The organism is Herbiconiux daphne, from assembly GCF_024979295.1.
GTDB lineage: Bacteria > Actinomycetota > Actinomycetes > Actinomycetales > Microbacteriaceae > Herbiconiux > Herbiconiux daphnes.
In genome coordinates this window covers 1-230686 of sequence record NZ_JANLCJ010000004.1, presented here as the reverse complement: position 1 = coordinate 230686, position 230686 = coordinate 1, and the positions used below count along the sequence as shown (strand labels likewise).

Here is a 230686-nt window from a genome sequence, read left to right as displayed (position 1 = left end):
GCCGCCCACAGGCGCATCCGGTTCTCTCCGCCGTGGGGGGCGACCGGCACGCGAGCCTGATCAGCCGCCGTGCGGGCTACACCGGATTCTCGTTCGGGCACGATCACGGCGACCTCACCGAAGCCGTGCACCGCTGCGTCGGCGTCGGCAAGTGCCGCTCCGACAGCAGTGCGGCCGGTGGATTCATGTGTCCCTCGTATCAGGCGACCAAAGACGAGAAGGATGTCACCCGAGGGCGCTCACGGGTGCTGCAGGAGGCGGTCAACGGCACCCTCGTCGGCGGTCTGCGGGCTCCCGAGGTGCTCGAGTCGCTCGACCTCTGCCTCTCGTGCAAGGCCTGTTCCAGTGACTGCCCAGCGGGCGTCGACATGGCGCAGTACAAGTCGGAGGTGCTCTACCGCACCTACCGCGGCCGTCTGCGCCCGATCGACCACTACGCGCTCGGCTGGCTGCCGCGCTGGGCCCGCCTGGTGGGCGTGGCGCCGAAGCTCGTGAACGCCGCTCTCGCGGTGCGCCCGATCGCCAAACTCACTCTCTGGGCGGGAGGCATGGACACCCGGCGCACGATGCCGAAGTTCGCCGAGACCCCGTTCCGGGTGTGGTGGCGACGGAGTGAGCGGCGTGCCCGTGCCTCGGCTGGATCGCCGGCGAGCGGATCGCGGCAGGCCGGCTCACGGGCCGTCGTGCGCGAGCGGCCGCGCGTCGTGCTCTGGACCGATTCGTTCAGCGACTCCATCTCGCCCACGGTGCCGCAGGCGGCGTTGGAGGTGCTGGATGCCGCGGGCTACGACGTGGTGGTGCCCCGCGAGCAGGCGTGCTGCGGCCTGACCTGGATCAGCACCGGTCAGCTCGACGGAGCCCGGCGCCGGTTGGAGCACCTGCTCACGGTGCTCGGCCCGTATGCGGTCAACGGCATCCCGATCGTCGGGCTGGAGCCCTCCTGCACGGCAGTGCTCCGCAGTGATCTGGTCGACCTCTTCCCCGACGACCCGCGGGCGCTCGCCGTCTCGCGGGCGACGCGCACGCTCGCCGAGCTGCTCACCTCGGTCGACACGGCGCCCGGCCTCGGCGACGGCTGGCGGATGCCCGACCTCTCCGATGTGACCGCGGTGGTGCAACCGCACTGCCACCAGCACGCGGTCATGGGTTTCGGGGCCGACGAACGGCTGTTGCGCGATGCCGGGGCGACCATCGAGACGCTGGCCGGATGCTGCGGGCTGGCCGGCAACTTCGGCATGCAGAAGGGCCACTACGAGGTGTCGGTGGCGGTGGCCGAGAACGCGCTGCTGCCGGCTCTGCGCGCGGCTGCTCCCGGCACGGTGTACCTCGCCGACGGCTTCTCCTGCCGCACGCAGGCCGACCAGCTGGCCGGAGTCAAGGGCGTGGCGCTCGCCGAGCTGCTGGCAGAGAGACTGCCGCGGCGTCAGTGATGCTGCGAGGGGTCCACCGACATGTGCTCGAGGTGCTCGCTCATGGCGGCCGCCGCCTGGTCGGGGTCGCCGGCGGCGATCGCGTCGAAGATCTTCTGATGCGACTCGCTCACGTCGCGGGCGCGGGCCTCTGAGGTGTTCGGCTCGAACTTGAGCGACTGCACCGAGCGAAGGGCGCGCACCGAGGCGCGCAGCGCGCGGTTGTGCGATGCCTCGGCCACCAGCAGATGGAAGTCGAGCGACCTCTCGGTGAACGAGTGCGGATCGTCGACGCGATCGCCCGCAGCGGCCAGTGCGGCGCGCAGGCGTTCGAGGTCGTCGGGATCGGCACGCTGCGCCGCGAGCCGGGCCGTCAACGGCTCCACGGTCTGCATGGCCTCCACGACCTCCTGCCAGGTGATGCCGAGCAGATGCAATTGCACCGAGAGGGCATCGGCGAAGCGATCGGGGTCGGCCTCGGCGATCCGCAGGCCGCCACCGGACCCCACCTTGACCTCCACCACGCCCTGCACCTCCAGGGTGCGGATGGCGTCGCGGATGGTGATGCGGCTGACCCCGAAGCGGGTCGCCAGATCGGCCTCGGTGCCCACCCAGTCGCCCGAACTCATGCCGTCGAAGAAGGCTTCTTTGATCTGGTTGACCACGTCTTCGGATGCGCGGGCATTCCGAACCTGCTTCCACCGTGCATTGATCGCTGGTTCCGTCATGTCGGCACCTCTCGCGTGACGCTCGTAAAGATACAACTTTCGCACATTCGGCACTCCACCCGCTCGAATCTCTTATTGTATTACCAACAGCTAGACAACGACAGGATCGATCAATGACGAATTCTCTCCAGGGTCAGACAGCACTCATCACCGGCGCGGGTCGCGGAATCGGGCGGAGCATCGCGCTGGAGCTCGCGCGGGCCGGCGCCTCCGTGGGCCTCTTCGCCCGACGCCAGGACGACCTGGAGACGGTCGCCGGCGAGGTCGAGGCCGCGGGAGGGCGGGCACTCGTGCTCACCGGTGACGTCACGAGCAAGGCCGACGTCGACTCGGCGGTCGCTGCGCTCACCGACGCCTTCGGCCCCATCGACTTCCTGGTCAACAATGCCGGCCGCAGCCAGCCCTACGGCCCCGTCGGCACGGTCGACCCCGAAGCCTGGTGGGACACCCAGGCCATCCACGTGCTCGGTCCGATGCTGTTCATGTCGGCGGTGCTCCCGTCGATGCTCGAGCGCGGCCATGGGCGCATTCTCAACGTGGCGTCGATGGCGGGCGTCATGATCGGCACCGGATCGTCGGCCTATACGGTCTCGAAGGCCACCGTCATCCGGCTCTCCGAGCACGTTCACGCCGAACACCACGACGCGGGTGTCTCCGTGTTCGTGGTGCACCCCGGATCCATCGTGACCGACATGGTGCGCACCTCGCAGAAGGATCCCGCCGCACCCCAGCGCTTCGGCGGCCTCAAGCCCGAGCGCGCCGAGGCCGACCTCGAGCGGGTGGGCCGGCAGGCGGTGGCCCTCGCCTCCGGCGAATACGACGCACTCGCGGGGAGTCTGCTCGACCTCGAGAAACCGCTCGACGAGTCGCTCGCCGCAGCCACCGCGTGAGCGGGTGACTGCGGCCGGGCGGCTCTGGTCGCGTGCCGCGCTCAGGAGGTCGTGATCTCCCAGAGCTGACTGACCCTGGCCTCCGTGATGCGCCAACCCGCATCCGTGCGCGCGAAGGTGTAGCCCGCACGCGCGCCGCGGGAGGTGTGCGGCGCCTCGCCGAGTCGGTAGCCGTGCACGAGCAGATTGAGCTCGACGTTCGCGGTGTCGCCGTCGACGTCGAGGAGAGGGTCCGTGAAGAAATGCTGATGGCGGTCGTCGGGTTTGGGCCCGATGCGCTTCAGAGCCTCCTCGAGTCCGTAGACGTTCCCGCGCGCACTGCGGAGGATGACATCGGGCGAGTAGAGGTCGGTGGCGACGCCGCCGTGCCCGTCCATCCATGCGGTGTTGCGAGCGAGCAGCTCGCGGATGATCTCGCGATCGGCCAGTTCCTGGGCAGTCGTCATCGGTGCTCCTGTTCTGAATGAGGTGACCCGTCGCCGCTCCGTCGTCGTCGACAGGGCAATTGAAAAAGCGAAAGGTACATTCATCATATATTTGCTACTGTTGTGATCAGAAGGTGCCATCGAAGCGGATGTCATCGTGAGGAGAGGTCGTACTCGATGGAGATGTCCGGCGGAGAAGCACTGGCGAGACAGTTGGTTCTCGAAGGGGTCACCGACCTTTTCGGTGTTCCTGGAGTGCAGCTCGACTTCGCGGTCGACGGCCTGGCCCAGGTGCGTGACCAGCTCGTCTTCCGGCACACCCGGCACGAGCAGGCGGCGGCCTACATGGCCGACGGCTATGCGCGGTCGACCGGCAAGATCGGCGTGTGCATGGTGGTGCCGGGCCCGGGCATGCTGAACGCCATGGCGGCGCTGTCGACCGCCTACGCGTGCTCCTCGCCCGTGCTGGCGATCGTCGGCCAGATCCCCTCGGCCCTCATCGGCGGCGGTCACGGCATCCTGCACGAGGTCAACGACCAGACCCGAACGCTCGGAACCGTCACGAAGTGGACCGGGATCGCGCTGACCCCCCAGGAGGTGCCCGGCCTCGTGCACGAGGCGTTCCGCCAGCTGCGCACGGGCTCACCGGCTCCGGTGGGCATCGAGATACCGCCGGACGTGCTCAAGGCGCGAGCCGAGATCACCCTCGTCGACGAGCCGATCGAGCCGGCGCCGGTGGTCCCCGACGAGCGGGCCGTCCGCAACGCGGCCACGCTGCTCGCCGCCGCCGAGCGCCCCGTCATCTACGTGGGCGGCGGTGTGCTCGCCGCAGAAGCCTCCGGCGAGTTGCGCGAACTGGCGGAGCTGATCCAGGCGCCGGTTGTGATGAGCCTGCACGGCCGCGGCGCACTCGACAACAGGCATCCGCTGGCGCTCTCGAGCCTCGCGGGCCGCGACGTGCTGCGCGCGGCCGACGTGGTGCTCGTGGTGGGCAGCCGTTTCATCGACGGCCACGCGCATCCGCTGGTCACCGCCGCCGGAGCGAAGGTCATCCTGCTCAACTCCCGCGAGCACGACCTCGGTGAGCCCCGCCGCAGCGACGTCGACGTGCTGAGCGACGCCCGGCTGGGCCTGGCCGCGCTGAGCGAGGTGCTGACCGCGGTCGAGCGGCCCGAACAGGGCGCCGTGCTCGACGCGGTGCGCACCCGGGCCGAGGAGCTGGTGGCGCTGGTCGAGCCCCAGGCGTCGTGGGTGCGCGCGCTCCGCGAGGCCATCCCCGACGACGGCGTGCTGGTCAACGAGCTCACCCAGATCGGCTTCCTGGCCGAGGTCGGCTACCCCGTCTACGGGCCGCACACCTACATCACCCCCGGCTACCAGGGCACCCTGGGCTACGGCTTCGCCACCGCGCTCGGCGCGAAGGCGGGCAACCCCGAGCGCGTGGTCGTGTCGATCAACGGCGACGGCGGCTTCGGCTGGAACCTGCAGGAGCTCGCCACCGCCAAGCTGCACGGAATCGGCCTGATCACCGTGGTCTTCGCCGACGGCACCTTCGGCAACGTGCAGCGCATGCAGAAAGACCAGTTCGACGGCCGCATCTACGCCACCGACCTGGCCAACCCCGACTTCGTGAAGCTCGCCGAGGCCTTCGGCGTGGCCGGGGTGCGCGTGAGCACTCCGGATGCGCTGGTCACCGCCATCCGCGAGGGTGCGGCCAGCGGTGAGCCGCTTCTGATCGAAGTGCCCACCGGCAAGGGGCTCCCCAGCCCCTGGCATCTGATCCACGAGCCGAAAGCGTAAGGAAGGACCCCCATGATCGACAGGACGAAGATCTACATCGGCGGCGAATGGGTCGCCTCCACCTCCGAGGCCGTCACCGAGGTGTTCAACCCGGCCTCGGGCGAGCTCGTCGGGCGCACACCCTCGGGCGGTGCCGACGACGTCGACCGTGCCGTGGCCGCGGCCCGCGCCGCGTTCGAAGGCTGGGCCGCGACGCCCGCCGCCGAGCGCATCGCGCTGCTCGACAAGGTGCGCGACGGATTGCGCGCCCGCAACGAGGAGATCGCCGATCTGATCAGCGACGAGATGGGCTCGCCCCGCAGCTTCGCCCGCCTCTCCCAGGTGGGCCTGGGCGTCAAGAACTTCGACTTCGCCGCCCGCGCCATGGAGGAGATCGCGGCCGAGGGCGAGGAGGAGATCGGCCCCACACTGGTCATCCGTGAGCCGATCGGAGTGGTGGCCGCCATCACGCCGTGGAACTTCCCGCTTCACCAGATCTCGGCCAAGGTCGCCCCGGCGCTCGCCGCCGGCTGCACCGTGGTGCTGAAGGCCAGCGAGGTGGCGCCGCTGAGTGCCTTCGTGCTGGCCGATCTGATCGAGGAGGCCGGTTTCCCGGCCGGTGTGTTCAACCTGGTCAGTGGACCGGGCCGCACGCTCGGCGAGCACCTGGTGCAGCATCCGGATGTCGACATGGTGAGCTTCACCGGCTCCACCGGCGCCGGCCGCCGCATCGCCCAGCTCGCCGCGCCCACGCTGAAGAAGGTCGCGCTCGAGCTCGGCGGCAAGAGCGCCAACATCGTGCTCGACGACGCCGACCTCGCCGCCGTCATCCCCACCGCCGTCAAGCAGTGCTATGCCAACAGCGGCCAGGCCTGCGCGTCGCTCAGCCGGCTGCTCGTGCCCCGGGCGATGCTGCCCGAAGCGGAGCGCCTCGCCACGGAGGCTGCCGGGTCGTGGACCGTGGGCTCGCCCGCCGACCTCTCGACCAAGCTCGGCCCGCTGGCGTCGGAGTCGCAGCAGCAAAGCGTGCTGACCTACATCAAGAGCGGCATCGACGAGGGGGCCCGCTTGCTGATCGGTGGCACCACACCACCGATCGAGACCGGTGCCTACGTGCCGGCCACGGTGTTCTCCGACGTCACGCCCGAGATGACGATCGCCCGCGAGGAGATCTTCGGCCCGGTGCTGGCGATCATGCCCTACGACGACGAAGACGACGCCATCCGCATCGCCAACGCGGCCGAGTACGGCCTCTCGGGCGGGGTGTGGTCGGCCGACCGCGACCGCGCGGTGGCCATCGCCCGGCGGATGCGCACGGGTCAGGTGGTGATCAACGGCGAGCCGCTCAACCTCCGCGCCCCGTTCGGTGGCTACCGGCAGTCGGGTCTCGGCCGGGAGTACGGCCGCTATGGGCTCGAGGAGTTCTTCGAGATCAAGTCGCTGCAGGGCGCCCAGAGCTGAACACCCCTTGTCGAAAGAGAGAGCAGATCGATGAAGATTGACGTCCACGGTCACATGTCGGCACCCGACGCGTTCTACGCGTGGAAGGCCGGGCTGCTGGCCCACCGCGGCTCGCACGGCATGCGCCCGCCCGCCATCAGTGACGACCAGCTGCGCGACTCCTACTTCTCGCCGCACCCGAGCTTCGGCAACATCTCGCACATCGAGCACCTCACCGGCGCCGGCATCGACCTGCAGCTGCTCTCGCCCCGGCCCTACCAAGCCATGCACAGCGAGAAACCCACCAAGATCGTGGAGGCGTTCACCGCCGAGAGCAACAACCTCATCAAGCGCGCGGTCGATCTCTTCCCCGGTCAGTTCAAGGGCATCGCCGGCCTGCCGCAGAGCCCCGACCTCACGCCCGAGCAGTGGCTGCCCGAGCTCCGCCGCGCGGTGAACGAGCTCGGCTTCGTGGGCGTGATGCTCAACACCGATCCCTACGAGGGCACCGAGATCCCGTTGGCCCTGGGCGACCCCTACTGGTACCCGGTGTTCGAGGCCGCCATCGAACTCGACATCCCGATCCTGCTGCACTCGGCCGGCTGCAAGGCACCGACCCGGGAGCCCTACAGCCTGCACTTCATCCAGGAGGAGACGGTCTCGGTCTGGAGCCTGCTCGACTCGAACGTGCTCGAGAAGTACCCCGAGCTGAACATCATCGTGTCGCACGGCGGTGGCGCCATCCCCTACCAGGTGGGACGCTTCCTGCCGTCGATCGCGCGCAGCGGGGTGTCGTACATCGACAAGCTGCGCAAGCTCTGGTTCGACTCCTGCCTCTACACGCAGGATTCGCTCGAGTTGCTGTTCAAGGTCGTCGGCACCGACCGGGTGCTGTTCGGTTCGGAGAAGCCCGGCACCGGATCGCAGATCGACCCGGCCACCGGCCGCTGGTTCGACGACATCCACCTCCTGATCGACGACATCGACTGGCTCACCGACGAGCAGCGCGACCAGCTCTTCGAGAGCAACGCCCGCTCGATCTTCCGCCTCTAGCCCGCAAGAAAGGACGAACACCATGGCACGCATCACGCTCGGCATCGGCTCCTCCCACGCACCCCAGCTCGCGACCCCTCCCACCGAATGGGGGCAGCGCGCGGTGGCCGACCGCAAGAACAAGCAGCTCATCTACAAGGGCATCCAATACGACTTCGACGAACTGCTCGCCCTCCGCGGTGCGGTGTTCGACCAGGAGCTCACCGCGGAGGTGTGGGCCGAGCGCTACGCCCGGGCCCGCGCCGCCATCGCGAAGCTCGGCGAGACCATCCGCGAGTCCGGGGTCGACGTGCTGGTGATCGTGAGCAGCGACCACAAGGAGACCTTCGACGACGAGGTGCTGTCGCCCTTCGTCGTGTACTGGGGCGAGACCGTGGAGCACGTGCCCTTCACCCAGGAAGCACTCGACCACTTTCCCCCGGGGCTGGCGATCGCCGAGGTGTCGAACGTGCCCGAGGTGGCCACGACACGCCAGACGGATGCGGAACTCGCTCTGCACCTGATCCACGGCATCCAGGAGGAGGGCTTCGATCCTTCCGCCTCGCAGCGTCTGCCCAAGGGCAAGTACGACGACTACGGCATCCCTCACGGCTGGGGCTACATCCTGCAGCAGATCCAGGGCGGCGAGGACGTTCTGCCCTTCGTGCCGATCTTCGTGAACACGTTCTGGCACCCGAACCCGCCTACCGCGCGCCGCAGCTACGACTTCGGGGTCGCGCTCGGAAAGGCCATCGAGAGCTACCCGAAAGACATCAAGGTCGGTGTGGTCGCCTCGGGCGGCCTGTCGCACTTCGTGGTCGACGAGGAGCTCGACCACGAGTTCCTCGAGGCCCTCAAGAACAAGGACGAGAGCGTGCTCGCCGGCTACGACGCCGACGTGCTGCGCTCGGGCACCTCGGAGCTCCGCAACTGGATCGTGACCGCGGGCGCTCTCGCGGCCACCGACCTCGAAGCGACCGTCGTCGACTACGTGCCGGCTTACCGCTCCGAGGCGGGAACCGGGGCCGGTCTCGGCTTCGTCTCCTGGAGCGCCCCCTCAGGCGCCGCCTCGGCCTCGGCCGAGTAGGGGCGACCGACGTGACCGAGAGCTCTTCCGCCCGGGCGGCCCTGCTACCGCCGCTGGCTGATGACGAGTGGCCCGACGAGGTGCCGGTTCTCATCGTCGGCGGCGGGCCGGTCGGCCTCTCGAGCGCCGTGCTGCTGGCGCAGCGCGGCATCGAGGTTCTGCTGATCGAGCGCCGCAACTTCGAGACCCGTTTTCCGCGGGCGCACCTGCTGAACGTGCGCACCATGGAGATCTTCGAGGAGATGGGGGTGGCCGACGACATCTACGCGCAGGCCCCCGACGACGAGGGTTGGCGCAAGGTGGTCTGGTACACCACCGTCGACGGCCCGACCCCGGAGCACGGCCTCAAGCTCGGTGAGGTGCCGGCGTGGGGTGGGGGGGCGGATGCCGCACGCTATGCCCAAGCGAGCCCGCAGTCATTCGCGAACCTGCCGCAGATCCGCCTCGACCCGCTGATCTGGGCGCACGCCGACGCGGTGGCTCCCGGGCGCATCCGCGCCCACCAGGAGCTGGTGGGGTTGGAGCAGCTGCCGGAGGGCGGCATCGTCGCCAGCATCCACGACCGGCAGGCCGACGTCACGCGCACCATCCGCGCCCGATACGTCGTCGCCGCCGACGGCGGGCGGGTGAGCGCCGACCTTCTCGGCGTCGATCGCGAGGGACCGAAGGCCATCCGCGACATCATCAGCTGCTATGTGAGCACCGATCTCTCGATGTGGCACGAGCCGGCCGCCCTGCTGGCGCACTTCATCCAGCCTTGGGCGGGTGGCCACAGTGCGGGCACGTTGCAGGCGCTCGGCCCGGTGCAGTACGGCCGCAAGTCGCGCGAGTGGCTGGTGGCCAAGGCCCGCCGCGCCGGTGAGGAGCAGACGGAGGATCCCGACATCCTGATCAGCCGAACCCGCGACCTGCTCGGAGTGCCCGACGACCACCCGATCACCCTGCACGCCGTGAGCCACTGGCAGTACGAGGGCGTCGTGGCCGACCGGTTCCGGGTGGGCTCGGCCTTCCTGGCCGGCGACGCGGCGCACCGGCATCCGCCCACCGGGGGCCTCGGTCTGAACGGCGGCGTGCAGGATGCGCACAACCTCGCCTGGAAACTGGCCGCGGTGCTGAAGGGGAACGCCCCCGAGTCGCTGCTGGACAGCTATGAACGGGAGCGCAGGCCGATTGCGGCGTACTACACGGCGCACTCGCTCGAGAACGCGGGGCGCCACGCTCCGGTCGGCGCCGCCCTGGGCCTCAGCACCGACAAGACCGAGCAGCAGAACTGGGCGGAGATCGAGGTCTTCACGAGCGACACCCCCGAGGGCGCCGCCCGTCGCGCGGCCGTCACCGAGGCGGTCGCCGAGAACGCGAACGACTACAGCCAGCTCAACGTCGAGGCGGGCTTCCAGTATGCCGCCGGGGCCTTCGTCCCCGAGGGCAGCACGGTGCCGACCGAAGACCCGTCGCCCATCGACTACCGGCCGAGCACCCTGCCCGGCAGGCACCTGCCGCACGTCTGGCTCACGCACAGCGAGAGCGGCACGGCCGAGACGCCGGTGTCGACACTCGACCTGGTGTCGACCACCAGCTTCACGTTGTTCACGGATGCCGCCGGGGCCGAGGGATGGCGAGCCGCCGCCGCGGCCCAGGCCTGGCCGGTGCGGCTGATCGTGGTCTCCGACGACGATCGGGAATGGGCCGAGGTGCGCGACGTCGGTGCCGGTGGCGCCATCCTGGTGCGGCCCGACCGCAAGGTGGCCTGGCGCTCGGCGACGCGGCCGGCCGATCCCGCGGAGGCGCTGACCGGCGCTCTCCAGGCGATTCTCGGCGGTGGCTTCGCGCTCGACGACGACCCGGCCGAACCGTTCCTGGAGCGCATCCGGAACGCCGCAGGACTGCTCGTGCGCAGACCGCGCACGGGAGAACGAGGTGAGGAAGACGTGTCAGAAGACGTAGAACAGACAGACGAGGCGATCCGGCGGCTGGGCAGGCTCGACGCCTGCGCGGTCTCGGATGCTCTCGACACGCTCGAGCTGCCCGGGGCGACCACGGGCATCCGTGCGCTCTGGGCGGCGCCCGAGCGGGTGGTGGGCCGAGCGCGCACCGTGACCGCGGGGCGGCGCCAGAGCGACGGACCGGCCGACCACATCGCGGCCTCGGCCATCGACGCGGCCGGGGTGGGAGACGTGCTGGTGATCGCCAACGGTGGTCGCCTCGACGTGTCATGCTTCGGCGGGCTGTTGACGCTCGCCGCCTCGACCCGAGGGCTCGCCGGTGTGGTCATCGACGGGGCCTGCCGTGACATCGCGGAGAGCGAGGAGCTGGAGTTCCCGGTGTTCGGTCGTGCGGTGGTGCCCGTGAGCGCCCGCGGTCGTGTCGTGCAGATCGCGATGGGCGAGCCGGTGTTCTTCGCCGACGTCACCGTGACGCAGGGTGACTACGTGATCGCCGACAGCAACGGCGTGGTGTTCGTGCCGGCCTCGCGCATCGACGACGTGCTGGAGCTCGCGGAGCGCATCGTTGAGCGGGAGGCCGGCATGGCCGAGGCCGTGCGCGCCGGGCAACCCGTGGCCGAGGTCATGCACGACAGCCGGTTCCCGACGGTGCAGGCGGTGGCGCGATGAGCGAGCAGCACGGCCTGGCGAAGCACTCCACGGCCACCATCTCCGACGCACTCGACAAGCTCGGCCGCCCCGGCTCGTTGCACGGTCTCGCCCCGCTGTTCGACGGAGCGCGGCTCTGCGGTCGCGCCTTCACGGTGCGCTACGTGCCGGCCGGCTCGCCACCGGGCACCGTCGGCGACTATCTCGACGACGTCGAGCCCGGTCAGGTGGTCGTGCTCGACAACGCCGGGCGCACGGATGCCACCGTGTGGGGCGACATCCTCACCGCCATGGCGCACGACCGCAAGGTGGCCGGCACCGTGATCGACGGGGTGTGCCGCGACGTCGAGCGCGCGCTGGGCGAGGGCTACCCGATCTTCAGCCGCGGGCGTTTCATGCGCACCGGCAAAGACCGCGTGGAGGTCGACGAGGTGGGTGGCTCCGTCTCCATCGGCGGCGTCAAAGTGCGCGCCGGCGATCTGGTCGTGGGCGACGCCGACGGCGCCGTCGTGGTCGCACGCGAGATCGAGGACGAGGTGCTGGCCATCTGCGACGGCATCGCCGCCCGCGAGGCTGCGATCCTGGCCGACGTGCTCTCGGGCGTCGGCATCGCCGAGGCGCGCAGGCGCCACGGCTATCATCTGCTCCAACGTCATGAGGAGGACGTGTCGTGACCGACAGCTATGACCTGAACGAACTGCGCGAGGAACTGCTGACCCTCGGCGCGGCCACCCTCTACGAGGCCTCGGGATGGGACACCTTCCTTCCGCCCCAGATCAGACCGGCGTGGCCCGGTGCGCGCATCGTGGGCCGCGCTCTTCCGGTGAAGGCCGCGGCCGGCGACAACCTGCCACTGCACCTCGCCGTGGAGCGGGCACAGCCCGGCGACGTGCTGGTGGTCGACGCCGGCGGAGCGCCGCACGGGTACTGGGGCGAGGTGCTCGCCGTGGCGGCGCAGAGTCGTGGTGTGCTTGGGCTCGTGATCCACGGTGGCGTGCGCGACGTCGATCGTCTGGAAGAACTCGGCTTCGCCGCCTTCAGCAGCCTGATCGCGCTGCAGGGCACCCTGAAGGACGACGCCGGAACGGTGGGGGACGCCATCCGCATCGGCACGGCCAGCATCGAGGAAGGCGACATCGTGATCGCCGACCGCGACGGCGTGGCCGTGATCCCCGCCGGCATCTTCGCCGACACCCTCGAGTACGCCCGTGCGCGAGCGCTCCGCGAGGAGCAGTACATGAACCGCCTTCGCGACGGTGAGCTGACGATGGACCTGTTGGGTCTGCGCCTGCCCGCTGAGCCGTGAGCACCTGAGGAGACACTGTGGACTACCCCGAACTCGCTCTGCTGATCGGCGGGGAGTGGCGCGACACCGCCGGCCGTGACACGCTGCCCGTGATCGACCCCGCCACGGGTGGCGAGATCGCCCGCCTGCCCGTGGCATCGATCGCCGACCTCGACGACGCGCTGGAGAGCGCGGCGAAGGCCTTCCCGCTGTGGCGCGACACCCCGGCCTTCGATCGCTACAACATCCTCCGCCGCGCCGCGGAGCTGTTGCGTTTGCGCGCCGACGCCATCGGCCGGGCGACGACCATCGAGCAGGGCAAGCCGCTGGCCGAGTCCACCGCCGAGGCGCACGCCGCCGCCGACATCTTCGACTGGTTCGCCGAGGAGGGCCGCCGCACCTACGGCCGCATCATCCCCACCCGTGTGGCCGGGGTGCGCGACATGGTGCTGCGCCAGCCGATCGGCCCGGTGGCGGCGTTCACGCCGTGGAACTTCCCGATCACCATTCCGGCGCGCAAGATCGCCGCCGCCATCGCGGCGGGCTGCACCGTCATCCTGAAGCCGGCCGAGGAGACCCCGGCCACCGGGCTCGCTCTGGCCCACGCGCTGGTCGACGCCGGGTTGCCGGCGGGCGTGCTCAACGTGGTGTTCGGCGTGCCGGCCACCATCTCGGAGTACCTCATCCGCTCGCCCGAGATCCGCAAGGTCACGTTCACCGGCTCCACCGCGGTCGGACGCCAGATCGCCCACCTCGCGGCCGAGGGCATCAAGAAGGCGACGCTCGAGCTCGGCGGCCATGCTCCGGTGCTGGTGTTCGATGACGCTGACGTCGAGAAGGTCGCACGCCTGGCGGTGCGGTCGAAATTCCGCAACGCGGGCCAGATCTGCATCGCCCCGACCCGCTTCTTCGTGCAAGAGGCCTCGCACGACCGCTTCGTGGCGGCCTTCGCCGACGCCATCGGCACCCTCCGCGTGGGCAACGGTCTCGACACCGGAACGACCGTCGGGCCGCTCGCCCACGAGCGCCGCGGGCCCGCGGTCGGCGCGCTGATCGACGACGCCGTCTCGCGTGGTGCCCGGGCCGTCGTGGGCGGATCGCCCGTCGACGGGCCCGGCTACTTCTGGCAGCCGACCCTGCTCACCGAGCTCGACCCGGCATCGCGCATCATGAACGAAGAGCCCTTCGGCCCTGTGGCGCTCGCCGTGCCGTTCACCGACACCGACGACGCGCTCCGCCGCGCCAACGAACTCAGCTACGGCCTCGCGTCGTACGCCTTCACCGAGTCGGTGCACACCGCCTACGAGGTGTCCGAGCGCATGGAGGCGGGCATGCTCGCCATCAACCACTTCCGTCTCACCGGTCCCGAAACCCCGTTCGGTGGGGTGAAGGAGAGCGGCTACGGCTCCGAGGGCGGCTCCGAGGGCATCGACGGGTTCCTGCACACCCGGTTCGTGAGTCAGGCATGAGCGACGAGTTCGACGCCGACGTCATCATCGTGGGTGGCGGTCCGGTGGGCCTGACCGCGGCGATGGACCTGGATGCACGGGGTGCGAGCTCCATCATCATCGAATCGCGCGCCTACCTGGCCCCGCCGAACGTGAAGTGCAACCACGTGGCCTCGCGCACGATGGAACGGTTCCGCCAGCTCGGTCTGGCCCGCGCCGTGCGCGACGCGGGACTCCCCGCGGAGTACCCGCAGGACATCACCTTCCGAACGACCCTCACCGGCCAGGAGTTCGGGCGCATCCCCATCCCCTCCCGGGCCGACCGCGACCGGTCGCCGGTGGGGCCCGACGCCGACTGGGCCACGCCCGAGCCGCCGCACCGCATCAACCAGACCTTCCTCGAGCCCATCATGATGGAGCACACGGCGGGGCTACCCTCGGTGACCCTGCTGAACGAGACGCGCTACCTCGGTTTCGAGCAGGACGACGAGGGCGTGACGGTGCGCATCGTCGACCCGGACGGGGCCGAGCGCGTGCTCCGCGGCCGCTTCCTGATCGGCGCCGACGGGGGCCGCTCGGCGGTGCGCAAGGCCATCGGAGCCGCCTTCCACGGCGACCCGGTGCTGCAGCGGGTGCAATCCACGTGCATCCGGGCGGCCGGCCTCTACGACATCCTGCCCGGCAAGCCCGCCTGGTGCTACTACACCTTCAACCCGCGCCGCAACGGTCACGTCTTCGCAATCGACGGCATCCAGACATTCCTGGTGCACAACTACCTGGCCGAGTCGGAGAGCGTCGAGTCGGTCGATCGCGACGAGGCGGTACGCCTGATTCTCGGCGTCGACGAGTCGTTCGAGTACGAGGTGGTGTCGACCGAGGACTGGATCGCCCGTCGCCTGGTGTCGGACACGTTCCGCGACCGCAGAGTCTTCATCGCCGGCGATGCCGCTCATCTCTGGGTGCCGTATGCCGGTTTCGGCATGAACGCCGGAATCGCCGACGTGCTCAACCTCACCTGGACCCTGGGCGCCTACCTCGCCGGCTGGGCCGACGAGGGCATCCTCGACGGCTACGAGGCCGAGCGCCTGCCGATCACCGACCAGGTGTCGCGCTTCGCGATGTCGCACCAGCGCAAGATCGCCCAGGCCGACGTGCCCGCCGAGATCGAAGACGACACCGAAGCCGGCCGCGTGGCGCGAGAACGCCTCGGCGAGGCGGCCTATGCCCTCAATGTGCAGCAGTTCGCGGCCGAGGGCCTCAACTACGGCTACTCCTACGACCATTCGCCGCTGATCGAATACGACGGCGAGCCGGCCCCGGCGTACTCGATGGGCGGCTACACCCCGTCGACGGTTCCCGGATGCCGCGCCCCGCACTTCTGGCTGCCCGGCGGCCGCTCGCTCTACGACGCACTCGCCCGCGGGTACACCCTGCTCGTGTTCGACGATCGAGACGGGGTCGCCGGTCTGATCGAGGCGGCCGAGACAGCCGGTCTGCCGCTCTCGGTGCTCGAGATCGCTCCTGGCATCGCCCCCGCCGAGTACCGCCACCGCTACCTCGTGGTGCGCGACGACCAGCACGTGGTGTGGCGCGGCGACGAGTCGCCCGCCGACAGCACGGCCCTGGTCGATCGCCTCCGCGGCGCCCGCCCGCTCGTCGCGGCCGGCTCCATCCAGGAACAAGGGAGAAACGACCATGTCACGCTCTGACGACACCGCTCAGCCCGAACCGGCTGCCGCGCCTTCCGATGCGACCACGGAGACGGAGGAGGAGGTCGAGGCCGATCCCGCCTTCGTCGCAGGGACCGGGGCCGGTGCCGGCGCGTACGCCGGGCATCCGGAACCCGAGGACGACGAGCAGTAGGCGCACGCAGCGGCCCGAGCGGTCATTCCGCCCGGGCCGCTGTTCGTCTGTGTGCTAAACGCCGACCGGCGCCGTCGATGCCGCGACGGGAGCGCCGGCGGCAGCGAGAGGCACGATCGTATCGGCGCTGATCTCGAGGTCCACCTCGCGCCCGGGGGCCAAGTCGTCGGGCCCGAAGAGGGCGAACTCGCCCTCGTCGACCTGAGCCCGGATGGCCACACCGCCCACGTCGACGAGCACCCGTTGCGAGCTGCCGAGATAGCTCGTGCGGCGCACCCGGCCGCGCAGAACTCCCGGTGAGGTGGAATCGCCGATGCGCACCCGCACGTGGCCGGAGCGGAAGGCGATCGCGATCTCGTCGCCCGGGCCCCATCGACCGCTGTCGTCGTGCAGCCGCAGCAACGACGGTGTTCCGGTCAGCGACACGACCAGCTCGCCCGGAAGCACCGACTCCACGCGAGCCGGAAGCACGTTCTGGAATCCCATGAAGTCGGCCACGAAGGCACTCGCCGGGCGTGTGTAGAGCTGAGTGGGCGTGCCGAGCTGCTCGATGAGTCCCGCGTTCATCACCACCACTCGGTCGGCGAGAGCGATCGCCTCCTCCTGGTCGTGTGTGACATAGACGGAGGTCGTGCCGAACTCGTCATGGAGCTCCCGGATCTGGGCGCGCATCGAGAGCCTGAGCTTCGCATCCAGGTTGGACAGCGGCTCGTCGAACAGCATCACCGCCGGTCGGTTCACCATCGCCCGCGCCAGAGCCACTCGCTGCTGCTGCCCGCCCGAGAGGGCCACGGCCATCTGCGACGTGCGGTCGCCGAGGTGCACCCGCTGCAGCAAGTCCTGCACCTGGCCCGCGGCGGTCTTCTTGTCGACCTTCGCCAGTTTCAGCGGGTAGCCCACGTTGGCCCCCACGGTCATGTGCGGCCACAGCGCATAGCTCTGGAAGACCATGCCGATCTTGCGCTTCTCGGGGGGAACGAACAGCGACTTCTCGGCCGAGAACACCGGCTTCTCGCCGATGCTGATCTCGCCGCGGGTGGGCACCTCGAGCCCCGCGAGACAGCGCAGGGTGGTGGTCTTGCCGCACCCGCTCGGACCCAACAGGGCCACGAACTCGCCGGGTGCGATGTCGAGGTCGATGTCCTGCACCGCGACCGCCGACCCGTATTCCTTGCGCAGTCCCGCGATCCTCACCCCGCTCATCCGAAGGCCTGCCCGACCTTGTCGAGGTTGTCGTTGGAGATGTCGGTGACCGCTTCGAGGGGGAAGGGCTTGAACAGGTCGAGCTCTTCCTCCGCGGGGTAGCCCTCCGGGCCGGGTGCTCCGGGCATCAGGGGGTAGTAGCCGATGTCGGCGCACGCCTGCTGGCCCTCGGGGGTGAACAGCCACGTCATCAGCAGCTTCGCCGCATCCGGGTTCGGTGCTCCCTTGACCAGTCCGAGGTAGTGGGGCGAGATGTGCACGCCTCCCTCCGTCGGGAAGACGAATCCGACCGGAGCGCCGTTCGCCTTGTCGCGCAGGTAGTAGCTCAGCGGATAGAAGGGTTCGACCGCGGCCTGGCCGGTGGCGACATCGGTGCCGGCGAGCGCGGTGTTGGACTCCATCCGGAAGTCCTGGGCGCCGAGCTGGTCGAGGTAGTCGTCACCGAGCCGCCCGTCCCAGTTGAGGTGTGCGAGCGTCGAGAAGCCGCCGCCGAAGTGGGTGACGGTGTCGCTGGCGAACTGTCCCTTCAGCGACGGGTCGAGCAGGTCCTCCCAGCCGGCCGGCGCCTCCTCGGCGCTCAGTGCGTCGGTGTTGTAGAGGTAGCCGAAGGCCGTGGCGGATGCCGCGTGCACCGTGTCGGTCGAGTCCTTGTAGTCCTCACCCAGACCCTCCGCGGTCACGGGGTCGAATTTCTCGAAATAGCCCGCGGGGATCTGGTCGACCACGGAGGTGTCGCCGGACTGCACGAGGTCACCGACGTGGTTGCCGCTCGCGACCTCGCCCTGCAACTTGGCGGCGTAGTCAGGGCCCACCATGAAGACGCCGTTCACCGTGATGCCCGGGAAACGCTCGGCGAACTTCTCGTAGACCGGCACTTTGTCGATCTCGCCGGGCCCGTAGACCGTCACCGTGGTCTGGCCGGCGGCGATCGCGGCGTCATAGAGCTTCGTCAGCTCGGCGACCGCGTCGGTGCCGCCGAGCGCTTCGTCATCGGCTGACGTCAACTCGCCGCCGATGGAGCTCGCGCCACCGGCATCCGGGCCGCTGGCGGCGCAGCCGGACGCGAGCAGGACGATGGCCGGTATGGCGGCCAGCCAGAGGGACTTCTTGCGCTTGTGCATGTGTGCTCTCCTTCGAGGACGGTTCTAACGGTTGGTGCGGGTGCGGCCGAAACGGCGGCTGAGGATGCGGCCGATGACGGCCACGACGGCGAGCCCGAACAACAGGCCGACGAGCATGATCACGAACAACGCGGCTGCCTGGGAGGTCTGCCCCTGGCCGTAGAGCTGGTAGACCAGCAGCGGCACGGTGGGTGAGGTCGACGACGACAGCAGGATCGGAATGGCGAGGTTGCCCGACATCACGATGGCCACCACGAACCAGCCCGACAGGAAGCTCGGCATGATCAGCGGCAGCACGATGCCGAGCACCATCCGTCCGGGCTTCGCGCCGCTCACCCGCGAGGCCTCTTCGAGCTCGCGGTTGATCTGGATGACGGCCGGCTGGATGGCGCGGGTCGCGATCGGGGTCACGGCCACCACCAGGGCGAGCGCCACCAGGAAGACCGAGCCGTAGAGCTGGCGGAAGCCCGGCAGACTGACGTAGGTCCACGCGAGGCCCAAGCTCAGCACGACCCCGGGAACCGCGTAGGGCAGCCAGGTGAGCATGTCGAGCAGACGGCGCAGGCGGGTCTCGTTGTGGGTGATGGCGTACACCAGGGTGAGGGCGAGGACCATCGCCACCAGGCCGCCCACCAGTCCCACGAAGAACGTCGACTGCAGAGCGGTCACGGTCGTATGGTTCGTCAGCAGCTTCTGGTAGTTGGCCAGGGAGTAGACCGTGCCGGCGCCGAAGTACGGCTGCAGGCTGCCCAGCACGAGTTGGAACAACGGCGCGACGATGGCGACCAGCAGGTAGATGCCGATGAACACCGCGCCGACCCAGCGCCACGGCCCGATGTTCCACGGCTCGGTGCGGTAGCTCTTGCCGCCCACCGTGGTGAACCGGCGTCGGCCGAGAATGCGCCACTGCAGCAGCACCAGCGCGATCACCACCACGACCAGCAGCAGCGAGATCGCGCTCGCGCCGCCGTAGTCGGCGGGGGACCGGCTCGCGATCAGGCTGTAGATCTGCGTCGAGAACACGTCGATGCCCGCCGGGGTGCCGAGGAACAGTGGCACGTCGAATGCTTCGAGGCCGATCACGAACGTGAGGATGGTGACCCCGGTGATGGCCGGCGCGAGCATCACGAGGTCGATGCCAAGGATGGTGCGCAGCCGCCCGGCGCCCGCGACCTGCGCGGCCTCCTCCAAGCTGCGGTCCAGCGCACGGAAGGGGCCGATGATCAGCAGATAGGCGAAGGCCGCGTTCTTCAACGACACCACCAGGATGAGCCCGGCCCAGGAATTCACGTCGAAGAGGGCATCGCCCGACCCCGAGAGCTGCTTCCAGACGGTGTTGATCAGACCGATCGTCGGGTTGCCGAGCATCCCCCAGCTGATGGCGTAGAACAGGGGCGGCAGGGCGACCACGAGCACCATGGCCGGAGTGACGAGGCGCCGGAGCGGAGTGGTGGTGCGGGTCACCAGGAACGCCAGCACGAGAGCCACGACCACACCGATCGCGGTGCTCGAGCCGGCCAGGATGACGGAGTTGCCCAGAGTCGTGTACGAGGCGGGGTCGGTGTAGGTGCGCACGAAAGCCTCGAACGACCATTGCGCCGGGGCGCCGGGGGCCGCGTTGCGGAACGCGCCAACGACGAGCATGACGATCGGCAGCGCGAACAGGAACAGCGAGATGACGATCAGCGGCAGCAAACCCCGCGCCGTGGTGAAGGGGCCGGTGCTCGGCATTCTGGCTGTGCGCGGTTTCGCGGTGGTGGCCACGTCGCCTCCCGTCTCGATGTCCGACACCGCTGTCGGATGTCCTCCAGTCGATCACGTAAAACCGTCATATGGAATGAACAACATAAGATTCCGCCATTAGGAATCGCAATGTCCGAAATAAGGATTCGGAGATACCCTCCCCAGCGCAGGCGAGTGCAGAGTGGGGCCCACGGGCGACGGAGCCCGAGGATGAAGGGCAAGTGATGATTGAGGTCGTAAGCGTCGCCGAAGCGGTCGGTCGCACTCTCGCCGCGATGGGCGCGGCACACATCTTCGGCGTGGTGGGCAGTGGCAACTTCCACGTCACGAACGCCATGATCCGGGAGGGCGTGCCGTTCACGGCCACGCGTCATGAAACGGGCGCGGCGTGCATGGCCGATGCCCACAGCCGGGCCAGCGGCCGCGTCGTCATCACCACGGTGCACCAGGGCTGCGGGTTGACCAACGCCATGACCGGCATCACCGAGGCCGCGAAATCGCACAGCCGCGTGCTCGTCGTGACGGGTGACACCGCAGACGGCGACACCAACTCGAACTTCTTCATCGATCAGGACCAGGCCGTCGCCGCCCTCGGCGCCGTGCCGACGCGCATCCATTCCGCCGCGTCGGCCGTCGCAGATGCGGCGCGCGCGTTCTCGGTGTGCGCCGGCCAGCGCAAGACGGTCGTGCTCTCGCTGCCGATCGATCTGCAGCTGGAGACGATCGAGTGGGATCCCTCGCTCGTCCCGGTGCACCACGATCCGGCCCCGACGGCGCCCGCGGCCGAAGCCGTGCTCGGACTCCTCGACGAGATCGCCGCCGCCGAGCGGCCGGTCTTCGTCGGCGGCCGCGGTGCGGCCCGGGCTGCCGGGCAGATCCGTCGGCTCGCCGATCGGGCGGGCGCACTGTTGATCACCTCGGCCGTCGGACGCGGGGTGTTCGAGGACGACCCCTGGGCGCTGGACATCATGGGCGGCTTCTCCACCGATGGCGCGGCGGAGCTGGTCGAGGGCGCCGACCTGGTGGTTGCGTTCGGCGCGAGCCTGAACCGGTGGACCACGCGCAGCGGCTCGCTGCTGCGCGGCGCCACGGTGGTGCAGATCGACGATCGTCTCGACGCTCTGGGCGTGCATCATCCGGTCGCCCTGGGAATCGTGGGTGACTGCGGACTCGTCGCCGCAGCGGCCGCCGACGAGCTGGAACGGCGCGGCACGTCGTTCGAGGGCTACCGCACTCCGGTGGTCGCCGAGCGGGTGGCGGCCTCGCGCTATTGGAGCGAACAGCCCTACTTCACCCGGGCCGAAGCCGACCGCGTCGATCCGCACGAGTTGAGCAACGTGCTCGACGAGATCTTGCCGATGAACCGGATCGTCGTCTCCGACGGCGGCAACTTCAACTGCTACCCGGCCGCCCACCTGCGGGTTCCCGACAACATCGGCTACTGCCTGCCGCTGGCGTTCCAGTCGATCGGCCTGAGCATCGCCAGCGCCATCGGCGCGGCGGTCGCCGTGCCCGGCCGGCTGCCGATCGTGGGAATCGGCGACGGCGCGTTCACGATGGCGCCGACGGAGCTCGACACGGCTGTGCGCCTCGGTCTGGGCCTTCTGGTCGTCATCTACGACGACAATGCCTACGGCGCCGAGGTGCACATGTTCGAGGGCGACACCGACGAGCTCGCCGCGGTGCAATTCCCCGACACCGATCTGGCGGCGATGGCGCGGGGATTCGGCTGCGAGGCCATCACGGTTCGACGTCTGGGCGACCTCGCGGGGCTCCACGAGTGGCTGAACGGCCCGCGTGACCGGCCCCTGGTGCTCGACGCCAAGGTGGCGCGGTTCCCGTCGTGGATGATGGCGCATTCCCTCGAGCGCAAGCTGGCGGCATCCGGAGCGCACTGATCGGAGCTGTCCCCACCGAGGCTTTCCCGAGAGGATGAGCAGGTGGATCTCAACCTGCTCAAAGTCTTCATCGCCGTCTACGAGCTCGGCAGCCTGACCGCGACAGCCGAACGGCTGTTCATGAGTCAGCCGGCCGTGAGCCAGGCTCTGGGCAGGATGCGCCGCGAGCTCGACGACCCGCTGTTCCAGCGCGAGGGTGGCACCATGGTGCCCAGCATGCTCGCCGACTCGCTCTACCCCGACTTCCGCGACTCGCTCTCGCGCATCGAGCAGAGGCTCGACGAGGTGAAGCACTTCAGCCCGGCCGTGGCCGAGCGCCGGTTCCGCATCGCGCTGTCCGAGCTGGGTGAGTTCGGCTACCTCCCGACGATCGTCGCCGCCGTGCGAAAGGCGGCGCCCGGCGTGGGCATCGACGTCTCGCCCCTCGACATCGGCCTGCTGCCGCAGTGGCTGAGCCGGGGGAGCATCGATCTCGCGATCACCTCCTCGCCGGTGCCGGCGGAGTTCGAAGGCACCACGATCAAGTCGGAGACCTATGTCGCGCTGCTGAGCGAGGAGCACCCCCTGAGCGCCGGCGAACTCACTCTCGAGGCCTACGAGAACGCCGACCATGTCTTCGTGAACGGGGACTCCGGCCGGCTCACGGTCGAGCACGCCCTGCGCCAGGCCGGAATCGCGATCCGACCCGCCGTCACCGTCAACCGGTTCTCAGCCGTCCCGCGCCTGGTGCGGACGAGTGGGTTGGTCGCCACCGTGCCGTCGGGGCCCGCGTTCGAGTGGGAGCGCAGCCTCGGGGTGATGACCCGGCCGCTGCCGTTCCGGCTGGCTCCGCTCGAGGTGAGGGTCTACCGGCGACCCCCTGGCCATCAGACCGCGGCATTGCGGTGGTTCCATGATCTCGTGCTCGGTGCCATCACCCGCTGAGGGCGCCCGCCGGACTGGTCACGCGGCGGGATAGGTCGCGACCAGGCGGCCGACCACCTCGCCGCGCTCCAAGCGCTCGAGGCCGTCGCGGATGTCGTCGAATCCGGTGGTCGTGATGAGCGGCTCCAGCGCGCCCGACGCCATGAGGTCGTAGACGGCGGCGGTGTCGGCCATGGTGCCGCCGAGGCATCCCTTGAGCGTGATCTCCTTCATCACGAGACTCTGGATGCTGATGGTTGCGTTCAGACGGCCGAGCCCCACCTGCACGACCCGCCCGCCGTGGCGCACCGTCTCGATCGCAGCGGCGGTCGTGGTTCCGAAGCCGGCGAAGTCCACGACGAGGTCGAGATCGACTCCGGCGAGTTCGGAGATGTCGTCCACCACCCGCGTCACGCCCAGGTCGGCGGCCAGCGGCCAGACCGAGCGCTTGATCTCTGCTGCGTAGACCGTGCACCCGTTCAGCACGGCGATGCGCGCCCCGATCTGGCCGACTCCGCCGAGCCCGATCACGCCCACGCGCTGACCGGCCGCGATCTCACCGTCGACGACCATGGCGTGTTGAGCCGTCATGCCGGCGTCGTTGCCGGCAGCGGCCTGCTCGAAGCTCACGGAGTCGGGAATGCCCAACAGCACCTCGACGCCGACCCGCACCTTCGGCGCGTACCCGCCGTCGCGGGTGATCCCGGTCACGTCGTCGCCGACCTGGCACACGCCCACTCGGTCTCCGACGCGCCATTCCGAGACGCCCTGGCCGACCGCGGCGATGACTCCGGCGATCTCGTGTCCGATGGTCAGCGGTGGCCGCACGAAGGGCGGCAGGAAGTTCTCGATCGTGAGGATGCCGACGTCGGAATGGCACAGTCCCGCCGCCCGGATGTCGACCACGACCTCGCCCTCGCCCGCAACGGGTTCCGCCACCTCGTTGAGGGTGAGCGGCTGATGGGTGCCGATGAACTGCCACGCCTTGATGGGATCACGTCCTTCGCCGGGAGCCGCCCGAGTGCGACCCGCGGTGCCGACCGTACGCGGGCGGGCGGCCGACGCACAAGGCGGGCAGGGGCCTCGGGAGCCAGAAGTCCACTCAGCGGTCGCCGGCGGTCGAAAGCGTGGCTCGACCGTGCCGCCGCCGCCCGGCCGCTGCAATACTGGGGCCCGATCGAGGGAGAGGGTTCCGATGCGCACGTCGTGGTTCTCCGGCCCGGGCCTGGTCTCCGTGGTCGAGGTGGATGATCCCGTCATCCTCGACGCCCGGGACGCCGTGGTCGACATCGACTACGCCGCGATCTGCGGCTCCGACCTGTGGGCCTATCGGGGGCTCGTTCCGAAGGCTCCGGGCAGCACCGGGCACGAGTTCATCGGCCGGGTGCGGGAGGTCGGCCACGCGGTCACCGGGTTCGCGCCCGGAGACAGCGTCATCGCGCCGTTCGTCTACTCGGAGGGCTCGTGCGCCGAATGCCGCCGCGGACTCCAGCCGTTCTGCGCCGAGGCCGGGCTGTGGGGTAAGGACGGCCCCGGGGCCCAGGCCGAGCGCATCCGCGTTCCCTTCGCCGACGCGACCCTCGTGGGTCTGCCGTGGGCGGCCGACGAGATCGACGTCACGCTGGCGCGAAAGCTCCTTCCGCTCGCCGACGTCTACGCCACCGGCACGCACGGGGCGGCGCTCGCCGAGGTGGGCGTGGGCGACACGGTCGCGGTGATCGGCGACGGGGCGGTCGGGATCGCCGCTGCGAGTGCCGCCCGTGCGCGCGGGGCGGGCAGGGTGGTGCTGCTGGGCGAGCAGGACTCGCGGCTCCAGATCGCTTCGGGCTTCGGTGTCGAGACCCTGAAGGTGCAGCGCGACGAACCGGCGGCAGAGCGGTTCCTCGACCTCAACGGGGGAGTGCGAGCCGACTGCGTGATCGAGTGCGTCGGTCTGCAGGCCTCTTTCGACACGGCGATCGACCTGGTGCGCCCGGGCGGCCGGCTGGGATTCGTCGGAGTGCCGCACGGGGTCGCAGCGCTGCCGCCGATGACGGTCTTCAACCGCGGGATGCACCTGGCCGGCGGAACCGCCCCGGCACGCCACTACCTGCCGCGCCTGGTGTCAGACGTGCGGGAGGGGCGGCTCGACCCCTCGCCGCTGATCGACACGGTGCATCCGCTGGACGCCGTGGCCCAGGGATTCGACGACATGCATTCGGGCCGGGCATTGAAGGTGTTGCTGACGATCCGGCCGCAGCCCGTCCGCCGAGTGGACGTTCTCTCGTCGAACCACGGAGGTGGATGATGACGGCACTCGCCCGCGAACTCGACCAGGGCGTCATCGACGTCGGCGGCGCTTCCGTGCGCTGGTTCGCCGCCGGAGCCACCAGCGGGCCGCTGCCGCCGGTCGTGCTCATCCACGGCACCGGTGGGTCGACCGAGGGGCACTTCTCGTTCGTGTTCCCGATGCTCGCGCGCACCCAGCGAGTGATCTCCGTCGATCTCGCGCCGCCCCCGGGGAACGCCGAGCTGACCGTCGACGACCTCGAGCGTCAGGTCGCCGCGGTGGTCGATCGCGAGGCGCCCACCGGGCCCGTCTCCGTGCTGGGCTACTCCCTCGGGGCCGTCGTCGCCGCCTCCTACGCGGCCCACCACGCCGACCGGGTGCAGAACCTGGTGCTGGTGGCCGGGTGGATCACGACGGACACCCAGCAACTGTTGCGACAGGATGTGCAGCAACAGCTCCGCGGCGGCGACCCGGTGGCATTCAAGAAGCTCTCGCTGCTGCTGGCCTTCGGGGTGCCCTTCCTGGCCAAGCGCTCGTTCGACGAGCTCGCCACGGTCGCACCACCGCCGTCGGGCACCCCGGAATTCCTCGCCCGTCTCGCCTCGCTCAATCGCCGGATCGACATCGCCGACGAGGTCGCCGCCATCAGGGCGGTCACCCTGGTGATCGGCTGCACGCACGACCTGATGGTGCCGCGGCACCACAGTCTCGCCCTGTTCGGGGCGATCGAGGATGCGCGCTACCTCGAGCTCAGTTCGGGGCACGCGCTCGTGTTCGAGCGGCCGGCCGAGCTGCACCTGGCGGTGCGCACCTTCTTGTCGCAGCCGTCCCGTCACCCCGCGGGCACCGTGATCCCGGCGGAGCAGCCATGACCGAGCAGGTGGAGGTGGTGGTCATCGGCGCGGGTTTCGCAGGGATCGGCCTCGGCATCCGACTGAAGCGCCGGGGGTTCGACTCGTTCGTGGTGCTCGAGCGCGCGCACGACGTGGGCGGAACCTGGCGCGACAACACCTATCCGGGTGTGGCCTGCGACGTGCCCGCCCATCTGTACTCGTACTCGTTCCGGCTCAATCCGAACTGGTCCGCCGTTCAGGCGCCCGGGGCGGAGATCTGGCAATACCTCCGCGACGGTGTGCGCGAGGAGGGCGTGACGGAGCACGTGCGACTGAACACCGAGGTCACGGCTGCCCGCTGGGACGAGAGCAGTGCGCGGTGGCAGGTGGAGACCTCGAACGGCTCCTGGTCGGCGAAGTTCGTCGTGACCGCGTGCGGGCACCTCTCCGACACGCGTCTGCCCGACATCGAGGGCCTCGATGCCTTCGCCGGCGAGCTCTTCCATACCGCCAGGTGGAACCACGGGGTGCCGCTCGAGGGCAAGCGGGTCGGGCTGGTGGGCACCGGGGCCTCTGCCGTGCAGGTGCTGCCGGAACTTCAGCGCGTGGCCGCCGAGGTCGTCGTCTTCCAGCGGAGCGCCCCGTACTTCTTCGTGCCGTCCGGCAGACGGCCCGAGTTCAGTGCTGCGCAGAAGAGGTTGTTCGCGCGCTATCCCGCCGCCATGCGCGAGCTCCGCTCGGAGGTCTTCTGGTACAGCGAGGGCAACTTCCCGGCACGGGTGCGGGTGCCCGCCCTGCTGGAGCGCGCGCGGAACGCGTCGCTGCGCTACCTGGAGTCGGCGGTCACCGATCCGGAGCTTCGCGCGAAACTCACCCCCGACTACGAGATCGGGTGCAAGCGCATCCTCGGCCCCGGCCGCTACTACGCCTCGATGGTGCAGGACAACGTGACGCTCGAGGCCTCGGCTCTCAGCCGCATCGAAGGCTCGACGGCGCACAGTGCCGGCGGGGCCGCGTTCGACCTCGACGTTCTGGTGTTCGCCACAGGCTTCGACGCCACGGAGCCCCGCTTCGCCACCCTCATCCGTGGCCGCGACGGAAGCACCCTCGCCGAGTCGTGGAGCGACGGGATGAAGTCGACGGCGTCGATCAGCACGCCGGGATTTCCCAACCTCTTCATCACCAACGGTGCGAACACCTCGCTCGGCCACAACTCGTCGGTCTACATCATCGAGTCGCAGATCGACTACATCCTGAGCGCGCTCGACTACGTCGATGCCACCGGGGTCGCCTTCGTCGAGGCGACGCCCGAGGGTGAACACGCCTACGTCGACGACCTCGCCCGGCGAAGCGAGGGCAGCGTGTGGCTGTCGGGAGGGTGCCACAACTGGTATGTCGATCCCCGCACGCAGACACTCACCGTGACCTGGCCCGATTTCGCCTACCAGTTCCGCGAAGAGAACTCCCGGTTCGATCCGGCCTCCTACCACCTGGCGACGCGGGAATAGGATCGTCGCGTGCCGCGCAGCAGCCCCGTGACCACCGGCGACGCCGAGACGGTGCAGGTCATCCGCCGCGCCTCGGCCATCCTCGCCGCCATCGCGCGCGAGGGCGTGGACGGCATGCGCTTGGTGGACATCGCCCGCGTCACCGGCATCGCCCGCCCCAGCGTGCACCGGATGCTGCAGGACCTGCTGGCGATCGACTACGTCGAACGCCATTCCGACAAGCTGCACGCCATCGGGCCGGCACTGTTCACCCTCGGTCTCGCGGCGCCCAATCCCATCCAGGACCCCATCCTCCTGCGCTCCCTCGCGGTGGAGCTCGCCGCCGCGACCGGTGACACCGTCTATGTGTCGATCCGGCACGTCGACGGGGTGCACTATCTCATGCGCGAGGAGGGGCAGTACCCCATCCGTGCTCACTACATCGCGGTCGGCGACGTGCGGGCCTACACCAACACCTACAGCGGGATCGTGCTGCTCGCCCACCTCGCAGAGGCCGAGCGCGAGCGCGCCCTCGCGCAGCTGCACCTCAACGCCGCTGCCGACTCGACCGCGGCGGCGGATCCGGATGGGCTCCGCGAGGTGCTGCGAGAGAAGGTGGCCGAGGTGCAGCGCGACGGCTGGTTCTTCGGCGCGAACGTGGTGCGGCCGGGTGTGGCCGGACTGGCCGCACCGATCCTCTCCGGAACCTCGGCCCCCTACATGGCGCTCTCGATCTCGGCCGTCGAGAGCCGGCTGCCCGCGGAACGCCTGCCCGAACTGCGAGCGAGACTGCTGGAGACGGCCGCCCGGATGAGCGGCGCCATCCTCTGAGTCAGGGCGCTTCGGTGATCGACAGCCCCGCCAGGCCGCCCTCCTCGCGCCAGGAGTTCAGCACCTCGACGTAGGCCATCGGGCCGCCGCCGTAGGCGCCGTTCTGGATGGCGATGCGCGACGGGGCGCCTTCGTTGTTGTAGTAGCCCGGGGTGCACTCCTGTTGGAAGGCCTGGTTCTGGGCTGCGGCGCTGTTCTTGGTGACCAGTTCGACGATCTCGGTCACCCACGCCTGCTCCGCCTCGGCCGTCACCTCGATGGTGCGCGTGGCGCCGCCCGAGCCGGCCTCGAACACGTAGCCGAGGTAGGCGGCCTGCTCCGAGATCATGTGCGCGAAGTTCGCCGTGCGGCCGGCCTGCTCGAGCCCGCCGACATAGAAGTAATTCGGGAAACCGTTGACATGGATGCCGTGCAACGAGCGGAAACCGTCGGCCCAGTGCTCGTCGAGCGTCACCCCGCCGCGGCCGCGCACCGCGAAGCCGTTCTTCGCCGCGAAGCCTGTTCCCACCTCGAAGCCGGTCGAGAAGATGATGCAGTCGACCTCGTAATGCTCGCCGTTCACCCAGAGGCCCGTTTCGTCGATTCGTTCGACGCCCTGGCCGTCGGTGTCCACCAGATGGACGTTGGCGCGATTGAACGTGGCAAGGTACTGGTCGTGGAAGCACGGGCGCTTGCAGAAGAAGTTGTACCAGGGCTTCAGGGACTCGGCGGTGGCCGGGTCGTCGACGATCGAGTCGACCCGGGCCCGCACGTCCTCCATCTTGAGGAAGTTCGACATCTGGAACGGCGACACGATGCCCTGAGCGGCGATGTCGGTGGCGTCGAAGAACGATTCCGTCCACGCGTCGTGCACGAGGTCCTCTTCTACCCGGCCTCCGTGGAACACCGTCGTGAAGTTCGCCATCCGCTCGCGCTGCCACCCCTTCGGCTGATTGCGGAACCAGTCGGCATCCGTGGGACGGTCGGCCCGCACGTGCACCGAGGAGGGCGTGCGCTGCACCACGAACAGCTCCTTCGCGCCGGCCCCGAGGTGCGGCACGCACTGGATGGCGGTGGCCCCGGTGCCGATGATCGCCACCCGTTTGTCGGCGAGGCCGGTGAGACCGCCCTCGTTGTCGCCACCCGTGTAGCCGTAATCCCAGCGGCTGGTGTGGAACATGTGACCCTCGTAGCTCTCGATGCCCGGGATGCGGGGGAGCTTCGGATGCGCCAGCGGCCCGGTCGACGTCACCAGGTAGCGCGCGGTGATGACGTCGTCGCGGCTGGTGCGGATGGTCCGCTTCTCGGTCTCGTCGTTCCAGCGCGCATCCGTGATCTTCGTCTGGAACAGGGCATCGCGGTAGAGATCGAACGTGCGGGCGATCTTCTTGGTGTGCTCCCAGATCTCGGGGGCCCGGGCGTACTTGTTCTTCGGCATGCCGCCCACCTCCTCGAGCATCGGCAGGTAGATGTAGCTCTCGATGTCGCAGGCCGCTCCGGGATAACGGTTCCAGTACCAGGTGCCGCCGATGTCGCCACCGCGCTCGATGATCCTGATCTTCTCGACGCCCGCACGCCGGAGCTCTGCGGCGCTCAGGAGCCCCCCGAATCCGCCTCCGACCACCACGACGTCGACCTCGTCCTGCAGGGGCTCCCGCTCGAACCCGGGCTCGACGTAGGGGTCGTCGGCGAGTTCCGCGAAGGGGCCGGTCAGCTGGCGGTACTGCGCGATCCCGTCGTCGCGGATGCGCTTCGCGCGTTCCTGGGCGTACTTCCGCTTGAGTTCCAGAGGGTCGAAGTCTGCGACCTCGACCGCCCTCACGTTCGAATCGGTCATTGATTCAGGCTCTCGTTCAGGATGGGCTGCGGCTCGAACCTACCGGCCCGGGCGGCGGCGTTCCACCGGGCGCCGGGATGGCGTTCGGCCAGCGGACTTTCGCCCTCCACCCACCATTCGCGGCTAATGTCATACTATTCACAACCGGAGGGGAGCAGGCCCGTGCACACCCACGACATCGTCGTCTACGGCGCAACAGGCTTCACGGGACGCCTGGTGTGCGAATACCTGGTGGAACGTTCGGCCGAGCTGGGCGGGCTCCGCTGGGCGATGGCAGGCCGCTCGATCGAGAAACTGGAGAACCTGCGTCACGAGATCGGCGCGGACGGTGCTGCGCTCCTGGTGGCCGACACCGCCGACCCGGCGTCGATCGATGCGATGGCGGCATCCGCTCGGCTCGTGCTGACGACCGTGGGCCCCTATCAGCTCTACGGCAGCCCGGTGGTGGCGGCCTGCGCAGCCGCGGGAACCGACTACGTCGATCTCTGTGGCGAACCGCATTGGATGCGCGCGATGATCGACGAGCACTCGGCGGCTGCGCGGCAGAGCGGAGCGCGCATCCTGTTCAGCTGCGGTTTCGACTCGATCCCCTCGGAGCTGGGCGTCTGGACGGTGCAGCGGGCGGCGATCGAGCGTTTCGGTGAACCACTCCCGCGCGTGCGGGGCCGTCTGACCACTTTCGTGGGCGGTCCCGGCGGGGGCTCGATGGCCTCCGGACGGGCGACGGCCGAGGCGGCCGCCGACGATCCGGCGATCGCGGCGCTTCTCGCCGATCCGTTCGCTCTGACCCCCGGCTTCGTGGGGCCGCCGCAGCCGTCTGGCTCGGAGGCCGGGTCTGAACCCGATGTGGGTGCGGTGCGCCCGTTCTTCTTGGCGCCGACCGATGTGCAGAACGTGCACCGGTCCAACCTGCTGCTCGGGCATCGCTACGGCGCCGATCTCGTCTACGACGAGATGCTGGTGGGTGAGAGCGCCTTCACGCCCCCACCCGGGGCGCCGCTCGCGCCCGGCGAGGGACCCTCGACGGCGGCGATGAACGACGGCAGTTTCGAGACCGTGTTCATCGGGTCGCACCCTGACGGGCGTGAACTGCGCGCTGTGGTCGCGTCGTCGAAGGACCCGGGCTTCCTGACGACCTCACGAATGGTCGTGGAGACCGCCCTGGGTCTCTTGGAGCGGCAGGACGTGGCCCCGGGCGTTTGGACGCCGGGCGCTGCGCTCGAGGGTGACCTGGTGAATCGTCTGGCGGAACGGGCGTTCATGACCTTCGCGGTGCTGGACTGACGAACCGCGAGGGGGCGGTGGCGCCCGAGTTCTCGTCGCCGCAGCGCAGGCGCGCGCTGATCGTGTGCCTGGCGGTGACCGCGCTGACCGTGCTCGACGTCACCAAGGCCAATGTCGCCCTGCCGTCGATCGAAGCGGCACTCGGCGCGAGCTCCACCGAGCTGCAGCTGATCATCTCGGGGTACGTGCTCGCCTTCGGCCTCGCGCTCGTTCCCGCCGGCCGGCTGGGTGATCAGCGCTCGCGGCGCTTGCTGTTCATCGTCGGACTGTCGATCTTCACCGCCATGAGCCTGCTCTGCGCGCTCGCGCCGACCTCGGAGGCCCTGCTGGTCGCACGGTTCGCACAAGGCGTCGGAGCCGGCATCCAGTCACCCCAGGTGCTCGGGCTGTTGCAGACGATCTTCCGCGGGCCTGAGCGTGCGAAGGCGTTCGGCGCGTTCGGGGTCACGGTGGGAATCGCCATGGCGATCGGTCCGACGCTCGGCGGGCTGGCCATCGTCATCGGCGGCCCTCAGGACGGTTGGCGCGGCATCTTCTTCATGAACGTGCCGCTGGGGCTCACCATCCTCGCGCTCGCCGTCTGGGCACTGCCCCGGCTGCCACGCGGCGCGCCCGCCGCCCTGGACATGGATCCCGTCGGCCTGTCCCTGCTGGGCGTGGCCGTGCTCGGGCTGATGTGGCCGTTCCTGTTCACCACCGGCTCGCCCGACGACGATCCCGCGCGGTGGTGGGTGCTCCTCGTCTCCGGCGCGGCCGTGCTCGCGCTCGCACGGTGGGAGCGGCGCTATGCCGCGGCGGGGCGGCGCCCGATCCTGCCGCCCGGACTGCTGCGCACCCCGTCGTATCGCAACGGCATCGCGCTCGGCACCGCCTACTTCGCGGCCAATCCGTGCCTGCTTCTCCTGACCTCGCTCTACCTGCAGCAGGGCACCGGACTGGCGCCCGTGTTCGCGGGCATGGTGAGCATCAGCTTCGCACTGATGAATGCCGTCGCCGCCTGGCTCGGGTCACGGGTCGTGAACCGGATCGGGCGGCCACTCGTGGTCGTCGGGCTGACGATCGTGCTGCTCGGCGCGACCTTGCTGGTGCTCGGCGTCTTCCTGACCCCCGCCCCTGTCACCCCGTGGGTGCTGGTGGGCGCCATGGCCGTGACCGGGGCCGGGGGAGGACTCGTGATGTCGCCGAACCAGACGCTGACCCTTGCGGCGGTGCCGACCGAGCAAGCCGGACTGGCCGGCTCGGTGGGTCAGCTGGGGCAGCGTATCGGGGGGTCGATCGGCACGGCCGTCGCGCTCGCATTCTTCTACTCGACCGTGTACCGCGAGTCGGGCGCCGTCGTCACTGCCGACCGGGCCGTCTACCAGCACTCGTACCTGATCGGCATGCTGGCGGCGGCAGCCTTCGTGGCCGTGGCGCTCGCGATCGGCATCGCCGACGTTCGGACGCGACGACGACGGCTGTGAGGCTATCGCTCCGCGGGGCGCTCCTGCACGACCCACGCGTTCCCATCGGGGTCGGAGAAGAACAGGAACGAGTTCCACTCGCCGCCGCGCCCCTCGCGCCGCTCTCCGCCTTCGAAATGCTGGACGGTGCTCACGTCGACAGCCTGATCGACCAACTGTTTCCGGGCGACATCGATGTCGTCGACAGTGAGTTGAAGCCCGTCGACCCGAGTGGCTCCTTGCCGGAGTTGTATGCTGCTCGCCGACCCCGGCGGGGTGAGCTGAACGATACGAACCTCTTGGCTCAGGTCGATGTCGAGGTCGACGTGAAAGCCGACTTGTTCCTCATACAACTTCTTCGCCGCATCCAGATCGGTGACGCTGACCGGCACGACCTCCAGGTTCCATCTCATGGAGCGATCGTATCCTCAGCCCTTGCCGTAGCCCTTTGGGCCGATGCAGCTCAGGCGGTGCGGATGCGCACCTCGCGCTCCATGCGCGCCTCGTGTCGCTGACGGCCCTTGATGGCCTCGACCTCGCGGCTCTTCGGCGGTGCGTTCGTCACGAGCCCGTCGAGCAGGCGTCGGGTCGCGACCGCGATCTCGTCGATCGCCTGCTCGAACGCGGGGGTGTTGGCCCGGGAGGGGTGGGTGGAGCCGCTGACTTTGCGCACGAACTGCAGCGCGGCCTCGCGCACCTCGTCGTCGGTGGTGGGCGGTTCGAAATTGTGGAGCACACGGATGTTCCTGCACATGCGAGCGAGGATACCCCCTTCGCGCGGCCGCTACGAGGTGCGTGACGGGCTCGCGAGGGCCGCGAGGAAGGCGCCCTGCAGGGTCTCGCTGATCTCGTCGGGCTCGCCCAGGTATCCGCCGACCATCGCGCCGTCGCGCAGCATCATGAGCTGGCGAGCCGTCTTCTCGGGGTCGGCGACGCCCGCCTCTTCGGCGATGCCGGCGAAGAGGTCGCGGGTCCAGCGCCGGTGCGTGTCGACGACGAGGCGCACCGGGTCGTCGGCATCCGGCGTCTCGGCCGCCGCGTTGATGAACGCGCAGCCGCGGAATCCCGGCATGCAGCTGGCGATGCCGATGAAGCCGGCGATGTTCTCGAGCGCCTGCGCAGCCTCGACATCGGCGCGAGCCGACTCGAAGGCCGCTCTCTCCATCGCGGCCTGCCGCTCCAGATAGGCGACGACCAGATCGGTCTTGGTGCGGAAGTGCCGGTAGAACGTGACCTTCGTGATGCCGGCCGCTTCGATGATGCGGTCGGCGCTGGTGCCCCGGATGCCGTTGGAGTAGATGAGCTCGCTCGCCGCGTCGAGGATGCGGTTGCGCGCGACGCCCTCGTGCCCGCGGCCGGTCGGCTCGACGGGCCGGGCCGCCGCCTGGGTCTCGCTCACTGCTCTCTCCTCTCCGCATCGCGACGACTTGCGTCGCAAGAACTCTCACTCTAGAGTCTCCATTGTAGACGTACTAGTTCGTCTACTAACGCAGAGATGAGATTTCCATGACCACCCTCGATTCCCCGCCGGCCCCTCTCCTCGCGAGAACCCTCCGGCCGCTCTACTTCTCCCGCTTCGGCTTCGCGATCGTCTGGGCCCTTCTCGTGGCCCTCGTCGCGCCGCACTCCGCCCCGCTCCTGACTGTGCTGCTGATCGTGTACCCCCTCGTCGACGCAGGCTCCGTGGTCGTCGAGCTCCGTGCCGCGGGCACCTCCGGCCGCTCCCGCATCAGCGAGGTCGTGAACATCGTGGTGAGCATCCTGGCGGCCATCGCCCTCGGCGTGGCATCCGTGGTCTCGCCCGGTGCGGTGCTCGCCGTCTGGGGTGTCTGGGCCGTTCTCGCCGGCGCCTCGCAGCTGGCCACGGGCCTCAGCCGGCGCCGCCTAGGCGGGCAGTGGCCCCTCATGTTCAGCGGCGGGCTCTCGGTGCTCGTCGGTTTCGCCTTCCTCGCGCAAGGTCTCGGGGGAGCCGACAGCGTGACGTCGATCGCCGGCTACGCCACGCTGGGCGGCGTTCTGTTCCTCGTCTCGGCCATCCGGATGTCGCGGGCGGTGCGCGCATCATGACCGACCAGATCCCCGCCACCCACGACTACGACCTCATCGTCATCGGTGCCGGCCCCGTGGGCGAGAACGTAGCCGACTACGCGGTGAAACGCGGCATCCGGGTCGCGATCGTCGAGGCGGAGCTCGTCGGCGGCGAATGCTCGTACTGGGCCTGCATGCCTTCCAAGGCACTGCTGCGGAGCGGGCAGGCCCTCCGCGCGCTCGAGCGCGTGACCGGCGGGCCGTCGACGGCGGGCTCGCTGTCTGCGCAGGCGGTGCTCCAGCGCCGGAACGCGTTCGCGAGCGACTGGAAAGACGACGGCCAGGTCGCCTGGCTCGACTCGGCGGGCATCGATCTGCTGCGCGGGCACGCCCGGCTCACCGGCGTCGGCTCGATCGAGATCGACGGTCGCCGCTACACCGCGCGCGCCATCGCCGTGGCCACCGGTTCGATTCCGGTGCTGCCCGATGTTCCCGGGCTCGCAGACGCCGAGCCGTGGAACACCCGCGACGCCACCAGTGCGGCGAGCGTTCCGCCACGCCTGCTCGTCGTGGGCGGCGGTGTCGCGGGCACCGAGCTCGCCACGGCGTGGGCGTCGCTCGGATCCGAGGTCACCCTCGTGGCACGAGGAGCGCTGCTCGAGAAGGAGGAGCCGTTCGCCGGTGAACTCGTGGCGGCCTCGCTGCGGCAGATCGGCGTCGACGTGCGTCTGGGAGTGAACCTCACCCGCGTCGACCGCGACGGGGCCGGCGTGGTGTCGGCCGTTCTCAGCGATGGCACGGTGGTCACCTCGGACGAGATCCTCGTCACCACCGGGCGCCAGCCCAACACCCTCGACCTGGGCGTCGAGACCGTCGGGCTGACGCCTGGCGAGTGGCTGCCGGTCGACGACACCCTGCTCGTATCGGGCACCGACTGGCTCTACGCGGTCGGAGACGTCAACGGGCGCGCGCTGCTCACGCATCAGGGCAAGTACCAGGCGCGGGCGGCCGGCGAGGTCATCGCCGCCCGACTCACCGGCGCCGTCGTGCACGATGAGCCCTGGGGTGAGCACGTGGCCACCGCCGATGCCGCCGCGGTGCCCCACGTGATCTTCACCGACCCCGAGGTGGCCCGGGTGGGCCTCACCGAGGCGACCGCCCGCGCCGGCGGTTTCGACGTTCGCGTCGTCGAATACGACCTCGGCTGGGTCGCCGGCGCCAAGCTCCACGCCGACGGCTACTCGGGTCGGGCCGCGTTCGTCATCGACGAGAGCCGCAAGGTCATCGTCGGGGCGACCTTCGTGGGTCAGGATGTCGCGGAGCTGCTGCACTCGGCCACCATCGCGATCGTCGGCGAGGTCACCCTCGACCGGCTGTGGCATGCGGTGCCGTCGTATCCGACGATCAGCGAGGTCTGGCTGCGGCTGCTCGAGACCTACGGGCGGCCTGGGCTGTAGGGGCATCCGTCACCCGCTGCACGACCGCACGACCGCACGACGCGGGAATTCACGAATACCAAATCACGAACATCAACAGACCGAGGAAGGCATCGTTCACGGGGCTGTTCTCAGACATCGAGCAGGCGCACCCGTGCGGAATCGTTCACACCGGCGTACGTTCGGTCGCGCCGCCGGCGTCGCCCGCATCCGCTCGATGAACGACCGGCGAAACGGAGGTGCGACGTGTCAGAGAAGACGGATGCGGCGGGTGGCTCGCCGAAGGTGAAGAGCGTGCGGAGCCTGGTGCCCGCCCGCATGGACAGGCTGCCGTGGACGAGATTCCACTGGATGGTCGTGTTCGGGCTCGGGGTCTCGTGGATTCTCGACGGACTCGAGATCCAGATCATCGCCTCGAACGGCTTCCAGGAGTCGCTCGGCATGGACTCCCAGCAGGTGGGCCTCGCCGGCACCATCTACCTCGTCGGCCAGGTGGTCGGCGCCCTGGTCTTCGGCCGCCTGAGCGACAAGTTCGGCCGCAAGAAGCTGTTCATCATCACGCTCGCCATCTACCTCGTCGGGTCGGCGGCGGCCGGATTCTCGCCCAACATGGAGTTCCTCTTCGCGATGCGGTTCATCGCGGGTCTCGGCATCGGCGGCGAGTACGCGGCCATCAACTCCGCGATCGACGAGCTCATCCCGAGCCACTACCGCGGTCGCGTCGACATCGCCATCAACGGCACCTACTGGGGCGGCGCCGCCCTCGGATCGGTGGCGAACCTGTTCTTCCTCAACCCCGACAACTTCGCCGAGAACATCGGATGGCGCCTGGCCTTCTTCATCGGCCCGGTGCTCGGTCTCGTGATGATCTACATGCGCCGGCACATCCCCGAGAGCCCGCGCTGGCTGATGACCCACGGCAAGGAGGACGTCGCCGAGAAGACGGTCGACGACATCGAGGCCCGGGTCGAGAAGGAATCCGGCAAGAAGCTCGACCCGGTGCCCGACGACCAGGCCATCGAGGTGCAGCCGCTCGACCGGCTCCCGTTCAAGAAGATCGCCAGCGTGCTCATCCGCGACTACCCGAACCGCACGGTGGTCGGGCTCACGATGATGATCACGCAGTCGTTCCTCTACAACGCCATCTTCTTCACCTACGCGCTCGCCCTGCAGAACTTCTACGGCGTCGAGAACGACGCGGTGCAGTACTTCTTCTTCCCGTTCGCCATCGGCAACCTGCTCGGCCCGCTCGTGCTCGGGCACCTGTTCGACACCATCGGGCGGCGCAAGATGATCCTCGCCACCTACGGACTCGCGGGCATCATCCTCACCATCTCGGGCTTCCTGTTCCAGGCCGACGTGCTGAACGCCACCACCCAGACCGTGTTCTGGTGCGTCTCGTTCTTCTTCGCCAGCGCGGGGGCGTCGTCGGCCTACCTCACGGTGAGCGAGCTCTTCCCCCTCGAGATGCGGTCGCAGGTCATCTCGTACTTCTTCTCGATCGGTCAGATCGTCGGCTCCGTGGCCCCGCTGCTGTTCGCGACGCTCATCGGCGAGGGCGAAGACCGGGGGCCGATCACCATCGGCTACATCGGCGCCGGCCTACTGATGGTGGCGGGCGGCATCGTGGCGTTCATCTTCGGGGTCAACGCCGAACGCAAGCCTCTCGAGGCCATCACCAACCCGCTCTCGGCGGTGAGCAGCGGCAAGCTGAAGGTGGAGGGCGAGCGCACCACGCGCGAGCGCGCCGAGCGCACCTAGATGGTGCGCGCCGGCGAACGCGTGCCTTTCGTCCGGGTAGCGTAGACCCATGGAGCCCCTGAGCATCGACGAGTCGATGCGGCCGACCGTCTCGCTGGGCGGCCTGCTCACCGAGGTGGGTTCCACGGTGCTCGACGTCGCCTACGGGCGTGTCGATCCGGATGCCGCGGTCAGCGCCGTGGTGCTGCTCGACCCGTTCGACCCGCCGACGTCACTCGAGGGCGCGATCGTGCTGGGGGCCGGTATTTCCGGGCCCGCCGCGATCATCGACCTGCTCGAAGTGCTGTCGGAGGGCTCGGCGGTCGCCCTCGTGCTGCGCGAACCCGTGGGCTTCGACGCCGACGTGGCCGACGCCGTGGCCGAGACCGGCATCGCCGTCTTCGGCCTGAGCCGCGGAGTCGGCTGGGTGCAGGTGGCCACGGCCTTCGCCAACATCCTCGCCGTGCACGCTCCCGCAGGCGCCGACGAGGCAGGAGCCTCGGGCCGGATCGACACCGAATACCTCTTCGAGATCGCGAACGCGGTGTCGCAACTGCTCGACGCCCCGATCACGATCGAAGACCTCAACTCGCACATCGTGGCCTACTCCGACGACCAGGGCCGCGCCGACGACGCGCGCAAGCGCTCGGTTCTCGCGAAGCAGGTTCCTGAGAACTACGTCGAGTCGTTCCGCAGCAACGGTCTGTTCAAGTCGGTCTACGCGGCCGACGAGGTGGTGCACCTCGACAGCATCGGCGACGGCGTGCACCCGCGCGCGATCGTGCGCGTCGCGGCGGGCAACGAAGTGCTCGGCTCGCTCTGGGCGGTCGTCGACGAACCCCTCACCGGCGCCCAGGAGCGCTCGTTCGTCGAGGCGGCCCGACTGGTCGCCCTGCAGCTGATGCACGGCCGTGCGGAGTTCGACGCCGAGAGGCGAGCACGTCGAGCGGTGCTCACCGGTTTGCTGGCGGGCGGGGCATCCGCTCGCTCCGTGGCTCGCCAGCACCAGCTCGACTCCGGCTCGTTCTGCGTGCTCGCGGTGGAGCTCGTGCCGGGTGAGAGCGACGATCGCGACCATCAGGCCGAGTCGGTCGCCCGGCAATCGCGCATCGCGCACGCGCTCGCCCTGCACCTCTCGGCGGTGCATCCGGGGTCGGTCGCCGGCACCGTCGGGGGAACCGTCTACGGCGTGCTGCACCTGCGCGCCGAGCCCGAGAGCCGCAGCGCCTACACCCAGCAGGTGGCGCAGCGGTTCGTCGACCGCATGGCCAAGGATGCGGTGGTGGTGACCCTCGGTTCGGTGGTTCGGGATGTCGCCGACATCGAGACCTCCCGCCGGGAAGCCGATCGAACCATGCAGCTCGTGCGCTCGTCGGCCAGGTGGGCGGGGCCTCGGGCCGTCAGGTCGGAGGACGTGCAGATGGACGTGCTGCTGCTCGAGGTGCACGAACGCATCTCTGCGCGCAAAGACCAGCTGGTCGGCCCCGTTCCCGAACTGATCGCGTTCGACGACGAGAACGACACCGATTTCGCGAAGACCCTCGACGCGTTCCTCTCGGCGTTCGGCGACATCGCCAAGACCGCCGCCGTGCTGCATCTGCATCCCAACACCTGCCGCTACCGGCTGCGCCGCATCGCGGAGATGACGGGCCTCGACGTCAACGATCCGGACGCCCGGTTCAACGCCATGCTGCAGCTCCGACTGCTCGCCATGTGACGATCGCGCCGCCGAATCGGGGGCGCGAAACAGCGACGAAACATTCCCGGGCCCGTGGGGCGCGCCACGTGTGCGAACTCCCAAGTGCGGCTGGGCAACGTTGGCTTCCTCGCCATGGTTGCCGGATGCACCGATCTCTACCGTGGGGTGAGTCGGCCTTCGCCGGCGTTCCCGACCACCCGATCGTGAGGATCTCATGGCCGCCCCCGCCCTCTCCGTCGCCGCCATCGGCAAGAGCTACGGTCGAAACCGGGTGCTCGACGAGGTGAGCTTCGAGGTGATGCCGGGCGAGACGGCGGCACTGCTCGGCGAGAACGGAGCCGGCAAGTCGACCCTCGCCAAGATCATCGCGGGGTCGATCGGTCAAGACGAGGGCGAGCTGACCGTCGCCGGCGAGCGGGTGCGGTTCGCCAACCCGCGTGAGGCGCTCGACCACGGCGTGGCCTTCATCCCACAAGAGCTGGTCTATGTGCCCCGGCTCACGGTGGCCGAGAACATCTGCCTCGGCCGGGCGCGGAGCCGCCTCGGCTTCACGAGCCCCGGCGGCATCCTGCGTCAGGCCCGTGCCGATGCCGATGCGCTGGGATTCGACCTGCCCCTGCGCGAGACGATGGACTCCATTCCGCTCGTGCAGCAGCAGCTGGTCGAGATTCTCAAGGCGTTTGCGCGCCAGTCGCGGGTGGTGCTGCTCGACGAGCCGACGGCCGCGCTCGAGAGCGAAGACAGCGACCACCTCCTGGGCCTCACGGCTCAGCTGGCCGCTCGCGGCGTGGCCGTGGTCTACATCAGCCACCGCATCGACGAGGTGTTCCGCTCCTGCGACACCGTGCACGTGCTGCGCGGCGGCTCGCTCGTGCAGTCGCAGGCCATCGCCGAGACCACCCCGCGCGAGGTGATCTCGTCGATGCTCGGCCGGCCCGCCGATGAGGTGGTCGTGCCCAAGCGGCAGACCGGCCCCACCCCGAACGCCCTGGTGGTGAACGGGTGGAACCGTGCCGAGGCGCCGGTGCTCGACGACGTCAGCTTCACGGTCGAGAAGGGCGAGATCGTGGGCCTCTACGGCGTGCGCGGGGCCGGGCCGGAGACGATCGCCGAGACGCTGGGCGGGCTGCACCCGGGAACCACGGGTGGCACCGAGGTGCTCGGCAGCCCGATCGGCGATCTCGGATCGCCCATCCAGGCGCAGCGGGCCGGCATCGCCTACGTGCCGGCCGACCGCAAGTCGCAGGGTCTCGTGCTGCTCAACTCCATCACCCACGCCCTCTCGTTGCCGACGCTCTCACGGCTCACCCGGTTCGGCTGGATCCGGGCCGCACTCGAACGCCGCACGGCGAGCGATCTGGCCCAGCGCACCCGGGTGCGCAGCCAGTCGCTCGCGCAGCCGGTCGGCGAGCTCTCGGGCGGCAACCAGCAGAAGGTGCTCGTCGGCTCGCGGCTCGCCGCCGACGCGGGAGTGCTCGTGCTGCACGAGCCCACCCGTGGCGTGGATGTCGGCGCGCGGCTCGAGATCCATCGCCTGCTCCGCGAGCTGGCCGACCAGGGGGCGGCGGAACTGCTCGTCACCTCCGACATCGAGGAGGCCGTCATCCTGAGCGACCGCCTGCTCATCATGCGGCAGGGCCGCATCGTGCACGAGATCAGCAAGCCCGGTCTCGGCTCCCAATCCGAAGCGCTACAACACGCAGGAGGAACGCAATGACGTCGACCATCAGCCCGACGGGTGGCACCGAGACGAAGGCCGCGCCGCCCTCCGTGCCGTCGCGCATCCGCGGTGCACTCGGCGCCAGCGGGTCGCAGTTCATCATCCTCGTCGTCTTCCTCGTGGCCATCTGGCTGGTGTTCGCGAGCCTCGACGGCCGGTTCGGCACCGGCAACAACATGCTCACGATCATCTCGGTGTCGAGCGTGATCGGCCTGGTGTCGCTGGGCCAGGCGCTCACCGTCATCTCGGGCGGCTTCGACCTCTCGGTCAGCGGCGTCGTGCCCCTCGGCGGCATCCTCTACGCCATCCTCACCAACGACGGCTGGCCGCTGCTGCCCGCACTGCTGGCCGTGATCGTCGTCGGCTCGGTCGCGGGGCTCGTGAACGGCATCATCATCACGCGCTTCCGCATCAACCCGATGATCGCGACCCTCGGCATGCTCTCCATCACGAGCGGGTTGGCGCTCACGCTCTCGAACGGCCTGCAGATCCCGTTCGACGACATCGACGCCGGCGTGCTGGCCGCCCGCACCTTCCTCAACGTGAACAACCACGTCTGGCTGCTGCTCGTGCTCTCGGTGGTGCTGTTCGTCGTGCTGCGCTACACCTCCTACGGCCGGCGCATCTATGCCGTCGGCGGCAACCGCGAGGCCGCGCGCCTGGCGGGGGTGCGGGTGAACGCCATCACCGCCTCGGTCTACGTGCTGTGCTCCGCCTTCGCCGCGCTCGCCGGCGTGGTGCTCGCGAGCCAGCTGCTGACCGGATCGGGCACGGCCGGGATCGACTCCAACCTGCAGTCGATCACGGCCGTCATCCTCGGCGGCGCGGCGCTCACCGGCGGTGTGGGCGGCGTGCCCGGCACGCTCATCGGCGTGCTCATCCTCGGCGTGCTCTCGAACGGCATGGCCATCCTGCACGTGCCCTCGTTCTACCAGACCATCGCCACGGGAGTCGTGCTCCTGCTGGCGGTCGGGTTGAGTCAGCTCCGCGTGCTGCGCCGCCGCAAGAAGTGACGGCGACGTGACCCGCTCCCGACCCACCCGCTCCACCGCCCTGCACCACCGAGAGAGGAAAAGTCCCATGAAGAAGAAGATCCTGATCGCCGGCGCCGCGCTGGCGACCGCCACCGTGGTCCTGACCGGGTGCTCGTCGGGCTCGGCGGGGTCGACCGCCTCCGGTGACGGCGCCTTCACGCTGTCGTTCGCCAACTACGCCGAGAGCGTTCCGCTGTTCAACGTCATCCACACCACGCTCGACGACATCAACACCGACGAGTCGGGCCTCGACATCAACTGGTACGACAACGACGGCGACGCCGCCACCATGCTGCAGAACGTGCAGCTGATGATCGACGAGCAGCCCGACGCCATCGCGCTCTACCCCGTCTCGGCGGCCACCGACGGCGTGTCGCAGCTGCTCGAGCAGGGCGGCATCCCGTGCGTGTCGATCAACATCGACACCCCGGCCTGCTCATTCCTCAACATCGACAACAAGCAGCTCGGCATCGAGACCGGCACCATCATCGGCAACCTCGCCAAGGAGAAGGGGTGGGATGCCAGCAACACCACCATCCTGCTCGGGCAGAACGCGGCCGCGGGCGAGCAGGTCAACGACTGCGTGCGCTACTTCTACAGCACCATCGCCGACATCCTGGGCCTCGAGGTGGTCGACGTCTCCGACATCACCCCCACCACGACCACCATCGGCGCGAACGCCATCCAGTTCGACGGCCAGTCGACCCTGCAGCCCAGCTTCGACGCCATCCAGGGGCTCATCCCGAGCATCCCGGCGGGCAACAACGTCATCCTCTACACCGTCAACAACGACTCCACGAGCGGTGCCCTCCGCGCCCTCGAAGACGCCGGCCTCGGCGGTGACGACACGCTGATGATCGGCGGGCTCGGTGGCGACACCACCGGCATCACCGCTCTCGCCAACGACCCGCGCTGGGTGGCCGAAGGCGACATCTTCGTCTCGTACTGGGGCGAGTACGCGGCCGCGATGGCCGAGGCGCTCGCCGCGGGTGTCACCCCTCCGGCCGACGTCACGCCGCTGCCGCAGAAGGTGCTCGACAAGAACGACTACCTCGACTACCACCCCGACGGCACCACGGCGGTCACCATGCTGCCGGCGCTCGTGCCCGACAACGAGTTCCTCGCGGACACCTCGTTCCTGAAGTTCGTCGGCAACGTGGACGGCGTCGAGTGACCTCCGCCGACCAGGCCGCCTCGATCCAGTCCCGGATCGAGGCGGCCGCCTCCCGTTTCAGCGGCGAGTTCAGCCTCCAGGCCGAGAACCTCGACACCGGAGAGACCGTCTCCTACAACCCATTGGTCGTGCTGCCGACGGCCAGCGTGATCAAGGAGCCCATCCTCGTCGCCCTGCTGCGCGCGGTGGAGGCCGGTGACGTCGACTTCGGCGCCCGCCTCACCATGCACGCCGACGACCGCGTCGGCGGCTCCGGGGTGCTCAAGCTGTTCGCCGGCGGCCTCGAGCCCACGGTCGAGGATGTCGCGACCATGATGATCGCGGTCAGCGACAACACGGCGACCAACATGATCGTCGACCTGCTGGGCGGCGTGGCCGTGGTGAACGCGGCGATGGACGACCTCGGGCTGCCCGGCATCCGTCTGCTCAACCGCATCGACTTCGACATCATCGAGCCGGATGCCGGCAACCTCGCGGTGTCGTCGACGGCCGACATGTGCCGGCTCAACACGCTCATCGCGGCGGGAGAAGCCTTCTCGCCCTGGGTCTCCGAGACCGCGGAGCGCATCATGGGCACCCAGCAATACCTCGACCAGACGCTGCGCTACGTGCTGGTCTCGCCCTACGCCGCTGAGCTCGGCCTGACCCCGGAGGTCTCGTCGGCCTCGAAGTCGGGCTTCATCTCCGGCGTGCGGGTCGACAGCGGAATCGTGCGGTTCGCGGCCGGTGGCGGGTTCGCCTTCGCGCTCGCCAATCGGGGTTCGCGCGACCTCACGTTCCTGCCCGAGGCCGAGGGCGCTGTTCTGAACGGCGTGGTCGGCCGGGCGCTCACCGAATACTGGTGGCCCGGCGAAGCCGGCACCGCGCCGGTCGTCGGCAGCGGACTCCTCGCCGGGTGGGAGTGAGCCGCCCACCCGGCGGCATCGCCGTCAGGCGGTGATCCACTCCACCTCGGTTGTCACCTCGTCGAGGAGCTCCGGGATCGGTGTCACACCGATCCCGGAGCCCGTGGGCACCCGGATGTAGCCGTCTTCGAGCACGATCGGCTCGGTGATGTCGGTCGCGTAGAAGCGGTTCGACGCCGAGATGTCGCCGGGCAGGGTGAACCCCGGCAGGGCGGCCAGGGCGGCGTTCGCCGCACGGCCGAGCCCGGTCTCGAGCATTCCGCCGCACCAGACCGGCAGGCCGTTGGCGCGGCAGATGTCGTGGATGCGGCGTGCTTCGAGGTAGCCGCCGACCCGCCCCGGCTTGATGTTGATGACGGATGCCGCCCGCAGTGCGATGGCATCGGCGGTGGCCTCGGCCGAGACGATCGACTCGTCGAGGCAGATCGGGGTGGTGACCAGTCGCGCCAGTTCGGCGTGCTGCCGGATGTCTTCTTCACCGAGGGGCTGCTCCATGAGCAGCAGCCGGAATTCGTCGAGCCGCCTCAGGTGGGCGGCATCGCCTAGCGTGTAGGCGGTGTTCGCGTCGACCTGCAGCCCGAATCCGTCGCCGAACGCCTCGCGCAGCACGCGCACCGGCTCGATGTCCCAGCCCGGCTTGATCTTGATCTTGATGCGCTGGTAGCCGGCCTCGAGGTATCCCCCGACGGCGCTCACGAGGTCGTCGAGAGTGTCCATGATGCCCACCGAGACGCCCGAGGGCACCCGGTCGACCGTGGCGCCGAGATAGCGGGCGAGCGACTGGTCGGCCGCTCGCAGTTCGGCGTCGAGCACGGCCATCTCGAGGGCGGACTTGGCCATGCGGTGTCCGACGATGCCGTGCAGGAGCGGCGCCACCTGCAGCGCGCTGACGTCGCCGGCAGCGAGCAGGCGCGGCAGCAGGTAGCTGCGGAGGATCTGGTGGGCGCCGGCCGTGTACTCGGGGGAGTAGACGGGGTCGGCGAGCGCCACGCACTCGCCCCAGCCCTCGGCGTCGGCGCCGACGGCGCGCAGGATCACGGCCTCGCGGTGGTGCTGCGTGCCGAACGACGTGGTGAACGGCGACACCAGCGGCAGCACGACCCGCCTGAGCTCGAATGCGGTGAATTTCATCGGACTGCCTCCATCACGTAGCCTGCCTTCCGGTCGAATGCGGTGATGCGCCAGGTCGTGGCGCCGATCGTCGCCCGCAGGGCGTCGTTGACCACGGCGCGCCACTCTGCGGCCCGCTCGGGGTCGCGCACGCGGAGCTCGTCGTAGTCGTCGGGGATGCGCAGCACCGCGCGCCCCTGACGCTCATGGGCCGAGTCGAGCCCCGGGGCGAGAGTCGGCCGGCCGTCGACGACGCGCACGACCTCGAACCCGGGGGAGGTCGAGCGGGCACGCGGATGCGGTTCCGCCGCCGTGCGGGCGACGTTCGGCTGCATGAGCGGCCAGGTCACCACGAACCGGTCCGACATCTGGCCGCTGTTGCGCTGGTCGGCCATCACGCCGTAGAAGTCGGGCAGGTAGTCGGTCACCACGGCCCCGAGGCGCACCAGGTTGAAGTGGGCGTTGCGCGCGATCAGGGGGTCGAAGGTCCAGCTCATGTCGACGACATCGCGTTCGAGGCTCCAGGCGCGCTGATGCAGTTTCATCGCCCGGCCGATGCCCCGGCCCGTGTGGGCCGACGTGACTCCGGCGATGTGTGAGTGGATGTGCCGTTCGGCGGGTGGCGCGAAGAATGCCACGCAGGCGCCGACGGCCGACGTTCCGTCAGCGGTCCAGGCGATCGAGATGTAGTTGCCGGCATACGCCAGCGCGCGCACGAGGTTGGCCTCGACCTGCGACGCGCCGTTCGGCTGGGGCCAGATCTCGGCCAGCACCCGCGCCACGACGTGCGAGTCGGCCGCGGTCTCGACGGTGCGGATCATCACCCCGGAGGCGTCCGCCGCCGCCGCGGCGGAGCGCCAGGCGTCGTCGACGACCGTCCGCGTGTCGTGCTGCTGCACGCTCGACGCTCCGCTCGACCCTCCGCTCCAGCCCCCGTTCATCGCGCCGCTCCCGTCGCGAGGCGCCCGTCGAGCACGGCCTGTGCCAAACGGCGCAGCAGCAGCATCCGTGGTTCGAGTTCGCTCGCCAGAACGTGCTCGTCACGCGCGTGGGCGCCGCCGCCGACCGCGCCGAGGCCGTCGAGCACCGCCGCGCCCGTTCCCGCCGCGATGTTGCCGTCGGAGGCGCCGCCGACCGCGGCACTCGACACGGGTGCGAGACCCGACTCCGCTGCCACGGCGGTCGCGAGTGCGAAGAGTGCGGCGCTCGACGACGCCTCCAAGGGCGGGGAGGCGAATCGGCGCGTGACCGTCAGGCCGGTGCCGGGCAGCACCGCGTGCAGGGCCGACACCGCGGAATCGACCGCGTCGAACGCGGCGGTCGTGCGGGCGCGCACGTCGACGTGCAGTCGCGCGAGCGCGGGCACCGTGTTGGCCGAGTCGCCGGAGGTCAGCAGGGTGGGCGTGACCGTGGCATCCGGATGCCACGCGCCGAGCTGCTGCAGAGCGAGCACCTGGTGGGCCAGCTCGACCGTGGCATTGATGCCCTTCTCGGGTTCGAGGCCCGCGTGCGCGGCGCGCCCCCGGGCTTCGACGACGTAGTGGGCGACACCGCTGCGCTCGGTCTTCAGCGCCCCGCCCGGGGCGGCGGCCTCGGTCACGAGCACCACCCCGGTCGCCCGGGCGAGAGTCTCGATGGTGGGGCGCGACGTGGCCGAGCCGGTCTCCTCGTCGCCCGTGACGACGATGACGATGCCATCGCGCTCGGCGAGTCCGGCGACGGCGTGCAGCATCAGCACGACCCCGGCCTTCATGTCGAACGCGCCGGGCCCGCGCACGACCTCGCCGTCGAACGACCACAGGTCGGGCCATGATCCGAGCGGCCAGACGGTGTCGTGGTGGCCCAGCAGCAGAAGCCGCTCGCGGTCGCCGAACCGCCATTCGAGCAGGGGCACGCCGTCGACGGTGCGGCGCGTGGGCGCCACGCCGAGCAGTCGGGTTCCGAGCGCGGCGACGGCGTCGGCGCTGCGGTCGAGCGCGGCGCGGTCACTGCTCGGCGACTCGATCTCGACGAGGGTTCTCAGGTCGGTCAGCAGCGGCTCGGAGCCGTGCAGGTCAAGGTCGTCCACCGGGCGTCAGCGCACGTGACTGCGGATGGCGCGGCCGGGGCGGCTCTCGGGAACGACCGCGCCGTTCCGCACGACGTAGACACCCCCGACGAGCACGTGGCGGAAGCCCGTCGAGGCGCTCACCGTCTCGAAGGTCGCCAGATCGGAGATGGTGTCGGGGTCGAAGATGGTGAGATCGGCGTCGGCTCCGACCTGCACCCGCCCCTTCTTGCGCATGGCCGGCGCGGCCTCTTCGATGATCGTCGCGGGAATGAGGGTGACCCGGCGGATGGCTTCGTTGAGCGAGAAGACACCGAGGTCGCGCACGAGCCACCCGAACGTGCGGGCGAAGCATCCTGCGCTTCTCGGATGCGTCGACGCGCCTGCGGGCACCGGCCACTCGTCGTGGAGGTGGTGCGCTCCGTGGATCAGCGGCATCGCGTCCGACGCGATCGCCCCGCCCTCGAGGGTCAGCCCCCGCAGCAGCATCGCGAGCTGGGCCGGATCGTCGGCGTCGAGGTAGTCGATGATGCAGAGCCCGCCGGGATCGGTGGCGCGCAGTTGCACGAGCCGATCGACGTCGGCGATGCGCTCGCCGGTGGGGAGGTACTGGATCGACTCGGTGGTGATGCCCATGCGATGGAGCTTGTCGGGCTCGAAGAAGGCGGCGCCGACGCCGGTCGACGAGCGCGCGTAGGGGTAGCCCTCGGTGGTGATGCGGTTGCCTCGCCGCTGGGCGGATTCCACGGCCGCGGAGACGTCGTCGATGCGCTGCAGCGACGTGCTGTTGATGTGGCAGATGTGCATCGCAGCACCGGTGCCGGCGGCGGCGGCGATGATCTCCAGGGTGCCGTCGAGCGACGACCCCGGCTCGACGTTCGACATCTGCCGCGAGTGCGTGAACGCGGGCACCCCGAGTCGCTCGGCGAGCACCGCCGTGCGGTAGTACTCGTCGCGCCCCGACTCCGGCGAGTAGCCGAGCAGCACGCCGATGCCGATGCCGCCCTCGTGCACGCCCTGCTCGACCCGGTCGAGGATCGCGGCCACCTCGTAGTCGCTCGCCAGCGAGTTCCAGCGGGGCCTGGTCTGGTTGTCTTCGAAGATGTGCACCGAGCTCGGCAGCGGGTCGGCGTAACTCTCGTCGGGCAGCTCGACGCCGTCGAGCACGGCCATGCGCGCCAGGGCCCACGAACTCGAGAAGCCGAAGTTGATCGGTCGTCCCTCTGACTCCGCGCGGGCGTAGACCAGGTCGATCGGCAGGCTGCCGGCCTCGAGGTCGAGCGAGGTGGTCACGCCGTCCTGAGCCTGGAGCAGCAGACCGGTGGGCGACTGGGCGTGGCTGTGCAGATCGATGAACCCGGGCGAGACCACGAGGCCCGTCACATCGACCACGTCGTCAGCGGGCGGTCGCTCGCGGCCGATGTAGGTGATCGCCCCGTCTCGCACACCGACGTTCCGGATGCCGTCGAGCCCGGTCTCGGGATCGATGACCCGCCCCCCGACGAACAGCGTCTGGCACGGTTCATCCGGGAATCTCTCGATTGTGTCCAACACTGTGCTCCTTCGAGATCCGACGGTTCGTGACGATGGATTACACCGTACGGAACAGCACCGCACCCGGTCTTGTCGGGCGCGACACATTGTGCCCGGCGCGGCTGTCCGCTTCGCCAAGCGTCGTGGCTGCGCCTTCATGCGCCCGGGTCAGCGCCGGAAGGCGGCCACGATGCCCACCGCGACGAGGGCGACCCCGGCGGCGATGACGCCGACGAAGGCCCACAGGTAACGATCGGCGTCGAGCCCGGGGCCGAACTGGCTGAGGGCCACGAAGCCGCAGAGGGCGAGCAGCAGGATGCCCCAGATGATGGTGCCGAACTGGGCCGGGTGCGGCCTGGCCGGGGCGGGGGGCCCGGGCACGGCGGCTGTGGGTGCGGGGGTGGCGGTGGGTGCGGGGCCCGCGGGCACGGCGGTGGGCGTGGTCTCTGGGGTGGTGTCGTCGGTCATGGTGTCGTCACCTCTCGTTCTCGTCGTTCTCGGGCACGATGCTGACGGTTCCGGCCAGCAGCCAGATGCGGATCACCGGCAGCCGGTCGAGCTGCGCCGGGGTGAGGTCGTCGACGGCCGAGTCGGCCGATGATCCCGCCACCGGCCCGGAGGCCGTGAAGAGGCGGTCGTCGTCGACGAAGACCCCGCTGCGCTCGGTGCCCAGCGTCGAGGTGACCGTGCCGGCGAACACGTGCGACTCGACCCGGAACGGCAGGCCCGACGGCACGCGCACCTCGGTCTGGCCGGCGCCCAGCCAGACGTCGACCGTGCCGCCCGGCGATCGCGCGGTGAGGTCGTCGGCGTCGACGACGGTCTTGCCGGCGATCAGCAGGTAGCTGTCGGGCCCGTCGGCCACCGCCTGACTCACCTGAACGGTCTGGGTGCCGAACGGCTGCACCTCGGTTCCCGCGGGCAGCACCCCGGTGAAGAGCACCACGAGCGCGAGCAGGAACGCGAACGGCCCCAGCCCGCCACTCGTGCGGCCCCGGATGCCGGCGATCACGATCCCGGCCGCGATCACGCCGAGGGCGGCGATCGAGATCACGAGCACGAGCTTGCCGTCGGGCACGACCGCGCCGTAGCCGATGCCCACCACGGCGGCCGCCATCAGGGCGATGCCGAGCACGACCGACGAGAACGCCGCCCCCGCACCACGGGGCTGAGGGTGGGCGGCCTTCCAGGCCTCCGCGCGGGCCCGCGCTTGCTCCCGGGCCTGCTCGTGGCGCTCGCGGTGCCAGTCGGTCTGGGTCCAGGGCGGTGCAGCAAACGGTGCGGCGGGCGGTGCAGCATACGGTGCGGTGGGTGGTGCGGATGCCTCGGGGCCGGCGTCCGGGCGGACCCCGAGGCCGGCGTCGGGGCCGAGCCACGTGTCGTCGGCACCGGGGGTGGGTGCCAGGGGGTCGGCGGTGGGCGCCAGGGGGTCGGTCGCCGGGTGCGCGCCGGTGGCGGCATCCGGAGCCGTGGCGGCTTGGAACGATGAGGGCTCGGCGGTCGCGGCGGCCGGTGGCGTGCCCGGGTGCTGGGCGGCCCGCCGGGCGATCACGACCGTGAGCCAGATCGCCCCGGCGATGAGGGCGAGCACCCAGAGGGTGCGCAGGGTGCCCTCGAGCCAGTCGGGCATGCCCCACAGCTGCGGCACCGCGTCGAACCAGATGCCCCGCGTGAACGGCAGGAAGGTGAGCACGGCGGCGATGCCGATGAAGATCATGGGGTAGGTGAAGCGCCCGTTCACCGCGCTCTCGGCGTGGATGTGGCCGCGGGCGTCGGGCAGCAGTGCCCAGCCCACGGCGTAGGCGAGAAAGACGGGGCCGCCGAGCACGGCGACGACGATCGCGATGCCGCGCACGAGCAGGGGGTCGAGGCCGGTGCGGGCGGCGACGCCGGCGCAGACGCCGGCGATCCAGGCGCCGTCGGGGCGTGTGACGCCGAGGCTGCGGATCCAGCCGAAGAACGAGGCACCGACCGGGCGTGGGGCGGGGGGAGCGGGAGGCGTTGTGGACATGGTTCGATTCTGGCGAGCACCACCGGTGCGCCGATATCGGGGATGACCCTGATTCGACCCTGAGATCGGCCCCGCAGACTGCGGTCGGGGTGCGCGACCTGCTTGGATGCTGGAATGGAGACCACCGCCACGATCGTGCGCCCTCGCCTGCGCGTGGTGGGCGGCGTGTGCGCGGGCGTGGCCGGCCATCTCGGCGCCCCGGTCGCGGTGGTGCGCACGATCGCGGTGCTGCTCGCGCTCTGCGGCGGCGCCGGGGTGCTGCTCTACGCCTGGCTCTGGGCGACGACGCCGGTGACGGATGCGCCGGTGGACCCCCGCATGCGCGCGAGCCTCACGACGCCCGCCGCGGGCGCCGCCGCGGCATCCGGTTCTGCTGTCGACTCCTCACGCACCGAGCATCTGCGCCGCGCGCCCGTCACCGAGATCTTGCTCGGCCTCGCCCTCATCGGCGCCGGTGGAGCCCTCGTGGTGAACAGTCTCGGGGTGGAGGTGCCGCTCGCGGTCGTCATCCCCGCCATCGTCGTGCTCGCGGGCGTGGCCCTCGCCTGGCGCCAGTTCGCCGACCTGCGTGCCGGCACCGCGGCCTCGGCCCCCACTCTCGTGGTGCGCTCGCTCGGGGCTCTGGTGCTCGTGGCCACCGGCATCCTGCTGTTCTTCGTCACGGGCGAGACGCCGAACGTCTGGACCGTGGTGGTGGCCGCGGTGTCGGTGCTGCTCGGTGTGGGGCTCGTGGCACTGCCCTGGGTGGTGCGCCTCACGCGCGACCTGGGCGAGGAGCGAGCGGCCCGTGAGCGCGCGAACGAGCGCGCCGAGATCGCCGCCCACCTGCACGACTCGGTGCTGCAGACCCTGGCGCTCATTCAGCAGAAGGCCGGCCCGCGTAGTGAGGCGGCCCGGCTCGCCCGCGCCCAGGAGCGCGAGTTGCGCGACTGGCTGTTCGACACGGCCCCGGCCGACGATCGCGATCTCGCGAGCGAACTGCGCCGGCTCGCCGACGTGATCGAGCACGATCACCCGGTGCGCTTCGAGCTCGTCACGGTGGGTGCCTCGGTTCCCGCTCCCGAGAGCCTGCTGGCCGCCGGGCGCGAGGCGATGCTGAACGCGGCCCGGCACGCGGGTGGCGACGTCTCGATCTTCGTGGAGGTGGGGCCGGAGCGCATCGATCTGATCGTCACCGACCGCGGGCCCGGCATGAGCCTCGACGCCATCCCGGCCGATCGACTGGGCGTTCGCGAATCGATCATCGGGCGACTGGCGCGCGCGGGCGGCAGCGCCGTCATCGGCCCGGGTCGCGGCGGCTCGGGCACCGAGGTGCGGCTCAGCCTGCCGGTAGCCGTCGTGACCGCCGCCGAACGAGGAACGGATCACCCATGACCCAACTGCGCATCGCCATCGTCGACGACCACTCGATCTTCCGCTCGGGACTGCGAGCCGAGCTCGACGCCGCGCTCGAGGTGGTGGGCGAGGCCGCGACGGTCGACGAGGCCATCGTGCTCGTCGAGGCCACGCGGCCGCGGGTCGTGCTGCTCGACGTGCACCTTCCGGGTGGCCACGGCGGTGGGGGCGCCGAGGTCATCCAGCGCTCGGCGGGCGCGTCGCCCGAGACGCGCTTTCTCGCCCTGAGCGTGTCGGATGCCGCCGACGACGTGGTTCGGGTCATCCGCGCCGGTGCCCGCGGCTACATCACCAAGAGCTCGTCGGGCGCCGAGGTGTCGGAGGCGGCCCGGCGCGTGGCCGAGGGCGACGCCGTGTTCTCGCCCCGGCTCGCGGGGTTCGTGCTCGACGCCTTCGGCGCGGCGGCCGGCGAGACGGCGGCCACGCACGACGAGCTCGACCGGCTCTCGCAGCGCGAGCAGGAGGTGATGCGGCTGATCGCCCGCGGCTACTCCTACCGCGAGGTGGCGGGCGAGTTGTTCATCTCGGTGAAGACGGTCGAGACCCATGTGTCGTCGGTGCTGCGCAAGCTGCAGCTGTCGAACCGGCACGAGCTCACCGCCTGGGCGCTCGAGCGCAAGCTGCTCTGAGGCGCGAGAGCGCAAGCTGCTCTGAGGCGCTCGAGCGCACGCCGCTCCGAGGCGCGCCACACGCTCAAGCCGCCAGGCTGCGCTCCGGCACCCGGATCGTCAGCCCGTGGTGCCGCACCGACAGGCTCGCGGCGCTCACCAGCCCCTGCGGATCGCCGTCGAGCTGCAGCTCTTGCGGCTCGCTCAACCGCAGCTCGAAGTGCTTCGCCTGCGCCCACTGGATGGCGCGGGGCTTCGGCGTCACGCGGGCGACCAGCCGGCCGAACCGGGTGCGGTGCAGCACGCGGTTGAAGGTGAGGCGGTAGCCGATGTTGGTCCAACCCGGGCCGCGCCCTGGCCGGAAGACCACCGCGTCGAGCAGCCCGTCGTCGACCACCGCGGCCGGCAGCAGCAACAGTCCGGCCGGCAGGCTGCCCGAGTTGCCCACGATGACCGTGTGCGCCCGGGTCGCCACCTCGGGCCGGTCATCGAGGCGGTAGACCATGTCGAACTGCCGGTTGCCGAGCACGCTGCGAGCGATCGGGTCGGAGTAGGCCACCCAGCCGATGCGCTTCTTCAGCCGCTCGTTGGTGTGGGCCGCCATGTGGGCGTCGACCCCGATGCCCGCCATCACGAGGAACGCGTGGCGCGACTCGGTTCCGTCGGGCCGCTGCAGCACGGCGAGGCCCACGTCGATCGGGCGGTCGGCGCCACGGAAGGCCGTGGCGACCGACTCGGCGAGCCCGTTCAACGGAAGCCGCAGCTCGCGGGCGAAGAGGTTGCCGGTGCCGGTCGGCAGCAGTCCGAGCGGGATGCCCGTGCCGGCCAGGGCCTCTGCGGCGGCCCGGAGGGTGCCGTCGCCTCCCGCCACCAGGATGAGGTCGGGCCCGGATGCCGCGGCCTCGACCGCGGCCGACAGCCCGTCGTCGTCGGCGCTCGTCTCGAACCACTCCGACGGGCCCCAGCCCGACCGCGCCTCTTCGAGACCCACCACCGATCGCAGCGCGGCGACATCGACCTTCGCCGGGTTGAACACCACGGCTGCTCGACCGCGGGGCGAGACCGCGCCAGGCTCTTCGCTCACGCGAGAATGATAGCCGACCCCGCCCATGCCCCTATTCGACGAGCTTTCCCGCCACCGAGACCTCCTCGATCAGCGCTGCGATCTCGGCCGGAATCGGCGGGATCGCCTCGCGCACCACACCGGTGGTGGGCGACCACACCAGGTTGACCTGCAGCTCGGGGTCGATCTCGGGGTAGTCGCTGCGGTTGTGCGCCCCCCGGGTCTCCCGGCGCTCCAACGCCGCCTCGAGCGTGGCCCGCGCCGCGAGCGCCGCAGACTTGAGGTCGAAGGCGTGAGCGAGGTCGTGGTAGCCGGCGACATCCGGATGCACGCCGATGTCGGCCATGCGGGCCTCGATGGCGTCGAGCTCGGCGAGACCCCGGGTCAGCCCGTCTTCGTCGCGCACGACGCCCGCGAACTCGGTCATCGTGTCGCGGATGGCGCGCTGGAGGGCGCGCACGTTCTCGTCACCGGATGCCGCCAGCAGGGCGTCGATCTCGGCGCGGGCCTCGGCCACCGCCGCTGCCGACCGCACCTGAGCGGGCAGCGCGGCCGAGTAGGCCGCTGCCGCCTGCCCGACGATGCGGCCGAAGACGAGCAACTCGATCAGCGAGTTGCCACCCAGCCGGTTGGCGCCGTGCAGACCGCTCGACGCCTCGCCGATGGCGTAGAGGCCGTCGACCTCGGTGCTGTGGTCGTCGGAGCGCACCCACACGCCGCCCATCGAGTAGTGCGCGGTGGGCGCGATCTCGATCGGCTGCTTGGTGATGTCGAGCATCTGCAACTCGAGCATGGTCTGGTAGACGCGCGGCAGCCGGGTCATGATCGTCTCGCGGGGCAGGTGCGAGACATCCAGCCACACACCGCCGTTAGGGGTGCCGCGCCCCTCTTTGATCTCGGTGTAGCAGGCCAGCGCCACCCGGTCGCGGGTGGAGAGCTCGAGCCGCTCGGGGTCGTAGTTCTGCATGAAGCGCTCGCCGAGGCCGTTGCGCAGGATGCCGCCCTCGCCGCGGGCCGCCTCGCTGATGAGGGTGCCGGCCGCGTTCTCGGGCTCGATGATGCCCGACGGGTGGAACTGCACCAGCTCGGGGTCGCGCAGCCGCGCCCCCGCCTCGACGGCCAGGCGGAACGAGTCGCCGGTGTTCTCGTCGCGGCGGCTCGAGGTGCGGCGCCAGATGCGGTTGTGGCCGCCGGCGGCGAGGATGACCGCGTCGGCGTGGATGAGGTAGCGGGTGCCGTCGTCGAGGTCGAAGCCGTAGGCGCCGAACACCACGTTGTCGTTCACGAGCAGCCGCGTGATGTAGACGGTGTCGAGGATGGGGATGTCGAGCTGGGCGGCGCGGTTGATCAGCGTGCGCTGGATCTCGAGGCCGGTGTAGTCGCCAGCGAACGCCGTGCGGCGGTATTTGTGCGCCCCGAAGAAGCGCTGTGAGATGCGGCCGTCGTCTTCGCGGGCGAACGGCATGCCGTAGCGCTCCAGGTCGTCGATGCCCTGGGCCGCGCCGGAGGTCACGATCTCGACGGTGTGGGGGTTGGCGAGGAAGTAGCTCTCTTTGATCGTGTCGGCGGCGTGCTGCTGCCAGCTGTCGTCGGCATCCATCGTGCCCAGCGCGGCGTTGATGCCACCGGCCGCGAGAGAGGTGTGGGCGTCGCTCTTCGGACGCTTTCCGACGGCGGTCACCGCGACGCCCGCTTCGGCGAGTTCGATGGCGGCACGGAGCCCGGACCCGCCGGTGCCGATGACGAGGACGGAGGTGCTGATCTGACGTTCTGGTGCGCTCATGCCTGCCACGCTAGGCGGATCTCGCGCATTACTCCAATGCATATAACTGGTCATGACGATGCGAATAGACTATGGACGTGAATCTCGAGCAACTGCGCAGCTTCGTCGCGGTGGCCCAGGTCGGCAACTTCACCCGCGCCGCCGAAAACCTGCATCTGGCGCAGCCGTCGCTGAGCCGGCAGATCGCATCGCTCGAGCACGACCTCGGGGCCGAGCTCGTGCAGCGCGGGCGTGCCGGCAGCACCCTCACCACGGCGGGCGAGTCGCTGCTGCCCCTCGCGCGCCGCATGCTCGCCGACGCCGACTCGGTGCGCCGCGAGCTGGCCGAGCTCGCCGGCCTGCAACGCGGCCGGGTGCGGCTCGGGGCCACGCCGACGCTCTGCATCAGCTTGGTCGCCGAGGTGCTCAGCGCCTTTCACGCGGCGCACCCCGGCATCGAGCTGCACCTCTCGGAGCACGGCTCGCGACGCCTGCTCGACGAGCTGGCCGCCGGAGAGCTCGACCTGGCCCTCATCACGACCTCGGACGCCGCACCGGCCGACCGGTTCTCGGTGGCCCCCCTGCTCGTCGAAGAGCTCGTGCTGATCTCGTCGGCCGCGGCACCGCCGGTCACGAGGCGCCGCACCATCGGTCTCGCCGAGATCGCCGCGCTGCCGCAGATCGAGTTCAGCCCGACCTACGACCTGCGCAGCACCACGGATGCCGCCTTCCGCGCCGCGGCACTGACACCCGACGTCGTGCTCGAGGGCGCCGAGATGGATGCGGTGCTGCGCTTCGTCGAACGCGGCCTCGGGGTGGCGATCGTGCCGGCCATGGTGCTGATCGACCGCCCGGGGCTGCGCTCGGTGCGGCTCGAGGCCCCGGCTCTGGCCCGCACGATCAGCCTCGCCCGGCCCACGGATGTCGCCACGACGAGCGCGGTGCGGGTGATGCAGCGCACGATCGCCGCCACCGCCACGGCGTTCGCCGCGCGAGCGGGTGCCACCATGCGGCTCGCCGAGGACGGTTCGGCCGTCAGTCGGGGATGACCTGCAGCACCGTCTTGCCGGGCCGGTGAAGCGACGGGCCGTCTTCGAACGCCTCCCGCCCACGGGCGAGCGGAAAGACCTGCGCGACGGTCACGTGCAGGTCTCCGGCGTCGGCGAGCCGGGCGATCTCGTCGAGTTCGGCGGAGTTCGCGGCCACGATGAAGAAGATGCCCGCGACATCCCGCCCCTCGAGCAGATCGGGGTCGACCGGCTGGCTCAGGGTGACGAACCGGCCCCCGGGTCGCACCATGTCGAGGGCCTCGGCGGTGGCGGGGCCGCCGACCGCGTCGATCACGACGTCGGCCTGCACGCGAACCGTCGCCCCGGTCACGGCGCGGTAGTCGAGCACGACGTCGGCCCCGAGCCCGCTCACGACGTCGAGCGCCGAGGCGCCGGCCGTCGCCGTCACCCGGGCACCGAGGTGGTGGGCGAGCTGCACGGCGAACGCTCCCACTCCGCCGGCGCCGCCCAGCACGACGACGTGCTCACCCGGCCGCACGGCGGCGTGGTCGACCAGCGCCTGCCACACCGTGAGTGCTGCGAGCGGCAGCGTCGCGCTCTCGATGTGGGTGAGCGAGGTGGGCCGTCGCGCCAGGTCGTCGACGGGGACCGACACGTAGTCGGCGGCCGCTCCGTCGTGGTTGAAGTCGATGCGGCCGTAGACCTCGTTGCCGACCGCGAAGGCGTCGACCCCGTCGCCGAGGCCGGCGACGACGCCCGAGACCTCGTGGGCGGGAATGATCGGCGTGCGGTCGTCGCCGTTCGCCGAGAGCCAGGTCTCGTCCCAATCCAGCTCGGCGAACGTGATCGCGGCGGCGTGCACACGCACGAGCACCTCGCCGGGGGCGGCGTGCGGGCGTGGTGCAGCCTCGTAGGCCAGGGTCTCGGGGCCGCCGCGCCGGTGCGCACGCAGCGCCATCATCGTCTCGGCCATGTCACCTCCGGAAGTAGTCGTTCGCCCGCCCGGTGTAGAGCAGGATCAGGCCGATCACCGCGAGCGCGGCACTGATGATGGGCGTCACCACGCTGGCCGGGTTCGCGACGATCGCGTAGGCCGCATTGGCCAGCGAGAGCACGAGCACGATGGTCGTCAGCACCCGGGCGACGCCACTGCCGCGGAGCAGCCCCACGCCCACGGCGATGGTCACCACGCCCAGCACGATCGACACGATCCCCGCGACGGCGAAGCCGCCCGACAAGGAGCCCTGGGCCGGTGACACCGCGAGCGACACCACGCCGCCGATGAGGGTGAACAGGCCCTGGATCCAGACGATGACGGCCACCAGGGTGACGCCGGCCGGTCGAGTTGCCACGAGATCTCCGATGGTCGCGGGGTGATGGTTGCTCCATCACCCTAGATCGCGGCGCGTTGCGCAGCCAAGGGGCAGTCGAAGGGGTCGCGCTCGCCGAGCCCGACCCGGTTGATGTAACCCACCACGATGCCGTACGACTCGATCAGCCCGGTCTGCCGGTAGGGAACCCCGCGCGCCTCGCAGTAGGCCGCCACGATCGGCGCGGCGCGGCGCAGGTGCGGCCGCGGCATCGACGGGAAGAGGTGGTGCTCGATCTGGTAGTTGAGCCCGCCCATCGCGACGTCGAGCACCCGATTGCCCCGGATGTTGCGGCTCATCATGACCTGGCGGCGCAGGAAGTCGAGTTTCAGCGATCGCGGCACCAGCGGCATCCCTTTGTGGTTCGGTGCGAACGATGCCCCCATGTAGAAGCCGAACAGGCCCAGTTGCACGCCGAGGAAGGCCGCGGCCACGCCGGGCGACAGCACGACGAAGGCCAGGGCGGTGAAGCCGCCGATGCGGATGACGAGGAAGGCGATCTCGATGCCCCGTCGCTTGAGGGGCTCGCGGCCGAGCACGCGATGCACGCCCGAGGCGTGCAGGGAGAGCCCCTCGAGCAGCAGCACCGGAAAGAAGAAGGCTCCCTGGTGCGCGATCAGCCACGACGTGACGGGCCCGCGTCGGCGCTCGATCTGCTCGGCGGTGAACGAGATCGCGGGCACCTCGATGTCGGGGTCGGCGCCGAGTTTGTTGGGGTTGGCGTGATGGCGGGTGTGCTTGTGCTGCCACCATCCGTAGCTCAGGCCGACGAAGAGGTTGCCGAGCACGAGCGTCGTCCAGTCGTTCCAGCGGCCGGATCGGAAGATCTGCCGGTGCGCCGCGTCGTGGCCGAGGAAGGCGGTCTGGGTGAACAGCACCGCGAACAGCGCGGCCGTCGCGAGCTGCCACCAGGTGTCGCCGATCGCCACGAACAGCCAGATGGCGGCGGCGAACGCGACCGGCACGAGCAGCAGCTTCGTCCAGTAGTAGCCGTAGCGGCGGCGCATCAGCCCCGACGCGTTGATGCGCTTCGCGAGTTCGGTGAACTCGCTGTTGCGGCGGTCGGCGCGCGCAGCCGTAGACGATGGATTGACGGTGGTCACGATGGCCCCTGCCGTGTGCAACACCGGTCACGATGGCCGGTGGCGTCGCTGCCGGGTCCGGGGAGCGCCTTGACACGAAGCTACGTCTCGGCGTGCGGCCCGGCAAGCCCCCACCGCTGTGGGTTCGCCGAGAGGTCAGCGGCGACCGGCGGCCTCGACCACCTCGCGGGCCACGACCGACAGCAGCTGGCCGCTCGCGCGCGCCCGGGAGCGCAACCGGCGGAACGCCTCATCCATGTCGACCTGGTCGCTGTAGGCGATGATGCCCTTGGCCTGCTCGATCACGATGCGGCTGTTGAGCGCGTGCTGCAACTGCTCGCGCGCGGTGTCGGCCTCGCGCAGCGCGCGTTCGTGCAGGATGCCGATGGTGGCGATGTCGGCGAGCGCCTTGGCCGCCGCCGCGTCTTCGGGATGGATGGGGCCCACCCGGTCGCTGAACAGGTTGAGCGAGCCGATGGTCTGGTCGCGCAGCTTCATCGGGATGGCGTGCATCGCCTGGTAGTCGAGGCTGGTCGCCAGCGTGGCGAACTTCGGCCAGCGCGCGTAGGTGTCGGCGATGTTGTCGACCGACACGATCTGACCGGTCTCGTAGGCGTCGACGCACGGGCCCTCCCCGGCGTCGAGCTGCAGCAGGCCGATCAGGCGACTGCGTTCGCTGGTCGATGCGATCACCTCGAGGGGCCCGTCGGCGGTGGGCACCAGGATGCCGGCATCCGCCGCTTCGAGAATGAGCGAGCATCGTCGCACGAGCGTGTGCAGCAGGTCGACCACGTCGTAGTCGGCCACGAGGGTGTCGGCGAGGCCGACGAAGGTCTCGACGAGTTCTTTCTCTCGAACCCGAGCCATCATGATGCCAACTTACCCCGGCCCGTTTTGCAGCGCGACGCCCGACTGCAATAAGGTCGCTGCGGGGGCGACGACACTGGTCGCTGTGAACGTGGGGAACATCATGGAATCGTCGAATTCTGCTGCGCCGTCGACGGTGCGGGCGTCTTTCTGGCTCTGGATCGCATCGGTCGTGCTGGCCGTCATCTCGGGCATCGTCGTGCTCGCGACGGGCACCGAACCGCGCGCGGATGTCGGCGACGACGCCCAGGTCGCGGCGGCCGTCGCGCCCGTGGTGCTGAGCGTCGGGCTGCTGATCGGCGCCGGTCTGCGGGTGCTGTTCGCGGTGTTCATGTACCGGGGCCGCAACTGGGCGCGCATCGTGCTGCTCATCGTGGCGATCCTCACCACGCTCGGCGGCATCAGCACGATCCTCGTCGGCAACGTGCTCGACATCCTGACGCTGGTGGCGACCGTCGTCGCCGCGGTGCTGATGTTCGTGCCGGCGTCGAACCCCTACTTCCGCCGCCGCTAAGGCGTCAGGCCGCGAGCCGGCGTTCGGCCTCGAGCCGCAGCGCCCGCAGCCGCCGGTAGGAGGCGGCGAGCGTCGACACCAGCACGGCGGCGATGACGATCGAGATGCTCGAGCCGAGCAGCACGGCCAGTGTGCCCTCGTCGGCGACCTCGGGGTCGGCCGCGAACGCGAGCTCGTTCATGAGCAGCGAGACCGTGAAGCCGACGCCTCCGAGCGCGCCGGCGGCGAGCAGTCCGTGCAGCGAGAGCTGCGGTCGTCGTTCGCGCGGGCCCACGAACCCCGAGAGCCATCCGCCGAGGGTGATGCCGATGATCTTGCCCACCGGCAGGGCGATCAGGATGCCCCAGAACGCGGGTGCGAGCTCGGCGGGCGCCACCTGCGGAACGGCCACGAGCGCGGCCGAGAACGCGAACAGCGGCAGGATGACGCCGTTGGTGACGGGTTCGAGATGATGGCGCAGGTGCATGGCCGGTTTTCGCACCATCACGAGCCCGAGCGCCACTCCGGCGATGGTGGCGTGCACTCCCGAGAGCACGACCAGCGACCAGGTGACCAGCGCGACGACGACCATGGCCGCGGCGGCGAGCATCCGCAACCGCGTGCTCAGCAACCGGCTCAGCAACCCGAAGGCCGCGACACCGGCCGCAGCGAGCGCGATGAACAGCAGGTTGGGGTCGGCGGTGAAGAAGACGGCGATGATGAGGATCGCGACGATGTCGTCGAGGATGGCGAGCGCGAGGATGAAGATGCGCAGACGCGACGGAATGCCCGTGCCGAACACGGCGAGCACCCCGAGGGCGAACGCGATGTCGGTGGCGGTGGGGATGGGCCAGCCGCCGGCGTAATCCGATCCGGCGGTCACACCGAGGTAGATGAGCGCCGGCACGGCCACGCCCACGAGCGCGGCGATGGCCGGGCGCACGGCCTTCGACACCGAGTCGAGCTGCCCCACCGCGAACTCGTTCTTCAGCTCGACCGCCACCACGAAGAAGAACACGGCGAGCAGGCCGTCGCTGATCCAGTGCCCCACCGAGAGGTCGAGCGGGGTGCCGGGCACGGCGAGATGGGCGTCTTGCAGCTGCATCAGGGCGGGGCCCAGCGGTGAGTTCGCGGCGAGCAGCCCGAGCGCGGCCGCCGCGAGCAGCAGGAAGGCGGCGACGCGTTCGGATCGGATGAAGGCCATGCCGGGGTCGCCGGTCTCAGGCCTGGGCGCGCGAGAGCTCGTAGAGCTCGATCAGCCGGGCCGGCGGGGTGGCGGCGATCGAGTCGGCGATGACGTCGGGGGCGAGAGCGTCGAACCGCGAGAAGCGGATGCAGCTCTTGCCCATGTCGAGCTTCCTGCCGGTGGCAGCCCAGGCCGTGCGGAACCTCTCGACCTCGGCGTCATCGCTCGAGAGGCAGGTCAGATAGAGCGAGGTGTAGTTCTTCTGCGCCGCCACGGCGGCGACGGCAAGTGGATGCCCGTTGTAGGTGGACGGGTAGCGGCCGAGGGGCACGACCCAGCTCGGCATGCCGAACTCGATGGCGTGCTCGTAGCCGTCGGGCACGGCGCCGTCGACGAGGGCGATCACCTGGGCCACCAGCTCAGCGCGCTCGGGAGGGAGGGCTCGCAGGTACTCCGCGAAGTCGGCTCCGGTGGGCTCGGGCATGAGACCAGGGTAGCCGCGGCATCCGTCACCGCGCACGGGTGGCTCAGTCGGTGACGCGCAGTCGCATCGTGAGGGCATGGATGCGGCGGGCGATGAGGGCGAACGCGTTCTCGAACGCCTCGGGCGTTCCGAGCGGTGCCGGATCAGGGATCGACCAGTGCAGGTCGTCTTGGCCCACCATCTGCTCGTGCGCGCTGTCGCAGACGGTGATGACGAGGTCGCGCTCCTCGACCACCTGGCTGACGTGCTGGGGGCGCCGGTCGCTGTCGATGGTGAGGCCGTGGCGAGCTGCGGTGTCGATCGCCCCGGGGTTGACCGCCTCGCCCGGGCTCACTCCGGCCGAGAGGGCCGGGATGTCGCTGGCGTCGCGCCAGATGGCCTCGGCCAGTTGCGACCGGGCGGAGTTCGCGGTGCAGACGAAGATCACGCGGCCCGGCACGGCGACACCGCCCGGAGTGAGGGTGTCGAAGATCTCGGGGTGCAGGCCGATGTAGGTGCGGCGCTTGTCGAACTCCGATCGGGTGCGCGAGACGATGTCGGCCCGCTCGAGCACTCTCAGGTGATGCGCGACGAGGTTCGAGCGGAGCTTCAGCAGGAGTTCGATCTCAGACGACGACAGATCGCCGAGGGTGAGGAGGTCGACGATGCGCAGTCGGGTGGGATCTGCGAGCGCGGCGAAGATGGCCACTCGGCGTTTCAGATCGGTCATGGCGCACACCCATCAACTTTGACTCAATCGCAATTGACTCAATCATGGTAGGCATGTTGCAGAGCAGCACCCCCGTCGCGACGATCAGACAGCCGATTGTCAGGCACGGGCGCTCGTGTGAGGCGAATCGCTCGCCCCACGATTGGAGAAGAGCACATGGGTATCGGCACAGGGATCGGCTTGTTCGTGATCGGGGCGATCTTGGCCTTCGCGGTGAACATCGACCTCGGCGGCGTGGTGAATCTCGCCCTCATCGGCTACATCCTCATGGGGGCCGGCGTCGTCGTCTTCCTCATCAGCCTCGTCTTCCTGCTGCGCCGGCGTCAGTCGGTCGCCACGACGCGCACGGCCGTCGACCCGGCCAGTGGCGAGCAGGTGACCCGCAGCACGCGCGACACCAACGACCCGCTGGTCTGATCGATGTCGGTTCTGCTGCCGGAGAGCTCGCCGAACACCGGCGAGCTCCTCGACGGCCGCTATCGCCTCGACTCCCGGGTGGGCGTCGGGGGGATGGGCGTGGTCTACCGCGCGCACGACGAGACGCTCGGGCGCACGGTGGCGGTGAAGGTCTTCAACGACTCCGCCGCCGGTGCCGCGCGCACGGCGTCGGAGACGCGGCTGCTCGCCGCACTCAACCACTCGTCGCTCGTCACGCTGTTCGACGCCCGCGTCTCGGGGGAGCCGCCCGACTATCTCGTGATGGAGTACGTCGAGGGCCCCACGCTCCGCGACCGCATCGCGGAAGGCGCGATCGACCGCCACGACGTCGAGGTCATGACGCGTGACCTGGCCGAGGCCCTGCATGTCGTGCACCAGGCCGGCATCGTGCACCGCGACGTGAAGCCGTCGAACGTGCTGCTGCGCCGGTCGCACGTGCCCGGAGAGGGATTCCGGGCGAAGCTGGCCGACTTCGGCATCGCCCACCTGATCGACTCGACCCGCATCACGAGCGTGGGAACGGTGGTCGGCACGGCCGCCTACCTGAGCCCCGAACAGGTGCGGGGTGAAGAACCCGCGCCCGCCGCCGACGTCTACGCCCTCGGGCTCGTGGTCATCGAGGCGCTCACCGGCACGCGGGCGTTCGCGCAGACCGGCGCCCACGAGGCCGCGCTGGCGCGGCTCACGAGCGACCCCGTGATTCCGGGGGCGCTCGGTTACCCCTGGAAGTCGCTGCTCACGGCCATGACCACGCGCGACCCGGCCGAGCGGCCCACCGCGCTCGAGGTCGTGCTCGCGATCGATCGCCTGCGGCTCACCGGTGCCGCGGAGCGAGCGGCAGAACCGGGAGACGCCGCCGACGCGACCGACGCGACCGTGCAGTCGGCCGCTCCCGGTGGGGGCACCGTGCGGCTGGGTGACCCCACCGACGTGACCGAGCGGATGGTCGCCGGTGACGGAGTGGCCGGGCGGCTGGCCGACCCTGATGTCGTGACCGAGCGGTTGACCGGTGGCGCTGGCGCGGGGCGGGTGGCCGATCCGGAGGTCACGCGCGTTCTGCCGAGTGCCCCGGCCCCGACGCAGACCCCGACGGCACCGTCCGCCTACGTGGCCGCGACCTCGGCGCTCGCCGAAGACACCGCGCCCATCCGGCGTCGTGCGCCCTGGCGCATCATCATCGCCGTGATCGCCCTGCTCGTCGTGGCGGCCATCGTCGGCGCGCTGCTCTGGGCACTCAGTGCCTCGAGCCCCGCCCAGGCGCCGACGCTGCCGGCCCTGGTCGACCCGCTCGGTGCCGACATGCAGCGCCTGCTCGATTCGGTGACGCCGTGAGCCCGGCTCGGCTGAGGGCCGCCTCGGCGGCCGCGGTCATCGTGGTGGCCCTGACGGTAGGACTCGCCGGGTGTGCCGGTGCGTCATCCGGAATCTCGGCGGGAACGGGCGAACTCATGCAGTCGACCGTCGTGACGGCCGCGAACCAGGCGGCCGCCGGCGACAGTGCCGCGGCCCTCGCCACCATCGACAACCTCGAGACCCAGCTCGAGCAGGCGTCGTCGAAGGGCGACGTGTCACCGAGCCGCGCGGCCACGATCCAGCAGGCCATCGACGCCGTGCGCGCCGACCTGCTGACGCCCGCGCCTGCCGCGACGCCCGAGCCGGAGCCTGAGCCGAGCGACGAGCCGGTGCCGGCGCCCGAGCCGGTGCCGTCGGATGCCGTCACCGACCCGGCCGTGCCCTCGCCGACCGACGACACGGTCACCGACGACCCGGCCACCGACGACGACGGTTCGGGCGACAGCGGCAACGGCGACAGCGGCAGCGGAAACAGCAACGGCAATAGCGGCAGCAACGGCGGCGGCAACGGCAACGGGAACAACGGGAACGGGAACGGCAACGGCGGTTCCGGCACCGACGAATAACGTCCACCCACAAGGTGGCGACAGCGGCCGACGGCCGTCCTTCACAATCAAAAGGAGAACACAGTGAACATCCTGCTCATCGTCATCGCGGTCATCGCGGTCATCCTGCTGTTCACAGGCGGCTTCGTCTCGTCTCTGAACTTCTTGCTCTGGGTGGGTCTCATCCTGCTCGTGCTGGCGGTCATCGTCTTCATCGTGCGGGCGATCACCGGCAACCGCCGGGTCTAGCGAGCAATCGATCGAGAGGGAACACCACCGATGACCGAAGCCCACCACACCGAGGTGATCGAAGCGCCGATCGCGGCCGTCTACCAGCAATGGCTCGACGTCGAATCGTTCTCGCGTTTCATCCCCGCGGTCAAGGCGGTCACGACGTCAGCCGACGTCTACAGCCATTGGACCCTCTCGATCGGCTCGCCCGGCGCGATCGGCGCGCTCACGCGCGAGTTCGACGCCGAGATCACCGAGCAACTCCCCGAGGAGCGCGTCAGCTGGCGCACGCTGTCGGGCGACCTCTCCCTCACGGGTTCGGCGACCTTCGCCGAACCCGCTGAGGGCACGACCGAGGTGACATTGAGCGTGACCTGGGCGCCGAAGTCGGCGGCGGAGCACGCGGCGGCGACCCTCGGGGTCGACGACCGCATCGTCACGTCGTCGTTGCGCGAGTTCAAGCACTACGTCGAGACGCACGACGGGCCATCCGGTCACTCCTATGTCACCCTGCGATCGGTGGATCCGACGGATTCATAATGTATTGATTGGTCTAGCTGTGGTTGCTTGCCCGTATTGGATGGTTTAGCCTGGTCTGATACGAACGGCAAGCGGTTTCCAACCGCTCACGATGAAGTGAGGACACAGCAGATGGCCATCGCCACCGTCGACCCCAGCACCGGAGAACTCCTGCGCGAGTTCGCGCCCCACACGCCCGCCGAGGTGGAGGAGCGCATCGCGGCGGCCGACGCCGCCTACCGGCAACTCGCGTCGACCACGTTCGCCGAGCGAGCCGAGTGGATGCGCGCGGCGGCCGGCATTCTCGAGGCCGAGGTCGACCAGGTGGCCGAGCTCATCACCACCGAGATGGGCAAGACGCTCGCCACGGCGCGTTACGAGACGCTGAAGTCGGCCACCGGCATGCGTTTCTTCGCCGACAACGCCGAGCGCTACCTGGCCCCGGAGCAGCCGGTCGAGTCGTCGGCCGTCAACGCCTCCGCCCTCTCGGTGCGGTTCGACCCGATCGGGGTGGTGCTGGCCGTGATGCCGTGGAACTACCCGCTCTGGCAGACCATCCGGTTCGCCGCGCCCGCCCTGATGGCGGGCAACACCGGGTTGCTCAAGCACGCATCGAACGTGCCGCAGAGCGCGCTCTACCTCGGCGACCTGTTCGAGCGCGGCGGCTTTCCGCACGGATCGTTCCAGACGCTGCTGATCGAGGGCGGGGCCGTGGCACCGTTGCTCGACGACCGGCGCATCCGGGCCGCCACCCTCACCGGGTCGGTCGCGGCCGGAGCCTCCGTCGCCGAGGCGGCGGGCCGCAACGTCAAGAAGACCGTGCTCGAGCTCGGCGGCACCGACGTGTTCATCGTGCTGCCCACCGCCGACATCGCGCGCGCGGCCGAGCTGGGGGTCACGGCGCGGGTGCAGAACTCGGGTCAGTCGTGCATCGCGTCGAAGCGCTACTACGTGCACGCCGACGTCTACGACGAGTTCGAGGCCGCGTTCGTGGCCGGCATGGCCGCCACGGTCGCGGGTGACCCGCGTGACGCGGCGACCACCTTCGGCCCGCTCGCGACCGAGCGCGGCCGGCGCGACGTGCAGGAGCTCGTCGACGACGCCGTCGGCAAAGGCGCGACCGTGCTCGCCGGGGGCGAGGTTCCGGATGCCGCGGGCTGGTTCTATCCGGCCACGGTGCTGGCCGGTGTCACGCCCGACATGCGCATCTATCGCGAGGAGTGCTTCGGGCCGGTCGCGTGCCTCTACCGCGTGGCCGATCTCGACGAGGCGATCGAGCGCTCGAACGACTCCGACTTCGGCCTGTCGTCGAGCGTCTGGACCAACGACCCCGACGAGATCGTCCGTCTGGGTCGCGAGATCGACGCGGGCGGGGTGTTCGTGAACGGGCTGACGGCCTCGTTCCCCGGGGTGCCGTTCGGTGGGGTCAAGGACTCGGGCTACGGGCGCGAGCTGTCGGCGTTCGGCATCCGCGAGTTCACCAACGCGAAGACGGTCTGGCAGGCCTGATCGGGGCGGCCGCCCGCCCGCGCGTGTTGGGCGCACGGGTCGAAGGCGGCGCGGTGGGGGTCGTTGCGGCGCCCGCCGGTGTGAACTCAGTGCAGCGCGAGCATGAGGGCGAGCTGGACGGCGCTCGCCACGAGGGCGAGCGCGTGCGCACCACCGGAGCCGACCCGGGACGGGGCGGTTCCCGCGCGGCCGCTGCGAGCCCCGATCGGGGAGCGGGTGGCGGGTGTCGGTGACCCGCCGACCCGGTCATCGTGGCCGGTTGCCGCTGCCGGGGAGGCGCGGCGGGCGAGGGTGAGCGCGATGCGCACGACCAGCCAGGCGGTGACCACCGCCAGCGGGCTGGTCGCCAGGTCGGTCAGCGAGGCCGCCGACGTCGGTGGGGTGACCAGGTGATGCACGCCGGTGAGCAGCGGGAGCGACGCGGATGTCCCATCGCCCACGGTGCCGTTTGCTGCGCCGTCTCCCGTGCCGCCGCTCGGCAGCGCGCCGACCGCGCGCCCGGCCATCGGCAGCGTGAGCAACGCCATCGCCCACAGGTCGACGATCGTGGCGCGCGCCCACCAGGCAGTGCGGGCGGCAGGAGCGAGCACGAAGGCTGTCGCCAGGCACACTCCGGTCACGACGAGAGCCACGCCTGCGATGGAGCTCGGCCCGGTCACGACGAGCGCCACCATGCCGAAGGCCATGACCGTGTGCGCCCCCACCGCACCGAGCCGAGCGGCCCATGCGGCACGCCGGCCCGCAGCGCGCGGACCGCCCCGGCGGTCGCCGGCAGACACGACCGTCGCGTGCGCGTGCGCCAGCGGTGGGGTGGCGGTTGTCGGTGTCGACGAGGCCTCCGCGGCGGGCAGAGGGCCGGTTCGCGCAACAGCCACCGGGGTGAGGGGCGGCGCGGCGGCGACGGGGGTCATCGGGGGAGGGGGGCTCCGGCGCCGACGAGGCGGGCGGCGAGCTCGACGGCTCCCACGACGGGGTCGCGGTCGAGCAGGCGCACTCGCAGGCTCTCGTGGCGCGCGGTGACGAGTGCCGACATCCGGTCGAACAGAACCGGTTGCGATGCCACGACCGAGCCCGCCGCCACCACGTCGGGGCCGACGGCTCCGTGGGCGAGCAACTGGTCGACCAAGCGGGCGAGATGCTGCGCGGCAGCTTCGACGACGATTCCGGCCTCGATCGAACCGTTGCGGGCGGCGTCGAACACGGCAGGGGCGTGCGGGCCCCAGTTCTCGGTGGTCGGGTCGTCGTTCACGGCGCGGGCCAGGCGCTCGGCGTCGGCCACGCCGAAGCTCTCGAGCAGAACGCCGAGCAGCGGGTCGTCGAACCCGTCGTCGTGCCGGCCGAGGGCGCGCTTCACCGCCTCGCGCACGATTCCCGCTGCCCCGGCGTCGTCGCCGATCACGGAGCCCCAGCCGCCGGCGGTGAGGAAGTCGCCCTCGTCGGTCCAGCCCACCCCGATCGCGCCCGTGCCGGCGATCAGGCCGATCACCCGGTCGAGGCCGGCCGCCGGAGCGATCAGAGCGGCGTCGTTCACGGCGATCGTGGGCACACCGAGCCGCGTGGTGAGGGCGGCGCCGTAGGCCAGCATCAGTGCGGTGTTGTCGAGGCCCTGCGCCCCGATGCCCAGGGCCGACACCGGCGACGAGAGCGATTCGTCGAGCGCGCCGAACGTGCCGGCGATCCAGCGGATGCCGGCATCGATCGGCTCGGCGTCCCAGTCGAGCGACGGCACCGTGAACTCCCGTGCCACCGAGCGATCGGCGTTCTCGATGCGCACCGCGGCCTTCGTGCCGCCGATGTCGAACCCCACCAGCAGGCTCATGCGCGCTCGCCCGGGGTGCTCGTCTCCACCTTGGTGTCGGCGTTGTGAAACACGAACTCCTCCACGTCGATGCCGCGCACGAACGCCATGTCGTTGGCGAACGCCTGCATCACGAGCGCCTCGAGGATGGCCCGTTGCGCCGCGTGCCGCCGCGGCAGCGACACCGTGGTGAGCGAGTCGGTCTGCGGAACGTCCTGCGACGTGATGAGCACCACCCGGTGACCGGCCTCGCTCAGCGTCTGGGCGAGATCGATCTCGCGTTCGTCGCCGAGCACGATGTGCATGCCGTCGCCGGCCGACTCCATCGAGCCGTGCAGGTATTGGCGCGTGCTCATCGCTGTGGAGTGTACTCGGGCCACCTCGCGGAAGAGCAGCGCTCCCGCCTCGGCCGAACCCACCGCCGGGCCCGCGCCGACGAAGTCGGCGGAGGGGGCCGCGGCGAACCGCTCGGCGATGCCGATCGACCGGCGATCGAGCTGCTGCTCCAGCGCGCGGAAGTCGTCGGCCAACAGGGCCCAGTCGGCGTCGAGACTGCCGCCGTCCCACAGGTCGGCGATCATGCCGAGCGCCACGATCGTGGCCGTGTAGCCGATGGTCGACGCGTAGCTGTCGGGGATGTTGCCGAGCACGAGCGACCGCTCCACGATCGACGAGATCGGCGACGGCGCGTTGTTGACCACCGCGAGCCGCAGCGCCGGGTCGATCGACTCGAGCACGGCCAGGGTCTCGGAGCTCTTGCCGCTCTGCGAGATGCCGATGATCGGGTGCGCACTCACCGGGTAGGGCAGAGGATGGTCACCCGCCCCCAGCCGCCAGGAATGGATGCCGCGCTTGCGCAACGCCCACACCGGAGCCGCCGCCGCGGCCAGACTCGCCCCGATGCCCACGAAGATCGGGCCCGGCCCCGCGAGCGCGCCCGACGCCTGAAGGGCGAGCGCCCGGTCGGCGATGCGCGCGAGCGCCTCTTCGAGCTGGTCGGCCTGCTGGCGGCGTGCTTCGACGAGGGGAACGTAGCCCTTCACGCGAGGCCTCCGATCTGGTGGTTCTGGTGGTTCTCACGCGGGTGCTCGTGGTGCTCGTGGTGCTCGTGCGGGTGCTCAGAATCGTCGTGGTGCCCGTGCCCGGTCGCGCAGTGGTCGCCCACCGCCTCCGGGATGTCGAGCGTGGGATTGCGCCCGAAGAAGTTGTGCGGCTTGAACCGGAAGCCCGCCGAATCGACGGGCATGATGGGCCAGTCCTCGAGCCGGGGAAAGTGCGTGAGCCCGAAGGTGTGCCAGAGCACGATGTCGGCGTCATCCACCGAGCGGTCGCGCGCCGTCCACTCCGGCAGCCCCGATCCGCCCGGGTGCATGTTGACGAAGTCGCCCGCCGGGTAGTTCTCGTCGGGGTCGTAGGCCGTGACCCACAGGTGCTTCGTGGCGTAGGTCGCGCGCTTGTGAATGTCGGAGTCGGCGTCGGCGAGCAGGGCCGGCTGCCCCTCGGGCGCGAGCACCCAGCCCACCGGGTTGCCGAGCCGGTTCGTGACCGACGGGTTCACCACGTGCCACACCCGGCCCCGCGCGTTGTCGGCCACCCGCTGCGCCTGCTGCTCGGTGGCGAGCCGCGTGACCTTCTGGGTGAAGCCCGTGCCTGTGGGGTTCAGCGGCCCGCGGGGCACGAGCTCGGCCTCGAGCTCGTCGACCGCGTTGCCGAGCCCGTCGATCATGGTGTCGAGCCGGGCGCTGAACAGGTGCTGGTGATAGGGCGCACCGAGCCCGGGGGCGAGCTCCGAGGCATACCGGTAACCGGTTCCCGGATAGGCCGAGGTGAACACGACACCGGTCGCCTTCACCTCGAGCTCGATCGTGCCGTCGAGCGAGAAATACCAGTAGAACCCGTAGTCGTAGTTGCCCACGGTCACGAAGAACGACACCACGAGCCGGCGGTTGCGACGGGAGTCCGACGAGCCGTTCCAGTTGTCGGAGTGCTTCCAGAGGATGCCGGCATCCTCCTCGTGGATGCAGATCGCCTGCGGCACCACCCGGGCGTGCCCGTCGTTGCCGGCCATCACCGCGTCGAGGTAGGTGATGTCGCCCACGCAGTCGCAGCCGAGCTCGAGCGAGTTCGCGAACCCGCCGAGCAGGTATTCGCCGCAGTCGAAGAAGTTCTGGAACCACCGCTGCGGCGACGGGTCGCCGTAGGGCACCATCATCTCGGCGATCGACGCCCGGTAGAGCACCGGCCGCACCTCGCCCGACGCGGGGTCGCGGATGCCGATGTTGTGCAGCACGAGCCCCTCGCGCTGGTCGAACCCCACCTGCAGCCGCCAGCCGAGCCAGTCGAGCACGCCGTCGTCGTCGATGGTGAAGCTCGGGCCCTCGGGCTGCGAGATCTCGATCGGCTTCAGGCCCGGGCGCGGCGGCTCGTTCACCCACGAGGCGAGGTGGAAGTTGCCGTCCTCCTGCGGCACCGGCAGCTCGACGTAGTCGATCACGTCGACCACCTCGCGGCCCGCGACGTCGACGATCACCGTGACGCCGTCGACCGGATGCGCCCAGCCCAGGTCGTCGGGCGTCTTCTGCACGAAGGTGAAGCAGCGCTGCAGTCGCCTTCCGGCCTCGTCGACCGAGAGCACTCCGGCCGACAGCGGGTTGACCCGCAGGGTGCTGAGGTCGGTCAGCCCGCGCTTCGCCATGGCGGCGAGCCACCGCTCGTCGCGATGCACGAGCTCCTCGACCAGCGAGAACTCGAGCAGCACCACCGGCGCCTGCCCGTCGGTGACCGGGTCGAGGTCGTGCACCGAGGCGACGGCCCCGGTGGCCGGCACCACGATGACGTCTTGCGACAGGGCGGTCGCCATGTCGACGAGCATGACCCGGATGCGCCGGCTCGCGGCATCCGGAGCCCCGCCCGCGAGCAGCGGCCGCTTGTCGGGCTCGGCGAGCCCGAGGTAGGCCACGTGCGTGTCGGCGCCGAGCAGCCCCGCCTGAGCGAGGGCGTCGCGCACCCGCTCGATCTCGTCGGCGGTGATGGTGCGCAGCACCGGCGCGAGCCGCTCGGTGAGGTCGGGAGCGACGGATGCCGCGGGGGAGGTGTCGCGAAGAGATGTCATGCGGGGTACTCGACCTTCTGCCACTGGCGGGTGCGCATCGAGCGGTAGCACGCGTCGATGATGGTGTTGACGACGAGGCCGTCATGGAACGTCTCCGAGGGGGCGGTTCCCGCTTCGAAGTGCTCGACGAAGTGCCGGAACTGCTGCGAGAAGCCGTAGGCCCGGGTCTCTTCGGGCACGGGGTAGACCCAGCCGGTGTCGGCATCCGCCTTCTCGACCAGGTAGCCGATGGGTTTCTCGATGAAGCCCCACACCGGGGTCTGCGAGGTGTCGGTGATGATGCGGCCGCCCGAGCCCACGAATTCGTGGCGCAGCGCCATGCCGCCCCTCTCGACCCACGACGACTCGATCGTGGCGAGCTGACCGCCTTCGAACCGCAACCAGGCGGTGGCGGTGTCTTCGCCGGTGGTCTTGTCGCCGTGAACCAGGGTGGCGCCCCAGGCCATCACCTCGACCACCCGGTTGTCTTTGCCGAAGAAGTGGCGCGCCGACTCGACCGTGTGGCAGCCCATGTCGAGCAGCGCGCCGCCGCCGGCGGTCTCGGCGTTCCAGAAGTGAGGGGCGTGCGGGCCCGAATGGCCTTCGCGGGCGCGCATGGTGAGCAGGTCGCCGATGCCGCCGGCAGCCACCATCTCGCGGGCCTTCACGATGTTGGGTGAGAACACCGAGCTCTCGGCGTAGCCGTTCCAGATGCCCGCGTCGAGCGCGATCGCCACGATCTCGGCGGCTTCTTCGGCCGTTCGACCGAGCGGTTTGGTGCACACCACGCCCTTGCCGTGCCGCGCTGCGGCGCGAACCGCCTCGACGTGCACCTCGTTGGGCAGGGCGACGACGACGAGTTCGACGGCCGGGTCGGCGCACAGCGCGTCGATCGAGTCGTAGGTGTGCGGGATCGCCCAGCGCTCGGCGAGCCGGGCGGCCGACTTCGGCGTGCGAGAGTAGTTCGCCACGAGTTCGGCCGACCGCACGTCGACGAGCGCGTCGGCGTAGCACTCGGCGATGAAGCCCGAGCCCAGGATTCCGATTCCAGTCATGGAGATGACCATACCTCTAGAAACATCGCTGAGACAATTGAGCGAAACATGTTTGTTACATAGATACCTCTTGTGACCTCATGTACTCGATGTATATGCTGTCGAAAACCCGCAGTCACAACCCCTAGAAGAAGGAGGCGCCGTGCGATCGAAACTCGCGCCCATCGCGATCACAGCAGCAAGCCTTGTCATGCTCGGTCTGGCCGGATGCTCCACCGGCGGCTCTGCGTCGTCGACCGACGGGGGTGACGACGTCACCCTCACCTTCGCCACCTGGCGAACCGAAGACACCGCGATGTGGGAAGACGAGATCATCCCCGCGTTCGAGGAGTCGCACCCCGGCATCACGGTCGACTACGCGCCGGTCGGCACCGACGACTACAACGCGGCCATGCAGTCGCAGATCGAGGGCGGCACCGGAGCCGACCTCATCATGTGCCGCCCGTTCGACGTCAACCGCGCCTGGATCGAAGACGGCTACTTCGAGCCGCTCGAAGGCACCGACGCGGTGTCGAAGTTCGACGACACCGCGCTCGCCGCGTGGACCGACGTCGACGGCAACCCCTACTGCGTGCCCATCGCATCCGTTCTCGCCGGCTTCTACTACAACACCGCGATCTTCGACGAGCTCGGCCTCGAAGTGCCGACCACCCAGGCGGAACTGCTCGACGTGCTCGACGCCATCAAGAAGGACGGCACGTATGCGCCGCTCGCCCTCGGCTCGGCCGACGGCTGGCAGCTGGCCTACAACGTGCTCTACAGCCTCGGCCCGAACTACTGGAAGGGTGAAGACGGCAGGCTCGCCCTGATCGACGGCACCCAGAAGCTCACCGACCCCGACTTCGTCGCCGGGTTCCAGGCGTTCGAAGACCTGAAGCCCTACCTGCCCGACGGCTACGAATCGCTCACCTACGAAGACATGATGCAGTTGTTCACCCTCGGCAAGGCCGCGATCATTCCCGACGGTTCGTGGGACATCAGCGCCGCGACCGCCACCGGGCTCGACGTCGACGTGTTCGGCGCCCCGGTCGCGAACGCCGGCGACCAGCGCTACCAGCAGGAGATGCCCGACCAGGGCGTCGGCATGAACGCCAAGAGCGAGCACAAGGAGGCCGCGCAGGAGTTCCTCGACTGGCTGGCGACGCCCGACTTCCAGAGCCTCTACGTCAACAAGCTGCCAGGATTCTTCTCGATGGGAACCGAGCCGGTGACCTACGACGACCCGCTGGCCCAGAAGTTCGCCGACCTCAAGACCGACGCGGACCTCACCCCGCGGCTCGCTCTCGACCGGCTGAGCGCGGGCACCCCGCCGCTCGACGACGAGATCTGGGTCGCCCTGCAGAACATGTACAACTCCGACCTGAGTGCCGAAGACGCGACCGCCGAACTGCAGGCCGGTCTCGACTCCTGGTACAAGCCGGGTCAGTAGCCGATGAAGAGCACGGGCCGCGCCTATCGCAACCTGATCCTGTTCAGTGCACCCGCCTTCGTGGTGTACGCCGGGTTCCTCGTGATCCCGCTGATCGCCTCGGTCGTGCTCAGCTTCTTCCGGTCCGGCGAAGGCGTCTCGACCTTCGCCGGACTGGACAACTACGTCTACCTCTTCACCAACGGTTCCACGAGCGAGCGGTTCTGGAACGCGCTCATCAACAACTTCGAGTTCTTCGGGGTGCACCTGCTGGTCGAGCTGCCGATCGGCCTGCTGATGGCGGCGCTGCTGACCTCGTCGACGCTGCGGCGCTCGCGCGGGGTCTACCGCACGCTGCTGTTCATTCCGGCCACGCTCTCGGTGGTCATCGTCGGCTTCGTCTGGCGGCTCATCATCAACCCGCTCTGGGGCATCGTGCAGTTCCCGCTGCTCGGCGACGAGAACACGGCGCTGCCGACCATCGCCCTGATGTCGGTGTGGGAGTACGTCGGCATTCCGATGATCTTCCTCTACACCGCCCTCATCGCCATTCCCGACGACATCCTCGAGGCCGCGAAGCTCGACGGGTCGAACGCCTGGTCGACGTTCTGGCGGGTGAAGTTCCCCCTGATCGCGCCGCAATTCGGCCTGATCGCCATCCTCACCTACATCTGGACCTTCAACGGGTTCGACATCATCTACGCCCTCAACGGGTCGGCGCCCGGCCCCGACTACAGCACCGACATCCTCGGCACGCTGTTCTACCGCACCTTCTTCGGGTCGAGCGGCCAGGTGGCCAACCCCGACCTCGGCGCCACCGTGGCCTCGGTCGTGTTCTTCCTCATCCTCATCGTCACGGCCCTCTACTTCTTCGTCGTGCAGCGACGGCTGAAGAACTACGAACTCTAGGACCCGCTCATGACCTCTGCCACCACCTCCCGCAAGGCCCGATCCGACGGCCTCGGCCTCACGAAGCCGGCGCGAGCGGATGCCGGCACCCTCGTGGTGCACGTGCTGCTGATCGTGTTCGTGGTGCTCGCGATCGCCCCCATCCTCGTCGTGGTGATGAACTCGTTCAAGACCACGCCGGGCATCTTCAACGGACCGTTCGCCCTGCCGACCGCCGAGACGTTCAACCTCGACGGCTGGGCGAACGTGTTCAAGCGCGGCAACTTCGCGCTGAACTACGGCAACAGCATCATCGTGACCGTGGTGTCGACTGGTCTCACCCTCGTGCTCAGCACGTTCGCGGCGTTCGCCATCACCGAATACAAGGTGAAGCTCGCGCCCGTGCTCGCCGGGTTCTTCATCATCGGCATCATGCTGCCGATCCGGCTCGGCACGGTGCCGATCCTGCAGACCATGGTGGCCTGGCACCTCGTCGACACGCTCACGGCGCTCATCCTGGTCTACACGGCGATGAGCCTGCCGCTCGCGATCGCGCTGATGGCCACGTACTTCCGGCGGGTGCCCACCGAGCTCAAGGAGGCCGCCAAGATCGACGGGGCGGGCGAGTTGCGCACGCTCTCGATCGTGCTGCCGCTGGTGCGCCCGGGGCTCGCGGCCGTGGCATCCGTCACCATGCTGCCGATCTGGAACGACCTGTGGTTTCCGCTCATCCTGGCGCCGAGCAAAGAGAACCAGACCGTCACGCTCGGGGTGCAGCAGTTCGTCGGCCAGTTCCAGAGCGACTACCCGGCGCTGCTCGCCGCCCTGACGCTCGGGGCGCTGCCACTGATCATCTTGTTCACGGTCTTCTCGCGCAACTTCATCCAGGGCCTGAGCCAGGGGTACGGCAAGTAGGCCGCGCCGCGGCTCAGCGGCGCGACTTGGAGCGGGTGAACACCGTGCGCAGGCGGTAGCGGTCGCCGCTGTACTCGATGGTCGAGATGAGCACCGGGCGGTCGCGGGTGTCGACCGAGAGCTGCTTCATGACGAGGATGGGGCGGCCGACCTCGATGTCGAGGTGGCCCGCGATTGCGGCGTCGGCGTCGCGCGCCTCGATGGTGGCTTCGGAACGGGCGATGTCGATGTCGTTCTCGCCCAGGGTGGCGAACAGCGAGGCGGTGCTGAAGTCGATGTCGGCGCCGCCCGCGATGAGCGCGGCCGGCAGGCGGGTGTTGTCGATGGCGATGGGCACGCCGCCGAGACGTCGCACGCGCCCGAGTCGCAGCAGGGGGGTGCCCGGCGCGACGGCGAGCTCCTCGGCCTCGTCGAGGGTGGCGGGCGAGACGCGGTGGTCGATCACGATCGAGTCGGACTCGAGGCCCATGCGTGCCGCGGTCTCGCTGAACGACTCGAGCGAGTTGGGCCAGTCGCCGGCGGCGGGCTCGGCCGTGCCGGGCTTCGAGACATACCAGCCGCGACCGTGCGAGGCGCTCAGCACCCCTTCGTCGACGAGCGAGACGAGGGCTTTGCGCAGGGTGACGCGGCTGACGTTGAGGGTCTGGCAGAGCTCGCGCTCGGGCGGCAGCCGCATGCCCTCGCTGTAGGTGCCGGTGGCGATGTGCTCGCGCACGAAGTCGGCGGTCTGAGCCCAGAGCGGCTCGGCCTTCGAACTGTCGATCATGTCGTTCCTCGAATCGTCAGCCCTACGCTATACCACCGCCCATACCACACCACACATTGACGGCCTCAGCCGCGCAGCGACGCCGATTGGGGCAGGTTGCGGCCGGCGCCGAGAGCGTCGACCAGCTGGTCGAGCGCGGCGGTCGACGAGATCGTGGGGGCCCAGCCGAGCTCGGCCCGTGCGCGCGCGGTCGACATCACGGGGATGGCGGTCGCGAGGTCGATCCAGCCGGGGTCGGTGGCCTGCAACCGCAGTCGCCAGGTGAGGTCGACGATCGCCCGCAGCACTCCCCGCCGGAAGGGCACGGTTCGGGGCACCCCGAGGGCGGCGGCGATCTCGGCCGGGCCGAGCACGGGGTCGGCAGCGATGTTGAAGGCTCCTCGGGCCCGCCGCTCGATGGCCCGCCAGAAGGCGTCGGCCACGTCGTCGGCGTGCACCGCCTGCGCGATCAGGGAGGTAGGCAGTGGCAGCACGGGCAGGTGGCGCATCAGCCCCAGCAGGCGCACCGGCACGAGACGGCCGGCGAACAGGTGGGCGATCTCGGTGGCGGCATCGGGTTGAAAGACGAGGCCGGGCCGGATGCGGGTGACCGCGACATCCGGGTTCGCCTGCTCGAAGGCGTCCATCGCCCGCTCGTTCATGGCCTTGTGGCGGCCGTAGTGCGAACTCTGCACGCCCCCGGTTGGCCAGTCCTCGCCGACCGCACGGTGCTTGGGGCCGAAGCTGTAGGCGCCGACCGACGAGGCCACGAGCACCTGGGGCACGCCCGCGAGACCCGCGGCCTCGAGCACGACCCGGGTGCCCCGCACGTTGGTGCGCGCCATCGCGGGCTCGTCGTGATTGGGCTGCAGTGCCCAACCGAGGTGAACGACGGCGTCGGCCCCGGCGAACACGCGCGCGAGTGACTCGGCGCTCGCCGTGGAGATGTCGGCCTCGTGCCACTCGGCGAGCGAGTAGGGCTCCTCGGGTCGTGGCGCCCGGCGCGAGATGCCGACGAGCTCGACCCCGGGCTCGTGAGCGGCGCGGCGCAGCAGGGCTGTTCCGAGGTTGCCAGAGGCACCCACGATGACGATTTTCATGAGACCTCCGTGCTGATGCGGCTCGGGGCCGGTGATCCGAGTATGCCGCGAACCGCCGTCGGCCGCCGCGGAGGAAGCTGGTCGAATGACCTTCACGGCGTCGCAGCGGCCTCGTCGAGCACGATCGACAACGTGGCGGGGTGCCGCAGCACCTGGAAGTGGCCCCCGAAGGGCAGCCGGATGTTGCGCGCACCGGGGAGCACGCTGCTCTCGGGGATGATGGGGTCGAAATCGCCGAACACCGAGGTGATGCGATCATTCACGCGGTCTTCGGCGGCCAGCAACGAGGTGACCGGATCGTTGGCGCGAAACGCTCGCAGCGTCTTGTTCGGTGCCCAGTTCGCGTAACGGCTGCCCGAGAACGGGCTCGCGATCGCGACCATGCGCTGCAGACGCCGCTGCGGGTCGAGCCGCAGCATCGCATACTTGCCGATCAGGCCTCCCTTGCTGTGGGCGGCGATGAAGACGTCCGTCAGGTCGTGCTGTGCGACGAATCGCATGATGAGCTCGGCGGCGTCGATCACCGGTCGCCGGTTGTGGCGCAGATCGGTGACGACGAAGACGGGATGCCCGTTGGAGTGCAGCGCGTCGATCACGGGGCGCATGAAGTGCCAGGTCTCGTAGACGCCGGGAATGGCGAGGCACGGCCGTGCGGTGCCGGAACGGTAGATTCGCGGATCGACACCGGAACTCATTCCGCCGAGCTGCAGGCCAGCGGCAGTGAGGTAGTCCTCGGCCCACCAGCGCGCGCGGGCGCGCCACGGAGAGCTCATCGCGCCCTCTTCGCCGCGCCGTCTGCCCGCGGCCCGGCCGCGTGGAACTCCGCGATCGCGGTGGCCACGGCCCGCGTGGCGGTGTGCTGCAGCACGTGGCCCGCCCCGGCGATCTCGATCACCCTGCCGTCGCGTGCGGATGCGGCGAGGTCGTGGCACCAACCGCGTCGGGCGATCGGATCGTTCTCGCCCCGCAGCACCAGCACGGGGCAGGCGACCTCGCTGATACCCGCTTCGATGCGGTAGTCGAGCATCGCGCGCAGCTCGGTGAAGAAGTAACGCGGGCCGGTGCGCAGGAAATCGCCTGTCACCAGCGCGGCTGATGAGGGTGACTCCACCACGAGGTCGCGCACGAGGTCGAGACTCTGCTGCCGGGCCGTGCGGCGGGCGGGGTCGACCACCGGTGCGGCCAGCACCAGGCGCTCGACCAACGACGGTCGCACCCGGGCGAGTTCGACCGCGAACTGCGACCCCATCGAGTGGCCGATGATCGTGGCCCGGCAGATCTGCTGCCGGTCGAGCGCCCGGGCGATGGCTGCCGCGTAGTCGGGCACCGACATCCGTGGCGCCGCTCGGCGTCGCCCGGCGAAGCCTGGAAGGTCGAGCGACACGACGTGGTGCGTGCGTGCGAGCATCGCGCGCAGACGGGCGCTGTAACGATGGGACATCCCGATACCGGGAACGATGACGAGGGCCCCGGAGTGCTGCGGGCGCGTGCTCACAGGAGTTCCACCGCGCGAGCGCGGTCGCCCTTCATCGTCATGAGGCGCATCCCTTCGTTCGTTCCAGCATGGGCCGCCCGGGACCATTCGGCTCGCGATTGACCGGGCGGGTGCCGTGACGGACATGGCTCATGGACGAGACTGGGGGGATGAACCCGACCGAGTCCTTCCGGGCCGCCCGCGACACCCTGCTGCAGCACCGCACCGATGCGAGGGCGGCGGCGGAATCGTTCCGCTGGCCGGATGTCGGGCCCGCCTTCAACTGGGCCGTCGACTGGTTCGACGCCATCGCCGTGGGCAACGAGCGGCTCGCGCTGTGGATCGTCGAAGAAGACGGCCGCGAGCAGAAGATCACCTACGACCGGATGCGCGTGCGCTCCGACGAGGTCGCGGCCTGGCTCTCGGGGCTCGGCGTCGAACAGGGTGATCACGTGATGCTCATGCTCGGCAACCGGGTGGAGCTGTGGGAGTCGATGCTCGCCATCATGAAGCTCGGCGCCGTCATCCTGCCCACCACGACGCTGCTGTCGAAGGGCGACCTCGAAGACCGCATCGAGCGCGGGCAGGTGCGGCACGTCATCGCCGACCGGGCCGACGTGGGCAAGTTCGAGGGCATCGCGGGAGACTTCGGGCGGATCGTGGTGGGCGGCACCGCCCCGGGCTGGCACAGCTACGACGACTCGCTCGAAGGTCTCGGTGTGGCGCCGAGCGTCACGGTGAAGACGAGCGACCCGTGCCTGATCTACTTCACCTCGGGCACCACCTCGAAGCCCAAGATGGTGGTGCACACCCAGGCCTCCTACCCGGTCGGCCACCTCTCGACGCTGTACTGGCTGGGGGTCGAACCGGGTGACATCCATCTCGCCATCAGCTCGCCCGGGTGGGGCAAGCACGCCTGGAGCTGCTTCTTCGCGCCCTGGAACGCCGAGGCGACGGTGTTCGTCTACAACTACGGCCGCTTCGACCCGATCGCTCTGCACGCGCGGCTCGACGAGGCGCGGGTGGCCACGTTCTGCGCGCCGCCGACGGTGTGGCGCATGCTCATCCAGTCCGATCTCGGCGCGCGACCCCGCGGACTGCGCGAGATCCTCTCCGCCGGCGAGCCGCTCAACCCCGGCGTGATCGCGGCCGTGGAGCAGGCCTGGGGCCTCACGATCCGTGACGGCTACGGGCAGACCGAGACGACCGCGCTCATCGCGAACCCGCCCGGCGCCGCCGTCTCCCCGGGAGCCATGGGCCGGCCGTTGCCGGGCGTGGCCATCACGATCGTCGACCCGCTCACCGGCGCGCCCGCCTCGACCGGCGAGATCTGCCTCGATCTGACGGTGGAGCCGGCCAACCTCATGGCGGGCTACTGGGGCGACGAGGAGCGCACCGCCTCGGCCCGGGCCGACGACCTCTTCCACACCGGCGACGTCGCCGAGCTGAGCGACGACGGCACCATCACCTTCGTCGGCCGCACCGACGACATCTTCAAGTCGTCGGACTTCAAGATCTCGCCGTTCGAGGTCGAGAGCGTGCTGCTGCAGCATCCGGCGGTGGCCGAATCCGCCGTGGTGCCGGCACCCGACCCCACGCGGCACAGCATCGTGAAGGCCTACGTCGCCCTCGCCGAGGGCTGGCCGGCGGATGCCGCGACCGCCCACGCCATCCTGGCCCACTCGCACCAGCACCTCTCGTCGTTCGAGCGGGTGCGGCGCATCGAGTTCTTCGAACTGCCGAAGACCATCTCGGGCAAGATCCGCCGGGTCGAACTGCGTGAGCGCGAGAACGCGGCCTTCGAGAGCGGCGAGCCCATCGAAACGGAGTGGCGCGGCTGACCCTGGACTAGGTTAATCCGCGTTCGCGGAAATAACATTGCCTGCATGTCGCAGATTCGGATAAAAGAGGCCGCGAGCTTTCTCGGCGTCAGCGACGACACCGTGCGGCGCTGGATCGACAACGGTCTGCTCGCGAGCACGAAAGACCAGGCGGGCCGAGGTGTCGTCGACGGACTCGCCCTCGCTCAGCTGGCGCGCCAGAATGCCGTGCTTCCGGCCGACCCGTCGGAGATCGGCCGCTCGGCGCGCAACCGGCTGGTCGGTGTCGTGACCGAGATCATCATGGACACGGTCATGGCGCAGGTGGAGCTGCAGTGCGGGCCCCATCGCATCGTCTCGCTGATGAGCAGCGAGGCCGTTCGCGAGCTGGGCCTCGAGCCCGGCTCGGTCGCGATCGCCGTGGTCAAGGCCACGACGGTCATCATCGAAACCCCCGGCGGAAAGGCCCACGAATGACCACACGCACCTCCGCGATCGCCGCGACGCTGCTGACCGCGGCGGTCGCGTTCACCCTGGCAGCCTGCTCGAGTTCGGGCAGCGGCACCGAGACCCCCGCCGCCGAGACGCCCTCGGCCACCGCCACCGCACCCGCGCTCGAGGGATCGATCACGGTCTTCGCGGCCGCATCGCTCAAGGGCACCTTCACCGAGCTTGCCGACGAGTTCGAGGCCGCGAACCCCGGCACCACCATCGAGCTGAACTTCGCCGGCTCCTCCGACCTCGTGACCCAGATCACCGAGGGCGCCCCGGCCGACGTGTTCGCCTCCGCCGACGAGAAGAACATGGCCAAGCTGACGGATGCCGGCCTGATCGACGCGGCCGCGCCCGTCGACTTCGCCACCAACGTGCTCGAGATCGCCGTGCCGCCGACCAATCCGGCGGGCATCGCGAGCTTCGCCGACCTCGCGAAGCCCGAGGTGAAGACCGTCATCTGCGCGGCCCAGGTGCCCTGCGGCGCCGCCACCGTCACGGTCGAGCAGGCGACCGGGGTCACCCTGACGCCCGTGAGCGAGGAGTCATCCGTCACCGACGTGCTCGGCAAGGTGACCTCGGGCGAAGCGGATGCCGGCCTGGTCTACGTCACCGACGTCATCGCCGCGGGCGACGCCGTGGAGGGCATCGAGTTCCCCGAGTCGGGGGAAGCGGTCAACACCTACCCCATCGCGCCGATCACGGCCTCGAAGAGCGCAAAGCTCGCCCAGGCGTTCGTCGACTTCGTGACCGGCTCGGTGGGCCAGGGCGTTCTCGCCGACGCCGGGTTCGGCAAGCGGTAGTTCGGGCGCGCATGCCCTCCCGCAGAAGACCCGCCTACGCCGGCGTGCCCGGCTGGGTGGTGGTCGTCGCCGTCGTCGGAGCCGCCTTCGTGGTGCTGCCGCTGGTGGCGATGGTGACGCGGGTGAACTGGGCCGAGTTCGTTCCGCTCATCACCTCGGAGTCGTCGGTCGACGCGCTGTGGCTGAGCCTGCGCACCTCGCTCACGGCGACTGCGCTCTGCGTGCTGCTCGGGGTGCCGATGGCGGTGGTGCTCGCCCGCACCGACTTCTGGGGCCAGAAGATCCTGCGATCGCTCGTGCTGCTGCCGCTCGTGCTGCCGCCGGTCGTGGGTGGCATCGCTCTGCTCTACACCTTCGGCCGCCGCGGACTGCTCGGGCAGTCGTTCGAGGCGCTCGGGGTGACGATCGCCTTCTCGACCACGGCCGTCGTGCTCGCGCAGACCTTCGTGGCGCTGCCGTTTCTCGTGCTGAGTCTCGAGGGGGCACTGCGCACCGTGGGCACCCGCTACGAAGCGGTCGGCGCGACCCTCGGCGCCCGGCCCACGACGGTGCTGCGGCGCATCACCTTGCCGCTCGTGCTGCCCGCCCTCGTCTCAGGGGCCGTGCTGTCGTTCGCGCGGGCGCTCGGCGAGTTCGGCGCCACCCTCACCTTCGCGGGCAGCCTGCAGGGAGTGACCCGCACCCTGCCGCTCGAGATCTACTTGCAGCGTGAGACCGACCCGGATGCCGCCGTGGCGCTCTCTCTCGTGCTCGTCGTCGTGGCGGTGATCGTGGTGGCCGTCGCCCATCAAGCCGGTGAGTCCAACGGCTTCCGCCGCCGGGCGAGCTCGTGACGCTGGAATTCGCCGCCGTGCTGCGGTCTCGCGGCTTCGCGGTGCAGCTCACGGTGGCCGCCGGCGAGACGGTGGCCGTGCTGGGGCCGAACGGAGCAGGCAAGTCGACGCTGCTCGGCGTGATCGCCGGGCTCATCCGGCCCGACTCCGGGCGCGCGCGCCTGAACGAGCGCGTGCTGTTCGATCTCGGCGAGCGGGGCGGAGGCCGCTGGTCGCGCCCGCATCAGCGGGGTGTCTCGTTGCTGGCGCAGGACGCGCTGCTCTTTCCGCACCTCAGCGCGCTCGACAACGTGGCGTTCGGGCCGCGCAGCGCCGGGGTGCCGAGGGCGGAGTCCGATTCCCGGGCGCGCGCGTGGCTCGAGCGCGTCGATGCGGTCGACCTGGCGGGCCGCAAACCCGCACAGCTCTCGGGCGGGCAGGCGCAGCGCATCGCGGTGGCGCGGGCCCTGGCATCCGAGCCCGACCTGCTGCTGCTCGACGAGCCGATGGCCGCGCTCGACGTGTCGGTGGCACCGGCGCTGCGACGGATGCTGCGCGACGTGCTGCGCGACCGCTCGGCCATCATCGTGACCCACGACGTGCTCGACGCCTTCACCCTCGCCGATCGGGTCGTGGTGCTCGAGGGTGGCCGCATCGTCGACGCCGGGCCGACCCGCCACGTTCTCGAGCGGCCATCGACCACCTTCGCCGCCGGGCTGGCGGGGCTGAACCGGCTGGCCGGCACCGCCGACACCGAGTCCGTGGTGACCGACGCGGGCGATCGCCTGCGGGTGCGGTTCACCGAGCCGGTGGCGCCGGGAGTGCGGGTGGCGGTGGCCGTGCGACCCGCACTCGTCGCGATCGCTGTCGAGGCGCCTGCCTCTGACGACCCGGCGACCAATGTCGTCGCGGGGCACGTGATCGACCTCGAGACGCGCGGTGACCTGGTGCGGGTGCGTTCGGGCACCCTCGCGGCCGACGTGACCCCCGGGCGCGTGGCCGACCTCGACGTGGCGCTGGGCACCGAGGTGTGGTTCAGCTTCCGGGCGGAAGACGCCCTCGCCTACCCGCAATAGGATCGGCATCTGGGCCGGATCATCCGTCGCTCACGAAGGAGCAGTCATGCGCATCAGTGCACGCAATCGCCTCAAGGGCACCATCGTCGAGGTCACGAAGGGCGCCACCACGGCGCATGTGCGCATCGACGTGGGTGGGTCGGTCGTGACGGCCGCGATCACCAACGAGGCCGTCGACGAGCTCGGCCTCGCGGTGGGCGGCGAGGCGTGGGCCGTGGTGAAGGCGTCGGACGTGATGGTCGCGGTCGACGACTGAGCCGGCCGGCTGCGCCGGGTCGGGTCGCGCCGGGGGAGCTCGTCCGGGGCGGCTCGCGCCGGATCAGGTCACGCTAACGGATGGTGCCGTAGCACGACGACGTCTTCGGGCCCCCAGTCGTCGACGACGCGGCTCGGGAAGGATGCGCCGCCGCCGTCGCCGCTGACGGAGGCCGACACCAGATGGGCGAGGGCCGGTCGTAGCCCGCGATAGGCGGCCTCTGCCACCGCCGCCTCGGGCGAGGTGGCGTCGAGACCGAGGGCGCAGAGCCGGTCGACGATCGCGCCCGCGGCGAGCAGGTCTTCGACCGTGACGCGGAACGAGCCATCCGGTCGCGTGTCGCCCGCGGCGATGATCGCCACCATGACCCGGCGGGCCAGGTGCTGCTGCAGCATCAGCACCCACTGGGCGACCGCGGCGGCCGAGTCGATCGACCCTCGCACGATCGCTGCGCCGAGCGGTAGTTCGTCGGCGGGCGACGGGAGCGACGAGGAGGGCGCGAGGGCGGCATCCGGGGCGGTCTGAAGCTCGACCGCGTCGACCCAGACGAAGACGTCGACGTCGCCGGTGGCATCGACGGCGCGGGCGCCCGCCGGCATCCAGTCGAAGCGGATCTGGTAGCGGCCCTGTTCGCTCATGCCTGCCTTTCGTGCCGGATCCATTCTCGCCGAGCGTGCGCTCGCGCGGGTTCAGAACGCGCGCACCCGCCAGGTGAGCGCGGTGCTCTCGCCGGGTGCGAGCACCCGCAAGTCGGTGCCGGAGTTGAACGCGTCGGGCGGGCAGGTCATGGGCTCGATCGCGAGAGCGTGACGCCGCGTGCCCGGCGGGGGCAGGTCGGCGGAATAGAGCTGAACCCAGGGGGCATCCCAGCTCACCTCGACGCCGTGGCCGTTGGTGCCCGTGAGGCGCGCCGTCGCGAAGCCGTCGGTGTCCCGGTGCAGTGCGGTGAAGGCGTGGTTGAACTCCGTCGGCCCGATCTCGTGCTCGTGCCGGAAGTCGAACCGGCCGGCATCGTGATCGCCGACCCGCGCGCGGGCGAGGGGAAGCAGCCGGTCGTCGCTCACGAGCAGCAGTTCGTCGGCCGGCAGCGTCAGGCGCCAGCCGTCGACGACGGGCGACGCGGGGGAGGTGGCGTCCCCTGCGCTGGCGGCCCGCGTGGCGGCACCGGCGAGAAAGTAGGGGTGGGCGCCCAGCCCGATCGGCGCGACTCCGGCGCCGACGTTCGTGGCCGTGATCGTCTGTCGCACACCGTCGTCGAGGGCGCTCACCTCGACGTCGATGCGCACCGTCCAGGGGTAGCCCGACCGGGCCTCGATCCGGGCGCTCAGCGCCACCCCGCTTGCCGTGGCGCCCACGAGAGCGAACTCGAGCTCGTGCACCAGCCCATGCACGGCGGTGCCGGTGGCGGGTTCGTCGACCGCGAGCTGGTGCACGGCGCCGCCGAACTCGAAGCGCCCGTCGGCCAGCCGGTTGGGCCATGGTGCCAGCACGGCGCCCTCCATCGCGGAGGCCTGCCGGCGCGACGCCACAGGAACGATCAGGTCGCGACCGCGGAACCGCGCCGACAGCAGCGTCGCCCCCACCGCTCCGACGCGGGCGTCGTAGTCGCCTGTGCCGACCGCGAAACTCACGGCGTCGACGGCGACACCTCAGACGCCACGGCCTCCGCGCAGAGCGCGCGTCCTTCCGCCGCCCGGCCGCGCAGCCGGGCGGCGAGTTCGGCACGCGCGTCGGCCGTGTCGATGTCGAAGAGCAGCAACTCGGGCAACGAGGTGGCGAAGTAGTCCACGGCCGGCTTCTCGTGGTCGAGCTCTCGCGCCCGGTTCTCGAGGGCCAGCCAGACATGCTCCGCCTCGGCGAACTCCCGCAGGCGGGCGTGCGCGACCCCCACCCAGAAATCCGACTCCTCGGCGGGCCGCGGGGCCACCGCGAGAGGGCCGGCACCCGATCGCGCACGTCGCCAGGCCTCCGTCGCCCCGACGGCGTCGCCCGAACGATCGAGCGCATCGCCGACGAGCAGAAGGCGTTCGGCCGTGCTCGACGCCGGATGCCGCCCCTCGCCGAGGTTCGCCGGCACCTCGATGCCCTGCTGCAGCCTCGCGGCGACCTCGGCAGGGCTCGACTCGAGCTGCGCGCGCGCCACGGCGACCGACGCGTCGTCGAAGACCGCGATCACCCGGCCCTCGCCACCCTCGAACGGCTGAAAGCGGCGGGTGGCGAGAATCGCGAGGACCTCATCGGCCCGGCCTTGCGTCACGAGCAGCTCGAGGTAGTTCACCGTGAGGTCGTCGCGGCTCAGCACGAGTGGCACCAGATCGTCGAGCGCCCGCAACCGTTGAGCCGCGCCGACGCCCCGCAACCGGGCCAGGATGTCGCGCTCGACGATCAGGCGCGCGTCGCCGGGGCTCAGCCGCAACGCCTCGGCGAAGAAGGTGTCGGCGAGGTCGGCGTCGCCGCCGGTGTTCACCGTGGCGATCGCCGCGTTGCGCCAGGCCACCGGATCGGCGCTGCCGTTCTCGAGCGCGACCTTCAGCGTGGTGAGGGCGTCGCTGGTGCGGCCCGCGTCGAGCAGCCAGCAGCCGAGCAGCGCCGCCGCCACGGGGTCGGTCGGGTCGGCGTCGAGCGCCGCCACAAGAGCGTCGTGTTCGTCGAGGCCGTAGGGGAACGCCAGCCGCGAGTCGGCCTCGCGGGCGAGCTGCCGTTCGCGAGCGGCGCCGCCCGGGTCGCCCGACCGCTGCCGCCACTGGGCGCGCAGGTAGTGGGCGATGGGCACAGGGTTGCCGAACGCCGGATGCGCCGCCGTGCCGTCGGTGCGCGGGGCGACCACGCGGTCGGTGAGGGCGAGGGCGTCGGTCACCCGACCCCGCCGGGCGAGCTCGACCGCGACGGTGAGAGCGGTCTTGGGGTCGGCGAACCGGGCGAACCCGCCGTTCCGCAGCGCGGCGAGCGACAGCGCGACCGCGTCCAGCGGATCGGCGGCGAGCCGGGCCTCGAGGCGCTGCCGCGCGCCGCTCTCGTCGCCGAGGGCTTCGAAGGCGAGAACGGCGAGCACCGGGGCATCCGGGTTCGACGCGTCACGGTTGCCGGCCTCGACGGCGTGCTCGAGCGCGTCGGTCGCGCGACCCTGCCTCAGGGCGATGCGCGACAGGGCGAGATGGGCGGGCAGTGCCCACGCGGTGTCCCAGGCGGCCTTGCCGAAGTGGTCGGCTGCCCGGGCGAGGTCGCCCTTTCGTTCGAGAACGAGGCCGAGCCGGTAGCCGGCCTCGCCGCTCGCCGGGTTGAGATTGCGGCGCGTCAGCCGGGCGAGCGCCCGCTCGAAGCGCTCGCGGGCCAGGTCGTAGCGGCCGTGACGGTAGTCGATGGCCCCGACGGCGATCAGCGCTCGGGAATCGTCGGGGTCACGGCGAAGCACCTCGTCGAAGTAGGGCAGCGGCGAGCGGGTGGGGTGCCGGTATTGCTGCAGGTGCACGCCCGTGAGGTAGAGCTCGTCGATGCTCAGGATGTCGGCCGGCTGCGGCGGCTCGGTGGCCAGCCACGGCTCCTCGCCCGCGGTGCCGGTCTCGTCAGCGGGGCCGGTCTCGTCAGCGCTGCTTGTCTCGCCCGTGGTGGCGGTGTCGTCAGCGGGGCCGGTCTCGCCCGCCGTGCTGTGGCTGATGAGCTCCGCGCCGCGGTGCAGCACCCGCAGCGTGAGGCGCCCGGATGCGCGAGCATCGTCATCCCGGTTCGCCGCCACCGTGACGCGGAACGGGCGGCCCGGCTCGAGGTCGGCGGTCCAGCGGCCGATCTCGTCGCCGGCACGCCCCTCCAGCACGACGACCGCTCCGGGCAGCCGCACGGCGCTGGCCACGCCGATCCGCACGGCGCCAGCAGCGTCGGCGTCGGCAGCGGCCGACGCGTCGGCAGCGGCATCCGTATCCGCATCGAGTCGCACGGCGAGCTGGCGGGTCGCCTGATGGGCCGCACCGATGTCCTGGATCGGATACCAATATTGACTGAACGACCGCGTCTCGGCCGCCGCGAGGTAGCTGAAGTCGGGCTGGTTGTCGGTGAAGACGCCCGCCATGAGCTCCACATAGGGGCCGTCGGTGTCGGTGAGCTGGGCGTCCCAGGCGTGCCCGACCGGGCCGTCGCCCCAGGTCCACTGCTTCTTGCCGGGCGAGATGGCGTGGTCGGCCCAGTGCACGAATCCCGCGCCGGCCGCGTGGTCGTAGCCGCCGAAGAAGCTGTCGCGGGTGTCGGTGATCATGTATGACGTCGGCACCGGGATGTTGCGGTAGAAGTCGAGCCGGTCGGCATCCGGATGCGCCGGGTCGGCCAGGGCCGGGTAGTCGACCCCGTAGTAGGGCCGGTCGGCCCGGGGGAACGAGGTGATGGCGCGGCGCGCGTGGTCGGCCACGTAGTGCACGTCGAGGGGGAAGAACGACTGGTAGTGCTCGTGCGAGCGGGCGGCGACGTTGGCCCACCACAGGAAGGTCTGCGGCTCGTCGGTGCGGTTGTGCAACCGGGCAGCCACCTCGATCACCGAGCTGTCGCCGCGCAGCCGCACCCCGTGGTCGCCGCGCATGCGCTGCAGCGGATCGAGGTCGCTGTGCCAGACGGTCACGAGGCCGTCGCCCTCGCGCTCGATGCTGGTCTCGACCGGCAGGAAGGTGGCGGGGCGGTGGTGCTGGGGCCAGTTGAACTCGACGCCGCCCGAGATCCACGGCCCGGCCAACCCCACCAGCGCGGGCTTGATCACGTTGTTGCGGTAGAAGAAGTCGTAGCCGCGCGTCTTGTCGAACCCGATGTGGATGCGGCCCCCGATCTCGGGCAGCAGCAGAAGGCGCACCCACTGGTTCTCGAGGTGGATCGCCTGCCACCGGCGCGCGACCTTGTGGGGTGAGATGCGGTCGACGAACGGAATCGGGTAGACCTTGCCGCTCGAGCCCTGGTAGACCCGTCGGTCGAGGAACAACGGGTAGCGGTCGGGCTCACCCGGCTCGTAGCTGTCGATCTCAACCGGCTCGCTCCAGCAGGCGACCCCGCCTTCGTCGAGGATGGCCTGCTGGTCGGGGGGTGCATCGGGCAGGTCGATGCGACTGGGGGCGTCGTCGGCGTTCGTCACAGCCTCGAGAGTAGGCAGGATGCTTAGGTCGGCACCATAGCGTGTCGCCCGATCGGCCTGGATGAATCGCTGATCGATAGGATGGCGACGTGCTGATTCGCGAAGGCTTTCCGGGGCAGCGGCTGCGCGTGCTGCCGCGGCCACGCGTGACCGAGGCGCTCGCCGCGCCGATCACCGATCTCCTGCTGGTGACCGATGCCGGCCACTTTCCGCACGCGGCCGCCCACGGTGCCGACCGGCCGCGGGGTGCCAGTGAGGTGGTCGTCATCCTCTGCGTCGGCGGCGGGGGCCGGGTGCGTGTGCGGCAGGGGGAGTGGACGGTCGGGCCCGGCGACGCGGTGGTGCTGCCGAGTGCGGAGCCACACGCCTACTGGGCTGACCCGCGCGACCCCTGGACGATCTGGTGGATGCATGTGGCCGGCGCCGACACCGACGGTTTCGTCGACGCCATCGCCCGGCCACGCGGCGAATTCGCGCCCGTGCTGAGAGTGCACGACCCCTACGCCGCCCGGGGCGCCCTGGAGCACGCGCTCGCGTCGCTCGAACGTGACGAGACGGTGTCGAGTCTCGTCGCGGCATCCGGTGCTGCCTGGGGCCTGCTCGCGCAGCTCGCCGCCGACCGGGGCCGGGGCGGCGGCGCCGCGGGCGACCCTGTGCTGGCGGCGCAGGACTTTCTGCGCGAGCACCTCGCGGCCTCGACCAGCGTCGCCGAGCTCGCGGCGATCGCCGGTCTCAGCGTCTCGCACTTCTCGGCCCGATTCCGTGCGGCGTCGGGCATGGGGGTGGTGGAGTACCACAAGCGACTGCGCAGCGCTCGCGCTCGCGAGCTGCTGATCACGACGGATGCCGCGGTCGCCGACATCGCCCGGGCCGTCGGCTACGATGACCCCTTCTACTTCTCGCGCCAGTTCCGGGCGATCAACGGCACCAGCCCCACCGACTACCGGGCGACCTTCCGCGAGGCGCCCGTCAGACGGTGACCGTGACGAGGCGCGTGCGCTCGATTCGGGCGGCCACCAGGTCGAGCCGGCGCTCGTCGGCCAGGGGCCGCACCCTCGCGTCGAGGTGCACCTCGCTCTGCGGATTCCACGGCAGGAGCAGCAGTTCCAGCTCGCCGAGCACCCCGGTGACGTCGATCTCCCAGGGGCGTCCGCTCCAGAACTGGTCGGAGACCACCACTCCGTCGATCACCGCGCGCCCGACGTCTCCGACCCAGTCGATGCTGAGGATGGCGCGCTCGGCCGCCGTGCCGTCGTCGGCGGGCGAGGGTGGTTCGGGCAGGCGCAAAAGGTAGCGGGCGGCGAGGGCGAAGTCCTCGTCGAGCGGCGCCGACAGGCGGTGCGCGCTGCCGCCGCGGCGCACGGGCGCCGTGCCCGTCGCCTCACGAACCCACGTCACCTCGGGGTGGGCGGCCGCAGCATCCGTGACCGGGGCGACCTCGTAGCGGGTGAACAGCTCGTGCGGTTCGCTCACCACCCGGATGCCTTGGGCCGGGTGAGTGAGAGCCGGCAGGGTCGCGAACGTGACGGGCTCGTCGCCCACCCGCACGGTGAGGCCCGTGGTGACGCCGGCGGTCGGGCCGGCGGACGGTGCGGCGGGGCCGAAGGCGACGTCGGCGGTGGAGAGCACGAGGTGCTCGATGCCGTCGACCGGGCCCTGCCAGAGCGATTCGGCGGAGGGGGCGTCGAGCACGATGAACCGGGCGCCTCCCAGAACGGTGGCCTCGGCGGCATCCGGAGCGCTCGTCGGGCGAACGACCAGCTCGTCGCGGTGCCCGGCGGCGGTCTCGTGCTGGATCTCGACCGGCAGGCCGGCGGTCGGGAACAGCACCACGGTGGGCCGGCCCGCCAGCTCGACCTCGGTCACGAGTTGGGCGGTGGCCGAGAACCGGCTGCCGTCGGGCAGCAGGCGGCGCACCGGCCACACGAAGTACTCGCCCGATTCGACGGTCGCGGGCTCGCGGGGCATCACCACCCGGTGCTCGCCGACGGCCAGCTCGAACTGCACCTCGGCGCCGCTGAGGGGGGCGACCGCCGGCTGGTAGGTCGAGACGAACACGAAGCCCTGCTCGTCGTCGGCGCGGAGCGACGCCCGCAGGTCACCTTCCGCGATGGCGGGTCGCAGTGGCGCGAGATCCGCTCCAGCCGTCTGCAACAGAAGGTGCTGCAGACGCAGCAGGTCGGCGTGCCGGCGGCGTTGACCGGAAGAACCGAGCGGGGCGGCGAAGTCGTAGTCGCGCAGCGGCATGTCGTTGGGGTAGCCGGTGGCGTGCGACTCCTGGGTGGAGGAGTGCTCGCCGAGCACCTGGATGCCGCCGTGATAGAGGTAGTAGCCCTGGAACGACGAGCCGCTCGCGAGCTTGGCGAGGGCGATGGCCGCCACGTCGTCGGGATCGACCAGCGGCCGCCGGTGGTAGGCCGGGGGCATGCCGCCGCCGAGTTCGCAGGTGGCGTAGGGCACGTCGGCGACGTCGGGTGGCGACGGGAGCTGGGACGCTTCCGGCGAGGTCGGCGCGCTCGCGCCCGCCGCCCGAACGTCGGCGCCCACGCCGAGGTCGTCGCGTTCGGTCGTGAAGCGGTAATGCAAGGCGTAGTTGGCCGGCCAGCCCGCGTCGCTGTCCTCCCAGAAGCCGTCGGCATAGCCGGCGTAGACCGGCAGGAACTCGTGCGGCGGAAGCTCGGCCCCGCCCCATCCGGTCGCCGTCCACAGCGGCGCGCTCATGCCGGCCTCCTCGGCCATCCGGCGCAGGGTCGACAGGTGGTCGGGCTGGTCGTAGAGCTCGTTCTCGACCTGGATCGCCACGATCGGTGCGGTGGGGTCGGCCGCACCGCGGAACAGTCCGGTCAGCTCGGCCGACATCGCCGCGATCCACGGCCGCACGAGATCGAGGTAACCCGGGTCGTTCGTGCGGTGGGCGACATCCGCCCCCTGCACCCAGTCGGGGAACCCGCCGTTGCGGGTCTCGCCGTGCGCCCACGGGCCGATGCGCAGCACGACCTCGAGACCGACGGCCCGGGCGGTCTCGACGAACCGGCGCAGGTCTCGCGCGCCGTGCCAGTCGACCGGTCCCGGCACCTCCTGGTGCACGATCCAGAGCACGTAGGTCGACACCAGGGTGACGCCGTCGGCGCGCATGGCTGCGAGATCGTCGGCCCAGCGCGCGGGGTCGGTGCGCGAGAAATGGTATTCGCCGGCGACCGGAAACCAGGGTCGCCCACCCCGCTCGAGATGCGTCTGCCGCACGGTGATGGCGTCGCCCGGCACGTCGTCGCCGAGCCGAAGCGACGAGACAGCGTCGGTAGTGGGCGAATTCGACAGACGGATGCGTCGGGAGGCGTCGGTGCTGCTGGCGTGGTCCACCAGTCGATCCTGGCGTGCCGAGCCGCGCGGGGGAATGCAGGGCTCCGCGAAATGCCTGGACGATCCACCGTGGCCGGCGTACAGTCGCCGCATGATCGACGACGATCCGACGGTGACGAACCCCGACCACTACCGCAGCCTGTGGGAGAACGAGTTCGTGCGCGTGCTCGAGTACACCGACGTGCCGGGCGACCGCACGACGGCGCACCGGCACCCGAACTCGGTGATGGTCACCCTCACGTCGTTCGAGCGATCGCTCACCACCGACGACCGGGTGTTCGAGGTGGAACTCCCTGAGGGTGCGGCGGTGTGGCTGCCCGCGCAGCGCCATGCCGGCGAGAACATCGGCGCCACGCCGACGCACACCATCCTGATCGAACTGAAGGGCGAGGCCGCCGGAGCGATCGGCGAGGCCGCGCTGGGGCCCGTCCTGAGGGAGTGACTCCGCGGGGTAGGGTGGCGCCGTGGGCGAGATACTCGACGACATCGATTCCCGGCCGGGAAGCGCCACGTCGCTGCTGCGCACGGTGATCGGCATCTACCTCCGCGAGCTCGGCGGCTGGATCTCCGTGGCCCATCTGCTCGAGCTCATGCAGGCGCTCGACGTGCCGGCGCCCCGGGCGAGAACAGCGCTCGTGCGGGTGAAGAAGAAGTCGCTGCTCGTGCCCGAGACCCGTGACCGGGTGGCCGGCTACGCGCTCGAGGAGGCCGCGGTGCCCATGCTCGCCCGCGGCGACCGCCGCATCTACCACCCGCGATCGATGCACGAGAGCAGCCGGTGGTGCGCCGTGTCGTTCTCGATCCCCGAGGAGCAACGGCACCTGCGCCACCAGCTGCGTCGGCGACTGCACTGGATCGGCTGCGGCACGGTATCGCCCGCGCTGTGGATCTGCCCCGCCTACCTGACCGACGAGGTCGAGGAGATCCTCGATGACGTGGGCGTGCGGGAGTATGCGACGATCCTCGTCTCCGAGCGGCCGCGGGTCGCCGGCTCGCTCGCCGACGCGGTGGCGTCGTGGTGGGATCTCGACAGCATTCGCGAGCGTCACGACGAATTCCTCGCCGAGCATGCCGCCGACGGATCGATCCCCGACGATCGCGAGGTGTCGCCGCGCGAGGCGTTCGCGATCTATCTGCGCAGCATCGACAGCTGGCGCATCATCCCCTACATCGATCCGGGCCTGCCGCCCGACCTGCTGCCCGCCGACTGGCCGGGCGATGCGAGCAGCGCGCTGCTGCGGCGCCTTCGCGGGCGGTTCAGCGGGCCGAGTGCGTCATTCGTGGCGGATGTCACGGGGTCGTCGATCGGGGAGCCGGGCCGGGCGGCATCCGTTGGTTTCTGAATCGTGACGGTCGTTCCGATGACGATATAGAGTGGGGTTCGTGGAGACCGACAAAACTGCTGAGAACAACACCCGAGAGCTCGAGCCGGGCATCGTCACCGACCTGCACGACCGGATGACCTACGGCTCCTATCTGTCGCTCGACACCCTGCTCGCCGCGCAGAACCCCAAGAGCGACCCGGTGCATCACGACGAGTTGCTGTTCATCATCCAGCACCAGACCACCGAGCTCTGGCTGAAGCTCGTGCTGCACGAGCTGCGTGAGGCGTGCGCGCTGATCGCCGCCGACGACCTCGCCGCCGCGCTGAAGAAGATCGCGCGTGTGAAGCACATCCAGAAGACGATGACCGAGCAGTGGTCGGTGCTCGCGACGCTCACGCCGAGCGAATACGCCGAGTTCCGCGGCGCACTGGCCAACGCCTCCGGTTTTCAGAGTTATCAGTACCGCGCGGTCGAGTTCGTGCTGGGCAACAAGAACGCCAAGATGCTCTCGGTGTTCGACGGCGAGCCGGCGGCGCGCGAGCTGCTCGACGAGCTGCTGCACCGCCCGAGCGTCTACGACGAGTTCTTGCGCTACCTGGCGCGCCACGGGTTCGCAGTGCCGGAATCCGTTCTCGGGCGTGACGTGACCGTGGCGCACACCATGACGCCCTCGCTGCTGCCGATCTTCATCGAGGTCTACGACAACGCCGAGAAGTACTGGGCGATCTATGAGGCCTGCGAGGAGTTCGTCGACCTGGAGGACAACTTCCAGCTCTGGCGGTTCCGCCACCTGCGCACGGTGCAGCGCACGATCGGCATGAAGGTCGGCACGGGCGGGTCGACCGGCGTCGACTTCCTGCGGCGCGCGCTCGACCTCACCTTCTTTCCGGAACTCTTCGCGGTGCGCACCGAGATCGGACGATGACGATGGCTGGCTCTTCCTCGACCCCGGGCGGAGCGCCCGACACCTCGGCTTCGGCTTCGGCTTCGGCCGCAGCGGCCGCCGGCACCGCCGCCGAGCTCGACGCGCGCGACCCGTTGCGCGGGTTCCGCGACCGATTCGTGGGCGCCGACGACCCCTCGGTCGCCGCCTACGTCGACGGCAACTCGCTCGGCCGCCCGCCGAAGGCGCTGCCCGACCTCTACGCCGACTTCATCCGCAACCAGTGGGGTGGCCGGCTCATCCGCGGCTGGGATGAATCCTGGCTCGAGCTGCCCGTCACCCTCGGTGACCGCATCGGCCGTTCGACCCTCGGCGCCGCCCCGGGCCAGACCATCGTGAGCGACTCCACGACGGTGTCGCTCTACAAGCTCGTGCGCGCCGCTCTCGACGCGAACCCCGGCCGCACCGAGATCGTGATCGACCGCGGCAACTTCCCGACCGACCGCTTCGTGGTGCAGGGCGTCGCCCACGAGACCGGCGCGAGCATCCGCTGGATCGACGCCGACCCCACCACCGGCGTCACCGCCGACGACCTGCGACCGGCCCTCGGGCCGTCGACCGCGGTGGTGCTGCTGAGCCACATCGCCTACCGCTCGGGTTATGTCGCCGACATCCGGGGCATCACCGCGCTCGCGCACGCCCACGGTGCGCTCGTGATCTGGGATCTCTGCCATTCGGTCGGCTCGGTGCCGATGTCGCTCGACGAGTGGGGCGTCGACTTCGCCACCGGATGCACCTACAAATACCTCAACGGAGGTCCGGGTTCGCCGGCCTTCCTCTATGTGCGGCGCGACCTGATCCCCGAGGTGCGTCAGCCGATCTGGGGCTGGATGGGCGATCGCAACCCGTTCCAGATGGCGCACACCTACCACCCGGCCGAGGGCATCCGCCGTTTTCTCAGCGGCACCCCGCCGATTCTGGGCATGCTCGCCATGAGTGCGATGCTCGATCTGATCGAGGAGGCCGGCATCGCCGCCATCCGGGCGAAGTCGCTCGACCTGACCGACTTCGCGATCGCCCTCGTCGACGAGCAGCTCGCGCCGCTCGGGGTCGAGCTGTCGACGCCGCGCGACCACGAGGTGCGGGGAAGCCACATCACCATCGACCACCCGGAGTTCGCGGGCATGATGGCGGGGTTGTGGGAGCGGGGGATCATCCCCGATTTCCGGGCGCCCACCGGCATCCGCATCGGGCTCTCGCCGCTGTCGACGAGCTTCGCCGAGGTGGCCGTGGTGATCGAGGCGGTTCGGGAGTCGCTCGTGGCGGTGTCGCCCGGGCGATGAGCGGCGACATCCTCGACCGCGTGGCCCGTGCGCCGGAGCTCACGGTGGCCTACGGGCCGTCGGCGTTGCAGGTCGCCGATCTTTATGCGGCGGCTCCGGATGGCGCGGGTGCGGCGGATACCGTGGCGGCTCCGGATGCCGCGGGTGCGGCTGACTCCGCGGGTGCTCCGGGTGCCGCGAGCCGCGGCTTCGTGGTGCTGCTGCACGGCGGCTTCTGGCGCAACCGCTACGACCGGCTGCACCTGCGGCCGCTGGCGGCGGCGCTCGCCGATCGGGGTCTCACGGTGGCGCTGCCGGAGTACCGTCGGGTCGGAGACGCGGGCGGCGGGCATCCGGGAACGTTCGACGACGTGCTGCTCGCGATCTCGTCGCTGCCGGGCCTCGTGGTCGACGCACTGGGGCCGGGGGCCCTGGGCGGGCAGACGTCACTCGTGGGTCACTCGGCCGGCGGACACCTCGCGGTGTGGAGCCAGGCGGTGGGTGCGAAGGCCGACGGCGACGCAGGCGCGGAGGTCGGTGGCGCAGGTGCAGAGGGCGGTGCTCGATCGGTGGCGGCATCCGGCGCCGCGCCGACGCCCTCGAGCGCTCGCCGTCGAGGAGCGGTTGACCGCGTGGTGTCGCTCGCGGGGGTGCTCGACCTCGGAAGCGCGCACGACCTCGCTCTGAGCGGCGGAGCGGTGGGCGAGCTGCTCGACGTGGCGGCGCCGGGGTTCGACGAGCGGTTGGCGGCGGCCGACCCGATGCGACTGCCGGTTCCGGTGTCGCGAGGTGTGGCCACCGTCGTGCTGCACGGCGACGACGACCCCGACGTGCCGGCAGCCTTCAGCAGCCGGTATGCCGCGCGCGATGACCGCGTCATCCTGAACCGTCTGGCCGGCGTCGGCCACTTCGAGCTGATCGACCCCGAGACCGCCGCGTTCGATGCCCTGACGGCGGCGCTCGGTGTGCCGGCGCACGGCTGACGCACGGCTGACGCACGACTGACGAGTATCGGCGTCAGCGACGCTCGCGGCCGTCTGCGCGCTTGAGGCGGGCGCGACGGTCGAGGGTTTCGCGCAGCAGCACCGTGCGGTCGTCGGGTCGCTTCGGCGGGTTCTCGATGAGCCGGGCGAGCGGCGAAACCGCGAGCAGCACCAGGCCGAGCGTGAGCAGCACCTGGGCCACGAGCCCGGCGACCGAGTAGGCGACGCCGGCGAGCAGACCCTGCGGACCGATCAGGCTGTTCGCCAGTTCGGCGCCGAAGATCTGCGCCACGACGCCCGCTGCGGTGAGCGCGAGACCGACGATGAACATCTGCTGGGCACTGAGTCGTGGGGGCACGGTCGCTCCGTTCGATCAAGGCGCCAGCGGGACGCTCGCGACGCGCGTCGGACCTTCACGCTATCTTCGACGCTCGACGATCACCAGAGCGGGAGCCGACCCTGGGGCCCGACCCGGCCACCGGTGCTGACCGGGTCGGGCCCCGTCGGCGGATGCCTCAGACCGCGAACTGCGGGTACAGGGCGGCGATGGGGCCCGCGAGACCGGCCTTGACGTTCACGCTCACCTCGTCGGCGAGAATCTCGAGTTCGCCGGCCTCGAGGCCGTCGTAGGCCGCGCGCACGATGTCGGCCGGGTCGCTCATCGGTGCGTCGACCCCGGCGGTCATCGGGGTGTCGGCGTAGCCCAGGTGCAGGCCCACGACCTGGGTTCCCTGGGGTGCCAGCTCGAGGCGCAGCGAGTTCGTCGCCGACCAGAGCGCCGCCTTCGAGGCGCTGTAGGCGCCGGCCAGACCGATCCAGCTCAGCGCGGAGTGCACGTCGAGCAGGGCGCCCCCGCCGTTGGCCGCGAGCACGGGGGCGAACTCCCGGGCCACGATGACGGCGCCGAAGAAGTTCGTCTCCATGATGCGGCGGATGTCGTCGACGCTTCCCGAGGTGAGCGAGCCGCCCCCGGCGACGCCGGCGTTGTTGATGACGACGGTGGTGTCGTGCGCGATCGCCGCCGCAGCGGCCGCGGATGCCTCGTCGGTGACATCGAGGGTCAGCGGCACGACACGGTCGTCGGCCCAGTCGCGCGGGGTGCGCGCCGTGGCATAGACCTTGGCCGCCCCACGGGCGAGGGCCTGCTCGACGAACTGCGTGCCGAGCCCGCCGTTCGCTCCGGTGACGAGAACGGTGGCTCCGGCGAGGGATGTCGACATCATGTGCTCCAGGTGAGATCAGGGGCGGCCGGTGCCGCCCGTCCCAGGAGACAACGCACGGATGAGTTGGCTATTCCAATTCAGCGATCAGCGTGTCGGCGGCGCGTGACCCGGAGCCACGACCCCCGCGAGCTCGCGGAACAGGTTCGTCGCGAGATTCGGCACCTGCCCGGCGTCGTCGAACGCACTCTCGTCGAACGTCACGGCCACGGCGAGCGAGATGTCGTCGTCGGGCAGGTAGGCCTCCACGGCCGCGGTGCCGCTGAACATGGGGTTCTGCAGAATCCAGTCACCCATCATCACCACGCCGATGCCGTAGGTGTAGATCTCGGAGTGCGGAAAGCACGTCGAGCAGCCCTCGATGGTCGACGAATGCCCGCGCGTGTCGAGGTTCAGCTGCTTCTCGTGCAGGGCGGGGGAGAGCAACTCGCCGGTTCCGATCGCCCGAGCCGTGCGGGTCATGTCGACGATGTCGGTGTACTGGATCGCGCCGCGCGTGATGGTCCACGACGGATTCCAGAAGGTCGACTCCTCGAGAAAAGGGGTGCCGTCGGCGATGCCGAGAAACTCGCGTCGCTCGGCGGTGAAGGCGTGCAGCACGGGTTCGGCGATCTCGGCGGTGCTCGACGGCCGGGTGTTGTCGAGGCCGAGCGGGTCGAGCACCCGCTCCTGCAGAAGCTGTTCCATCGGCTCATCCGTGATCTTCTCGAGCGCCAGCCCCAGCAGCACGTAGTTCGTGTGCGAGTAGTTCCAGTTCGTGCCCGGCTCGTAGATCAGCGGCTTCGAGGTGCCGTAGGCGGCGAGTTCGTCGGGCTGCCACTGCCGGAACGGGTCGGCGTTCAGCTGGTCGAGAAAGTCGGCGTCGGCCACGTAGTCGGCGTAGCCCGAGGTCATCTGTGCCAGCTGCCCGAGCGTCACCCGGTCGGCATTCGGCACATCCGGAAGCCACGTGCCGAGCGTGTCGTCGAGCGAGACGGTGCCGTCGTCGACGAGTTCGAGCAGTGCGGTCGCCACATACGAGATCGCGACCGCTCCGTTGCGGAAGTGCATGTCGGGCGTCGCGGGCACGCCCGTCATCGACTCCCCGAACGCCTCGGTGATGACCGGCTGGTCGCCCCGGGTGACGCGCACGATGACGGCTCGCATCCCCCAGTCGCGCATGGCGCGGGTGATCGTGTCGCGCACGTCGGCCGCGAGGGCTTCGTCGCCGGATGCCGCGGCAGAAGTCGCCGGCTCGCCGGGTGGCTCCGCCGATGTCGTCGACGCGGCGGAGCCGCCGGTGGTGCAACCGCTGAGCAGGGTCGCCGCCAGGGCGACCAGTGCCCCGCCGACGGCGATGCGACGTCGCCCGGCCGTGTTCTTGCTCATCCCGTCACCGTAACGCCACCCGGGCCGGGGCGACAGCGGTCGGCGACGGCCTTCGATCAGAGCCAGACGGTGGCCAACCAGATCGTCACCGCGGCGGCCACGAGGGCGCCGATGTTGATGCCGAGCTGCCGCGCCTCGCCTCGCACGAGGTGCAGGGCGATGGCGCCGATCTGCAGCAGCACCAGGCCCACCGCGGCGGCGAGCGCGAGCCACGGGGCGATGCCGGTGAGTGGCGGCACGATGAGTCCGATGGCGGCGAGCACCTCGAGGGCGCCGATCGTGCGCACCCCGGCCATCGGGGCGCGCTCGACCCAGTGCATCATGGGCTGCAGGCGCTCGCGGCTCTGCAGCAGCTTCGATCCGCCGCTGTAGAGGTAGAAGAGGGCGAGCAAGCCGGCCACGATCCAGTAGGCGATGAGCATGGGACATCCTTCGGTCGGCGTAGGTGTGGTCTCATCGTGGAGCACCGGAACGGCTCGTGCAAAAGGCACACCGCGGTGCGTGGCTGGCGCGGTGTCGGCGGCGAGCGGCATACTCGGGTCACCACACGCAGAAAGGACACCGCCATGTCAACCGGAGTCACCCCCGTCGACCCTGCAGGGCTGTTCAGCAGTCCGGCCTTCGCGCAAGGAATGATCGCGCCGGCCGGCCCCACCCTCTATGTCGGCGGCCAGAACGGCACCGACGCCTCGGGCGCCCTGCTCGACGGGCTGCAGGCGCAGACCGAACAGGCCCTCCGCAACGTTCTGGCCGTGCTCGCCGAGGCGGGCACCGGGCCCGAGAACGTCGTGAAGCTCACGATCTATCTCGCGACCGGCATCGATCCCACCGAGGCGTATGCCGCCACCGGCGCGGTGTGGGGAGCGCATCGCACCGCGGTCTCGGTGCTCGCGGTCACCCCGGCGCGCCCGGGGGCCCTCGTCGAGATCGACGCGGTCGCCGCGATCGTCAACGACGAGGACTAGCGCATCGGCATCGGCGTCGAGCGGGCGTCGGCATTGCTCGGGGCGTCCGGCGAGAGACCTTTCGCGCGGTGTCGCGAGGCGTTGTCACCGCCTGCCGCGGGCCGGTTGCTGACCGCTCACGTCGGCCTGCCGGGAACGACTCACGCCAGCCCGTCGTGAAAGACCCACGCCGGTGAGGTGTGCCCGCTCCCGCCGGTAGTGACGAACGACGGCGAGGTGCGCCCGCGACGACGGCAACCAGATCGCGACGGCGCCGACGACCCCCACCACCGCCGATACGACGCTCACGACGTCGACGAACTCGATCGCGACGACAAGCAACCAGAGGGCGATCAGCGACATGACCGGCCCTGTCGCGCGGTTGCCCCGCCGCAACAGCCAAAAGGGCACGCTGAGAGTCGCGATGATGAGAACCGCCGACACGATCAGCACGACCCATTGAACGGTCGCCGCACGTGGCGTGGACGCAGCCCAATCGGCTCCAGACGACGTCAAGGCGAATCTGACGAGAGCGAGACCGACGAGCGCGGCGATGGCGACGTTCGTCACCGAGACACCGGTCGGGGTGACGCGCTTCATCGGTGGTCGTCCTGACGTTCGGGCGGATGGTCGGCGCACCCAACCTATCCGACGGCACCTATCCGACGGCGCGGGCCGCCCGACGCACGATGAGCGCGGTCGACTCGGTCAGGAACGGTCGGTGTCGGGGCGCAGCAGCTCGGTGACGCGATCCATGGTCGCGCGCCAGATCTCCGTCGTGGGGTCGATGACGCTGAAGTGGTGGCCGGCACGCTGCAGCAGCTCGGGGTGCGACACGGCGGCCGACGCCGCGAGCCGCCGATTCATCTCCACCAGGTCGGCCGAGTCGTCGACGCCTTGCACGAGCAACCACGTGGCAGCCCGGTGCGCGTAGGCGATCGGCGAGGCCGCGGCGTAGCGCTCGGGCAGGTCGGCCGGCGAACCGCCGAGCGCGATCGCCACCGCGCCCTCGCCCATGTAGCGGTCGTGCGCCGCGACCAGATCGACCACGCCCGCGAGCGACACCGACAGCGCAACCGGCACCGCGGCCGACGCGCCGGATGCCGCGATCTCTTCAGCGAGCTGCAGCACCAACTGCCCGCCCGCGGAGTGCCCGAACAGCACGACCGGCTGGTCGGGCGCGGTGCGCAGACTCTCGAGCCGCGCGATGCCGGCGTGCAGGTCGCTCAGCGTCGCCGCCCAGCCGTGCAGGTCGGGCCGGCGGTACTCGAGGTTCCAACTCGCCCACCCCCGGCGGCCGAGGTCGACCGCGAGCTCGTCCATCAGGCCGGCCTGCCACCGCGACCGATAGAAACCGCCGTGAACGAGCACGCCGATCGGTGCGGGCGTGACGGACGCACCCGGCCTGGCGGCATCCGCCTCGCCTCGCAGCGCCGACGAGGGTTCGCGCCAGTCACCGTACTGCTCGCGATCGGCGCCATACGAAACCCGAACCGCCGGATGCCGCGCCGCCGCGATCGCTGAGGGAACAACGAACTGCAACCCCTCGAGCCCCAGCGCCCGCACGTGGTGCACGAGTGCGGGCGACGGGTCGAACTCCCGTGCTCCGAGGTCGAACCGCACGATCGGCGGGGTCGTCGCGCCGGTGCCGGGCCCGACGGCAGCGCGGAGATCGGGATCGACATCGAGATCGAGATCGAGCGGGAGGTCGACCGCCTCGCCGGGCATCACGAGGAATGCGTCGGCATCGTCCGCAGCGAGCGCCGCCGACCAGCTCTCGGCCGCCTCGACCCACTGCACGCGCGCGTCCCAGCCGCGCCGCGACACCGCCGCGTGCACGGCCCGCTCGAGCCGCCCGCGCTCCACGGGCACCGCGCTCGACACCAGCGCGACGAGCACCCCGGCTTCCGCTCGGCCGCCTCCGGCCGCGACCCGGGTGGCCGCGGCATCCGTCACCGCGCCCTCGGCCCCGGCAGTCGCAGGCATCGCCTCGGCCGCGGAGGGCGCGGCACCCGCGGGCGTCTGGTCGTCGGCCATGTCGTCTCCCATCAGCGGTCGAGGGTGAGCAGCGGCAGCACGGCGCGGCCGATGAGGTCGATGCCGCCCTGGTCGGTGAGCCCCTGCGGGGTGCCGAAGTCGACCCGATCGGCACCGGCGTCGATGATGGCCTGGGCCTGCGCGGCCACGTGTTCGGGCGTGCCCGAGAACGCGAACAGGTCGAGCACGTCGTCGGGGATGCGGTCGCCGGCGCCCTGATGATCGCCCTCGTCGACGAGGCGACGCACCGACCCGAGCAGGTCGGCCGGAATCTCGACCGTCGGGTCGAGGTCGGCCACGGCTGCGAGATACATCGCGACTTCGCGCCGCGCCGCCGATCGCGCGGCATCGCCGTCGCGGTCGACCACCGTCACGGCCCCGAGCACGAGCTTCACGTCGTCGGCGGTGCGACCGGCCTTCACGGCGCCGACCCCGATGCGCTCCCGCATCACGGCGACCATCGCGGGGTTGGCGGTGCCGCCCACCTTCAGCTCGTCGGCGATCTTGCCGGCCAGAGCCGCGCCGAGCGGACCCCAGCTGCCGAGCAGCAGCGGCGGCCGGGTGCGCCGCACCGGGTAGCGCAGCGTGATGCCGGGCGCGAGCGGATAGATCTCGCCCTCATACCCGGCGCCCTCACCCGAGATCAGGGCGTAGATGTGCGCCGCCGCCTCGCGCAGGTGCGCCACCGGCTTCGTCTGCTGGATGCCGATGGCGTCGAGCCAGGTGCCCTTCGCGAGACCGAGGTAGGCGCGCCCGTCGCTGGCCGCGTCGAGGGCGGCGACCTGCCCGGCGATCTCGTAGGGATGCAGCGAGTAGGGGTTCCAGCACGCGGCGCCCAGCCGGATGCGCGAGGTCGCCCCCGCCATCTCGAGCAGCGCGGCGATCGGCGGCTGGAACAACAGGTCGCTGAACACACTCACCACGTCGACCCCGAAGCCCTCGGCGGCCGCGGCGAGCGGCGCATAGGCGCCCGGGGGCTTGTCGCTCTGAATGCCCAGCCCGATCTCGGCCCGCCTCACGTGAGGTCGCCCGACCGCATCGGGCACAGGGCGCCGCGCTCGATGCGCATGATCAGGCGTTCCTCGGGGTCGGGACACGCCACGAGCGAGTCGCGTTCGAGCCAGTCGCCATCCGGCAGCTTGCGCTGCTTCGCCGGGATCATCGGCAGCACCGCCTGCAGCGCATAGAAGCAGAAGTGCCCCGGAATCTTCAGCTGACTCGAGTTCACCACCTCGAACGAGTCGCCCACGTGCATGCCGCACACCGAGCGGCCCTCGATGCGGTCGACGACGACGGTGATGTCGTACAGCTCCATGTCGTTCGCCGAGTCGAACGCGCCGCCCTCGTCGCCCGCCGTGCCTGCCGCCGCGCCGCCCGCCTCCGTGCCCGGCTCGACGCCGTGCCCTCCGGTCTCATCAGTCATGGTCCACTCCTACTCCTTCAGCGGCATCGATCGCGACCACGATCTTTCCGCGCGTGCGCCGAGCGGCGAGATCGTCGAGCGCACCGCCAGCCTCCTCCAGCCCCACGACCCGGTCGATCAGCGGCGCGACGAGCCCCGCCTCGAGCAGGCCGAACAGGGCGCGGTAGACGCCGGCCACCTGCTCCGGCCGTTCCCACGGGTAGCGCGACCCCCACGACAGCCCCACGACGTCGACGTTGCGCGCCATCAGCGTCGCGGGATCGATCAGCGACGATCCCGCCGCGGTGCCGACCGCCACGAGCCGGCCCTCGAAGCCGAGGCTGTCGAGCGACACCTCGGTCATCGCCCCACCGACCGGATCGATCACCGCGCTCACGCCGCGCCCGCCCGTGGCCTCGCGCACGAGCGCCGCGACATCCGCGTCGCGGTAGTCGATGGCCAGGTCGGCGCCGTGCTCGAGGCAGACGGCCGTCTTCTCGGGGCCGCCCGCGGTTGCGAGCACCCGGATGCCGCGGGCCCTGGCCAACTGGATGGTGGCGGTTCCCACGCCACCCGCCCCGGCATTGACGAGAATCGTGTCGCTCGCCTCGAGCCGCGCCCGCTCCAGGGCGAACCACGACGTCTGGTAGGTCACGGGCAACGCCGCGGCCGTCACGGCGTCGACGGATGCCGGCCGCACGACGGCGAGAGAGGCGTCGATCACCACCTCGTCACCGAGCGCCCCGTTCGGCAGCGCCGGGCAGGCGAGCACGGCCGACCCGAGCAGGTGCTCCACACCGGCACCGGCCTCGATCACCACGCCGCTCACCTCGACACCCGGCACGAACGGCGGCGCCGGCACGGCCGGGTAGTCGCCCCGGCACATCATCACGTCGAGAAAGTTGAGGCCGACGGCCTCGCACCGCAACCGGAGCTGCCCGGGCCCGACCTCGGGCCGATCCCGTTCGGCCAGGTGCAGCACCGAGCCGGGCTCGCCGAACTGCTCCACCACGGCGGCGCGATAGCGGGTCACGCCCGCGCCTCCGCCGCCGCCGGGGCCGCCCCGGTGGCCGGAGCGACCGCGACCACGGCCTCTGCCTCTGCCTCTGCCTCTGCCTCCGTCTGCGCCGGAACGTCGGCCGCCCAGAGCTCGGAATGATGGTGCACGATCAGCCAGCGTCCGTCAGCGCCGCGACGCAGCACATCCGTCACCCTCGAGGTCTCGACCGAGCCCCCGGTGCGCACCGCGACGAAGAGGTAGCGGGCGAGCGCGTGGTCGCCCCACACGTCGATGCGCTCCGGCTCCACCCGCAGCTCTAGCACCGCCGCGACGACCGCGGGTGGGCGCTCGTCGCGGTAGCGGTCGAGCTCGCTGCGGGTCATGATGCGCGGCAGCGGCGACTCCCAGGTGGTGACGTCGGCGTCGAGATGACTGTCGAACCGCGCCCGGTCGCGCGCCATGAACGCGTCGTACATGTCGAGGATGCCGTCGAGCACCTCGGTGTCGGCGCCGGATGCCCCGCTCACGCGATCACCAGCCGATCGTCGCGCACGACCTCGCCCGCCTTCATCACCCAGCGCAGCGACCGCAGCGCCGAGATGTCGTCGAGAGGATTGGCGTCGACCCCGATGAAGTCGGCCCGCTTGCCGACGGCGATGGTGCCCACGGCATCCGCGATTCCGAGCCATTCGGCGCAGGTGATGGTGCCGGCCCGCAGCGTCGCCGCCGGCCCCAGGCCGTTCTCGCTCATGTGCTCCATCTCGCGCACCACCGCGGTCGTGCCCTCGAACGGCCAGAACGGCGGCATGTCGCTGCCCACCATGATGGTCACGCCCGCCTCGATCGCCATCTGGAACGACTCGATGTGCCGCGGCCCGGCGGCCAGCGAGCGCTCCTGCATCCAGGCCGGCACCCCGAGCTCGTCGAAGAACGAGCCGCAGCGCGTCACCACGAGCGTCGGCACGAGCGCGGTACCCGCCGCCGCCATCGCCTGGGCGACCTCGGGGGTGAGCTCGTAGCCGTGCTCGACGCAGTCGAGCCCGAGCGACACCGCCTCGGCGATGATCGGCGCCGGCCCGGCGTGCGCCGTCACCTTGCGCCCCCAGGCGTGCGCGGTCGAGATGACCGCGGCCATCTCGTCGCGCGTGAGCTGCGGCGTGGCGATGCCCTCGTGCTTGCCGGCGATGCCGCCGGAGATCATCACCTTGATCAGGTCGGCGCCCGCCTTGATCTGCGTGCGCACCCCGCGGGTGAACCCGATCGGCCCGTCGCATTCCATCGTGTCGTCGTTCTCGTGCCCGTGACCGCCGGTGCAGACCAGGGCCTGCCCGGCCGTGCGGATGTCGGGCCCCGGCAGCAGCCCGCGGCCGATGGCGTCGCGCAACGCGAAGTCGGCGTGACCCCGCTCGGCCACGCAGCGCACCGTGGTGAGACCGGAGTGCAGGGCGCGCCGGGCGCCGTCGGCCATGTAGAGGGCGACGCCGGCGTCGTCGAGCGACGCCACGTAGGTGCCCCGCTCGCCCGGCAGCGCGAGCGAGAAGTGGGTGTGCATGTTCATCAGCCCCGGCGCGAGGTAGGCCCCGCCGAGATCGAGCTCGACGGGCGACCCCGAGGCCGCGTCGGCGGCATCCGTCACCGCCTGGCGCACCGAGGCCTCGGGCCCGGCCGCCATGATCACACCGTCGCGCACCCACACCGCCCCCGGCGTCGCCGTCTCGGCGACCGCGTCGACGATGAACAGCGAGTGCAGCAGTGCATTCGACGGGCTCGGCCCGGTGCCCCGGAACGCGGTCGAAGAGGCAAGGTCAGTCATCGAGATCAACTCCATAGAGGTCGGATGCCGCGGCCGCCGAGACGATGCCCTCGGCGACGTCTCGGCGAACCAGGTTCGGATCGCGGTCGGCCACGGGCCCATGACCCGCCCCTCCCGCGGTGAGCAGGGTGACGCGCTCGCCCGCGGCCACGGCGATGCGCCGGGTGCTGAGCCGCCGCTCGCGCGCAGTGCCCGGAAAGGCGATCACCTGCGTCGGTTCGCTCTGCTGCCCGCCGTCGAGCGCCCACGGCTTCGAGCGCGTCTTCTTGATCACCGACAAGAATTCGCCATCGGAGACGAACCGGATGTCGCGGCGGATACCTGGCCCTCCGCGGTGCTTGCCCGCCCCACCCGAGTCGGTGCGCACCTCGAGCCGCTCGAAGAGCATGCCGCTCTTGGCCTCGAGCACCTCGATCGGGGTGCTGTGCGCCACGGTCTGGCAGAGGTGGTTGAGGGGGCCGGCGCCGTCGTGGTTCGGGGTGCCGCCCCAGCCGATGGGGTCGTTGTTGCTGATGGCGAAAAAGGTGCCGGTGTCGGGATGCGCGCCCGCCATCATGAAGCCCGGCACGTCGCCGCCCGAACAGGCCGCGAGCCGGTCGGGCATGCCCTGGGCGAGCGCCTTGTAGATCAGCTCGACGGCGAGGTTGCCGGTCCACTGCGTGAACGTGGCGGCCGGGTAGACGGCGTGGAAGAGCGAGCCGGGCTCGGCCTTCACGATCAGCGGCAGCATGTGCCCGGCGTTGGTGGGCTCGAACGGCGTGGTGAAGGCCTTGAACGCCACCCGGGCGCAGGCGATCGTGGCGCCGAACGGCAGGTTCACGGGGCCGCGCACCATCGGCGACGAGCCCGCGAAGTCGACGGTGAAGGTGCCGTCGGCGATCGTGACGGTCACCTCGAGCCGCACCGGCTCGTCGGTGATGCCGTCGTCGTCCATCCAGTCGACCGCGGTCCAGCTGCCCTGCGGCAGTGCGGCGATCGCCTCGAGCGACGCCTGCTCGCCGAGCTGCATGAAGCGCTCGATGCTGGCGCGCACGAGCCCCAGCCCGAACTTCTCGACCACGTCGACGATGCGCCGCTGCCCGGTGCGCAGGCACGAGACCTGCGCGTGCAGGTCGCCCAGCACCACCTCGGGCATGCGCGAGTTGAACCGGATCAGCTCGTGCACGTCGTGCACCGGCTCACCCCGCCGGAACACCTTGGTGCCCGGGAAGATCAGGCCCTCCTGGTGCATGTCGGTGGAGTCGAGCACGTAGCCCGGGTCTTTCGCGCCGAGATCCATCCAGTGGGCGCGCACGCAGACGAAGCCCACCAGCGTCTCGTCGTCGGGCAGGAAGACCGGTGCGAACAGGGTGGCGTCGTAGGAGTGCGCCGCGTTCCAGTAGGGGTAGTTGAGCAGCACCACGTCGCCCGGATCGAGGTTCTCGACCCCCACGTACTCGAGGCCCTTCTTGAGCGAGTAGTCGTTCGCGCCGAGGAAGCGGGTGAGGCCGGGGGCCTCGGCCACCAGCCGGGCCTGCTCGTCGTAGATCGAGATGCCGAAGTCGAGCACCTCGTAGATCACCGGGTTGAACGCGGTGCGGATGAGCGTGCTGCGCATCTCGTCGGCCGCCGCCGCGAGGTAGCTGCGCACCACCTCGACGGTCGCGCCGTCGACTGCCGGCACGGTCGCCGTCGCGGCAGCACGCGCTCCCGCGTCACTCATCGAGCTCGACCCCGTAGACGGATGCCGCGGCCTCGCGCGACACGTACCCCTCCGACACGTCGCGCCGCACCAGGGCGGGGTCGCGCTCGGCCGGGTCGCCGTGCCCGCCGCCGCCCGCCGTGAGCAGGCGGATCAGGTCGCCCGGCTGCACCGGCACGCGCTTCGTGCTCACCCGCTCCTCACGGTCGGTGCCCGGAAAGACCACGACCTGGTTGGGGTCGGGCTCGAGCCCGCCCTCGAGCGCCCAGGGCTTCGTGCGCGTCTTCTTGATCACCGAGAGGAACTCGCCCGGCGAGACGAAACGGATGTCGCGCTGCAGCCCGGTGCCGCCGCGGTGCTTGCCCGCGCCGCCCGAGTCGGTGCGCATCTCGAGCCGCTCGAAGAGCATGCCGCTGCGCGCCTCGAGCACCTCTATGGGCGTGCTGCGCACGGTGCTCTCGGAGATGTGGATGGTGGCGTCGAGGCCGTCGTGCTCGGGCGTGCCGCCCCAGCCGACCGGGTCGTTGTTGCTGATGGCGAAGAACTCGCCCGTGTCGGGGTGATCGCCCACCATCATGAAGCCGGGCACGTCGCCGCCGGTCGACGCGGCGAGCCGCTCGGGCATGCCCTGCGCCAGCGCCTTGTAGATCAGCTCGAGCGCGACGATCCCGGTCCAGAGCGTGAAGGTCGGGGCCGGATAGACGGCGTGGAACAGCGTGCCCGGCTCGGCGAGCACGCGCAGGGGCACGGTCGTGCCGGCGTTGCTCGGCTGCTCGGGCGAGGTGAGGTTCTTCAGCACCACCTTGCAGATCGCGATCGTGGCGCCGAAGGGCATGTTCACGGGGCCCTTGGCCGCCGGAGCCGAGCCCGCGAAGTCGACCGTGAAGGTGCCGTCCTCGATGGTGACGGTCACCTGCATCCGGATCGGGTCCTCGCTGATGCCGTCGTCGTCCATCCAGTCGACCGCGGTCCACGAGCCCTGCGGCAGCGCGGCCAGGGCGTCGATGGTGTTCTGCTCGCTGTGTGCCCGGATGACGGCGACCGCCTCGTCGACGGCGGGCTTGCCGAACTTCTGCAGGATCTCGATCAGCCGGCGCTCGCCGGTGCGGATGGCCGACACCTGCGCGTGCAGGTCGCCGAGCACCACGTCGGGCATGCGGGAGTTGAACCGGATCAGCTCGTGGATGTCGCGCACGGCCTTGCCCCGCGAGAACACCTTGGTGCCCGGAAAGAGCATGCCCTCCTGGTGCACGTCGGTGGAGTCGAGCACGTAGCCGGCGTCTTTGGCGCCCAGGTCCATCCAGTGCGCCCGCACGCAGACGTAGCCCACCAGGGTGCCGTCGGCATCCGGAGCCGCCTCGTCGGGCAGGAAGACCGGGGCGAACAGGGTGGCGTCGTAGGCGTGGGCCGCGTTCCAATAGGGGTAGTTGAGCATCACGATGTCGCCGGGGTAGAGGTTCTCGGCCCCGACGTATTCGACGCCCTTCTGCAGCGAGTAGTCGTTCGCGCCCAGGAAGAAGGTGAGCCCGGGCGCCTCGGCGATCAGGTCGAGCTTCTCGTCGTAGAGCGAGATGCCGAAGTCGAGCACCTCGTAGATCACCGGGTTGAACGCGGTGCGGATGAGCGTGGTGCGCATCTCCTCGGCCGCCGCGATCAGATAGCTGCGCACCACCTCCACGGTGGCTCCGTCGAGCGTCATGCGTTCTCCTCCAGGGTGATCAGCAGGTAGCCGTGCTCGTCGACCCGCACGTGCTGCCCGCTGTGCACGACGGTGGTCGAGGTTCCCTCGTCGACAAGCGCGGGGCCGGGGAAGGTGTCGCCCGGTTGCAGCAGGCTGCGGTCGTAGACGGCGAAGTCGGCGGCCGCTCGCGTGCCGAAGTCGAAGGCCTGGCGGTGAGCGGTGAGCGCCCGGGTGGGGTCGCCGTCGCCCGCGGGGTAGACGGGCAGTTCGGGCCGCACCGTGCGGCCGATGCCGCGCACGCGGGCGGTGAGGATCTGCACCTTGCTGTCCATCGAGTGGCCGTAGCGCGCCTCGTGCAATTCGTTGAAGGCGGCGCGGATGGCCTCGGGGTCGAGCTCGTCGCCGACCACGACCGTGAGCGTGTGCTCCTGGCCGAGGTAGCGCAGCTCGAGCTGGTTCTCGAGGCGGGCGACCTCGTCGCTCACGCCCTGCTCGCGCAAGGAGTCGAGCGCCTCGGCGCCGATCTCGGCGAGTTCGCGGCGGAGGTCGTCGAGGTCGACCTCGTCGAGCACCTCCATGCGGGTGCGCGAGAAGTCGTTCACGATGTCGGCGCTGAGCATGCCCCAGGCCGAGAAGCCCGACGGGGCGAAGGGCACGATGACCTCGCGCACACCCATCTCGCGGGCCAGCAGGGGAGCGACCAGCGGGCCGGCGCCGCCGAAGGCGAGCAGCGAGAACACCCGGGGGTCGTGGCCGCGCTCGACCGTGATCTGGCGCACGGCGCCCACGGTCTTCGCGAGCATCACGTCGAAGATGCCGGCCGAGGCCGCCTCGACGGTGAGGCCGAGCGGCTCGGCGATCGTGCGGCGAACGGCCTCGATCGCCGCGTCGGCCTGCAGCGGCATCGAGCCGGCCAAGAAGCTGTCGGGGTTGACGTAGCCGAGGCAGACCGAGGCATCCGTCACCGTCGGGCGGGTGCCGCCGCGGCCGTAGGACACCGGGCCGGGCACCGCGCCCGCGCTCTCGGGGCCGACCTTCAGAAGGCCCCGGTCGATCCAGGCGATCGAGCCCCCGCCGGCGCCGATGGTGCGGATGTCGTAAGCCGGCATCAGCAGCGGGAAGTGCTCGAGCTCGGCCTCGTGGGTCACCACGGCCGCGCCGTCTTCGATCACGCAGGCGTCGAGTGAGGTGCCGCCGATGTCGAAGGTGAGCACGTTCGGGCGGCCGAGCACCTCGGCGAGGTAGCCGCCGCCGACGATGCCGCCGGCCGGGCCGGAGAGCACGGTGTGGGTCGGCGACTTCTTCGCGGTGCCCGAGGTCATCGAGCCGCCGCCGGAGCGCATGATCAAGAAGCGGCCGGCGAAACCCTTCTCGGCGAGGCCACGCTCGAGCTCGTCGACGTAGCGCTCGAAGATCGGGCGGATGTAGGCCTCGAGCACCGTGGTCGAGGTGCGCTCGTACTCGCGGTACTCGCGCACGATGTCGGTGGAGACCGAGACGGTGACCTGCGGGTACCACTCGCGCAGCAGCTCGGCGGTGCGCTGCTCGTGCGAGGGGTCGAGGTAGGAGTGCAGATAGCAGACGGCGATCGAGATGACGCCCTCGTCTTCGACCAGCTGGCGGGCGACTTCGCGCAGGCCCTCCTCGTCGAGCGGCTCGAGCTCTTCGCCGCGGTGGTTCAGCCGGCCGCGCACGCCGGCGGTGTGCCGGCGCTGCACCAGGCTGGCCGGGCGCTCGTACTGGAAGTCGTACATCCGGTCGTCGGGCACGTTGCCGCGGCCGAGCAGGAAGATGTCGCGCAGACCGTAGTTCGTGATGATGCCGGTCGCGCCGCCCCGGCGCTCGAGCACCGCGTTCAGCCCGAGCGTGGTGCCATGGATGAACAGCTCCACCTCGGCCAGGTCGGTGCCGAGGGCGTCGACCGCCGCGAGCACGCCCTCCCACGGGCGGGCCGGGGTGGTCGACGCTTTGCGGAACCGCACGACGCCCGTGCGGGTGTCGAGTTCCATGGCGTCGACGAAGGTGCCGCCGATGTCGACGGCGAGGCGGAGGGGAGTGGCAGACACGAAGGGGATCGTCCTTTCAGGAGCGTCAGGTCGGGAGCGTCGGGTCGGGAGCGTCAGGTCGGGAATGTCAGGGTGAGACGGTGTCGGGGATGCGCCCGCCGAGCCGGGGCGCCGCGGCGAGCAGCCGGCGGGTGTACGCATGCTGCGGCGAGCCGAAGACCTCGGCGGTCGTGCCCTGCTCGACGACCTCGCCGTGGTAGATCACCACGACCCGGTCGCAGAAGGCGCGCACGGTGGCGAGGTCGTGCGAGACGAAGAGCTGGCCGCGCTCGCCGTCGGCGCCGAGCTCGGTGATGAGGTCGAGGATCTGCGCCTGCACGGTCACGTCGAGGGCCGAGGTGGGCTCGTCGAACACGATAAGCTCGGGCTCGCAGACCAGCGCGCGGGCGATGCCGACCCGCTGAGCCTGGCCGCCCGAGAGCTCGTGCGGCAGCCGGGTGAGGAAGGTCTCGTCGAGGCCGGTGCGCCGCAGCACCTCGATGGCGCGGCGCTCGCGCTCGGGCTTTGCCACGCCCTGGGCGAGCAGGGTCTCGGTGACGGCGTCGAGCACGGTGCGGCGCGGGTCGAGGGCGCCCAGCGGATCCTGGAACACCATCTGCACCGACCGGCGCAGCGCGCGCTTGCGTGAGCCGCGCAGTTTCGCGAGGTCGTTGCCGGCGACCACCACCTGCCCGCTCGAAGGCGACACCAGGCCCACGAGCATGCGCGCGAGCGTGGTCTTGCCCGAGCCGCTCTCGCCCACGATGCCGACCGTCTCGCCGCGGTCGACCGTGAGGTCGACTCCGCGCAGGGCGTGGTGGCCGCTGCTGCCGAATCGGGCTCGGTAGCGCACGTGGGCGTCGCGCACCTCGGCGACGGGCCGCCGCGGGGTCACGGGGGTGGCGGCATCCGTCGCCGTTCGGGGAAGCGGCCGGTCGATGTCGGGCACGGCCGCGAGCAGGGTGCGGGTGTACTCCGAGTGGGGAGCGGTGAGCACCTGCGAGGTCGTGCCCTCCTCGACCACATCGCCGGCGCGCAGCACCACGATGCGGTCGCACACCTCGGCCGCCGCCGCGATGTCGTGCGAGATGAGCAGAACGCCGCGGCCCTGGTCGGTCGCGAGCGAGCGCAGCAGCCCGAGGGCGTCGCGGGTGAGGGTGACGTCGAGGCCCGTGGTGGGCTCGTCGGCCAGCAGCAGGCCGGGGTCGCAGGCCAGGCACAGGGCGATCATCACGCGCTGGGCCATGCCGCCCGAGAGCTCGTGGGCATAGGAGCCGAGCACGCGGGGCGTGTCGGTGATGCCGACGGCCTCGAGCAGCCGCACCGATTCGGCGGATGCCGCGGGCCCGGTCAACCGCTGGTGCAGCTTCAGCCGGTCGGCAAGTTGTTTCTTCACGGTGCGCAGCGGCTCGATGGCGGCCCGCGGGTTCTGGAAGCACATCGCGACGCCGTGGCCGCGGTGCTCGAGCAGCTGGGGTTCCGACATCCGCAGCACGTCGTCGCCGCGGAAGAGCACCTCGCCGCCGGTCTCGGCGCGGCCGGGCAGCATGCCGATGGTGGCGCGGGCGAGCATGCTCTTGCCGCCGCCGCTCTCGCCCACGAGGCCCACGACCTCGCCGACGCGCACGCTGAGGTCGACCCCGCGCAGGGCTTCGACGGTGGCGCCCGAGGTGGGGATCGAGACCGTGAGGCCGCGGATGTCGAGCAGGATGTCGTTCATCGGGGCGTTCACCTGGTTCTCCTGCGGGTCTCGCGCTCTTGCAGCCCTTCGCCGAGCAGGCTGAAGCCCAGCACGCACACCACGAGGGCGAGGCCTGGCGGCACCGAGGTCCAGAGCCGGCCGGCGACGATGTCGCTCGTGCCCTGGCTGATCATGGCGCCCCACTCGGGCTGTGGCACCGGCACACCGAGGCCGAGGAACGACAGGCCCGCCAGGGCGAGCATGGCCCAGCCCACGTTGAGCGGCGCGACGATGCGCACCGGCGTGAGGCTGTTGGGGATGACGTGGCGGAGCAGCACGCGAGCGCCCGCGAGCCCCGAGGTGCGGGCGGCATCCACGTAGGCGAGCTCGCGCACGGTGCGCACCTCGGCGCGCACGAGTCGCGCATAGGAGGGGATGGACACGATCGCCACCACGATGGTGAGGTTCACGATGCCGGGGCCGAGCAGGGCGGCGACGGCGAGGGCGAGGATGAACGTGGGGAACGCCTGCAGGATCTCGAGCAGCCGCATCACCACGGCGTCGAGGGCTCCGCCGACGTAGCCCGACACGGCCCCGATGACCGACCCGATCACCACGGCGATCGCGACCGACACCACGGCGACCCCGAGGTCGACCCGGCCGGCGTAGAGCAGGCGGCTGAAGACATCCATGCCGTTCGCGTCGGTGCCGAGCCAGTGCACCGCGCTCGGTGCCTGACGGATGGCGGTCGAGTCGATCTCGACCGGGCCCCAGGTGGTGAGAAGCGGCGCGAACAGGCTCGCGAGCAGCACGATCGCCACGAGGCCGGCGCCGGTCCAGATCATCACGGCGCCGAAGCCGCGCGAGGCGCGCTGCGGCTGGGAGCGGGGCAGGCGGCGGTTGACGCCGACCGGTCCGACACTGACCATCAGAGCCTCACTCTCGGGTCGAGGGCGGCGTGGATGACGTCGGCCACCAGGTAGGCGACGGCGTAGACGAGCGCGATGATGACCACTCCGGCCTGCACGACCGGGTAGTCGCGGTAGAGCAGGCCGCGCAGCAGCCACTGGCCCATGCCCTGCCAGGAGAAGACGTATTCCACCAGCACCACGCCGCCCAGCACGTTGCCGAGCACGAGGGCGGCGAGGGTGGGGATGCGCGAGACGGTGCCGCGCAGCAGGTAGCCGGTGACGAGCGGGCGGCCGCTGATGCCGTGTGCCTGCGCGGTCGACCAGGGGGCGGCGGCCCGGATGTCGATGGCCGCCGAGCGCACGCTCCGCAGCAGTGAGGCGGTCACGCCCACCGCGATGGTGAGCACCGGCAGCACGAGGTAGAGCAGCGCCGAGCCGAGGGCCGGCCAGTTGGCGGTGAGCAGGGCGTCGACGGCCTCGGCGCCGGTGATCGGGGTGGGGCTGAGCCCGCGGCCGATGCGGCCGCTCGGGCCCGGGAACCAGCCGAGCTGCTGGTAGCCGATGACGATGAGGATGAGTCCGAGCCAGAACTCGGGCATCGCGGTGCCGACGAGGGAGGTCACGCGGCTGACGTGGTCGATCGGGCTGTTGACCCGCAGCGCCGAGATGATGCCGAAGACGATCGCCGCGATCACGGCGACGCCGACGCCGAGGAAGACGAGCTCGAGGGTCGGCGCGAGGCGGAAGGCGAGCTCGGTCGACACGGGAACCCCGGTCTGGATCGAGGTGCCGAAGTCGCCGACGAAGATGCCACCGAGGTAGTCGAGGAACTGCTGCCAGAGCGGGGCGTCCAGCCCCAGTCGCTGCCGGATGGCCTCGACGTCGTCGGCGGTGGTGTTCGGGCCCACGAAGGCCTGCACCGGGTCGCCGGGCAGCACCCGCACGAGCAGGAACGTCAACACGATCACGCCGAGCAGCACCGGCACGACGAGTGCGATCCTGAGGGCGATGTATCGGGCGAGGCGCATGCTTCTCTTTCGCAGGTGGGGGCGGGGGACGGCGGAGGGGCGGGTGGCCGTCGCCTGTCGGCACGAGCCACCCGCCCTCCGGGGTGGATCAGTCGATCGAGAGGTACTTCAGGCGGATCAGCCCGTCGACCGGCTGCACGAAGCCCTTCACGTTGTCGCCGACCGGCAGGTTGTAGTTCGGCTGGGCGAGCGGGATGACCGGCACGTCGGTGGCGAACTGCTCCTGCACCTCGGCCCAGAGCGCGTTGCGCTCGTCGGTGTCGGTGATCGTGTGCGACGCCTCGACATCCGCGTCGACCGTGGGGTTGGAGTAGTTCGCGTAGTTGAGGTAGGCGCCCGTGGTCCAGCCGTTCATCAGGTACTCGACGTCGTTGACCCACTGCTGACCCGAGGTGATCTGCATCGCCAGGTCTTTCGCGTCGCGACGGTCGCCGAGGGTGGCCGGGTCGAGCGGCGTCGGCGTGACGGTGATGCCCGCCTTGCCGAGCGCATCCTGAACCAGGATGGCGATCTGCTCCTGCTCGTCGTTGTCGGCCGCGTAGGCCAGCTCGACGGATGCACCGGACACACCGGCTTGGGAGAGCAGGTCTTTCGCCTTGTCGAGGTCTTGCTCGTAGGGGAAGCCCTCCTCGGTGTAGCCCGGCATGTCGATCGGCACGATGCTCATCGGGCGGCGGGCATCGCCACCGTAGACCGTCGAGATGATGTCGTCGTAGGGCATCGCGTAGGCGACGGCCTGGCGCACCAGCGGGTTGTCGAACGGAGCCATCGTGGTGTTGAGCGGAATCGAGATCATCTCGTTCGACGGGGCGGAGATGATCTTGACACCCGAGACGCCGTCGAGGTCGGCGATCTGCTGGCGGCCGAGGCCGAGCGCGATGTCGACGTCGCCGTTCTGCAGCAGCACGCTCTCGGCCGCCGGGTCGGAGACGACCGTGAGGCGGATGGTGTCGGTGTGCGGGCCGTCTTCGGCCGGGTAGTCCTTATTGGCCTTGAGCACGATCTCCTGGCCGGGGGTGAAGCTCTCGACGTTGTAGAGACCGCCGTCGCTCGGGTTCTGGGCGGCCCAGTCCTGCGCCCACGGGTCGTCGGCCGTGGCGTGCTCCTTCATCAGCTTCGAGTCGTAGATGAAGAGGCTGATGGCCTGGATCTGCGCCGAGAGCGCGCTCGGGTAGGCCTGGTCGAAGGTGACGGTCTTGTCGTCGACGACCTGGATCTGCTCGGGGTCGGTCAGGCCGATGAGCGAGTAGACGCCGGCCACGTTGGCCTTGGCGGCGAAGGCGCGGTCTTTCGACCACTTGACGTCGTCGGCGGTGATGGGGTTGCCGCTCGGGAAGGTGGCGCCGTCGCGCAGTTTGAGGGTCCACAGCTTGCCGTCGTCCGACGTGAACGACTCGGCCCAGGCGGGCAGGATGTTCTCGGTGTCGAGAATCTGGCCGCCGTCGACATCCGTCACGCCGTAGTCGACGAGGTAGGGGTAGACGTTCTTGAACAGGGCGAGCGCCACCGGGTCGAAGGCCACGAAGTCCTGGTCCCAGCTGCCGGGGTAGGAGGGCACGGCGATGCGCAGCTCGCTGGTCGCGCTCGCGGCGTCGGTGGGCGAGGCGGCGCCGGCGGCGCACCCCGTGAGAGCTAGTGCTGCGGTGGTGACGAGCGCTCCGGCCACCGCGAGGCGGCGGCGGAGATTCTTGGGTTTGACGGGCGACGGGGTATCCACGGGTCCTCCACTGTGTCCTGGTGCACGAATAGGCCTCTGTGGATACTGTTTTATCCCACTAAACGCCCTTGGCGCTCTCATTTAACATGATCGTTAAATTGAGGCCCGCGCAGATCAGAACAGGCGGGGCGTGACCACCGACACCACGACGGTGAGCTCGTCGGTGTCGTTGTGCAGAGAGTGAGGCGTGTTCGAGCGCAGATGCAGGCTGTCGCCGACGCCCAGGCGATGGGTGACGCCGGCCACCTCGTAGGAGAGCTCGCCCTGGATGACGTAGGCGAACTCCTCGCCGGCGTGCGACGACGCCTCCTCCTTGACGCCGCCGGGCTCGATGTAGACGAGCATGGGCTCGAGCACGAGGCCGGGCACGCGTGCGCTCAGCATCTCGTAGTGCCGGCCGCCCGACACCACGCGTTCGGTGTGCTCAGCCGCGCGGTTGAGCGTGAAGACCACGCCCTCGGGCTCCTTCTCGGGGCTGTTCGGCTGGGCGAAGAAGTCGGCCATCGGGCGGCCGAGCGCGGCGGCGACGGCCCGCAGGCTCGACAGGGCGATCGAGCTGAGGCCGCGTTCGACCTGCGACAGGAAGCCGACCGAGAGATCGCTCTGCTCCGCGAGCTTGCGCAGCGACATCCCCTTCTCCTCGCGGAAGGAGCGGATGCGCTGGCCCACGACATCGATGTCGTCGGTGAGGTCGTGCGATCGATCGGTGGTCTTCGTGGTCACGCGCGCCTCCCGGAGTGGTGGTCAGTGAAGACAATTGTGCCGCAGTGTTTGATATTTGCGAACACCTGTCGATCGAGTCGCCTCACCGGAAGGTCATGGCAAAGCCCCAGCCAGCATCGTGGGGCGCCTGCCAGGCTGATGCGACCATGCTGACCCTCGCCCTGAACGCCGCCTTCGCCGCCCTGCTCGCGGCCCTCGCCCTCGTCGGCGTCATCTGCGCGTTCGAGCCGTCGCCCGCGCACCGCGGTCGCATCGCCGCCCTCGCCCTGATCTGGCTGGCGGCCGTGCTGTTCATGACGCTGCGCCCCGGAACCGGCCTCGGCGTGCGCCTCTATCTCACCCCCCTCGTCGTCGACGGCCCCGGCTCCGCGGTCGACGCGGTGCTCAACGTGTTCGTCTTCGTGCCGCTCGGACTGCTGCTGGCGCTCGCCGCAGTGCGCTTCCGCACGGTGCTGCTCGGCGCCCTCGCGCTCTCGCTGATCATCGAGGTCACCCAATACGTCTCCGACGTCGGTCGCACCGCCGACATCAACGACATCATCACGAACGTCACCGGCGCCTGCTTCGGCTGGGCCCTCGCCACCGCCATCCACCTCCTCGCCCGCCGTGCGGCGGCCCGCCGCGGGCTTCGGGAGCCCGAGCGGGTCGCATCGGTCATCCGCCTCTGACCCGGGCTCCCGCCGACCGACGGCACCGGCCACGCCTAGAATCGGGTGCCATGCCCGTCATCCGTGTCACCGCGCTGGATGACCCGCGCCTGACCGATTACGCCCACGCGACGGATGTCGCACTGAAGAACGCTCGGCGGTCGGAGCCCGGCCGCGAGAACGGGCTCTACGTCGCGGAGTCACTGCTCGTGCTCGAGCGGGCGTTGCGGGCCGGGCATGTTCCGCGATCGGTGCTCGCGCTCGGCACGAGTGAAGTCGAGGCCGTCGCAGCACTCGGCGCGGCCGGGCACGGCGATGTGCCGGTCTTCGTCGGGCCCGGTGAGCTGCTCGCCGAGCTGACGGGCTACCTCCTGCACCGCGGACTGATCGCCTCGATGACCCGCCCACCCCTGCCCGACGCGCGAGCACTGCTCGCCGGGGCGCGGCGCGTCGTCGTGATCGAGAACGTCGTCGACCCCACCAACGTCGGCGCGATCTTCCGCTCGGCGGGCGCGATCGGTGCCGATGCGGTGCTCGTCACCCCGCGGTGCTCCGACCCGTTCTACCGCCGCGCCATCCGGGTCAGCATGGGCACCGTGCTGCAGGTGCCGTGGACCCGCGTCGGCGAATGGGACGAGCTCGAACCCTTGCTGCACGACGAGGGATTCCACATCGCTGCGCTCGCCCTGACTCCGGATGCCGTCAGCCTGCGCGACTTCGAGGCCCGCGTTCCCGAGCGGGTCGCCCTCGTGCTCGGGGCCGAGGGTGAGGGCCTCACGCCCGAGGCGATCGCGGCCGCCGACACGGTGGTGCAGATCCCGATGCTGCACGGCATCGACTCGCTCAACGTCGCGGCCGCCAGCGCCGTCGCCCTCTGGGCGGTCACGCGCTAGCGGGTGCCCCGCACCCCGCCGAGAAGTCGAAATCTGTGCGTGACCCGGCCATTTTGGACCGAGAAGTGACTTCTCGAGGCGCGCGCGCCGCTACTCCGTGAGCCCGTCGAGGTACCGCAGCAGCATGCCCTCCCGCAGCGCCCACGGCGACACCTCGAGCTCCTCGACGTCGTAGAGCTTCATCACCGAGTGCAGCACCACCGCCCCCGCCACGATCTGAAACGTGCGATCGGGCGTGATGCCCGGCAACGCCTGCCGCGCCTCGGCCGGCAACTGCCCGAGCCGCGGAATCCAGTCCTTGAGCTCCGCACGCCGCAGCGTCACCTTGTCCTCCCCCGTGCCCGACGGGTTCGGCACCGACGACCCCGCCAGCCGCGCGAGCGACCGGATGGTCTTCGACGACCCCACCACGTGCTGAAACGGCGGCATCGACGCGAACAGCGGCAGCGCATCCGCCCGCAGCACCCGCCGCGAGTGCGCCCGCAGCTCGAGCATCTGCTCGGGCGTCGGCGGGTCATCGGGAAAGAACTGCACCGTCGTGCGGCCCGCCCCGAGCGGCACCGACACCGCCACCTCGGGGAACTCGTCCGACCCCGCCGCGATCTCGAGCGACCCGCCGCCGATGTCGAACAGCAGAATGTTGCCCGACGACCACCCATACCACCGCCGAATGGCGAGGAACGTCAGCCGCCCCTCGTGTTCACCCGTCAGCACCCGCAGCGCCACGCCGGTCGACTCCTCGACCCGCGCCAGCACCTCGTCGCCGTTCGCCGCCTCGCGCAGCGCCGACGTCGCCATCGGCAGCAGCTCGTCGATCTTCTCGCGCCGCGCCACCGCCATCGCCGCCGAGATGGCGCCGATGATCGCGGCCACTCCGGCCTCGCTGATGCTGCCGTCGGGCTCGAGATAGCGCATCAGCCGCAGCACCGACTTGTGCGACGCCTGCGGCACCGGCCGCGCCCCCGGATGCGCGTCGACGACCAGCAGATGAACAGTGTTGGATCCCACATCGAGAACGCCGAGTCGCACGCTCCGACTTTAGGGCATGTGCCGAGCGGATGCCGCGGCAGCCGTTCTCCGTAGACTGGAGCCGTGGCAGTGAATCCAGACCTGATCTCGCGCGAGTTCGAGAAGACGAGTCCCTACGTGGTGGGCCGCGAGAAGGTACGCGAGTTCTCTCGTGCCGTGTTCTCGTCGAGCCTGGTGAACTTCAGCGTCGAGGCGGCCCGCGAGGCCGGCTTCGCCGACGTCGTCGCCCCTCCCACCTTTCCGATCGTGGTGCAGGAGCTCACGTTCGCCCAGCTGCTGGCCGAGGAAGACGCCGGCATCGAGCTCACCCACGTCGTGCACGGCGAACAGCGGTTCGACTACACCCGCCCCATCGTCGCCGGCGACGAACTCACCGCACAGCTGACCATCGCCAGCGTGAAGACGCTCGGCGGCAACGCCATGGTGGTGGCCGAATCGGTGATCGAAGACGCGGCGGGCGAGCACGTCGTCACCGCCGTCTCCACCCTCGTCGTGCGGGGTGACGCATGAGCGAGGTGATCGTGCACGAATACGGTGTCGGCGACGTGGTGGCCCAGGCCGAGTACACGCTGACGCGCGATTCCCTGGTGCGCTACGCCGGCGCATCCGGTGACTTCAACGCCATCCACTACCGCGACGACATCGCCGCCGAGGTGGGCCTGCCCGGCGTGCTCGCCCACGGCATGCTCACGATGGGCCTCTCCATCCAGCCGGTGGTCGACTGGCTCGGCGACCCGACGCTCGTCGGCGCCTACCAGGTGCGGTTCACCCGCCCGGTCGTGGTCGACCCGGTCGACGGCGTGCATCTCACGGTCGTCGCCAAGATCGGCCAGCTCGACGACGAGGCCGGCACCGCCCGCATCGACCTCACCACCACCGTCGACGGCGAGACGGTGCTGGGCAAAGCGCAGGTGCGCGTCACGCTGCCATGACCGGGTTCGACGCCCCGCTCGCGGGCCTGACGACTCTTCAGGTCGGTGGCCCGGCGGCGCGCCTGGTGACCGCGACCACCGAGCCCGAACTGCTCGACCTCGCGCGCGGGGCCTGGGCGGATGACGACGACTGGTTCGTTCTCGGCGGCGGCTCGAACGTCGTGATCGCCGACGAGGGTTTCGAAGGCGTCGTCGTGCGGGTCGCGACCCGCGGCGTCGCCCCCGTCATGTCGAAGGTGGGCACCGTGCGCCTGCGCGTGCAGGCGGGCGAGCCCTGGGACGACCTCGTCGCCCACACCGTGCAGAACGGCTGGAGCGGCCTCGAGGCGCTCTCGGGCATCCCCGGTTCGGTCGGCGCGGCGCCCATTCAGAACATCGGCGCCTACGGCCAGGAGGTCGCCGACTCGATCGTGTCGCTCGACTTCCTCGACCACGACGCCGGCGAGGTGCGCCGGCTGCAGCGCGACGAGCTCGAGCTCTCGTATCGCTCGAGCGTCTTCAAGCGCGGACTCCGCGGCGTGGTGCTCTCGGTCACCTTCGAGCTGCACGACGCCTGGGGCGAGGGCCTCACCCGCGGCAACCCGACGGTGGCGCTCAGCCGGCCCATCGCCTACGGCCAGCTCGCGACGGCGCTCGGCGTCGAGGTCGGCGACCGGCTGCCGCTCGGCGACGTGCGTCGGGCCGTGCTGGCGCTGCGGTCGGGCAAGGGCATGGTGCTGGATGCCGCCGACCCCGATTCGGTGAGCGCGGGCTCGTTCTTCACCAACCCCATCGTCACCGAGCATTTCGCCCGCACGCTGCCGTCGACCGCACCGCGCTGGCAGGTCGAGCCCGAGGAGCCGGACGTCGTCACGCCCCTCGAGGAGGCGGCCGGGCTCGGTGCCTCGCCGGGGCTCGGTGCCTCGCTGGGGCTCGGCCTCGACGGCGGCGACGGCATGGAGATCGCCCTCGACGGCGATCGCAGCGCCGGGCCGCTGCCCGCGGAATACCACGTCAAGTTGAGCGCCGCGTGGTTGATCGAGAACGCCGGCGTGCGCCGTGGCTTCTCGCTGCCCGGCTCGACCGCGGCCATCTCGAGCAAGCACACCCTCGCCATCGTCAACACGGCGGGTGCCGGCGGCGGCGGACGAGCCGCGGATGTCGCCGAGCTGGCCCGTTTCGTGCAGGGCCGCGTGCTCGCCGAGTTCGGAGTGCTGCTGCAGCCCGAACCGGTGTTCCTCGGCCACGAGCTCTGAGGCCCCGCCCTCAGCCCTTCTCGGCGTCGATCTGCTCGCGGTAGCGCTGCGACTCCCGCACCATCTGCCAGCCGGCGTCGTCGTCGGGCGGTGACCAGGCGGGTTCGGCCTCGCCCGCGAAGGTGAGCCCTCCGGCCTCGATGGCGGCCAGGTAGTCGGCGAGCCAGGCGCGTTCGGTCTCGACCAGCCTCAGCTCGAGCTCGAGGCTGTGCGACACGTGCGGTGGCGCCATCCCACGCGCCACCACCGCGATCTTGTCGAGCAGGTCGGCGCTGATGCGCGCCGCATTGACCTCGCGTTCGCGCAAAGCCGCCACCATGTCGTGCCGGTCGACCAGGGGAGCCAGGCTGAGCGCCACCCGAAAGCCCGACGGGTCCATGGCGTTGACGGTCACGGCGGCTTCGCGCAGCAGTCGGCGCAGCTCGTCGCGGCCGGCATCCGCCATCGTGTAGACCGCCACGGTGCGGTCGCCCTCGGGCAGGTCGTGCCGCTCGATGAACCCCTGCCGGGCGAACGTGGTGAGCATCGAATAGATCGAGCCGGGCTTGATGTGGGCCCAGTACTCCACGCCCCAGCTGAGCAGTTCGCGCCGCAGCTGATAGCCGTTCGCGGGCTCGAACAGGCTCACCACACCGAGCAGCAGGGCGCGAGTCGTGAGCGAGGCCATGGCCCGAGTATATGAGCGCGCATCGACCCGCAGAACGCCCTTGACAGACTTCTGTTCAAGTTTGAATAATGGGTGCGACAAAGGAGACGGTTTGATTCACGCGCGGGGCCTCGCGCGCACCTTCGAGGGGCGCGTCCGGGGCAGACAGAAAGAACAGGTGAAGGCCGTCGCCGGCGTCGACATCGACGTGGCCGAGGGTGAGATCGTGGGGTTCCTCGGGCCGAACGGCGCGGGCAAGACCACCACGCTCCGCATGCTCACGACACTCCTGAAGCCCACGGCGGGCACCGCCACGGTCGCCGGCTTCGACGTCGCGACGCAGTCGCAGGAGGTGCGCCGCAGCATCGGCTACGTGTCGCAGAGCGGTTCCACCTCGCCCGAGGCGCGGGCGGGCGAAGAGATCATGGATCACGGCATGCTCTACGGCATCAGCCAGAAGCAGGCCGAGACCCGCGGTCGCGAGCTGTTCGACCAGCTCGACCTCGAGGGGCTCTGGAACCGCGAGCCCCGCGCCATGTCGGGCGGCCAGCGCCGGCGCCTCGACATCGCCATGGGTCTCGTGCACGACCCGACCCTGGTGTTCCTCGACGAACCGACCACGGGCCTCGACCCCCAGGCGCGCGCCAACCTCTGGACCCACATCTCCGACCTGCGCACCAAGCGCGGCGCCACCATCTTCCTCACCACCCACTACCTCGACGAGGCCGACGCACTCTGCGACCGCATCCTCGTGATCGACCACGGGGTGATCGTGGCCAGCGACACCCCGGATGCGCTCAAGCGGCAGATCTCGGGAGACCTGGTCGAGCTCGTGGTCACCGACGCGGCGCAGGCCCGCGCCGCCGCCGAGTTGCTCGATCGCATCGCCGACACGGAGGTCGACACCGACACCACGAGCGTGAGTGCCCGCGTGCGCGGAGCCGGCCATGAGATCCCCGGCCTCATCCGGGCACTCGACAGCGCGGGCATCGCGCTCGAGTCGATCGAGGTGCGCCGTCCCACTCTCGACGACGTGTTCCTCACCCTCACCGGCCGTTCCCTTCGAGAGGATGCCTAGATCATGGCTGTCGTTCCATCACGCGCCACGCGCGGTTCCTTCTGGCGCGAGACCTACATCGTCTTCCGGCGGCAGTTGCGCATGGCCCTGCGCAACCCCGCGTGGGTCATCATCGGGCTCGTGCAGCCCATCCTCTACCTGGTGCTGTTCGGGCCACTTCTCGAGCCGCTCGCCGGCCAGCTCGGCGCGCAGAACGCCTACACGCTCTTCGTGCCCGGCCTGCTCGTGCAGCTCGGGCTGTTCGGTGCGCTGTTCGCCGGGTTCGGGCTCATCGCCGAGTGGCGTGCGGGCGTGATCGAGGCCGAGCGCGTGACGCCGGCGAGCCGCACAGCACTGCTGCTCGGGCGCATCCTGCGCGACGTGCTGCAGCTGTTCGTGCAGGGCATCGTGCTGATCGGGCTCGCCTTCCTGTTCGGCCTCACCGGGTCGGTGATCGGCATGGTGTTCGGGCTCATCCTCACGGTGCTGCTCGGGGCGGCGTGCGCCGCGGCATCCAACGCCCTCGCGCTCACCACGAAGAGTGAAGACGTAATGGCGCCGGTGCTCAACAGCATCGCCCTGCCGGTGCTGCTGCTGTCGGGCATCCTGCTGCCGATGACCATCGGACCGCAGTGGCTGCAGGTCGTGAGCGACTTCATGCCCACCAAATACATCGTCAACGCCATCCGCGAGCTGTTCACGGGCGACTTCTTCACCATCACGACCATGTGGGGTGTGATCTGGACGATCGTGCTCTTCGCAGCCGGTCTCTACGTCGGCACTCGCACGTTCCGCAAAGAGAACGCGTAGCCCCGGGCTCAGATCAGCCTGAGCTCCATGGCGCGGGTGACCGCGCGAGTGCGGTCGGAGACGCCGAGTTTCTCGAAGACGTGCTGCAGGTGGGTCTTCACGGTCGCCTCGCCGATGAACAGGGCCCGCGCGATCTCGGGATTGCTGCGCCCGGCCGCCACGAGCCGCAGCACCTCGAGCTCCCGCCCGCTCAGGGCCGGAATCGCCGCGGGCCCGCCGCCGCGCATCCGGTCGACCAGCTTCGTGGCGATCGAGGGCGCCAGCACGGTCTGACCGGCCGCGACCGATCGCACGCCCGCGATGATCTCGTCCTGTGGCGCGGCCTTCAGCAGGTAGCCGCCGGCGCCGGCCTCGATCGCCTCAAGAATGGCGTCGTCGGTCTCATAGGTCGTCAGCACGAGCACCCGGATGCGCGGCTCGTCAGCGAGGATGGCCGCCGTGGCCGCCGACCCGCTCAGCACCGGCATGCGCAGGTCCATCAGCACCACGTCGGGCGTGAGGTCGCGCGCGAGCTGCACGGCGGCGGCTCCGTCGGCCGCCTCGCCGACCACCTCGATTCCCGGGGCCATGCCGAGCAGCGCGACGATGCCGCTGCGCACGATCGGGTGATCGTCGGCGACCAGCACACGGATCGTCGTTCCCGCACGACCTCCGGATGCTGCGGCGCCCGCATCGCCCGCGCTCACGCTCGAGACCCCCGCCCGCTCCCGCCGCCGCCGGCCGGGCCCACGGTCGCCGAGCGCGGTGCGGGCGCCGGTCGTGCCGCGCTCACGCCGCCGACGGCCTGGCCGTCGAGCGGTGCGTCGGGCTGATCGTCGCGGGGCGACGGCACGGTCGCGACCAGGTCGGTGCCTCCGCCGGCGCCCCGAGCCACCCGCAACGAGCCCCCTACCAGGGCGAGTCGCGCGTGCATGCCGTCGAGCCCGAAGCCGCTGTCCGTCGGAATCGGCGCGGCGATGCCGACGCCGTCGTCGCTCACCGTCAGCCGGATGCCACCCGCCGTGCCCGGGGCACCTTCGTCACCAGTCCGTGCGTCCGCGGCATCCGCCTCGCCCCCCGAGAACCGCGCGACCCGCGCGAGGGTCAGCCGCACGTGGCGGGCTCCCGCGTGCTTGCGCACGTTCGCCAGGGCCTCCTGTGCGCAGCGCAGCAGCACCACCTCGTGATCGCGCGGCAGACCACCGACGTCGTCGAGCTCGGTCGTGATGTCGATGCGGGTCTCGCGCTCGAAGGTCGCCACCAGGCGGCGCAGGGCGGCCGCGAGCCCGCCCTCGACCCCCACGGGCGCGGTCGCGGCCACGAGCGCGCGGGCTTCGTTCAGCGCATCGCGGGCCACCTGCTCGATGAGCTCGAGATCGTCGCGCACGCCGGCGTCGTCGCCGACGCGGTTCTGGCCGCGCTGGGCGAGCATCACGAGGCTCGTGAGGTTCTGGGCGATCGTGTCGTGCAGTTCCCGCGCGAGCCGTTCGCGTTCGGCGGTGGCTCCGGCCTCGCGATGCAGTGCGGCCAGCTGGCCCTGCGCGGCGGTGAGTTCGGCGAGCAGCCGCGTGTTCTCGCCGCCCTTGCGCAGCTCGGTCGTGAACCACACCCCGATGCCGATGCCGAGGGCCAGCGACACGAACTCGATCACCGAGGCCTGCGCGAGCGCCTCGATGCCCCAGCCGAAGCTGACCGCCAGAGCGAGGGCCACGCCCACCGCCATGATCGTCGACGCCACGATCGCGCGGCGCATGCCGGGCCCGGCCGACAGCGTCCAGATGAGCGGAAAGGCGATGCACTGGATCGTGGCCACGTTGGGCGAGAGCGCGCACCCGACCACGGCGGTGGCGATCACCGCCACCTGCAGGGGCGTCGCCCAGGGCGACTCGCACAAGCCCCGGCGGCCGACGGTGAAGTAGAACGCGCCGAAGGCGGCGAGCACGCCGATCGCGGCCGGGGTCGTCCAGGCGGGCTCGGCGGGGTTCAGCACGACCAGCACCGCCACCACCACGAGCGTGACCGCGACGGCCACGTGCCACCAGCGATTTCCCGTCATGGCCCCACCCTATTCACGGCGGTGCCCGAGGCGGTCGTCGCGCCCGTCGCACCGGCCCGATTCATCCGTCGTTCCTCAGCTGTCCTTGCGGATCCAACGGAACGTCACCCGGCAGATCACCAGACCGGCCACGAGCCAGATGCCCAGCGCGATGGCGACGCCCGCCAGGTTCCAGCTGCCGCCGGCCTCGGCCGTGGCGAACGAGTCGGGCAGCAGCGCCGCTCGCATGCCCTGGGCGATCCACTTGAGCGGAAAGACGCTCGCGATGTTCTGCAGCCATTCCGGCAGCAGCGAGAAGCTGAGGTAGACGCCCGAGATGAACTGCAGCACCAGCAGCGGAGGGATGATGACCGCCGACGCGCTCTTGCCCGAGCGCGGCAGTCGCGAGATTGCGATGCCGAGCACCGCGGCGGTGAAGATGCCGAGCAGGTAGACCCAGGCGAACGTCAGCCACTTCTCGGGTTCGGTGGGCAACTCCACCCCGAACGCGAACCGGGAGAGCAGCACGAGCAGGATGACCTGGGCCAGCGAGGTCACGAGCACCTGGCCCATCTTGCCGATGAAATACGACAGCACGGGCAGGGGAGTGCCGGCCAGGCGCTTGAGGGTTCCGTCGCCGCGTTCGACGGCGATGTCGACGCCGAGGTTCTGCACACCGCTCAGCAGGATGCCGGCCGCGATCATGCCCGGCAGGTAGTAGGTGGCCTGTGAGATGCCGCCGGAGCCGTCGGGATTCGTGCCGACGTTTCCGAGCCCGTCGAACGCCACCGAGAAGATGCCGAGCAGCACGATCGGAAAGAGGAAGGTGAAGAACACGGTGTCGCCGGCGCGAAAGTAGATGCGGGTCTCGTAGGCGATGCGCCCGAGGCCGAGTCGCACGGCGCGCAGCGGTCCGAAACGCATGGGTGCGGTCGCGGTGCCGCTGGTGCCACCGCCGCCCGTGGCGCCGGGGGCGTTCGGGATGGTCTGGGCGGTCATGCCGCCACCTCCTCGACCGAGGCCACGAGTTCGAGGTAGACGTCTTCGAGCGAGGGGCGGATGACCTCGAGGTCGACCGGCTCGCCCAGCGCGGCCGCGAGCTCGGCGACCAACCGGGCGGGCTCGGCGGTGCGCCGTTCGTGGCCTCCCTGCCCATCGCGCCAGCGCACGATCGGCACCCGGGCCTCTGTCGATCCGAGCTCGTCGACCGGGCCGATGTCGATCAGGCGCCCGGCGGCGATCACGGCGGCGCGGTCGCTCAGCTGCGCCGCTTCGTCGAGGTAGTGGGTGGTGAGCACGATGGTCGTACCCTCGCGGGAGAGCGAGCGGATCAGCTCCCAGAACTGCCGCCGCGCCTCGGGGTCGAACCCGGTGGTCGGCTCGTCGAGAAACAGCAGCTCGGGCCGCCCGATCACACCGAGTGCCACATCGACGCGACGCCGCTGACCGCCCGAGAGCGACTTGATGCGCGTCTTCGCCTTCTGCTCGAGGCCCACCGCGGCGAGCACCTCGTCGACGTCGCGCGGCCGGGGATAGAGGCTCGCGAAGTGGGTCAACTGCTCGCGCACCGTCACGTTGCCGCTCTCGCCGGTCTGCTGCAGCACGATGCCGATGCGTGCCTTCCACTCGAGGGTGGCGTGGCGCGGGTCGCTGCCGAGCACGCTGACGTCTCCGCCGCTGCGTTCGCGGTAGCCCTCGAGAATCTCGACCGTCGTGCTCTTGCCGGCACCGTTCGGGCCGAGCAGCGCGAAAGTCTCGCCCGGCTCGATCTCGAAGCTGATGCCGTCGACCGCGGCGAAGGCGCCATACGTCTTGCGCAGGTCGGTCACGCGAATGGCGGGTGCGGATGTCGTCATGTCTCCATGCTCGTCACCGCGCCCCGCGAGCACCAGAGCCGGTGGGCGGATTGCGGCATCCCCCGGTCGGTGGATGCGGAGGTCACGTCGACCATGGGCTGCGGGTCAGGTCGTCTCGCGCTGCACCACGACCGACGGGCTCGCCGCCCAGTCCTGCACCTCGAGCCCCAGGGCGATCCGCGCGGTGCGCGCGCCATACGACCGGGCATCGATGGCGACCGTCGTGAGAGCGGGGGTCCACAGAGCCCCGTAGTCCGACTCGTCGAAGCCGATCACGGCGACGTCGTCGGGAACCCGCACGCCGAGCGTCGCGAACCCGGCGAGCACCTGCAGCGCCGTGCGGTCGTCGAATGCGGCGACCGCCGTTGGGGGAGAGTCCCGGCCGTCCCAACCGGCCGACAGCGCCTCGACGGCTCCTTCGCGGCCGGCGCCGATCTGAAGCACGCTCTCGACCGTCAGACCGAGCTGACCCGCGGCCGCCAGCAGGTGCCGTTGCCGGGCGCCCGAGAACGTCGACAGCGAACTCTCCGCCGGAAAGGCGAGCGCGACGTTCGTGTGGCCACGGTCGGCGAGGTGCCGCAGCTGGGTGAGCGAGTGCGACGCGAGCCCGTGAGCGGGGTCGGTGCCCGGCGCCGCATCCGCTCGCCCCGCATCCGCTCGCCCGGCACCCGCACCGCCCACCGCACCACCCACGCGATCCTCGCGGTCGATCAGCTCGGCCAAGTCGATCACGCTCCGCGGGCTCACCGCCTCGATCAGCCGCGCCACCGCCGCTCCGTCGCGCGGTGCGCGCGAGACCACCAGGCTGTGATCGGCCGCGGCCAGCTCGGCGTCCATCCCGGCCACGAAGCTCGAGCTGGTGCGTCCGTCGGGGATGCCGGCGGTGGTGAGCAGCACGACGCGCGACGACCCCTCCCGCAGCCCCCGGGCGAGCGGATGCGGCACATAGCCGAGCCGCTCGGCCGCCTCCCGCACCCGTTCCTGGGTGACGAGCGGGATGGTCTGCCCGGGTGCACGGTTGAGCACGAAGCTCGCCGTCGAGGGCGACACGCCGCTCGCCGCCGCCACGTCTTTGAGGGTCGCCCGCCGTTCGGCCACCGCACCCCTCCTTCACCCTGTGCTCTCAGGTGCTCTCGAGTATATTCGTCACTAAATCCATTTAGTGATTCGACGAAGGAGTTCCGATGAAGACGGTCATGGTCACCGGCCCCGGTGAGATCTCAGTGCTCGAGGTCGAGCAGCCCAGCGCGGGCCCGCGCGACGTGCTCGTGAAGATGAAGGCCTGCGGCATCTGCGGCAGCGACCACATGTACACGACCTACGGCGGCATCCCTCCCCGCCAGGGCGCCACGCCGCTCGGCCACGAGCCGGTTGGCGAGATCGTCGCCGTCGGCGCCGAGGTGACGGGCTTCGCCGTCGGCGACCACGTGGTGATGGACACCATGCGCTTCACCGACGGCCTGCTCGGCAGTGGCGGGGCGCAGGGCGGTTTCAGCGACTACGTCGTGGTGAAGGATGCCGCGGCCGGGGTGCAGCTGCGGGTCGTGCCCTCCGGCATCCCCTGGGAGGTGGTGGCGCTCAACGAGCCCATGGCCGTCGCGCGGCACGCCGTCAACCGCCTCGACCCCTCACCGCACGACAAGGTCGCCGTGTTCGGCGCGGGGCCGATCGGCCTCGGCGCGCTCCTGAGCCTCAAGCGCCGCGGCGTCGCCCACGTGGTCGTGATCGACATCGTGCCGAACCGGCTCGAGAAGGCCCTCGCCATCGGCGCCGACGCCGTCATCAACTCGGCCGAGGAGAACGTCGTCGAACGACTCGTCGAGTTGCACGGCCGGTCGACGGCGCTCGGCGTGCGGGGCCTCAAGGCGGCGACCGACGGCTACATCGACGCGGCGGGCGCGCCGGCCGTGTTCCAGACCGTCGTCGAGGCCGCGGGCCACGGCGCGAAGCTCACCGTGGTCGCCGTGCACAAGAAGCCCGTCGAGCTCGACCTGGGAGCGCTGCTCACCACCGAGCTCACGATCTCGCTCTCGATGGGCTACCCGACCGAGATCTTCGAGGTCACCGACGACATCATCGAGAACTGGCAGAAATACGCGCTCATCATCAGCGACCGCATCCCGTTCGACCGGGTGGAGGAGGCGTTCGAGCTCGCCGCGACCCCCGGTGCCGCCGAGAAGGTCGTCGTGACGTTCGACTGAGCGGGCGTGCCGCCGGGCGGGTCGTCTAGCCGAACAGCTTCTGCAGCCGCGCCACACCCTCGGCCAGCGCGTCGTCGCCGAGGGCGTACGACAGCCGCAGGAACCCGCTCGGCCCGAACGCCTCGCCCGGAACCGTCGCCACCTCGACCTGGTCGAGGATGAGGTCGGCGAGCTCGAGCGACGTGGTCGGCGTCACGCCGCCCCAGGTGCGCCCGAGCAACCCGGTCACATCGGGGTAGACGTAGAAGGCGCCCTCGGGCAGCGGGGTGCGCACACCGGGAATCGCGTTCAGCCCGTCGACGATCACCCGACGGCGTCGCTCGTAGGTCGACCGCATCACCTCGACCGTGTCCTGCGGCCCGTTGAGAGCCGCGATCGCGGCCCGCTGCGAGATGTTGGCGACGTTCGACGACAGGTGCGACTGCAGGTTCGACGCGGCCTTGATCGCATCGAGGGGGCCGACCATCCAGCCGACCCGCCATCCGGTCATCGCGTAGGTCTTCGCCACGCCGTTCACCAGCAGGGTGCGGTCGGCCAGAGCGGGCACGGCGTCGACGATCGACACCGCGGTCAGGCCGTCGTAGACCAGGTTCTGGTAGATCTCGTCGCTGATCACCCACAGGCCGTTCGCGTCGGCCCACTCGCCGATGGCCGCGGTCTGCTCGGGGGAGTAGACGGCCCCCGTCGGGTTCGACGGCGACACGAACAGCAGCACCTTCGTGCGCGGCGTGCGCGCGGCCTCGAGCTGCTCCACGGTCACCAGGTAGTTCTGGTCGCTGCCCGCGAACACCTCGACCGGCACTCCGCCGGCGAGCCGGATGGCCTCGGGATAGGTGGTCCAGAACGGCGTGGGCACGAGCACCTCGTCGCCCGGGTCGAGCAGGGTGGCGAACGCCTCGTAGACCGCCTGCTTGCCGCCGTTCGTCACGATCACCTGCGCGGGCGACACCTCGATGCCGCTGTCGCGCAGCGTCTTCGCCGCGATCGCCTCCCGCAGCTCGGGCAGGCCGGCGGCGGGGGTGTAGCGGTGGTTCTTGGGGTCGAGCACCGCGGATGCCGCGGCGTCGACGATGTGCGGAGGCGTCGGGAAATCGGGCTCCCCTGCCGCGTAGCTGATCACCGGGCGGCCGGCGGCCTGCAGGGCCTTGGCCTTGGCGTCGACCTTGAGGGTCGCCGACTCGGCGATGGATGCGATTCGTTGCGAGATGCGTGGGTGCTCAGTCACAGCACACCAGCCTACCCAGCGACGCCTACGAACTGGTGAGAACCGGGAACGCGTCGGTGAGCGCGCCGAGGATGGACTGGATCGCGATCGACAGCAGCAGCAGACCGAAGATGCGCGTCACGATGCTCATTCCCGTGGGCTTCACCGCCCGTGCGACCTGCGGTGCGAAGAAGAGGGCCACCGCGATCACGATCGCGACCCCGAGGATCATGCCCACGCCGTAGAGCAGGTCGAGCGGCGTCGGGTAGTCCTCGGCGAAAGTGATCACGAGGCTGATCGCGCCCGGCCCCGCGATGAGCGGGATGGCGAGCGGCACCACCACGGGCGACTGCGAGTCGGCCACGGTCACGATGTTGGCCTTGGCCGTCAGCATCGCCCAGCCGATCGACGCGACGAGCAGGTTGCCGGCGATGCGGAACGACGTCATGTCGATGCCGAAGCCCTCGAGGATGAGCTTGCCGGCCAGCAGCGACACGGTGAGCACCGCGAACACCGCGAGGCCCACGAGCAGCCCGATGCGGCGCTGCCGAGGGCGGTCGAAGTCCTTGGTGAGATTGAGGAAGATCGGCAGGCTGCCGATCGGGTTGGCGATCGTGAGCAACCCGATGGCGCTCGTCAACAGGGTCGGAGCGCTGATGTCGGTCACGACAGGGCCTGCCGGGGCACCACGACCTGTTTGATGATGATGAGCACCGACGCCACGACCGGCACCGCGATGAGCGCCCCGAGCACGCCCAGCAGTGTGCCGCCCACCAGAGCGCCGATCACCACCAGGATGCCGGGCACATCAACAGCCTTGTTCATGATGCGCGGGCTGAACACGTATGCCTCGACCTGCATGTAGACGAGGAAGTAGATGCCGATCGCGATCGCGGTCACCGGAGACACCGTCAGGGCGATGAACGTGACCAGGATGGCGCTGATGATGGTGCCGACCAGGGGGATGAGGGCCAGCAGGAACGCCACCACGGCGAGGGCGCCGGCATACGGAACGCCGATGATCTCCATGGCGATGAACCCGAACACGCCGTTCGTGCCCGCCAGGATGACCTGCCCGCTCACGTACTTGCCGATCGACACCACGATCTGGTCGCTGATCGACACGACGCCCGCGCGCTTCGACATCGGGATGAGCACGTAGAAGCTGTTCTTCACGGCGTCGAGCGAGCCGAGGAAGAACAGCGTCAGCACGAGCACCAGGATGCCGGCCGAGATGCCGTTGATGAGCGCGAGCCCGATCTTCAGCACGCCGCCGCCGAGCGTCGCCAGGTTGTTGGGGTCGGAGAGGAAGTTCTCGAGGTCTTGCACGAGCTTCTGGGTGTCGACCGACGTGCCGAACACCTCGGTGAACCACTGCTCCTGCGTGATGGCCTTGACGGCCCCGGGCAGGTTCGAGACCAGCTCGGTGGTCTGCGCGATGACCGCGGGGATGACGAGGAAGAACACGGCCACCGCGAACGCGATCACCAGCACGAAGACGATCAGGATCGACCACCCGCGGGGGATGTGCCGGCGGGTCAGCCAGCGCACCAGCGGATCGAGGCCGAGCGCCATGAACAACGACGCCATGATGCAGATCACCACGGTCGAGAGCTGCACGAAGGCGAACCCGAGGGCGAAGGCGACGAGCCCGCCCAGCGTCGCGATGAACCCGATCCTGAAGGCACCCGTGCGCATGAACTCCCCTGATTTGCTCGCCTTTGCGGTCCTTGCGGATCTGACTTACACTTGGTGACGGTAGTGGAAGTCTGCCAAGCTTTTCTATGCCAATTTCTGGCGCATCCTCCGTGAGTTGAGTGTAGCGAAGCTGCGCGATTTCCTCGCTTAGGGCGGTGGCTCAATTGGTAGAGCAGCGGTCTCCAAAACCGCAGGTTGCAGGTTCGAGTCCTGTCCGCCCTGCTCCTGTTTGTGAAAGGTACTGACACGGTGGCACGAAAAGTAATCGACGAACCTTCCGAGGACGTCGTCGAGAACGCCAAGAAGGAGCGGGCGGCCAGGCGCAACCCGTTCGCCCGTATCGTCCTGTTCATCAGGCAGGTCATCACAGAACTGAAGAAGGTCGTCACCCCGACCCGGCGCGAGCTCTTGAGCTACACGCTGGTGGTGCTGGTGTTCGTCGTCATCATGATGGCGATCGTCGTGGGTCTCGACCAGTTGTTCGGCTGGCTGGCGATCATCGTCTTCGGAGACGCATCCTAGAAAACCGGATGCCGCCGGCCGACGATCCTCACCACGATCCGGCCGGGCACCGAATGCCTGCACAACACCGGCCGCACCACGATGCCGGCCAAACCAACAAGAAGTGGAACGAATTCCGTGTCTGACGCAAAGCCCGATGAAGCCGGTGTTCCGGCTGACCTCGACGCCCTCCTCGAGGCGATCGACGAGGCAGCCGACCCCGAAGCCGATGCCGTGGTCGACGATGCGTTGAACATCGACGACTTCGACGAGGCCGCCGCCGTGCTCGAGGTTCTCGAAGACGACGACGCCGAGTCCGCCGACCAGCCGGTCGACGGCGACGAGGTGCTCGTGGTCGCCACCGACGAACTCGGTGAGCTCGCTGATGGCGACGCGGATGCCGAAGACGCCGAGGTCGACCCCTACGACGCCTTCCGTGCCGAGCTGCGCTCGCTACCGGGCAAGTGGTACGTCATCCACTCCTACGCCGGCTTCGAGAAGCGCGTGAAGAGCAACATCGAGAGCCGCAAGACCTCGATGGGCATGGAGGACTTCGTCTTCCAGGTCGAGGTGCCGATGGAAGACGTCGTCGAGATCAAGAACGGTCAGCGCAAACTCGTCACCCGTGTGCGCATCCCCGGTTACGTGCTCGTGCGCATGTTCCTCAACGAAGACAGCTGGTCGGTCGTGCGTCATACGCCGGGCGTCACCGGCTTCGTCGGCAACTCGCACAACCCCACCCCGCTGCGCTTCGAAGAGGCCTTCAACATGCTGAAGAGCCTGGTCGAGGTCAAAGAGGTTCCCACCTCGAAGGCCGCCGGCGGCAAGGGCGGCAAGGCCGTCGCCCGCAACATCCCGGCCGAGGTCGACTTCGAGATCGGCGAGACCATCACCATCAAGGAGGGCTCGTTCGCGGGTCTTCCCGGCTCGATCAGCGAGATCAAGCCCGAGAGCGGCAAGCTCACGGTTCTCGTCTCGCTCTTCGAGCGTGAGACCCCGGTCGAGCTCTCGTTCGACCAGGTCACGAAGCTGTAGAGCAGCTTCCCCGAAGCCACCGCATCCAGCCGGATGTCGGGAGAGTCAGTCACCCGGACTGATTCGAAGAGAAAAGAGAAGAAATGGCACCGAAAAAGAAGGTCACAGGTCTGATCAAGCTTCAGATCCAGGCCGGCGCCGCCAACCCCGCACCCCCCATCGGGCCTGCGCTGGGTCAGCACGGCGTGAACATCATGGAGTTCTGCAAGGCCTACAACGCGGCGACCGAGTCGCAGCGCGGCAACGTCATCCCGGTCGAGATCACGGTCTACGAAGACCGCTCGTTCACCTTCATCCTGAAGACCCCGCCCGCGGCGGAGCTCATCAAGAAGGCTGCCGGCGTCGCCAAGGGCTCCTCCACTCCCCACACCGTCAAGGTCGCGAAGCTCACCCGTGAGCAGGTGCGTCAGATCGCCGAGCAGAAGCAGGTCGACCTGAACGCCAACGACATCGAAGCGGCAGAGAAGATCATCGCCGGCACCGCCCGTTCCATGGGCATCACGGTCGAGGCATAAGGAGGAGGCTGGAAATGGCACAGAAGTCAAAGGCCTACCGGGCCGCGGCCGAGAAGATCGAAGCCGGCAAGTACTACACCCCTGAAGAAGCCGTCGCCCTCGCTCGCGAGACCGGCTCCGCCAAGTTCGACAGCACCGTCGAGGTCGCGCTGAAGCTGGGCGTCGACCCGCGCAAGGCCGACCAGATGGTTCGTGGAACCGTCATCCTGCCTCACGGCACGGGCAAGACCGCCCGCGTCATCGTGTTCGCGACGGGCCCCGCGGCCGAGGCTGCCATCGCAGCCGGCGCCGACGAGGTCGGTGGCGACGAGCTGATCGAGAAGGTGGCCGGCGGCTACACCTCGTTCGACTCCGCGGTCTCGACCCCCGAGCTCATGGGCAAGGTCGGTCGTCTCGGAAAGGTGCTCGGCCCCCGTGGCCTCATGCCCAACCCGAAGACCGGCACCGTGACCCCGGATGTCGCGAAGGCCGTCAACGAGATCAAGGGCGGAAAGATCGAGTTCCGCGTCGACAAGCACGCCAACGTGCACTTCGTCGTGGGCAAGGCCGGTTTCTCCGAAGACCAGCTGAACGACAACATCAAGGCCGCCCTCGAAGAGGTCGTGCGTTTGAAGCCGGGTTCGTCGAAGGGCCGCTACATCCAGAAGGGCGCCGTCTCGACGACCTTCGGCCCGGGCATCCCGCTCGACGTGAACGCCATCTAGTTCACACCCCCGCACCACCAGGAAGGGCTCGCCTCACGGCGGGCCCTTTCTGCGTTGATGAGTAGAAGCTGCTCATACTGCCCCACGGTCGCGCGGCGCCATACTGGCGCTCCCGACCTACGAGCAGAGGAATCCCATGAGCCGTCGATCCGTTTACCGTCGAACGGCAGCTGCGGTCACCGCAGCAGCCGCGATCATCACCGGCGGGGTCATGACCTCCGGAGCCGCCCAGGCCGAAGCGCTCGCGCCGGTGGCCATCACGTGTCCGTCGCCGGTCGCGGCGGTCGGTTTCCCGATCGATTCCTCGTTGCTCGCCACGAACGCCGATCGGCTCTCCGTCGACACCGGCGCGCTGCCTGCGGGTGTCGCCTTGAATTCGACGGAGGGCTACCACCTCATCGGTTCCCCCACCGGCGTGCAGACGGTCACCTTCATCCTGAGTGCGAGCGGCGCCGCCGCCGATGGCACGCCGACGACGATCGCCAAGGCGTGTTCGATCGAGGTGAAGCCCGGTCCGGCCGTCAATCGCATCGCGGGCGCCGATCGCTACCAACAGGCGATCAAGGTGTCGCAGCTGTTCCCGTCGGCCGGCACCGTCTTCGTGGCGAGCGGCGAGAAATACCCCGATGCGCTCAGCGCCACAGCCATCGCGGCGGCGCATGGCGCCCCCCTTCTGCTGACCCCCGCCAACGGGGTGCCGGCCGGGCTCACCGACGAGATCGCGCGGTTGAATACCACGAAGGTCGTCGTCGTGGGCGGCGAGGCGACGATCTCCGCCGCCACCCTGGCACAACTGCAGTCCTCGGGACGTGTGGTCACGCGGATCGGCGGGGCCGACCGCCACGAGGTGTCGCGCAACCTGATCTCCGATGCCGAGTTCGGCATCTCGACGGCCACCACCGCCTTCGTGGCGACCGGCGCGAACTTTCCCGACGCGCTCACAGCCTCGCCCGCCGCCTTCGTGAACGGTGCGCCGGTGCTGTTGGTGAACGGCGCGGAGACGGCGCTGACCGCGGCCGAATCGACGGTGCTCGACGACCTCAACGTCACGAGGGTGTCGATCGCCGGAGGCCCCAACTCGGTGTCCGCCGCCCTCCAGCTGTCGATGGCCGACACCTATTCGGTGGACCGTTTCGCGGGTGCCGACCGGTTCGAGGTGGGAGTGAACATCAACCGTGCCGCTTTCCCTCGGCCGACGTCGTTCGTGGTGGCCAGTGGAACAGCGTTCGCCGATGCGCTGAGTGGCGGCGTGCCGGCGGCCATTTCGACCAGCCCGCTCTACGTGACGCAGTCGACCTGTCTCACCACCGAGGTCTATCGGGAGATCGGGCGCCTGGCGCCCGCGCAGATCCTGATCCTCGGAGGCACCGCGACGTTGAGTGCCGACGTCGAGGCGCTCACGCCCTGCGGTGAGTAGGAGCGCCGCTGAGTACCGGCGCAGATCAATTGCGCTGAGTAGCAATTGCTCATAACACCCTCGAAGTACTCACGAGCACAGTCAGAAGACCCATCCCTGCTCTGATTGGACCCGCCATGACCCACCGTTCCCACACTCACCGCTCCATCGGATCCGCGATCGCCGGGGTGACGATCGCGGTCGCCGCCCTGCTCGCTGCGCCGCTCTCGGCCTCGGCCGGCGTAAAGACCGCTTTCGTGGCGGTGCCGGTCTGTCCGAGTGCGGTCGCCGCGGTCGGCTTTCCCGTCGACTCCACCGCATTGGCGCCCGAGGGGGCCGTCGTGTCCATCACCGCGGGGACACTCCCGTCGGGCGTCACGCTGGTTCAACGCCACCTCGTGGGCGAGCCCGACACCGTCGGGCCGGTCACGTTCACCGTGACGAACTCGGCGGTCGACGTCGACGGAACGACGATGTCGAGCAGCACCTCCTGCTCGATCGACGTGCGGCCAGGCCCGGCGGTGAACCGCATCGGCGGAAGCGATCGCTACCAGCAGGCGCTGAAGATGTCGCAGCTCTTCCCGACCGCGACCACGGTCTACGTGGCCAGTGGCGCGAAATACCCGGATGCTCTCAGCGCGACCGCGATCGCAGCGGCGCACGGGGCGCCTTTGCTTCTGACGCCGGCCGCCGCGCTGCCGGACGGTGTGACCGCAGAGATCGCGCGCTTGGGCGCGACCGACGTGGTCGTGGTGGGCGGAGAGGCCAGCGTCTCGGCGGCTGCCCTCGAACAACTGAGGGCACCGGCCCTGACGGTCACGCGAATCGGAGGCGCCGATCGCTACGAGGTGTCGCGCAACCTCATCTCCGACGCGAGGTTCGGGCTCCCGACCGCTGAGAAGGTCTACCTGGCGACGGGCTCGAACTTCCCTGACGCCCTGACGGCTTCGCCCGCCGCCTTCGTCAAAGGAGCACCCGTGATGTTGGTCAACGGTGCCGAGACCGCACTGTCGGCTCCGGAGTCGGCCCTGCTGACCGCCGAGGGAACCACGGCCGTCACGGTCGTCGGCGGCCCCAACTCGATGTCGACCGCGCTCGAGACCTCGATGTCGCCGCGTTTCACGGTGACACGCATCTCCGGCGCCGACCGGTTCCAGGTCGGCGTGAACATCAACCGCGCGGCGTTCTCCAGCCCCACGTCGTTCGTGGTGGCGAGCGGAACGGCCTTCGCAGACGCCTTGAGCGGTGGCAGCCCGGCCGGCATCTCGAGGAGCCCGCTCTACGTGACGCAGTCGACCTGCCTGACCAACGAGGTCTACCTTGAGATCGGTCGGCTCGCACCGGCGCAGATCCTCATCCTCGGCGGCACCGCGACGCTTGGCGCCGATGTCGAGGCGCTCACGCCGTGCGGACTGGACTGATCGTCTCCGCGCGCTGATCGCCTGAAGGGCCCGCCGCTCGGCGGGCCCTTTGCCGCGTTGCGGCGGGCCGCGCGAGCTGTTTCCGCGCACCGCGGTAGGTTGAGCAGCATGGTCACCAGGGTTCGAAAAGCACGCATCGAAGATGCGGGCATCGTTTCGGCCGTGGCGGCAGAGACCTTCGAGATGGCGTGCCCTCCCGGCACGTCGCCCGCGGCCATCGCCTCGTTCATCGACGAGCAGCTCTCCGACGCGCGATTCGCCGACTACCTGGCGCGGCCCGACCGCACGATCCTGTTGGCCGACGTCGACGGTGAGATCGCCGGCTACACGATGCTCGTGGGCGGTGAGCCATCCGATGAGTCGGCCGCCGCGTCGGTGACGGGTCGTCCGACGGTCGAACTGAGCAAGTGCTACGTGCGGGCGAACTTCCACGGCCTGGGCGTCGCCACCACCCTTATGGCCGCCTCGATCGACGCGGCGGCGGATGCCGGCGCGGAGAGCGTCTGGCTCGGCGTCAACCAGCAGAACTCCCGCGCGATCAAGTTCTACGAGAAGAGCGGCTTCGTGAAAGTCGGCACCAAGAACTTCCTGGTCGGCGACGAACTCCACGACGACTTCGTGCTCGAGCGACCCGTGCTCGTCACCGCGGCCGAGTAACAACTGGGCTGAGTAACACCTGGGCTGAGTAACAACTGCTCATAACCGTCGACGGCTCGTCGACGCCACCATCAGAAGAACCAGCTTCTGAGAGTGGGTTCCCATGCCGCCCCTTCCGCGACTCCGTCGGCCGCTTCGCTCCCTCGCGCTGACTCTCGCCCTCGGCACCGCTCTCATCGGAGTCGTGTGCACGAGCCCCGTGGGCACCGCACATGCCACCGAAGACGTGTCACCGACCATCAGTCGCATCGACGGCGCCGACCGCTATGCCGTCGCGGTCAAGGCGTCGTCAACAGGATTCACCTCCGCGAGCATCGTCTACATCGCCAGCGGCGAGAAGTTCGCCGACGCGTTGAGCGCCACCTCGGTGGCCGGCTGGCACAACTCGCCACTCCTCCTCACCCCGGCAGCCTCCCTGCTCCCGAACGTCGCCGCCGAGGTGACGCGACTCCACCCGACGACGATCGTCGTCGTCGGCGGAACCGCATCGGTCAGCGACGACGTGCTCGAACAACTCTCCCGAGCGGCAACCGGAGCGACGGTGCTCCGCATCGGTGGCGCCGACCGCTTCGAGGTGTCGCGAGCTCTGCTTCAGGAACCCACGGTCGGCGTGTTCCATGTTGAGGGCGTCATCGTGGCGACCGGCGCGACCTTTCCCGACGCTCTGACGGCGTCACCGGTCGCGACGGCGAACATGGGTGTGGTGCTCTTGGTCAATGGCACCGAAAACGCTCCGACCGCCGTCGAGACATCTCTGATCGGCGCGCTCAGGGCGGGCGGAGTGGTGATCGCAGGAGGAAACAATTCCGTGAGTGCCTCATTCGAGAACGAGCTCCGCAACCATTTCGCCACGAATCGTCGCGCGGGCGCCGACCGTTTCGAGGTCGGTGCGAACATCAACAACTGGGGCTTCGCCAACGGAGCGACCACGGCCTATCTGGCCAGCGGCCTCACCTTCCCCGACGCGCTCAGCGGCGGCAGCCTCGCCGCCCATGACCGAGCACCCCTCTACGTCGTCCAACAGAACTGCGTGCCGAGCTCAGTGCTCAACGAGCTCGACCGGCTGAAGCCCAGCCGCATCGTGCTTCTCGGGGGCATCAACACCCTCGGCGCCGGCGTCGCGAACCTGCAGCCCTGCTAGAAAGAGGATTCACCGTGACGCACATCGCGCAGACACATGCTCGGCCGATTCGAATGATCGCGTCACTCGCTGTCATGGTCGCGGCCTTCGTCGTCATCGGCGCCGGTCCGACCAGCAACGCCCTTGCGGGAGCGCCCGTTCTCCCCGCCACCACCCGGATCGACGGGGCCGACCGCTACGCCGTCGCCGTCAAGGCATCGTCGACCGGCTTCACCTCCGCGAGCGTCATCTACGTCGCCAGCGGTGAGAAGTTCGCGGATGCCTTGAGCGCCACCTCGGTGGCCGGCTTGCACAACTCGCCACTCCTCCTCACCCCAGCAGCCTCCCTGCTCCCGAACGTCGCCGCCGAGGTGACGCGACTCCACCCGACGACGATCGTCGTCGTCGGCGGAACCGCATCGGTCAGTGACGACGTGCTCGAGCAGCTTTCCAGAGCAGCCACCGGGGCGACAGTCCTTCGCATCGGCGGCGCTGATCGATTCGAGGTGTCGCGGGCTCTGGTTTCCGATCCGACCGTCGGCGTGGACCACGCTTTCGGTGTGTTGGTGGCGACCGGCGCCACCTTTCCGGACGCGTTGACGGCGTCGCCGGCCGCGGCGAAGTTGGGGAGCCCTGTGATGCTCGTCAATGGGGCCGCGTCAGCGTCGACCCCGGCGGAACGGGCCATCATCCTGCGGCTCGGTCGGCACGCGGAAATCATCGGTGGTCCGAACTCGGTCTCCGAGAAGTTCGAGGAAGACCTCAGGCGCGACGTGTTCGTCGGCCGACTCTCCGGCGCAGACCGCTTCGAAGTCGGCGCGAACGTGAACGCGTCCGTCTTCAACGAAGGAGCGACCACCGCCTACCTGGCCAGCGGCCTCACCTTCCCCGACGCGCTCAGCGGCGGCAGCCTCGCCGCCCACGACCGAGCACCCCTCTACGTCGTCCAACAGAACTGCGTGCCGGGCTCTGTGCTGACCGAACTCGACCGGCTGAAGCCCAGCCGCATCGTGCTGCTCGGAGGCACCAACACCCTCGGCGCCGGCGTCGCGAACCTGCAGCCCTGCTAAAGACTAGAAGGGCAGCTCACCCACCTGCAGAACGAGCTTGCCGCGGGTGTGGCCACTCTCGAGCGCGCGGTGCGCCTCGGCCGCGTCTTCCAGCGGAAACACCTCGTCGATATTGACCCGCACGTCGCCCGATTCGATCAGGCGTGAGATCACGGCGAGCGTCGAGGCATCCGGAGCCACCTTGAACGTCGTGGCGCGCACCCCGGCCGCGGCCGCATCGGCCTCCAGGGTCGGCCAGCTGCCCGACGGCACGTTGACGATGAGCCCACCGGGTCGCAGCACCGACAGCGAGCGCGTGCCCGTGTCGCCGTGCGTATTGCCCACCAGGTCGATCACGACATCCATGTCGGAGACCTGATCCTCGAACGCCACCGCGCCGTAGTCGATCACCGTCGACGCCCCGAGCTCGCGCAGCCACCCCAGGTTGCGCGCCGACCCCGTCGCGGTCACACGCGCACCGAAGTACGACGCGAACTGCACGGCGAAATGCCCCACCCCGCCGGCCGCCGCATGGATCAGCACCCGCTGCCCCTCGTGAGCCTTCGCGATGTCGACCACGACCGCCCAGGCCGTGAGCGCCGCCAGCGGCACCCCCGCCGCCTCGACGAACGAGAGCGTCTTCGGCTTGCGCGCGACCTGCAGACTCGGCACCGACACGTACTCGGCATAGGAGCCCTGCCCCCGCGGCACCGACATCAGGCCATAGACCTCATCGCCGACGTTCAGCGGATGCGCGGCATACGGCGTCTCGACCACCACGCCGGCGAAATCGAAGCCCAGAATGTAGGGGAACGACTCGATCGCCGACGACACCCCCTGGCCGGCACGCGTCTTGGCGTCGATCGGGTTGACCCCGGATGCCGCGACCTTCACCAGCACCTCGGCGTTCACCCGCACGGGCGACGCGACCTCCGCGACCGAGAGCACCTCGGGAGACCCGGTTGCCGAGATGACCGATGCCCGCATCGTCTTGGGGTGTGTCAAGGTCGGGCTCGAAGTTCCCGACGATCCACTCCACTGCTCGATCATCATCTGCCTTCCGTTGGTCTTCTGATCACGCTCGGAGGGCTCGGGACACCCGCTTCGCTGCGTCGCCTCATCGGCTACCCACACGCTATTTGGTGAATAATTCACAGGTGTTACGGCCAGGTCACTGTGGTGCAAACTCCCCGGCGCCGCGTTAACATTCAGTAACGCCGATCGAGGCCGACGCGAGAGGGACACCCGAACCATGAGTGCAGCCCGAACCGCGGCATTGGCCGCCGCCGCGGTGCTCGCCGCCACGGGGCTCGCACTCATCTGGGTGGCTCGTATCGCTGCGAATCGCTTCGTCTATGTGAGCGAACTCGGCGCCCAGGGCGAGCCGACGGCCGAGGTGTTCCGCTGGGCGCTGATGCTCATCGCGGTCTCCGCCGGCATCGTGGCGCTGTGCGCACCGCGGCTCACTCCCCGCGTGCGCTGGCTCGCCGCCGTGCCTCCAGCGATCGTGCTGGGCGGGGCCGCCGTCGCGTTCGGCATCGCCTCGCAGGTCACCTGCACCGCGACCTGCCCGCTGCCCGTGGGGCCCGCCTTCACCTGGCAAGACCTCATCCACACCACCGCCGCGGTGCTCGGCTTCGCGGGCGCCGCCTTCGCCATGCTCCAGGTCGCGACCGACAGACGCTACCGCCGCCTCGCCCACTACTCGCTGGTCTCGGCCATCGCCGTCGCCGTCATCTCGGGCGCCGGCGGCTTGCTGTCGGTCTTCCAGGTGTTCACGCAGTTCGGCGGGGTGCTCGAGATCGTGGCCACCACGATCGCGCTGCTCTGGCTGGTGGTGCTGGCTGCGGTGCTCGCGGTCGAGGTGTCGCGCGCCGCGGCATCCGTCGGTGAATCAGACGGCGTCGCCGAAACCGAAACCGAAACCGACGTCGCCACAGACCAAGTGCCCACAGGCCGAGCGGATGCCGCTCACTCCCGCCGCTCGCCCCGAATCCACGCCAGCACTCCGTCGGCCCGGCGCACGAGCATCTCGATCTCGGACTCGTCGCGGTCGACCCACTGACACCGCGGGTCTTCTGACAGCGGCACGAAGTCGACGTGCTGCTCCCACACCACCAGGGTGCGTTCGGCACCCAGCACGTATTGCTGCCACCACACCTGCCGCAGATAGCTGCGGGGGATGCGCGACCACGGTTTGCTGGTGGTCTTGATCTCGGCCAGCTCGAGGTTTCCGTCGGCCGTGACGCCGATGCCGTCGGGCGTCGCGAGGTGCCGCCGCTCGCGCGCCGAGTGGAACAGCGCGACGCTCGGCTCGATGGCGTATTCGCCGAGCACCCAGGCCGCGATGGCCGGCTCGCGCACACGACCGTGGTCGGTGAAGGCGTTGCCCGAGAAGCCGGTGCCGTTCAGTTTGTCCCAGGCCACCGACTTGATGGCGCGATCGCTCGAGAGCCGTGCGACATCCGTCGCGGTGACGCCGCGACTGCGCGCGCGCATCCAGGCGACCCGATCGGTCGACTTCGCGACCACGCGGGTGAGGTGGGGCAACGGGGCCGGCGGGGGCACGGCCACGTCATGCTGTTCCCACGGGAAGGAGAGCATGAGATCGGACACCCCACCATTGTCTCCCGCCGCGCAGACATCGGCGTCCGCGCCGCCGAAGAGCGCGCCGACGAACCCCGCAGCGATTCACAGTCGCCGCCATGACGCCTCATAGTCGCCTCATAGGATTCTGCCAATAATAAGAAGCGTGACTATCGACGGCTCCCTCATCAACGGCAACTCCTCCAATGCGGCCAAGCAGCCCCGGCTGCGCCGAGCCGACGGTTCGCCGGTGCGGGCACTCGTCGTCGACGACGAGAACACCCTCACCGATCTGCTCTCGATGGCGCTGCGCTACGAGGGCTGGGAGGTCAAGACCGCCAGCGAGGGCCGCCAGGCCATCACGATCGCCCGCGAGTTCCGCCCCGACGTCATCGTGCTCGACGTCATGCTGCCCGACATCGACGGGTTGCAGGTGCTCAACCGCGTGCGCGCCGACGGTCACGAGACGCCGGTGCTCTTCCTCACCGCCAAAGACGCGCTCGACGACCGCATCGCGGGCCTCACCGCCGGGGGAGACGACTACGTCACCAAGCCGTTCAGCCTCGAAGAACTGGTTGCGCGCCTGCGCGGCCTCATCCGCCGCTCCACTCTCGTGGTGGCCGATGCCGACGACCCCATCGTGACCGTCGGCGACCTCGAGCTCAACGAAGACAGCCACGAGGTGTTCCGCGACGGCGAGCCGATCGAGCTCACGGCCACCGAGTTCGAGCTGCTGCGCTACCTCATGCGCAACCCGCGGCGCGTGCTGAGCAAGGCGCAAATCCTCGACCGCGTCTGGAGCTACGACTTCGGCGGCAAATCGAGCGTCGTCGAGATCTACATCTCCTACCTGCGCAAGAAAGTGGATGCCGGCCGCCCCGCCATGATCCACACGGTGCGCGGTGCCGGCTACATGCTGAAACCCGCCCTGTGAGCACCGCCCGAACCGGCACCGAGACGGCACCGTGACCCTGCGCCGCACGCTGATCCTGAGCGTGCTCGGGCTGATCGCCCTCGCGGGCATCCTCATCGGGGTGGTCAGCACCCTCGTTCTCAACAGTTTTCTGGTCAACCAGCTCGATGCGCAGTTGCGTGAGGCGTCGAACCGCACCATCGCCTCGGTCACGCAGGTCGGTCAGGGCCCGCGCCCGGGTCTGAGCCTCGGCCAGTCGTCGGGCACCGTGGTCGCCCTGGTGTCGAACGACGTCGCCACCGTGGGCTTCGTGCTGACCGACGACGGCCAGACGCAACAGCTCAGCACCGCCGAACTGGCCGCCCTCGACGGCGTTCCCGACTCGCCCGACCCCACCACGATCTCGATCGCCGATCTCGGCTCCTACCGGGTCGAGGCCAAGACCGTCACGACCGCGGGCGACGTGATCGTCACCGGCCTGCCGCTCGCCGGCGTCACCAGCACGGTCAGCCAGCTCATCGTGGTGATCGTCATCGTCACCGCGTTCGCCATGGCGCTCGCCGGGGTAGCCGGCCTGCTCATCATCCGACTGGCCCTGCGGCCGCTCGACCGCGTGACGGCGACCGCCACCCGGGTGGCCGAACTGCCCCTCGACCGCGGCGACGTGGCGCTCGCCGAGCGGGTGCCGACGAGCGACACCGATCCGCGATCCGAGGTGGGGCGGGTGGGGCTCGCGTTCAACCGCATGCTCGAGCACGTGGCATCCGCTCTCACCTCACGGCAGCGCAGCGAGAACAAGGTGCGGCAGTTCGTCGCCGACGCCAGCCACGAATTGCGCACCCCGCTCGCCTCGATCCGCGGCTACGCCGAGCTCACCCGCCGCACCGCCCCCGAGCTGCCCGCCGACGTCTCGCACTCACTCGGGCGCATCGAGTCCGAAGCAACCCGCATGACCACACTCGTCGAAGACCTGCTGCTGCTCGCGCGGCTCGACGCCAAGCCCGAGCTCGACACGAGCCCCGTCGACCTCTCGATCGTGCTGGTCGACGCCGTGAGCGACGCCCACGTGGCCGGCCCCGACCACGTGTGGGATCTCGACCTGCCCGAAGAGCCGGTCACCGTCTCGGGCGACCCGCAGCGCCTGCACCAGGTGTTCGCGAACCTGCTCGCGAACGCCCGCGTGCACACCCCGCCCGGAACCACCGTGGTGGTGTCGGTGGGAGAGGGAACGGATGCCGCGGGCGCCCCGGCGGCCGTGGTCACGATCGCCGACGACGGGCCGGGCATCGACCCGGAGCTCGTGTCGACGCTGTTCGAGCGTTTCGTGCGGGGTGACGCGTCCCGCTCGCGTCACGCCGGCAGCACGGGCCTCGGCCTCGCCATCGTCAAGGCGGTGGTCGACGCGCACGGCGGATCGGTGAGTGTGCAGAGCCGGCCGGGGTCGACGGTGTTCACCGTCGCCATTCCGCTCGCCGAAGCATCCTGAGCTTTTGCTGTGCGCGGAGCCGCGATCGGGGTACGGTGAAAAAACGGCCGTCCGGCCGCGCGGTCACGCCGCATCCCGAAAGGTAAAGGACCACACATGAACATCCTGCTGATCGTCATCGCCGTCATTGCAGTGATCCTCTTGTTCACAGGCGGCTTCGTCTCCTCTCTCAACTTCTTGCTCTGGGTGGGCCTCATCCTGCTGGTCTTCGCAGTGATCGTGTTCATCGTGCGCGCGATCACGGGCAACCGCAGGGTCTGAGCGGCCGCACCCTCGAACACCCCAGGCGGCTCGCGCATCACGGTCGATTTGCACCGGATGCGCGAGTCGCCTATTCTTATCGGAGCCAAAGACCGCCGGTCATCGGTGTGCGCGCAAGCTGCACAACGATCGAAGGTTCGCACGAGCGAAGACCTGCGCAGGTGTACGAAGTAAGTTTCAAGCGGTTCTGCCGCTTCTTCTCGCTCCGGCCTCCTGCGCTGGAGCTTTTTTCATGTGTGCTCGCGACGGTCGCCCCGGCTGAAAACCAATCATCATTAGGAGCGCCATGGCGAACAAGGAAGCCTCGGTTGCCGAGCTCACGGAACTTTTCCAGAGCTCGACCGCCGTTCTGCTGACCGAGTATCGCGGTCTCTCGGTTGCGCAGCTCAAGTCGCTGCGCGGTTCCATCCGTGAGCACGCGTCATACGCCGTGGTGAAGAACACGCTGACCAAGATCGCGGCGAACAACGCCGGCATCTCGTCGTTCGACGACGAGCTCGCCGGTCCGTCTGCAATCGCTTTCGTCCACGGAGACCCCGTGGCCGTCGCAAAGTCGCTGCGTGACTTCGCCAAGGCAAACCCTCTGCTGGTCGTGAAGGGCGGTTACTTCGACGGTAACCCTCTGACCGCCGCCGAGGTCACCAAGCTCGCCGACCTCGAATCCCGTGAAGTGCTGCTGGCGAAGCTCGCCGGTGCCTTCAAGGCTTCGCTGTTCGGTGCCGCATATCTCTTCAACGCCCCGCTGTCGAAGGCCGTTCGCACGGTCGATGCGCTGCGTGAGAAGCAGGAGTCCGCGTCCTGAGCTCTCGCTCGGGCACGCGGTTGATCTAACTACCAACACAAGGAGAACATCATGGCAAAGCTTTCCACCGAGGAACTGCTTGACGCTTTCAAGGAGCTCACGCTCATCGAGCTGAGCGAGTTCGTCAAGGCATTCGAGGAGACCTTCGAGGTCACCGCGGCTGCTCCCGTCGCCGTCGCCGGCGTTGCCGGCCCGGCCGCCGCTGCCGAGGAGGTCGAGGAGCAGACCGCTTTCGACGTCATCCTCGAAGCTGCCGGCGAGAAGAAGATCCAGGTCATCAAGGAGGTGCGCGCACTCACCAGCCTCGGCCTCGGTGAGGCGAAGGCACTCGTCGACGGCGCCCCCAAGGCCGTGCTCGAGGGCGCGACCAAGGAAGCCGCCGAGAAGGCCAAGGCTCAGCTCGAAGAGGCTGGCGCCACCGTCACCCTCAAGTAGTCTTCTCTACTTCGCAACGGATGCCCCGGGCCATTGGCTCGGGGCATCCGCCGTTTAACGTGCGGGCGGAACCGGTGTGCCTGAGCCGCCGGCGCCGCCGGGCAGCGCGTCAGGGCAGCCGGGGCCGGGGCGGCGCGGTCGACGACCGCATCACGAGTCGGGCCGGCAGCACCGTGTGCTGGGCCGGCGGGCGCCAGCCGGGCTGGTCGAGCTGCCCGATGACCCAGTCCACCGCCTGCTCGCCCTGCAGGTCGGGGCGCTGCTCGATGGTCGTCAGGCCGAAGAGCTCCGCCAGCGGATGGTCGTCGATGCCGATCACCGACAGGTCGTCGGGAACCGAGATGCCGAGCTCCCGGGCGGCCAGGATCACGCCCATCGCCACCTCGTCGGAGGCCGCGAAGATGGCGGTGGGCCGCCGTCGCGGGTCGCCGAGGATCTGCTTGCCGACCCGGTAGCCGCCGGGGATGTCGAACCGGGCCGCCACGTAGGAGTCGTGGTCGTAGGGGATGCCCGCGGCCGTCAGCGCGTCCATGTAGCCCATCAGCCGCTTCGAGTGCACGTGGAAGTCCATCTGCTCGTCGATGTCGCCGCCCACGTGCATGATGTCGCGGTGCCCGAGCAGCAGCAGGTGCTCGGTGGCGAGACGTGCGGCCGCCACGTCGTCGATGCCGAAGGTCGGGATGCCCTCGAGCGGCCCGCCGATGCCGGCGATCGGCTTGCCGAGAGCCAGCAGGGTGGCCGTCTCGTCGGGGGTGATCTCGAGCGTGACGGCGATGACCGCGTCGACCCGCTTGCGCACCAGGAAGTACTCGAAGACCCGGGTGCGCTCCTCGTGCGACTTGGTCAGGTTGTAGAGCATGAGGTCGTAACCGCGCTCGAGCAGCGCGCGCTCGACGCCCTCGATGATGCTGCCGAAGAACCACTGGTTGATCACCGGGATGATCACGCCGACGTTGTTGGTGCGGCCGGTCACGAGGCTCGAGGCACTCGACGAGACCACGTAGCCCAGACTGGCGGCGGCCTCCGACACGCGGAGCCGGGTCTCGGCGGAGACGTAGCCGCGCCCGCTGAGGGCGCGCGACACCGTCGCCTTGGAGACGCCGGCAAGGCTGGCGACATCTTCGATGCCCGACACGTTCGACCTCCTCGTCTGCAAACGCTTCCAGAATCATAGACGCTGAGGGGTCTCCGTGTGGAACTCCGCCGGAGAAAAGTGATTTTCGTCACCGCAAGTGAGAGCGCTCTCTGCAACCAAATCGTTATGTTTTGAATCGAGATCAGATCGGGTTGTGATTTGGCTGGAGATATGGAAAGGTTTCCCTACTAGCGCCTGCCGACGGCACCACTTCGGGGGCGTCACAAACTCAATGAGGAGGAGAAATGCGGGCTATCTTGCACCGCCGTGTCACAGCACCCATCGCCATCGCGACGGGCCTCGGTCTCGCACTCGTCGGTTGTTCCGGCGGAGCCGGCGGAGGAGCCAACGGAAACTCCGCGGGTGAGGCCGACGGCGTCGTCACCGTCTACGGCACCATCGCCGACACCGAGGCCGAGCTGCTCGAACAGTCCTGGGCGGACTGGGAGAAAGAGAACAACATCGACATCCAGTACGAATCGTCGAAGGAGTTCGAGTCGCAGATCGGCATCCGCGCTCAGGGTGGCAACCCGCCCGACCTCGCGATCTTCCCGCAGCCCGGTCTGCTCGCCGACCTGGCCTCGCGTGGCTTCATCCAGGAGGCCCCCGAAGGCGTCGAGAAGAACGCCGACGAGTACTGGTCCGAAGACTGGAAGGCCTACGGCACCGTCGACGGCACCTTCTACGGCGCGCCCCTGATGGCCAGCGTCAAGGGCTTCGTGTGGTACTCGCCCAAGCAGTTCGCCGACAACGGCTGGGAGGTTCCGAAGACCTACCAAGACATGGTCGACCTCACCGCGACGATGCAGACCACTCTCGGCAAGGCCCCCTGGTGCGCCGGCTTCGGCTCGGGCGACGCCACGGGCTGGCCCGGCACCGACTGGGTCGAAGACCTCGTGCTCCGTCAGTCGGGCCCGGATGTCTACGACCAGTGGGTCAAGAACGAGGTCAAGTTCACCGACCCCGACATCTCCGACGCCTTCACCTCGGTCGGCGACATCCTGCTCAACCCGAGCTACGTCAACGCCGGTTTCGGTGACGTGAAGTCGATCAACGCGACCGCCTTCGGCGACGTGGCGAACGCCATGGCCGACGGCACCTGCGCACTCACCCACCAGGCCTCGTTCTTCGACGGGTTCCTCACCGACGCCGGTGCGACCGTCGGCCCCGACGCCGACATCTGGGCCTTCGTGACCCCGGCCGTCAACGAGGGTGAGACCGCCGTCACCGGTGGTGGCGAGATCGTCGGAGCGTTCTCGAACGACGCCGACACCGTCAAGGTGCAGGAGTACCTCTCGAGCCCCGAGTGGGCGAACAGCCGAGTCGCCCTCGGTGGTGTGATCTCCGCGAACAAGGGTCTCGACCCGGAGAGCGCGCAGAGCCCGATCCTGCAGCAGGCCATCCAGATCCTGCAGGACCCTGACACCACCTTCCGGTTCGACGCCTCCGACCTGATGCCCGGTGCCGTCGGCGCCGGAACCTTCTGGAAGGGCATGGTCGACTGGATCGACGGCACGCCGCAAGACGAGGTGCTGTCGAACATCGAGGCCGGCTGGCCGACCGAGTAGGTCATTCAGCACGCATCGAACGAACGAACGAATGCAACGAGGCCGCCCGGAGAAATTCGGGCGGCCTCCGCGCACCCCGGTGCTACGGTGTCAGCACGACGCCGACGCGTCGAGCCGTTCTGTGAGTCCAAAGTCGCACTCGAAAGGTTGTCATGTCGGATTTCCTGACCTGGGTCGGCGGGTTGCCCGCTCTCGCCCAGATTCCCATCGTCGTCATCGCGTTCGGCATCGTCGTCGCGCTGATCCTGTTCTTCGTCGAGATCGCCCCACGCAGCGGCCGTAAATACACGCTGATCCGCCTCGCCGTCTGCGTGATCGCGCCGTTCCTCGCGTTCGTGCTCATCGGCTCGGTGTGGTGGGCGGCCCTCATCGCCGCGGCCCTCGGGCTCCTGTTCTTCTGGCTCGACCGGCGGTCGAAGCAGGGCGCGGGTTACCTGTTCCAGCTGTTCGGTTTCCTCGCCCCGGCGATCATCCTGCTGCTCGTCGGGCTCATCTACCCCACCATCAAGACCGCGATCGACTCGCTGTTCTCCAGCCGCGGCAACTTCGTCGGGCTCGACAACTTCGTCTGGGTGCTGACCAGCCCGGCGAACCTGCGGGTCATCTTGAACACCATCATCTGGGTGCTCGTGGTGCCGATCGCATCGACCATCTTCGGTCTCGCCTACGCGGTCTTCATCGACAAGAGCCGGGGTGAGAAGTTCTTCAAGATCCTCGTGTTCATGCCGATGGCGATCTCGTTCGTGGGCGCCTCGATCATCTGGCGCTTCGTCTACACCTACCGCCCCGAAGACCAGAACCAGATCGGCCTGCTCAACCAGGTGGTCGTGTGGCTGGGCGGCCAGCCCGTGCAATGGCTTCAGGAGTCGCCCTGGAACACGTTCTTCCTGATCGTGGTGCTCATCTGGATCCAGACCGGGTTCGCGATGGTCGTGCTCTCCGCGGCCATCAAGGGTGTGCCCACCGAGCAGCTCGAGGCGGCGGAGCTCGACGGCACCAACGCCTGGCAGCGGTTCATCAACGTGACGGTGCCCGGCATCCGGTCGTCGTTGATCGTGGTGCTGACGACGATCTCGATCGCGTCGCTGAAGGTGTTCGACATCGTGCGCACGATGACCGCCGGTGCGAACGACACCAGCGTTCTGGCGAACGAGATGTACACGCAGTTCAAGAACTTCGAATACGGGCGGTCGGCGGCCTTCGCCGTCATCCTGTTCATCCTGGTGATGCCGATCGTCATCTACAACGCCAGACAGATCAAGAAGCAGAGGGAGATCCGATGAGCGCCGTACAGCCGATCGACCTGCCGGTCGATCCCGAGACCCGCCGCCAGCTGCGCGGCGGCGAGAAGGCCATCGAGCGCGACGAGACCGTCACCAAGCGCACCAAGCGCCGGCTCACCAGCCGGGGTGCGACGATCGCCGCCCTCATCATCGCCATCCTCTGGACGATTCCCACCTTCGGTCTGTTCATCTCGTCGTTCCGTGAGCGCAACGACATCCAGACCACCGGCTGGTGGACGATCTTCTCGAACTGGGGCTTCACCCTCGACAACTACGCCGAGGTGCTGCAGGCGGGGAACTCGTCGGTCACGATCGCGTCGTCGTTCATCAACTCGATCGCCATCACCATCCCGGCGACGCTGATTCCGCTGGTGATCGCGGCCCTGGCCGCCTACGCCTTCGCGTGGATCGACTTCAAGGGCAAGGACTGGCTGTTCATCGGCGTCTTCGCGCTGCAGATCGTGCCGATCCAGATGGCCCTGGTGCCGCTGCTCAGCCTGTTCTCGCGCGGTGTCGCCGTCGGAGACGACTGGATCTTCTCGGGAGTGCCCTCGGGCGGAACGTTCTCGCAGGTGTGGATCGCTCACACGATCTTCGCCCTGCCGCTGGCGATCTTCCTGCTGCACAACTTCGTCTCCGAGATCCCCCGTGAGGTGATCGAGGCGGCACGCGTCGACGGCGCCGGGCACGGCCAGATCTTCTTCCGCATCATCCTGCCGCTCACCATGCCGGCGCTGGCGTCGTTCGCGATCTTCCAGTTCCTCTGGGTCTGGAACGACCTGCTGGTGGCGCTGATCTTCGCCGACGGCTCCGTGGCGCCGATCACGAAACTGCTGGCCGAGATCACCGGCTCGCGGGGTCAGGACTGGTACCTGCTCACGGCAGGCGCGTTCCTCGCGATCATCATTCCGCTGATCGTGTTCTTCGCGCTGCAGCGCTTCTTCGTGCGCGGCCTGCTGGCGGGTTCGACGAAGGGCTGACGCGTTCGTTCAAGCATTCGCGCGGGCGGCGGGCGAGGATGGTCGGGTCGAGAGGATGAATCATGACCGAGAACCACGACGACCCCGTCGCCCGCGCGAGCGTGCTGGTCGACGCGACTCCCGAACAGGTGTGGAAGGCGCTCACCGACCCGGCGCTGGTGAAACAGTACTTCTTCGGCACCACGGTGACCACCGACTGGCAGCAGGGCAGCCCCATCACCTACGCGGGTGAATGGGACGGCAAGCCCTATGAAGACAAAGGCGTCGTGCTCGACGTCGACGAGCCGCGACTGCTGGTGACGAGCTTCTTCAGCCCCATGAGCGGCAAGGAGGATGTGCCCGAGAACTACCAGAGGGTCATCTACCGCGTCGAGCCCGAGACGGGCGGCACGCGGGTGAGCGTGGAGCAGGACAACAACGCCGACGCCGACGCCGCAGCCCACTCCTCGGCCAACTGGCAGACCATCCTCGACGGGCTCGCGGTGGTCGTCCGGGGCTGACCGGTTTCGCCGTCGGAGATACCCTGCATCGCCGTCGGCGGCCGGGCGTAGGGTGAGGCTGTGAGTGGCACAGGCAGCGGACGGATGGCGGCGGTCGCCGCTGCCGGAGGCGCCGGTGGTGGCGGCCGCGGTGGCGGTGGCGGCCGGGTGTCGAGCGGCGAAGCCCGCGCTCAGCGCGAGGCCAACGCCGAGGCGCCGAAGATCCCGCACCTCCTGCGCCGCATCTCCGAACTCTTCCAGCCCTACCGCTCCGCGCTCGTCGTCACCGGCATCCTGGTGCTCATCACCGCCGGTCTCACGGTGCTGCCGCCGCTTCTGACCCAGCAGGCGTTCGACCTCGGGCTCTTTCCCTCGAGCGGCCGGCCGAACATCCCGGTGCTGCTCGAACTGGTCGGCGCGATGGTCGTGATCTGGGTGGTGTCGGCCGCCCTCGGCGTCTGGCAGACCTACCTCACCGCCCGCGTCGGCAACCGCGTGATGGGCGATCTGCGCATCCGGCTGTTCAGCCACCTCCAGCGCATGGAACTGGCCTTCTTCACCCGCACCAAGACGGGCATCATCCAGTCGCGCCTGCAGAACGATGTGGGCGGCGTGGCGAGCGTGCTCACCAACACGGTCTCGAGCGTGCTCGGCAACACCGTCACCGTGATCGCCGCCCTCATCGCGATGCTCGTGCTGAGCTGGCAGCTCACCATCGTGGCCATCGTGCTGATGCCGCTGCTCGTCTACGTGCAGCGCCGGGTCGGCCAGGTGCGTGCGCGCATCGCGTCGAAGACGCAGGAGTCGCTCAGCGACATGACCGCCATCACGCAGGAGACGCTGAGCGTGTCGGGCATCCTGCTCGCCAAGAGCTTCAATCGCCAGCAGTCCGAGATCGCCCGCTACTCCGACGAGAACGACAACCAGATCTCGCTTCAGGTGCGCCAGCAGATGAGCGGGCAGTGGTTCTTCGCCATCGTGCAGATCTTCCTCTCGATCGTGCCCGCCATCGTCTACCTGGTGTCGGGCTACCTCATCAACGGCGGCGTCGACATCACGGCCGGCACGATCGTGGCGTTCACCACCGTGCAGGCGCGGCTGATGTGGCCGCTGCTCGGGCTCATGCGGGTGGGCCTCGACCTGCAGACCTCCGGCGCCCTGTTCGCCCGCATCTTCGAATACCTCGACCTGAAGCCCGCCATCGCCGACAAGCCCGACGCCCTCGACCTGCCGGCGTCGCAAGCCGCCGGTCGGGTGCAGTTCGACCACGTGAGCTTCGTCTACCCCGACGGCGAGCCCGAGCATCCCACGCTCGACGACGTGTCGTTCACCGTGCAGCCCGGTCAGTTCGCCGCCTTCGTGGGGCCGTCGGGCGCTGGCAAGACCACGGTCAGCTATCTGGTGCCGCGACTCTATGAGGCGACATCCGGTGCCGTGCTCGTCGACGGGCACGACGTGAGAGACCTGCGGCACGAGTCGCTCATCGACCGGCTCGGCATCGTGAGCCAGGAGACCTATCTCTTCCACGCCACGATCGCCGAGAACCTGCGCTACGCGAAACCGGATGCCACCATCGAAGAACTGGCCGACGCCGCCCGTCGCGCAAACATCCACGACCGCATCATGAGCTTTCCGGCGGGCTACGACACCGTGGTCGGCGAGCGGGGCTACCGGCTCTCCGGGGGCGAGAAGCAGCGCATCGCCATCGCGCGCGTGCTGCTGAAAGACCCGGCGGTGCTCATTCTCGACGAGGCGACGAGCGCGCTCGACTCGATCTCGGAGCGGGTGGTGCAAGACGCCCTCGACGCCGCGTCGCACGGCCGCACCACCATCGCCATCGCGCACCGCCTCTCGACCATCGTGAACGCCGACGTCATCTTCGTGGTCGACGGCGGGCGCATCCTCGAACAGGGCACGCACCTCGAGCTGCTCGAGCGCGACGGGGTCTATGCCGGCCTCTACGCCCAGCAGCTCTCCACTGCCTAGAACCCGGTGCTGACTCGGGTCGGTTCGTTCACTAGAGTTGTGCCCTAGGCGCCGGGGGTCGGCGCCGAATCGGGGGATCACACAGTGACGTCTGCGTCAACGATTCAGCACGCGCCGGCCGTCAAACCGCCTCGCTTCAGCCGGCGACGCCCCGCGGGCGGACTGAGCATCCAGTCGAAACTGCTCATCATGCTGCTGGCGGTGAGCATCGGCAGCACCCTGGTGGTGGGCGCCGTGGGCTACCTCTCGGGCACCAACAGCCTGCGCGAGGCCGCCTTCGACGAGCTGACCAACGTGCGCGAGTCGCGGTCGCTCGCTGCCGCCGCGCTGTTCGAGAACGTCAACAACACCCTCGTGCTCGAGAGCAAGGGCCAGACCGCCGTGCAGGCGGCCGAGGCGTTCACGAGCGCGTTCGACGCCCTCGAGGGCGGCACCTCGTCGACGCCCGAGCAGCGCGCCGCGGTCAACGCCTACTACGACGACGTGTTCGTGCCCGCCTATGAGGCGCGCTCGGGCGAGGAGACGAGCGCGGGGCTCTTCACGCCACGCACCACGGCCCAGATCGCGCTGCAGGCGCTCTACACGGCGCCGTTCTCGGACTTCGACGCGGCCGCCGCCCAGGACGACGCGGGCGACGGCAGCCCGTGGAGCGCGGCGAACGCCGAGTACAACCCCTACTTCCGTGACGCGGCGGAGCGCTTCGGCTACGAAGACGTGCTCATCCTCGACACCAAGGGCAACGTGGTCTACTCCGTCTACAAGGGCGTCGACCTCGGCACGAACGTGCTCGACGGTCCCTACTCCGGCAGCAGTCTCGCCCACGCCTACGAAGACGCCCTCGAGTCGAACACCCTCGACTACGTGGGCCTGACCGACTTCGAGCGCTACCAGCCGTCGTACGACATGCCGACCGCGTGGGGCGCGTCGCCGCTCGGCGACGGCGACTCCATCGTGGGCGTGCTGGCCGTGCAGTTTCCGCTCGACGTGGTCAACGAGACCATGACGAGCGGCGGTCAGTGGGAGGCGGAGGGCCTCGGTGAGACGGGGGAGAGCTATCTGGTGGGCCCCGATCACCTCATGCGGTCGGTGTCCCGCGAGCTCCTGCAGCATCCGGAGGACTACGCGAAAGACGCGATCGCGGCCGGCACGGCGCCCGACACCGCCGAACGCGTGGTCGAGGTCGGCGGCACCGTGCTGCTGCAGCCCGTGAACACCGAGTCGGTCGACTGGGCGCTGAAGGGCGAGTCGGGCACGGTGATCGAGACCAACTACCTCGGTCACGAGGTGCTGACGGCCTACACGCCGGTGCCGGTCGACGGCATCAACTGGGTGGTGATCTCGAGCATCGACACCTCCGAGGCGTTCGCCCCGGTCGCCGAGTTCGCGCGCAACCTGGTGCTCACCATCGCCGGCATCCTGGTGCTCGTGTCACTGCTCTCGCTCGTGCTCGCGCAGGTGTTCGCCCGCCCGGTGCGCGAGCTCGTCGGCGCCGTGCGCCGGGTGTCGGGCGGTGAGTTGGGGGTCGAGGTGCCGCGCCGGTCGCGCGACGAGTTCGGCGACCTCGCCCTGGCGTTCAACGACATGAGCCGCACCCTGCAGATCAAGCAGGACCTGCTCGACGAGCAGCGGGCCGAGAACGACAAGCTGCTGCGCACGGTGATGCCGGATGCCGTCGCCGTGCGCTACCGCGGAGGCGAGGAGACCATCGCGCAGATGCACGACGACGTCGCCGTGGTGTTCGCCGACATCGTCGGGTTCGACGACTTCGCCGCCGGCCTGAGCCCCGACGACGAACTGCGGCACCTCAACAATCTGCTGCGCGGCTTCGACGACGCGGCCGAGCGCACGGGCATCGAGAAGGTGCGCACCCTGCGTGAGGGCTACCTCGCCAGCTGCGGCCTGGTGGTGCCGCGCGTCGACAACGTGCGCCGCGTGCTCGAGTTCACCCTCGAGATGCAGAGGGTGCTCGACCGCTTCAACGCCGCGAACGGCTCCGCGCTCACCCTGCGGGCCGGGGTCGACGCGGGGGCGGTGACGAGCGGTCTGGTGGGCCGCGCCAACATCGCCTACGACATGTGGGGCGAGGCGGTGAGTCTCGCCGGGCGGGTGCAAGACGTGGGCGACCGGCCGGGCATCTTCGTGACCGACCGGGTGCGCGAGGCGATGGCCGACGCGATGACCTTCACCGAGAACGGCACCATCGAGACGAGAACCGGCACCGAGACGGTGTGGGAACTCGTGCGGGACTAGGCGGCCGACATGCTCGAATTCTGGAAGGAACCCTGGTTCATCGGCGCGGTCTGCGTGGCGATCGGCCTGCCGGTGCTGCTCATCGTGCTCACCGAGGTGCTCGGAGCCCTCACCCGGCGCCAGAGCCCCGCCGCCAAGCCCGTGCGACTGCTGCGCAACCTCGTGCTGCCGGTCGGCGCGCTGCTCGCCCTCCTCGCCTTCGCCGGCTCGGTCACCGTCGAGCTGACCTGGGTGCGGGTAGTCGCCACGGTGTTCGGCTTCCTGCTCATCCTGCTCGTCCTGTCGGCCTTCAACGTCGTGCTGTTCGGCAACGCCACCCCCGGCACCTGGCGCAACCGGCTGCCGTCGATCTTCATCGACCTGGCTCGCCTGCTGCTGATCGTGGTGGGGCTCGCCCTGCTGTTCTGGTGGGTGTGGGGAGCGGATGTCGGCGGCCTCTTCGCGGCCATCGGCGTGACTTCCGTGGTGATCGGCTTCGCGCTGCAGAGCGCCGTCGGCTCGGTGGTGTCGGGACTGCTGCTGCTGTTCGAGCAGCCGTTCCGTCTCGGCGACTGGCTCGACACGGGCAGCGTGCGCGGCCGGGTCGTCGAGGTGAACTGGCGGGCGGTGCACATCGAGACCGACGAGGGCGTGCAGATCGTGCCCAACGCCTCGCTCGCCGACAGCTCGTTCACCAACCTCTCCCGCACACCGGGCGCCTACTTCGCCACCACCACGCTGGCGTTCGCTCCGGATGACGCCCCGCACGACGTGATGGCGCTGCTGCGGCAGCTCGCGATCGACCTGCCGATGACCGACCCGGCCGTGAAACCCGTCGTCACCTTCTCCGGTAACGGTTCGTACTCGGTCGCGATCCCCGTGCTCGGGCCGGCGGCCGCCGGCGATGCGCTCGCCGTGTTCACCAGTTGGCTCTGGTATGCGACCCGGCGTGCCGGCCTCACGCTCGACGGCTCGAAGACCGACCCCGCGAACACGCCCGAGGCCGTGCGGGCCGCGCTGCTGCGGGTGGCCTCGACGCTGCGCATCCCGGTCGACGGCGTCGAGGTGCTCATCGAATCGTGCCGCATCGAGCGCTACGCGGCCGGCGAGATCGTGCAGCGGGAGGGGCTCGTGCCGTCCGGCATCCAGGTGGTGATCGAGGGCTCGATCGGCCTGTTCGTGGTGGTCGGCGGCCCCGTGCCGGTCGCTCTCGGCTCGCTCGACGGCGGCGAGTACGTGGGCCAGACCGCGCTCACCCGCGAGCGCACGCTGACCCGCGCCGTGGCGGAGTCGCCGCTGACGGTGCTGCGCGTGCCCACCGGGGTGATCGACTCGCTGGTGCAGAAGCATCCGGCGCTCGCGAAGGAGATCAGCCAGACCATCGAGCGGCGCCGATCGAAGGCCCGGGAGGCCGTCGCAACCACGAAGGCCGTGATCGCGACGTTGAGCTAGAGTGGAGGGGTGTTCGTGAATCTCCTCTGTTGTCGTCGCTGAGCGACCTCCCTTCACAGACCGGATTCGCCACGCCCCAGCCGCCGCTCTCGCAGCGCGCCGTGCGACATCCGCACGAGATCGCTGCGGCCCTCAGCCAAGGACACCCATGCCTCACTCTCGTATGCACTACGCAGACAGCGTCATCGACCTCGTCGGCAACACCCCGCTCGTCAAGCTCACCAGCGTGACGAAGGGCATCCAGGCCACGGTGCTCGCCAAGATCGAATACCTCAACCCAGGCGGCTCGTCGAAAGACCGCATCGCCACCAACATCATCGACGCGGCCGAGCGCGAAGGGCTGTTGAAGCCCGGTGGCACCATCGTGGAGCCCACCTCGGGCAACACCGGCATCGGTCTGGCGCTCGTGGCGCAGCAGCGGGGCTACCGCTGCGTGTTCGTGCTGCCCGACAAGGTGGGCGAAGACAAGCGCAACGTGCTCACCGCCTACGGCGCCGAGATCGTCGTGACCCCGACCGCGGTCGCGCCCGAAGACCCCGACTCCTACTACTCGGTCTCCGACCGGCTGGCGCGCGAGATCCCCGGTGCGTTCAAGCCGAACCAGTACTCCAACCCCAACGGACCGCTCAGCCACTACGAGACCACCGGCCCCGAGATCTGGCGCGACACCGACGGGCTCGTCACGCACTTCGTGGCCGGAGTCGGCACGGGCGGCACCATCAGCGGTGTCGGCAGGTACCTCAAAGAGGTCTCCGACGGCCGCGTGCAGATCATCGGCGCCGACCCCGAGGGCTCGGTCTACTCCGGCGGCACCGGCCGGCCCTACCTGGTCGAGGGTGTGGGGGAGGACTTCTGGCCGTCGGCCTACGACGGCAGCGTGGTCGACGAGATCATCGCGTCGACCGACGCCGAGTCGTTCGAGATGACCCGCCGGCTCGCCCGCGAAGAGGGCCTTCTCGTCGGCGGTTCGAGCGGCCTGGCCGTCTCGGTGGCCCTCAAGGCCGCGCGCGACCTGCCGGCCGACGCGGTCGTGGTGGTGCTGCTGCCCGACGGCGGCCGCGGCTACCTCGGCAAGATCTTCAACGAGAAGTGGATGCGCTCCTACGGCTTCGCCCCCGAGAGCGAGGGGTCGACGGTGCGCGACCTGCTCGCCCGCAAGAACGGCGGTCTGCCGGCGCTCGTGCACGCGCATCCGAGCGACACGGTGCACGACGCCATCGACATCATGGCCACCTACGGCGTCTCGCAGCTGCCGGTGCTCTCGGCCGAGCCGCCCGTCGTGATGGGCGAAGTGGTCGGCTCGCTCGACGAGCAGGCGCTGCTCGACCAGGTGTTCGGCGGTTCGGCCGCCATGACCGACAAGGTCGGCGACTTCGTGTCGACCCCGCTTCCGTTGATCGGCATCAACGAGTCGGTCTCCGCCGCGCGTCAGGCGCTCACCTCCACCCCCGCCCTGCTCGTGAGTGACGACGGCAAGCCCGTCACCGTCATCACCCGCCAAGACCTCCTCACCTTCCTGAGCGAAGCGTGACTCCCGCCGACGCGAAAGACAGCGACATGCCCCCCAAGAAGACCGAGCAGTTCGAGACCCGCGCCATCCACGCCGGTCAGGACTTCGACCCGACCACCGGCGCCATCATCCCGCCCGTCTACTTCACGAGCACCTTCGTGCAGGACGGCATCGGCGGTTTCCGCGGTGGCTACGAATACACCCGCGGCGGCAACCCCACCCGCACCTCGCTCGAGACGCTGCTCGCGTCGCTCGAGGGCGGCAAGCACGGTCTCAGCTTCGCGTCGGGCCTCGCGGCCGAAGACGCACTGCTGAGGGCGCTGCTGGAGCCGGGCGATCGCATCGTGCTCGGCAACGACGCCTACGGCGGCACCCACCGCCTGATCGACCGCATCCACGGCAAATGGGGCGTCGAGAACGTGGTCGTCGAGATGAGCGACCTGGCCGCGGTCAGCAAAGCGGTCGCCGGCGGCACGACCAAGCTCTTGTGGCTCGAGACGCCCTCGAACCCGCTGATGAAGATCAGCGACGTGGCCGAGCTCGCCGAGATCGGCCACGCGGCCGGCGCACTCGTGGTGGTCGACAACACGTTCGCCTCGCCCTACCTGCAGCAGCCGCTCGCCCTCGGCGCCGACCTCGTGGTGCACTCCACCACCAAGTACCTCGGCGGGCACTCCGACGTGCTGGGCGGCGCCGTCGTGCTGAACGACGACGCGCTCGAAGAGAAGATCCGCTTCCTGCAGTTCGCCTCGGGCGGGGTGTCGGGCCCGATGGACGCCTGGCTCACCGTGCGCGGAATCAAGACCCTCGCGGTGCGCATGGACCGCCACTCCTCGAACGCCCAGACCATCGCCGAGCACCTCGTGGGGCACCCCGCGCTCGACGCCGTCTACTACCCCGGTCTGCCGACGCATCCCGGTCATGAACTTGCCAAACGTCAGATGAAGTCGTTCGGCGGCATGATCTCGGTGGGCCTCAAGGGCGGCCCGAAGGCCGCACGCAAGTTCGCCGAATCGACCAAGGTGTTCCAGCTCGCCGAGTCGCTCGGCGGGGTGGAGTCGCTCATCGGCTACCCGTCGGAGATGACCCACGCCAGCGTCAAGGGCACGCCGCTCGAGGTGCCTGAGAACATCATCCGGCTGTCGGTCGGCATCGAGTCGGTCGACGACCTGCTCGCCGACATCGACCGGGCCCTGCCCCGCCGGTAGCCGGCCCGACCGCGCGCTCAGACCTCTTCCTGGTCGGAGCGCGCGGTCAGCCGCAGTTCTTCGGCGTCGACGCGCGCCTGGATGCGCCGCAGCACCGTGTCGTCGATGCGGCGGTCGTCGCGCAACCGGATGATGGCCGCGCGCTTCGCCGGCAGCACCGCCAGCCGCAACCGGCTCGCGTAGTCGGTCGAATCGTCTTCGGCCTCGCTCTCGACGATCGTCTCGTGCTCGTCGTCCATGCTGCGCCGCACGCGGTCGATGCGCTCCCGGTATTCGGTGAGCATGCCGTCGCGCACCTCGTCGGGCGCGCCGACCTCGACCGCGGCCTGCGGGATGGCCTCGACCACGGCCTCGAGCCCCACCCGCTCTGCCAGAAGGTTCTCGTAGGCCTCGGTGGGGTCGGGCGGCAGCCGTGCCCAGCGCACGACGGCGGGCATGGTGAGCCCTTGCACGAGCAGCGTGAACAGGATGACCGCGAAGGTCACGGCGATCAGCACGTCGCGCCCGGGCAGCGCCTCGCCGGCCGCCGTCTCGAGCGGCAGGGCGAGCGCGGCCGCGAGTGAGACCGCACCCCGGAACCCCGCCCAGGCCAGGGGGAAGCGGCGCCGGGCCGTCACCCGTCTCGCGCGCTGGGTGGGCCGCCGGTCGAGCAGCCGGATGATGTAGGGCGTGGTGTTGAACCAGGCGATCCGGATGCCGATGACGAGCACGATCGCGGCCGCCGACAGCCAGCCGACCAACTGCCAGGCATCGGCGTCGAGGCCCGTGACGATGAGGTGGAACTGCAGCCCGATGAGCACGAAGAGCGATCCGTTGAGGATGTAGGTCGCGACCTCCCAGAACCCGAAACCCTGCACCCGGGTGCGGGCCGAGATCCAGCGCGGCCCGCCCTGACTGACCACCAGCCCGCAGACCACGACCGCGACCACACCCGAGACGTGCAGCAACTCGGCCGGCAGGAAGGCGAGGAACGGGGTGAGCACGCTCAGGGTGTTCTCGAGCGGGGACTCGTGCAGGAACCGCCGCACCCACACCACGATGAACCCCACGGCGAGACCCACCGCGATGGCGACCGCGTAGCTGAGCACGAACTCGAGGGTGAGCGAGCCGAGCGAGATGCCGCTGCCGGCCACGGCGGCCGTCACGGCCACGCCGTAGAGCACCAGCGCGGTGCCGTCGTTGATGAGACTCTCGGCACGGAGCGTGGTGAGCGAGCGCCTCGGCAGGCCACCGGCCACCGACGAGATGGCCGTGGCATCCGTGGGCGCCAGGATGGCTCCGAGCGCCAGGGCGATCGGCCAGGGCAGCCCGAACGCCGCCGCCACCACCCCCACCACGAGCGCCGTCACGAGCACGAGGCCGATGGCGGCGAGCGAGATCACCCGGATGTTGTTGCGGATCTCGCGGAGCGAGGTGTTGATCGACTCCCAGTAGAGCAGGGCGGGGAGGAACAGCAGCAGCACGACATCCGGCGGCAGGGCGACGTTCTCGAGCGCGGGGATGAAGCCCACCGCCGCGCCGAGGGCGAGCAGCACGAGCGGAGGGGCGATGTGGAGCAGGCGCGCGATCACGCCGCCCACCATGATCGTCAGCCCGATGATGACGACGAGCTCGAGGCCTTCCATCAGGTTCTCCGCCGAGGGTGCACGGGTCCTGTTCTACAACGCGGGCTGGGTGGGCGAGAACAGCCAGTTGTCGAAGAAGCCGGCGAGCTCCTGACCCGACATCTGCTCGGCGTAGTCGATGAACTGAGCGGTCGACACCGAGCCGCCCGCGTTCTCGCTGGCCCAACCCTGCAGGATGGCGAAGAACACCGGGTCGCCGACCTGCACCCGCAGGGCCTGCAGCGTGAGCGCACCGCGACCGTAGATCGCGCCGTCGAAGATGCCGGCCGGGCCGGGGTCGCCGATCACGACGCTCCAGAAGGTCGCTGGGTCACCGTAGGAACTCGGGTCGGCGTAGACGGCGTCGAAGGTCTGCTGCGTCGTGGGACCGCCCTGGGCCTCGGCCCACAACCACTCGGCGTAGGTGGCGAAGCCCTCGTTGAGCCAGATGTCCGACCAGCGTTCCATCGACACGCTGTCGCCGTACCACTGGTGGGCCAGCTCGTGCACGACGGTCGACGCGTCGGCGTCGGCCGGGAAGGCCCAGCTCGGGTAGATCGGGCGCGTCTGGTTCTCGAGCGCGTAGCCGAGGTAGTCGTCGGGGTCGGCGCTGAAGTTGTCGATGGCGATGCCGCCGGCCTCACCGAACGGGTAGGGCCCGAAGGCCGTGGAGAGGAACGAGATGACCTCGGGCTCGTCGTTGAAGATCGAGGTCGCGACATCGCCCACCGAGAGCCCGGGCGTCTCGGTCTCGAGGTCGTAGAGGCCGGGGGCGATGGCGTTGTAGTAGGAGATGCCGCCCTCGTCGTTCTCGGTGATCTCGTAGTCGCCGACGGTCGCGGTGGCGAGATAGGTGGCCATCGGCTCATCCATCTCCCAGTCCCAGGTCGTCGTGGCGCCCTCGGTGGTCTGCGAGGCGAGGCTGCCGTTGCCCACCACCTGCAGGCCGGCCGGAACCGTCATGCGGGTGCTGAAGGTGGCCTTGTCGGCGGGGTGGTCGTTCGACGGGAACCAGGTCGCGGCCACGCGCGGCTGGCCCACGATCACGGCGCCGTCGGTGGTGCGGATGACGCCGGCGAGGCCGAAGGCGTCGTCGATGGTGACCGGCACACCCTCGTAGGTCACGGCCGTGGTGATGGTGGAGCCGCTGAGGATGCCGGCGGTCGGGATGACGGTGAGCTCGGTGCGAGGCGGCGTCGCGTCGGGGTCGGTGCTGCCCTCCACCTGCGGCTGGGCGGTGACCGCGCTGATCTGGGTGGTGGCGAGACTCCAGTCGGCGGCGGTGCCGTCGACCGTGATGCCGCCGATCGCGATGGCGTCGGTGCCGTCGACCGCCCGCGTGTCGAAGTCGAGATTGAAGGCCGAGAGGTTCTGCGTGGCGACGGCCGTGATGGTGGTGGTGCCCGAGAGCACCCCGGTCTCGGGGTCGTAGGCCAGATCGAGCGCGTAGTGCTGCACGTCGTAGCCGCCGTTGCCGTCGAGCGGGAAGTAGGGGTCGCCGATGCCGGCGGCGCCCGCCTCGAAGTCGACGGGCGGGGTGGTCGGCGGCGTGGTCGGCGGAAGAGTCGGGGCGGCCGTGGTGCCGGTGGGGCAGTCGGCCGCGTTGGCGTAGCTCGCCGAGGGCGACACCCCGCCCGAGGCCACGAGCGCCAGCACGAGCAGGGGGATGGCGGCGAACACCGCGGTGCGCCGACGGCCGCGGCGCAGAAGCAGCCATGCGACCCCGGCGCCGATGGCGACCAGCGCTCCGGCGAGCAGGAGGGGCCAGTAGTCGAAACCGGTTGCAGCTAGCACGCAGTGTTGCACGGGTCCCCCGATTCGCTGAATGTGCGGCGAGCCTACCCGAAGACGGGACACAGGGTCTAGTTCGTGGCGGCATCCGGGGTCAGAGCAGCAGAACCCGCGCTTCCCACGGCCGCAGGGCGCTCGTGAGGTCGACCAGGCCACCGGATGCCGCGGCGGGCGGCGGGGGGTAGTTGCCGATCAGCAGGCGGGCACCGCTGCCGTCGCCGACGCTGCCATCGCCATCGACCCCGCCTGGCCCCGCTCCCGATCAGCGCGGCCACCGCGGGCGGCAGCGCGAGCTCGTCGCCCGAGACGTTGCCGAGCACGAGTGCCCTTTCGTCGCCGAGGGCGCGGGTGAAGGCGTAGAGGGTGGGATGCTCCGGCTCGAGCAGGATGAAGTCGCCGAGCGCCACGAGCGCCGACGAGTGGCGCAGCTCGATGAGCCGACGGTAGTACCCGGCGATCGACCGGTCGCCCGCGGCCCAGTCGGCGGCGGCGTTGACGGTCGTGTAGTTCGGATTGACGGCCAGCCAGGGCGTGCCGGTGGTGAAACCGGCCTGCGCGCCGGCATCCCAGTGCACGGGCGTGCGGGCGTTGTCGCGGCTGCGGAAGCGCAGCTGTTCGAGCACTTCGTCGGGCGACTCGCCGGCCGCGACGGCTTCGGCGTAGTAGTTCACCGACTCGATGTCGTCGTATTGGTCGATCGAGGTGAAGGCGGCGTTGGTCATGCCGATCTCGTCACCCTGATAGATGTAGGGCGTGCCGCGATGCAGGTGCAGCACGGTGGCCAGCAGCGTCGCCGATTCGATCCGGAATCGCCCGTCGTCGCCGAAGCGCGACACCGATCGCGGCTGGTCGTGGTTGCCGAGGTAGAGGCTGTTCCAGCCGGCCGAGGCGAGGCCGGTCTGCCAATGGTCGAGCGATCGCTTGAGCTCGGGCAGTGACATCTCGCGTCGCAGGAACTTCGAGCGCGCCTCGTGGTCGAGGCCGACGTGCTCGAACTGGAACACCATGTCGAGCTCGAGCCGGTCGGCGCCGGTGAACAGCGCCGCCTCGTCGACCGTGACCCCGGGCATCTCGCCCACGGTGATGAGATCGGCGTCGCGGCCAGCGAACACCTCGCGGTTCATCTGCTGCAGGTAGTCGTGGATCTGCGGCCCCATCACCGCCTCGGTGCTGTCGCCGGTGAGATCGGCGTCGACCTTGGCGATGAAGTTGATGACGTCCATGCGGAAGCCGTCGACCCCACGGTCGAGCCACCAGTTCATCATCGCGAAGACCGCGTCGCGCACCTCGGGGTTCGCCCAGTTGAGATCGGGTTGCTGGGCGGCGAACAGGTGCAGGTAGTACTGGCCCGTCGCCTCGTCGAGAGTCCAGGCCGAGCCGCTGAACGCGCTGCGCCAGAGGTTCGGCTCCCGGCCCTCGTGCGGGTCGCGCCAGATGTACCAGTCGCGCTTCGGGTCGTCGAGCGAGGATCGGGATGCCTCGAACCACGGATGCCGGTCGCTGGTGTGGTTCACAACCAGATCCATCACGAGCTTGATGCCGCGATCGTGCAGGTCGCCGAGCAGCGCGTCGAACTCGTCGAGCGTGCCGAAGAGCGGATCGATGTCGCGGTAGTCGCTGATGTCGTAGCCGTTGTCGGCCTGGGGCGAGCGGTAGATCGGCGAGAGCCAGACCACGTCGACACCGAGCCGCTCGAGGTGGTCGAGGTGGGCCCGGATGCCGCCGAGGTCGCCGATGCCGTCGCCGTTCGAGTCGGCGAAACTGCGGGGGTAGATCTGGTAGACGACGGCGTTCGTCCACCACTTCGGTTCGTCGGTCACGCATTGAGCCTGTCACGGCGGCGGGGTTTTGACACTCGCTCCGGGCCGCACTACGCGGTGGCCGGATATCGATGAACTATGGCATGAGTGCCATTACGACCGGGTCGGCATCGCGCGAGCATGGAGTCATGACGACTTCAGCGCCAGGCGCGCGCGCGCCCTCCGTCGGACTCGCCCAGGGGTCGGCGCTCTATGTCGCCGCGGTGCTCGGCACCGGCATCCTGGTGCTTCCGGCGCTCGCCGCCGAGGTCGCGGGGCCGGGCTCGATCATCGCGGTGGTCGCGCTCATCGTGCTGTCGGTGCCCCTGGCCGGCACGTTCGCGGCACTCGCGTCGCGGCATCCGGATGCCGGCGGGGTGGCGACGTTCGTGCGACTGGCCCTCGGGCCCACGGCGGCTCGAATGGCCGGGTACTGGTTCTTGTTCGGGGTGTGCGTGGGGGCGCCGGTGGTGGCGGTGCTCGGCGGTTCCTACGTGGTGGCCGTGCTGGGGGTCGACCCGGGGCTCGTGATGGTGGTCGGGCCGGTGCTGCTCGTGCCGCCGTTCGTGCTCAACCTGTTCGGGCTGCGGTTCTCGGGGCGGGCGCAACTGGTGCTGTCGGGGCTGCTCGTGGTGATCGTCGTGGGGGTCGTGGCGGCGGCTGCGCCGGCGACGGATGCCGCGAACTTCATGCCCGTGCTGCCCCACGGGTGGGTGGGGGTCGGCCTCGCCATCAGCCTGTTCGTCTGGGCCTTCGCGGGCTGGGAGGCGGTGACGCACATCGCGGGGGAGTTCCGGCGGCCGAGTCGCACCATTCCGCTGGCGACGGGCATCGCGATCGTGGTGGTGGGGGCGTGCTATCTCGGACTGCAGATCGTGACCGTGGGCGTGCTGGGCGATCGCGCGGGCGAGAGCGCCGTGCCGCTGCTCGACCTCGTGACCGCGACCGCACCCGCCTGGAGCCGCTGGGCGGTGGCCTCGATCGCGGGCATCGTGGCGCTCGGGGTGCTCAACACGTATGTCGCGGCGTTCGCGAAGCTCGGCGCGTCGCTCGGGCGCGACCGCGACCTTCCGCACTGGTTCGGCAAGGGCGCCGAGCCGGGCGGGGTGCCCCGGCGCGCTCTCGGGCTGGTGGCGCTGCTGGTCGCGGCCTACTTCGCGGCGTTCACGCTCACCGACGGCGATCTCACGCCGTTCATCCTCATTCACACGAGCAGCATGGTGGCGGTGTATGCGGTCGGCGTGGCCGCGGCGCTGCGGCTGCTGCCGCGGTTCGGCGTGGGCTGGTGGTTCGCGGCGGTGTCGGTGGTGCTCGTGGCCGGGCTGCTCGTGCTCGCGGGGCCGAACCTGTTGGTGCCGGCGGTGCTGGCGGTCGCGGCCCTCGCCGTGACGGTGGTGCGGCGGGCCGGGCGGTGGCGGCGCCTCCGCGAGCAGGCGCCCCACGAAGAGCTCTCGCCGGAGGCGCGCGAGGCATCCCCCATCGAGCGCGCCCCTCTGGGTCGAGCGCGCCGTTCATAACGGGCGCGCGCGACCAGGATGGGCGCGCCGGGCGGCGCGGGAGCGTCAGGCGCGCAGGGCGGCGAGGCGGGTGAGGCACTCGGCGCGCACAGCGGCGCCGTCGGCGGCGATTGCGACCCGCACGGTGGCGGGTGGCGAGACGGCGCCGGTGAGAGGCAGCGGCTGGTGCAGGCCGTCCCACACGCCCTCGGCGTTCTGCACCTTGGCCAGCGCGGGGTCGCTCAGCAGGTAGCAGTACGACGTGCCATAGGCCGGGCCCGCCGAGAGGTCGACCTGCACCTGCAGCACGCGCCAGTCCAGGGCCGCCGGCCGAACCGCCGCGATCACGGCCGTGGAGTCGCAGAGGCCGTAGTTCGAGAAGTTCGCCGTCTGCAGGTCGCCACTCGCCTCGGTGAAGAAGTCGCCCATCCGCTCGGCCAGGATCTCGGCGCCGAGACCCCCGGTCGCCTGTAGGTCCGCGTGGAACCCCGCGGTATAGGCCACCAGACGGGTCGCGTTGAGTGGCACCAGCTCCATCGCCGCGCCCGACGAGAGCACCCGGCCCGCCGCCTCCGGATCGACCCAGACGTTGAACTCGGCAGTGGGCGTGATGTTGCCCGCGCCGTGCGGGAACGCGGCGACCGACCCGCCCATGATCACGATCCGCTTGAGCAGCGAGGCGAGTCGCGGCTCGAGCGCGAGTGCCTCGGCCACGGTGGTGAGCGGCCCGAGGGCGATGATCGACAGCTCGCCGGGGAACTGCCGCGCCAGGGCGACGACGGCCTCGGCGGCGCCGAGGGCCGATGAGGTCGCGCGCGCCGGTCGGCCGAGGGGCGGTGGGGCCGCGTCATCCGTTCCCCATCGCCCCCAGCTGGCGTCGGCGTAGGCGCTCCGCCGGTGCACGAGCGGTTGCGCGGCACCCGCGTGCAGCGGGATGTCGAGGCGCCCGAACCGCTCCAGCATCGCGAGGCCGTCGGTCACCCCCTGCTGCACGCTGAAGTTGCCGGCCACCACGGTGACCGCCAGCACCTCGAGCTCCGGGCTGCCGAGCGCGACGCCGAGCGCGATGCTGTCGTCGTTGAGGTAGCCGATGTCGGTGTCGATCACGACCTTCTCGGGCGGCATCCTCAGGCCTCAGACCTTGCCGGGTTCGATGCCGTCGAGCCAGGCGTAGAGCTCCCAGAGCTCGTTGTCGGGCCCGGTGAAGTAGACGCACCGTGCGTTCCACGGGTAGTCGGCCGGCGGCTTGATGAACTCGACGCCCGCGGCCACGAGATCGGCGTGCAGCTCGTCGATCTGTTCGGGCCGCTCGAGGTTGACCGCCACGATCACGGCGTGCCCGGCCCCGCGCGGGGCGGGCGAGGCGCCGGTCGTTGCGGCGAGGTGCTCGCGTTCCCAGAGCGCGAGCCGCACGCCGGGCACGGCGCCCGGCGCTTCGAAGTCGGCGAAACCCGGCATGCGGTGCTGCAGCACGAAGCCGAGCGTGTTCTGGTAGAAGTCGAGCGACCGCTCCAGGTCTTCGGGCACGAGGCAGACGTCACTGATGGGAGCGGTGGAGCCGAGGTGCGATCGGGCGACGGGCATGAGAACTCATTTCTCGGTCGGAGGAGTAGAGGCGGGCGCGCCCGGCGGGAGCGCCTTGATGATGGCGACGGCGGTCTCGGTGTCGGCGAGCCCGCCGGCGAGCGAGGTGCGGGGCGCCGCGCCGGTGAGGATGCAGTCGGCGAAGTGCTCGAGCTCGTGCCGGAACGCCGACCCGAAACCGCCGGGCGCCACCGTGGTGGCGGGGCCGAGGTCGGTCGTCGAGCGCCGGGTGACGACCCCGCGCTCGTTGGGCAGGTAGGGGTAGGGGAAGTCGACGCGCAGGTCGACGTCGTCGCCGTTCACCTGCGCCCACTCGTCCCACCAGCCGTAGTTCGTGAAGATGCCGACCGTGAGCGTGCAGAGGATGCCGCGTTCCGTGTGCAGCACCGCGAACACCGTGTCGTCGCCCTGCGCCGACGCGAACTCCACCCGGTCGACGGCGCCGAACGCCGTGCGCAGCACCGCGAGGTCGTGGCTGCCCAGCATGAGCAGATTGTGCAGCAGCCCGTGCCGCTCCTCGTGATCGGGCCCGAGAGCGGCGCGCAATTGCGCCTCGACCCTCTGCCGGGTCTGCTCCATCAGGGCCGGGTCGAGATCGGTCGCGCGGCTCACGTCGAACACGCCGTGGTGCCGGTCGAACCGGCCGGCGAGATCGTGCACTGTCGCCGACCGGACGCGGCCGATGCCGGCGAGCTGCGACGCGAAGCTCTCGAACGCCTCGTCGTAGACCTTCATGTAGCCGACCAGGGCCACCACGTCGTGCCGCTCGGCGAGCTCGACGAGCTCCCGGGCCTCGTCGGGCGTGAACGCCACCGGCTTCTCGATCAGCACGTGCTTGCCCGCCGCGATCGCGTCGCGCGCCACCTCGCCGTGCTCGTAGGTCGCGACGATCACCGCGTCGACTTCGGGGTCGGCGAGCAGCTCGCGATGGTCGCGGTAGACGGATGCCACGCCGTAGGTCTCGGCCACGTGGCCGGCGTTCACCGCCGACAGGTCGCACACGGCGGCGATCGCGAACTCGGGCATCGCCCGCAGGTTCGGCAGATGCATCACCTGCGCGATCTCGCCGCACCCGATCACCCCGACCCGGATGGGGTGGTCGAGCGGTGTCGCGGGCGGCGGCGCGCCGGTGCCGCTCACCGGGCGGCCGCCGGATCGAGCACGAGCCCGAGCGATTCGAGGTAGGCGATGCTCTCGAGCGTCGACTGCTCCGCGGTCTTGTGCGAGGCATCCAGCTCGACGATCGCCGGCCCGGCATAGCCCTTCTCGACCAGCAACGCGGTGATGCCCGCGATGTCGACCGCGCCCGCGCCGAGCTCGCAGAACGCCTTGTAGCGCGCGTCGCCGACGAGCGAGTCGTCGACGAACGTGTCTTTCAGATGGATGTACTTCACCATGTCGTAGTAGTCGCGGATGATCGCGACCGGGTCGGAGTGCGTCTGCTGCAGGTGCGCGGAGTCGATGCAGAGCGCGGCCACGGAGAGGTCGAGGCGCTCCACGAGCCGGTCGAGCTGCTCCCTCGTCTCGACGAACGTGTCGAGGTGGGGGTGGTAGACGCTCTGGATGCCGAACTCGGCGCTCAGGGCGCACAGCTCGTTGAACGAGCGCCCGAAGGCGACGTAGTCGTCGTCGGTGTGCGGATGCCCGGCGACCGCAGGCACGCCACCGCCCACGACGAGATGGTGCGATCCGAAGCCCACCAGGATGCGCAGGATCGACTCGAAGTTCGCGAGCTCGAGCTCCCAGCTCGCCTGGTTGGTGTACTCGGCATTGACGTACAACGACGACAGCTGGATGCCGTGCTCCCGCTGCCCCCGCGAGAACTCGGCCAGCCGGTGCAGAAAACGCGTGTCGGTCAGCACGTTCACCGGGGGCCGCTGCCCGAGCCCCATGTACTGCCGGGTGTACTGATCGTCGAGGCTCGTCGAGGCCAGCACCTCGAACAACGGAAAGCCGAGGCCGGCCAGGAAGGCGATGGCGTCGGGGTTCGACTGGCCCGTGAGATCCCAGCTGTTGAGGTGGTAGCCGATGGGGAATCGCTGCGTTGCCGGGGGCACGGGGCTCCTTCAGTTGGTGAGCCGCGACGACTGCAGCGGCTGGGCGGTGTGGGCGATGAGCCCCGCGATGTGGTGCGCCTGCTCGACCGGCAGAGCCGAGGTGGTGACCCGGCAGAAGGCCGAAGAACTCCCCGAGACCTGGAAGGCGGAGCCCGTCGCGACACCGATGCCGTCCATGGCCAGCGACACCGCCGTGAGCTGCTCGTCGACCACCGGCACCCAGACGTTGAAGCCGTCGTCGCCGATGGTGCGGATGCCGTGGGCGGCCAGCGCGTCGACGAAGGCGACCCGGCGGTCGCGGTAGATCTGCCGCGCTCGGCGGAGGGTCTCGGAGGCCTCGGGGTTCGTGAGCAGGCGCGCCAGCATCACCTGCAGGATGCGGCTGCTCCAGGCCGACCCCATGTAACGCCGGGTGACGAGGTGCTGGATGAGCTCGGCCGAGCCGCCCACCGCGGCGAGGCGGAGGTCGGGCCCGTGCGACTTCGAGAAACCGTGGATGCGCACGACTTGCTCGGGCAGATGACCGGCGAGCGTCACGAGCGGAGCGTCGGAGACATCCCCGGCGCTGTCCTCTTCGACCACCACCATGTCGCTGCCGGTGATGATGCCGGCCAGCACGTCGCGGCGCTCGGCGGTGATGGCGACACCGGTGGGGTTCTGGGCGCGGGGCTGGAAGACGAAGGCCGTCGGGCGGCGCTCGAGCGCGACGCGCACCTCGGCGGGGCGCGGGCCCGAGGCATCCAGGGGGATGGGCACGACCCGCGCGCCGAGGAAGTCGAGGATGTGCCGGATGGGCGGGAAGGTCGGGTCGTCGATCAGCACGAAGTCGCCGGGGTTCACGATCGCCGTGAGGATGCGGTCGAGGGCATCGAGCGAGCCGTCGACGACCGTGAGCGCGGGCGGCACGTAGGCGGTGCCCCAGGTGTCACGGAGGGCGCTCTCGAGCTCGGGCGCCACGAGGTATTCGTGGTAGTTCGACTGCACGAGAACCGACGAGAGATCGCGCACCAGGTCGAACGACGGGAGCAGGGCCGTGTCGGGCGCACCGGTCGAGAGGTCGAGCCGCATCGGCTCGGTGCCCTTCTGGCGCCAGGTGTTGAAGGTGCGATAGGAGCGAGGCGAGATGATGCCGTTGGCGCTGAGCACGTAGGTGCCGCGACGGCCGTCGGTGGTGATGTAGCCGCCCGTGCGCAGGTCTTTCCAGGCTTCGTGCACCGTGGTGGGACTCATCGAGAGCTCGGATGCCAGCTCCCGCACCGTCGGCAGGATGTCGCCGGGCAGCAGGGTTCCGTCGTCGATCAGCGCCCGCAGCGCATCCGCCACGCCGGCCGCGGTGGGGAGCGGCACGCGGCTGAGGATGTGCTCTGCGGCGGTTTTCATTTCTCTGGAACTGTGTCACGCACGCGCCGCGCTCTGATTGTTCCGGTACAGAAGTTTACGCGGCTGTATCAAAACACTTCGAACCGCGTCGCCGCGAATCGCCTGATCAAAACCACTTTGCGAAATACCGCGCGAGCGATCTGGTACAGAGTTCACCGTTTGTTCAGAAACCAAGACGTAACGTGCGCGACGAATCGACCGAAACATCCGCCCCTTAGCTTCGGGAAGTGTCCGCACCACATTCATCCTCACACCCACCGGAGACACGTTCATGCGCACACCCCTGAAGCGGCTGACCAGGCCGCTCATCGCCCTCGCGGCGATCGGCATCCTCGCCGGCACCGCCGCCTGCTCGTCGTCGTCGAGCGGCGACACGAGCTCCACCGGGTCGGCCGCCGCCGAAGACGGCTCGATCATCTTCATCCACGACCAGGCGGCCGGTGACGGTTCGGTCACCGACAGCACCATCGCGGGCGTGGAAGACGCGGCCGACCAGCTCGGTTACACCTCGCAGGCCGTCTACGTCGCCGACCCGGCGAACTACGAGTCGACGCTGCGCAACGCCGCCGACAGCGGTGCGACCGTGATCGTGACCGAGTTCTTCCGCATCACCGACGCCACCAACCTCGTCGCGGCCGACTACCCCGACATTAAGTTCGTGCACCTCTACGCCGACCCCGAAGAACCGGCGATCTCGAACCTGCTCACGGTGTCGTACGACAGCTACCAGGTGCTCTTCCTCTCGGGCGTGATGGCGGCGACCTACAGCGACACCGGCAAGATCGGCATGGTGATGGGCGACACGCAGCCCATGATCGCGGCCGACTTCAACGCCTATGCCGCCGGCGCCGCGAGCGTCGACCCGAGCATCGAGGTGATCCCCGGTGTCGTCGGCAACTACGACGACGCGGCGAAGGCCCAGGAGGTGGCCAACCAGCTCTACGCGAGCGGTGTCGACGTCATCCAGACGGATGCCGGCGGAGCGGACAGCGGAACGGTCGCCGCCGCGATGCAGGAGCCGGGACGCTTCCTCATCGCGAGCACCCTCTCGGTGTTCGACACGGCGCCCGACCAGACGCTCGCCGTCGGCGGCCTCGAGTTCGGCCCCTCGGCCGTCGAGTCGATCATGGCCGTGCTCGAACCCGACTTCGAAGGCGGCCACAACGCGACCGGCATCGGTGAGGCGCTCAAGCTCACCGTCGCCGACCCGGCGCCCGGCGGCGCCGACGCGACCCGGTTCCAGGCGGCCGTCGACGCGGTCGACGCGGCCAGTGCCGGAGTGATCGACGGAACCACCGAGGTTCCCTTCGTCACCGAGATGCCGTAGCCGAGCACCCGAACACCCGGAACACCCTGGGGCGTCTGCGCCGTCCAGAACCGATCGGCGGCGCAGACGCCCGGCACCACTGGCACCACCCGCTCCACCCGCTCCACCCGCTCCACCGGGTTCCCGCCCCGTCACCGAAGAAGGACCACGATGGCCGACAACGCGATCACCTGCACGGGTGTCACCGTGCGCTTCGGCGACTTCGTCGCCCTCGACGACGTCTCGGTCGCCTTCGAGCGCGGCCGCATCCACGCCCTCGTGGGCCAGAACGGCGCCGGCAAGACCACCCTCGCCCGCGCGATCGCCGGTCTCGAGGCCGTCAGCGAGGGGTCGATCTCGTCGAACGGCGAGATCATCCCCAACGGCGACGTGATCGCGTCGCGCGAACGCGGCATCGAGATGGTGCATCAGAGCTTCGCCCTGCCGCCGTCGATGACCGTCGCCGAAGCCCTCGAATACGGCTCGACCGTCAAGGGCGGGCGCTCGTTCACCCGCCGCGGCCTCAACGCGCGGTGGCAGAAGTACCTCGACGCCTCCCGCGTCAGCGTCAGGGCGGGCGAGAAGCTCCGCAACCTGCCGGTCGAGACCATGCAGTCGATCGAGATCGCCCGGGCGCTCGCCGGCGACGCGCGCATCCTCATCCTCGACGAGCCCACGGCGGTGCTGCCGCCGGAATCCGTCGGCCGCCTGTTCGAACAGATCCGCCGCCTCAAGGCCGCCGGCGTCACGGTCATCATCGTGCTGCACAAGGTGCGCGAAGTGCTCGAGATCGCCGAGACCGTCACCGTGCTCAGGCGCGGCAAGCTCATCCTCGAGACGGTGGAGGCATCGGGCGTCAGCGTCGCCGACTTCACCGAGGCGATCATCGGCGGGTCGGATGCCGCGGCCGCCGGCGTCGCCCCGGGCACCTCGCCCGTGGCATCCGACGACCTCGCGGCCATCGGCCTCGACCTCGGCACCCACGCCGCGACGGAGTTCGTCGACACCGCCACCGGCGAGAGCCTCGTGCGCCTGGTCGGCGTGACGAGCGCGAGCAGCAGTGGCGGCCCCGGGCTACACGGCGTCGACCTCGAGCTCTTCGGCGGCCAGATCGTCGGGGTGGCCGGCGTCGAGGGCAACGGGCAGGTCGCGCTCGCCGAGACCATCGCCGGCCTCTCCGAGGTGCGCGACGGGCAGGTCGAGCTGATCGGCGAGTCGGCGACGCGCCTCGACCCGCTGCGGCGGCGCGGCCTCGGCCTTCGCATCATCCCGTTCGACCGCAACACCGAGGGGCTCAGCCGTTCGAGCCCCCTCTGGCAGAACTGGGCCATTCCTCTCCTGGTGGGCGCCCGCCGCCGCCGGGGCTACGTGCGCACCGGCGTGCTGCGCAAAGAGGCCGAGTCGGCGTTCCAGGAATGGGACGTGCGCTTCACGTCGGTGAACCAGAACGCCTCCGAGCTCTCGGGCGGCAACGCCCAGAAGGTCATCCTCGCCCGCGAGCTGGATGCCGACGCCCGCGTCATCATCGCCGCCCAGCCCACCCGCGGGCTCGACCTCGGTGCCGTGGAATTCGTCTGGCGGGCACTGCGCCGCGCGCGTGACTCGGGCGCGGCCGTTCTGCTCATCTCGAGCGACCTCGACGAGCTGATGGAGATCTGCGACCGCATCATCGTGGTCTATGCCGGCGGCATCGCGCTCGACACGGCCAGGCCCTTCCACATCGCCGAGATCGGCAGCGCCATGACGGGAGTCTCCGCATGAACCCCTATGTCGCCGTCGCGCTGCGCCGGCTCGCCCCGATCGTGCTGGCCCTGGTGCTCTTCGCCGTGCTGCTGCAGCTCATCGGCTACCAGGGCATCGAGGTGCTGCAAGACATCTTCAAGGGCTCGGTCGGCACGCCGAACGCCCTCGTGCAGACCCTGCGCTGGACCATCCCGCTCGTCATCATCGGCCTCGGCGCGGTGGTCAGCTTCCGCAGCGGCTTCTTCAACGTGGGCGGACTCGGCCAGTTCTATCTCGGCGCCATCGGCGCCACGAGCGTGGCGACGGCGATGCCCGACGGCCCGCCCGCCGTCGTGGTCACGCTCGCCGTTCTCGCCGGCATCGCGCTCGGCGCGGTGTGGTCGATCGTGCCCGGCATCCTGCGCATCGTGTTCGGCGCCGACGAGGTGATCACCACGATCATGGCCAACTTCGTGGCGCAGTACCTGCTGCTCTATCTGCTCGCCGGCCCGATGATGGACCGCTCGTCCGACACCGCCCAGGGCGCGGCCAGCGCGCCGATCGCCGACGACCTGCGCATCTCGACGAGCAACGGCCTGTCGCCCGTGACCCTCGGCGTCACCGTGGCCGTGATCGTCATCATCTGGCTGCTGCTGGCCCGCACGTCGTTCGGTGTGCTCTCCGGCATCGCCGGCCGCAACGGGGTGATGCTGCGCTGGCAGGGGGTTAAGGTCGGCCGCATCGGCCTCGTCGCGTTCGGTCTCAGCGGCGGTCTCGCCGGTCTCGCCGGCGCGCTGGAGATCATGGGCCCGAGCGGCAAACTCGTCACCGGCCTCTCGCCGCAGGTGGGCAACAACGCCATGCTCGTGGCCCTCGTGGCCGGCCTCGCCGTGTTCGGCTCGGTGGCCGCCGCGCTGTTCTTCGGGGCGCTCACGGCAGCGAGCCTCTTCCTGCCCGTGGCCGCCCAGCTGCCGGCATCCGCCATCGTGGTGCTGAACGGCTTCATCGCGATGCTGGTCACGGCCCAGTTGCGCCTGCCGCACTGGGCCACCCGACGACGACGGCCCACGCCGGGCGCCGCCGAGCCCGACCCCGTCGAACAGGTGCCGCTCGAACCGAAGGTGCTCTCATGATCGACGTCATCGCGGCGGTCTGGCAGTCCGCGACCCCTCTGGTGCTCGCCGCGCTCGCCGGAGCACTCGCCCAACGGGCCGGCATCTGGCACCTCGGCCTCGGCGGGCTGATGTCGATCGGCGCCATGCTGTCGGTCGTGCTCGCGAAGGAGACCGGCAACATCCCGATCGCCCTGATCGGAGCGTGCTTCGCCGCCACCGTCGTGTCGGCCCTGATGTGGTTCGTGATCGTCAAGCTCTCGGCCAACCCCATCATCGTCGGCATCGGCGTGAACGCCCTGGGGCTCGGCGGCACCATCCTCGGCATCGTCGCCATCTACGGCGCCGAGGGAACGGTGAAGTCGGATGTCGGCATCCCGCGGGTCTTCGACGCCGTTCCCGGCCCCGTCGGGCAGCTGTCGCTCATCGCCGTGGCGACGCCGTTCCTGGCCGTGCTCGTGTGGTGGTTCGTCTGCCGCACCCGCATCGGACTGCAGATCACGGCCACCGGCGACTTCCCGTTCGCGGCGAGGAGCGCCGGCATCTCGACCTCGCGCATGCGGCTCTACGCCCTGCTGCTCGGCGGCGTGCTCTGCGGCCTCTCGGGGGCGGAACTCTCGCTCGGCACCTTGCAGTCGTTCAGCCCGGGCATGGAGGCGGGCCGTGGCCTGATCGCGTTCGCCGCGGTCATCCTCGGGGCGGCGCATCCGCTCGGCTCGGTGGCCGCCGCCGTGTTCTTCGGCGCTGTGAACTACTTCGGCATCTGGGCCCAGCTCAACTGGCGCGGTGTCGTGCCGACCGAGTTCATGCTCATGCTGCCCTACATCGTGACCATCATCGCCGTCGTGATCACGGCCCGGGTGCGCGGCGCCTCGAAGTCGTTCAACCTCGTCGAGATGCGGGACGGCTAGCCGATGACCACACCGCTGCCGGCCGACCCGCCCGCACTCTCGTCGCCGTTGCGCATCGGCCGGCTCACGGTGCGCAACCGCATCATGCAGACCGCCCACTCGAAGCAGTACGCCGAGAACGGCGTCGAGTCCGATCGTGAGATCGCGTATTTCGTGCGCCGCGCCCAGGGCGGCGCCGGGCTCGTCGTCGCGGGCAACCACTTCGTTCACCCCACCGGGTCGATCCGTGGGTTCCAAGACGCCTTCCGGCCGGAGTCGGTGGCGCCCAGCCGGCGCCTCACCGACGCCGTGCACGAGGCGGGCGCGTCGATCTTCGTGCAGCTCAACCACCACGGCGCGCAGGCGATGCCCGAGGGGCCGGACGGCCCGCGCCCCGTGTATGCGCCCTCCCGGTTGCTCTCGCCGTCGACGGGGCACGCCACCCGCGCGGCGTCGGCCGCCGACATCCGGATGTTCGTGGAGGGCTGGGCGAAATCGGCCGCCATCGCGAAGCAGAGCGGGTTCGACGGCGTCGAAGTGCACATGGCGCACGGCTACCTGCTGCACCAGTTCCTCTCGCCGCTCTACAACGCCCGGCAGGACGAGTACGGCGGCGATGCCGTGGGGCGGTCGCGATTTCCGCGGGAGGTGCTGCGCGCGGTGCGCGCCGCCGTGGGGCCCGACTACCCGGTGGGCATCCGCATCGTCGCGAACGACTTCATGCCCGGAGGGCTCACCGCGGCCGACGCGCGCGAACTGATCGGCATCATCCACGCCGAGACGCCGGTCGACTTCCTCGACCTCGCGGCCGGCGGCTATCACAACGTGCACTACGTCTTCCCGTCGTCGGCGATGCCCGCCGCGTGGCTGCGCGACGAGGTGGCGGCGGTGAAGGCGGCCTTTCCCGACGTGCCCGTGTTCGGAGTCGGCGCCGCGCTGTCGGCGGAGGAGGCCGCCGAGGTCGTGCGCTCCGGTGTCGCCGACATGGTGGCGCTCACCCGCGGGCAGCTCGCCGACCCCGATCTGGCCCTCAAGCTGCAGCAGGGTCGCACCAGCGACATCACGCACTGCATCCGGCTCAACCAGGGATGTCTCGGGCGGGGCAGCATCGGGCTGCCCGTCGCCTGCACCGTAAACCCGGTGGCCGGCCGCGAGCGTGAGCGGTCGGTCGCCGCACGAGTTCCTGCGGCGCAGAGCTGGGTCGTCGTGGGCGGCGGACCGGCCGGCCTGCGGGCTGCCGCCGATCTGGCCGCGGCCGGGCATCGCGTGACCCTGTTCGAGCGGGAATCCCGACTCGGTGGGCAACTGCTCGCCGCGGCGCGCGTGCCCGGCCGGGAGAGCATCGGCCTGCTCGTCGCCGACCTCGTGCGCGACGTCGGGCGCGCCGGGGTCGACGTGCGCCTGGGTGCGGCCGTCGACGCGGCCGGACTCGCCGCCCTCGGGGCCGACGGCATCGTGGTGGCGACGGGTTCGCGCGCGGCCGGCGCCGGCACGTCGCTGACGTCGGGCGGCGCCCTGTCGATCGAGCTCGCGGGGCATCCGGCCCTCACCGACGCCGACGCGGCGCTGGAGTCGGCTCCCGGGGGAGCGGGCGAGGATGCCGGTGAGGGTGCGACCGGGCAGCGGATCGCCCTGATCGACGACGACGGAACGGCGTATGCCTCGGGAATCGCCCTGACCCTGTTGGGGCGAGGGCACGAGGTCGAGCTCGTGACGCCGTTCGAGACCGTGTTTCCGCACGTGCGCGCCAACTACGAGCGGCAACTGCTGATGGAGCGGCTGCACCGGCATCCGTTCGCCCACCACGTCGACTCGGTGGTGGAGGCGGTGGATCCGCCCTCGGAGGGCGGCGCCCGGTCGCTCGCCCTGCGCAACGCGAAGAGCGGCGCGACCACCACGATCGGCGGGTTCGACGCGATCGTGCTGGCGACCCCGCGCGAATCGGTGCCGTTCCCGACCGCGGGGGTGATCGACGACTCGCGCGTGCACGTCATCGGCGACGCGGTGTCGCCCCGCACGATCGACGCCGCAATCTTCGAGGCGTTCGAGCTCGCCTTCGCCGCCGGCACCGCGCCCGCCCCGGTGCCCGACGACATGCCCGCTCGCTGATTTCGACCCCGAGACCCGACCTCGACCTCGACCCCGACCCCCGACCCCGACTCCGACTCCGACGAAACGAAGGACGCCCGCACCATGCCCGGTCGCAAGATCATCATCGACACCGATCCCGGTCAAGACGATGCCGTCGCCATCCTGCTCGCGCTCGCGAGTGCCGAGCTCGACGTGCTCGGGCTCACCATCGTGGCCGGCAACGTCTCGCTGCACTACACGGTCGAAGCCGCCCGCAAGGTGGTCGAGCTCGCCGAGCGCACGGAGGTGCCGATCTATGCCGGGTGCAGCCGTCCGATCAGCAAACCGCTGGTGACCGCCGAGCACGTGCACGGCGCCACCGGCATCGACGGCGTCGACTTCGCCGACCCCACCGTGCCGGTGCAGTCGGAGCACGCGGTCGACTTCATCATCCGCACGCTGCGCGCCGAACCGGCCGGAGACGTCACCCTGGTGACGCTCGGGCCGCTGACCAACATCGGCCTGGCGCTCGTCAAGGCGCCCGACATCGCGCCGCGCGTGCGCGAGATCGTCGCCATCATGGGGTCGTTGCACCAGGGCGGCAACATCACGCCCCTCGGCGACTTCAACACCTACGTCGATCCCGAAGCCGCCGACCTGGTGCTGCAGAGCGGCATCCCGATCGTGATGGTGCCGATGGACATCACGCACCAGGTGCTCAACACCCGGGAGCGCCTCGACGCCTGGCGGGCCACGGGCACCCGCTGCGGCGCCGCGGCGGCCGACCTGATGCAGTTCTCGGAGGCCTTCGACCTCGAGAAGTACGGCTGGGGCGCGGCGCCGCTGCACGACCCGTGCGCGATCGTCTACCTGCTGGCGCCCGAACTCTTCAGCGGGCGCACGATCAACGTGCGGGTCTCGACCGACGGCACGGTCTCGACCGGAATGACGGTGGTCGACTGGTGGCGGGTGAGCGGTCGTGAGCCCAACTGCGACTACCTGCTGGAGGTCGACGTGCCCGCCCTCTACGACCTGATGACCGAGAGATTGGCGCTGCTGCCGTGACCCGCACCACTGTGATCGTGACCGATCCCGGGCAAGACCAGGCGGCCGCCATCTTCGCCGCCCTCGCCGCCCCCGACGAGTTCGACGTGGTGGCCGTCATCGCGTCGGCCGGCAACATCGACCTCGATCAGACCGTGGTGAACTGCCTCGCGCTGCTCGAGCTGGCGGGGCGCCCCGACATCCCCGTCTTCGCCGGCTGCCCGCGGCCGCTCGCCCGGCCCCTCGTCACCGCCGAGCACGTGCACGGGCCCACCGGACTCGACGGCGCCGACCTCCCCGCGCCCACCATCGCCGTGCAGTCCGAGCACGGTGTCGACGCGCTCATCCGCATCCTGCGGGCGGCGGATGAGACCTCGGTCACGATCCTCTCGCTGTCGCCGCTCACCACGATCGCCACCGCGTTCGTGCAAGACCCCTCGATCGTGACGAAGATCGAACGCATCGTCGCCATGGCGGGCGCCTACTTCGAGGGCGGCAACATCACCCCGGCCGCCGAGTTCAACGTCTACGTCGACCCGCACGCCGCCGCGATCGTGTTCGACTCCGGTGCGCCGCTCGTCGTGCTGCCGCTCGACGTGACCCACAAGATGCTCTCGACCCGGGAGCGGCTCGACGGCTTCTCGGCCACCGGAACGGCCTGCGGCCAGGCCATCGACGGCATGCTCACCTTCTCGGAGTCGTTCGATCTGCAGAAGTACGGCTGGCACGGCGCGCCCCTGCACGGTCCGTGCGTTCCTCTTTATGTGCTCCACCCCGAGATGTTCAGCGGGCGGGAGGTCAGCATCCGGGTCGAGACGGTGAGCGAGGTCGCGATGGGCACGACCTCGGTGGACTGGTGGCACGTGACGGATGAACCGGTCAACGCGTTCTACGTCGCCGACGGCGATGCCGACGCGTTCTACCGGGTGCTGACCGACCTCTACGCGAGGCTCCCGTGACGGCCGTGGAGGCTTCGCGGGAGGCGACGATAGCCGCGCCCGCCGACGAGGTGGCCGCTACGGCGCACGCGGATGCCTACGCGGTCTCGGGCACGGCGCATCCGCGGTTCGCCGGCGTGCTCGAGGCCATCGAGCGCAATCTGCGCACGGGCGACGACCTCGGCTGCTCGGTCGCCGTCTACCAGCACGGCGAACCGGTGGTCGACGCCTGGGCCGGGGTCACGACCGCGGGCGCTCCGCTGCCGGGCGATGCGGTGCATCCGCTGTTCTCGATCAGCAAGGCCCTGGTGGGATTCTGCGTGGCCCGCCTCGTCGACGACGGGGAGCTGTCGCTCGACGAGCGGGTGGCGCACTACTGGCCGGAGTTCGCCGCGGCGGGCAAGGGATCGGTGACCGTCGCTCAGCTGCTGGCCCACCAGGCCGGACTGCCCGGCTTCGACGAGCCGATGACGCTCGACCGTCTCGCCGACTGGCACGACTGCGTCGCTCTGCTCGCCTCGCAGACACCCCGCTGGGCTCCGGGCACCGCGCACGGCTATCACGCGCTCACCGTGGGCTACCTCGCGGGTGAGGTGATCCGGCGCATCACCGGCACGACCGTCGGCACCTACTTCCGTCGCCAGTTCGCCGAGCCGCTCGGCCTTCGGGCCTGGATCGGCCTTCCGGAGGCCGAGATCGCGCACGTGCAACGCACCGCCGAGCCGTTCGCCACCCCGGGCGTGGGCGACGCGTTCGGCGTGGCCCTCGCCGATCGGTCGAGCGACACCACGGCGGCGTTCGCGAACCCTCCGGTCTCGGCGACGATGTTCAACGACGGGTCGCTGTTCGCTCGCGAGATGCCGGCCGCGAACGGGGTGGCGGATGCCCGCTCCCTCGCCCGGCTGATGTCGGTGGCCGTCGACGGACCACTGCGCGCGCTCACGCCCGAGACGGTCTCGCTCGTCAGCTCGGCCCGCACCACCGGTTACGACCGCGTGCTCGTGGGTCAGCGCTCGCGGTTCGGCGCGCTGTTCTTCGTGACCACGCCCGACGAACCGATGCTCGGGCGCCGCTCGTTCGGGCACAACGGCTTCGGGGGAGGGCTGGCCTTCGTCGACCCGGAGTCGGGCATCGCCTTCGCATACCTCGGCAACCGGCCGAATCTCGACCCCAACCCGCACTCGCGCGTCTCGCGCCTCATCGAGGCGGTGCGGGACTCGCTCTGAGCCCCGCCGCGCACAACCACGAAAGGCGACCACGTGTTCCAGCCCCAGGAGTTCTTGAGAAAGAAGCGTGACGGCGAAGAGCTGTCGACCGACGACATCCGCGCGTTCATCGACGGCATCGGAACCGGGGTCGTCGGCGAGGCGCAGATCGGCGCCTACACGATGGCCACCTACCTCAACGGCATGACGACCCGCGAGATCGTCGACCTGGTCATGGCGATGCGCGACTCGGGCACCGTCGCCGACTGGAGCGCGGCCGGCATCGATCCGGCACGGGTGATCGAGAAGCACTCGTCGGGCGGGGTCGGCGACGAGAAGATCACGCTGCTGGTGGTGCCGATCGTGGCTTCGGCGGGCGTGTTCATTCCGAACATGTCGGCCTGGGGTCTCGACTACTGCCCGGGCGAGATCGACATGCTCGACTCGGTGCCGGGCTACGACGGGGCTCCGAGCGTGCAGTCGTTCGTCGACACCGTGGTGCGCACCGGCGGCGCCATCATCGGGCCGAGCCCCGAACTCGCGCCCGCCGACGGCACCATCTTCAAGGTGCGCGACACCACGGCCACGGTGGAATCGGTGGCGCTCATCACCGGCTCGATCATGTCGAAGAAGCTCGCGGCCAACCCCTCGGGCGTCGTGATCTCGGTCGGCTGCGGCGACGGCGCCTTCATGCACACGCTCGATCGGGCACGTGAGCTGGCGAACTCGATGTCGAACGTGGCATCCGGCGCCGGCATCCCGAGCGTGATCATGATCACGGAACTCAATTCGGTGCTCGGCACCACCGTGGGCAGTGCCGTCGAGATGATCGAGACCGTCGACTTCCTCACCGGAGCCGAGCGCGACCCGCGAGTGCTCGAGCTGGTGCTCGAGCTGACCTCCGAGATCATCGTGATGGCCGGGCTCGCGAGCGACCTCGCCGCGGGGCGTGCCATCGCGCTCGACGAACTCACCAGCGGGCGGGCGGCCGAGAGGTTCGGCCGCATCCTGGCCGCGCAGGGGTGCCCGGCCGACTTCGTCGAGCGGGCGCGAGACTACCTGCCGGTGGCGGCCGTGATCCGGCCGGTGTTCGCCTCGGGCACGGACGCGGGCTCGGGCACTGGCTCGGACGCGGGCTCGGGCTCGGGCACGGGCTTCGTGGAGTGGATGGACACCACCGACATCGGGCTGACCCTCGTGGAGCTCGGCGGCGGGCGGCAGAAGCCCGAGGACGACATCGACTTCACGGTGGGTTTCAGCGAGTTCGTGCAACTCGGCGACGAGGTGTCGCCCGAGCGCGCGCTCTGCGTGGTGCATGCCCGCACGGAGGACGAGTGGCAGCGGGCCGCCGCGCGAATCCGGGCGGATGTGCGGGTGGTCGCGAACCCGGCCCCGGGCGCGCTGCCGATCATCATCGAGAAGATCGCCGGGGCGCCGGCATCCGGGGCCGGGGCGGCCGCCTGAGATGGCCGAGCTCACGCGCTACGGCCGCCTCACACCGATGCCGGTTCCCGAGCTGCCCGTCTTCGCCGTGCACGCGGGGCGCTCGTTCGTGGTCACCGGCGCGTCGACCGGCATCGGGCGGGCCACCGCCGAACTGCTCGCCGCCGAGGGAGCGCGCGTGGTGATCACCGAGCTGCCGCACGCCCTGCCCGCCGCGCAGGAGGTGGCCGATCGACTCGGCGGAACAGCCGCGGGCGTGCACGTGGTGCCGATGGATCTGGCCGACCCGGCGTCGATCCCCGAGGGCGTCGCGCGCTCGGTCGGTCTGCTCGGCCGCGTCGACGGCTGGGTCAACAACGCGGCGATCGTGCGCATCCGCTCGGCCTTCGACCACACACCGGCCGACTGGCAGGCGCAGTTCGACGTGAACGTCTTCGGCACCTTCGAGGCCACCCGGCTGATCGGCGAGCACCTCGCCGGGGCGGGCGGTGGCAGCGTCGTGAACGTCGCCTCCGATTCGGGCAAGAAGGGCCACCCCGACATGGTGGCCTACAACGCCACCAAGGCCGCCGTGATCAACCTCACCCGCTCTCTGGCCGAGGAGTGGGCGCCGCTCGGCATCTCGGTCAACTGCGTCTGCCCGGGCGGCGTCGACACCCCGATGCTCGATCAGGTCGCCGACACGTTCGCGGGTTTCACCGGCGGTGACCGCGACGACATCTTCGCGTCGATGGCGAACGAGCAGCTCGGCCGCCACGTCGCGCCGGTGGAGGTCGCGCGGGTCATCTCGTTCCTGTTGTCGGGCGCGGCGTCGGCCGTGCGCGGCCAGGCGATCAACGTCGACGGAGGGGTGCTGGCCTCGTGACCGCGAACGATGCGGCCGAGGCGTTGACGGCCGCGCGCATCACGGAGCTCCTCGGCATGCGCCCTCTGCCGGTGGAGGGCGGCATGCTGGCGCAGACCTGGCAGGACGAGACGTCGTCGGCCATCACCTTTCTGCTCGAGGCGCCCGACTACTCGGGGCTGCACGTGCTGCCGCACGTGGAGATCTGGTTCTATCACGGTGGTGCCCCGACCGAGATGCTGCTGCTCCATCCCGATGGACGCGTCGAGCAACCGGTGCTCGGGCTCGACCTCGCGGCGGGCCAGCGACCCCAGGTCGCGGTGCCGCCGGGCGTGTGGGTGGCCGCCGAACCACTCGGCGAGTGGTCGCTGCTCGGCACCTACATGTCGCCGCCCTACGTGGAGCACGAGGTGGTGTTCGCGGTGGCGGCCGAGCTCGCCGCCCGCTACCCCCGGGCCGCCGCCCGCATCGAGCGCGTCAGCCGCTTCTGAGGCGATAATGGCGTGTGACGAACTCGTGGGTTGAGCACGCGATCTGGTGGCACGTCTACCCGCTCGGATTCCTCGGCGCCGACACCACGGGCGCCGACCGCCGCCTCGAACACCGGATGCCGCGGCTCGAGCGCTGGTTCGACCACCTCACCCGGCTCGGAGCGAACGGGCTAGCGCTCGGCCCGATCTTCGACTCCGGCTCCCACGGCTACGACACCATCGATCATTTCGCCATCGACCCCCGCCTGGGCGATGAGGCCGATTTCGCGGAGTTCATCGAGAAGGCCCACGCCCGCGGCATCCGGGTGCTGCTCGACGGGGTGTTCAATCACGTCGGTCGTGGGTTCGCGCCGCTGAAGCGGGCGGAGGCGGATGCCGCCGCGCCCGAGAACGCCTGGTTCCGCCGCGCGGCCGACGGCTCGTTCGAGAACTTCGAGGGGCACGACGCCCTGGTGGCGCTGAACCACGACGAGCCCGCCGTGGCCGACTACGTGGTGTCGGTGATGAACCACTGGCTGGCGCTCGGCGCCGACGGCTGGCGGCTCGATGCCGCCTACTCCACCCCGGCCGCCTTCTGGCGCTCGGTGCTGCCGCGGGTGCGGGCCGAGCATCCGCACGCCTACGTGTTCGGAGAGGTGCTGCACGGCGACTACGTCGAGTTCGTCGAGGCCAGCGGGCTCGACAGCGTCACCCAGTACGAGCTGTGGAAGGCCATCTGGAGCTCGATCGAGTCGGGCAACTTCTTCGAGCTCGACTGGGCGCTGCAGCGGCACGCGGGCTTTCTCGAGACCTTCGTGCCCTACACCTTCGTGGGCAACCACGACGTGACGCGCCTGGCCGACCAGGTGACGGATGCGCGGCACCACGCCCACGCGCTCGTCGTGCTGATGACGGTGGGCGGCACCCCGGCCGTCTACTACGGCGACGAGATCGGGTTGCACGGGGTGAAGGAGGAGCGCGCCGGCGGTGACGACGCGATCCGGCCGGCGTATCCGGTCGCGCCCACGGCCGACTGGCCGGGCGAGGAGGGCCGGGAGGTGTTCGAGCTGCATCAGCGGCTGATCGGCGTGCGGCGGCGGCATCCGTGGCTCCACCGCGCGACCACGAACACGCTCTCGCTCAGCAACCTCGGCTACGTCTACGAGGTGTCGGCGGGCCCCGGCGAGCGACTCGTGGTGGGCCTCAACCTGAGCGACGAGCCGCTCGTGGCGGCCGGCGTCACGCTCGCGCCGCACGACTGGGTGATCGTCGGGGAGTGACACGCCGGTGGCGGGCGGCGACACGCCCGACACGCCGGATGTCGGTGGCGAAAGTTATCCTCAGACCAACAGCCGGCTTCTCTCCACAGGCGCGGCAGAACCGCCGGATTTTCGCCGTTCTGGCTGTGGATGAACAGTCACGAAAAGCTGTGCACAGGTGTGGATGGCCTGTGGATAATTACACCGGTGTAACACTTCATCTAGGGGTACTCGATATCGAGAACAACTAGATGTAGTATTGAACTCCCGGCGCTGAGAGGCCACAGAAGTGTGGACGATCATCCAGATCTGCAGAGATCCGGCCAGGAAACCACTGCTCTTTCAACATTTTCTTTCTCACGAGAAAGGTGCATTCCTTATGGCAATCACGGTCTACACGAAGCCCTCCTGCGTTCAGTGCACGGCAACCTATCGCGCCCTCGAGAACAAGGGCCTCGAGTTCGAGATCTTCGACCTCTCGGTCGACGAGAAGGCTCTCGAAACCGTCAAAGAACTCGGCTACCTCCAGGCTCCGGTCGTCATGACCTCCGAGGGTGACCACTGGTCGGGCTTCCGCCCCGACAAGATCGAAGAGCTCGCGCGCCTCGCCGCGAGCTAGGTTCGTGTCCGACGACCTCGTCTACTTCTCGAGTGTCTCCGGAAACACCCGCCGCTTCGTCGAGTCGCTCGATCGACCGGCGTCGCGCATCCCGATCTACTCCCGAGAAGAACGGCTCACGGCGACCAAGCCCTACGTGCTCGTGCTCCCCACCTATGGGGGCGGCGGCATGGGCGGGGCCGTTCCCAAACAGGTGATCCATTTTCTCAACGACGAGCAGAACAGATCATTCATCCGGGGCGTCATCGCCGCGGGCAACACCAATTTCGGCGAGGCCTACTGCCTTGCGGGCGATATCGTCGCGCGCAAGACACAGGTTCCGCTGCTCTATCGATTCGAAGTATTCGGAACCCCGGATGACCGCGAGGCCGTCCAGATTGGATTGGACAGACTGTGGAAGCAACTCTGATCGACGCCCCCACCGCGGCGCCGGCGCTCGACTACCACTCGCTCAACGCGATGTTGAACCTCTATGACGAGAACGGGCTGATCCAGTTCGACAAAGACAAAGAGGCCGCGAAGCAGTACTTCCTGCAGCACGTCAACCAGAACACCGTCTTCTTCCACAACCTGAAGGAGCGCCTCGACTACCTGGTCGAGAAGGAGTACTACGAGAAGGAGGTGCTCGATCAGTACTCGTTCGAGTTCATCCAGCAGCTCAACGACCTCGCCTACTCGAAGAAGTTCCGCTTCGACACCTTCCTCGGCGCGTTCAAGTACTACACCTCCTACACACTGAAGACCTTCGACGGCAAGCGCTACCTCGAGCGCTTCGAAGACCGCGTGGTGATGACGGCCCTCGGCCTCGCCCAGGGCGACGAGACGCTCGCCACCAACCTGGTCGAAGAGATCATCGGCGGCCGCTTCCAGCCGGCAACCCCCACCTTCCTCAACACGGGCAAGGCGCAGCGCGGCGAGCTCGTGTCGTGCTTCCTGCTGCGCATCGAAGACAACATGGAGTCGATCGCCCGCGGCATCAACTCGGCGCTGCAGCTCTCGAAGCGCGGCGGCGGCGTGGCCCTGCTGCTCTCGAACATCCGTGAGGCCGGCGCGCCGATCAAGCAGATCGAGAACCAGTCGTCGGGCATCATCCCCGTCATGAAGCTGCTCGAAGACAGCTTCAGCTACGCCAACCAGCTCGGCGCCCGTCAGGGCGCGGGTGCGGTGTACCTCTCGGCGCACCACCCCGACATCATGAAGTTCCTCGACACCAAGCGCGAGAACGCCGATGAGAAGATCCGCATCAAGACGCTGTCGCTCGGCGTCGTGGTGCCCGACATCACCTTCGAGCTCGCGAAGAACGACGAAGACATGTACCTCTTCTCGCCCTACGACGTCGAGAAGGTCTACGGCCTGCCGTTCGGCGACATCTCGGTCACCGAGAAATACCGCGAGATGGTCGACGACCCGCGCATCCGCAAGACCAAGATCAAGGCGCGCGAGTTCTTTCAGACCCTCGCCGAGATCCAGTTCGAGTCGGGCTACCCGTACATCATGTACGAAGACACCGTCAACAAGGCGAACCCCATCAAGGGCCGCATCAACATGTCGAACCTGTGCTCCGAGATCCTCCAGGTCAACACGCCGACGACCTACAACGAAGACCTCTCCTACGCGGCCATCGGCAAAGACATCTCGTGCAACCTGGGCTCGCTGAACATCGCGCTCACCATGGACTCGCCCGACTTCGGCCGCACCGTCGAGACCGCCATCCGCGGCCTCACCTCGGTGTCGAACCAGTCGCACATCGCGTCGGTGCGCTCGATCGAAGACGGCAACGACAAGTCGCACGCCATCGGCCTCGGCCAGATGAACCTGCACGGCTACCTCGCCCGTGAGCGCGTCTTCTACGGGTCGGAAGAGGGGGTCGACTTCACGAACATCTACTTCTACACCGTGCTGTTCCACGCCCTGCGTGCCTCGAACCAGATCGCGATCGAGCGCTCCGAGCGCTTCGACGGCTTCGAAGACAGCACCTACGCATCCGGTGAGTTCTTCGACAAGTACACGGATGTCGCGTGGGAGCCCGCCACGGCACGTGTCGCCGGTCTCTTCGCCGACTCGGGCATCCACATCCCGACCCAGTCCGACTGGCTCGAGCTGAAGGCATCCATCCAGCAGCACGGCATCTACAACCAGAACCTGCAGGCCGTGCCGCCGACCGGATCGATCTCGTACATCAACAACTCGACCTCGTCGATCCACCCGGTGGCGTCGAAGATCGAGATCCGCAAAGAGGGCAAGATCGGCCGCGTCTACTACCCGGCGCCGTTCCTCACGAACGACAACCTCGAGTACTACGACGACGCCTACGAGATCGGTGCCGAGAAGATCATCGACACCTACGCCGCGGCCACGCAGCACGTCGACCAGGGTCTCTCGCTGACTTTGTTCTTCAAAGACACCGCGACCACGCGCGACATCAACAAGGCGCAGATCTACGCCTGGCGCAAGGGCATCAAGACGATCTACTACATCCGCCTGCGCCAGCTCGCGCTCGAGGGCACGGAGATCGACGGCTGCGTCAGCTGCATGCTCTAGCCCCCCTCCGCCGAGTTGCGCCAAATGGCCGCTCGGGCCCCGCTGAAGCGGCCATTTGGCGCAACTCGACGAAAGAAAAGACATGACTCCCTCTGAGCCCCTCAAATTGCTCAATAAAGTGCAGGCGATCAACTGGAACCGCATCCAAGACGACAAAGACGTCGAGGTGTGGAACCGGCTGGTGAACAACTTCTGGCTGCCCGAGAAGGTGCCGCTGTCGAACGACGTGCAGTCGTGGGCCACGCTCACGCCGGCCGAGCAGACGCTCACCATGCGCGTGTTCACGGGGCTCACCCTGCTCGACACCATCCAGGGCACCGTGGGCGCCGTGTCGCTCATCCCGGATTCCCTGACGCCGCACGAGGAGGCCGTCTACACGAACATCGCGTTCATGGAGTCGGTGCACGCCAAGTCGTACTCGTCGATCTTCTCGACCCTGTCGAACACCAAAGACATCGACGAGGCGTTCCGCTGGTCGACCGAGAACCCGAACCTTCAGAAGAAGGCCTCGATCGTTCTCGACTACTACCACGGCGACGAGCCGCTGAAGCGCAAGGTGGCTTCGACGCTGCTGGAATCGTTCCTGTTCTACAGCGGTTTCTACCTGCCGATGTACTGGTCGTCGCGGGCGAAACTCACGAACACGGCCGACCTCATCCGCCTCATCATCCGCGACGAGGCCGTGCACGGCTACTACATCGGCTACAAGTTCCAGCGCGGGCTCGAGCTCGTCGACCAGGCCAAGCGCGACGAGATCAAGGACTACACGTTCTCGCTCATGTATGACCTCTATGAGAACGAGGTGCAGTACACGCAAGACCTCTACGACGAGGTCGGTCTCACCGAAGACGTCAAGAAGTTCTTGCACTACAACGCGAACAAGGCGCTGATGAACCTCGGCTACGAGCCGATGTTCCCGAAGTCGGTGACGGATGTGAACCCCGCCATCCTCTCGGCCCTCTCGCCGAACGCCGACGAGAACCACGACTTCTTCTCGGGGTCGGGCTCGTCGTACGTCATCGGCAAGGCGGTCAACACCGAAGACGAGGACTGGGACTTCTAGCTGCTGGTTAGCGGATGCCGAAATAGCGAGGACCGACGTCGAATAGGGCGTCGGTCCTCGCTATTTCTGCATCCGTCAACCGAGGGCCGGCTCGGCGCAAGGATCTCAGTGCAGGGATTCGATCTCAGTGCAGGGATTCGTCGGCGGCGGTGAGACGCCAGGAGACGAAGCGCACGGTGAGGCCCGCACGGGTGGGAGCCGAGACGAGGGGGCCGGCCGAGACCGCCACCGCGGCATCCGGGTCGAACGGCACGACTCGCACGAGGCGGAAGGGCTCACCGTCGACGCGAGCGCGAATCGTCAGGGCGTCGCCCGCCCAGCTCGCGCGCATGGTGACCTCGCGGCCCTGCCATTCGGGCACCGGTGCCATCGACCAGTCGGAGACCGGTGCGGTGACGACGGCGCCGACCTGGGCGACGCCGTCGGAGAGCTCGATGCCGGTCTTGACCCAGTGGTCGTCGGCGGCGCGCACGAAGAGGCCGGCCTGGTCGAACTCGCCGGTGAGGTCGGCGACGAACGCGACCTCGAGGGCTTGGCCGCGCTCGAACGGAGCGAGCAGCGCGTGTTCGGAGTCGTGCACGAAGCCGTAGGCGGTGGTGCGCCAGGCGTCGCTGCCCTCGATCGCGGTGACCGCGAGACCCGCGGGGGTCTCGCGGGTGGCGGCGGGCTCGTTGGTCCAGGTGCCGGTGCTCCAGGGGATGTCGCGGGTGGCCGCGGTCATGACGCCACCGCCGTCGGGGCGGGGCGGCCGGCGAGCACCGCGGTCACGTTCTGCACGGCCAGGGAGCCCATCTTCTCGCGGGTGGCGCGGCCGGCGCTGCCGATGTGCGGCGCGGTCACCACGTTGGGAAGGCTGAGCAGGCCCTTGCTCACGGTGGGTTCCCACTCGTAGACGTCGAGGCCCGCGGCGCCGATCACCCCGTCACGCAGGGCGTCGATGAGGGCGAGCTCGTCGACGATCGGTCCGCGGGCGGTGTTGATGAGCACGGCCGACGTCTTCATGGCCTGCAGCTCGGCCGCGCCGATGAGGTGGTGGGTGTCGGGGGTCAGGGGCAGGTGCAGGCTGATGACGTCGCTGGTGGTCAGCAGCTCCGGCAGCTCGACGGCCCTCACGCCGAGGGCCGCCGCCTCGGGGCTCGACGCCCGGGAACCCGTGGCCACGATCTGCATGTCGAACGCGGCCGCCCGGCGCGCGACCGCCATGCCGATGCGGCCGAGGCCGACGATCCCGAGCGTCGCGCCTCCGCTCACGTCGAGTCCGACGAAGAGGTCGGGCTCCCACTTCCAGTCGTTGCCCGCCCGCACGAAGCGGTCGGACTCGACGAGGCGCCGCGACGTCGCGAGCAGCAGCGCGAAAGCCAGGTCGGCGGTCGCATTGTCGAGCACGCCGGGGGTGTTCGCCACCACGATCCCGCGTTCCTTCGCGGCCGCGACGTCGACGTTGTCGTAGCCGACGGCGTAGTTCGCGACGACCCGAAGCGACGGGCCCGCGGCATCCATCAGCTCGGCGTCGATGCGGTCGGAGAGCAGGCAGATGATTCCGGATGCGCCGCGAACGCTCTCGAGCAGGCTCGCGCGCGGCTCTCCGGTCGGTCCGGAATAGACGGTCGTCGCGAGGCCGGTCGCGGCGAGCTCGGCGGCTGCACGCGTCGGCAGCTCGAAGGTGACGTGAACGTGGTCGGCGGCGCTGGCTGTACCCATGACACCACTCTCGCGCCTCAGGGGCGTGTTGCACAAAACGGGAGGGGGCGGCATCCGTCGTCGTCGGGCGGAGCGGGAGATTTGACAGGGCCCGTGCGGGCGTGAGGGGATAGCCGGGTGACCCGTCGCCGAGTTGTCGTAGCCCCCGATTCGTTCAAAGGAACCGCGACGGCGATCGAGGTCGCCGCTGCCATCGCGGAGGGGTGGCGGGAGGTGCGCCCCGACGACGACGTGGTGGCGATGCCGATGGCCGACGGCGGGGAGGGTGCGCTCGACGCGTTCGCGATCGCGCGGCCGGATGCGCGGCGGATGCCGGTGACGGTGACGGGGCCCGACGATCGGGTGGTCGAGGCGTATTGGCTGTGGCTGCCGGGCGAGGGCGGGGAGAGCGGTGGCGCGGGCGGGCGTGGCGGTGCGGGTGCGTCGGGTGAGCCGGGCGGGCAGAGTGGCGCGGGCGGAGCAGACGTGTCGGGCGGGCAGAGCGACCCGGGCGACGGCGGCGGCGCGGGCGGGCGCGGTGGCGCGCTGGATGGCGGCGGTCGGGGCCACGACGTGCGCGGCGGGGTGGGGGTGGTCGAGCTCGCGAACACGAGTGGCATCACGCTGCTCGATCCGTTGCGGCCGCTCGAGGCGCATACGCTCGGGTTCGGTCAGGCCATTCGTGCCGCACTCGCGGCGGGGGTCGATCGCCTGGTGCTCGCCATCGGCGGCAGCTCGTCGACCGATGGGGGTGCCGGCGCGCTCTCGGTGCTCGGGGCGAGTTTCACGGGGGCTGACGGCGGGCAGATCCAGCCCGGAAACGGTGGCCTGGGCGGCATCGCGCGCGCCGACTTCAGCACGCTCGCCGATCTGCCGCCGGGCGGGGCGTCGGTGTTGAGTGACGTGACGAATCCGTTGCTCGGACGCCTCGGCGCCGTAGCGGTGTTCGGCCCGCAGAAGGGCATCGGCGACGGACTCGCTCCCCTGGCCGAGGCGAACCTCGAGAACTTCGCGCGGGTGGTGACGGATGCCCGGGGCACCGACCCCGAGACCCCGGGTGCCGGTGCGGCGGGTGGGGCGGGATTCGGCCTGCTCGCCTGGGGCGCCACCCTGACCGCGGGCGCATCAGCGGTCGGCGACGAGATCGGCCTGCCGGCGCAGGTCGCGGGAGCCGACATCGTGGTGACCGGTGAGGGCCGTTACGACCACCAGTCGGAGTCGGGAAAGGTGCCGAGTTACGTGCGGTCGTTGGCCGCGGCATCCGGAGCCCGCTCGGCGATCGTCGCGGGCCTGCTGCAGGATGCGCCGCGCGGCTTCGACGCGGCCGTCTCGCTCACCGAGCTGGCCGGCAGCGGCGAGGCGGCGATGGGCGAGACCGTGGTCTGGCTTCGGGAGGCCGGGCGGCGCCTGGCGCGCGAGCTGGGCTGAGCGGCTGGTTCCGCGGGCTCGGCGTCGGCACTCGCTATCGAGTCAGGCCGGCGAAGCGATCGGGGTGAGTGCGGCCGGGGTGGGTGCCGTAGGGGCGGCGGCTGCGCGGGCCGCGTACTGCTCGCGGATGATCGGGCGATGATCGGCCGCCGGCGACGCGACCAGTGAGACGGGCCAGGAGGGGCGGGTGCCGGTGAGGGTCCAGGCGGCCTGCAGGGCGGCGCCGTTCGCGACGTATTCGCCGGGTTCGGGCACGGTGACGGCGACGTCGAAGACCTGGGCGGCGATCTGCTGCACCGCCGGATTGAGGGCGGCCCCGCCGATCAGCAGGATGCGCCGCGGCTCGACGCCCACCGCCCGCACGGCGTCGAGGCCGTCGGCGAGGCCGCAGAGCAGGCCCTCGATCGAGGCGCGGGCGAGGTTCTCGCGAGTGGTCGAGGCCATGGTCATGCCGAACAGGGTGGCCGTGGCATCCGGCAGGTTGGGTGTGCGTTCGCCCTCGAAGTAGGGCTGCAGCACGAGGCCGTGCGATCCGGGCTCGGCGGCCAGGGCGAGGGTGCCGAGGGTGTCGTGGTCGATGCCGAGCAGGGCGGCGGTGGAGTCGAGAATGCGCGCCGCATTGAGCGTGGCGACCAAGGGCAGGAAGGCGCCCGAGGCGTCGGCGAAGCCGGCGACGGTGCCGGTGGCGTCGCTCGAGGGTGCGCCGGTGACGGCGAAGACCGTTCCACTCGTGCCGATGGAGACGATCACGTCGCCCTCGGTGGCGCCGAGGCCGAGCGCGGCTCCGGCGTTGTCGCCCGCGCCGGGGCCGACGACGATCCCGGCGGGGATGGTGACGGTGGTGGTGGTGCCGGCGACGTCGGTGGACTCGGCGGCGGCGGCGGGGCGGCCGGTCGCAGCCGTGGTCGCGGCAGCCGTCGCGGTGTGGGCGATGGTCGTGCCGGCCGGTTCGGCGGGGCCGAGCACGCGGGGCAACACGGCGTCGTGGCCGAGCGCGGCGACGAGGATGTCGCGGTCGTAGGTGCCGGCGCGGGGGTTCCAATAGGAGGTGCCGCTGGCGTCGGACCGGTCGGTGACAAGCTCCTCGAGCACCGGGCCGAGCTCGCTCTCGTCGGCGGGTCCGTAGCCGCGAAGGCGCCAGGTGAGCCAGTCGTGAGGCAGGGCGACGGCGGCGACGCGCGCCGCGGCATCCGGTTCGGCGTCGCGCAGCCACCGCAGCTTGGTGGCGGTGAAGCTCGCGACGGGAACCGATCCGGTGCGAGAGGCCAGATCGGCCGCGCCGAACTCGTCGATCAGGTCGCGGGCGGCTTGGGCCGATCGGGTGTCGTTCCAGAGCAGGGCGGGGCGGATGACCCGAGCATCGGCGTCGAGCACCACCATGCCGTGCTGCTGGCCGGCGATCGAGATGGCGGCGACGTCGTCGAGCCCGCCGGCCGCGGTGAGGGCGCTGAGCAGCGCGGCCCACCAGGCGTCGGGGTGAACCTCGGTGCCCTCCGGATGCGCGGCTCGGCCCTCGCGCACGAGCGCACCCGATGCGAGATCGCGCACCACGACCTTGCAACTCTGCGTGGACGAATCGATGCCGGCGACGAGCGTCATTGGTGTCTCCTGAAAGGCCAGGGAAAAAAGTTTTCGTTGACAACATATTCGGTCGCGATGCCGCACGCAACGCCCCTCGCTCGTACTTGCGCCCTCACCGCGGTCGCGCGAAGTGCTCTCTGGCGGCCCCCTTGGGTGCTTTTGCGCGACCGGAGACGCTGGAGGCCGGGATGGGACGAGGACGCGTGGTGGGTCGAGCGTGAAGCCGGTGGGAACAAGGCGTGGGCGGGTCGGGTCCGAGCCGCCCGCCCGCGGACGCGGACTCGCTCACGGTCGCGCAAAGTGCTGCCCCGGAGCCCCTTTGGGTGCCTTTGCGCGACCGGCGACGGTGTGGGGTCGGGTAGCGGGGAGCGACGCCAGGTGGGCAGAGGGAGCGGGGCGGCCGCGGGCGGCAGGTTCGGTGGGTATAGGGGCGCGAGGCAGGTGCGCGACGCCGGATGGAACGTGAGGCGATGCGGTTCGGGCCCGTCGAAGCTCGATCGTGGTCGGACTCGGCGCGGTCGCGCAAAGTGTTCGATGGGAAGCCGATTTGGTGCTCTTGCGCGACCGGAGACGGCGCGAGGCCGGCGGGGAACGAAGCGCGGGGCTGGTTGGGCCGACGTCGCCCGGTCGTGGTCGCGCAAAGTGCTCGCTGGGAGGCGAGTTGGGTGCGTTTGCGCGACCGGAGTGAGGGGGAGGGGCGGGTTGGGGATCGGACGCGGGCGGGCGGGGCACGGCGCCGCGGGCTAGCGCACGGGCGGGGTGCTGTCCCGCACCACGACCTCGGTGGCGACGGGCGACTCGTCGCCCGGGCGGTCGGCGAGCGCGATGCGCAGGGCCTTGCGACCCACGTCGACGAGCGGCACGCGCACCGTGGTGAGGGTGGGCCAGACATCCTGAACCGTCGGGATGTCGTCGAAACCCGCGATGGCGACGTCGACGCCGGGGTTGAGACCGGCGTCGCGCAGCGCCGACAGGGCGCCGACCGCCATCACGTCGTTGACCGCGAACACCACGTCGATGTCGTCGAGGCCGCGCGACACGAGCTGGCGCATGCCGTCGTAGCCGCCGTCGCGGGTGAAGGCGCTGCGTACGACGTGGTCGGGATCGATGCGGATGCCGCTCTGCGCGAGCCCTGCGACGAAACCCTCGTAGCGATCCGCCGCCGTCTTCAGCTCGCGATTGCCGATGAGCACGGCGAAACCGCGGTAGCCGAGCCCGACGAGCGACGTGGCGAGCGCCTCGGCGCCCGGCGCGTTGTCGATCGTGACTGTGCGGAACCCCAGCTCGTTGCGGCTGATCAACACCACGCGCCCGCCGGCGCGCTCGTAGTCGTCGAGCTCGCGGCGCAGAGCGGCCTCGGTCGGGTCGCCTTCGCGACGCGACCCGGCCAGGATGATCACCTTCGGGCGCTGGCCGCGCAGGGTGCGCACGATGTCGAGCTCGCGCTGCGGATCGCGCTCGCTCGCGGCCATGGTGACGATCATGCGCTCACGGTCGGCCTCGGCCACGACACCGGCGGCGATCGACGAGAAGTAGGGGTCGGAGATGTCGGCCACCACCAGCGCGACCGTCATCGTGCTGCCCCGGGCGACGGCCTGAGCCGAGAGGTTGGGGGAGTAGTTCAGCCGGGCGGCCGCGTCGAGCACCCGCGTGCGGTAGGTCTCGTTGACGGTGCGGTTGCTGCCGTTCAGCGATCGCGACGCCGTGGCCAGCGAGACGCCGGCGGCGCGGGCGACGTCTTCGAGGGTGGCGGGCGTGGTTCGACCCTCGTCGGGGATGTTCTCGGGCATGAGTTCCTCCGGCAGCCGGTGGTGCGTGAGCGAGTCGATGCTATCGCGATCGGCGTTTCGGCCCCGCGGGTTTGCCCCCGAGGCGCAGGACTGGTAGACATTGAGGGAGAACCCGGGATAGCGCTTTCTCGCACGCGGGCGGCGGCATCCGCTGTTCGAACGACGCTCACGAGTAAGCGCTTTCTCACCCCGCACCGAGTCCCCCGCCGCGACGGGCACGATGCGCGGGCACCGAGAGGCGCGCGAGCGCCAGGAAGCAGGATCGCGATGGCGCAGATCGAACGCTACGCACTCATCGGCACCGGCGGCCGCGCCGACCTCTACGTGCGAGGCATCTTCGGACCGCATTCGGATGTCGCCGAGCTCGTCGCCTGGAGCGACGTCAACCCGGGCCGGCTCGACGTCTACGAGCGGCACGCCGTCGAGGCGGGTGTCACGCCGCCCGAGCGGTTCGATCCGGCCGACCTCGAACGCGTCATCCGTGACCGGCACATCGACCGGGTCGTGGTGACGAGCCCCGACTACACCCACGCCGACTACGTCGTGCGCACCCTGCGGGCCGGCGCCGACGTCGTGGTCGAGAAGCCGCTCACCATCGACGTCGAGAGCGTGCGCCGCATCGCGGCCGCCATCGACGAGACCGGCAAGCAGGTCATCACCACGTTCAACTACCGCTACAGCCCGCGCAACAGCACCCTGCGGCGCGTCATCGCCGAGGGGCAGATCGGCGAGGTCACCGCAGTGCACTTCGAGTGGGCGCTCGACACGGTGCACGGCGCCGACTACTTTCGCCGCTGGCACCGCGACAAGAAGAACTCGGGCGGCCTTTTCGTGCACAAGGCCTCGCACCACTTCGACCTGGTGAACTGGTGGATCGCCGCCACCCCCGTGCGCGTGTTCGCGAGCGGCGGGCTGCGGTTCTACGGCGCCGAGAACGCCGCCAAGCGTGGTCTCGGCGAGCGGCCCTCGCGCGGCACCGGTGTCGAGGGTGATCCGTTCGCGCTCGACCTCACGACGAATGCGCGCATGAAGGAGCTCTACTACGACAACGAGCACCACGACGGCTACCTGCGCGACCGCGACGTGTTCGACCCCGGCATCACGATCGAAGACAACCTCGCGGCGCTGGTCGACTACGACTCCGGCGTGACGCTGAGCTACTCGCTCAACGCGCATTCGCCGTGGGAGGGCTACCGCGTCACGGTGAGCGGCACCGAGGGCCGCGCCGAGCTCGAGGTGGTCGAGCGTGGTGCGGTGCTGATCGGCGACGACGGGTCGGTGATCGTCGACCCGAGCGCGAACCCCGGCTACTCGCCGGAAGACGATGTGCGGCCCGATTCGGAGCGACTCGTGGTTCAGCGGCACTGGGAGGGCGCGCGCGAGGTCGAGATCCCCGCGGGCATCGGCGGGCACGGCGGCGGTGACGCCTACCTGCTCGAGCACCTGTTCCACCGCGTGGAGGTCGACGAGCGGCTGGGCCGCGTGGCCGGCTTCGCCGACGGGGTGAAGGCGGTGTCGGTGGGCATCGCGGGCAACATCTCGCTCGAGACGGGCGAGCCGGTGCGCATCCCCGATCTGCGGTTGTTCGAGCCGTTCGGTCGCTAGACCCGTCAGGCCGGCGTCGTGCGGGGCCGGAATCGCTGAGCGACCACCCCCGAGCGGAAGTCGCGGCGATCGACGAGCTCGAGCTCGATGTGCTCACGCAGACCGGCGAGCAACGAGGGCCCGTGCCCGGCGAGCAGGGGCTGCACGAGGAAGACGTATTCGTCGATCAGTCCCAGGTCGGCCAGCGCGAGAGGCAGCGTCACGCCGCCCACGAACAGGGCCTCGCCCGGCTCCTGCTTGAGGAGTTCGACCGTCGCTCCGAGGTCGTCGGTCACCAGTTCGGCGTTCCAGTCGGCCTCGCTCAGCGTGCTCGACACGACATATTTCTTCGCCTGGTCGATGGTCTCGGCGAACGGCAGCTGCCAGTCGGTCATCCAGTCGGGCCAGCTGCCCGTGGCCGGCTTGCGCCACGCCGACTCCATCATCTCGTAGGTCGTGCGGCCGAAGATCAGGGCGTCAGCCTGCGCCATCTCGGCGGTCCAGTAGTCCATCGATTCCTCGTCGGGCGGAAGGCCCGCCTCGTGGTGGCAGCAGCCGTCGAGGGTGACGCTGATGGAGTAGCGGAGTGTTCTCATGCGAGATATTCCTCAGGGCTCTGGGATGACGTGGGCGTTCGAAAACGGCGTGCCGAGTGGATGCCGCCCAAGGCGTCGCATCGACCCAGACGATCGCCACTCTAGGGATTTCACCGAACAGACGTCAACGAGATCGGGCCGGCGCCGGCGGGTAGACTCGCGGCACGCCGACGACGAGGAGACAGCATGAGCACGCCCGATCCGATCTTCATTCTGGCGATGGATCACCGTGCCTCGCTCGTCAAAGACGTCTACCGCATCGACGGATCGCCCACGCCGGCACAGGCCGCCACGATCAGCGTCGGCAAGCAGCTCGTGTTCCGGGGGCTGCAGAGGGCGGTGGCCGACGGCGTCGATCGTGCAAGCGTCGGCGTGCTGGTCGACGAGCTCTACGGCGCCGAGGTCGCCCGAGAGGCCCGCGCCGCGGGAATCAACCTCTCGATGCCGATCGAGCAGAGCGGTCGCGCGACCTTCGAGCTCGAGTTCGGCGATCTCGCGTCGGGTGAATGGCTCGAGCACGTCGACCGCTTCGATCCCGATCAGGTCAAGGTGCTCGTGCGCTTCAACCCCGCTGACAGCGAGGCGTCCCGGTCGGCCCAGCTGACCGACCTCGCCGCGGTGTCGCGCGCGCTCGCCGACCGCGACCGGGTGCTGTTGCTCGAGCTGCTGGTTCCGGCCGTCGCGAAGCAGCTCGAGCAGGTCGGCGGCGACGCAGTCGCATACGACACCGACCTGCGGCCTGCCCTGACGGTCGAGGTGATCGGCGCGATGCAGTCCGCCGGCGTCGAACCCGACATCTGGAAGATCGAAGGCCTCGAGACGACGGATGCCGCCCGGCTCGTCGTGTCGGCCGCCCGGCAGGGTGGGAGGGATGCCGTGCGGTGCATCATCCTGGGCCGCGACGCCCCGGTCGAGCGCCTCGACCACTGGCTCGACGTGGCGGCCGAGGCGGGCGGCTTCTCGGGGTTCGCCATCGGCCGCAGCATCTGGGAGCAGCCCCTGCGGCAGCACCTCGACGACGAGATCTCCGACGACGAGCTCATCGCCCAGGTGGCGCAGAACCTCACGCACTTCGTGGAGCGCTACCGGGCCGGCTGAGTGCCCGTCGGGTTCGGGTTCGGGCTCGGGTTCGGGCTCGGGCTCGGGCTCGTGCTCGGGCTCAGCTGGCGAGCGTGAGCACGCCGTCGACGCGGCGGGGGATGCCGAGCGGGTTCGCCTCTTGCAGCGCGAGCGGCAGCAGGGCGTCGGGGGCGTCTTGGTAGGCGACCGGCCGCAGGAACCGGCGCAGCGCCGTCACGCCCACCGACGTGTGGATCGTCGTCGTCGACGGCCAGGGGCCACCGTGCTGCTGCGACCACGTGACGGCCACCCCGGTCGGCCAGCCCGAGAAGAGCACCCGGCCCGCGACCGAGGTGAGCACCGCGACGATCTCGCCCACGTCATCCGAGGGCTCGGAGTGCAGGGTCGCGGTGAGGCTTCCGCCCACGGCGCGCACGGTGGCGAGTGCCTCGTCGATCGAGGTGTACTCGACGACGAGCGTCGCGGGGCCGAAGCACTCCACGAGCAGCGCCGACGGGTCGGCCAGAGTGGCGGCCGCCGTGGTCTCGAAGACGGCGGGGCTCGCCGTGCCCGCGGGGCTCGCCGAGCTGGGTGTGTCCGGCGTGGCCGTCGCGCCCACCGTGTCCGCCGTCATCGGGCGATCGGATGCCGCCACCACCCGCACCCCGGCGTGCCCCGCCAGGGCCTGCACCCCGTCGGCGTAGGCGGCGGCGATGCCGGGTGTGAGCATCCGCTTCTCGTCGGCCGGATCGACCAGCGCGGCGACGCGGTCGGCGAAGCCCGAGCCCGCGGGCACGAGCACGACGCCGGGGTTGGTGCAGAACTGGCCGACCCCCAGCGTGAACGAGGCCGCGAGGCCCTTGGCGAGTTCATCGGCGCGGGCTTCGAGGGCCGCCGCCGTGATGAGCACCGGGTTCACCGCGCTGAGCTCGCCGTAGAACGGAATGGGATCGGCACGCGCCGAGGCGAGGTCGAAGAGGGCGCGTCCGCCGTGCAGCGACCCGGTGAATCCGACGGCGCGGATGGCGGGGTGCTGCACCAGGGCGACGCCGGCCTCTCGGCCCTCGATGAGGCCGAAGACGCCGTCGGGTGCTCCGGATGCCGCCAGGGCGGTGATCACGAGCTCGGCGGTGCGCTGCGAGAGCCGAGGTTGCGCGGAGTGCGCCTTCACGATGACCGGGCAGCCCGCGGCCAGGGCCGACGCGGTGTCGCCACCGGCCACCGAGAAGGCGAACGGGAAGTTCGAGGCGCTGAACACGGCGACGGGCCCGATCGGGCGCAGCAGGCGCCGCAGGTCGCCGTGCGGGGGCGTGGCCGAGGGATCGGGGTGGTCGATGGTGGCTTCGAGGTAGGAGCCCTCGACGATGGCCGTGGCGAACAGACGCAGCTGGCCGGTGGTGCGGGCGAGCTCGCCGGTGAGGCGGGGCGCTCCGAGCGCGGACTCCTCGTCGGCAAGGGCGACGAGGCCCTCGGCGTCGGCGTCGAGCGCGTCGGCGACGGCTCGCAGCCAGCGCGCGCGGTCGGCGGCGGTCGAGGCCACGAGGGTCTCGAAGGCGGCCTCGGCGGCGTGGGCGACGGCGTCGAGTTCGGCGGTGGTGGTCATCGCGGCATCCGTTTCGTCGTCGAGGGGGAGGGGTCGGGCGGGCCAGCGGGGCCCGTGGCAGTGGCAGAGGGGGCGGCGGCGAAGCGGATGCCGAGACCATCGTGCTCGGTGATGACGAGCGTCGAGCCGTGCACCCGCACGGGCGCGGGGGCCGCGAGCACGCCGAGGGCGTCGAATGATGCGTCTTCGACCGACTCGACCAGGGTGGGGGAGTCGAAGGTGGCCGCGAGCTGACCCGAGAGCTCGAGCAGCAGGTGCGGTGCGACCTGCACGCCGAACGACTCGGCGAGGGCGGCGATCTCGCGGAACGCGGTGATCCCGCCCACGCGCACCGCGTTGGGCTGCACGACATCCACCACCCCGGCGCGCAGGAACTCGTCGAACCGGTAGCGCGTGTGCACGTTCTCGCCCAGGGCGATGGGCACGGTGGTGCGCTCGCGCAGCAGCACGTGGGCCGGGAGGTCGTCGGCGCGCAAGGGTTCCTCGATCCAGGCGAGGTCGAACTCGGCGAGGGCGTCGAGGGCGCGCTCGGCCTGGTCGATGTTCCAGCGCTGGTTCGCGTCGATCATCAGGCGGCGGCCGGGGCCGATGGTGTCGCGCACAGCGCTCACGCGCTCGACGTCGTCGGCGAGCCGCGGGCTGCCGACCTTCATCTTCACGGCGTCGAAACCCGCATCGACCCATCGGCCCGCCTGCGCCATGAGCTCGTCGAGGGAGTAGTGCAGGTTGACCCCGCTGCCGTAGACCTCGGGTCGCGACCGTTGGCCGCCGAGCGTCTCGACCAGACCTGACGACGTGCGGCGGGCGGAGAGATCCCAGAGGGCGAGGTCGAGGCCGGCCATCGCGATCGTGGTGAGGCCCCCGGAACCCGCCTCGTGCAGGTGGCGCCACAACTCGGGCCAGAGCACCTCGGGGTCGGACGACCGGCCGACGGCGAAGGCGGCGATGTCGTGGTCGAGCAGGGCCTGCGCCGCGTGGGCACCGATGGAAGGGGTCCACGAGAAGCCGAAGCCCTCGGCACCCTCGTCGTCGCGCACGACGGTCTCGATGAGCGAGATGGAGCGCACGTCGGGGCCCCACGGGCGCAGCAAGGGCACCCGGATGAGCCGGGTCGACAACGAGCGGATGCGCGGGGCGTCGGCGGTGCCGGTGGGCGCCGTGGCGGCATCCGGAGCGGTGTGGTGCTGGGTCATCGCGCGAGGATGCCGGCGGCGGCACTCGCGGTGTCGTCGGTGGGCGCGAGTTGTTCGGCGAGCACGAGGCCGTGGTCGAGCAGGGCGCCGAGGCGGCGTTCCTGATCGGGGGTGGGGTCGACGAGCGGCGGGCGCACCGAGCCCACGGCGAGACCGCGCAGGCGCAGGCCCGCCTTGATGAGCGACACCCCGAAGCCGGGGGTCTCGTCGCGCAGGCGCACGAGCGGCACGTAGAACTCCTCGAGCAGCAGGCGCCGGGTCGGCTCGTCGCCGCTCACGTAGGCCGAGTAGTGCAGGGCGGCGAGCTCGGGGATCATGGCGAACGCCGCCGACGAATAGAGCGGGATGCCGATGCCGCGGTAGGCGCCCTGGCTGAGTTCGGCGGTGAGCAGTCCGTTGAAGAACTGCAGGTCGCGGCCGGTGGAGTCGGCGGCGAGAACGATCTCCTGGGCGAGTCCGATGTCGCCGGTGCCGTCTTTGAAGCCCACGATCTGGGGGTGGGTGGCGAGGCGGCGGATGGCGTCGGGCGTGTAGCGCGCGGTGCCGCGGTGGTAGACGATGACGGGCAGCGTGGTGGCGGCGAGCACGGCTTCGACGTAGGCGATGAGGCCTTCGGTGGTGCCGGAGACGAGGTAGGGCGGCAACAGCAGCAGGCCGTCGGCGCCGGCGGCTTCGGCGTCGCGGGCGATCTGCACGGCGTGACCGAGGGGGCCGCCGGCGCCGGCGATCACCGGAACGACTCCGCCGACCGCCTCGACGGTGGTGCGCACGACCGTGGCGACCTCGGACGCACTGAGGGCGTGGAACTCGCCGGTTCCGCACGCCGGAAAGACGCCGCCGGGCGCGAACGGCAGCCGGCTCGTCACGTGCTCGGTGAGCAGGCCGGTGTCGACGGAGCCGTCGGCGGCGAACGGGGTCACCGGAAAGAAGAGCACGCCGTCGAAGGCGAGCGGGGCGCGGGCGGCGGTGTCGGTCACGGGACTCTCTCGATCTGTGGGGCGGGGGTGGGTGTTGCGGGGGTGGTGGTGCTGGGCGCCGTGACCGGGGTGGCCGGGGCGGGCGCGGACGTGGTGCTCGCGGCGGTGCCCCTGGGGGCGACGGGTGCGGCGGCGTTGGCGGGTGCGGCGGGAGTCGCGGCGGAGGCGGTGCTCGCAGCGGTCACCGGTGCGGAGGCGGCAGATGACGCGGTGGCAGTGCTGGCAGCGGTGGCGGGAGCGTGCGCGGCCGGCGGGGCCGCGACGGCATCGACACCGCCCGGAACGAGGTCGCGCCAGCTGCGGGTCGGGCGCCAGCCTAGCAGGCGCTCGGCCTTGGCCACGCTGAACACGGGCTGGCCGGCGCCGATGCCGTCGGCGGCGTCGCCGAGCGCGGGGACGTATCGCCGCCACAGCGCCGCCACCGGTTCGACCGCGAGGGCGTCGGCCGCGCCCACGAAGAAGCACTCCCCGTCGACCGCCGCTGGATCGGCGGCGAGCCAGGCCTCGACGAAATCGGCCGCGTCACGCGCGTCGACGTAGTTGAACAGGCTCACGGCGGCGAGGGCCGGGTCGCGCAGACGCTCGAGCACGGTATGGCCCTGCTGGGTGGGCGCTCCGGCCCACTCCTCGGGCGAGATCACGTAGCACGGGCGAAACGACGTGAACACACCCGCCGAGGTGCGGGCGAACATCCGCACCTCCTCCTCAAGCACCGTCTTCGACAGCGCGTAGGCGTTCGCGGGTTGCACGGGTTCACGCTCGTCGAGGGGCAGGGCCGTCGGTCGCCAGCCCGGGCGGCCGTAGCCGAGCACCGTGGGACTGCTCGCCACGAGCGTGCGCCCGACGCCCGCGGCAGCCGCGGCGGCCGCGACCGTGTAGCCGAGCGCCGTGTTGGTCGAGAGGATGTCGAGCTCGGGTGCGCTGAACGGCACCGAGATGGCCGCGAGGTGCACCACGGCGTCGGGTCGCACCTCGTCGAAGAGCCCGGCTACCGCGGCGGCGTCGAGCAGGTCGATCGCGCGTTCGTCGACCGACCGGATGCCGCTGGCCGCGCGGTCGGCGCCCACAACCTCATGGCCGCTCGCGACGAGCCCCTGCACGACGCTGCGCCCGAGTCGGCCGGCTGATCCGGTGACGACGATTCGCATTCGTTCTCCCTTGCTGAGAAACCGCTTTCTCGCCATTACCCTAGGTGAATGCAGGGCACGCGGGCAACTGCGGGCCTAGAATGAGGAACCGATTTCCAGCCGAATGGGGGAGTGCCGATGGCCGACCGGGCGAGAGCCGTGACCATCGCCGACGTCGCGGCCCGGGCGGGGGTTTCGCAGGCATCCGTGTCACGCGTGCTCAACAGCAAGCAGACCGTCGACCCGCGCATCGTGAAGCTCGTGCGCACCGCCATCGCCGACCTCGGCTACACGCCGAGCATCGCTGCGCGCAGCCTGGTGCACGGCCGCAACGACACCATCGCGATGGTGGTGCCCGACCTCGAGAACCCGCTGTTCCAGGGCATTCTCAAAGGCCTGAGCCTGGCGGCCGCGGCCGATGGCTATCGGGTGCTCGTGGCCGACACGGCGGAGCAGTCCGACGAAGAGGCCGCGATCGCCCTCGAGGCACGGCACCGGTGCGACGCGATCGTGTTGTGCGCCCCGCGCATGCCCGAGTCCCAGCTGCGGGCGCTCGCCCCGCAGTTGGCGCCGGTGGTGGTGGTCAACCGTTCGATCGCGGATTCCGCCGTGCCCATGGTCGGCGTCGACTACGCGCAGGGCATGCGCGATCTGGTGGCGCACCTGGTGTCGCTCGGTCATCAGCGCCTGCTGTTCCTCGGGGGGCCGGCCCGCAGTTCGTCGAACGTCGAGCGGCTGCGCGGCCTGCGCGAGGCGGTCGCGGCGACCCCCGGACTGGCAGCCGACGTGGTGGCATGCGGCTCGTCGCTCGACGACGGCTACCGCGCCGCCGAGGCCGTGGCCGACGCGGTGCGCGGCGGCGTGACCGGGGTGATCGCCTTCAACGACCTCGTCGCCCTGGGGCTCGTGCCGCGGCTCGGCCAACTCGGGCTCGCGGTGCCGCGCGACGTCTCGGTGGCGGGCTTCGACGACGTGCCGCTCGCGCGCTTCTCGAGCCCGGCACTCACGAGCATGTCGGTGCCACGCGCCGAACTCGGCGCCCAGGTCTGGTCGCGTCTGCGCGACCTGATCGCGGGCGAGTCGGCCGAGCACGCGATGCTCTACCGACCCCGCCTCGAGGCGCGCGCGAGCACCGGCCCGGTGCCGGGTGCGGCGGGCGGGGGTCTTGCGCCGGATGCGGCGGCCGCGGGCGGGGAGTCCGCCGGGCCTGCGGGCGCCGCGGTCGACGATGGGTCGGATGACCGGCCGAACGACAACGGCGTAAAGGGCCGTGAGCCGAGTGCCGGGCTGGACGACCACGGCCTGCTGACCGAGGCGCCGGCTCCGGCTATGGATGCGCGCGACGAGGGCGCGTCGGGCGAGGCGCCGGGTGCCGGGCCCGACGGCGATGGCGCGCAGATCTCGGAGCCGGTCGGAGCCGACGCCGGCGGCGCACGATGAAGGCCGACCGCGTCGGCCGTCGAGTTCTGCCCAGAGCGGGCGTGGCGGCATCCGTCGATCATGACGCCCCGGCCCTGGGCCGCACGATGAGGCCCGACCCCGCCGATCGCCGGGCGAAACGCCAGCGGCTGCTCGCGATTCTCGAGGCGCGGGGTGCCGACAGTCTTCTCCTCACGTCGCACGGGGCGGTGTCGTGGTACCTCGACGGTGTGCGCACGCACGTGTCGTTGGCGGGCGATCCGGTCGTGGCGGTCGCCGTTCGACGAGACGCCGACGAGGTGTTCGTGTTCGCGAACGAGGCCGACCGCTTGATCGACGAGGAGCTCGGCGCTCCGGATGCCGCCCTCGTCACCCGCGTGCCCTGGCACGCCCCGCTCGTGACGCCGCTCGACGGCACGCTGCGCGAGATCGACCTCGCCCTCGAACTGCGCGCCGCGCGGGCGAGTCTGCTGCCGGCCGAGCTCGCGCGCTACCGTGCGCTCTGCGCCGAGGTGGCGTCGGGGCTGACGGATGTCGCCCTCGAGTCGTCCCCGCGCACCCTCGAGCGTGCCGCCGCGGCTGCTCTCTCGGCCGCACTCGTCGAGCGGGGCATCGACCCACTCGTCGTGCTCGTGGCCGGGGCGGGGCGGGAGCGGTTGCGGCATCCGTTGCCCACCGCGGCGCCGCTCGGTGCTCAGGCGATGTTCGTCGTGTGCGGGCGGCGGAACGGGCTGATCGCGAACGCCACGCGATGGGTGCAGTGGGGCGCAGCGGCCGGAGGCGTCGGGCCGTCAACGGCTGCCGCCCTGCGCATTCTGGAGGTCGAGGCGGCGTTCTTCGACGCCACGCGACCGGGCGCGCGCTTGGGCGACGTGTTCGCGAGCGGAACGGCGGCGTATGCGGCGGCCGGCTTCGACGCGGGCGAATGGCGGAGGCATCATCAGGGTGGGGCGGCCGGGTATGTCGGGCGGGATCCGCGGGTCACCGCCGACGTCGACGACCTGGTGCAGCGGAACCAGGCGTTCGCGTGGAACCCGTCGGCGCCGGGAACGAAAGTCGAGGACACGGTGCTCGTGTCGCCGTCGGGGGTGGAGACGTTGACGGTCGATCTGCGGTGGCCGACGGTGGAGGTCGGCGGGCGGGATCGACCTGTGCCGTTGCGATTGTGAGCGCGGGATAGGGCGGCCGGTGAGTGCAGGAGCGGGCCTTAGCGCACGAGCGGCCTCGGGCACGGGCGGGCCCTTGAGTGCGGCCAGGGCCTCTGCTGTAGGCTGGATAGCGCTTTCCCACCAGCCCGGAAGACGACGATGACGACTGGAGAGTTCGTGCTCGACCTGCGGATGACCGAGACCGACGACGGCCTGACGTTCGCGGTCGGCGACGCCCAACTCGTCGACTACGTCGCACGACCGGCTGACGTGCGGCTCGAATCGCCGCGCCCCTACTTCTCACCCGTGCGTACGCTGCGCGGTGAGGTGGTCACCGACTTCCGGCCGGCCGATCACGTCTGGCACCGCGGAATCTCGTGGTCGCTGCCGGTCGTGGGCGACGAGAACTTCTGGGGCGGACCAACCTACCTGCGCGACCGGGGTTACGTGCAACTGTCCAACAACGGCTCGCAGCAGCATCTCTCGTTCGACCGCCTCGAGATCGCCCCCGACTCCCGCAGCGCCTCCGTCGTCGAGCGCCTGCTCTGGCGCACCGAGGCGGGTCGCGACCTGTTCGACGAGACGCGCCGCATCTCGGTGGCACTGCTCGACGACACCGCCTGGGCGCTCACCTTCGACACCACCATGACCAACCTCACCCCCGACCCCATCCGGCTCGGCTCACCCACCACCCGCGGTCGACCCGACGCCGGCTACGGCGGCCTCTTCTGGCGCGGCCCCGAGTCGTTCCGGGGCGGCCGCGTGCTGGCGCCGCTCGACCCCGCCGACTCGGGCGGCCCCGGCGCCACCGGTCCGTCGGCCGCCGCCCGCACCGCCGACGCCCTCCGCGGCACCCGCGCGCCCTGGCTCGGGTTCGCGGGCGAGCACCCCAGCGGCCGCACCTCCACCGTCGTCATGGTCGACGCCCCGGGCAACCCGCGGCATCCGACCCCCTGGTTCGCGCGCAGCACCGACTACGCCGGCCTCTGCCCAACCCCGTTCTTCCACGACGAGTGGGTCGTCGCGCCCGGCGCCGCCTTCCGCGCGCGCTACGCGGTCGTCGTCGCCGACGGCGACCACGACGCGGCCGCCGCCTCACTCCTGGCCGAGGCGGGCCTGGCAACCCTCGAGTCGTCGCGAATCAGCGGAGATTCGTGAGTTCGTCCATGCCTGTTCGATGAAGCCGCGAATCTCCGCCGATTCGACACCACATCCCCGGCACCACGACCCGACCCACAACCCCAAGGAGCCCCGATGCCCGACTCCAGCCCGACACCCCTCCGCGCCGGCATCGTCGGCACCGGCGCCATCTCCGACTCGCACGCCCGCGCCATCGCGGCCTACGACGGCGCCGAGCTCGTCGGCGTCACCGACCACGACCCGACGCGGGCGGCCGCGTTCGCCGAGCGCTGGGGCGGCGTCGCCACCGCGCCCGACCTCGACGCCCTGCTCGCACTCGGCGTCGACGTGCTGCACATCTGCACGCCCCCGTCGGTGCACGCCGATCAGGCCGTCGCCGCCTTCGCGGCCGGCGCCCACGTCATCTGCGAGAAACCCGCGGCGCTCTCGCTCGCCGAGCTCGACCGCATGACGGATGCCGCGGCCGCCGCCGACCGCCGGCTCGCCATCGTGTTCCAGCAACGCACTGGCACCGCGGCCGCGCACGTGCGCGGCCTGCTGCAGGCCGGCGCGTTCGGCCGCCCGCTCGTGGCCACCTGCCAGACCCTCTGGTACCGCCCCCAGGAGTACTTCGACGTTCCCTGGCGCGGCAACTGGGCCACCGAGGGCGGAGGCCCGACCCTCGGCCACGGCATCCACCAGCTCGACCTGCTCGCGCACCTGCTCGGCGACTGGGCCATGGCGTCGGGTCAGCTCTGGCGGCTCGGGCGCGAGACCGCGACCGAAGACGTCTCTACCGCGGTGCTCACCTTCCGCAACGGTGTCGTGGCGTCGGTCGTCACGAGCGCTCTCTCGCCGCGCGAGACCAGCTCGATCCGCATCGACACCGAGCTCGCCACCATCACCGTCGACCACCTCTACGGCCACGCCCACGAGAACTGGCGCATCACTCCCGCCCCCGGCGTGCCGGCCGAGACGACGGATGCCTGGCGCCTGCCCGAGCACGAAGAGGGCAGCGGGCACGAGCCGCTGGTGCGCGAGGTCTACGACGCCCTGCGGGCCGGGCGTCCGCTGCCGGCCGTTGCCGACCACCCGGCCCGCTCGCTCGAGATCGTGACGGCCATCTACGCCTCGGCGGCCAGCGGCAGCCCGGTGGCCGCCGAGGCGCTCCGCGACGACGTCGCGCACCTCCGTAGCCTCGAGAGCCCGGTCACCGACCTGCGTCCGGCCGCCGGAGCAGCGCGCGGCGACGACGCCGAACGCGTGTAGTGAATCGTTATTCCATTCGGTGTTGACCAGCACGGGGCGCTCGGTTACAGTGTCGGAAAGCGCTTTCTGACACAAGCAACCGCGGACTGTCGGATTCACGGCGCGCTTCCCAGCACCAGGTAGACAGAGACGTTTCCAGGAGGACAACGATGTTCAGAATTCGAAAGCACCGCAGCGTGATCGCTGCCGCAGCGCTCACTGCAGGCGCTGCCCTCGTGCTGTCGGGATGCTCCGGCGGGGGCTCCGAGCCCGCCGCGACCTACGACCCCAACGAGAAGGTCACCTTGAACTTCGCCTTCTGGGGCAACGACGTTCGCGCGGCGATGTACGACGAAGCCTTCAAGGCGTTCAACGAGGAATACCCGAACATCACGGTCAACACCTCCTTCCTCGGCTTCCCCGAGTTCTGGGAGAAGCGCCAGACCGAGGCGGCTGGCGGCGGCCTGCCCGACGTGATGCAGTTCGACTACTCCTACCTGCGGCAGTACTCCGAGAACGGCCTGCTGCTCGACCTCGACCCCTACCTCGGCAACATCATCGACACCGAGCCGATCGCCGACAACATCCTCCAGATCGGTGTCGTCGACGGCACGACCACCGGCATCGCCACCTCCACCAACGCCTGGGGCCTCTACACCAACCCGAAGCTGCTCGAGCAGGTCGGCGTCGACACCTACGAGGGTGGCGGCACCTGGGATGACTACCAGGACTGGATGCAGCAGGTCACCGACGCCGGCGCGTCGCAGGGCATCTACGGCGGCACCGACTGGACCGCCCGCATCCAGAACTTCGAGATCGAACTGCGCGCCGAGGGCTCCTACCTCTTCAGCGAAGACGGCGAGCCCGGCTTCGACAAGGCCCGCCTCGCCGAGTTCTGGGAGTCGGGTGCCGAGGCGCGCGACGGCATCACCATCCCGCAGCAGCAGCTCGAAGAGGTCTACCCGCTGTCGGGCTTCGACGCCGCCAAGACCGCGAGCGAGCTCACCTGGGACAACTTCGGCGCCGGCTACCTCGGCAACCTCGGTGAGAGCTTCACCGAGCTCGGCCTGGTCGCTCCGCCCGTGACGGTCGAGGGCGCGAAAGACCTCTACCTGAAGCCCTCGATGCTGCACACCATCTCGGCCAAGACCGATCACCCCGAGGCCGCGGCCACGCTCGTGAACTTCTTGGTCAACTCGCCCGAGGTCGGCGCCGCGTTCGGCACCAACCGCGGCCTGCCGGCATCCGAGACCCAGCTCGAGGGCGCTGAGCTCGACGGGCTCGACGCGCAGATCCGCGACTACGAGGCCTCGATCGAAGACCGCCTCGGCGACGCGCCCCCGGTTCCGATCGTCGGCGCCGGTACGTTGGAGGAGAAGTTCCGCCAGATCGGGCAGGAGCTCGGCTTCGGCACCCTCACCGTCGATGAGGCCGTCGACCAGTTCTTCAACGAGATGGATGTCGTTCTCAACCAGTAACCTCTGATGCGCTCCGGGCCGCGCCACTCGTGCGGCCCGGGGCGCCTCAGGCATCGACGCATCATCAGGCATCGGCGCATCACCAGGAACAGAGCACCACGAGGGATCGGAGAATCGCGTGACGATCACGAAGCCGGCCGCAGCGAAGCGGCCCGAACCAGGTGCGGCCGCCGGCGGCCCGCCCGCCCGCACCGCGCCGCCCGCGAAGCGCGACTCCCGCCGCCGTGCGGCGAGGCGCCGAGAGAACGTGGCCGGTTACGGCTTCCTCATCCCGTGGCTCATCGGTTTCCTGGGGTTGACCCTCGGCCCGATGATCTACTCCCTCTACCTGTCGTTCACGAAGTACAACCTCTTCGCCGACCCGAAGTTCGTCGGGTTCGACAACTACATCCGCATGTTCACCGAAGACCCGCAATACGTGCAGTCGGTGCAGATCACCCTCGTCTACGTGCTGGTCGGAACCCCCATCAAGCTCGCCGCCGCCCTGGGCATCGCGATGCTGCTCAACTACCGCAACAAGGGCTCGGGCTTCTTCCGCTCGTCGTTCTACGCCCCCTCGCTGATCGGCGCGAGCGTCTCCGTGGCCATCGTCTGGCGCGCCATGTTCAATACCGGCGGCCCGGTCGACTCCTCGCTCAGCTTCTTCGGCATCGACCTCGGCGGTTGGGTCGGCAACGTGTCGCTCGTCATCCCGATGATGATCCTGCTGGCCGTGTGGCAGTTCGGCGCCCCCATGGTCATCTTCCTCGCGGGCCTCAAGCAGATTCCGGTCGAACTCTACGAAGCCGCCGAGGTCGACGGAGCCGGCCCGTTCCGCAAGTTCAAGTCGGTCACCCTGCCGATGCTCTCGAGCGTCATCTTCTTCAACCTGCTGCTCGAGACCATCAACGCCTTCCAGGTCTTCGCGTCGGCCTACATCATCTCCAACGGGTCGGGCGGCCCGGCCGGCATGACGAACTTCTACACCCTCTACCTCTACAAGCGCGGCTTCGCCGACGGTCAGATGGGCTACGCCGCGGCCATGGCGTGGGTGCTGGTGATCGCGGTCGCGATCATCGCGTTCATTCTGTTCCGCACCTCGAATCGTTGGGTCCACTACGCGGGAGAGAGCAAATGAGCACCATCACCGACGTGCCTCGCGGCGAGTTCCTCGAGGGCGAGATCGAACCCCAGCCCCGCAGACGGCGACGGATGAAGCGCAAGACCGTCAACACGGTCATCTGGTTCGTCGTGCTGCTGGCCATCACCGCCGTCATCCTCTACCCGTTGGTGTGGCTGGTCTTCTCGACCTTCAAACCGTCGAGCGAGTTCGGCCAGAACCCCGGCCTCATTCCCGACAACCCCACGATCAACAATTACCTCAAGGTGTTCGAGGGCATCGGCGGCACCCCGCTCTGGCGCTTCTTCGCCAACTCGCTGTTCATCGCCGTGATGGCCGTGATCGGCACACTGGCCTCGTCGGCACTCGCGGCCTACGCGTTCGCCCGCATCAAGTTCAAGGGTGTCGGCATCCTGTTCGCCGCCATGATCGGAACGCTGCTGCTGCCGTTCCACGTCATCATCATTCCGCAGTACATCATGTTCCAGAAGCTCGAGCTGATCGACACCTACGTGCCGCTCATCCTGCCCAAGTTCCTCGCCACCGAGGCGTTCTTCGTCTTTCTGATCGTGCAGTTCATCCGCAACATCCCGAGAGACATGGATGAAGCGGCCCGCATCGATGGGGCCGGCCACCTGCGCATCTTCTTCTCGATCATTCTGCCGCTCATCAAACCGGCCCTCATCACGAGTGCGATCTTCGCCTTCATCTGGACCTGGAACGACTTCCTCGGGCCGCTCCTGTACGTCAACTCGCCCGAGAAATACCCGTTGCCGATCGCGCTGAAGCTCTACAACGACGCGACTTCGACCTCGGACTACGGGGCCACCGTCGCCGTGTCGATGCTGGCGCTGCTGCCGATCCTCATCTTCTTCATCGTCTTCCAGCGCTTCCTCGTCGACGGGGTGGCGACTCAGGGGCTGAAGGGATGAGCGTGCTGGAGCGGTCGGGCCGCGCCGGGCGTGCCGCGCGGCGTGCCGCCGAGTCGGGTAGCGGCCCGGTCGCAGGCGACGCCGAGCCGCAGCGCAACCCCGGCGCGCGCAACTGGTTCGGGCTGCTCGGCGAGGTGCTCACCGTCGGCATCCTGGTGACGCTGGCCTCGGTGCCGCTCGTGACCCTCCCGGCGGCGCTCGCCGCGGGGGTGCGCCACATGAGGCGCTTCCTGCGCGCCGAGGAGTCGACGTTCGCACTGGCGTGGAACGACTTCAAAGCCGCCTTCGTGGGGGGCATCGGCGTGGCCGTGGCCACCGCCGCCCTCGTGCTGGTGCTGCTGCTCGACATCGATCTGGCGAACTCCGGCGCTCTGCCGGGCGGGTCGCTGATCGCGGTCGTCGGCTGGGTCGGGCTCGCGGCGCTGGGCGTGGCAGTGTTCACCGCGGCCGGGCTGTGGACGCCGCAGCTGCGCTGGCGCGGTGCCCTGCGGGCCGTGCCGGCCGCGGTGCGCAGCGACCTGCCGGGCGCGCTCTACCTGGTCGCGACGGGCGTGTTCGCCACCGTCGTGACCTGGCAGCTGGTGCCGCTCATCGTGCCGGCACTCGGATGCGTCGTGCTCGCCGTCGTCGCCATCCCGCAACGCCCGCGCCGTCGCATGGCCGACGAACAGCGATGAGCGTCACGACCGACCCGGCGCGCGCCGCCGCCGCGCCCGAACTCGACGCCGCCGCCCCACGCGAACTCGACGCCGACGCGGACAGCGAAGCCCTCGACGCGCAGCCCACCCCCCGCGGCCGCGCCCTGCCCGCCTGGGCGCGCGACGCCACCCTCGGCATCTTCGTGCACTGGGGCGCCTACTCGGTGCCGGCCTGGGCCGAGCCAACGGGTCCGCTCGGGGGAGTGCCCGAAGAGCAGTGGTTCGCCCACAACGCTTACGCCGAGTGGTATGCGAACACCATCCGCATCGCGGGGTCGCCGGCCGCCGAGCATCACGCGCGGGAGTACGGCGACGCCCCCTACGACGCGTTCCTCGACCAGTGGCACGCCGAGAACTACGAGCCGGGCGACTGGGCTGCGCTGTTCGCCTCGCTGGGAGCCGACTACGTCGTGCCGACCACGAAGCACCACGACGGCATCGCCCTCTGGGACGCCCCGGGCTCGGGCTCGCTCACCACCGTCGCCCGCGGGCCCCGCCGCGACCTCATCCAGCCCCTCGCCGACGCGGTGCGGGCCGAGGGCATGCGCTTCGGCGTCTACTACTCGGGCGGGCTCGACTGGGCCTTCGCCGATCATCCGGTGCTCGACTCGGCCGCCGACGTGCTCGCCCTGCGACCCACGGATGCCGCCTACAACGACTACGCCTTCGCCCACGTCGTCGACCTGATCGACCGCTACCGCCCCGACCTGATCTGGAACGACATCGACTGGCCCGACGCCGGCAAGGTGCCCGGACCGACCTCGATCGAGTCGCTGCTCGCGCACTACCGCGAGGAGGTGCCCGACGGCGTCGTGAACGACCGGTGGGGAGCGGATGTCGGCGACTACCGCACGAGCGAATACGAGAGCGCCACCGACAACGAGCACGACTCCGGCTGGGAGAACTGCCGCGGACTCGGCTTCTCGTTCGGCTACAACGCCGTCGAAGACGAGTCGCTGACGCTGTCGCCCCGCGAACTCGCCCGGCACTACGCCGACGTGGTGTCGCGCGGAGGCCGGCTGCTGCTGAACGTCGGGCCGACGGCGGCGGGGGAGATCCCCGCCGTGCAGCGCCGCACTCTCGAAGGCGTGGCGCCGTGGCTGCGCTCGGTGAAGCCGCACACTCTCGGCCGCGCGGCGATCGCCCCCGGCGAGGTGCGCGTGCTGCGCCCGACGGAGGCAGGCTCGTTCGCGCCCGCCGCTCCGGCCCCGGGCGACGCCGACCGGCCCGACGGTTCCGCGCCGGCATCCGGAGCACCCGACCTGTGGTGGCGCGCGTGGCGCATCCCGGGCGGCTACGTCGTGATCGCCGACGACCCCTCGGTCGTGGTCGCTGTGCCCGCGGGTGCGTCGGTGCGGGTGATCGCCCTGCCCGACGACGCAAGCTAGCGTCGTCGCGAGAGCCAGTTCGATCGAACATGGTCGCACGGCGGACCCGGTGCGCGGCGAGCCCGCCGCACGGCGAGCCGCCCGACCAGCCCGGTGCGGTGCGAGCCCGCCGCACGGCGAGCCCGGCGCGCGGCCCCGGCGCACGGTGAGCCCGGCGCACGGTGACACCTGCGCGACACCCGCCGCACGGTCACGCCGCCGCACGGCACCCGGTGCACGCAAAAGCGCCCGGGCGAGAGGATGAGACATCCGCCCGCCCGGGCGCCAATCGGTCCGCCGCGAGCTACGCGCGGCGACGCACCGTGCGCACCACCACCAGCGCGGCACCAGAGGCCACCGTGAGCATTCCGCCCACGATCAGCCACAGGGCGTCGAACCCGGTCGACGCGAGCGATCCCGTCGCCGCGGTGTCGGAGCCGTCGCCCGACCCACCCGACCCGCTGCCGCCGTGCCCCGGCGTGCCCGGAGCCGCGGTGTGCGTCGGGTCGCCAGGCTGGCCAGGCTCACCCGGGTCGCCGGGCTCCCCGGGCTCACCCGGGTCCCCGGGCCCCGTCGGCGGCGCCTGCTCACCGAGCAGCACCGCGACACTCGCCCGGTGGATGCCGCCGCCGTTCGTGCCCGCCAGCAGCCACGCGCCGTCGGGGCTCGTGGCGAGCGACCGGATCGAGGGGGCGTCCAGCCCCGCCGACACGTTCGACCAGCTCGAACCGCCGTCGGTGCTCATCAGCACGCCCCGGGCGAGGGTGATCAGTCCGTTCGGCCGGAACGTCTCGGTGCCCGCGAACAGCACCGTGCCGGTCGACCGCTCCGCCGCGGTGAACACCGCGACCTGGATCTCGGGCGACGGCACCGTGGCGTCGGCGAACGTGACGCCGCCGTCGGTGCTGACCCGGATGCCGTTTCCGCCCACGATCACGTGGTTCGCGTCGGCCGGATCGACCCACACCGACTGTGCGGCCCGGTCTGTGACCGACCGGATGTCGCGCCCGAAGTCGTCGGAGACGAACACCCCCTCCTGGGCGGCGATCCACAACCGTCCCGCGGTCGACGCATCCGGCGTCAGCTGATTCACCGTCAGCGGATGCGCGTAGACGTCCCACGTGCCCCACGCGTCGTTCGTGACGATGAGCCCCGAGTCGCGGTCGGACTTGTAGGCCGCCACCATGGTGCCCGGGTCGCTCGGGTCGAGCGTGAAGCCGCGACTCTCGAACCCGGCCGGACCGGTCTCGACGAAGGCGGCTCCGCCGTCGGTGCTGTGCTCGATGCGCGCGCCGCCGAAGGCGTCCTGACGCAACCGCCAGAGCCCGAGCGGCTGCGTCGGGTCGGCCACCATGTCGGTGCTGCCGAGCCCGATCCAGCCCTCTCCGCCGGTGCGCCCCCACTCGGTGACGCCGGCCTCGAGCACGGCGTCATCCGGCAGCCGGATCGACCCCACGCCGTGGCTGTCCGACACCCGCACGACCTCGTCGCCCTCGGCATCGACCCCGGTGAGGATCGACGCGACCGAGTTGCCCGAGACACCGAGCCGCTCGAACGTCGTGTCGTCGTCGGTGGCGTAGAGCCCGGCGCCGTCGAGCGACACGAGCAGGGTGTCGTCGCCCGCCCAGTGGGCGAAGTCGAGCGCCACCGGCCCGTGATAGGGGTACTCCGACGTCTCGAACGAGTCGCCCCGGTCGGTGCTGGTGTAGTAGCCCTCCGGTGCCCCGATGTAGAGCTCGCCCTGGTCGAACTCGAGCGCCGTCGGGTTGAGCGTCGGGGTGGCGAGGTCGATCCAGCTGGCTCCGCCGTCGGTGGAGCGCACCAGGCCCTCCTCGAACATGCTGGCCACGAACGTTCCGTCTTCGGCGGTGACACCGGTGTAGGTGCGCTCGAGGGTCGATGCGGCGATCAGCTCAGGCGCACCCGGTGTCGCGTCGATGCCCTCGACCCGGAACAGTCCCGTCGGGCTGACGAGCACCGCGGCCGCTCCGTCGATGGCGATGTCGGTCGGAGGCTGCTCCCACTGGAAGGCGAGGTGCGACCACGACCGCCCGCCGTCGTGACTGTACTCCAGGCCGTCGGCGACCGCGGCGACGAGCGTCTGGCCGCTCGTGACCGACGCCCAGATGTGCTCGTCGGGGAACGGCAGGATGCTCCACGACGCTCCGAGATCGTCGGTGCGCACCAGCATCCCGTCATAACTCGCGTCGAGCGTGACCGTGCCGACCGTGCCGTTCAGGAAGTACCAGAACGCCTCGGGGTCGGACGGGTCGGCGTAGGGCCGGCCGAATCCGTCGCCGACGGGCAGGTCGCGCACCTGGTTCCAGGTCGCTCCCTTGTCGGAGGTGAAGAACGGTCGTGACGTGCCCTCGGCCGTCAGCATCGCGGTCTCGCCATCGATCGGCGAGGTGGCGACGAACGCGCTGTTGCTGTCGCGGCCGAGCTGCTGCCAGGTGTAGTCGCTCGTCACCGCGGGCAGCACCTCGAACGATCCCGCCCCGAGCTGCGTGGAACCCTGCGATTCGGCGCGGACGGCGATCGAGTGCCCTCCGACCTCGGTGGAGTCGACCGATCCCTCATACCAGCCCGGTCGCGTGTTGAGCCCTTCGTCGTCGATCTCACCCGAGAGCTGCATCGAGACCTCGAGCACGTCGCCCGAGGGCGTCGTGACCTCGGCGACGGGCGGCTCGTCGAGCGGGGCATCCGCGTGCACGAAGATCTTCGCGTGACCCGACGACGGGTCGGGCGTGGCCCGCACGAGCAGATCGCGCGAGACGGCGAGATAGGGCACCCGCACCTCGCTGCCGTCGCTGAGGCTCGCCACCACGGTGCCCGAGACCTCGGCGAATCCGGAGGTCACCTCGGGAACGACGCTCAGGATGGCCGTCGAACTCGAATCGGCCGGCAGCTCGAGGGTCGAGGCGTCGAGCGTCGCGGTGCCCTGGCTCGCGCTCGAGGGAACGATGGTCAGCGTCGCCGTGAGCGCCTGGTCGCTCGTGTTCGTGAGGGTGAGCGCCGTCGCCCGGCTGGGGTCGTCGGCGTCGGCATCGACGAGACCGAGGGATGCCGCGGCGGGCTGCGCCGTGAGACTCTGGTGCACGGCTGCCGCCACGTCGAGCAGGCCCGCGCCCTGGTCGGCCGGTGAGGAGTCGACGGCGTCGCTCGCGAGCGCCGAGGCCGAGCCGATGAGGGTGTCACGCACCTGCCACGGGTCGGCATCCGGTCGCATCTGGCGCACCAGCGCCGCGGCACCCGCCACGTGCGGCGCGGCCATCGAGGTTCCCGACAGGCGGTAGGCGTTGTCGTCGATGCCCTGGGCCGCGGGCACGAGCGAGCGGATCTCGACGCCCGGTGCCACGATCTCGGGCTTCAGGCGCATGCTGTCGCTCGGGCCGCGCGAGCTGAACGACGCGATCGTGTCGGTCATGTCCTTCGCCGACACGGTGGCGGTGGCGCCGCCGGCGAGCACGGCGTCGCGGATCGGGGCGTACTCGTTCGCCGTTGTGCCCATCACGACGATCGAGTCGAGCCGCAGGTCGGAGCCGCTGCGCAGAGCGTCGGGCCCGCTTCCGGATGCCGCCGCCTCGAGCACGCCGGAGTCGGAGAGCATCGGCTCGGTGCGGCTGACACCGCCGTAGAACGGCGGCGGCAACTCGTAGACGAGCGCCGCGACGGCGCCCTTCGTCTCGGCGAGGGCTGCCTTGTGGAAGTCGTCCTGGATCTCGGCCGTGCTGCGCGGCACGATGCCGCTGTAGGCCACGATCGCACCGGTGAGGTCACCGGCCGCCTCGAACGCCTCGTCGCTGCCGTCGCCCACGTCGACGACGCGCGCCGTGAAGCCCTCGGCCGGGGGGTTCGCCGAGTACAGCACCCGGGAGGTCGGCACGGCGTGCTCCTCGGGTGTCGTGAGTGAGATCGACGGGATGGCGAGGTTGGTGGTCGAGGCGCCGACCGCGAGCACGTCGTTCGCCGCGGCGGGGCTGCTCACCGTCTGCTCGCCGGGGCCCGAGTTGCCGGCCGCCGCCACGACCACGGCGCCCGCGATCATCGCGTTCGACGCGGCGAGACCGATGGGGTCGTCGCCGTCGCCCGGCAGTCCGAGGCTCATGTTGATGACGTCGGCGGGATGCGCACCCGCCGGCGAGACGGCCGCGCCGAGCGCTTCGATGGCGTCGGACACCTGTCCGCCGCCGTCGGCGTCGAGCACCTTGTAGGCCGTGAGGGTGGCGTCGGGCGCGACGCCGGTGATCTGGTCGACACCGCTGCCGGCCACGATTCCGGCCACGTGGGTTCCGTGGAAGTGGTCGTCCATCGGATCGGCGTCGTCGTTGGCGAAGTCGTAGCCGTCGACGACCTTGAACCCCTCGCCGAATCCGCCGCCGAGATCAGGGAGGGTGTAGTCGATTCCGGTGTCGAGGATGGCGATCGTGACACCTCCGCCGCGCGCGGCGGTTCCGTCGGGGGCGGTCTGCGCCCACACCTCCGGCGCGCCGATCGCCGGCACGCTGACGTCGGTCGACGCCTGCGTGCGGCCGTCGAGCGAGACCCGCGTCACGCCCGGCAGGGCGCGCAGCTCGTCGATGTCGCCGGCGGCCACGGAGCCCGCGACGGCGTCGAGAACTCCCGTGAGGTAGCGCGGCGCATCGATGGGTACGCCGGCCGTGCGGGCGGTCTCCACGAAGGCCCGCTGCTCGGTCTCGAGCGCTTCGGCGGCCGCGGTGTAGTCGGCGGCGACGGCGGAGGAGATGCCCACGTCGGCGGTGGAGCGCGCCTGCTGCAGTCTCTCGGCACCGATCGCGCGAACCGCGGAGTCGCCCGCGAACTCGATGATCACGTCGACCACGGCGGCGGCATCCGTGCCCGCCTCGGTCGCCGGTGTCGACGCCTGCGCGGCGACGCCGAACGCCGACAACGGGGTCACGAGGCAGATCGCGAGAGCGGTCGCGGTCACGCGACGGCGGCTCGGTCTGCGGGGGTGGGGGGTGGGCGGCATGACGACCTCTCGTAAGTTGACCTGACCGGTCGACGGGGCGCCGAGGTGGAGTGTGAGGGCGCGGAGCCGTCGACCGTGGTGTCTTTGCTACCCGAGCGCGCGTGCCCCCCACCAGGGGGTGGTCTGTCCTAGCGCGGTCACTGTCCTGGAGCGGACAGGAGTTTTTACCGCGGCGAAACACCGGGGTCGGAATCGGAAACGAAAACGGGTCAGATCCAGCCCCGCCGTGCCGCCTCGGCGCCGGCCTGGAATCGGTTCGCCGACCCGAGTTCGCGCAGCAGGTCTTGGCTGCGCCGGCGCACCGTGCGCGCGGAGACGCCGAGCTGGCGGGCGATCATCTCGTCTTTCAGCCCCGCCGAGAACAGCGCGAGCAGCGCGAGTTCGCCATCGGTCGCCGGGCGGAAGGTCTGCTCGCCCGGCCGCGGCATGCGGTGCTGGGTCACGGTCTCGAGGTCGGCGCGCTGCACCGGAATGGGCACGGCCCGCCGCCAGTGCGAATCGAACAGCTCGATCAAGGCCCTCACGAGCGGCTCGGCCTCGGTCACCAGTGCCACCGGAGCCGAGCCCGACAGCACGAGCGACACGAGAGCGATGCGGCGGTCGGCGATGGCCATCTTGACCGGCAGGTCGGTGGTGACCCGGGCCTCCTCGCCGATCGCGACGAGCCGGCGCAGGTCGTCGAACGCCGACTCGTCGGTCAGGCTCGCAGCCGCGTAGACCGCGCGCCAGCTGACCCCGCGCCCGAGCACCACCTCCTCGAGCGGGTTCGTCGTGGCGAGCACGTAGGGCGGGCGGTCGAAGGCGAGGAACTCGAACCCGGCCTGGTGCTCGAGCCGGTTGTACCAGCCGCCCACTTCGTCGGCGCCGCTCACGATGCGGCTGAGGCTCGGGTCGGCCTGCGCGCGCTGCGCGTCGTCGAACGTGGCCGCCAGAAGGGGCACGGCGTCGCGGATGCGGTTGAGATGGTCGGCCGTGCGATCGGCGAGCACCCGGATGGCGAAGCGGGGGTCGACCGCCGAGTACTCGTCGTCGACGGCCAGACGGTTGACGAGGCCGAGAGATCGCAGCGCCTCGAGCTCGGCCATCGCCTGCTCCTCCGAGATGCCGAAGGTGCGTGCCGTGGCCGGCACGGAGGTGGTCGAGTCGGCCACCACCGCCCGGTAGATGCGCTCGCCGAGTTCACCGACGCCCAGCAGGGACAGCGTCGTGTCGCCCGGCATCCCGCTCCCCACGTCATCGCGGGCGTGGCTGGACCGCGCCCGTTGAGTGGTTCGAGATTACCAGGGCGAGGAGTTGATCAGACGTGACTACTCGTGCGAGAGTAGTCACGTGTCATCCATTCGTCTCTTCGTGCTCGGGTCTCTCGACGCGCGTGGCCCCATGCACGGCCATCAGCTGCGGCTGCTCGCCGAGCAGGAGCGCATCCACTTGTGGACGGATGTCTCGGTCGGCTCGCTCTACGGCACGCTCAAGCGGCTCGCCGCCGACGGCCTGATCGAGGAGGTGAGAGTCGAACGCGAGGGCGCCTATCCCGAGCGGCAGGTCTTCGGCATCACCGCCGACGGGCGCCGCGCGCTCGAGGCCCTGCGGGTCGACGGGCTGACCACGGTGGTGTTCCGGCCCGACCCGTTCGACCTCGCCATGACCCGGCTCGACCCCGAGCGCCTCGACGAGCTCGAGGCGCTCATCTCCGACCGGGTGGCGGCCCTCCGCGCCCGCCTCGCCGACCAGCAGCAGATGAACCTCCGCGCCGACCCCTATCTCACCGTGTCCGAGAAGTGGGTCATGCAGCACCGCACCGACCGCATCCGTGCCGAAGTCGAATCCCATGAGCGGCTTCTGCTCGACATCCCCCGAATCATCGCCGACGAACTGGCGCGAAAGGCCCAAGGTCATGACTGACGCAGCATTCCCCGCCGGAGGTTCCGGCGCGACTTCCTCCACGGTCGGCAACATGGCCGGGTCAACGGCTGGCTCTTCCGCCGGCTCGACCGGCGCTCCGCCCGCGCCCGCGGTTCCCCGCCGCGCCTGGCAGGCCCTCATCGTGCTGCTCGCCGGCATGTTCATCGCGCTGCTCGACACGACCATCGTGAACGTGGCCCTGCCGAGCATCCGGTCGAGCATCGACGCCTCGGAGGCCACTCTCTCGTGGATCATCTCGGGCTACGCTCTCGCCTTCGGCCTCGCTCTCATCCCGGCCGGCCGGGTGGGCGACCGCATCGGGCACAAGTGGGTTTTCTTCACCGGCATCGCGCTGTTCACGGCGGCGAGCCTCGCCTGCGGGCTGGCACAGAACGACGTGCAGCTCGTGATGGCCCGCGTGGTGCAGGGCCTCGCCGGCGGCATCTTCGTGCCGGCCGTGACCGCCTACATCCAGCTGCTCTTCCCGCCTCGCTCCCGCGGCAAGGCGTTCGCCATCATGGGCGCCGTCATCGGCGTCTCGTCGGCGCTCGGCCCCATCGTCGGTGGGCTCATCATCCAGGCTTTCGGCGCCGAGAACGGCTGGCGGCTGGTGTTCGGCGTCAACCTGCCGATCGGTGTCGCCACGCTCATCGCGGCCGCCATCCTGCTGCCCAAGCGGTCCGAGGCCATCGCGGTGGGCGACGCCGCCAACGGCCGGCGGGCAGGGGCTCCGGATGCCGCCACGCAGGCTTCGGCGCCCGCCCCGGCCGCCGGCGCGCACACTACGGCGCCCGCCCCGGCCGCCGCCGCGCACACTACGGCGCCCGCCCCGGCCGCCGGCAAGGCGGGCCTCGACTGGATCGGCCTCGTGCTCATCTCGGGCGCGCTGGTCGCCCTGCTCGTGCCGCTCATCCAGGGGCAAGACGAGGGGTGGCCGCTCTGGACCTACCTCTCGATCGCGGGCGGCGTCGTGCTGCTCGTCGCGTTCGGCGCGTGGGAAGTCGCCTACACCAAGCGCGGGCGCAGCCCGCTGGTGCCGCCGCGGTTGTTCCGGCATCCGGCGTTCACCGGTGGCGTCATCCTGGCGCTGGTCTACTTCGCCGCCTTCACGAGCATCTTCTTCACCATCTCGATCCTCTGGCAGGCCGGACTCGGTCACACCGCGCTCGAGTCGGGCGTCGTGTCGATCCCGTTCGCGATCGGCTCGATCGTGGGTTCGGCGCTCAGCAGCCGGCTCGCCCAGCGGCTCGGCCGAACGGTGCTCGTCATCGGCACGGCGGCCGTCGTGGTGGGCCTCGCCTGGATCTGGCTCGTGCTGCTTCTGACGAGCCCTGCCGACCTCACCAATTGGGAACTCATCCTTCCCCTGCTCATCGCCGGCCTCGGCAACGGCCTGTTCATCGCCCCCAACGCGCAGTTCATCGTCGCGACCGTCGACCGCGCCGAAGCCGGGGCGGCCAGCGGTGTCATCAGCGCCATGCAACGGGTGGGCAGCGCCATCGGCATCGCCGTGATCGGCAGTGTGTTCTTCGGCACCCTCGTGATCAGTGGGCAGGATGCCGCGGCCGTGGCCACGGGCTTCGTCGACAGCTCCGCGGCCGCGATGGGCGTGAGCGTCGCGTTCGCGGTGCTCGCCTTCCTGCTCGTGTTCGCGCTGCCCCGTCGCAGCACGACCGGCGGCGGGCACTGAAGGGCGGCGGCCGAGAAAAGCCTTGCGCCGCGGCGTGGTGATCCGCTAGCGTCGGTAACCGCGACATCCGTTCGCCACGAGAAAAGGGAAGGTGAGATCCATGACTCCGAAAATCTTTACGAACATGGTGCTTCCCCCGTTCTCCCGCCTCGCCGCGTAGCGTTCGCTCGCCGCCGGGCTTCGCGCCTGGAAGCACCTCCATTGCTCACCATCTTCTGGAGGAAGTTTCCCGTGTTCGCATCAGCACGCCGCGCCGACGATCAGGCGCTCTTGCAGTTCTTCACCGACGAACCCGTGTCGTTCGTCGATTCCACCCGGTTCGGGCGCGGTCTCGCGTCGGGAACCTATCGCCGAGACTGGACCTGGCTCGGTTTCGTCGACGACCAGCCCGTGGCTCGCGGGGTGTGGTGGGGCCCGGCGGGCTCCGTGCACCCCATCGAGCTGAGGTGCCTCGTCGTGCACCCGTCGGTGCCGCACCCCGAGGTCTGGGGAGCGGCGGTCATCCGCTCGGCGCACCGCGCGTTCGCCGCGGCGGGCGCGATCCTCGCTCCCGACTTCGTGGTCGACCTCGACGGGCGGCGGCGGGGTGAACCCGCCGTCGAGGCGGCCCTCGCCTGGCGGCGGCTCGCGGCCTCGGCCGCAGGCCTGCCGGTCGAGACCGACCTCGACGACGGACGCGTGTCGTTCTCGGCTGGACCGGTGCGCACTGTGCGCGCCGTGCCCCTCGCCGGCACCCGCATGTGACTGTCACTCGGGCGCCCCGCGCTCCGTGTGACAGTCACATCGGAGTGCGGGGCACTCCCGCGAGCCGCTCGGGCGAGCGGTGCATAATGTAACTGCGTCCACGACTGTGAACGTGCACACAGGCATATGCGAGCAACGACGTGACCATGGATCCCCCGCCCGAGGCGAAACGCACGCGTGCTCCGAGCATCCGCGACGTGGCCCGGCTGGCGGGGGTGTCGCACCAGACCGTGTCGCGCGTTCTCAACAACCACCCGAGCATCCGGGTCGAGACGAAGAGCCGCGTGCTCGAGGTCATGGAGCAACTGCAGTACCGCCCGAACCGGGCCGCTCGCGCGCTGGTCACCAGCCGGTCGCGCACGATCGGGGTGCTGACGTCGTCGCGCTCGGAATACGGGCCGGCATCCAGCATCCAGGCCATCGAAGAAGCCGCGGTGCTGGCGGGCTACCTCGTGGTGACCGCCAACGCCGACGGCACCGACTCGCGCTCGATCGCCCGCGCCATCACGCACCTGCTCGACCAGGCCGTCGAGGGCATCGTCGTGATCGCGCCCCAGGTGCGCGTGTTCGACACGCTCGCCGAGATGCAGCTCGACCTGCCCTTCGTGACCCTGCAGTCGACCGGGCGGCTCGACGACCACGCGCTGTCGGTCGACCAGATGACGGGCGCCAGGCTCGCCACCCGGCACCTGATCGAGCTGGGTCACCGCGGCATCTACCACCTCGCGGGGCCGCAGGACTGGATCGAGGCCGAGGCCCGCATGGAGGGCTTCCTGCACGAGATGAACGAGATGGACGTGCCGACCACCGCACCCATCCTCGGCGACTGGACGGCGGAGTTCGGCTACTACGCCGGCCGCGAGCTCCTGCGCGTGCGCGACTTCACGGCCATCTTCTCGTCGAACGACCAGATGGCGCTCGGCATCGTGCACGCCATCCACGACGCCGGCCTCGACGTGCCGGGCGACATCAGCGTGGTGGGGTTCGACGACATCCCCGAGGCCGCCCACTTCTGGCCGCCACTCACCACCGTCCGCCAAGACTTCGCCGAACTCGGTCGGCGCGCCGTCGCCCTCCTGATCGGCAACGCCACCCCCGACCCCGACAGCGCCACCGCCCCCGATGCCGCCGCCGCTATGGCTGCCGCGGGCGCCGCGGTGCCCGCCCCCGCCGCGGCCCCGGATGCCGCCCCCTCCCCGCATGCCGCTCGCGCCGCCGCGCCCGTCCCGCAA

209 protein-coding genes, 1 tRNA gene and 1 pseudogene (1 of these 211 cut by a window edge) are annotated in these 230686 nt (G+C 70.1%); 121 read left to right on the top strand and 90 right to left on the bottom strand.

The features are described 5' to 3' along the window. Positions 1-1430, top strand: partial view of an FAD-binding and (Fe-S)-binding domain-containing protein gene (locus N1032_RS12355; RefSeq protein WP_407933034.1) — the 3' portion only. It extends 1552 nt beyond the left edge of the window; the window shows 1430 of its 2982 coding nt (coding positions 1553-2982); its start codon lies off the left edge, out of view; it ends in the stop codon at positions 1428-1430. Here N1032_RS12355 and N1032_RS12350 read toward each other — a convergent pair. Then, entirely contained in the window at positions 1424-2137 is a 714-nt protein-coding gene (locus tag N1032_RS12350) for a FadR/GntR family transcriptional regulator (protein ID WP_259539395.1), read from the bottom strand. The genes N1032_RS12355 and N1032_RS12350 overlap by 7 nt on opposite strands. A 113-nt stretch (positions 2138-2250) precedes the next feature. Here N1032_RS12350 and N1032_RS12345 point away from each other — a divergent pair, with 113 nt between their 5' ends. After that, positions 2251-3027, top strand: coding sequence for an SDR family NAD(P)-dependent oxidoreductase (locus N1032_RS12345; RefSeq protein ID WP_259539394.1), 777 nt, complete (start codon positions 2251-2253; stop codon positions 3025-3027). Positions 3028-3068: 41 nt separating this feature from the next. On the opposite strand, the gene N1032_RS12340 is transcribed toward N1032_RS12345, so the two are convergent. After that, entirely contained in the window at positions 3069-3473 is a 405-nt protein-coding gene (locus tag N1032_RS12340) for a nuclear transport factor 2 family protein (RefSeq protein WP_259539393.1), read from the bottom strand. Between the two features lie 156 nt (positions 3474-3629). On the opposite strand from N1032_RS12340, the gene N1032_RS12335 reads away from it, so the two are divergent. The 11 genes and pseudogenes from N1032_RS12335 to N1032_RS12290 all read left to right on the top strand — a co-directional run bounded on the left by N1032_RS12335 (position 3630) and on the right by N1032_RS12290 (position 15977). Continuing rightward, positions 3630-5252, top strand: coding sequence for a thiamine pyrophosphate-dependent enzyme (locus N1032_RS12335; protein WP_259539392.1), 1623 nt, complete (start codon positions 3630-3632; stop codon positions 5250-5252). Between the two features lie 12 nt (positions 5253-5264). Continuing rightward, positions 5265-6692, top strand: coding sequence for an aldehyde dehydrogenase family protein (locus N1032_RS12330; RefSeq protein ID WP_259539391.1), 1428 nt, complete (start codon positions 5265-5267; stop codon positions 6690-6692). Positions 6693-6722: 30 nt separating this feature from the next. Beyond that, positions 6723-7724 carry an amidohydrolase family protein gene (locus N1032_RS12325; RefSeq protein ID WP_259539390.1) on the top strand — a complete coding sequence of 334 codons (1002 nt, stop codon included), beginning with the start codon at positions 6723-6725 and terminating at the stop codon, positions 7722-7724. A gap of 22 nt (positions 7725-7746) precedes the next feature. After that, a complete protein-coding gene (locus tag N1032_RS12320) occupies positions 7747-8790 on the top strand; it encodes a DODA-type extradiol aromatic ring-opening family dioxygenase (protein ID WP_259539389.1) in 1044 nt (347 codons plus the stop codon). A gap of 41 nt (positions 8791-8831) precedes the next feature. Continuing rightward, positions 8832-9962, top strand: a pseudogene (locus tag N1032_RS28400) (FAD-dependent oxidoreductase); the annotation flags it as partial. A gap of 261 nt (positions 9963-10223) precedes the next feature. Further along, positions 10224-11402, top strand: a complete 1179-nt coding sequence (locus tag N1032_RS28395; protein ID WP_407933037.1) for an RraA family protein — start codon at positions 10224-10226, stop codon at positions 11400-11402. Continuing rightward, positions 11399-12055: an RraA family protein gene (locus tag N1032_RS12310; RefSeq protein ID WP_259539387.1), complete on the top strand. Its 657-nt coding sequence runs from the start codon at positions 11399-11401 to the stop codon at positions 12053-12055. Before N1032_RS28395 ends, N1032_RS12310 begins: the two co-directional genes overlap by 4 nt. Then, positions 12052-12687, top strand: a complete 636-nt coding sequence (locus tag N1032_RS12305) for an RraA family protein (RefSeq protein WP_259539386.1) — start codon at positions 12052-12054, stop codon at positions 12685-12687. Before N1032_RS12310 ends, N1032_RS12305 begins: the two co-directional genes overlap by 4 nt. A 17-nt stretch (positions 12688-12704) precedes the next feature. Next, complete coding sequence (locus N1032_RS12300; RefSeq protein ID WP_259539385.1) at positions 12705-14135, top strand: NAD-dependent succinate-semialdehyde dehydrogenase; 1431 nt, start codon at positions 12705-12707, stop codon at positions 14133-14135. After that, complete coding sequence (locus N1032_RS12295) at positions 14132-15823, top strand: FAD-dependent oxidoreductase (protein WP_259539384.1); 1692 nt, start codon at positions 14132-14134, stop codon at positions 15821-15823. The genes N1032_RS12300 and N1032_RS12295 overlap by 4 nt, the downstream gene beginning before the upstream one ends. After that, positions 15810-15977, top strand: a complete 168-nt coding sequence (locus N1032_RS12290; RefSeq protein ID WP_259539383.1) for a hypothetical protein — start codon at positions 15810-15812, stop codon at positions 15975-15977. Before N1032_RS12295 ends, N1032_RS12290 begins: the two co-directional genes overlap by 14 nt. Positions 15978-16031: 54 nt before the next feature. Here N1032_RS12290 and N1032_RS12285 read toward each other — a convergent pair whose 3' ends face one another. Genes N1032_RS12285 through N1032_RS12275 form a run of 3 tightly spaced genes read right to left on the bottom strand, consistent with a single transcriptional unit; the run spans position 16032 to position 20092 of the window. Then, positions 16032-17180, bottom strand: coding sequence for an ABC transporter ATP-binding protein (locus N1032_RS12285; RefSeq protein WP_259539382.1), 1149 nt, complete (start codon positions 17178-17180; stop codon positions 16032-16034). Further along, a complete protein-coding gene (locus N1032_RS12280) occupies positions 17177-18301 on the bottom strand; it encodes an ABC transporter substrate-binding protein (RefSeq protein ID WP_259539381.1) in 1125 nt (374 codons plus the stop codon). Before N1032_RS12280 ends, N1032_RS12285 begins: the two co-directional genes overlap by 4 nt. Positions 18302-18325: 24 nt before the next feature. Continuing rightward, positions 18326-20092 carry an ABC transporter permease gene (locus tag N1032_RS12275; RefSeq protein ID WP_259539379.1) on the bottom strand — a complete coding sequence of 589 codons (1767 nt, stop codon included), beginning with the start codon at positions 20090-20092 and terminating at the stop codon, positions 18326-18328. Positions 20093-20268: 176 nt separating this feature from the next. Between N1032_RS12275 and N1032_RS12270 the strand changes: the two genes are divergently transcribed. Together N1032_RS12270 and N1032_RS12265 are read left to right on the top strand one after the other, a co-directional pair. After that, a complete protein-coding gene (locus N1032_RS12270; RefSeq protein WP_259539378.1) occupies positions 20269-21942 on the top strand; it encodes a thiamine pyrophosphate-binding protein in 1674 nt (557 codons plus the stop codon). Between the two features lie 42 nt (positions 21943-21984). Then, positions 21985-22866 (top strand): LysR family transcriptional regulator, encoded by an 882-nt coding sequence (locus N1032_RS12265; protein ID WP_259539377.1) that lies wholly within the window; start codon positions 21985-21987, stop codon positions 22864-22866. Positions 22867-22884: 18 nt separating this feature from the next. Here the strand turns inward: N1032_RS12265 and N1032_RS12260 are convergent, their stop codons facing one another. After that, a complete protein-coding gene (locus tag N1032_RS12260; RefSeq protein ID WP_259539376.1) occupies positions 22885-24048 on the bottom strand; it encodes a zinc-binding dehydrogenase in 1164 nt (387 codons plus the stop codon). Here N1032_RS12260 and N1032_RS12255 point away from each other — a divergent pair. The 4 genes from N1032_RS12255 to N1032_RS12240 are packed head-to-tail and all read left to right on the top strand — an operon-like array spanning position 24041 to position 28265. Then, positions 24041-25132 (top strand): alcohol dehydrogenase catalytic domain-containing protein, encoded by a 1092-nt coding sequence (locus tag N1032_RS12255; protein WP_259539375.1) that lies wholly within the window; start codon positions 24041-24043, stop codon positions 25130-25132. The two genes, N1032_RS12260 and N1032_RS12255, sit on opposite strands and share 8 nt — an antisense overlap. Then, complete coding sequence (locus N1032_RS12250) at positions 25129-25986, top strand: alpha/beta fold hydrolase (RefSeq protein WP_259539374.1); 858 nt, start codon at positions 25129-25131, stop codon at positions 25984-25986. Before N1032_RS12255 ends, N1032_RS12250 begins: the two co-directional genes overlap by 4 nt. Further along, positions 25983-27455, top strand: a complete 1473-nt coding sequence (locus N1032_RS12245) for a flavin-containing monooxygenase (protein ID WP_259539372.1) — start codon at positions 25983-25985, stop codon at positions 27453-27455. Before N1032_RS12250 ends, N1032_RS12245 begins: the two co-directional genes overlap by 4 nt. 9 nt (positions 27456-27464) lie before the next feature. Then, entirely contained in the window at positions 27465-28265 is an 801-nt protein-coding gene (locus N1032_RS12240; protein ID WP_259539371.1) for an IclR family transcriptional regulator, read from the top strand. A 1-nt stretch (position 28266) separates the two neighbouring features. Here the strand turns inward: N1032_RS12240 and N1032_RS12235 are convergent, their stop codons facing one another. After that, a complete protein-coding gene (locus N1032_RS12235; protein WP_259539370.1) occupies positions 28267-30081 on the bottom strand; it encodes a flavin-containing monooxygenase in 1815 nt (604 codons plus the stop codon). 162 nt (positions 30082-30243) lie between these two features. On the opposite strand from N1032_RS12235, the gene N1032_RS12230 reads away from it, so the two are divergent. Together N1032_RS12230 and N1032_RS12225 are read left to right on the top strand one after the other, a co-directional pair. Then, positions 30244-31365 (top strand): saccharopine dehydrogenase family protein, encoded by a 1122-nt coding sequence (locus N1032_RS12230; protein ID WP_259539369.1) that lies wholly within the window; start codon positions 30244-30246, stop codon positions 31363-31365. A gap of 17 nt (positions 31366-31382) precedes the next feature. After that, the gene (locus tag N1032_RS12225) at positions 31383-32828 is read left to right on the top strand and encodes an MFS transporter (protein ID WP_259539368.1); all 1446 of its coding nucleotides are present in this window, start codon (positions 31383-31385) and stop codon (positions 32826-32828) included. 2 nt (positions 32829-32830) lie between these two features. On the opposite strand, the gene N1032_RS12220 is transcribed toward N1032_RS12225, so the two are convergent. The 3 genes from N1032_RS12220 to N1032_RS12210 are packed head-to-tail and all read right to left on the bottom strand — an operon-like array spanning position 32831 to position 34206. Beyond that, entirely contained in the window at positions 32831-33220 is a 390-nt protein-coding gene (locus N1032_RS12220; RefSeq protein ID WP_259539367.1) for a VOC family protein, read from the bottom strand. Between the two features lie 50 nt (positions 33221-33270). After that, on the bottom strand, positions 33271-33561 hold the full coding sequence (locus N1032_RS12215) for a DUF2277 domain-containing protein (RefSeq protein ID WP_259539366.1): 291 nt from the start codon (positions 33559-33561) through the stop codon (positions 33271-33273). Positions 33562-33591: 30 nt separating this feature from the next. Continuing rightward, positions 33592-34206, bottom strand: a complete 615-nt coding sequence (locus N1032_RS12210; RefSeq protein ID WP_259539365.1) for a TetR/AcrR family transcriptional regulator — start codon at positions 34204-34206, stop codon at positions 33592-33594. Positions 34207-34313: 107 nt separating this feature from the next. On the opposite strand from N1032_RS12210, the gene N1032_RS12205 reads away from it, so the two are divergent. The 8 genes from N1032_RS12205 to N1032_RS12170 all read left to right on the top strand — a co-directional run bounded on the left by N1032_RS12205 (position 34314) and on the right by N1032_RS12170 (position 44543). Beyond that, the gene (locus N1032_RS12205) at positions 34314-34874 is read left to right on the top strand and encodes a hypothetical protein (protein WP_259539364.1); all 561 of its coding nucleotides are present in this window, start codon (positions 34314-34316) and stop codon (positions 34872-34874) included. Beyond that, positions 34871-36292, top strand: coding sequence for a dihydrolipoyl dehydrogenase family protein (locus N1032_RS12200; protein WP_259539363.1), 1422 nt, complete (start codon positions 34871-34873; stop codon positions 36290-36292). The genes N1032_RS12205 and N1032_RS12200 overlap by 4 nt, the downstream gene beginning before the upstream one ends. 225 nt (positions 36293-36517) lie before the next feature. Continuing rightward, complete coding sequence (locus tag N1032_RS12195) at positions 36518-38032, top strand: MFS transporter (RefSeq protein WP_310795945.1); 1515 nt, start codon at positions 36518-36520, stop codon at positions 38030-38032. 49 nt (positions 38033-38081) lie between these two features. Beyond that, on the top strand, positions 38082-39728 hold the full coding sequence (locus tag N1032_RS12190) for a PucR family transcriptional regulator (RefSeq protein WP_259539362.1): 1647 nt from the start codon (positions 38082-38084) through the stop codon (positions 39726-39728). Positions 39729-39924: 196 nt separating this feature from the next. Next, positions 39925-41427: a sugar ABC transporter ATP-binding protein gene (locus tag N1032_RS12185; protein WP_259539361.1), complete on the top strand. Its 1503-nt coding sequence runs from the start codon at positions 39925-39927 to the stop codon at positions 41425-41427. Beyond that, entirely contained in the window at positions 41424-42443 is a 1020-nt protein-coding gene (locus tag N1032_RS12180; RefSeq protein WP_259539360.1) for an ABC transporter permease, read from the top strand. Before N1032_RS12185 ends, N1032_RS12180 begins: the two co-directional genes overlap by 4 nt. Before the next feature lie 67 nt (positions 42444-42510). After that, complete coding sequence (locus N1032_RS12175) at positions 42511-43638, top strand: sugar ABC transporter substrate-binding protein (protein WP_259539359.1); 1128 nt, start codon at positions 42511-42513, stop codon at positions 43636-43638. Further along, positions 43635-44543, top strand: coding sequence for a serine hydrolase (locus N1032_RS12170; RefSeq protein ID WP_259539358.1), 909 nt, complete (start codon positions 43635-43637; stop codon positions 44541-44543). Before N1032_RS12175 ends, N1032_RS12170 begins: the two co-directional genes overlap by 4 nt. A 24-nt stretch (positions 44544-44567) precedes the next feature. Here the strand turns inward: N1032_RS12170 and menC are convergent, their stop codons facing one another. From menC to N1032_RS12140, 6 genes are all read right to left on the bottom strand, one after another. Then, positions 44568-45674, bottom strand: a complete 1107-nt coding sequence (gene menC, locus N1032_RS12165; protein WP_259539357.1) for an o-succinylbenzoate synthase — start codon at positions 45672-45674, stop codon at positions 44568-44570. Next, positions 45671-46594: a hypothetical protein gene (locus N1032_RS12160; protein ID WP_259539356.1), complete on the bottom strand. Its 924-nt coding sequence runs from the start codon at positions 46592-46594 to the stop codon at positions 45671-45673. Before N1032_RS12160 ends, menC begins: the two co-directional genes overlap by 4 nt. After that, the gene (locus tag N1032_RS12155; protein WP_259539355.1) at positions 46591-47721 is read right to left on the bottom strand and encodes a M20/M25/M40 family metallo-hydrolase; all 1131 of its coding nucleotides are present in this window, start codon (positions 47719-47721) and stop codon (positions 46591-46593) included. Before N1032_RS12155 ends, N1032_RS12160 begins: the two co-directional genes overlap by 4 nt. 6 nt (positions 47722-47727) lie before the next feature. Beyond that, positions 47728-49254, bottom strand: a complete 1527-nt coding sequence (locus N1032_RS12150) for an amidohydrolase family protein (RefSeq protein WP_259539354.1) — start codon at positions 49252-49254, stop codon at positions 47728-47730. A gap of 147 nt (positions 49255-49401) precedes the next feature. Beyond that, positions 49402-49701, bottom strand: a complete 300-nt coding sequence (locus tag N1032_RS12145; protein ID WP_259539353.1) for a hypothetical protein — start codon at positions 49699-49701, stop codon at positions 49402-49404. 7 nt (positions 49702-49708) lie between these two features. Further along, on the bottom strand, positions 49709-51244 hold the full coding sequence (locus N1032_RS12140) for a PspC domain-containing protein (protein ID WP_259539352.1): 1536 nt from the start codon (positions 51242-51244) through the stop codon (positions 49709-49711). Between the two features lie 114 nt (positions 51245-51358). Here N1032_RS12140 and N1032_RS12135 point away from each other — a divergent pair, with 114 nt between their 5' ends. Both N1032_RS12135 and N1032_RS12130 read left to right on the top strand, forming a co-directional pair. After that, entirely contained in the window at positions 51359-52618 is a 1260-nt protein-coding gene (locus N1032_RS12135; protein ID WP_259539351.1) for an ATP-binding protein, read from the top strand. Then, on the top strand, positions 52615-53268 hold the full coding sequence (locus N1032_RS12130; protein WP_259539350.1) for a LuxR C-terminal-related transcriptional regulator: 654 nt from the start codon (positions 52615-52617) through the stop codon (positions 53266-53268). Before N1032_RS12135 ends, N1032_RS12130 begins: the two co-directional genes overlap by 4 nt. A 64-nt stretch (positions 53269-53332) precedes the next feature. Here the strand turns inward: N1032_RS12130 and N1032_RS12125 are convergent, their stop codons facing one another. Then, on the bottom strand, positions 53333-54331 hold the full coding sequence (locus N1032_RS12125) for a diacylglycerol/lipid kinase family protein (RefSeq protein WP_259539349.1): 999 nt from the start codon (positions 54329-54331) through the stop codon (positions 53333-53335). Between the two features lie 31 nt (positions 54332-54362). Continuing rightward, positions 54363-56093, bottom strand: a complete 1731-nt coding sequence (locus N1032_RS12120) for an L-aspartate oxidase (protein WP_259539348.1) — start codon at positions 56091-56093, stop codon at positions 54363-54365. Between the two features lie 71 nt (positions 56094-56164). Between N1032_RS12120 and N1032_RS12115 the strand changes: the two genes are divergently transcribed. Beyond that, complete coding sequence (locus N1032_RS12115) at positions 56165-57121, top strand: LysR family transcriptional regulator (protein WP_259539347.1); 957 nt, start codon at positions 56165-56167, stop codon at positions 57119-57121. Here the strand turns inward: N1032_RS12115 and N1032_RS12110 are convergent. The 4 genes from N1032_RS12110 to N1032_RS12095 form a co-directional block, all read right to left on the bottom strand. Continuing rightward, a complete protein-coding gene (locus tag N1032_RS12110; protein WP_259539346.1) occupies positions 57108-58055 on the bottom strand; it encodes an NADP-dependent oxidoreductase in 948 nt (315 codons plus the stop codon). The two genes, N1032_RS12115 and N1032_RS12110, sit on opposite strands and share 14 nt — an antisense overlap. A gap of 1 nt (position 58056) precedes the next feature. Continuing rightward, positions 58057-58434 (bottom strand): DUF7144 family membrane protein, encoded by a 378-nt coding sequence (locus N1032_RS12105; protein ID WP_259539345.1) that lies wholly within the window; start codon positions 58432-58434, stop codon positions 58057-58059. Between the two features lie 41 nt (positions 58435-58475). Next, a complete protein-coding gene (locus tag N1032_RS12100) occupies positions 58476-59555 on the bottom strand; it encodes a fatty acid desaturase family protein (protein WP_259539344.1) in 1080 nt (359 codons plus the stop codon). A gap of 135 nt (positions 59556-59690) precedes the next feature. Beyond that, complete coding sequence (locus N1032_RS12095; protein ID WP_310795944.1) at positions 59691-60404, bottom strand: GAF and ANTAR domain-containing protein; 714 nt, start codon at positions 60402-60404, stop codon at positions 59691-59693. 100 nt (positions 60405-60504) lie between these two features. On the opposite strand from N1032_RS12095, the gene N1032_RS12090 reads away from it, so the two are divergent. Then, complete coding sequence (locus tag N1032_RS12090; protein WP_259539343.1) at positions 60505-60915, top strand: hypothetical protein; 411 nt, start codon at positions 60505-60507, stop codon at positions 60913-60915. A 4-nt stretch (positions 60916-60919) separates the two neighbouring features. Here the strand turns inward: N1032_RS12090 and N1032_RS12085 are convergent, their stop codons facing one another. The 3 genes from N1032_RS12085 to N1032_RS12075 are packed head-to-tail and all read right to left on the bottom strand — an operon-like array spanning position 60920 to position 63273. Then, the gene (locus tag N1032_RS12085; RefSeq protein WP_259539342.1) at positions 60920-62098 is read right to left on the bottom strand and encodes a Na+/H+ antiporter NhaA; all 1179 of its coding nucleotides are present in this window, start codon (positions 62096-62098) and stop codon (positions 60920-60922) included. A gap of 16 nt (positions 62099-62114) precedes the next feature. After that, a complete protein-coding gene (locus N1032_RS12080) occupies positions 62115-62564 on the bottom strand; it encodes a DUF1801 domain-containing protein (RefSeq protein ID WP_259539341.1) in 450 nt (149 codons plus the stop codon). Between the two features lie 43 nt (positions 62565-62607). Beyond that, a complete protein-coding gene (locus N1032_RS12075; RefSeq protein WP_259539340.1) occupies positions 62608-63273 on the bottom strand; it encodes an arsenate reductase/protein-tyrosine-phosphatase family protein in 666 nt (221 codons plus the stop codon). Positions 63274-63429: 156 nt separating this feature from the next. On the opposite strand from N1032_RS12075, the gene N1032_RS12070 reads away from it, so the two are divergent. The 6 genes from N1032_RS12070 to aldh all read left to right on the top strand — a co-directional run bounded on the left by N1032_RS12070 (position 63430) and on the right by aldh (position 67868). Beyond that, positions 63430-63690, top strand: coding sequence for a DUF6458 family protein (locus tag N1032_RS12070; RefSeq protein WP_259539339.1), 261 nt, complete (start codon positions 63430-63432; stop codon positions 63688-63690). Positions 63691-63693: 3 nt separating this feature from the next. Continuing rightward, entirely contained in the window at positions 63694-65043 is a 1350-nt protein-coding gene (locus N1032_RS12065; RefSeq protein ID WP_259539338.1) for a serine/threonine-protein kinase, read from the top strand. Continuing rightward, positions 65040-65630, top strand: coding sequence for a hypothetical protein (locus N1032_RS12060; protein WP_259539689.1), 591 nt, complete (start codon positions 65040-65042; stop codon positions 65628-65630). Before N1032_RS12065 ends, N1032_RS12060 begins: the two co-directional genes overlap by 4 nt. 63 nt (positions 65631-65693) lie before the next feature. Further along, a complete protein-coding gene (locus N1032_RS12055; protein WP_259539337.1) occupies positions 65694-65858 on the top strand; it encodes a hypothetical protein in 165 nt (54 codons plus the stop codon). A 30-nt stretch (positions 65859-65888) separates the two neighbouring features. Next, positions 65889-66380: an SRPBCC family protein gene (locus tag N1032_RS12050; protein WP_259539336.1), complete on the top strand. Its 492-nt coding sequence runs from the start codon at positions 65889-65891 to the stop codon at positions 66378-66380. A gap of 111 nt (positions 66381-66491) precedes the next feature. Then, positions 66492-67868, top strand: coding sequence for an aldehyde dehydrogenase AldH (gene aldh, locus N1032_RS12045; RefSeq protein ID WP_259539335.1), 1377 nt, complete (start codon positions 66492-66494; stop codon positions 67866-67868). An 86-nt stretch (positions 67869-67954) separates the two neighbouring features. Here the strand turns inward: aldh and N1032_RS12040 are convergent, their stop codons facing one another. Genes N1032_RS12040 through N1032_RS12020 form a run of 5 tightly spaced genes read right to left on the bottom strand, consistent with a single transcriptional unit; the run spans position 67955 to position 73812 of the window. Then, a complete protein-coding gene (locus N1032_RS12040) occupies positions 67955-68779 on the bottom strand; it encodes a hypothetical protein (protein WP_259539334.1) in 825 nt (274 codons plus the stop codon). Beyond that, positions 68776-69687: an N-acetylglucosamine kinase gene (locus tag N1032_RS12035; RefSeq protein ID WP_259539333.1), complete on the bottom strand. Its 912-nt coding sequence runs from the start codon at positions 69685-69687 to the stop codon at positions 68776-68778. Before N1032_RS12035 ends, N1032_RS12040 begins: the two co-directional genes overlap by 4 nt. Then, the gene (locus N1032_RS12030; protein WP_259539332.1) at positions 69684-70709 is read right to left on the bottom strand and encodes an SIS domain-containing protein; all 1026 of its coding nucleotides are present in this window, start codon (positions 70707-70709) and stop codon (positions 69684-69686) included. The genes N1032_RS12035 and N1032_RS12030 overlap by 4 nt, the downstream gene beginning before the upstream one ends. Next, positions 70706-72778, bottom strand: coding sequence for a primary-amine oxidase (locus tag N1032_RS12025; RefSeq protein ID WP_259539331.1), 2073 nt, complete (start codon positions 72776-72778; stop codon positions 70706-70708). Before N1032_RS12025 ends, N1032_RS12030 begins: the two co-directional genes overlap by 4 nt. Beyond that, positions 72775-73812, bottom strand: a complete 1038-nt coding sequence (locus N1032_RS12020; protein ID WP_259539330.1) for a Gfo/Idh/MocA family protein — start codon at positions 73810-73812, stop codon at positions 72775-72777. Before N1032_RS12020 ends, N1032_RS12025 begins: the two co-directional genes overlap by 4 nt. A 142-nt stretch (positions 73813-73954) precedes the next feature. Between N1032_RS12020 and N1032_RS12015 the strand changes: the two genes are divergently transcribed. From N1032_RS12015 to N1032_RS12005, 3 genes are read left to right on the top strand one after another with little or no spacing between them, the layout of a single operon-like run. After that, positions 73955-75241, top strand: a complete 1287-nt coding sequence (locus N1032_RS12015; RefSeq protein WP_259539329.1) for an ABC transporter substrate-binding protein — start codon at positions 73955-73957, stop codon at positions 75239-75241. 3 nt (positions 75242-75244) lie between these two features. Further along, on the top strand, positions 75245-76129 hold the full coding sequence (locus N1032_RS12010; RefSeq protein ID WP_259539328.1) for a carbohydrate ABC transporter permease: 885 nt from the start codon (positions 75245-75247) through the stop codon (positions 76127-76129). Between the two features lie 9 nt (positions 76130-76138). Continuing rightward, a complete protein-coding gene (locus N1032_RS12005; protein ID WP_259539327.1) occupies positions 76139-77023 on the top strand; it encodes a carbohydrate ABC transporter permease in 885 nt (294 codons plus the stop codon). 13 nt (positions 77024-77036) lie between these two features. On the opposite strand, the gene N1032_RS12000 is transcribed toward N1032_RS12005, so the two are convergent. From N1032_RS12000 to N1032_RS11985, 4 genes are all read right to left on the bottom strand, one after another. Continuing rightward, positions 77037-77789 carry a GntR family transcriptional regulator gene (locus N1032_RS12000; protein ID WP_259539326.1) on the bottom strand — a complete coding sequence of 251 codons (753 nt, stop codon included), beginning with the start codon at positions 77787-77789 and terminating at the stop codon, positions 77037-77039. Positions 77790-77854: 65 nt separating this feature from the next. Next, positions 77855-78868 carry an NAD-dependent epimerase/dehydratase family protein gene (locus tag N1032_RS11995; RefSeq protein WP_259539325.1) on the bottom strand — a complete coding sequence of 338 codons (1014 nt, stop codon included), beginning with the start codon at positions 78866-78868 and terminating at the stop codon, positions 77855-77857. A gap of 92 nt (positions 78869-78960) precedes the next feature. Then, positions 78961-79641, bottom strand: coding sequence for a lysophospholipase (locus N1032_RS11990; protein WP_259539324.1), 681 nt, complete (start codon positions 79639-79641; stop codon positions 78961-78963). Continuing rightward, positions 79638-80363 carry an alpha/beta fold hydrolase gene (locus N1032_RS11985; protein ID WP_259539323.1) on the bottom strand — a complete coding sequence of 242 codons (726 nt, stop codon included), beginning with the start codon at positions 80361-80363 and terminating at the stop codon, positions 79638-79640. Before N1032_RS11985 ends, N1032_RS11990 begins: the two co-directional genes overlap by 4 nt. A 149-nt stretch (positions 80364-80512) precedes the next feature. On the opposite strand from N1032_RS11985, the gene N1032_RS11980 reads away from it, so the two are divergent. Genes N1032_RS11980 through N1032_RS11955 form a run of 6 tightly spaced genes read left to right on the top strand, consistent with a single transcriptional unit; the run spans position 80513 to position 85601 of the window. Next, complete coding sequence (locus N1032_RS11980; protein WP_259539322.1) at positions 80513-82183, top strand: AMP-binding protein; 1671 nt, start codon at positions 80513-80515, stop codon at positions 82181-82183. Between the two features lie 45 nt (positions 82184-82228). Further along, the gene (locus N1032_RS11975) at positions 82229-82639 is read left to right on the top strand and encodes a TOBE domain-containing protein (RefSeq protein ID WP_259539321.1); all 411 of its coding nucleotides are present in this window, start codon (positions 82229-82231) and stop codon (positions 82637-82639) included. Then, complete coding sequence (modA, locus tag N1032_RS11970) at positions 82636-83457, top strand: molybdate ABC transporter substrate-binding protein (protein WP_259539320.1); 822 nt, start codon at positions 82636-82638, stop codon at positions 83455-83457. Before N1032_RS11975 ends, modA begins: the two co-directional genes overlap by 4 nt. An 11-nt stretch (positions 83458-83468) precedes the next feature. Continuing rightward, on the top strand, positions 83469-84290 hold the full coding sequence (locus tag N1032_RS11965; RefSeq protein ID WP_259539319.1) for an ABC transporter permease: 822 nt from the start codon (positions 83469-83471) through the stop codon (positions 84288-84290). Continuing rightward, complete coding sequence (locus N1032_RS11960) at positions 84287-85345, top strand: sulfate/molybdate ABC transporter ATP-binding protein (RefSeq protein WP_259539318.1); 1059 nt, start codon at positions 84287-84289, stop codon at positions 85343-85345. The genes N1032_RS11965 and N1032_RS11960 overlap by 4 nt, the downstream gene beginning before the upstream one ends. Before the next feature lie 46 nt (positions 85346-85391). Next, on the top strand, positions 85392-85601 hold the full coding sequence (locus N1032_RS11955) for a TOBE domain-containing protein (protein WP_259539317.1): 210 nt from the start codon (positions 85392-85394) through the stop codon (positions 85599-85601). 68 nt (positions 85602-85669) lie between these two features. On the opposite strand, the gene N1032_RS11950 is transcribed toward N1032_RS11955, so the two are convergent. The 3 genes from N1032_RS11950 to N1032_RS11940 are packed head-to-tail and all read right to left on the bottom strand — an operon-like array spanning position 85670 to position 90705. Beyond that, the gene (locus N1032_RS11950) at positions 85670-86239 is read right to left on the bottom strand and encodes a 2-phosphosulfolactate phosphatase (protein WP_259539316.1); all 570 of its coding nucleotides are present in this window, start codon (positions 86237-86239) and stop codon (positions 85670-85672) included. Between the two features lie 51 nt (positions 86240-86290). Beyond that, complete coding sequence (locus N1032_RS11945; protein WP_259539315.1) at positions 86291-87232, bottom strand: aldose epimerase family protein; 942 nt, start codon at positions 87230-87232, stop codon at positions 86291-86293. Next, the gene (locus N1032_RS11940; RefSeq protein ID WP_259539314.1) at positions 87229-90705 is read right to left on the bottom strand and encodes a DUF5107 domain-containing protein; all 3477 of its coding nucleotides are present in this window, start codon (positions 90703-90705) and stop codon (positions 87229-87231) included. The genes N1032_RS11945 and N1032_RS11940 overlap by 4 nt, the downstream gene beginning before the upstream one ends. A gap of 89 nt (positions 90706-90794) precedes the next feature. Here N1032_RS11940 and N1032_RS11935 point away from each other — a divergent pair, with 89 nt between their 5' ends. Continuing rightward, positions 90795-91685: a helix-turn-helix domain-containing protein gene (locus N1032_RS11935; protein ID WP_259539313.1), complete on the top strand. Its 891-nt coding sequence runs from the start codon at positions 90795-90797 to the stop codon at positions 91683-91685. Here N1032_RS11935 and N1032_RS11930 read toward each other — a convergent pair. Beyond that, positions 91675-94065, bottom strand: coding sequence for a beta-galactosidase (locus N1032_RS11930; RefSeq protein WP_259539312.1), 2391 nt, complete (start codon positions 94063-94065; stop codon positions 91675-91677). The two genes, N1032_RS11935 and N1032_RS11930, sit on opposite strands and share 11 nt — an antisense overlap. A 91-nt stretch (positions 94066-94156) precedes the next feature. Between N1032_RS11930 and N1032_RS11925 the strand changes: the two genes are divergently transcribed. Genes N1032_RS11925 through N1032_RS11905 form a run of 5 tightly spaced genes read left to right on the top strand, consistent with a single transcriptional unit; the run spans position 94157 to position 98578 of the window. Further along, positions 94157-94507, top strand: coding sequence for a cupin domain-containing protein (locus N1032_RS11925; RefSeq protein WP_259539311.1), 351 nt, complete (start codon positions 94157-94159; stop codon positions 94505-94507). Between the two features lie 22 nt (positions 94508-94529). After that, positions 94530-95408 carry a PaaX family transcriptional regulator gene (locus N1032_RS11920; protein ID WP_259539310.1) on the top strand — a complete coding sequence of 293 codons (879 nt, stop codon included), beginning with the start codon at positions 94530-94532 and terminating at the stop codon, positions 95406-95408. A gap of 40 nt (positions 95409-95448) precedes the next feature. Next, positions 95449-96315, top strand: coding sequence for a tryptophan 2,3-dioxygenase (locus N1032_RS11915; RefSeq protein WP_259539309.1), 867 nt, complete (start codon positions 95449-95451; stop codon positions 96313-96315). 2 nt (positions 96316-96317) lie between these two features. Next, positions 96318-97616 (top strand): kynureninase, encoded by a 1299-nt coding sequence (kynU, locus tag N1032_RS11910; protein ID WP_259539308.1) that lies wholly within the window; start codon positions 96318-96320, stop codon positions 97614-97616. Then, complete coding sequence (locus tag N1032_RS11905) at positions 97613-98578, top strand: alpha/beta fold hydrolase (protein ID WP_259539307.1); 966 nt, start codon at positions 97613-97615, stop codon at positions 98576-98578. Before kynU ends, N1032_RS11905 begins: the two co-directional genes overlap by 4 nt. Before the next feature lie 34 nt (positions 98579-98612). Here N1032_RS11905 and N1032_RS11900 read toward each other — a convergent pair whose 3' ends face one another. The 4 genes from N1032_RS11900 to N1032_RS11885 all read right to left on the bottom strand — a co-directional run bounded on the left by N1032_RS11900 (position 98613) and on the right by N1032_RS11885 (position 101588). Continuing rightward, entirely contained in the window at positions 98613-98936 is a 324-nt protein-coding gene (locus N1032_RS11900) for a hypothetical protein (RefSeq protein WP_259539306.1), read from the bottom strand. 157 nt (positions 98937-99093) lie between these two features. Next, positions 99094-99801, bottom strand: a complete 708-nt coding sequence (locus N1032_RS11895) for an SDR family oxidoreductase (RefSeq protein ID WP_259539305.1) — start codon at positions 99799-99801, stop codon at positions 99094-99096. 84 nt (positions 99802-99885) lie between these two features. After that, the gene (locus N1032_RS11890) at positions 99886-101166 is read right to left on the bottom strand and encodes a serine hydrolase domain-containing protein (protein WP_259539304.1); all 1281 of its coding nucleotides are present in this window, start codon (positions 101164-101166) and stop codon (positions 99886-99888) included. Positions 101167-101222: 56 nt separating this feature from the next. Beyond that, positions 101223-101588, bottom strand: coding sequence for a DoxX family protein (locus N1032_RS11885; protein ID WP_259539303.1), 366 nt, complete (start codon positions 101586-101588; stop codon positions 101223-101225). A gap of 144 nt (positions 101589-101732) precedes the next feature. On the opposite strand from N1032_RS11885, the gene N1032_RS11880 reads away from it, so the two are divergent. Further along, the gene (locus tag N1032_RS11880; protein WP_259539302.1) at positions 101733-102131 is read left to right on the top strand and encodes a RidA family protein; all 399 of its coding nucleotides are present in this window, start codon (positions 101733-101735) and stop codon (positions 102129-102131) included. A gap of 84 nt (positions 102132-102215) precedes the next feature. On the opposite strand, the gene N1032_RS11875 is transcribed toward N1032_RS11880, so the two are convergent. The 15 genes from N1032_RS11875 to N1032_RS11805 form a co-directional block, all read right to left on the bottom strand. Further along, positions 102216-102710 carry a hypothetical protein gene (locus N1032_RS11875; protein ID WP_259539301.1) on the bottom strand — a complete coding sequence of 165 codons (495 nt, stop codon included), beginning with the start codon at positions 102708-102710 and terminating at the stop codon, positions 102216-102218. Positions 102711-102818: 108 nt separating this feature from the next. Next, positions 102819-104159 carry an alpha/beta hydrolase family protein gene (locus tag N1032_RS11870; RefSeq protein WP_259539300.1) on the bottom strand — a complete coding sequence of 447 codons (1341 nt, stop codon included), beginning with the start codon at positions 104157-104159 and terminating at the stop codon, positions 102819-102821. Continuing rightward, entirely contained in the window at positions 104159-105193 is a 1035-nt protein-coding gene (locus tag N1032_RS11865) for an LLM class flavin-dependent oxidoreductase (RefSeq protein ID WP_259539298.1), read from the bottom strand. Before N1032_RS11865 ends, N1032_RS11870 begins: the two co-directional genes overlap by 1 nt. Further along, the gene (locus N1032_RS11860; RefSeq protein ID WP_259539297.1) at positions 105163-105570 is read right to left on the bottom strand and encodes a TIGR04076 family protein; all 408 of its coding nucleotides are present in this window, start codon (positions 105568-105570) and stop codon (positions 105163-105165) included. Before N1032_RS11860 ends, N1032_RS11865 begins: the two co-directional genes overlap by 31 nt. Continuing rightward, positions 105563-106582, bottom strand: coding sequence for an NADPH:quinone oxidoreductase family protein (locus N1032_RS11855; protein WP_259539296.1), 1020 nt, complete (start codon positions 106580-106582; stop codon positions 105563-105565). Before N1032_RS11855 ends, N1032_RS11860 begins: the two co-directional genes overlap by 8 nt. After that, positions 106579-107076: a YybH family protein gene (locus N1032_RS11850; protein ID WP_259539295.1), complete on the bottom strand. Its 498-nt coding sequence runs from the start codon at positions 107074-107076 to the stop codon at positions 106579-106581. Before N1032_RS11850 ends, N1032_RS11855 begins: the two co-directional genes overlap by 4 nt. After that, complete coding sequence (locus tag N1032_RS11845) at positions 107073-108362, bottom strand: metal-dependent hydrolase family protein (RefSeq protein WP_259539294.1); 1290 nt, start codon at positions 108360-108362, stop codon at positions 107073-107075. The genes N1032_RS11850 and N1032_RS11845 overlap by 4 nt, the downstream gene beginning before the upstream one ends. Then, positions 108355-110064: a hydantoinase B/oxoprolinase family protein gene (locus tag N1032_RS11840; RefSeq protein WP_259539293.1), complete on the bottom strand. Its 1710-nt coding sequence runs from the start codon at positions 110062-110064 to the stop codon at positions 108355-108357. The genes N1032_RS11845 and N1032_RS11840 overlap by 8 nt, the downstream gene beginning before the upstream one ends. Beyond that, a complete protein-coding gene (locus N1032_RS11835; RefSeq protein WP_259539292.1) occupies positions 110057-111742 on the bottom strand; it encodes a hydantoinase B/oxoprolinase family protein in 1686 nt (561 codons plus the stop codon). Before N1032_RS11835 ends, N1032_RS11840 begins: the two co-directional genes overlap by 8 nt. Beyond that, on the bottom strand, positions 111739-113790 hold the full coding sequence (locus N1032_RS11830; RefSeq protein WP_259539291.1) for a hydantoinase/oxoprolinase family protein: 2052 nt from the start codon (positions 113788-113790) through the stop codon (positions 111739-111741). Before N1032_RS11830 ends, N1032_RS11835 begins: the two co-directional genes overlap by 4 nt. 67 nt (positions 113791-113857) lie before the next feature. Beyond that, a complete protein-coding gene (gene nikE / locus N1032_RS11825; RefSeq protein ID WP_259539290.1) occupies positions 113858-115501 on the bottom strand; it encodes a nickel ABC transporter ATP-binding protein NikE in 1644 nt (547 codons plus the stop codon). Further along, positions 115498-116379 (bottom strand): ABC transporter permease, encoded by an 882-nt coding sequence (locus N1032_RS11820; protein WP_259539289.1) that lies wholly within the window; start codon positions 116377-116379, stop codon positions 115498-115500. The genes nikE and N1032_RS11820 overlap by 4 nt, the downstream gene beginning before the upstream one ends. Next, the gene (locus N1032_RS11815; protein ID WP_259539288.1) at positions 116379-117389 is read right to left on the bottom strand and encodes an ABC transporter permease; all 1011 of its coding nucleotides are present in this window, start codon (positions 117387-117389) and stop codon (positions 116379-116381) included. Before N1032_RS11815 ends, N1032_RS11820 begins: the two co-directional genes overlap by 1 nt. 88 nt (positions 117390-117477) lie before the next feature. Then, positions 117478-119106, bottom strand: coding sequence for an ABC transporter substrate-binding protein (locus N1032_RS11810; protein ID WP_259539287.1), 1629 nt, complete (start codon positions 119104-119106; stop codon positions 117478-117480). Positions 119107-119220: 114 nt separating this feature from the next. Further along, positions 119221-119829, bottom strand: a complete 609-nt coding sequence (locus N1032_RS11805; protein WP_259539286.1) for a cupin domain-containing protein — start codon at positions 119827-119829, stop codon at positions 119221-119223. 95 nt (positions 119830-119924) lie between these two features. Here N1032_RS11805 and N1032_RS11800 point away from each other — a divergent pair, with 95 nt between their 5' ends. Further along, on the top strand, positions 119925-120497 hold the full coding sequence (locus tag N1032_RS11800; RefSeq protein ID WP_259539285.1) for a VanZ family protein: 573 nt from the start codon (positions 119925-119927) through the stop codon (positions 120495-120497). A gap of 50 nt (positions 120498-120547) precedes the next feature. Further along, entirely contained in the window at positions 120548-121369 is an 822-nt protein-coding gene (locus tag N1032_RS11795) for a TrmH family RNA methyltransferase (RefSeq protein ID WP_259539284.1), read from the top strand. Positions 121370-121459: 90 nt separating this feature from the next. Here N1032_RS11795 and N1032_RS11790 read toward each other — a convergent pair whose 3' ends face one another. After that, positions 121460-122398 (bottom strand): Ppx/GppA phosphatase family protein, encoded by a 939-nt coding sequence (locus N1032_RS11790; RefSeq protein ID WP_259539283.1) that lies wholly within the window; start codon positions 122396-122398, stop codon positions 121460-121462. Between the two features lie 63 nt (positions 122399-122461). Here N1032_RS11790 and N1032_RS11785 point away from each other — a divergent pair, with 63 nt between their 5' ends. From N1032_RS11785 to N1032_RS11775, 3 genes are read left to right on the top strand one after another with little or no spacing between them, the layout of a single operon-like run. Further along, positions 122462-122908, top strand: coding sequence for a MaoC family dehydratase N-terminal domain-containing protein (locus tag N1032_RS11785; RefSeq protein WP_259539282.1), 447 nt, complete (start codon positions 122462-122464; stop codon positions 122906-122908). Then, a complete protein-coding gene (locus N1032_RS11780) occupies positions 122905-123330 on the top strand; it encodes a MaoC/PaaZ C-terminal domain-containing protein (RefSeq protein WP_259539281.1) in 426 nt (141 codons plus the stop codon). Before N1032_RS11785 ends, N1032_RS11780 begins: the two co-directional genes overlap by 4 nt. Continuing rightward, positions 123327-124565: a UDP-N-acetylmuramate dehydrogenase gene (locus tag N1032_RS11775; protein ID WP_259539280.1), complete on the top strand. Its 1239-nt coding sequence runs from the start codon at positions 123327-123329 to the stop codon at positions 124563-124565. The genes N1032_RS11780 and N1032_RS11775 overlap by 4 nt, the downstream gene beginning before the upstream one ends. 10 nt (positions 124566-124575) lie before the next feature. On the opposite strand, the gene N1032_RS11770 is transcribed toward N1032_RS11775, so the two are convergent. Next, positions 124576-125232, bottom strand: a complete 657-nt coding sequence (locus N1032_RS11770; protein WP_259539279.1) for a PadR family transcriptional regulator — start codon at positions 125230-125232, stop codon at positions 124576-124578. A 91-nt stretch (positions 125233-125323) separates the two neighbouring features. Here N1032_RS11770 and N1032_RS11765 point away from each other — a divergent pair, with 91 nt between their 5' ends. After that, on the top strand, positions 125324-126289 hold the full coding sequence (locus N1032_RS11765) for an ATP-binding cassette domain-containing protein (RefSeq protein WP_259539278.1): 966 nt from the start codon (positions 125324-125326) through the stop codon (positions 126287-126289). A gap of 3 nt (positions 126290-126292) precedes the next feature. Beyond that, positions 126293-127078, top strand: coding sequence for an ABC transporter permease (locus N1032_RS11760; RefSeq protein WP_259539277.1), 786 nt, complete (start codon positions 126293-126295; stop codon positions 127076-127078). 8 nt (positions 127079-127086) lie between these two features. Here the strand turns inward: N1032_RS11760 and N1032_RS11755 are convergent, their stop codons facing one another. The 5 genes from N1032_RS11755 to N1032_RS11735 form a co-directional block, all read right to left on the bottom strand. Next, a complete protein-coding gene (locus N1032_RS11755; RefSeq protein ID WP_310795943.1) occupies positions 127087-127764 on the bottom strand; it encodes a response regulator transcription factor in 678 nt (225 codons plus the stop codon). Continuing rightward, positions 127761-129113 carry a sensor histidine kinase gene (locus N1032_RS11750; RefSeq protein ID WP_259539276.1) on the bottom strand — a complete coding sequence of 451 codons (1353 nt, stop codon included), beginning with the start codon at positions 129111-129113 and terminating at the stop codon, positions 127761-127763. The genes N1032_RS11755 and N1032_RS11750 overlap by 4 nt, the downstream gene beginning before the upstream one ends. Positions 129114-129188: 75 nt before the next feature. Then, complete coding sequence (locus tag N1032_RS11745) at positions 129189-130016, bottom strand: ABC transporter permease (RefSeq protein ID WP_259539672.1); 828 nt, start codon at positions 130014-130016, stop codon at positions 129189-129191. Between the two features lie 71 nt (positions 130017-130087). After that, complete coding sequence (locus N1032_RS11740; RefSeq protein ID WP_259539275.1) at positions 130088-130948, bottom strand: ABC transporter ATP-binding protein; 861 nt, start codon at positions 130946-130948, stop codon at positions 130088-130090. Positions 130949-131053: 105 nt separating this feature from the next. Beyond that, positions 131054-132046 (bottom strand): LacI family DNA-binding transcriptional regulator, encoded by a 993-nt coding sequence (locus tag N1032_RS11735; RefSeq protein ID WP_259539274.1) that lies wholly within the window; start codon positions 132044-132046, stop codon positions 131054-131056. 86 nt (positions 132047-132132) lie between these two features. Here N1032_RS11735 and N1032_RS11730 point away from each other — a divergent pair, with 86 nt between their 5' ends. After that, a complete protein-coding gene (locus N1032_RS11730) occupies positions 132133-133149 on the top strand; it encodes a zinc-dependent alcohol dehydrogenase (RefSeq protein ID WP_259539273.1) in 1017 nt (338 codons plus the stop codon). Between the two features lie 25 nt (positions 133150-133174). On the opposite strand, the gene N1032_RS11725 is transcribed toward N1032_RS11730, so the two are convergent. Genes N1032_RS11725 through N1032_RS11715 form a run of 3 tightly spaced genes read right to left on the bottom strand, consistent with a single transcriptional unit; the run spans position 133175 to position 136051 of the window. Then, positions 133175-134374 (bottom strand): pyridoxal phosphate-dependent aminotransferase, encoded by a 1200-nt coding sequence (locus tag N1032_RS11725; RefSeq protein WP_259539272.1) that lies wholly within the window; start codon positions 134372-134374, stop codon positions 133175-133177. Positions 134375-134399: 25 nt separating this feature from the next. Further along, positions 134400-135020, bottom strand: a complete 621-nt coding sequence (locus N1032_RS11720) for a MarC family protein (RefSeq protein WP_259539271.1) — start codon at positions 135018-135020, stop codon at positions 134400-134402. After that, on the bottom strand, positions 135017-136051 hold the full coding sequence (locus N1032_RS11715; RefSeq protein WP_259539270.1) for an AI-2E family transporter: 1035 nt from the start codon (positions 136049-136051) through the stop codon (positions 135017-135019). Before N1032_RS11715 ends, N1032_RS11720 begins: the two co-directional genes overlap by 4 nt. Positions 136052-136200: 149 nt before the next feature. Between N1032_RS11715 and N1032_RS11710 the strand changes: the two genes are divergently transcribed. From N1032_RS11710 to N1032_RS11665, 10 genes are all read left to right on the top strand, one after another. After that, positions 136201-136273, top strand: a tRNA-Trp gene (locus N1032_RS11710). A gap of 27 nt (positions 136274-136300) precedes the next feature. Beyond that, positions 136301-136573 carry a preprotein translocase subunit SecE gene (gene secE / locus N1032_RS11705; protein ID WP_259539269.1) on the top strand — a complete coding sequence of 91 codons (273 nt, stop codon included), beginning with the start codon at positions 136301-136303 and terminating at the stop codon, positions 136571-136573. A 117-nt stretch (positions 136574-136690) separates the two neighbouring features. Next, on the top strand, positions 136691-137587 hold the full coding sequence (gene nusG / locus N1032_RS11700; RefSeq protein WP_259539268.1) for a transcription termination/antitermination protein NusG: 897 nt from the start codon (positions 136691-136693) through the stop codon (positions 137585-137587). 83 nt (positions 137588-137670) lie between these two features. Continuing rightward, complete coding sequence (rplK, locus tag N1032_RS11695; RefSeq protein ID WP_022896506.1) at positions 137671-138102, top strand: 50S ribosomal protein L11; 432 nt, start codon at positions 137671-137673, stop codon at positions 138100-138102. Between the two features lie 14 nt (positions 138103-138116). Continuing rightward, the gene (gene rplA / locus N1032_RS11690; protein WP_259539267.1) at positions 138117-138806 is read left to right on the top strand and encodes a 50S ribosomal protein L1; all 690 of its coding nucleotides are present in this window, start codon (positions 138117-138119) and stop codon (positions 138804-138806) included. Positions 138807-138942: 136 nt separating this feature from the next. Continuing rightward, positions 138943-140223 (top strand): cell wall-binding repeat-containing protein, encoded by a 1281-nt coding sequence (locus N1032_RS11685; protein ID WP_259539266.1) that lies wholly within the window; start codon positions 138943-138945, stop codon positions 140221-140223. Positions 140224-140339: 116 nt separating this feature from the next. Further along, on the top strand, positions 140340-141623 hold the full coding sequence (locus N1032_RS11680) for a cell wall-binding repeat-containing protein (RefSeq protein ID WP_259539265.1): 1284 nt from the start codon (positions 140340-140342) through the stop codon (positions 141621-141623). A 108-nt stretch (positions 141624-141731) separates the two neighbouring features. Next, positions 141732-142280 (top strand): GNAT family N-acetyltransferase, encoded by a 549-nt coding sequence (locus N1032_RS11675; RefSeq protein WP_259539264.1) that lies wholly within the window; start codon positions 141732-141734, stop codon positions 142278-142280. Positions 142281-142383: 103 nt separating this feature from the next. Beyond that, complete coding sequence (locus N1032_RS11670; RefSeq protein ID WP_259539263.1) at positions 142384-143421, top strand: cell wall-binding repeat-containing protein; 1038 nt, start codon at positions 142384-142386, stop codon at positions 143419-143421. A 14-nt stretch (positions 143422-143435) separates the two neighbouring features. Beyond that, positions 143436-144470: a cell wall-binding repeat-containing protein gene (locus N1032_RS11665; protein WP_259539262.1), complete on the top strand. Its 1035-nt coding sequence runs from the start codon at positions 143436-143438 to the stop codon at positions 144468-144470. A gap of 3 nt (positions 144471-144473) precedes the next feature. On the opposite strand, the gene N1032_RS11660 is transcribed toward N1032_RS11665, so the two are convergent. Further along, complete coding sequence (locus N1032_RS11660; protein ID WP_259539261.1) at positions 144474-145502, bottom strand: NADP-dependent oxidoreductase; 1029 nt, start codon at positions 145500-145502, stop codon at positions 144474-144476. Between the two features lie 199 nt (positions 145503-145701). On the opposite strand from N1032_RS11660, the gene N1032_RS11655 reads away from it, so the two are divergent. Beyond that, the gene (locus tag N1032_RS11655) at positions 145702-146514 is read left to right on the top strand and encodes a DUF998 domain-containing protein (protein WP_259539260.1); all 813 of its coding nucleotides are present in this window, start codon (positions 145702-145704) and stop codon (positions 146512-146514) included. On the opposite strand, the gene N1032_RS11650 is transcribed toward N1032_RS11655, so the two are convergent. Then, positions 146421-147053, bottom strand: a complete 633-nt coding sequence (locus N1032_RS11650; RefSeq protein ID WP_407933036.1) for a YqaJ viral recombinase family protein — start codon at positions 147051-147053, stop codon at positions 146421-146423. The two genes, N1032_RS11655 and N1032_RS11650, sit on opposite strands and share 94 nt — an antisense overlap. Before the next feature lie 148 nt (positions 147054-147201). Between N1032_RS11650 and N1032_RS11645 the strand changes: the two genes are divergently transcribed. The 5 genes from N1032_RS11645 (at position 147202) to rplL (ending at position 150932) form a co-directional block, all read left to right on the top strand. Beyond that, the gene (locus tag N1032_RS11645; protein WP_310795942.1) at positions 147202-147969 is read left to right on the top strand and encodes a response regulator transcription factor; all 768 of its coding nucleotides are present in this window, start codon (positions 147202-147204) and stop codon (positions 147967-147969) included. 31 nt (positions 147970-148000) lie between these two features. After that, positions 148001-149434 carry a sensor histidine kinase gene (locus N1032_RS11640; protein WP_259539259.1) on the top strand — a complete coding sequence of 478 codons (1434 nt, stop codon included), beginning with the start codon at positions 148001-148003 and terminating at the stop codon, positions 149432-149434. Positions 149435-149530: 96 nt separating this feature from the next. Then, on the top strand, positions 149531-149695 hold the full coding sequence (locus N1032_RS11635; RefSeq protein ID WP_259539258.1) for a hypothetical protein: 165 nt from the start codon (positions 149531-149533) through the stop codon (positions 149693-149695). 286 nt (positions 149696-149981) lie between these two features. Beyond that, entirely contained in the window at positions 149982-150497 is a 516-nt protein-coding gene (gene rplJ / locus N1032_RS11630; protein ID WP_259539257.1) for a 50S ribosomal protein L10, read from the top strand. Between the two features lie 51 nt (positions 150498-150548). After that, positions 150549-150932 (top strand): 50S ribosomal protein L7/L12, encoded by a 384-nt coding sequence (gene rplL / locus N1032_RS11625; RefSeq protein WP_259539256.1) that lies wholly within the window; start codon positions 150549-150551, stop codon positions 150930-150932. Between the two features lie 109 nt (positions 150933-151041). Here the strand turns inward: rplL and N1032_RS11620 are convergent, their stop codons facing one another. Then, positions 151042-152067, bottom strand: a complete 1026-nt coding sequence (locus tag N1032_RS11620) for a LacI family DNA-binding transcriptional regulator (RefSeq protein ID WP_259539255.1) — start codon at positions 152065-152067, stop codon at positions 151042-151044. A 245-nt stretch (positions 152068-152312) separates the two neighbouring features. Here N1032_RS11620 and N1032_RS11615 point away from each other — a divergent pair, with 245 nt between their 5' ends. From N1032_RS11615 to N1032_RS11575, 9 genes are all read left to right on the top strand, one after another. Beyond that, complete coding sequence (locus tag N1032_RS11615; RefSeq protein WP_259539254.1) at positions 152313-153635, top strand: ABC transporter substrate-binding protein; 1323 nt, start codon at positions 152313-152315, stop codon at positions 153633-153635. Between the two features lie 152 nt (positions 153636-153787). Further along, positions 153788-154918 carry a carbohydrate ABC transporter permease gene (locus tag N1032_RS11610; protein ID WP_259539253.1) on the top strand — a complete coding sequence of 377 codons (1131 nt, stop codon included), beginning with the start codon at positions 153788-153790 and terminating at the stop codon, positions 154916-154918. Continuing rightward, positions 154915-155898, top strand: coding sequence for a carbohydrate ABC transporter permease (locus tag N1032_RS11605; protein WP_259539252.1), 984 nt, complete (start codon positions 154915-154917; stop codon positions 155896-155898). Before N1032_RS11610 ends, N1032_RS11605 begins: the two co-directional genes overlap by 4 nt. Before the next feature lie 62 nt (positions 155899-155960). Continuing rightward, a complete protein-coding gene (locus N1032_RS11600; protein ID WP_259539251.1) occupies positions 155961-156398 on the top strand; it encodes an SRPBCC family protein in 438 nt (145 codons plus the stop codon). 84 nt (positions 156399-156482) lie between these two features. Next, the gene (locus tag N1032_RS11595) at positions 156483-158363 is read left to right on the top strand and encodes an ABC transporter ATP-binding protein (protein WP_259539669.1); all 1881 of its coding nucleotides are present in this window, start codon (positions 156483-156485) and stop codon (positions 158361-158363) included. Between the two features lie 84 nt (positions 158364-158447). Beyond that, positions 158448-160613 (top strand): adenylate/guanylate cyclase domain-containing protein, encoded by a 2166-nt coding sequence (locus N1032_RS11590; protein WP_259539250.1) that lies wholly within the window; start codon positions 158448-158450, stop codon positions 160611-160613. Positions 160614-160622: 9 nt separating this feature from the next. After that, positions 160623-162044 carry a mechanosensitive ion channel domain-containing protein gene (locus N1032_RS11585; protein WP_259539249.1) on the top strand — a complete coding sequence of 474 codons (1422 nt, stop codon included), beginning with the start codon at positions 160623-160625 and terminating at the stop codon, positions 162042-162044. A 163-nt stretch (positions 162045-162207) separates the two neighbouring features. Next, positions 162208-163575: a cystathionine beta-synthase gene (locus N1032_RS11580; RefSeq protein ID WP_259539668.1), complete on the top strand. Its 1368-nt coding sequence runs from the start codon at positions 162208-162210 to the stop codon at positions 163573-163575. Between the two features lie 26 nt (positions 163576-163601). Continuing rightward, a complete protein-coding gene (locus N1032_RS11575) occupies positions 163602-164762 on the top strand; it encodes a cystathionine gamma-synthase (protein ID WP_259539667.1) in 1161 nt (386 codons plus the stop codon). Between the two features lie 17 nt (positions 164763-164779). On the opposite strand, the gene N1032_RS11570 is transcribed toward N1032_RS11575, so the two are convergent. From N1032_RS11570 to N1032_RS11560, 3 genes are all read right to left on the bottom strand, one after another. Next, entirely contained in the window at positions 164780-166387 is a 1608-nt protein-coding gene (locus N1032_RS11570) for a Na+/H+ antiporter (protein ID WP_259539248.1), read from the bottom strand. Between the two features lie 33 nt (positions 166388-166420). Continuing rightward, positions 166421-168160 (bottom strand): M1 family metallopeptidase, encoded by a 1740-nt coding sequence (locus N1032_RS11565; protein WP_259539247.1) that lies wholly within the window; start codon positions 168158-168160, stop codon positions 166421-166423. 68 nt (positions 168161-168228) lie between these two features. Then, positions 168229-169977, bottom strand: coding sequence for a glycoside hydrolase family 13 protein (locus N1032_RS11560; protein ID WP_259539246.1), 1749 nt, complete (start codon positions 169975-169977; stop codon positions 168229-168231). Positions 169978-170105: 128 nt separating this feature from the next. Here N1032_RS11560 and N1032_RS11555 point away from each other — a divergent pair, with 128 nt between their 5' ends. Beyond that, positions 170106-171473: an APC family permease gene (locus N1032_RS11555; RefSeq protein WP_259539245.1), complete on the top strand. Its 1368-nt coding sequence runs from the start codon at positions 170106-170108 to the stop codon at positions 171471-171473. A gap of 45 nt (positions 171474-171518) precedes the next feature. On the opposite strand, the gene N1032_RS11550 is transcribed toward N1032_RS11555, so the two are convergent. From N1032_RS11550 to N1032_RS11525, 6 genes are read right to left on the bottom strand one after another with little or no spacing between them, the layout of a single operon-like run. Further along, positions 171519-172577 carry a nucleoside hydrolase gene (locus N1032_RS11550; protein WP_259539244.1) on the bottom strand — a complete coding sequence of 353 codons (1059 nt, stop codon included), beginning with the start codon at positions 172575-172577 and terminating at the stop codon, positions 171519-171521. 9 nt (positions 172578-172586) lie between these two features. After that, positions 172587-173036 (bottom strand): VOC family protein, encoded by a 450-nt coding sequence (locus N1032_RS11545; RefSeq protein WP_259539243.1) that lies wholly within the window; start codon positions 173034-173036, stop codon positions 172587-172589. Between the two features lie 6 nt (positions 173037-173042). Continuing rightward, entirely contained in the window at positions 173043-174176 is a 1134-nt protein-coding gene (locus N1032_RS11540) for a Gfo/Idh/MocA family protein (RefSeq protein WP_259539242.1), read from the bottom strand. Next, complete coding sequence (locus tag N1032_RS11535; protein ID WP_259539241.1) at positions 174173-175093, bottom strand: sugar phosphate isomerase/epimerase family protein; 921 nt, start codon at positions 175091-175093, stop codon at positions 174173-174175. Before N1032_RS11535 ends, N1032_RS11540 begins: the two co-directional genes overlap by 4 nt. A 9-nt stretch (positions 175094-175102) precedes the next feature. Beyond that, on the bottom strand, positions 175103-176473 hold the full coding sequence (locus N1032_RS11530; protein WP_259539240.1) for an aminotransferase-like domain-containing protein: 1371 nt from the start codon (positions 176471-176473) through the stop codon (positions 175103-175105). A 15-nt stretch (positions 176474-176488) separates the two neighbouring features. Beyond that, a complete protein-coding gene (locus N1032_RS11525) occupies positions 176489-176746 on the bottom strand; it encodes a hypothetical protein (protein WP_259539239.1) in 258 nt (85 codons plus the stop codon). Between N1032_RS11525 and N1032_RS11520 the strand changes: the two genes are divergently transcribed. The 16 genes from N1032_RS11520 to nrdF all read left to right on the top strand — a co-directional run bounded on the left by N1032_RS11520 (position 176745) and on the right by nrdF (position 194999). Beyond that, entirely contained in the window at positions 176745-177800 is a 1056-nt protein-coding gene (locus tag N1032_RS11520) for a BMP family ABC transporter substrate-binding protein (protein WP_259539238.1), read from the top strand. The genes N1032_RS11525 and N1032_RS11520 overlap by 2 nt on opposite strands. A gap of 150 nt (positions 177801-177950) precedes the next feature. Then, positions 177951-179540, top strand: a complete 1590-nt coding sequence (locus tag N1032_RS11515) for an ABC transporter ATP-binding protein (RefSeq protein ID WP_259539237.1) — start codon at positions 177951-177953, stop codon at positions 179538-179540. Next, on the top strand, positions 179537-180634 hold the full coding sequence (locus N1032_RS11510) for an ABC transporter permease (protein WP_259539236.1): 1098 nt from the start codon (positions 179537-179539) through the stop codon (positions 180632-180634). Before N1032_RS11515 ends, N1032_RS11510 begins: the two co-directional genes overlap by 4 nt. Further along, the gene (locus N1032_RS11505; RefSeq protein ID WP_259539235.1) at positions 180631-181524 is read left to right on the top strand and encodes an ABC transporter permease; all 894 of its coding nucleotides are present in this window, start codon (positions 180631-180633) and stop codon (positions 181522-181524) included. Before N1032_RS11510 ends, N1032_RS11505 begins: the two co-directional genes overlap by 4 nt. A 3-nt stretch (positions 181525-181527) precedes the next feature. Then, complete coding sequence (locus N1032_RS11500; RefSeq protein WP_259539234.1) at positions 181528-183612, top strand: oxidoreductase; 2085 nt, start codon at positions 181528-181530, stop codon at positions 183610-183612. Between the two features lie 84 nt (positions 183613-183696). Then, positions 183697-184638, top strand: a complete 942-nt coding sequence (locus N1032_RS11495; RefSeq protein ID WP_259539233.1) for a nucleoside hydrolase — start codon at positions 183697-183699, stop codon at positions 184636-184638. Next, positions 184635-185576 carry a nucleoside hydrolase gene (locus N1032_RS11490; protein WP_259539232.1) on the top strand — a complete coding sequence of 314 codons (942 nt, stop codon included), beginning with the start codon at positions 184635-184637 and terminating at the stop codon, positions 185574-185576. The genes N1032_RS11495 and N1032_RS11490 overlap by 4 nt, the downstream gene beginning before the upstream one ends. Then, positions 185573-186781, top strand: coding sequence for a serine hydrolase domain-containing protein (locus N1032_RS11485; protein WP_259539231.1), 1209 nt, complete (start codon positions 185573-185575; stop codon positions 186779-186781). Before N1032_RS11490 ends, N1032_RS11485 begins: the two co-directional genes overlap by 4 nt. Before the next feature lie 33 nt (positions 186782-186814). Further along, positions 186815-188224, top strand: coding sequence for a thymidine phosphorylase (locus N1032_RS11480; RefSeq protein WP_259539230.1), 1410 nt, complete (start codon positions 186815-186817; stop codon positions 188222-188224). A gap of 1 nt (position 188225) precedes the next feature. Then, positions 188226-189068: an SDR family NAD(P)-dependent oxidoreductase gene (locus tag N1032_RS11475; RefSeq protein ID WP_259539229.1), complete on the top strand. Its 843-nt coding sequence runs from the start codon at positions 188226-188228 to the stop codon at positions 189066-189068. After that, positions 189065-189538: a cupin domain-containing protein gene (locus N1032_RS11470; RefSeq protein WP_259539228.1), complete on the top strand. Its 474-nt coding sequence runs from the start codon at positions 189065-189067 to the stop codon at positions 189536-189538. The genes N1032_RS11475 and N1032_RS11470 overlap by 4 nt, the downstream gene beginning before the upstream one ends. Positions 189539-189552: 14 nt before the next feature. Next, positions 189553-190797, top strand: coding sequence for an alpha-amylase family protein (locus tag N1032_RS11465; RefSeq protein WP_259539227.1), 1245 nt, complete (start codon positions 189553-189555; stop codon positions 190795-190797). A 358-nt stretch (positions 190798-191155) separates the two neighbouring features. Continuing rightward, entirely contained in the window at positions 191156-191395 is a 240-nt protein-coding gene (gene nrdH / locus N1032_RS11460) for a glutaredoxin-like protein NrdH (protein ID WP_066039368.1), read from the top strand. Positions 191396-191399: 4 nt separating this feature from the next. Further along, positions 191400-191804: a class Ib ribonucleoside-diphosphate reductase assembly flavoprotein NrdI gene (nrdI, locus tag N1032_RS11455; RefSeq protein ID WP_259539226.1), complete on the top strand. Its 405-nt coding sequence runs from the start codon at positions 191400-191402 to the stop codon at positions 191802-191804. Then, entirely contained in the window at positions 191789-193936 is a 2148-nt protein-coding gene (gene nrdE, locus N1032_RS11450; RefSeq protein WP_259539225.1) for a class 1b ribonucleoside-diphosphate reductase subunit alpha, read from the top strand. The genes nrdI and nrdE overlap by 16 nt, the downstream gene beginning before the upstream one ends. Positions 193937-194018: 82 nt before the next feature. After that, entirely contained in the window at positions 194019-194999 is a 981-nt protein-coding gene (gene nrdF / locus N1032_RS11445; RefSeq protein ID WP_259539224.1) for a class 1b ribonucleoside-diphosphate reductase subunit beta, read from the top strand. A gap of 124 nt (positions 195000-195123) precedes the next feature. Here the strand turns inward: nrdF and N1032_RS11440 are convergent, their stop codons facing one another. Beyond that, positions 195124-195720, bottom strand: a complete 597-nt coding sequence (locus N1032_RS11440) for a DUF1349 domain-containing protein (protein ID WP_259539223.1) — start codon at positions 195718-195720, stop codon at positions 195124-195126. Beyond that, complete coding sequence (locus N1032_RS11435; protein ID WP_259539222.1) at positions 195717-196700, bottom strand: 2-hydroxyacid dehydrogenase; 984 nt, start codon at positions 196698-196700, stop codon at positions 195717-195719. Before N1032_RS11435 ends, N1032_RS11440 begins: the two co-directional genes overlap by 4 nt. A 117-nt stretch (positions 196701-196817) precedes the next feature. On the opposite strand from N1032_RS11435, the gene N1032_RS11430 reads away from it, so the two are divergent. Then, positions 196818-198107 carry a glycerate kinase gene (locus N1032_RS11430; protein WP_259539221.1) on the top strand — a complete coding sequence of 430 codons (1290 nt, stop codon included), beginning with the start codon at positions 196818-196820 and terminating at the stop codon, positions 198105-198107. A 42-nt stretch (positions 198108-198149) separates the two neighbouring features. On the opposite strand, the gene N1032_RS11425 is transcribed toward N1032_RS11430, so the two are convergent. Both N1032_RS11425 and N1032_RS11420 read right to left on the bottom strand, forming a co-directional pair. Next, positions 198150-199706: a xylulokinase gene (locus tag N1032_RS11425; RefSeq protein WP_259539220.1), complete on the bottom strand. Its 1557-nt coding sequence runs from the start codon at positions 199704-199706 to the stop codon at positions 198150-198152. A 725-nt stretch (positions 199707-200431) separates the two neighbouring features. Continuing rightward, positions 200432-201478, bottom strand: coding sequence for a LacI family DNA-binding transcriptional regulator (locus N1032_RS11420; protein ID WP_259539219.1), 1047 nt, complete (start codon positions 201476-201478; stop codon positions 200432-200434). 267 nt (positions 201479-201745) lie between these two features. Here N1032_RS11420 and N1032_RS11415 point away from each other — a divergent pair, with 267 nt between their 5' ends. Beyond that, positions 201746-203083 carry a Gfo/Idh/MocA family protein gene (locus N1032_RS11415; RefSeq protein ID WP_259539218.1) on the top strand — a complete coding sequence of 446 codons (1338 nt, stop codon included), beginning with the start codon at positions 201746-201748 and terminating at the stop codon, positions 203081-203083. Between the two features lie 5 nt (positions 203084-203088). Here the strand turns inward: N1032_RS11415 and N1032_RS11410 are convergent, their stop codons facing one another. After that, positions 203089-203658, bottom strand: a complete 570-nt coding sequence (locus tag N1032_RS11410; protein ID WP_259539217.1) for a dihydrofolate reductase family protein — start codon at positions 203656-203658, stop codon at positions 203089-203091. 186 nt (positions 203659-203844) lie between these two features. On the opposite strand from N1032_RS11410, the gene N1032_RS11405 reads away from it, so the two are divergent. Further along, positions 203845-204756: a DUF2090 domain-containing protein gene (locus N1032_RS11405; RefSeq protein ID WP_259539216.1), complete on the top strand. Its 912-nt coding sequence runs from the start codon at positions 203845-203847 to the stop codon at positions 204754-204756. A 61-nt stretch (positions 204757-204817) separates the two neighbouring features. Here N1032_RS11405 and N1032_RS11400 read toward each other — a convergent pair whose 3' ends face one another. Genes N1032_RS11400 through N1032_RS11385 form a run of 4 tightly spaced genes read right to left on the bottom strand, consistent with a single transcriptional unit; the run spans position 204818 to position 209638 of the window. Then, complete coding sequence (locus N1032_RS11400) at positions 204818-206320, bottom strand: aldehyde dehydrogenase (NADP(+)) (protein ID WP_259539215.1); 1503 nt, start codon at positions 206318-206320, stop codon at positions 204818-204820. Then, a complete protein-coding gene (locus tag N1032_RS11395) occupies positions 206317-207513 on the bottom strand; it encodes a mandelate racemase/muconate lactonizing enzyme family protein (protein WP_259539214.1) in 1197 nt (398 codons plus the stop codon). Before N1032_RS11395 ends, N1032_RS11400 begins: the two co-directional genes overlap by 4 nt. After that, complete coding sequence (locus tag N1032_RS11390; protein ID WP_259539213.1) at positions 207510-208490, bottom strand: 5-dehydro-4-deoxyglucarate dehydratase; 981 nt, start codon at positions 208488-208490, stop codon at positions 207510-207512. Before N1032_RS11390 ends, N1032_RS11395 begins: the two co-directional genes overlap by 4 nt. Continuing rightward, the gene (locus tag N1032_RS11385; protein WP_259539212.1) at positions 208487-209638 is read right to left on the bottom strand and encodes an NAD-dependent epimerase/dehydratase family protein; all 1152 of its coding nucleotides are present in this window, start codon (positions 209636-209638) and stop codon (positions 208487-208489) included. Before N1032_RS11385 ends, N1032_RS11390 begins: the two co-directional genes overlap by 4 nt. 117 nt (positions 209639-209755) lie before the next feature. Between N1032_RS11385 and N1032_RS11380 the strand changes: the two genes are divergently transcribed. From N1032_RS11380 to N1032_RS11340, 9 genes are all read left to right on the top strand, one after another. After that, positions 209756-211057 carry a LacI family DNA-binding transcriptional regulator gene (locus N1032_RS11380; protein ID WP_310795941.1) on the top strand — a complete coding sequence of 434 codons (1302 nt, stop codon included), beginning with the start codon at positions 209756-209758 and terminating at the stop codon, positions 211055-211057. Continuing rightward, positions 211054-212205, top strand: a complete 1152-nt coding sequence (locus N1032_RS11375) for a M24 family metallopeptidase (RefSeq protein WP_259539211.1) — start codon at positions 211054-211056, stop codon at positions 212203-212205. The genes N1032_RS11380 and N1032_RS11375 overlap by 4 nt, the downstream gene beginning before the upstream one ends. 138 nt (positions 212206-212343) lie before the next feature. After that, positions 212344-213342, top strand: a complete 999-nt coding sequence (locus N1032_RS11370; RefSeq protein WP_259539210.1) for a DUF6807 domain-containing protein — start codon at positions 212344-212346, stop codon at positions 213340-213342. A gap of 96 nt (positions 213343-213438) precedes the next feature. Next, positions 213439-214572 carry a Gfo/Idh/MocA family protein gene (locus tag N1032_RS11365; RefSeq protein WP_259539209.1) on the top strand — a complete coding sequence of 378 codons (1134 nt, stop codon included), beginning with the start codon at positions 213439-213441 and terminating at the stop codon, positions 214570-214572. Positions 214573-214721: 149 nt separating this feature from the next. Continuing rightward, on the top strand, positions 214722-216029 hold the full coding sequence (locus N1032_RS11360; RefSeq protein ID WP_259539208.1) for an ABC transporter substrate-binding protein: 1308 nt from the start codon (positions 214722-214724) through the stop codon (positions 216027-216029). 247 nt (positions 216030-216276) lie between these two features. Next, positions 216277-217146: a carbohydrate ABC transporter permease gene (locus N1032_RS11355; protein ID WP_259539666.1), complete on the top strand. Its 870-nt coding sequence runs from the start codon at positions 216277-216279 to the stop codon at positions 217144-217146. Further along, on the top strand, positions 217143-218060 hold the full coding sequence (locus N1032_RS11350; RefSeq protein ID WP_259539207.1) for a carbohydrate ABC transporter permease: 918 nt from the start codon (positions 217143-217145) through the stop codon (positions 218058-218060). The genes N1032_RS11355 and N1032_RS11350 overlap by 4 nt, the downstream gene beginning before the upstream one ends. After that, positions 218057-218737, top strand: a complete 681-nt coding sequence (locus N1032_RS11345; protein ID WP_259539206.1) for a DUF624 domain-containing protein — start codon at positions 218057-218059, stop codon at positions 218735-218737. The genes N1032_RS11350 and N1032_RS11345 overlap by 4 nt, the downstream gene beginning before the upstream one ends. Then, positions 218734-220146 (top strand): alpha-L-fucosidase, encoded by a 1413-nt coding sequence (locus tag N1032_RS11340; RefSeq protein WP_259539205.1) that lies wholly within the window; start codon positions 218734-218736, stop codon positions 220144-220146. The genes N1032_RS11345 and N1032_RS11340 overlap by 4 nt, the downstream gene beginning before the upstream one ends. 283 nt (positions 220147-220429) lie before the next feature. On the opposite strand, the gene N1032_RS11335 is transcribed toward N1032_RS11340, so the two are convergent. Both N1032_RS11335 and N1032_RS11330 read right to left on the bottom strand, forming a co-directional pair. Next, positions 220430-225118 (bottom strand): S8 family serine peptidase, encoded by a 4689-nt coding sequence (locus tag N1032_RS11335; RefSeq protein WP_259539204.1) that lies wholly within the window; start codon positions 225116-225118, stop codon positions 220430-220432. Between the two features lie 209 nt (positions 225119-225327). Then, positions 225328-226338: a helix-turn-helix domain-containing protein gene (locus N1032_RS11330; RefSeq protein WP_259539203.1), complete on the bottom strand. Its 1011-nt coding sequence runs from the start codon at positions 226336-226338 to the stop codon at positions 225328-225330. A gap of 109 nt (positions 226339-226447) precedes the next feature. Here N1032_RS11330 and N1032_RS11325 point away from each other — a divergent pair, with 109 nt between their 5' ends. From N1032_RS11325 to N1032_RS11310, 4 genes are all read left to right on the top strand, one after another. Beyond that, positions 226448-227020: a PadR family transcriptional regulator gene (locus N1032_RS11325; protein WP_259539202.1), complete on the top strand. Its 573-nt coding sequence runs from the start codon at positions 226448-226450 to the stop codon at positions 227018-227020. Then, positions 227013-228710 (top strand): MFS transporter, encoded by a 1698-nt coding sequence (locus tag N1032_RS11320; protein WP_259539201.1) that lies wholly within the window; start codon positions 227013-227015, stop codon positions 228708-228710. The genes N1032_RS11325 and N1032_RS11320 overlap by 8 nt, the downstream gene beginning before the upstream one ends. 231 nt (positions 228711-228941) lie before the next feature. Continuing rightward, positions 228942-229454, top strand: coding sequence for a hypothetical protein (locus N1032_RS11315; RefSeq protein WP_259539200.1), 513 nt, complete (start codon positions 228942-228944; stop codon positions 229452-229454). 146 nt (positions 229455-229600) lie between these two features. Then, on the top strand, positions 229601-230686 hold a 1086-nt coding region (locus N1032_RS11310; protein WP_259539198.1), incomplete at its 3' end, for a LacI family DNA-binding transcriptional regulator.

What these genes read in the sequence shown, in the direction of transcription:
- N1032_RS12350 (WP_259539395.1), bottom strand. Translation starts at nt 2,137, where the DNA reads ATGACGGAACCAGCGATCAATGCACGGTGGAAGCAGGTTCGGAATGCC.
- N1032_RS12345 (WP_259539394.1), top strand. Translation starts at nt 2,251, where the DNA reads ATGACGAATTCTCTCCAGGGTCAGACAGCACTCATCACCGGCGCGGGT.
- N1032_RS12340 (WP_259539393.1), bottom strand. Translation starts at nt 3,473, where the DNA reads ATGACGACTGCCCAGGAACTGGCCGATCGCGAGATCATCCGCGAGCTG.
- N1032_RS12335 (WP_259539392.1), top strand. Translation starts at nt 3,630, where the DNA reads ATGGAGATGTCCGGCGGAGAAGCACTGGCGAGACAGTTGGTTCTCGAA.
- N1032_RS12330 (WP_259539391.1), top strand. Translation starts at nt 5,265, where the DNA reads ATGATCGACAGGACGAAGATCTACATCGGCGGCGAATGGGTCGCCTCC.
- N1032_RS12325 (WP_259539390.1), top strand. Translation starts at nt 6,723, where the DNA reads ATGAAGATTGACGTCCACGGTCACATGTCGGCACCCGACGCGTTCTAC.
- N1032_RS12320 (WP_259539389.1), top strand. Translation starts at nt 7,747, where the DNA reads ATGGCACGCATCACGCTCGGCATCGGCTCCTCCCACGCACCCCAGCTC.
- N1032_RS12310 (WP_259539387.1), top strand. Translation starts at nt 11,399, where the DNA reads ATGAGCGAGCAGCACGGCCTGGCGAAGCACTCCACGGCCACCATCTCC.
- N1032_RS12295 (WP_259539384.1), top strand. Translation starts at nt 14,132, where the DNA reads ATGAGCGACGAGTTCGACGCCGACGTCATCATCGTGGGTGGCGGTCCG.
- N1032_RS12290 (WP_259539383.1), top strand. Translation starts at nt 15,810, where the DNA reads ATGTCACGCTCTGACGACACCGCTCAGCCCGAACCGGCTGCCGCGCCT.
- N1032_RS12285 (WP_259539382.1), bottom strand. Translation starts at nt 17,180, where the DNA reads ATGAGCGGGGTGAGGATCGCGGGACTGCGCAAGGAATACGGGTCGGCG.
- N1032_RS12280 (WP_259539381.1), bottom strand. Translation starts at nt 18,301, where the DNA reads ATGCACAAGCGCAAGAAGTCCCTCTGGCTGGCCGCCATACCGGCCATC.
- N1032_RS12270 (WP_259539378.1), top strand. Translation starts at nt 20,269, where the DNA reads ATGATTGAGGTCGTAAGCGTCGCCGAAGCGGTCGGTCGCACTCTCGCC.
- N1032_RS12255 (WP_259539375.1), top strand. Translation starts at nt 24,041, where the DNA reads ATGCGCACGTCGTGGTTCTCCGGCCCGGGCCTGGTCTCCGTGGTCGAG.
- N1032_RS12250 (WP_259539374.1), top strand. Translation starts at nt 25,129, where the DNA reads ATGATGACGGCACTCGCCCGCGAACTCGACCAGGGCGTCATCGACGTC.
- N1032_RS12245 (WP_259539372.1), top strand. Translation starts at nt 25,983, where the DNA reads ATGACCGAGCAGGTGGAGGTGGTGGTCATCGGCGCGGGTTTCGCAGGG.
- N1032_RS12235 (WP_259539370.1), bottom strand. Translation starts at nt 30,081, where the DNA reads ATGACCGATTCGAACGTGAGGGCGGTCGAGGTCGCAGACTTCGACCCT.
- N1032_RS12220 (WP_259539367.1), bottom strand. Translation starts at nt 33,220, where the DNA reads ATGAGATGGAACCTGGAGGTCGTGCCGGTCAGCGTCACCGATCTGGAT.
- N1032_RS12215 (WP_259539366.1), bottom strand. Translation starts at nt 33,561, where the DNA reads ATGTGCAGGAACATCCGTGTGCTCCACAATTTCGAACCGCCCACCACC.
- N1032_RS12205 (WP_259539364.1), top strand. Translation starts at nt 34,314, where the DNA reads ATGACCACCCTCGATTCCCCGCCGGCCCCTCTCCTCGCGAGAACCCTC.
- N1032_RS12200 (WP_259539363.1), top strand. Translation starts at nt 34,871, where the DNA reads ATGACCGACCAGATCCCCGCCACCCACGACTACGACCTCATCGTCATC.
- N1032_RS12190 (WP_259539362.1), top strand. Translation starts at nt 38,082, where the DNA reads ATGGAGCCCCTGAGCATCGACGAGTCGATGCGGCCGACCGTCTCGCTG.
- N1032_RS12185 (WP_259539361.1), top strand. Translation starts at nt 39,925, where the DNA reads ATGGCCGCCCCCGCCCTCTCCGTCGCCGCCATCGGCAAGAGCTACGGT.
- N1032_RS12180 (WP_259539360.1), top strand. Translation starts at nt 41,424, where the DNA reads ATGACGTCGACCATCAGCCCGACGGGTGGCACCGAGACGAAGGCCGCG.
- N1032_RS12175 (WP_259539359.1), top strand. Translation starts at nt 42,511, where the DNA reads ATGAAGAAGAAGATCCTGATCGCCGGCGCCGCGCTGGCGACCGCCACC.
- menC (WP_259539357.1), bottom strand. Translation starts at nt 45,674, where the DNA reads ATGAAATTCACCGCATTCGAGCTCAGGCGGGTCGTGCTGCCGCTGGTG.
- N1032_RS12160 (WP_259539356.1), bottom strand. Translation starts at nt 46,594, where the DNA reads ATGAACGGGGGCTGGAGCGGAGGGTCGAGCGGAGCGTCGAGCGTGCAG.
- N1032_RS12145 (WP_259539353.1), bottom strand. Translation starts at nt 49,701, where the DNA reads ATGACCGACGACACCACCCCAGAGACCACGCCCACCGCCGTGCCCGCG.
- N1032_RS12140 (WP_259539352.1), bottom strand. Translation starts at nt 51,244, where the DNA reads ATGTCCACAACGCCTCCCGCTCCCCCCGCCCCACGCCCGGTCGGTGCC.
- N1032_RS12135 (WP_259539351.1), top strand. Translation starts at nt 51,359, where the DNA reads ATGGAGACCACCGCCACGATCGTGCGCCCTCGCCTGCGCGTGGTGGGC.
- N1032_RS12130 (WP_259539350.1), top strand. Translation starts at nt 52,615, where the DNA reads ATGACCCAACTGCGCATCGCCATCGTCGACGACCACTCGATCTTCCGC.
- N1032_RS12120 (WP_259539348.1), bottom strand. Translation starts at nt 56,093, where the DNA reads ATGAGCGCACCAGAACGTCAGATCAGCACCTCCGTCCTCGTCATCGGC.
- N1032_RS12115 (WP_259539347.1), top strand. Translation starts at nt 56,165, where the DNA reads ATGGACGTGAATCTCGAGCAACTGCGCAGCTTCGTCGCGGTGGCCCAG.
- N1032_RS12110 (WP_259539346.1), bottom strand. Translation starts at nt 58,055, where the DNA reads ATGGCCGAGACGATGATGGCGCTGCGTGCGCACCGGCGCGGCGGCCCC.
- N1032_RS12095 (WP_310795944.1), bottom strand. Translation starts at nt 60,404, where the DNA reads ATGATGGCTCGGGTTCGAGAGAAAGAACTCGTCGAGACCTTCGTCGGC.
- N1032_RS12090 (WP_259539343.1), top strand. Translation starts at nt 60,505, where the DNA reads ATGGAATCGTCGAATTCTGCTGCGCCGTCGACGGTGCGGGCGTCTTTC.
- N1032_RS12085 (WP_259539342.1), bottom strand. Translation starts at nt 62,098, where the DNA reads ATGGCCTTCATCCGATCCGAACGCGTCGCCGCCTTCCTGCTGCTCGCG.
- N1032_RS12080 (WP_259539341.1), bottom strand. Translation starts at nt 62,564, where the DNA reads ATGCCCGAGCCCACCGGAGCCGACTTCGCGGAGTACCTGCGAGCCCTC.
- N1032_RS12075 (WP_259539340.1), bottom strand. Translation starts at nt 63,273, where the DNA reads ATGACCGATCTGAAACGCCGAGTGGCCATCTTCGCCGCGCTCGCAGAT.
- N1032_RS12070 (WP_259539339.1), top strand. Translation starts at nt 63,430, where the DNA reads ATGGGTATCGGCACAGGGATCGGCTTGTTCGTGATCGGGGCGATCTTG.
- N1032_RS12065 (WP_259539338.1), top strand. Translation starts at nt 63,694, where the DNA reads ATGTCGGTTCTGCTGCCGGAGAGCTCGCCGAACACCGGCGAGCTCCTC.
- N1032_RS12050 (WP_259539336.1), top strand. Translation starts at nt 65,889, where the DNA reads ATGACCGAAGCCCACCACACCGAGGTGATCGAAGCGCCGATCGCGGCC.
- aldh (WP_259539335.1), top strand. Translation starts at nt 66,492, where the DNA reads ATGGCCATCGCCACCGTCGACCCCAGCACCGGAGAACTCCTGCGCGAG.
- N1032_RS12040 (WP_259539334.1), bottom strand. Translation starts at nt 68,779, where the DNA reads ATGACCCCCGTCGCCGCCGCGCCGCCCCTCACCCCGGTGGCTGTTGCG.
- N1032_RS12035 (WP_259539333.1), bottom strand. Translation starts at nt 69,687, where the DNA reads ATGAGCCTGCTGGTGGGGTTCGACATCGGCGGCACGAAGGCCGCGGTG.
- N1032_RS12025 (WP_259539331.1), bottom strand. Translation starts at nt 72,778, where the DNA reads ATGACATCTCTTCGCGACACCTCCCCCGCGGCATCCGTCGCTCCCGAC.
- N1032_RS12020 (WP_259539330.1), bottom strand. Translation starts at nt 73,812, where the DNA reads ATGACTGGAATCGGAATCCTGGGCTCGGGCTTCATCGCCGAGTGCTAC.
- N1032_RS12010 (WP_259539328.1), top strand. Translation starts at nt 75,245, where the DNA reads ATGAAGAGCACGGGCCGCGCCTATCGCAACCTGATCCTGTTCAGTGCA.
- N1032_RS12005 (WP_259539327.1), top strand. Translation starts at nt 76,139, where the DNA reads ATGACCTCTGCCACCACCTCCCGCAAGGCCCGATCCGACGGCCTCGGC.
- N1032_RS12000 (WP_259539326.1), bottom strand. Translation starts at nt 77,789, where the DNA reads ATGATCGACAGTTCGAAGGCCGAGCCGCTCTGGGCTCAGACCGCCGAC.
- N1032_RS11995 (WP_259539325.1), bottom strand. Translation starts at nt 78,868, where the DNA reads ATGAAAATCGTCATCGTGGGTGCCTCTGGCAACCTCGGAACAGCCCTG.
- N1032_RS11990 (WP_259539324.1), bottom strand. Translation starts at nt 79,641, where the DNA reads ATGAGCTCTCCGTGGCGCGCCCGCGCGCGCTGGTGGGCCGAGGACTAC.
- N1032_RS11980 (WP_259539322.1), top strand. Translation starts at nt 80,513, where the DNA reads ATGAACCCGACCGAGTCCTTCCGGGCCGCCCGCGACACCCTGCTGCAG.
- N1032_RS11975 (WP_259539321.1), top strand. Translation starts at nt 82,229, where the DNA reads ATGTCGCAGATTCGGATAAAAGAGGCCGCGAGCTTTCTCGGCGTCAGC.
- modA (WP_259539320.1), top strand. Translation starts at nt 82,636, where the DNA reads ATGACCACACGCACCTCCGCGATCGCCGCGACGCTGCTGACCGCGGCG.
- N1032_RS11965 (WP_259539319.1), top strand. Translation starts at nt 83,469, where the DNA reads ATGCCCTCCCGCAGAAGACCCGCCTACGCCGGCGTGCCCGGCTGGGTG.
- N1032_RS11955 (WP_259539317.1), top strand. Translation starts at nt 85,392, where the DNA reads ATGCGCATCAGTGCACGCAATCGCCTCAAGGGCACCATCGTCGAGGTC.
- N1032_RS11950 (WP_259539316.1), bottom strand. Translation starts at nt 86,239, where the DNA reads ATGAGCGAACAGGGCCGCTACCAGATCCGCTTCGACTGGATGCCGGCG.
- N1032_RS11925 (WP_259539311.1), top strand. Translation starts at nt 94,157, where the DNA reads ATGATCGACGACGATCCGACGGTGACGAACCCCGACCACTACCGCAGC.
- kynU (WP_259539308.1), top strand. Translation starts at nt 96,318, where the DNA reads ATGGCTGGCTCTTCCTCGACCCCGGGCGGAGCGCCCGACACCTCGGCT.
- N1032_RS11905 (WP_259539307.1), top strand. Translation starts at nt 97,613, where the DNA reads ATGAGCGGCGACATCCTCGACCGCGTGGCCCGTGCGCCGGAGCTCACG.
- N1032_RS11895 (WP_259539305.1), bottom strand. Translation starts at nt 99,801, where the DNA reads ATGATGTCGACATCCCTCGCCGGAGCCACCGTTCTCGTCACCGGAGCG.
- N1032_RS11890 (WP_259539304.1), bottom strand. Translation starts at nt 101,166, where the DNA reads ATGAGCAAGAACACGGCCGGGCGACGTCGCATCGCCGTCGGCGGGGCA.
- N1032_RS11885 (WP_259539303.1), bottom strand. Translation starts at nt 101,588, where the DNA reads ATGCTCATCGCCTACTGGATCGTGGCCGGCTTGCTCGCCCTCTTCTAC.
- N1032_RS11880 (WP_259539302.1), top strand. Translation starts at nt 101,733, where the DNA reads ATGTCAACCGGAGTCACCCCCGTCGACCCTGCAGGGCTGTTCAGCAGT.
- N1032_RS11875 (WP_259539301.1), bottom strand. Translation starts at nt 102,710, where the DNA reads ATGAAGCGCGTCACCCCGACCGGTGTCTCGGTGACGAACGTCGCCATC.
- N1032_RS11870 (WP_259539300.1), bottom strand. Translation starts at nt 104,159, where the DNA reads ATGGGAGACGACATGGCCGACGACCAGACGCCCGCGGGTGCCGCGCCC.
- N1032_RS11860 (WP_259539297.1), bottom strand. Translation starts at nt 105,570, where the DNA reads ATGACTGATGAGACCGGAGGGCACGGCGTCGAGCCGGGCACGGAGGCG.
- N1032_RS11845 (WP_259539294.1), bottom strand. Translation starts at nt 108,362, where the DNA reads ATGACTGACCTTGCCTCTTCGACCGCGTTCCGGGGCACCGGGCCGAGC.
- N1032_RS11840 (WP_259539293.1), bottom strand. Translation starts at nt 110,064, where the DNA reads ATGAGTGACGCGGGAGCGCGTGCTGCCGCGACGGCGACCGTGCCGGCA.
- N1032_RS11835 (WP_259539292.1), bottom strand. Translation starts at nt 111,742, where the DNA reads ATGACGCTCGACGGAGCCACCGTGGAGGTGGTGCGCAGCTATCTGATC.
- N1032_RS11820 (WP_259539289.1), bottom strand. Translation starts at nt 116,379, where the DNA reads ATGGTCAGTGTCGGACCGGTCGGCGTCAACCGCCGCCTGCCCCGCTCC.
- N1032_RS11815 (WP_259539288.1), bottom strand. Translation starts at nt 117,389, where the DNA reads ATGCGCCTCGCCCGATACATCGCCCTCAGGATCGCACTCGTCGTGCCG.
- N1032_RS11800 (WP_259539285.1), top strand. Translation starts at nt 119,925, where the DNA reads ATGGCAAAGCCCCAGCCAGCATCGTGGGGCGCCTGCCAGGCTGATGCG.
- N1032_RS11795 (WP_259539284.1), top strand. Translation starts at nt 120,548, where the DNA reads ATGCCCGTCATCCGTGTCACCGCGCTGGATGACCCGCGCCTGACCGAT.
- N1032_RS11780 (WP_259539281.1), top strand. Translation starts at nt 122,905, where the DNA reads ATGAGCGAGGTGATCGTGCACGAATACGGTGTCGGCGACGTGGTGGCC.
- N1032_RS11775 (WP_259539280.1), top strand. Translation starts at nt 123,327, where the DNA reads ATGACCGGGTTCGACGCCCCGCTCGCGGGCCTGACGACTCTTCAGGTC.
- N1032_RS11770 (WP_259539279.1), bottom strand. Translation starts at nt 125,232, where the DNA reads ATGGCCTCGCTCACGACTCGCGCCCTGCTGCTCGGTGTGGTGAGCCTG.
- N1032_RS11760 (WP_259539277.1), top strand. Translation starts at nt 126,293, where the DNA reads ATGGCTGTCGTTCCATCACGCGCCACGCGCGGTTCCTTCTGGCGCGAG.
- N1032_RS11750 (WP_259539276.1), bottom strand. Translation starts at nt 129,113, where the DNA reads ATGACGGGAAATCGCTGGTGGCACGTGGCCGTCGCGGTCACGCTCGTG.
- N1032_RS11745 (WP_259539672.1), bottom strand. Translation starts at nt 130,016, where the DNA reads ATGCGTTTCGGACCGCTGCGCGCCGTGCGACTCGGCCTCGGGCGCATC.
- N1032_RS11740 (WP_259539275.1), bottom strand. Translation starts at nt 130,948, where the DNA reads ATGACGACATCCGCACCCGCCATTCGCGTGACCGACCTGCGCAAGACG.
- N1032_RS11730 (WP_259539273.1), top strand. Translation starts at nt 132,133, where the DNA reads ATGAAGACGGTCATGGTCACCGGCCCCGGTGAGATCTCAGTGCTCGAG.
- N1032_RS11715 (WP_259539270.1), bottom strand. Translation starts at nt 136,051, where the DNA reads ATGCGCACGGGTGCCTTCAGGATCGGGTTCATCGCGACGCTGGGCGGG.
- rplK (WP_022896506.1), top strand. Translation starts at nt 137,671, where the DNA reads ATGGCACCGAAAAAGAAGGTCACAGGTCTGATCAAGCTTCAGATCCAG.
- rplA (WP_259539267.1), top strand. Translation starts at nt 138,117, where the DNA reads ATGGCACAGAAGTCAAAGGCCTACCGGGCCGCGGCCGAGAAGATCGAA.
- N1032_RS11685 (WP_259539266.1), top strand. Translation starts at nt 138,943, where the DNA reads ATGAGCCGTCGATCCGTTTACCGTCGAACGGCAGCTGCGGTCACCGCA.
- N1032_RS11680 (WP_259539265.1), top strand. Translation starts at nt 140,340, where the DNA reads ATGACCCACCGTTCCCACACTCACCGCTCCATCGGATCCGCGATCGCC.
- N1032_RS11675 (WP_259539264.1), top strand. Translation starts at nt 141,732, where the DNA reads ATGGTCACCAGGGTTCGAAAAGCACGCATCGAAGATGCGGGCATCGTT.
- N1032_RS11670 (WP_259539263.1), top strand. Translation starts at nt 142,384, where the DNA reads ATGCCGCCCCTTCCGCGACTCCGTCGGCCGCTTCGCTCCCTCGCGCTG.
- N1032_RS11660 (WP_259539261.1), bottom strand. Translation starts at nt 145,502, where the DNA reads ATGATGATCGAGCAGTGGAGTGGATCGTCGGGAACTTCGAGCCCGACC.
- N1032_RS11655 (WP_259539260.1), top strand. Translation starts at nt 145,702, where the DNA reads ATGAGTGCAGCCCGAACCGCGGCATTGGCCGCCGCCGCGGTGCTCGCC.
- N1032_RS11650 (WP_407933036.1), bottom strand. Translation starts at nt 147,053, where the DNA reads ATGCTCTCCTTCCCGTGGGAACAGCATGACGTGGCCGTGCCCCCGCCG.
- N1032_RS11635 (WP_259539258.1), top strand. Translation starts at nt 149,531, where the DNA reads ATGAACATCCTGCTGATCGTCATCGCCGTCATTGCAGTGATCCTCTTG.
- rplJ (WP_259539257.1), top strand. Translation starts at nt 149,982, where the DNA reads ATGGCGAACAAGGAAGCCTCGGTTGCCGAGCTCACGGAACTTTTCCAG.
- rplL (WP_259539256.1), top strand. Translation starts at nt 150,549, where the DNA reads ATGGCAAAGCTTTCCACCGAGGAACTGCTTGACGCTTTCAAGGAGCTC.
- N1032_RS11615 (WP_259539254.1), top strand. Translation starts at nt 152,313, where the DNA reads ATGCGGGCTATCTTGCACCGCCGTGTCACAGCACCCATCGCCATCGCG.
- N1032_RS11610 (WP_259539253.1), top strand. Translation starts at nt 153,788, where the DNA reads ATGTCGGATTTCCTGACCTGGGTCGGCGGGTTGCCCGCTCTCGCCCAG.
- N1032_RS11605 (WP_259539252.1), top strand. Translation starts at nt 154,915, where the DNA reads ATGAGCGCCGTACAGCCGATCGACCTGCCGGTCGATCCCGAGACCCGC.
- N1032_RS11600 (WP_259539251.1), top strand. Translation starts at nt 155,961, where the DNA reads ATGACCGAGAACCACGACGACCCCGTCGCCCGCGCGAGCGTGCTGGTC.
- N1032_RS11595 (WP_259539669.1), top strand. Translation starts at nt 156,483, where the DNA reads ATGGCGGCGGTCGCCGCTGCCGGAGGCGCCGGTGGTGGCGGCCGCGGT.
- N1032_RS11585 (WP_259539249.1), top strand. Translation starts at nt 160,623, where the DNA reads ATGCTCGAATTCTGGAAGGAACCCTGGTTCATCGGCGCGGTCTGCGTG.
- N1032_RS11580 (WP_259539668.1), top strand. Translation starts at nt 162,208, where the DNA reads ATGCACTACGCAGACAGCGTCATCGACCTCGTCGGCAACACCCCGCTC.
- N1032_RS11575 (WP_259539667.1), top strand. Translation starts at nt 163,602, where the DNA reads ATGCCCCCCAAGAAGACCGAGCAGTTCGAGACCCGCGCCATCCACGCC.
- N1032_RS11570 (WP_259539248.1), bottom strand. Translation starts at nt 166,387, where the DNA reads ATGGAAGGCCTCGAGCTCGTCGTCATCATCGGGCTGACGATCATGGTG.
- N1032_RS11555 (WP_259539245.1), top strand. Translation starts at nt 170,106, where the DNA reads ATGACGACTTCAGCGCCAGGCGCGCGCGCGCCCTCCGTCGGACTCGCC.
- N1032_RS11550 (WP_259539244.1), bottom strand. Translation starts at nt 172,577, where the DNA reads ATGCCGCCCGAGAAGGTCGTGATCGACACCGACATCGGCTACCTCAAC.
- N1032_RS11545 (WP_259539243.1), bottom strand. Translation starts at nt 173,036, where the DNA reads ATGCCCGTCGCCCGATCGCACCTCGGCTCCACCGCTCCCATCAGTGAC.
- N1032_RS11530 (WP_259539240.1), bottom strand. Translation starts at nt 176,473, where the DNA reads ATGAAAACCGCCGCAGAGCACATCCTCAGCCGCGTGCCGCTCCCCACC.
- N1032_RS11520 (WP_259539238.1), top strand. Translation starts at nt 176,745, where the DNA reads ATGCGCACACCCCTGAAGCGGCTGACCAGGCCGCTCATCGCCCTCGCG.
- N1032_RS11525 (WP_259539239.1), bottom strand. Translation starts at nt 176,746, where the DNA reads ATGAACGTGTCTCCGGTGGGTGTGAGGATGAATGTGGTGCGGACACTT.
- N1032_RS11515 (WP_259539237.1), top strand. Translation starts at nt 177,951, where the DNA reads ATGGCCGACAACGCGATCACCTGCACGGGTGTCACCGTGCGCTTCGGC.
- N1032_RS11510 (WP_259539236.1), top strand. Translation starts at nt 179,537, where the DNA reads ATGAACCCCTATGTCGCCGTCGCGCTGCGCCGGCTCGCCCCGATCGTG.
- N1032_RS11505 (WP_259539235.1), top strand. Translation starts at nt 180,631, where the DNA reads ATGATCGACGTCATCGCGGCGGTCTGGCAGTCCGCGACCCCTCTGGTG.
- N1032_RS11500 (WP_259539234.1), top strand. Translation starts at nt 181,528, where the DNA reads ATGACCACACCGCTGCCGGCCGACCCGCCCGCACTCTCGTCGCCGTTG.
- N1032_RS11495 (WP_259539233.1), top strand. Translation starts at nt 183,697, where the DNA reads ATGCCCGGTCGCAAGATCATCATCGACACCGATCCCGGTCAAGACGAT.
- N1032_RS11475 (WP_259539229.1), top strand. Translation starts at nt 188,226, where the DNA reads ATGGCCGAGCTCACGCGCTACGGCCGCCTCACACCGATGCCGGTTCCC.
- nrdH (WP_066039368.1), top strand. Translation starts at nt 191,156, where the DNA reads ATGGCAATCACGGTCTACACGAAGCCCTCCTGCGTTCAGTGCACGGCA.
- nrdF (WP_259539224.1), top strand. Translation starts at nt 194,019, where the DNA reads ATGACTCCCTCTGAGCCCCTCAAATTGCTCAATAAAGTGCAGGCGATC.
- N1032_RS11440 (WP_259539223.1), bottom strand. Translation starts at nt 195,720, where the DNA reads ATGACCGCGGCCACCCGCGACATCCCCTGGAGCACCGGCACCTGGACC.
- N1032_RS11435 (WP_259539222.1), bottom strand. Translation starts at nt 196,700, where the DNA reads ATGGGTACAGCCAGCGCCGCCGACCACGTTCACGTCACCTTCGAGCTG.
- N1032_RS11425 (WP_259539220.1), bottom strand. Translation starts at nt 199,706, where the DNA reads ATGACGCTCGTCGCCGGCATCGATTCGTCCACGCAGAGTTGCAAGGTC.
- N1032_RS11420 (WP_259539219.1), bottom strand. Translation starts at nt 201,478, where the DNA reads ATGCCCGAGAACATCCCCGACGAGGGTCGAACCACGCCCGCCACCCTC.
- N1032_RS11415 (WP_259539218.1), top strand. Translation starts at nt 201,746, where the DNA reads ATGGCGCAGATCGAACGCTACGCACTCATCGGCACCGGCGGCCGCGCC.
- N1032_RS11410 (WP_259539217.1), bottom strand. Translation starts at nt 203,658, where the DNA reads ATGAGAACACTCCGCTACTCCATCAGCGTCACCCTCGACGGCTGCTGC.
- N1032_RS11405 (WP_259539216.1), top strand. Translation starts at nt 203,845, where the DNA reads ATGAGCACGCCCGATCCGATCTTCATTCTGGCGATGGATCACCGTGCC.
- N1032_RS11400 (WP_259539215.1), bottom strand. Translation starts at nt 206,320, where the DNA reads ATGACCACCACCGCCGAACTCGACGCCGTCGCCCACGCCGCCGAGGCC.
- N1032_RS11395 (WP_259539214.1), bottom strand. Translation starts at nt 207,513, where the DNA reads ATGACCCAGCACCACACCGCTCCGGATGCCGCCACGGCGCCCACCGGC.
- N1032_RS11385 (WP_259539212.1), bottom strand. Translation starts at nt 209,638, where the DNA reads ATGCGAATCGTCGTCACCGGATCAGCCGGCCGACTCGGGCGCAGCGTC.
- N1032_RS11380 (WP_310795941.1), top strand. Translation starts at nt 209,756, where the DNA reads ATGGCCGACCGGGCGAGAGCCGTGACCATCGCCGACGTCGCGGCCCGG.
- N1032_RS11375 (WP_259539211.1), top strand. Translation starts at nt 211,054, where the DNA reads ATGAAGGCCGACCGCGTCGGCCGTCGAGTTCTGCCCAGAGCGGGCGTG.
- N1032_RS11370 (WP_259539210.1), top strand. Translation starts at nt 212,344, where the DNA reads ATGACGACTGGAGAGTTCGTGCTCGACCTGCGGATGACCGAGACCGAC.
- N1032_RS11365 (WP_259539209.1), top strand. Translation starts at nt 213,439, where the DNA reads ATGCCCGACTCCAGCCCGACACCCCTCCGCGCCGGCATCGTCGGCACC.
- N1032_RS11360 (WP_259539208.1), top strand. Translation starts at nt 214,722, where the DNA reads ATGTTCAGAATTCGAAAGCACCGCAGCGTGATCGCTGCCGCAGCGCTC.
- N1032_RS11350 (WP_259539207.1), top strand. Translation starts at nt 217,143, where the DNA reads ATGAGCACCATCACCGACGTGCCTCGCGGCGAGTTCCTCGAGGGCGAG.
- N1032_RS11345 (WP_259539206.1), top strand. Translation starts at nt 218,057, where the DNA reads ATGAGCGTGCTGGAGCGGTCGGGCCGCGCCGGGCGTGCCGCGCGGCGT.
- N1032_RS11340 (WP_259539205.1), top strand. Translation starts at nt 218,734, where the DNA reads ATGAGCGTCACGACCGACCCGGCGCGCGCCGCCGCCGCGCCCGAACTC.
- N1032_RS11335 (WP_259539204.1), bottom strand. Translation starts at nt 225,118, where the DNA reads ATGCCGCCCACCCCCCACCCCCGCAGACCGAGCCGCCGTCGCGTGACC.
- N1032_RS11330 (WP_259539203.1), bottom strand. Translation starts at nt 226,338, where the DNA reads ATGCCGGGCGACACGACGCTGTCCCTGCTGGGCGTCGGTGAACTCGGC.
- N1032_RS11320 (WP_259539201.1), top strand. Translation starts at nt 227,013, where the DNA reads ATGACTGACGCAGCATTCCCCGCCGGAGGTTCCGGCGCGACTTCCTCC.